The organism is Arthrobacter sp. DMZ02-1R, from assembly GCF_057747935.1.
Genome location: NZ_CM173230.1, coordinates 3,917,540 through 4,146,744 on the forward strand (window position 1 = coordinate 3,917,540; position 229,205 = coordinate 4,146,744).

A 229,205-nucleotide genomic window follows, 5' to 3' on the forward strand; every position below is an offset into this window, starting at 1 on the left:
CCGCGCTGGGCCACGATCAGGTTGGTGAATTCCTGGGACAGGTCCACGTTGGACATCTCCAGTGAACCAGCGGTCAAGGTGCCGATTCCGGCGTCGCCCGGTGCACCCAACTGGGCCGTGCCGGAGTTGGCGCTGGCCACGTAGGTGGAGTTGCCGGCTTTCTCGAGGCCGCCGGGGTTGGTGAAGCGGGCGAGTGCCACGCGTGCAAGGACTTGCTTGCTGCCGTTGCTGAACGAACCGATGAGCGAGCCGTCCCCGCCCAGGGTGAAGGACTCGAGCTTTCCTGCCTCCGAGCCGTTCTGGCTGCGGACCGTGAGCGTGCTCATGGCGGCGAAGCCGGTAACGGTGGACATGTCCACCGTTACCCCGCCGACCGTCATAGTGCCGCCCGAGGTCAGGGCACCGTTCGTGAACGCGAGCGTGGAGGTTCCTGTGGCGCCGTTGGCGTCTGCCCCGGCCACGTCCCAGCCAGCCGCAGAGCGGCTGAACGTTAGCGTCAGGCTGCGGGAGGCGCCGTCGGCGTCGTACACCTTGACCTGGCGCTCCACGCTGGTCCCGACGGCGGCATCGGATGGCAGGTTGCCGTCCAGTGAGGTCTTGGTGGTGGCGACTGCGGCCGCCGTGGTGTTGGGCGAGAGCGCGATGGGCCCGATGGGGCCTCCCATGTTCACCGCACCGTTGGCCGCGGACCAACCCTGGAGGATGCCGCCGTCGGGACTCACAAGGCGGCCAGCGGCATCCATGTCGAAGGCGCCGGCGCGCGTGTAGAGCTGCTGGCCGCCCTTGCTGGTGATGAAGAAACCGTCGCCGGAAATCATCATGTCCGTGGCACGCCCGGTGTTCTGCGATGAACCCTGGCTGAAGTTTGTGCTGACCGCCGCCACGCGCACGCCCAAACCGATCTGGGCGGGGTTGGTGCCGCCGGTTTCGGCCTGCGGAGCACCGGCGCCCTGCGTCATCTGGGAGAGCGTGTCCTGGAACTGGGTGGAAGAAGCCTTGAAACCGGCCGTATTCACGTTGGCGATGTTGTTGCCCGTGACGTCCAGCATGGCCTGGTGGGCTCGGAGGCCGGAGATTCCGGAGTACAGCGAACGAAGCATGGTGTGGCCTTTCTTCGGGTGGTTCGGGGCGGAAGTTTGTGGAGCGTCAGGCGGTGGGTGCGGGCGAGGCTGCGGCGGTGATCCCGCTGATGGAATCGAGCGGAATGTTCACTCCACCGACCGCCACGGTGGGGACTCCCCCGGCGAAGGAAACCGAGCTCGCCACGCCGGATCCCTTGGTTCCGTCAGCGAGCGCGTAGCTGATGTTGTGGCCGATGATCTGTGCCGCGGCAGTACGCATCTGGAGCGAGAAACTCTCCTTCGCGCCGGTGGAGAGTTCGGTCATTTTCTCCATCATGGACAGCTGGATGGTCTGGCCCATCATCTGGTTGGTGTCCATGGGCGCGCTGGGGTCCTGGTTCTTCAGTTGTGTCACCAGCAGCGACATGAACATGCTCGAGTCCATGGTCTGCGCGGGCTTGGGCGATGCGGTTCCTGATGCGGCGGTTCCTGACGCTACGGTTCCTGGCTGGACTCCGCTGCTTGCCGGGATGGCTTGGATGGTCACTATTGGCTCTCCTTCATCAGACGAGAATGTCCAGGCTGCTGGTACTGCTCCGCGGAAGTACGACGGCGGTGCGCGGCAAGCGAACCGGCTCGCCGTCGCTGCCCCTTGGGAAGGCCGGGCTCTCTGCCGGGCGCCTGTCTCGTGCGTCCGAGCTACCTGCGCCGGCATCGGCCGGAGCGTTGTGTTCGGACAAATCGAGACTGGCGCCGAAGCCGGATTCCCCGAGCCCGCGCCGAAGTTCCGGCAGGATGCTGCGCACTGCCTCCCGGCCGGCTTCCCCGGGAGCGAACAATTCGATCCGCACGCCCGCGCCGTCTATGTGGGCCCGGACCGTTAGCGGACCCAGGTCCTCCGGGGACAACCTCAGCGTCATCACGTGCCTTCCCGGCTCCCCCGCTGCTAGGGAGAACAGCGGCCCGGCTACCTGGGGCAGCAGCTTGGCTGGATCTGCCTGCGGCACCGGCGTGGCCACGCCGGGAGTAGCGGCCGAGGGAACCTGCTGAAGGGGCGACGCTGGCTGCAGGACAGCCGGAATTCCGGCCTGAATGCCTGCGATGGCAGGGATACCCTGGCCGCCGAGCAGTTGCCGGTCCTGTCGCGTCCCGGGTTTCCCGGAAGGAAGTACGACGGCGGTGCGGGCCGCCCCTGCCAAAGCTGCGGTGGTGCTGACGGCAGCTTCGGGGCCAGTGGGGGCCGGGCTGGCGGCTGACGCCGTTGTTGGCCGGGCCGGACCTGGCTGGAGTGTGCCCGGCTGGGCTGAACCCGTCGGGAGTTGGCCCGGCTGAATTGCGCCCGGCTCGACGGTACTTGGAACCGGATTTCCGGCCGGGAGCGCTGCTGGCGCCGAAGACGCGGTGGCGGAAGCAGTTGGGGTCTTCGAAGGGGCAGTGTTGCCCGAAGGCAGGGTGCTTCCCAGAGGCGCTGTGCCCGCCGCAAGTATCGCAACACCACCCGGCCCCGAAGGAGCTGTCGCATTCTCCGGCAGCGTTGCCGGGGCCGTTTCCAAGCCGGGCCCGCCCGAAGCCGATCCCCCGGCCACGGCCGCAGTATTGCCTGTTGCCATGGTACCCGCGATCGACTCGAGCGGAGCGGCACCGGGAGAAACACCTTCTTTGCCCGGCGCGAGGCCCGGCGCGAGGCCCGGCGCGGGGCCCGGCGCGAGGCCCGGCGCGAGGCCCGGTCCGTGACCCGGTGCAAGTCCCTGCGCCGCAGCGCTTCCGGACGCGATTCCGGAAATCGCGAGTCCGCTGGGAGCACAAACTCCCGCAGCGGCCGCCGCATTCGCGGGATCGGCCGTACCTTTGGCGTCCTTCGCTTCTCCCTGCTTATCAGGGCGGGGTTCACCAGAGTGGGGTTCAACAGGGCGGGGTTCAAGAGAGCGGGCAACCGTCCCGGAGCCGTCGGCGGCAGGCTTTCCCGGCCCGCCGTCGTCGGACGCTGGCCGGTCCTTCCCGCCGGACGGCTTCCCGCCGGAAGCATCCGCACCGGACGCCAGCACGCCGCCCATCACGGCATCAAAACCGGCGGGCGAGCCGGAATGCGGAGCCGACGCAGAGCCAGAAGACAGGCGGGGAGCGGCAGTGGCGGGAGGCAACTGCATCACGAACCTCCGGCGGGGAGAATGCGGCGGATCGCGGTCAGATTTGATTGCTGCTCCCACGCATCTCGAATCTGGATGGTCTGTCCGGGGACGGGGGCGTCGATCGCTTTGCCGTTGCCTAGATAGATGGAGATGTGTTCGCCGCCGAAGCTCACCAGGAGGTCGCCGCGTTTGGCTTGGGCCAAGGATGCCACCGGGGTGCCTTGCCGCATTTGGTCGCTGACCACGCGGGGCAGGTCGACGCCCAGGTCCTTGAAGACGCGTTGCACAAAGCCGGAGCAATCCATGCCCACCGCGGGGTTCGTGCCGCCCCAAACGTAGGGCACGCCGACGTACTTCTTGGCGGCCGCCACCACGGAGTCGCCCGTGACTCCGCCCGCGGCCGCGCCGGTGGGTATTCCCGTGCCGACGCCCGAAAGCGCATCCGCTCCCGCTACACCGCTGAGGGCAGTTGTGCTCCCGAGTCCCAGGGACGAGGCGAGCTGCGAGATGCTCGGCGCCGTCGAGCCCCCGACGGCGGTGCTCAGCGCCTGCGCGAAGGATGCCGCGTCCGCAGAAGAAGCCGCGCTTCCGGAGGCAGCGGCCGTCCCCGTGGAGGACTGCGGACGAACGCCCAGGGTCAGCTGCTGCAGCATCGACTCGATGCTCTGGATGCGCCCGATGGCCTCGGTCATGCTCATGAGCCGGCCTTCCGCGCTGCAGGAGCCGCGGCGGGATGGACCGGCGCCGGCTGTGCGGAACTGCGGTGCCAAGCGGAGGACGCGATCTCGTCCAGCACGCCTTGTTCAGCGCGCAGCGCGGAAGCATCGAAGGCGGCTCCGTGGCGGTTTTCGAGCTTCTCAAGTCCCACCGCGCGGCGCTTGGCTTCGGTGTATTCCGCGCGGGCCTCAGCGGCTTCCACCTCCGCGCTGGCGGCCAAGGCGTCAAGCTCGGCCAGCATGCTTTGCGCAGAAGCACGAGCGGCGGCGATCGCCAACAAAGCGGCGGAGCTGCCGGCATTTCCGGCGGATTCAGCCAGTTCCTCGCGGGCATTGGCCCGGCGGGACCGCAGAGATGCGGACCGGGTGTTGGCACGGGCCAGTCCACTGGCGGCGGCGTCCTGCTGGGTCTGGCGTAGGCGCAGAAGCCCGGCCAGGGAGAATTGACGGTTCACGCGGCTCCTTCGAGGCTTGCTGAGAGTCGGAAGAGTTCCGGCCAGGACTCGCTGTACGGGGTGGATTCGTCCATTCGTTGCTGCAGAAACCAGTTGATGGCAGCCTCGTGGTCCAGCGCCGCATCAACCAAGGGGTTGCTGCCACGGTGGTAGGCGCCGACGTCGATCAGGTCCTGGGCGCTGCGCCGCGCGGCGAGGACCCTGCGCAAGGATGCCGCGAGCGCCGTGCGATCGGCGGTGTTGACCTTGGAGGCCACGCGGGACACCGAACCGAGCACGTCCACTGACGGGAAGTGCCCCGTGAGGGCGAGCTTCCTGTCCAGGACCACGTGCCCGTCCAGGATGGAGCGGGCGGCGTCGGCGATCGGTTCGTTGTGGTCGTCACCGTCCACCAGCACGGTGTAGATACCGGTCACGGAGCCGGTTTCGGCAGTACCGGCGCGTTCCAGGAGCCGGGCCAGTACGGAAAAGGTCGACGGCGGGTAGCCGCGAGTGGCGGGCGGCTCACCGGCAGAGAGGCCGATTTCGCGTTGGGCCATGGCCACGCGTGTGAGCGAATCCATCATGAGCACCACGTCCTGGCCGGATTCGCGGAACGATTCGGCGATCCTGGTGGCCGTGACGGCGGCACGCAGGCGCATGAGGGCGGGCTCATCGGACGTCGCAACAACAACCACGGAACGTGCCAGGCCTTCGGGGCCAAGGTCGTCCTCCAGGAACTCGCGCACTTCACGGCCGCGCTCCCCCACCAAGGCAATCACGGAGACCTCGGCATCCGTGCCGCGGGCGATCATGGACAGCAGCGAAGACTTGCCAACGCCCGAGCCTGCGAACAACCCCATGCGCTGTCCGCGGCCAAGCGTGGCCATGGTGTCCAGGACGCGGACGCCGGTCTGCAGCGGGGTGTCCACCCGCGCGCGGTGCATGGCTGACGGCGCCTCGTTGTCCAGGGGGACCATGGGACTGGCCGGCAACGGGCCTTTGCCGTCGATCGGACGCCCCAGCGCATCCAACACGCGTCCGAACAGACCGCGTCCGGTCGGGACCAGGATAGGGCTGCCCTTGGCACGTGCCGAGTCTCCTGCGGCCACTCCGGCCAGCCGTCCCAGCGGCATGCAGCGCACGGCACCGCTGAGTGAGGCGACCACTTCGGCGTCGAGCCCGGGGGCCTCGCCCACGGTCACGAGATCTCCCACGGCACAGTCCAGCCCTGAGACCTCCAGGCCAAGGCCAAGCACGGACGTCACCGTGCCCACGCGCTGCGGGGCCGCGGCGGCGACGGCTGCGCCGAACCGGCCAGCGTGCGGCCGGTTTGCCGTGAGGCTCATGCGTCGTTCCCCAGAAGGGCCGCTTTGGCCCTGTCCAAGGCAGTGCTGAGCCGGGCGTCGAGCCAGCCCTGCGGATATTCCGCGATCGCGTCTCCGGGGCTCAGTCCCGGATCGGCTTTGAGTTCGACGCCGGTCGCGTTCCCGGCTTCGACGGCGGCCAGCGCGGCAAGGTCTGCCGGGTGGAGGCGGATGGCAGTCACGGTTTCCAGCCCGGCCACAGCGCCGAGGGCACGGGTCAACGCGGCGCGAGCGGTGTTCTGGCCCTTGTCGAGTTCATAGCCCAGGATGGCTTCGGCAAGGTCAATCGCACTGGCCGCTAACACGTCCTGCGCTTCTTCCAACGCAACGCCGCGGTGTTGCCGGGCTGCGGCCGTGGCCGCTTCAAGCACACGGACAGCTTGCGCAACCGCCTGCCGCCCGGCGTCGAGCATTGCGCGGTGTTCGGCTTGGAGCTGTTCGCGAAGGCGCTGCTGTTCCAGCGCCGCCGCCTGGATCCCGGCAGCGTAACCTGCTGCGTGTCCTTGGGTGTGGCCGCGGTCCTCCTTGCGGGACCGCTCGGCTGGCTGGATGTCAGGGAAGACGACGCGCGCGAAACCGGTGGCGGACTCAGTAGACATAGTCGTCCTCCTCGCCGCGCCGGACCACGATTGCACCTTCGGCTTCCAATTCGCGGATCGAGCGGACAATCTCCGCCCGGGCCTCTTCAACCTGGGAGGCGCGCACCGGCCCGGCGGAAGCCATCTCGGCTTCGAGGATCTCGAGGTTCCGGCCGGACACGTTGGTGCGCACGGCCTCGAGCACCGCTGCGGGCGCGCCCTTCATGGCGACGGCGAGCACTTCGGCATTGACTCCGCGCAGGATCTGCTGGATGTCGCGGCGTTCCAGTTTCACGATGTCCACGAAGGTCAGCATCCGTGCGCGCACCTCGGTGGCCAGCTCCGGATCGAGGGTCTCCAAACCGTCCAGTACGGAGCGTTCCGTGTTGACATCGGATCGATTGATGATGTCGACCAAGGGTTGGATGCCACCGACAATCTCGCTCGATTTCCTTTGCGACATGACCGCACCGGCACGCACTTTGAGGGTCTCAGCCACGATTCCCACGGCTTCCGGCGACGCCATTCCCATCGTGGCGATACAACGGGCCACCTCGCTCCGCTGGACATCGCCAAGACCGGCCATGACCGCGGAGGCCTTGCCCGGCCGCAGGTGCGCCAGGATCAAGGCAATGGTCTGGGGCATCTCGCTGTCGATCAGCGCCAGGAGCTGCCCGGAATCCATCATTTCCAGGAACTCGAAGGACTTCCCGGCCATGGTGGACGCAAGACGGTCCATGAAACCTGCTGCTTTATCCGCACCGAAGGAAGCTTCCAAGAGCCCGACGGCGAATTCCTGGCCGCCGCGGGCAGTCCGGCGCCCGCTGACCGCAAGTTCGTGGAACTCGGTCATGACGTGGTCCGCCACAGCCGAGGAGACGCGGCGCAAGCGCACGATCTCGGCGGCAATGTCCTCAGCCTCGGACTCGGAAAACTGGGTCATGACGGAGGCCGCACTGGCGGGGCTCATCTGCATCAGCACCACGGCCACCTTCTGGGCACCGGTCAAGCCGCCTACTTCCAAACCGAGCTCTCCGGCCCTCATACCGGTTGCTTTTCGTCCATGAGCCCGCGGAGGTACTCTGCGGTCCGGGCCGGGTTCTCGGCAACCATGGCTTCAATCTGGGCACGCCGCCGCTCGCCGTCGAGCGCTTCGGCGCCTGGTATCGGCAAGGCAGACATGGGCAAGGCCGGAACGGGGTGGACGGGCGGCTGCTCAATCGCCGTCGTCGAGGGAGGCCCTTCCAGCGCGGGCGTCGTGACCGCAAGAGGAAGCATCTCGTAGTCAAGCCGCTCACCGAGGTCAACCGGTTCGCGTTGCTGCCTGCGCCGCAGGAGGATGAGTACAAGCACAATCAGGGCAACCACTGCCAGCAGGATGCTGCCCGCCAGGATGAGTGTATTCATCAAATCCGACTGTTGCTTGGCGTCGGCTTGGGCCTTGGCCGAGCCCAGCGCTTGTGCCGCTGCGTCCGCTGCCGACGTGCTGAAGGGCAACACTTCGACAGTCACGACGTCGCCGCGCGCAGGATCGATGCCGGCGGCGGAAGTCACCAGCGCCTTGACCGAGTTGACGTTGAGTCCAGCTGCCGCGGACTGGTTGATGGCGACGGAGATGGTTTGGCGCTTCACGGCACCTTGCGGAATGGTGCGGTCTTCGGTGACTTTGTTGACCGCGTTGTTCTTGGTGGAGTCGCTGGAGTCGAAGGTTCCGTTGCCGTTGGTCCCGCCGGGCACGGCGATGTTGTCCGGTCCAAGCACGCCGGAAGCACCGCCTCCGGTTCCGGTGAACTTCTCTGTCTTGGTGGTCTCGCTCAGCGGAACTGCGTCCTTCGCCGCGGAGAATGTCTCGCTGCGCTGTTGCGCGGACTCCGCGGTCACGTCGGCAGCGACCGCAACGGTGGCGTTCCCGGGTCCCACCACTTTGTCCAGGACGGCCTTCACCGAATCGGACGTGCGCTGCTGGTAGTCGGCCGCTTGTTTGGACGAGGAGCCCGTGGCTCCCCCGCCCACGGTGGAGAGGACGTTGCCCTGGGAATCCACAACGGACACATTCGTTGGCTTCAGGTTTTCGATCGCGGCGGACGTCAAGTGCACAATCGCCTGGACCTTGTCCGCAGACAGGGTCACGCCCGGCCGCGTTTCCACGAACACGGATGCCGTGGCATCCGGGGTCTTGTCCACGAATACTGTTTTTGCCGGAATGGCGAGCTGTACGGCGGCGGTCTTGACGCCATCCATGGCCTGGATGGTGGTAGCGAGTTCGCCCTCAAGCGCGCGCTTGTAGCTGACGGATTGCTGGAACTCGGAAGAGGTCACTCCGAGCTTGTCCAGCAGCGAATAGCCCGTGGCCGCGGCCGCCGGAAGGCCCGCTGCCGCCGCCTTCAGCCGCTCATCGTTGACCTTGTTGTCGGGAACCAGGATGGTGGAACCGCCATTGCTGAGCTCATACGGAACATTGTCCTTGCGCAGCTGCTCCACGATCCCGTTGGCGTCGGTGTCCTTCAATCCGGAGAACAGGGGCGAGTAGGACGGTTTGCCCAACCACGCTGACAGGGCCACACCGCCCAGGACCAGGACGGCGATGCCGATGATGGCTATGGTGCGCTGCCCGGCGGTGAACCCCTTGAATCCATCGCCGAGCTTGCGAAAGAAAGCGGTAATCTGTGGAGGCATCAGGCCTGCATCCTCATGATCTCGTTGAACGCGTCAACGCCCTTGTTCCGTACCGTGGCCACAAGTTCCATGGTGATCTGGGCGCGCGTGGCCGCGATGGTCGCCTTGTGGATGTCATCAAGGTTGCCCGTCACGGCGGACACTGCCAGCTGGTTCGACGTCGATTGCAATGACTGGAGGTTGTCCACGGCGCCGGTTAGCGCGGTGGCGAAGCCGTTGCCGCCCGCCGCCCCCGCGATTCCGGCGGTTCCGGTGGCTCCGCCTACATTGCCCGTCCCGCCCGCATAGCCGGTGCCGCTGACGCCCTGCACGCCAAGACCGTTCCCAGCGCCTTGAATTGAACCGATCGGGTTCAATGCCATCAGGATTTTCCTATCTCAAGTGCTGCCAGGTAAGTCTCGCGGGCGCGGTCCACCACTTGGGCGTTGGCCTGGTAACCGCGTTGGGCCACAATCAGGGAACCCATCTGTTCGGCGAGGTCGATGTCCGGATAGCGGACATAGCCTTGGGCATCGGCCAGCGGATGGTCAGGTTGGTACACGAGCCTGCCCGTTGCACTGCCTTGAGGGGTGGCCTTGACGTACACGCCGGTTCCGTTGCTGCCTTCGGCGGCCTCGATGTAGCGCGCTTGGAACGCCTTGCCGTTGCTGCGGGTCGCGGTGTTCATGTTGGCCAGGTTGTCCGAGACGGCGTCGAGCCACTTCCGGTGCACGGTCAGGGCGGAGCCGGCAATGCCGATCGCATCAAAGGTCATCAGCTGGTCCTCATGGCGGTGCGGAGGGCCGTGAATTCGCTGCCGACGGCCCGGGACGCGAACTGGTACCGGAGCACAGTGTCGATGTTGGAAAGGGTTTCGGTGTCCAGATTCACGTTGTTGCCGTCGAGCTGGGTGGGCTCCTGCGACGTCGAGATCGTGGACGCGGCGTACCCGTCACCCGAGCGCACGGAGGCTGCGAGGGCGTCTTCGAACTGGACCCTTTTGGCATGGTAGTTCGGGGTGTTGATGTTCGCGATGTTGTTGGCGATGGTGCGCTGGCGCAATGTCAGCCCGTCGAGCGCGCTACCAAGGGCAACAGAAGTCACTGAATCGAACACGACGGCCTGCCTTCGCGAGTAGATATGAAGAGGCCGATCCGTGGCCGTGCATCGAGCGATCCCTGCTCAACTTCCACCATCGGCACCTACAGGCCATCCGTTAGTCGATCGTGGAAGTTGTTTTCGGTGCTTTTTCTTCAGCCTTGGACGTCAAGGAACAGCGGCCGCGCTGCACTTTGGGTGTCCGGGACGGTGCTGAGGGCGTCCAAGTGGGCCAGAGCGTCGTTGCGGACCTTGCCGAGCATGGCCATTGATTCCAGCTGCGCATCAAGGATCCGCCTCGCCCGATCGGCCAGCTCCACGGGAAGTGGCGCGGCCTCGTGGGGAGGATTCCATGGCGCGGGCTCTCCGCTGGCGAAGGCTTCGGCGATGCCGGTTTCCAAACGGTCCAGGATTTCGGACCATTCCTGAACCGAATCAGCCGACACCGAGCATGCCGTTCGTCCTGGTCGTGGCGGATACCGTGGCCTGGACCGGCAGCTGTGAGGCGGCGTCATGCCAGCCTTGCCGGAGCGGCTCCAGGAGCGCAATGCATTCCTTGGTCCGGTTGACATCGCGGTAGATGTTGGCCCCGATCATGGCTTCCATGGCGTACTGGTAGATGCTCAGCAGCCCGGGCGCCCCATCCCATGCATCGGTCTTCAAAGTGGAGGACAACTCGGTGACGATCGCCTGTGCATGCAAGAGGTTTTCGCTTGCGACTCCCCAGTTGGCGTTCTCCTGGGCGAATTGGGCGCGGTTCAGGTCCAGGAGCAGCCGATCGTAGAGCATGGTCAGCAAACGGGCCGGCGGGGCCGAAAGGACGGCGTCGTCGTTATACCGGGAAAGCTGGCTGGCGCGGAGTGCTGTGGAAGTCATGCTTACGCTCCTTACTTGGTCGAGGTCGAGAGGCCAGCAATCTGGCCCGTGAGCCATGATTGCTGCGCGTTGAGTTGGCCAAGGGCGACTTCCATGGCGTTGTACGTGGTTTGCAAGGTCTGCCGCCTGGTGGCCAAGCGCTGGTCCCAGTCGGAGATCTGGCTGCCCAGGTCCGCCACTTCGGATTGTTGTCCTTTGATCAGGCCGGTAACCGAGCCGCTGATCGGATCGGTTGCATTGCTGGCGGCGTCGGACACCCGGGACGCGATAGTTTGGAGGGCTGCTTGCGTCCCGGATGGGTCCGAGGCCAACGAGGATTGGAGCTTGGCCGCGTCAAAGGTGAAGTTGCCGTCCCTCGTGACGTTAATTCCGTACTCGGACGGAGACTTCCCGTTCACAGGCATCGACATCGCGGCGAAGACGCCGTCGTTGACCGCGCGGATGCTGCTGTCGCCGGTGAAGATCCCGCCGCTTGCCGCGCTGGCGCCCTTCGCGTCCGTTGTCTGGGTCACCGTGCTGTAGATGGACACGAAGCCAAGCACGTCATTGACCGCGTTCACCAAGTCGCCGGCTTTTTTGGTGATCCCTGCGGAGTCACTCGCGATGTTGACGGTCACAGGTCCGGCTGTGACCGCTGACGCTGTGACTGAGACACCGGGAAGCAACCCCGTGAAGGTGTTGGTTCCGGAGGTGATCGTCTGGGCTGCCGACGTGCCGGCATACAGTGTTGCTTTGGCGTCTTGGGCGGCCTTGACCACGGCGGCCGAGGGGTCTGCCATCAGGTCGGTCGCGGTGCCCGCGCTCACTTGCGCTGCGGTGCCCTGATAGACGCCGAAGGCCCCAGCCGAGCCGGAAGTGGCCGCGGTCAACTGCAGACGATATGTTCCGTTGCCTGCCGGGACTTTCACGGCACGCGCCGGTCCGGAGGCTGCGTTGATTGCCGTCACCACGTCGTCGAGGGAGGTGGATGCCGGCGTGATCTCGGTCTGTCTTCCCGTGGAGTCGACCAGTGTCAGGTGTGCGGGAGCACCCGAGCCGTCCGTAGGCCAGCTGGTGAGGGCGGAAGTAACATCCACTTGGCTCTGGGCCAACTGGGTGACTGTGACATCAATAGAGCCCGCGGTCGCAGAGGTGGTCGCCGTCGCAGTGAGCAATGGCGAGCTCGTGGTGGCAGTAAACAAGTTCATGGCGTTCAAGGCCGAGTCGCCGCTCGCAAGGTCCTTCAGTGAAGACAATTTGGAGTTGAGCGACTGAAGCGTCGAAATCATCGTCTGGTCTGACACAAGCTTTGTCTTCAGTTGTGTCTGCGGTTGTGCTTCCACGGCCATGAGCGAATTAATGATTGAGGTGGTGTTCAAGCCGCTGGCGAGGCCGTCGATCGAGCTTCCCACGGTTGTCCTTCCGGATGTGTTGGTTATGTCAGCGGGGATCCGGGACGCGAATGGCGGCCAAGGGGGAATACCCGCCCTGGCCGCCATTCGCTTATTACCGGTCTGTTACCGGAAAGTCTTAGCGCAGGAGCGAGAGAATGCCCTGGCCGGACTGGTTGGCCTGGGCCAGCATTGCGGTGCCTGCCTGGGACATGATGTTGGCCTTGGTGTACTTGACCATTTCCGCGGCCATATCGGTGTCCGTGATGCGGGACTGAGCCGCCTGCAGGTTTTCGCCGGAGACCTGGAGAGTCTTCGTGGCGTGTTCCAAACGGTTCTGGGTTGCGCCCAAGTCGGCGCGCTGAGCCGAAACCGCGGCGATGGCGGTGTCAACGGCAGCGATAGTGAGCTGGGCGTTGGCGCTCGTGTCCACCTTGAAGCCGCCAGCACCAGCGGCGCCGGAGAGGCCCGCAGCACCGGTTCCGACGGCGGTTGCAACGTCACCGAGGTTGATGGCGATCTTGTCATTTGCGCTGCCGCCGGTGCCTACCTGGATGTTCAGGGTCGCGCCGCTGTTTCCAGCTGCACCCTTGAGGACGTCGATGCCATTGAACTGCGTGGAAGCCGTGAGGCGGTCCAGTTCCTTGCCAAGCGCGTCACCTTCACCCTTGATTGCTGCACGGGACGCCACGTTGTTGGTGTCGTTCGAGCCCTGGACAGCGAGGTCACGCATGCGCTGCAGGATCGAGTGGACTTCAGTCAGTGCACCTTCAGTGGTCTGGATGACCGAGATGCCGTCCTGGGCGTTACGGGCGGCGACTGCCGAGCCGCTGACCTGGGACTTCAGTCCTTCCGAGATTGCCAAGCCTGCCGCGTCGTCTGCTGCACGGTTGATGCGCAGGCCGCTGGAGAGCTTCTCCATCGACTTGGACACATCGTTTTGCGTGCGGTTGAGGTTGCCGTAAGCGTTATTCGCCATCAGGTTTGTGTTGATTGCCATGCCCATGATGTATTCCTCCGTGATTGGGTCTGGTAGTACTCCCAGGCCGTCCGTGGCCTGTCACTTCTGGTTATCGGAACGGCGGCCCTGTTGGTTAGCAAAAGCCGCAGGAAAAATTTGCTGCGGCCCACAAGATCCACCGCCCGTCGCTTGACTGGACAAAGCGAACAAATCATGCATAAACCACGCCTAACGCACGGGTCACGGCGGCCGATAGTTGTCTTTAGCGCGGCGGAGGCACAGGGGAAAGTGCTTCCTCGCAGCGACGCACCCGAAAAACAGACCTGAACTGGAGTTGATCCGACGTGGCCATCCATGAACTGTCGGCCCTGCTGTGGCGAGAGCGTGAGCTGCTGGATCTGCTGACATTCAAGCTGGAGGAAGAGCAACTGCTCCTCACGGCAGGCAAATCCCGCTGGTTGCCACACGGCACACGGGAAGTGGAACAGGTCCTGGAACACCTCTCCAAGGCCGGTCTGGCCAGGGCTGTGGAAGTAGCGGCGGTAGCAGAGCAATGGGGCCTGCCCACGGAGGCCTCGCTGGGCGAGCTGGCCTCGGCCGCCCCGGACGAGGCCTGGGCTGATGTCCTGTCCGCGCACCTGAACGCCATGCACCAGCAGACCGCCACTATCAAGGAGTTGCGTGATTCCAACGAGCAGTTCCTTCGCGCCGCCGTCCGCTCCACGCAGGAAACCATGGCGGACCTGAAGCCGGCTGCCGGGACCTACGACTCCCACGGCCGGACCGGACCCCAGGGCAGGACCGGGGAATCAGCCCCGTCCCGCCTTTTCGACCAGCAATTCTGACCGGACCCGGCCGGGCAACCAAAAAAGGCCGGACCACCAAAGGACAAGCAGTGAGCACATTCGGCGGACTCAACACGGCCTACCTGGGCCTCACCGCAGCACAGCAGGGCATCAATCTTGCCGGGCAGAACATCGCCAACGCCGGCACTGACGGCTACACGAGGCAACGTATTGAACAATCGGCCGTCGGCTCGCCGGTACGCATTGGTCTCAGTGCCGCCGGGGCGCAGGCAGGCCAGGGCGTGTCTGTGGACGGCATCGCCCGTCTGGGCAACGCCTTCCTCGACGCCGGAGTGCGCTCCACTGCTGCCCAAGCCGGCTACGCAGGCCTGAGGTCCACCGAACTTCAAAGGATCGAGGGGTCCCTCAACGAGCCCGGGACTGCCGGAATATCGACGGCTCTGCAGAACTTCTGGTCCTCGTGGCAGGGAGTCTCCAACCACCCCGGCGAAGCGGCGCCGGCCGGCGCCGTCCTTCAGGCAGGCACAACCCTCGCCACGACTGTATCAACGGGTTACCGGGCTTTGGATTCACAGTGGACGCGCGTCCGTGGGGAAGCGGCAACCACCGTCGCCACGCTGAACGATGCCGCAGCCCGGGTGGCTGGACTGAATGCGACCATCCGCTCCGTGACGGCCTCGGGCGGCTCTGCCAACGAACTCATCGATGCCCGCAACCAGGCGGCTGAAACCATTGCGTCCCTGGCCGGAGGAAACGTCAGGGAAAACACCGATGGCACGGTGGAAGTCTTCGTCGGAGGCAATGCCATCGTCTCCGGTACCTCGCACCGCGATCTCACCTTGGCAGGCCAAGCAACCATGGGCGCCTCGGGTTCAGCGGTGCAGTTGGAATGGGCCGACCGTCCCGGCGTCGCGGTTCCCCTCGACGGCGGAAAGCTCGCCGGTGCGGTATCCCTCCTCGCCCCCGCCGCAGCTGGAGGGACGGGAGGCGCCATCTCAGAGGCCGCCGCTTCCTACAACACTTTCGCCACCAAACTCATGAACGACGTCAATGCCATTCACCGCACCGGGCAGTCCACAACCGGCGCCACTAACCTCGACTTCTTCGCGGCGAACCCGGGCACCCCCGCAGCACTGTCCCTCACTGTGGTTCCGGCCAGCGCCGCGGGGATCGCTACCGGCGCTCTGGGTTCCGGCGCCCTCGATGGCAGGATTGCCGACGCCTTGGCCCAGCTTGGTGCATCGCCCGGATCCCCCGACTCGTTATGGACCGGCATCGTGACCGGTATTGGCACAGTTTCCCGTTCGGCGCAGCAGCACGAGCAGCTCGCCGACGCGGCGAGCGCGGCCGCCGTCGGGCAGCGTTCCTCCGGCGCGTCGGTCAGCCTTGACGAAGAAAACATCAGCCTGCTCACCAACCAGCACGCCTACCAGGCGGCAGCACGCGCAATGACCGCAGTAGACGAAGCCCTCGATGTCCTGATCAATCACACCGGATTGGTGGGAAGGTAAACCATGCTGAACCGTGTCACGAACCTGACGATGTCCGCGGCCGCTCAACGGAACCTACAGGCCGGGCAGTCCAAGCTCGCCGCCCTGCAGGACAAGGCCAGTACCCTCAAAAACATCACCCGGCCCTCCGACGACCCCGCGGCCACGGCGAACCTGCTTGCCACGAAGAGCCAACTCAGTGCCGCTGGACAGTATGGAAACAACATCAGCGACGGCAACGGGTGGCTGACAACCGCCGATTCGGCGCTCGGGCAAGCCACCAACCTCCTCAACCGCGTCCGGGACCTCACCGTCCAAGCCGCTAACGGCTCCCTCAACAGCACCGCCAAGGAGGCGATCGCCGTCGAACTCGAAGGCCTCAATAAGGATCTCCTTGCCCAGGCGAATACGCGATATCTGGGCCGCAACGTCTTCGCTGGAAGTTCCGATTCCGCCGGCGCGTTCAGCAATGCTGCGCCGCCGGTGTACAACGGAACGCCGGGCAGCACGGTGGAGCGGCGCGTTGATGCATCCCAGACAGTGCGGGTAGACGCCGACGGCGGTGCGATCTTCGGAGACGGCGCCGGTTCCGTTTTCGCTTTGGTGAGCAACGTCGTCGCGGACATCCGCTCTGGTGCGGATGTCAGCGCCCGTTTGGCAGCGATCGGTGACAGGATCAAGGCAGTCGTCAGCGGGCGCGCGGACGTTGGAGCGAGGCAGGCCAAGCTCACGAGCGCCCAAGATTCCAACGATGGGCTGAAGGCAACACTGGACGCTCAACGTTCCGGCATTGAAGACGCTGACATAGGAAAGACGGTCTTGGACTTGAAACTTCAGGAAACCAACTACCAGGTTGCCCTCGCGGTCACCGCCAAGGCACTCCAGCCAACGCTCATGGATTTCCTGCGATGAGTGCGGCACTGGCTTTTAGTGAGCTGAGCTTCACAGCGCCGATGCCCGGGCTTGAGGCCGCCGACGGGTTTGCCTTGCGGGGAATCGACGGCGCCCCCGGACTCTACGCGATGGAGTCAGCCAACCCGCGGATCCGGATGTTCCTGGCCGACGCTGCCGTCTATGTTCCGGACTACGCCCCCGCCATCCCTCAGTCAACGCTGGAGGTTCTCGGCTTGGACCGGACTGCGTTGGACGGCGATGGTCTAGATCAGATTGGGTTGGCAACCGTCCTCGTAGTGGTCAACCCGACTCCGGAAAAAACCACGGTCAACCTCGCGGCCCCGATCGTGCTGAACCCGGAAACAGGACGCTGCACGCAAATTGTGCTGGACGGCGACGGCTACTCCCTCCGCGCCGAACTGAGCGCCTGAGTAGCCCCAATCCCCCTATGTGAGAAGTGAGATCTCGGCTCTTTCAGCCTGCGAAAGAGCCGAGATCTCACTTTTCGCGCGCCGCAAAACCAAAATTGTTTGGCAAGACCCCTTGCGCCAAGGCTCCTCCCCGTTCATACTAAATGAACGTCATTCATTTAGTGACTCCCGTCTCAGTGGAGAGCAATCTGCATGACCGAAACACCACAGCATCACCCAGCGACACCTCTCGGCCATCTAGAAAGAGCCAATCACATGACTCAATTAACCCGCCCAAGCGCAAGGAAAACCGTGGAGGCCCACGATCCCGCCGGCACCGAACACGGCATCAGCGGCAAGGGACTCAAGACGGGGCAGCTGGGGCTCCTCGCCGTCGTCGTCCTTGGAATTTCCTCGGTGGCACCCGCCTATAGCCTGACCAGCTCGCTGGGCCCGGCAGTCAACGCAGTGGGCTTGCAGTTGCCCGCCATCTTCATCGTTGCGTTCATCCCGATGATCCTGGTGGCGTTCGCCTACCGCGAGCTCAACGCAGACTCCCCTGACAGCGGCACCACGTTCACGTGGGCCACCAAGGCATTCGGCCCCTTCATCGGCTGGATGGGCGGCTGGGGACTGCTGGCCGCCAACATCATCGTCCTTTCCAACTTGGCAGGCGTCGCGGTGGACTTCTTCTACCTCTTCCTTGCCCAGGTTTTCGGCAATCCCGATCTTGCTGACCTGACGTCCAACAAAGCCTTGAATATCGCCACGTGCCTGGCCTTCGTGGCGCTGGCAGTGTGGGTGAGCTACCGGGGCCTGCACGCCACCAAACTGGTGCAGTACGCCATGGTGGGATTCCAGGTAGTGGTTTTGGGCGTCTTCATCGTCATGGCCCTCACCCACGCCTCCTCCGGCGACACCTCCACGGCCATCGCTTTCAGCTGGGACTGGTTTGACCCGACAAAGATCAGCAGTTTCGAGCAATTCGCCGCCGGCATGTCCCTCGCGGTCTTCGTCTACTGGGGTTGGGACGTCTGCCTGACGGTCAATGAAGAGACCAAGGGCGGCAAGGGTACCGCCGGCAAGGCCGGCACCACGACGGCGATCGCCGTGCTGGGGCTCTACGTCGCCGTGATCGTGGCCACGATGATGGTCGCCGGGATTGGCGGCGATGGGATCGGGCTGAACAACCCGGACAACCAGTCGAACATCTTCGCCGCATTGGCCTCGCCTGTCATGGGCCCGCTGGCCATCCTGATGTCCCTCGCTGTACTCGCAGGCACCGCCTCGTCCTTGCAGTCCACCATGGCTTCCCCCGCCCGCAGCCTCCTGGCCATGGGACATTACGGCGCCCTGCCGCAGAAGTTCTCCACTGTCAGCAAGCGTTTCGGTTCGCCGGGGTTCGCAACCATCATGGCCGGGGCAATTTCCGGCGGGTTCTACGCCATCATGAAGGTGGTCAGCGAGAACGTCCTCAACGACACCATCCTGGCGCTGGGCTTGATGATCTGCTTCTACTACGGGATGACCGCGTTCGCCTGCGCTTGGTACTTCCGGCACAGCGTGTTCAGCAGCGTCCGCAACTTCTTCATGCGTCTGCTCTTCCCGGTGGTCGGCGGCGTCGTGCTGACGCTGGTCTTCATCCAGACGGCGGTGGACAGCTGGTCGCCGGACTTCGGCAGCGGGTCCGAAATCTTCGGCGTCGGCCTGGTGTTCATCATCGGCATCGGCATCCTGGCCCTCGGAGCGGTGGTCATGCTGGTCATGGCCCGCGTGCGGCCCGGCTTCTTCCGCGGCGAAACCCTGCGCAAGGACACCCCTGCCCTCGTAGTTCCCGAGTAGCATCCAACGCGCGGGAGCCCTGTTCCGGAACCACCCGGAACAGGGCTTCTGTGCGTGTTCATCCCGCCGACCGGGGGTTGCATCACCACATGTGGGCCACATCAATGACCAGGCGCGATCCCGCTCCCGGGCCGGCTAGCGTAAAGGCCCTGAACGGAAGCCGGGCTCGCACGCCCAATCCGAGGCTGGTGTAGCCCTCGAAGCTTCCCGCGTATGCCACTTGCCGGAAGGTCTTGTAGCCTGCGACGTCGGTTAGTTCCGTCTTGTTGGCCGGATTGTATGTGGCACTTCCGCTTGAGTTGTACGCAGGCGCGTTGACCGTGACTTGCAGGAACGCATTACCCCTCAACTCGACGGGAAGTCCGGAGCCGTCCTGCAATACCTGTGGAACGTACCGGATCGAGTAGCCCGCAACCGTGCCGTTCAGGTCGACCACCAAACGGTCAAAGCATGGTTGCTGCCCCGTCCTGACGTTGACAACTGGAGCCTGGGTCAGCGCCGGGCTGGACTTTGCCAGCGATCCCCAGACGATCCCGCAATACGGGGCTGCCGAAGCTGCCCCTGGGGCCACGAGACCAAGCCCGACGGCCACGATCAAAGCTGCCAACCACGCGTGAAACTTTCTCACTTGGGCCCACTCCTCCTGAGTGCTTGAACGATTCGATAGCTCAAGCGTAGGAGCGTCTAGTCCATTTCGGGGGCTCCGTATCCGGTTCGGCGCCCAACCGTTAACGAACCTCGCGGAGAGTCACGGAGACGTCTTCCGACTGCCCCGATTCCGCGATTTTCAGGGGTTTTGGCGCAGTTTCGCGCCACTGTTCGTTATCGCGGATAACGACGGCGGAACCGGCGGTTCCGGCCTGAGCCCCCTAAACTACAGTTGCGGAGCCCTTCAGATCTTCCGGGTTTTTCGACCGGATGGTTGCCCGCTTAAAAATGTCGTAGCCCTCTGGAATGCTTTGGTTATGGCCGGCATTCGGGGGAAACAGCTGATCGGAACAGGCGCGCCTTCGGGCAGCCAAGGTCCGGATGCTGCCGTCCCGTGCGTCCGGGTACGGGATCTGATCGACGCCGTGAACTCCCTTCGCCCAGGCGTCGGCGGCACCGAACGTACTGACGGCGCGGAACGTACTGACGGCGCGGAGTTGATTGAGCAGTTGCGCGGTCTTGAGGATCTCAAGTCCGCGGTCGCGGGTTTGCAGGCCCGGATCGCCGTCGCGTTCGATGCCGCCCGGCGCCAAGCCCAGGCGGACCTGGGCATCCCGGCCGACGACCAGGGACGCGGGGTGGCCGCCCAAATTGCTTTAGCCCGCCGGGAATCCCCCGCCCGCGGATCCCGGCTCCTGGGCCTGGCGAAGGCCCTCGTGACCGAAATGCCCCGCACCCTCGCCGCCCTGGACACCGGACAGCTGAACGAATGGCGCGCCACCCTGCTCGTGAAGGAAACAGCATGCCTGAGCCCCGCGGACCGCTGCGCCGTGGACGAGGAACTCGCCGCCAACACCGGAACCTTCCACGGCGCCGGAGACCGGGCCATCACCGCCGCGGCCCGGACCGCGGCCTACCGGCGGGACCCCCGCTCCGTCACCCAGCGCGCCAGCCACGCCGCCACCGAACGGCACGTCAGCCTCCGCCCGGCCCCCGACACCATGACCTACCTGACCGCCCTGCTCCCCGTCGCCCAGGGCGTGGCCGTGCACGCGGCCCTGTCCCGGCACGCCGACACCCTCCGCAACGGCGGGGACGCCCGCAGCCGGGGCCAGCTCATGGCCGACACCCTCATCGAACGCACCACCGGCACCCCGGCGGGGATCAGCGGCGTGGAGGTCCAGCTCGTCATGACCGACCGCACCCTCTTCCAGGGCGACAGCGAACCGGCCCGCCTGCCCGGCTACAGCATCGTCCCCGCCGCCTGGGCCCGGACAATGCTCACCGGGAACCACCAAGCCGAAGACAGCCAGCCAGGGCACGAGCAAGCCGCACTCGGCCAGCCCGGCCAACCCGCACTCGGCGGGCCGGGCCAGCCGGGGCAGGCCCAAGTCGGGCAGGACCGGGATCTGAAGGTCTGGCTCCGGCGCCTCTACACCGCCCCCGGAACCGGCGAACTTGTCGCCGCGGATTCCCGGGCACGGCTCTTCCCAGCCGGGCTGCGGCGCTTCATCCAGGCCCGCGACGACACCTGCCGCACCCCCTACTGCGACGCGCCCATCAGGCATTTCGACCACATCATCCCCTGGCACCACGGCGGCCCCACCAGCCTGGCCAACGGGGCAGGCCTGTGCGAAGCCTGCAACCACACCAAAGAACTCACCGGGTGGACGGCACGAACCGGTATTGGGAGACGGCATCTCCTGGAAATCCGCACCCCCACCGGCCACCACTACAGATCAACAGCCCCGCCCCTGCCAGGAACCGGACTGCCACGCAGCAATCCGCCGGGCACAGACCTGGCAGGAACTGGGTTGCCCGAGACCACTGTGGCACCACATTCCAGGCAACACCGACGCAAGCTACGACACCAAGCGAAAGCGCTCAAATACGCCCGCGCCGCTGAACTACGAGCCGCATAGACCGGACGTCCGGACAGCGGTCTGGGCCAACCGGCTGAGCATCAAAGCATCTTGCAGGCATGCAAAAGCCCCGCCCAGCTGGTGTCCAGTCTGGCGGGGCTGCATTGCGTGCGGGGTTTAGCCTTCGCAGTCGCGGCAGTACTTGAGGCCGTTCTTTTCCAGTGCGATCTGCGACCGGTGACGGACCAGGAAGCACGACGAACAGGTAAATTCATCGGACTGCTCCGGGACAACGATGACGGTCAGTTCTTCGCCGGACAAGTCTGCACCCGGAAGGTCGATGCCTTCGGCTGTGTCGTTCTCGTCGACGTCGATCACAGCAGTCTGGGCACCGGAGCCGCGCGACGCCTGAAGGGCCTCGAGCGATTCGGCGGGCGACTCTTCTTCGGTCTTGCGTGGGGCGTCGTAATCGGTAGCCATTGGTGTGGTTCACTTTCGTTGCTGCATAGTGCCATTTCAGGCACCTCAGTGAAGCAGTTTAGGGCATAGTACACGCCATCAACGAATAGTGTGTTCAACAAGACATTTGACTATCCGGGAACCCCGGAAAATCAAGGGTTTGCGTCACTCCCTGCGCGGATTTTCCGGGCTTGGGCGTCCGCAATGGCTATGCCGCTGAGGGCCGGGAGCCAGCCATACCGGGTGGCTTCAGTGGCTCCGGAGGCCCCCAGTTCGGCAGCATCGTAGAAGTAGGCTGCCTCGATCCAGGCGCTGACCTTGGACATGATGGATACGATCATGCGGCCACGCTATCCACACCCGGTTCAAGACCCGTTTCCGGACTGTCACGGCTGTGTTAAATGATCCGGTAGCTCAGGATCCGTGTTCCGCCGGAATCGTCACCGTCGTCGGGAGCAGCATGAAGCAGAAGCCCGGATTCATCCGCGGTGACCGTGACCGGATTGCGGGTGATGACGTGACCTGCACCGCTGAACACGCTGACAGGGACGTCCCGGTTGATCCTTTTCCGCAGTGGTTCCACAAGAGCCAGTCCCCCGAGTTCAAGGGAGCTGCCACCAGCCTGCGGCAACAGTGAAATACCGCTGCACAGCAACAGTCCGGGAGCAAGGAGTTGGGCATCCTGGTAGTCAACGAAGTGGCCGGGGTTCTCCCACTGGTCCAGCAAAAGGCCCTCTGTATCCCAGGTGTAGAGGTGCCGGGAACCCCAGCTTCCACCGAAGACGAGGTCCAGCCCGGGATCGCGGAGGATCCAGCCAATGTGGTCGTCCACGCGGAACCGCTCGCGGACCTCAAAGCTGTCCGGATCGATCGTGTAAACGATGCTCCGGCTCCGGGCCCGGTATTCGGCCACCGAGACCCACACGTGGTCGCCGTCGAAGTCGATACCGCCGGGGTGATACACCGTGTCCTCGCCCACGGGGATATCGCGTAGCAGCCCGCCGTCCGGGTCGAGGACGAAGACGTGCCCGCTGCCCCGCCCGGGAGTGCGCAGTGCCGGATCCGCCGCAGGGCGCGGCGGATCGAGGATTTCAACAGAGGACAGGAACGTCAGTCCTTTGGCGAAAGCCATGCCCTGCGGGTGGTGCGTCGGAAAGTCGAGGTGGACCTCCCCGAGCAACTCAAAACGGCTCCGCCGGTCAATCGCAGAAACAGCATCGGCGAGCAGGGCCCGTTTCTCAGTTGCCGGCGTCGGCACTTACTTGCCTCCAGAGTTCGTAAAGCTCGGCGGAATACTCCGGACGGACCACAAGCACTCCACCATGTTCGGGGAACATGTCCGCCTCACCCTCGGAATTGAGGACAACGCCCCCGGCCTCATGAACAATGAGCGTCGCGGCCAAGTGGTCGATCGGGCTGAAGCCGCCGATAATCGCTCCCGCACCGCGTCCCGCGGCGACGCCCACCACGGTCATGGTGGCTGACCCCATGATCCGCATGATGCTGTGCCGCTCGCCAAGCTCCTCAAGAAGCTCCAGCATCCCGGGCCACGGCAAATGCCCCGCCAGTTCCGTCGCCACGACGGTTCCGGCCAAAGGCGCCGGCGAAACTCCCACAGGAGCCAGCAACAGCGGCTGCCCGTTCAAGCGGGCACCCCAGCCAGCCACGGCTTCGAAGATCTCACCGCGCCAGGGGTCCGCGACGACGGCCACCGCGGGCTTGCGGTCCACAGCCAAGGCAAGCGAGAACGCCGTCCACGGAATGTGGTTCACGTAGTTGGTGGTTCCGTCGACGGGATCAAGGTACCAACACGGTGCGCCGGGCACGGCGACTCCGCCCATTTCCTCGCCAACCACGGTGTGGCCGGGAAGACGGGCAGCAATCACTTCGCGGACATAGCGCTCGACGGCGACATCCACTTCCGTGACCAGGTCAGCAGGGTGCGCCTTGGTAGAGACCTGGCCGCGATCGGCGTCGCGCATGTACCCGACGGCCCACTCGGCAAGTTCCAGGGCGACTTTCCGGGATTCGAGAACCTCGTCCCCGGCCAGCGCCTTGGGCGCCTGGGCCGAAGCCCATGCTTCGGGATCTTCGGCGATGGCGCTTTGCAACAGATCCAACTGGTTGCTGGTGATCGAATCCACGCCAAGTCCCAACGCCCAGCGCATGGACTCCAAGTCGTCCACGGTCCAGCAGGAAACCTTCGCCCCCGCTGAGTGAATCTGTTCCACTATGTCCTTGCTGAGAACCACGTGTTCGGAGTTGACGAACTCGGGGTTCAGTTCGGCCAGCAGGTCTTCCGGCGGGGCGACCCTTTTGTTCCACGGCAGCCAGATCCGGGCATCCTGGTCAAGAGCGCGGATGGTGCGCATTCCGTCCAGGTTCCCGCACCAGGACACTCCCACGCCGCTTTCGCGTACGACGGCGGCGGCCACCTCAGCAGGGCCCGGCTCGTCCATGTCGATGAGCAGCGTAGACGGGCTGCCGCGGAAAAGTTCGAGGGCTTCGGAGAGCAGCGGGATCCGTTCCTCCCCGGCGCCCAGCTGGCTGATCCGGTCATAGTCGACGTCTGCCGCGTCGCAGTCCAGGCCCCAGATCCTGAGCAGCGACGCGTCGTGGAGGAGGATCACTTGCCCGTCCTTCGTGACCCTGACATCCACTTCCACAAGGTCCGCGCCCGCTCCGATGGCTGAGGCGATCGCAGGCAGGGTGTTTTCCAGGAAGTTGCTGGAATCACCGCGGTGGGCGGTGGCGCGGGTCTTCTTGGTGCCAATGATGTTGCTCAAAGTGCGGCACCCGATTCGGCTACGAGCCGCCCGTCCCGGAAGGTCATGGCCTTGCGAATCTCCGCGTAGGTCTGCTGGCCCGGCCGCATGAGCTCGCCCGTGACGAAGCTGCGGAGCTGAACGTCCGCCCTGCGCAAGTACACCTCCTGGAAATGTCCGCGGGGGACAACCCTTTCAACCGTCGCCGGGAGTGCGCCGTCGAACGGCACGTCATGCAGGATGACATCCTCCGGGCGGATCCCGAGGATATCCCCGCCCGCTGAGATGAGTCCGTTGTTAAGCGAGCCTTCCACGCGGTTCATACTGCCGATGAAAGTGGCCACAAACTCGGTTTCCGGGCGCGCATAGAGGGCCTCCGGGGTGCTGTATTGCTCGATCCTGCCCGCATTCATGACGGCAATGCGATCGGACATGGACATCGCCTCTTCCTGGTCGTGCGTGACGATGACCGTGGTGATGCCCAGCTCCTGCTGGATCTTGCGGATGTCTTCGCGCACTTTGACACGCAGTTTCGCGTCCAGGTTGCTCAGCGGCTCGTCAAGGAGCAGGAGCTTCGGCTCCTGGACCAGGGCGCGGGCCAAAGCCACGCGTTGCTGCTCGCCGCCGGAAATGCGGGCCGGCTTCGAATCCTTGTGGTGCAACAGGCTGACCAGTTCCAGGACGGTTTCCACCCGGTTCTTGATCTCGGCCTTGGACATCTTGCGCAACTTTAGCGGGAAGCCGATGTTCTTGGCCACCGTCATGTGGGGCCACAGGGCGTAGTTCTGGAACACCATCGCGCTGGGGCGGTTCTCCGCGCCCAAGTGGGATACTTCCTGGCCTTCCACCTCGATGGAGCCGGAGTCAGGTTCCAGGAAGCCGGCGATCATCCGCAGCGTAGTGGTCTTGCCGCAGCCGGAGGGCCCCAGCAAGGACACGAGTTCGCCCTCGTTCACTGACAGGTCCAGGTTGTCGATGATCGTACGGCCGCCGAGGCTCTTGTGGAGGCCGCGGATGGTCAGTCCACCGCTAGCCGCTGCGCCCGGCCCGGTGGTGCTGGCCGGTGGTTCAGTCAATGGTTCATGAATTGTCATGGGGTCTCTGTCTGACGTTGAGCGCTGGGCGCTATTTGATCTGGAAGCCTTCGGCGAGCTGGCCGCCGAGGATGTGCTTGTGCGCCGCGAGCATGAGGGCTACGGAGGGGATGGCCAGCAGAATGGAGAAAACGGCCGCCACTTGCGTGGGGTAGTTCAGCACCAGGCTGTACATCTGGGTGGGCATGGTCATGAAGGCCGGCGCACCCACCAAGTACGTTCCTTGCGCTTCGTCGAAGGACGCTAGGAAGGACATCACTGCGGCGACGATGATCCCGGGCAATGCCATGGGGAGCGTCACTGAAGCGAACACGCGCAGTTTGGAGGCTCCGGCGTCGCGGGCTGCTTCCTCCAGGTTTCGCGGCACGGCAGCGAACGCTGCCGCGGGGATCCAGGTCATGAAGACCACGGTTCCCAACACGTGCACCACCAGGATTCCCAGCACGGTGTTCATCAGGTTCAACGCGTAGAACAGCGCCGCAAGGGTGACGAACAATCCCATCTTGGGGAAGGCGTTGGTCGCGAACAGGCTAATCAGGAAGAACCGGCGTCCGGGAAAATCAAAGCGGGCAAAGGCGTAGGCCGCGGGCAAACAAATGATTGCAGAAACCAGCACCGTCAGCGGAGCGAAGAACAGGGAGTTCTGCACCGCGACGCCGAGTGCGCCGTCGTTGATGACAACCTGCCACCAGCGCAGGGTCCAATCGTCGGGAAGGAGGTTGGGGAACGTCCAGTTACCGGCGAAAGCGCGGACGCCCAGCCAAAGCAAGGGGCCCAAGATGAAAACGACCATGAGGACCACGAACAGGACCACCAGGGCACTTCGGACAATCGAGTCCAAGGTGAGCGGCGGGCGGGTGCGGGAAGCGGGCCCGGTGCGGGAATCAGTAATGATAGCCATCAGACTTTCCCCTGTTCCTTGGCGGAACGGAAGTTCGCCCACACGTAAAGCGCAGCAATTCCAGAGGCAATCAGGAACACAGTGAAGGCCATAACTGCCGACTGCTGCGGCTGGTTGAAGGACGAGAAGTAGTTGGACATGTCCACTCCGAGCATGTTCGGCGAATTGGGCCCGGTGAAGTAAGGGACCGTGAACGATCCAACGATTCCGATTGCGGTAAACGTCGTCGCGATGATGATCGGAACAGCGGCCATGGGAACGATCACTGAGACGATCGTGCGCAAGGAGCCGGCACCGGCGTCGCGGGCTGCTTCGATCATGGCGTTGGGCACGGATTGCAGTCCGGAGGAGATCATGAGCACCGCAAATGGCAGCGAAGTCCACACCGAGCCGATGATGACCGTGACCATGGTGAAGGCCCACACGGGGAAGTCGAGTCCGACGAGGGCGAAGACGCTCCGCAGGAACCCCGTACCGGAATAGAAGGTCAGGATCGCCCAGGAAGCGATGACCACCGGGATGAACAACGGCACAATCGCAAGGCCGGAGAGCAGACGGGCCATTCGGCCACCCTTCAGCTTGAGGTAGAGCCCGATCCCCAAGGCCAGAAAGAGGACCGTTACCGTGCTCACGAGAGTCACAATGACCGTGACGAGGAGGTCCCCGAGGAAACGCTTGTTGGTGAACATCTCCTGGTATGCCGCCAGGGTTCCCCACCAGGCGTCCGCCTCGTGCACGTTCTGGCCAATCGTGGCGATCGTGTGGTTCAACCCGCCGGTCAGGCCGATGCTGAAGCCGAATGCGAGCACGATGGGAAAGCCGACGAAGAGCGCGATCAGCAGGATGGGCGGGAGGGCCATGAAGAACCCGACGCCTCGCTGGCCCAGGCGCTTCGGTCGCCCGACGCGAGCCGGCGGAACCGTGGGTTCCAGTTCCGCCGGCTTGTGAAGCGTGGTTGTCACTGGCCGGGGACCTTCTGGTCCCAGAGGTTGTTCAGGTCTTTGCCCATCTGGTCGAAGTAGCCCTTACGCAGGTTGTTCGTGTCTGCGTCCTTGAACTTCTCCTTCATGTCTGCCGGCAGCTTGTCCAGGCTGATGGCCGGGAAGCCGGACATTTCCTTGATGATCACTGACTGCGCGTCCGGCGTCAGGACGAAGTTGGCAAGCTTCAGTGCCGCTTCCTGGCGGGGCGAAGACTTGGGAATGCCGAGGTAGGCAGCGCCGCCGGTGAAGGACGGGTTGCTGATCTGCGTGGCCTTCACGGAGGCGGGAATCTGGCCGTTGGTCAAGCCGGTGATGAACTGGTCCGACCAAACGGGGGCCATGGAGATCTGTCCACTGGCGAGCAGGTCAAGGGTTTGCTTGTTGCCGTTGGGGTAGACACCACTCTGGAAGACGGAGGAGTTGAGGTCCTTCAGGGCCGCGAAGCCCTGGTCCCAGTACTTCTCCAGGTCCTTCTCGTAACCGACGGCCATCTTTGCGCGGGCGTCGGCCGGGACGAACTTATCCAAAACCGTGGCAACGAATGCGCCGCCAGACCCTCCCGACTTGGGCGAGTTGTAGGTGAACTTGCCCGGGTTTGCCTTGATCCAGGCGAGCAGCTCGTCAAGGGTCTTCGGCGGAGTGGCGACTGTCTTGGTGTCATATGCCAGGAGCACTGCGGACCCGCGGTACGGGATGCCGCCCGTGCCACCGGCTTTGATGACATCCTGCGGGACATCGTTCAGGGCCGAAATCGTCTGCGAGCTCACGGAGGTCAGCAGATTGGCCGCGGAGGCCTTGGGAACGAAGCCGCCATCCACGAGATCGAAATCTGGTTCCTTGTTCTGTTCCGTGGCGCTGGTCAGTTTCGCCAGTGTCTGGGCGTCGTGCTCACCGTGCAGATCCAGCGTCACCTTCACGTGGTAGCCGGGGTTGGCCTTTTCGAACGCGGGAACAAGGCTCTTTTCCCACAGGTTCTGGACGTTGGTGTCCCCACTGATGAACACGGTGACCGTCTTGTCCGGTGATGCGCTGGCGCCATTGTTCTGGGCCGATGCGGTACTGCTTTGCGCGCAGCCGGTCACAGCGGTGGCTGCAACTACGGCGACGGCGGCCGCTGCTAGGAAGCGGTTGGTCATGGTGTTCCTTCATCTCGTCTAGAAAAGTCCCCAAATGCAGGAACTACCATCCAAGGCGAAAGTGAAGGAGCGGGTCACGGGTCATGAATCCAGGGTTAACCGGAAACAGAATTAACGCGAATATGTCAGGACATACGAACAACAGTACGAAATGTGAGCGTGCACTACGCGTGGGTTCGCCGCCTTGCGGTCGTCAAGAACGCGACCAAGACGGCTATCGCTGCGGCCAGGACCAGGCTGACCGGGCCGGTGCCCCATTCGAGTCCCCCGCGGTCGGCGGAAACGGCAGTCCAGTCGGCGAAGGACGCACCCAATGGTCGGGTCAGGATGTACGCGAACCAAAAGGCCGGGATCGCTGCGATCAGTCGACGCCAGTGGCCAAGCGCCGGGACCGCAATAACAACAGCGAACATGATGCCTGAGGCAAGGTAGCCTAGGCCCAGCGTGTAGGCGGTCAGGTCTCCGGTAGCCGTGCCGAGTGCGAAGGTTGTCAGCACCGCAGCCCAGTAGAAGGACTCCCGACGCCGGGTGGTGATGCTGTGGATGGAGAGGGTCTTCTCCCTCCGGTGCCAGAGCAGGAAAACGACGGCGAGCGCCACGGTGAAGAACAGGGTCGACGCCAGGTAGGGAACGCCGAGTCCCACATGCACCGCGTCGGCTGCCATGGTGCCGAACACACTGACCATCGCGACGGCGGTCCAGTAAACCCAAGGGACGTAGCGGCGGACGGAGAACTGTATGACCAACGAAATCAGCAATGCTGCGAACCCTAAGGACAAGGCGATCTCGGGTTCGAACCGGTGCACGAGGAAGTCGGACGTCGTTTCGCCCATCCCGGTGGTGAGGATCTTCACTACCCAGAACAAAAGGGTGACCTCGGGTACCTTCGAGGCGGAGGCTCGGGAGACGGCGTTTTTCTGTTTTCCGCCGGCTGCTACGGCGTCCTCGACCCGCGGGCTGGCGGTCAGTTCTTCGGGCATCATGGCCCCATTGTTCATGGCCTTCCCGAACGTTTCCCGAAAATGACGCGGGGCGCGTGCATCCTATAGTCCGAGTCCCAGCCCTTGGGACCTTCCAACGCTGGATAAAGCTTCATTTCGATACCATCAGGTATGGATTCGCTGCCCTGGAGCAAAAATCAGATGAAGAGGCTGGGCGTGTGTATCCGAAATGAGGTCGAGCCGACGGAGGGCCTGCCTTCCTACGACGATGTCATGCTCTTCTACAACGACTTGGCTGCGGAAACCCAGCAGCGGATACGGGAGTTGGACTGGTCGGCACTATTGGATGACCGGGCTTTTGAGGTCACGTCCCGGCCCAAGACAGTTGACACTCTTCGTCAAAAACTCCAGCGGGACCACAGCACTCCGCTGCCCAGTATCCAGGACATCGCCGGCGTTCGATTCGAGGCCGAGATGTCCTTGGATGAGCAGGATGCGGTGGTCACTGCCGTCGCTGGACTTTTCGGACATGATTCGTCGTGCATCCGTGATCTTCGTTCCGATCCTCACAGCGGGTACAGGGCCGTCCACCTCTGGCTTCGTCTGCCAGCCAGGGTGGAAGTGCAGGTCCGGACCCACCTGCAGGGTGCGTGGGCCAATATGTACGAGTCCCTTGCCGACGTTGTTGGTCGGGAAATCCGCTATGGTGTCATGCCGGAGGAACCAGAGCTTTTGCAGATCGTGGAGACCCTCCAAGACATGTCGCTGAAGCGCATCCGGGAACTTGAGGAAACGCGAAATGAAATCCTCAGCCGAGAGACCGCGATAGAGCTTGCCAGGACGGAGTTGGCAGCGTGGCCCGAGGGCAAACCTATGAATCCGACCCTCCTTGAGGCTGTGAAGAGCGGGGAAGAGGCCACGAAGAAGCTACGGGAAACGGTGCGGCGCGAAGAAGAAACTGTCCAAACCAATATGGTCTCTCTCAAATCAGCCTTTGATAAGCTTCGAAATACAAGGAGGTGATGATCGCGATGGCAGGATACGTTATCCAGTACAACCGCATCACAGGTGATCGGATGGTTACCGAGTTTCCCGGAGGACAGGGACACCGCGAGGCACTAATGCTCCGGCTCCGCCTTGAAAAAGAGCGAAAGGACGCCGACTGGGAAATCGTTGCACTCAGCAGCGACTCTCTGGAGACCATTGAAAAGACACACTCGCGGTACTTCACCGGTCATCTGATCGGTGCATTGATCGCGTAGACGCGGCTCGTTAAAACGCTCGAGGCTTCGCACCCGAAATACGGCGAGTGCGAAGCTTTTCCGTTGTCTAGGCTTCTTGATGGCCCTCGGCGGTCGAGCGCCGCCGACCTGATACGGCAGCGAGCCTCAGCGCAGGCCGCCGAATCCGCGGGATAATGGATACATGGCCGATCAGGATCTGGATCCTTGGGATGAGTTCGACAAGCTCAAGCCCGCAGGACACGATCGTGTCGAGGGACACCCCGGCGGAGAACCCTTGGGCTTTGGCTTCCAGACGGGCGTGCGCAGCGCAAGCGTGGCCTTCGGATTCGCCGTCTGCGCGCTGGTCCTCGGAACCATACTCGTCCTCACCGGCACCGCTGTTTTCATCGCCAAGGGCGAGTTGCTGTGGCTGGTATTGATGGCGCTCATCGAGGCCGCCTTCATCTATGGCTTCATCCAGCTGGCGCACCAAGCGCGCAACCGGCGCTCAACGTAGACCACCCGCTCGTCGAGGCTACATCCCTTCCGCGATTCGCTTGATCACGGCCAGGCGGCGATCCCACTCAGCGCCGATGCGATCGAGGCTGCGTGCCGTCTCACTCAGCTGCGAGCCGAGCACCCTGTAGCGCAACTCGCGGCCGACGCGCACCGACTCGACCAGTCCAACTTCCTGCAGAACGGCGAGGTGCTTGGCGATCGCCTGGCGGGTGACCGGGAGCCGGGCGGCGAGGGCCGACGCCGATGCGTCGCCCTCGCCGAGGGCCGCGAGGATGCTCCACCGCGTCTCGTCGCCGAGCGCGGCGAACACTGGAACCAAGGTGCTCGTGGTCACGACCCACCTTCGAGGTATGCGACCAGTTCGTCCAATTCAGAGTCCCAGCCCTGACGGTGGCTCTCCATATTGAAGGCGGGGTCGGAGGTCGCGTCAAAGCCGGTCTCGACGACGGTGAGTTGAGTGCCGCCGTCGAGCGCTTCAAGCGTGAAGCGGAACACGGTCGAGCGGTCAGGGTCGACTTCGGCCGACTGGGTGCCCCGCGCGTCGTCGTTGCTCCAGCGGTAGGCGATCATTCGCGGTGGGTCGAGTTCTTCGATCAGTACCGGGAAGTCGCCGTAGCCTTCGAAGGAGAAGACGCCGCCCGCGCCGACAACGACCTCGTTGAGGACGGCCGCCTGCCCGAACCAGTGTGCGATGTGCTCAGCCTCGGTGATCGCCGCCCAGACCTTCTCGATCGGTGCTGCGATGGTGATGGTGCGCCTCACGGTGAATTCGCCAGTGTCGACGACGGAGGCCTGGTTTGCAGTCATAGTCATGATTCTGTTCCTTTCAGTCAGTTACTGCAACTACAGGGTTGCATTAACAATCCAAAAGAGCAACCCTTAGGTTGCAGATCGGGCTTCAGGCTGTCGCCAGATATCCGCTGCCAGGCCTCAAGCCTTCCTCGGCAGGTATGTATTCACCGGCCGCCCGGTGGCGCCATAGGCCAAATGCAGGTCAATGAGCCCCTTCCGTTCGAGTTCACTGAGGTAACGCTGGGCCGTGGGGCGGCTGACGCCGACGCTGCTCGCGATCTCCGAGGCACCCAAGGGCTCAGTGGAGTGGACCACCATGTCAAGGACCTTTTGCATGGTGGGTGGCAGGCGCCGCGATCCTTGGGCCGGGGCAGCCGTCCGGCGCAGGCTGAACAGCTGGTCCACCGTCGCCTGATCGGCCACGGTCCGGGACTCCGCCTCCTTCCGCCAGCGCCGATAGGCCTCCAACTGGGTTTGAAGTTGCTCAAAGCCGAACGGCTTGACGAGGTAGTAGACCGCTCCCCCGCGCATGGCAGCCCGCACGGTCTCAAGGTCCCGTGCGGCAGTGATCATGACGGCGTCGAGCTTTTCGCCTGCTCCCTGCAGTGACCGCAACAGGCTGATGCCGTCTTCGTCGGGGAGGTAGACGTCGAGGAGAAGGAGGTCGGGTTTGAGCCGCTGCACGGCCTCCCTGGCTTCCGCCGCGGTGTGCGCCTCGCCCACGCATTCGTACCCCTCGATTTTGGCCACGCGGCTGGCGTGGATGCGCGCTACGCGGAAGTCGTCGTCGACTACCAAGGTGCGGATCATTCGATCGTTTTTCCTGTCATTGCTGGGCTTTCGGTTTCCACGTGCGGTTCCGGCAACCAGATTTCAAAGCGTCCCCCAGGGCCCGGGAAAACATCCATAGTGCCTCCTGCACGGTGAACGATCCTGCTCACTAGCGCAAGGCCTATCCCGCGCCTCATTCCGGGCCGCGGTTCCTTGGTGGTGAAGCCATCGGCGGCAATCTTGCCCACCAATTCTGCGGGAACACCGGGCCCATTGTCGGTCACGCAGATGAAGATACCCGAGGAATCGTCCAGCTGGATGGTCACCTCGCGGGGCGCAGGCTGGTCCGAAAGGATCTCGACGGCGTTGTCCAGGAGGTTCCCGACGATCGTCAGCAGCGCTTGCGTTTCCAGGAACGGTTGACGGAGCTGCGAGTCGTCGGTCACCGAAATCTCCACGTCCTGCTCAGCAGCCACGGTGATCTTGGCCAGCAAGAGCGCGGCGAGCTCCGGCGGCTCGATCCGCGAGCGCAGGCCCTCGCCAAGCGACCGCGACGTGTCTGAAATCCGTGACACGAAGTTCCGAGCCTGGTCCACGTCCCCGAGTTCCAGAAGTCCGTCCACCACATGGAGGCGGTTGGCGTACTCGTGCTCCTGGGCGCGCAAGGCCTCCATCAGGCCTTCGACGGAGCGCAGATCTCGCACGAGGCCTTCAACCTCCGTGCGGTCGCGCAATGTCACCACCGAGCCTATGCTTCTGCCAGCCAAGGCAACGGACATCCGGTTCACCACCAGCAAAGCGTCCTCGGTGATCACGATCTGATCGGTTCCGCTGATCTGGCCGGTCAGCAGCGAACGGAGCCTTCCGGGCGGCAGAAGATCCTCGATCTTCTCGCCCAATACGTTGGCTTCCAAATTCAGCAGCGAGCGCGCCTCCGAGTTGATAACGGTGACCCGCCCGTCGTCGTCGAACCCGATCATCGCTTCCCGGATGCCGTGCAACAGCGCTTCACGCTCTTGCAAGAGGGACGCAATCTCCACCGGTTCGAGATCGAAAGTGACCCGTTTGATCCTGCGCGCCAGCAGCGCCGAACCGGTGGCGCTGATCAAGAGCACCACGGCTGAATAGCCGGCGATCAGCCACATCTGCTGGGCAAGTTCGGTGCTTTCGGTCGTTTCCAGGATCCCAACCGAGACCTGCCCGACGACGGTCCCGTCCGCCGCGCGCACCGGCGCCTTGGCGTTGACTGAGTCGCCCAGGCTGCCCTTGTCGATGCCGACATGGGTCTGGCCATCGAGAACGGCAACTGGCTCTTCAAGGGTCCGGCCAATGAGGTCCGGGTTCGGGTGGGAGTACCGCTTCCCGGCGCGGTCGCTCACGACGACGTACGCCGGCTGCGCCTCCGCCTGCACCTTTGTGGCGATCGCCTGGATGGATTGGTTTGGGTCTCCATTGCCCAGCGACGTCACGATTTCGGGCATTTGTGCCACCGTCGTGGCAATCCCAAGCGCCCTGAGCCGGTACTGATCTTCGAGGGTCTGGTTGCTGATCTGGGTGTAGAGAAGCGCACCCAGGGTGACGGTGACGAAGAGGATGCAGAGCAGCCACACCAGGATCTGGGAGGCCAGGGGACGTGCCTTCCAGCGCGCAAGCAGAGCCTTCACGGTCCACGCAACTCTATGTGCACTGCCATCCTCTTCCTCATTTCCTACTAGCAGCTTATGTGACAAAGTTCACGGCCACTATGCAGCAGGCGGTGCCTTTCCTGCGATTCACGGCCGTGCATAAAAGCTCAAAACCTGCACTTTTGCTGTTAACCCCCACAACTTACTGAAGCCTTCTGGCACGGACTTTCACTTTCTAAGCTCTACATAGTTTCCGTGATCCGGATCACGCACACATAAACCAAAAGACAGAGAGGTCTTTGCAGATGGAAACCAACAATCACCACCGCCCGCCCGGCGCTCTAGGGAGAGCCGAGGACAGTGCGGGTATCGACATCGTCGGGTTGACCAAGCGTTATCTCACGCCTAAAGGCGAGACATTCACCGCTATCCGTGATGTGACCCTCAGGGTGGAACCGGGCCAGTTCTGCTCCATTGTCGGACCGACCGGCTGTGGCAAGTCCACCACGCTCGCCCAGGTCTCGGGCCTGGAAAACCCGAGCGAAGGCTCCGTCAAGGTGGGCGGCATGACCGTGGAGGGCATCACGAACGGCGTGAGCTACATGTTCCAGGCAGACGCACTGTTCCCCTGGAAGAGCGTGCTCGGCAACGTGATGATGGGCCCGACGCTCCTCGGCACGCCCAAGCGCGAAGCCACGGCACTGTCCATGGACTGGCTGCGTCGGGTCGGCTTGGCAGGCTTCGAGGATCGCTACCCGCACCAGTTGTCCGGGGGTATGCGCAAGCGCGTGGCAATGGCTGCGGCCCTCATCAACAATCCTCGGATTCTCTTGATGGACGAGCCGTTCGGCGCGCTCGACGTGCAGACCAAGGCCATCATGCAGAACGAGCTGCTGAAGCTCTGGGAGGAGCTGCGCCCTTCGGTCCTGTTCATCACTCATGACCTCGACGAGGCGGTGGCGCTCTCCGATCGGGTCGTCATCATGACGAGCAGCCCGGGCTCGGTCAAGGATGTCTTCGACATCGATCTGCCGAGGCCGCGCGGAAATGTCCAGGAGATCCGACACGAGGAGCGCTTCCTGGAGCTCCAGGGGCACATTTGGGAGTCCTTGAAGGACGAGGTTACCCGCGCTTATGCGCGGTCAGCAGGAGCAGCAGGAGCAGCAGCATGACAACCCTCACCCATAATGAAACGCGCAAGAGCGAGAAGCCAGTGGAAACCGAGACAGCAGCCAAGAACGCCGGCCGGAACAAAGCCCGGCGCCGCACGAGAGCGATCTGGATAGGTCGCCTGATGCTCGCCGTAATGGTGGTTGGCGGCTGGCAATGGTTCACCGAGGAAGGCTGGGTCGACAAGTTCTTCTTCGGCCAGCCCACGCAGATCTGGGACGCCCTCGTCAAGCTCTTCACAGAGGGAACCGCATTCGGCACCATTTGGGAGAACCTCGGGGTCACGGCCCAGGAGGCGCTCCTCGGTTTCGTGCTCGGGACGCTCGTCGGTGTCGTGCTCGGCCTCCTCCTGGGCTCAAACAAGTACCTCTCGGCGGTCGTCGGGCCGTACATCCGGATCTTGAATTCGATCCCCCGTATTGTGCTCGGCTCGATCTTCATCGTGGCGTTCGGCCTCGGGAGCTTCCCGAAGATCCTCCTCGCAGCCGTGCTCGTGTTCTTCGTCGTCTTCTTCAATGCGTTCCAAGGCGTCCGCGAAGTGGACCAGAACCTCGTGGCGAACGTGCGGGTGCTCGGCGCCTCCCCGTTCCAGGTGGCGATGCACGTGACGATCCCGTCCGCCATGACGTGGATCATCGCGAGCCTCCACACGGCATTCGGCTTCGCGATCATCGGTGCCCTCGTCGCGGAGGTGCTGGGCGCCCAGAAGGGTATTGGCCTCATCATCAGCCAAGCCCAGGGCACCTTCGATCCGGACACAGTCTTCGCCTGCATGGTGATCATTGCCGTCATCACGCTTGGGGCCGAATTCCTCATCGGGCTGCTTGAGCACCGGCTCCTCAAGTGGCGTCCACCGAACCGCTCCGAGGCCCAGTCGATCTAAGGCCGAAAACAGACTTTCCCACCCAGCAATTCTGTTCCACCAAAACACCCACATCCCTTCGGGGATCAACATAGGATGCGTAAAACAATGATGAAACGCACTATCTTTGCCGTCGCCGCTACCGGAGCCGTTGCCCTCAGTCTCGCGGCATGTGGCGGCAATTCCCCAGCTGCCAGCGGCGGGGGCACTGCGAGCTCCGGCCCGATGCCCACCGTGAAGATGATGATCGGCGGCATCGACAAGCAGATCTACCTGCCGTATAAGCTCGCGGACCAGCTCGGCCTGTACAAGAAGTACGGCGTCAATATGGAGCTCTCCACCGAGACCGACGGCGGTGTTGGCGCCGAAGACGCCATGGCATCAGGCCAGGTCGACATGTCCGGCGCTTGGTACATCCACACCTTCGACTTCCAATCGAAGGGCAAGAACATCATCAACCTCGTGCAGCTCTCGGGGGCCCCGGGCGAGCGCATCATGTGCAGCCCCAACGCCAACGTCCACTCCGGCGCCGACATCAAAGGCAAGAAGATGGGCGTCACCGACCTCGGATCCGGCACCGACACGCTGACTCAGTTCATCGCCGCGCAGGCCGGCGTCTCGCACAAGGACTACACCACCGTCAAGGCCGGAGCGGGCGCTACCGCCCTTGCCGCCATCAAGACCGGTGCGGCTGACTGTGTGATGACGACCCAGCCGACCGTCGCCGCGATGGAGGGCCAGGGCATCGCTCAGTCGGCGATCGACCTCGCCACGACCGACGGCGCGAACAAGGCCGTGGGCGGCACCTGGCCGGCTGCGGGCGTCATCGCCAACGCCGACTGGGTCAAGACCCACGAGGACGCCGTTCAGCGGGTCGTCAACGCGCTCGTGGAGACGATGCACTGGATCGCGACGCATTCGGCCCAAGACATTGCCGACAAGCTGCCCCAGGACTACGTCCAGAACAAGAACGTCAAGAAGGAGGACTACGTCAAGGCGCTCGAGGAGGACAAGGGTCAGTTCCTCCCGGACGGCATCATGCCCGCGGGCGGCCCCAAGACCATCGCTTCGATGGAGAAGCTGCTCGGCATGGACGTCTCGAAGATCCCGGTCGGCGGCACCTTCACGAATAAGTACGCGATCGAGGCGAACAAGGTTGGCGGCTTCACGACCACCTCGACGCCTGCCGGCGACAACGGCTGATGTGATCCCCACATAGAAGTACCGGCGTCACAATGCCACCGAGCAAATGACGCCTTAGGGTCGGCCTGCGTGGTACTCCACGCAGGCCGATCGTGCGTTTCCTCCTGAGAGAGGTACTGACAGGGACTCCCTGCGGTACCGACGTTTCCTTAGTGTTGACGGCGAGGCTCGCCCCCGTTTCCACAACACTGAAGGACTAACCATGGAAAAGCGCACACTGGGCACCAACGGCCTGGAGGTCTCCGCCGTCGGGCTGGGCTGCATGAGCATGACCGGTGGATACAGCGACAAGCCGGATCGGCAGGAAATGATCTCGCTGATCCGCGCCGCTGTGGACCGGGGCGTGACCTTCTTCGACACTGCCGAAATCTATGGTCCGTACGCCAACGAGGAGCTGGTTGGCGAAGCTCTCGCCCCGTATAAGGGGCAGGTGGTGATCGCGACGAAGTTCGGGTGGGACATCGATCCCGCCGAACGCAAGCCAAGCGGTCGCGTGAGCAGCCGCCCCGAGGTCATCAAGGATGTGGTGGACGGTTCGCTGCGCCGGCTCGGCGTCGACGCCATCGATCTCTACTATCAGCACCGCGTGGATCCCGACGTTCCCATCGAGGACGTTGCGGGTGCGGTCAAGGAACTGATTGAAGCCGGCAAGGTGAAGCACTTCGGCATGTCTGAAGCTTCAGCGGCGACCATTCGCCGGGCTCATGCAGTGCAGCCCCTGAGCGCTGTCCAAAGTGAGTACTCGCTCTGGTGGCGCCGTCCCGAGGAGGAGGTGCTGGCCGCGTGTGAGGAACTGGGCATTGGCTTTGTGCCCTACAGCCCGCTCGGCAAAGGCTTCCTGACGGGAACCATTACCGCGGCCACCAGTTTCGACGCCGGCAACGACATCCGCAGCACCATCCCCCGGTTCGCACCGGAAGCGCTTCAGCACAATGCCGCCGTCGTCGAACTGCTGGCAAGCATCGCGCAACGCAAAGGTGCGACGCCCGGTCAGATCGCTTTGGCCTGGCTCCTTGCGCAAAAGCCCTGGATCGTCCCGATCCCCGGTACGCGCAAACTGCACCGTTTGGAGGAGAACATCGGGGCCTCCGCCGTCGAATTGTCCGCCGCGGAACTCAGCGAGATCGAGGACGCTGCGTCCAAGATCCAAGTACAGGGTGGGCGCTACAACGACGCCGCAGAACGGATGACCAACCTGTAGCCGGGCACTTGGCGCCCCGATCCACCTGCTGTGAGTCGGAAGCAATTGTCACAGTCCAGGCACAGGGTAGGTACAGAGGCACGAAAGTACGGGGTTCCAGGATGGAGCTAGCTTCGAAACGGTCGGAGTTGAACTTCTAAGGAGCACCAACGTGAACAATGTCCGGAAAATCGCTGCCGGCGTTGCCCTGATGGGCGCCGTCGCAGGCGGCGGCGCTCTCACCGCCATGGCCCTGCCGGCCAACGCCGCAACGACTGACACCTCCACCGCCAGCCCGTCCGCGCCTGCCTCGAAAGGGGCCGCGCACGGGAACGAAACAGCCCTGACCGGAGACACCGCCACCAAGGTCAAGGACGCCGTGCTGGCCGCCAACTCGGGTGCCACGGTCGAGAACATGACCACCGAAGACGACGGCAGCGCCGCCTACGAAGCACACATCACCAAGACGGACGGCACCCACGCCACCGTCAAACTCGATGCGAACTTCAAGGTCACCGCAACCGAAACCGGCGGCCCGGGAGGCGGTAAGGGCGGCCACGGCAACCACGGAAACGAGACCGACCTCACCGGCGACACCGCCACCAAGGTCAAGGACGCCGTCCTCGCCGCCAACTCCGGCGCCACGGTCGAAAACATGACCACCGAAGACGACGGCAGCGCCGCCTACGAAGCACACATCACCAAGACGGACGGCACCCACGCCACCGTCAAACTCGATGCGAACTTCAAGGTCACCGCAACCGAAACCGGCGGCCCGGGAAGTGGTCAGGCCAGCCACTAACTCCCAACCCAACTACCCACGTGGGCGGACACAGCTACAAGCTGTATCCGCCCACGTCTGTTCTAACGTCGGACCTCCGCGGCTCGGCCGCGCGGTGAGGTTGGGACCGGAAGTCATGCACCGTCCTGCGGGCTGAACATCACGGCGTTCCACTCGCGGATCTCGCCGGGTACGGCCAGCCCTTCCAGGACGAAGGGATCCCCCGCGATGAACTGCTCCGCCCTTTCCCTGCTGGTGAAGATGCCCATTGAACCGTTCACGGCCGGGTTGTTGAACGTCCCGATGCCGATCAGGCCGCCCTCAGCGGCGAAGGCCTGCAAATATTCAACGTGCCGGGGATAAACGGTTTGAAGAGCGGGGAGCGCCGATGGCTCCGAACTGTAGAAGACCACGAATTGCATTATTTTCCTTAATTGCCGGGTTCGGTGCGGTCGGGAGCGTCGCCGTCGAGTTCGGACAGGGTCTGGACGAGCCGCGGGAGCACGTGGTTTTGCCATCCCGCGCTCATGATGCGGTGCGATGCGACGTGGGTTGGTTCATTGGGATCGAACCCGTCGTGGACAAGGGACAGCCGGGTGCCCGTACCTTCCGGGGAGATGGACCACGTCACGGTGCTGTTGAGGGTATTGCCGGAGTTCGCGTCCCGCCACGAAATGCGCAGGCGCCTGCCGGCGTCGAGGTCAAGGACTTCGCTGGCCACCAGGCCGCTGAATCCGACCGCCGGAACCGGAATTCCGCGCATCTGATACTGATGACCGACCACCGCTTGGAAGTCGTTTTCCATCAACCAGCGGGCTATCAGCTCCGGTTCGGTCAGTGCCTGCCAAACCCTGGCGGGCGGATGTGGCAGGAACTCCTGGACCTCGATGGTTGTAAGTTGTTCGTTCACTAACTGTCCTCCGTGTCGTTCAGTGTCATTTCAAATTCCGAGGCGGCCATCGGCGGGGAAATCAAATAGCCCTGGGCGTGCCAGGCGCCGGGCGAGCTCCGTGAGGACGGCGTCCCCGGCGCGATGGCCGTAGGTGTCGTTGACCCCTTTGAAATCGTCAAGGTCGATGAACAGGATTCCGACGCCGGACAGTCCGGCGCTGATGTCGGGTAATGCTCTTCGAGCATCTCTTCTTATCACCTGGACATGAATCCCTCGATCCACCCTTGTTTAACGACAGTCACCGATATATCGTTAACTATCGCAGAATAAACTGCGGCCCTCAGGGCAACTCTCACAGACACTGAAAGGACGATGCCGCTATGAAAGGCATTCATGACAACAAGCACACAGATTGCGGTCCGGATATGGAACGCTTCGGACGCGGCCGGAGCCGTCGCGGACCCCACGGACACGGCGGATTTGGACCAGGCCGCGGATTCGGACCAGGCCGCGGATTCGGGCCGGGCTTCGGGCCGGGGTTCGGACCAGGCTTTGGTCCCGGCGGCCCCCGTCGCGCCAACAGGGGCGATGTTCGCTTCGCGATCCTCTCCTTGCTGGCCGAATCACCATCCAACGGATACGGACTCATCAAGACGATTGCCGAGAAGACGTCCGGATCGTGGCGCCCCAGCCCGGGCTCGGTCTATCCCACGCTGCAGCAACTCGTTGACGAAGAGCTCATCGCACCCGTCGGCGAGGGCCGCCGCACCGAATTCACACTCACTGAAACGGGGAAGGCATACGTAGCCGAGCATGCCGAGGAGCTGGAAAATGCGTGGAATATCGATTCGGAAGGATCAGGACCCGCGTTTCACCAGAGCGTGGCAAAGCTCATGGGAGTCATCCACCAGTTCCGCTTTGCCGCAACTGACGAACAGCGCACCGCCGCAATGGAAAAGATCGACGAAGCACGGCGAGCGCTGTACCACATCCTCGCCGACTAGTACCGCTTGGTCCGCCGAGATGGCAAATCACGGCACCGTCTGAACTGCCGTCAAATGCAATCTCGGCGCTAAGCTGCGGTTCCGGCGGCGCCGTCATCGGAACGGACCACGCCGGGTTTGGGCAGCCGGGTGTCCAGCGAGACCATCCGGGACCCCTTTCCTCTGGACGCGTGGGGCCGGTCGCGCCTACGCTTGTTGTGTTGCCCCGGACCCCGGCAGCGCATCATAAGCGCATCCGAGGAGGCAACCCTTGTCCTTAACCAACCAGCCTTCGCCGTCGGTATCCGCGTTCACGATCCCGTCCCGACCTGCCCCGCCCGGGACCCGGATGAACAGCATCACAAGCAGCTACGCGAGCCTCCTGAAGACCGTCCGGGATGCAGGGCTGCTCTGGCGGTGCCAACGCTACTACCTCCTTCTGCTGACGATCCTGGCATCCGTGGGGACGGGAATCTCGGTGGTGTTCTTCCTCTTGGGCGATACCTGGCTTCAGCTGGCTGTGGCAGGCGCCTTCGGTGTCGTCTTCACACAGTTCGCCTTCCTCGGCCATGAAGCGGCGCATCAGCAAGTGTTCGCGTCCCGGCCCGCGAACGAGTGGACTGCACGCCTGATCGCCACACTGGTAGTGGGTATGAGTTACGCGTATTGGACCGACAAGCACTCACGGCACCACGCCCGCCCGAACATGATCAATCAGGACCCGGACATCGCACAGGGTGCGGTCATCTTCCACAACGAGATGCCAAGCGGCCGTGGAAGACTCGGCCGGGCCCTTGGCAAACACCAAGGCTATCTACTCTTCCCTCTGCTCTTTTTCCTCGGATGGACGCTGCACATTGACTCGTTGAAGTACTTGCTCCGGCGCAGGCCGGTGAAGTACCGGTGGCTTGAACTGGCCCTGCTAGGTCTCCGCTTCGGTACCTATACCGGACTGATCTTCCTCGTCCTCTCCCCCGGCGTTGCCGTTGCATTCATCGCCGTGCAGATCGCTGTGTTCGGGCTGTACATGGGCGGAAGTTTCGCGCCAAATCACAAGGGGATGCCGATCCTGCCCGAAAACAGCCGGGTGGACTTCCTGACGCGGCAGGTGGTCACGTCCCGCAACATCGCCGGCGGACGGTTCGTGACCTTGCTCATGGGCGGCCTTAACCACCAGATCGAACACCACTTGTTCCCGGATATGCCCCGCCCGCACCTGCGCGAGGTCCGCCAACTGGTCAAAGCCCACTGTGATGCGGCGGGGATCGCCTACACCGAAACGGGGCTGCTGCACTCGTACGCAATAGTGATCCGTTACCTCAACAAGGTCGGACTCGCGGCAGCGGACCCGTTCACCTGCCCCCTCGCCGGCCAATACCGGCGCTAACCGACGCACACACACGAGCCGGGAGAACCGCCCGGACCACTAAAGCGCCGACCCGATAGACGTCAGCGCGGGCGCGACGGTGCCCGCGTAGGGATTCGTGGGGCGCCCCAGGCCGTAGTGTTCTCTCAGCGTCCGGCCGGTGTATTCGGTGCGGAACAGGCCTCGGTCCTGCAGGATGGGGACCACCTGGTCCACGAATGTCTCGAGCCCCGAGGGCAGTACGGGCGGCATGATGTTGAAGCCGTCCGCGGCGCCGCCGTCGAACCATTCCTGGATGGCGTCCGCCACCTGCACCGGGGTGCCGGTGAAGGTCCGGTGACCGCGGCCGCCGCCCAGGCGCCCGATCAGTTCCCGGACGGTGAGCTTCTCCCGGCGGGCGAGCTGGACTATCAGGGTGTAGCGGCTCTTGGCGCCTTCTATCTCGTCTTCGCTGGGAAGGTTGTCCGGCAGCCGGCGGTCAAGGGGCAGGTCCTCGGGGGCGACGCGCAAGGTCTTGGCCAGTTGGATCCGGGCGTATTCGGGCTTGATCAGCCGGTCCAGTTCCCGTTCCAGCGCCCGGGCCTCCTCCTCGGTGGCCCCGATGACCGGAACGATGCCGGGAAGGATCTTGATGGATTCCGGATCACGTCCGGCAGCGGCGGTGCGGGCTTTGAGGTCCCGATAGAACTCCCGCGCGTCCGTCAGGGTCTGGTGGGCGGTGAACACGGCGTCCGCATACCGGGCGGCGAGGTCCTTGCCGTCCTCCGAGGAGCCGGCCTGGACAATGAGCGGGTGTCCCTGCGGTGGGCGGGGCACGTTGAGCGGGCCACGGATCTTGAAGTGCTTGCCTTCGTGGTCGATAGTGCGGATCCGCTCAGAGTCGGCCCAGACGCCGGCAGTCTTGTCCGCGAGGACGGCGTCGTCCTCCCAGCTGTCCCATAGCTTCTGGGCTACTTCGATGAACTCGGCGGCACGCTCGTACCGGACCGCGTGGGCGGGCTGGTCGTCCACGCCGAAGTTGCGGGCGGCGTCGGGCCCGGCAGTGGTGACCACGTTCCACCCGGCCCGGCCACCGCTGACCCAGTCCACGGACGCGAAGCGCCGGGCCAGGTTGAACGGGTCGTTGTAGGTGGTGGAGGCGGTGGCGATCAGTCCGATGTGCTCTGTGGCGCCGGCGATTGCCGTCAGGAGCACGGTGGGCTCAAGCTTCCCGGCCGGACGGCGGCCCACCTCGCCGAAGAGGACCGGCGAATCGGCGAAGAAGATGGAGTCCAGTTTGCCGCGTTCGGCTGTGCGGGCCAGCTGCTTGTAGTGCTCCACGTTGGTGTTGGAGCGCGGATCGCTTTCGGGCAGCCGCCACGAGGCCTCGTGGTGGCCGGTGCTCATCAAAAAGGCGTTGAGGTGAAGGGTGCGCTGGGCGGAACTGGAAACCGGGGAACTGAAATTCGGCGAACTCATGGAAGTGCTCCTTGGATGTCAGGTTGGGTTTGAGGGGAGGGCCTTACCTAAACACGGTCCCCACTGCGTTGGCCAGCACCCCGCAATGGAAGCTAAACGGGACGAAACCGGGCTACTTATGACGCCTTGGAACGCGAAGCGGATTGTGTCCCGGCATTGCCCGGAATTGCGGAGCATTTCTTCGGATTTCCCCCTGTTTCCCGGCGTTTCCGGGCGTTACTGCGGGGCTTCCCTGCCCTGTGGAAATGCGCTTACATCGTTCCCACCGGCAGTTCGGTCTACCCGATAGCCGTGATCTACCCCAGACCAAGTCCGGACCAACAACATCCATTTCCCAGAAAGTAGCTCCCATGAAACTGCACCAGCCCCTGCTAAGCGTCGCGGCCGCCGTCGTACTTGCGCTGACGGTGACCGGCTGCGGCGGCAATGCCCAAGCAGGAGGCCAAGCAGCCGGCCAATCGGAGGTCAAGGAACTCCGTTACCAAGGTTCGGCCAACAGCGTCGGCCTTCCCGAACTGGCGGCGGACCTTGGTTATCTGGGTGACATCAAACTCAACTGGGTTGGCAACACCACCAGCGGCCCGCAGGACATCCAGTCGGCGGCTACCAACCAGACCGACTTCGGCGGTGCGTTCGCCGGAGCCGTGGTGAAGCTAGTCGAGGCAGGCGCTCCTGTGACCGCCGTCGTCAACTATTACGGCGAAGACGCGAAGACCTTCAACGGCTTCTACGTCAAAGCGGACAGCCCCATCAAGTCCGCCAGGGACCTCATCGGCAAGAAGATCGCCGTCAACACCCTTGGCGCCCACGCCGAAGCCGTCATCAACACGTACCTCAGCAAGAACGGCCTTAGCCAGGACGAAATAAAGCAAGTACAGCTTGTCCCGCTGGCGCCCAACGACACCGAGGAAGCCGTCCGCCGGGGTCAGGTTGATGTCGGAACTTTGGGAGGCGTCCTGCAGGACCATGCCGTCGCCGCCGGCGGCCTGCGCTCGCTCTTCAACGACTACGAACTCTTCGGCACCTTCGCCGGCGGACAGATCGTGCTCCGCAACGACTTCATCGAAAAGAACCCGAACACCGCGCGTACCTTCGCCACAGGCGTGGCCAAGGCCATCAAGTGGGAGGCCGAAACGCCGCGGGACCAGGTGATCGCGCGCTTCAAGAAGATCATCGACGCCCGCGGACGAAATGAAAGCACCGCCAACCTGCAGTACTGGAAGAGCCCAGGCGTACCGGACAACGGCGTGATCAAGGACGAGGACTTCACCCGCTGGTCTTCGTGGCTGAAGAGCTCGGGGATCGTCAAGACCGACCTCGCACCCTCGAAGTACTACACCAACAAGTTCAACGAACTCGCAACAACAGAGAAGAAGGGATAGTGATGACCGCCAAGATCAGCCTCCGCAGCGTCACCAAGCAGTTCGCGGTCCGCCCAGCCAGGGGCTCCAAGGCCAGCGCAAAAGAACCCACCACGCTGACCGCCCTTGATTCCCTGAGCTTGGACGTGCGCGACGGCGAATTCCTCACCCTGGTGGGGCCAAGTGGTTCCGGCAAGACCACCTTGCTGGACCTCCTGGCCGGCCTGTCCACGCCCACCTCCGGCGAGGTATTGGTGGACGGCCGGCCGGTGACGGGACCCGGGAAGGACCGTGCCGTGGTTTTCCAGCAATACGCGTTGTTTCCCTGGCGAACGGCGTCGGCCAACGTGTCGATCGGGCTCGAAGGCAATGGCCCGGACGGACGCACGCTGAATCGTCGGGAGCGCGCCGCCAAGGCAAGCGAATACCTCAAGCTGGTTGGCTTGGCCGGTTTCGAGGACCGCTTCCCGCATGAGTTATCTGGCGGCATGAAACAGCGCGTGGCGATTGCCCGGAGCCTCGCCTACGAGCCCGATGTGCTCCTCATGGACGAACCCTTCGCCGCGTTGGACGCCCAGACCCGCGAGCAGCTCCAGGACGAGCTCCTGCGGATCTGGCGGGCCACGGGCAAGACGATCGTCTTCATCACCCACGGCATCGACGAGGCCGTTTACTTGGGGCAGCGCGTCGCCGTCCTCAGCGCCCGTCCCGGACGGCTCAAGGAAATCGTGGACGTAGACATTCCGGATCGCGACGGCGGGGACGACATCCGCTCGCATCCCGCCTACGTCGAGCAACGGCACAAGGTCTGGACCTTGTTGCACGACGAGGTCCGCCTGGCCCAGGACGCCGGCCACCGCAAGATCCTGCCGGACGGCACCGCCCCGGATGAAGTCACGGGAACAACACTCGAAAGGAGCGCAGCCTGATGGCCGCAACACTCGCGCAACAACCCGCGGCGAGCGCCGCACCTAAGGAAGCAACCGTCGTCGGGCACTCCATCGCCGCGGAGACGGAGCGTCGAAGCACGACGGCGGTGCTCGCCTTTCTGCGGGCCGCGGCCGCCCGTGCCGGTTCCGGCGTGTGGAAGGCCGCAGGAATCCTTGCGTTCCTGGCACTCTGGGAACTCGGGCCGACGTATCTGGCAAGCCCGTCCACCCGGGTCTTCCTGCCGCCCTTGCACGAGGTCCTGGCAGCGTGGGTCAAGTTGTTCGAATCCGGAACCATCCAGGGGCACCTGGCCGCGAGCCTCACGCGCTCCGTGACGGGATTCGGCGCGGCCCTCGCGGCCGGGGTGTCACTCGGCTTGCTGATCGCCTGGTACCGACGGCTCAATTCGGTGCTCAACCCCCTGCTGGAACTCTTCCGGAACACGGCCGCGCTTGCCCTGCTGCCTGTCTTCACGCTGCTGCTGGGAATCGGCGAGGAGTCCAAGATCAGCATCGTGGCGTACGCGGCGTTCTTCCCTGTGCTGCTGAACACGATTGCGGGCGTGAAGACTGTGGATCCGCTGCTCATCCGGGCCGCGAAGTCGCTCGGCCTGTCGAGCCTCGCGCTGTTCCGCAAGGTGATCCTGCCCTCGGCGGTGCCCACCATTTTTACGGGTATCCGGATGGCCGGCACAGCCTCCATTTTGGTGTTGATCGCCGCCGAAATGGTGGGGGCAAAGGCCGGACTCGGCTACTTGATCGTGAATGCCCAGAGCAGTTTCCTCATTCCGGACATGTACGCCGGGATCCTCACGGTGTCCCTTTTGGGCCTGGCCGTGAATTTCCTCCTCGTCGCCCTGGAACGGCACTTCTCCCGTTGGCGGACCGCCGTCGGGTCCGGTTCTTGACCGTCAATCCACCCATCCAGTAACAGCCAGAAAAGGAACAAAAAAGATGTCCGTCATTACCGAAACCAAACTGGAATTCGCCAAACTCGGGTCCCGCATCGGCGCCGAAATCCGCGGCTTCGACCTCAGCGGCGATCTCTCCCCGGAAACCGTGGGGCAGATCCGGGCCGCACTCAACGAGCACAAGGCCCTCGTCTTCAGAGAGGCCAACATTCTCAGCGACGTGGCCCAGGTGAAATTTGCCAGCCACTTCGGCCCGCTCACCACTGCACACCCGACTGTGGCCTCCGTGGAGGGCGAAGAGAACGTGCTCCCCGTGGACAGCGAGAACGGTTCCGCCAACAACTGGCACACCGACGTCACGTTCGTGGTCAACCCGCCCCAGGCATCCACCCTGCGCAGCATCGATCTTCCGTCGTATGGGGGCGAAACCCTGATTGCGTCATCGGCGGGAGCGTACGCGGATCTGCCGGATGAGCTCCGCGACTTCGCAGACACACTCTGGGCGATCCACACCAACGACTACGACTACTCCGTGCCGAAGAACCTGGAACATGAGAATGCCGATGAGCGCCGCAAAGAATTCACCCGCATCAAGTTCGAAACCGCCCACCCCGTGGTACGTGTCCATCCCCTGACCGGCGAGCGCGGATTGTTCATTGGGGGCTTCGCGCAGCGCCTGCGGATCGTGGGGCTTTCCAACACGGAGTCGAAGGACATCATCCGGTTGCTGCAGGCCTACGTCACCCGCCCGGAGAACGTGGTGCGCGTGAACTGGGAGCCGAACCAGCTGGTGCTCTTCGACAACCGCATCACGCAGCACTACGCCCCGGACAACTACGACGGCCAGCCCCGCAAGCTCAACCGCGTGACCATTGCCGGCGACATCCCAGTGGGCTTGGAAGGCAAGCCGAGCCAGTCGATCCAGGGGGATTCGTCCGCCTATTCCCCGACGGTTCCCACGCCACGCAACTAGTCCGTCGCGGTAGAACTAGTGCCCGGGCCTCTCAGGTCCGGGCACTGCGTCTGCTGGAGTTTCTTGTACGTCCCGGCAAGCGGCTCAGGAATACCACTGCCACTCAGGGGGCGCCCAGCCCGACGGAACCTGATGGTTGTCCCGGGTACCGCATCTGGCACAGCTGTAGCTTGCCGACGGCGGCCGCAGGCCGCTGCCATCGACCGCATAGACCGCTGGCACATACTCATGGAATGTCAAAGGAAACCCTGGGCCGCACCGCCCGCAAGCCGGTACCCTGGGCAGCGCCACGGGAACACAGGGACGATGAGCGACCAATCGATGTCCAGCACGAGCAAGCGTCATGTTTCTCCCTCACGTCTTCATCAGTCGGGAATCGGCGTCGGCCGGATCCCGCGTTCAAGTTCACGCCTGAACGCCCACATTCGTTCGTATGAACCCAATGGGGCAGCCAGCGGGTAGTGGCTCAAACCTTATGTCAGGATTCCCTGAAGGGCTATGGGCAGGACAGAAGAGAGGGTTCGCAATCAGTTATTACGAACGCTCTGCCTGTTGCCTGCATCACATCTTCCGTTTAGTCTTTGTTCCGGGCCGCAGCGTCGCGGCTCCAGATCGGAAGAGGACTCATGACCGAAAAGATCCGGCTTCTCGTAAGAATGAACATCGACGGTGCCCAAGTTCGCATCACAGCCCATGGGCATCTAACCACCCGGAGCATCCACGCCCTTTATGTCGTCGTGAGGAGGGCCAACGCCCTCATGCATGGACTGGCCCTTGAAATCGACGTCACCGGCGCCAACGTCGACGCCGCCGCCATGGAAGCACTGCGCCGCTGCTCCCAATCCCGCCGCCTTCCGGCCCTGATCGATCCTCAGCAGTCAGATGTCAACATCGGTGTCCGGTCATCCGCTGACGCTGTGATTGCCGCCTGACCGCCCACCGGAGCCGCTGGGATTCCTCAGAGCCTTTTCGCGTCCGGTCACCCGGGCTTGGACGTCAAAACCAACGATCCACCAATCATCAGAGTCCAAGCCAACAACCTCGTATGGGGAACTTGTGGCCAACGGTCTGATGCTCGTCGGCGGCAGCCGTGTCTTTCCAGTCTCCGTAGGTAGCGTGTGCGGTCTTCAGGGTTTCAGTCATGCGGAAGAGCTATTCAGAGACGTCAGTCTGATTTGCCGCCCACACGGACATCGACAACGTTGGACGTGCCATGCGTTACCTCTTGTCGTTGACCCCGGGAGACAGCAGCGGGCCGCCAGCTGGATCAACTATCGGGAAAATGTTCAGTCCGATGGAACTGGTTCAGATGTGTTGAAAAATCTCAACTCAAATGAACATCTAACACCACAATCTGAGCCGCCTGTCGGATCCGAGAGGGCCCCCGCTTTAGCCCCAGACGCCTGTTGGTAGGCCGGTTCAGAGTGCCGTTTGCTCGGAATCTAGGGGTTTCTGCGCTCAATAACAAGTGATGAATAGTTGTCGTTTGCCTTTGACTCAGGTGAGTTAAAGGTCAGTCGGTTGCATTGGTTGAGAGTGCCGTCGTGGAGCGGATTCAGTCACTGGACCAGACAGCCGAGCCCTGGCCACCAGGCGGGCGACCCCCGGGACCCCGCAAGCCCGGCGCCAACTTCCTTCTGCCCGTGATACCCAGCGATGCCGCTATTCTCTCTCATCGCGCGACTGGACCAGACGTCCCGTTACCGGCGAAAAAAGTGCCGGAGTTGCGTTGGATGGGAGAACTCCCATTTAACGAAGAATCCGACGTTTCCGCAGAGCAAGACGTGTCGTGCGTTTGAAGCCATTAGGCCGCGCTGACTGGTGCCGCGGAGCGCGATCATTTTCTGCACGGTCTTCTGCTTGAAGTCCTAGGATGCCGATGTGAAAGCGGGTGGTGAGGCGTAGGAATGGCCGACCCGGGTTTGGGCGAACGCGCTCAGCCCGGCGACCAATACGACCATAAGGGCCGTCAGATGCCGCGGGAGCCTAACGTGGCACAAGTCACATCAACCAAACATGAGGTCGAAACAATGAAGTTACGAACCGCTCCAACGGCCGTTTTCGCGGCCTTGTTGATGATAGGCACCACCTGCTCAAGTTGCACTACAAGTCCCGGACCGCCGCCCGTGGAGGCAAAATCAACCGCGGAGACGAAATCAACCACCCCGCCGGGGTATGTCGATATTGACTGCAGCGATCCCAAATTCAAGGACCCCAACTCAAAAGATCCGCTCGCTGAGCAATGTGCGCGCCAAAAATCCATCACCTCCAAGGGTGCGCAAGTGCACTACACGAAGAAGTTCGATCTGAGTGGGCTGCCCGATTTCGTACCAGACGGTGACATCTCGGGTACGATCCGCCAAGCGGGGCAGAATTATCTCGCCGACAGTCCGGTCATGAAGCGGTGGGAGGATGCCTTCCAAAAATTCCACCCCGGTGTGACATTCCAGGACAACATGAAGAGCACGCTGTTGGGGATTCCTTCCTTGTATCTGGGCCAAGCTGACATGGCAGCCCTGGGAAGGCCGATCGTCTTCGACGAGCTCAATGGCTACCAGCGTGCATTCAACAGTGCCCCCCTCGAGATCGTCAATGCGACCGGTTCCCTTGACGTGGACGGATGGAACGCCGCGCTCGGCGTGTACGTCAACGACAAGAACCCGATCAAACAGTTAAACTTCGATCAGCTGGACGGGATCTTCGGAGCGGAGCGCGCTGGCGGCTTCAATGGGCTCAAATGGGACCCTACCGCAGCACGAGGACCCGAAAAGAACATCCGCACCTGGGGGCAATTGGGGCTCACCGGAGAGTGGGCAGACAAACCGATCCATGTTTACGGCTACGTCAATGAGTTCAAGTTTCCGGACTGGTTTTCCAAGACAGTCCTGCACGGCAGTTCCAAGCGCAACGAGCAAATGACGGAGTTCACCAACCAAACCAATCCGGACGGCACCTTAAAGCTGGTCAACGACCAGATCATGGACACGTTGACCAACGATCCATACGGCATCACCTACATAACGGTCGACAACAAGCAGAAACGCCCCGAAACGAAGGTGTTGCCGCTCTCGGAGAAACCCGAAGGACCATACGTTGCGCCCACCCTGGAGACCGTGCAGGACCGGACCTACCCGTTCGCCGAGAACACCTACTACTACCTCATCAAAGAACCAGGCAAGCCGCTGGACGCGAAGGCAAAAGAGTTTATGCGATTCATCCTTAGCCGCCAGGGACAGGAGATCATCATGAACGATGGCAAGTACCTTCCCCTGACGCCGCAGCTTGCCAAAGCACAATTGGACAAGCTGAACCAGCCCTGAGCCGAAGTTACGCGGACTGAGATGCCGGAATCCCCGCGTTGGCGGGGATTCCGGCGCGTTCTCGGAGTATCCCTAGGCCCCCGATTGGACGGACAGCGGGCCGAGTTCGTCCTTCCGGGGTGGATTTGCTCCTTGCCGGGAGCAGGTGATCGCTGCGGCACGGTTGGCGTAGGCGGCTAAGGCGTGCAATTCATCGAGCGTCAAGCTCTTCAGTCGTGTTCTGCGTCCCGCCCCGAGTGCATCCAACTGCGCGAGGCCTGAGAGGAGCCCTGCCATGAAGGAGTCGCCTGCGCCCACGGTGTCGGCCACGACGATGGCATCGGACGCCATTTCCACCCGTGCGTTGCGGGACAGGACCACTGGGCCAGAGGCTCCGCGGGTCAGGGCGACGACCGCCGGGCCAACACGTTTGGAGCCCATTCGGGTGAGTTAAAGGTGAATCCGGCCCATGAAAATGCAAGAGACAGGTAACCGCGTGACCAAAGCCGCAGGTCAGGGCCACATTGAAACCGCTGTTGAATTTGAACCGAAGAACGCAGCCGGCCACAGCCCTCACCGCTCGCCCTTTTGGTCACTAAATCTGCAGGTCAGGGCCCGTATTGTTGGATCCGGACCTAGGAAACCGACAGGAACACGGCGTCCCCGGCCGCAAGTCATCGAAAGTAAAACCGCAGGTCAAAGCTAAACTAAGAGCCCCCTGTCGGATTCGAACCGACGACCCCCGCTTAAGCCCCAGCCGCTTGCCGGCAGGCCGGTCGAGTGCTGTTTTGCCCGGAATCTAGAATCTAGGGGTTTCTGCGCTCAACGACGAGTGATGAATTGTTGTCCTTTGCCGTTGATTCAGGTGAGTTAAAGGTGAGTCGGTTGCAATTGGTGTCCGCCTGTCTGTCATTCCGTCCGACACCCGGGACAAACCAACGCTTCTTCCCCTGTCTAGGAGGACATCAGAGGTCCCCTTGGTCTTTCATGGCCGGACTTGTTCGGTAGCGCATGATTTGGGCTATCCCTCGGGAGTTCCAGAGAAGGCTGGCAGGACGAGGACACCATGTCATTGGTCATCAAGTCAACCGAACCGGTCCGTGACTCCAAAGGTCCTCACGCCCGGCCCGCAAGCTCTCCCGCCTTCACGCTGAAACACAGCTTCACCGACGCCTCGTCGAAATACGCGACTGTGAAATGGCCGGCCCCACGACGGTCGTGGGCTTCGACACCCGCGAACGGGCCGCCGTCGAAGGCGCCCGACTCGCACTCGAAGGCGCTCCGGCGCACGCCGTGCGCAGTAGGTTCCCGGGCGAGGACGCTAATGGACTCCTAGCGTCATGCCGCGTTGCCACAACCCAGCCGTGAACAGCCAGAAGAACCTTCGCTGTTTGCCATTCTGATGCTCGATGATCGCTGGGCGGGTCCTCCGCGCAACCAGGGCCCCACGCGCCGGTCCCACTCCAAAAGTTCGTTCGGCGCTCCTAATTCTCGCTTATTTCCTCGCGAACTTTTGAGCTTGGCTTGACGAGGCGATCGCCCCTCTGACGGGCGTTTTGTAAAAGCGCCGCATTGAGATCGAAACCGGCACTGCTTCAGCAGACCGGGATCGCAATGGATCAGAACCGGCTTAATGCGGCCTCCGTCATAGTCCAAATGTCACAGAATGGTAACGAAAGATTCTAGGCGATGTTCCGGCGTCGTCATTGCTCTACACCGTAGTAGGCACTAGGGCTTGAGCCGGATGACGCTTGCCGGTTCGCGCGGCGCGCCGGGGCGGATAGCTGTCAAATCGGGGGGAACGGAGTTGATATGGCTTCGATTCCCGTTACGTTTGGAATAGATGGTTGAACAACTTGCAGAAACCCAGACAAGTCCGAGGCTCGAAGCAGAATTCCACCAACCAACCCCGAATGACGGGCAGTCCCTGTGGCGCATGGCCAGGGATTCGAAGGTCCTCGACCTGAACTCGTCCTACTCCTACCTGCTGTGGTGCCGTGACTTCGCCGCGACGTCGATCATGGCCACGGTAGACGGCGAACCGGCCGGTTTCATCACCGGTTACATGCGCCCCAGTGAGCCCGGCACCTTGATGGTGTGGCAGGTGGCCGTGGACGAGGCGTTCCGCGGCAGGAAACTGGCGGCCTCGATGCTTGACCGCCTGGCGATACAGGTGGCCGCCAGCCGTGTTGAAACGACAATTACCGCCGATAACGAAGCCTCGATCCGGCTGTTCGCCGGATTCGCCACACGGCGTAAAACGGCGTTGGAACGCCGGCCACTCTTCACCCGGGACCTGTACCCGGACGGGCATGACACCGAGTTTCTCTACCGGATCGGTCCGCTGGACTGATCCGACGCAATAGATGAAGGAAGCCTTTCCATGACAGACATTTTCGAAACACTTGAATCAGAGGTCCGAAGTTACAGCCGCGGCTGGCCTGCCGTTTTCGAGCGCGCCAACGGCAGCTCACTGACCAGCGAGGACGGGCGAACCTATTTGGATTTCTTCTCCGGCGCTGGCGCACTGAACTACGGCCACAACAACCCTGCCCTCCTGCAGCCGCTCCTCGAATACTTGGTCAGCGGCGCCGTGGTGCATTCGCTGGATATGAAGACTCCGGCCAAACGGAAGTTCCTGCAGACGTTCCAGGACGTCATCCTCAAACCGCGGAATCTCGACTACAAAGTCATGTTCCCCGGACCGACCGGCACTAACTCCGTGGAAGCGGCGCTGAAACTTGCCCGCAAGGTCACCGGCCGCCAGCACATCCTCAGCTTCACCAATGCGTTTCACGGAATGACCCTGGGGTCACTGTCGGTCACCGGTAATTCGATGAAGCGCAAGGGCGCCGGCATCCCGCTGACCAACAGCTCCAAGATCCCCTATGACGATTACTTCGACGGCGAGACGGCCGACTTCCTCTGGCTTGAGCGCGTGCTTGAGGACAGCGGTTCCGGCGTTGACAAGCCGGCCGCTGTGATCGTGGAGACCGTCCAGGGCGAGGGCGGCCTGAACGCAGCCCGGGCGGAGTGGCTGCGCGGACTGTCCGAACTGTGCAAGAGGTACGGGATCCTGCTGATCGTCGACGACGTGCAGGCGGGCTGCGGCCGCACCGGAACCTTCTTCAGCTTCGAAGAGGCCGGCATCACTCCGGACATCGTCTGCCTGTCCAAGTCCATTTCCGGCTTCGGACTCCCGCTGGCACTGACCCTGTTCCGTCTGGAATTGGACATCTGGAGCCCGGGCGAGCACAACGGCACTTTCCGCGGCCACAACCCCGCGTTCGTCACCGGCACAGCCGCACTGGAGACCTATTGGAGCGATGGCGCCTTCCAGAAGCAGGTAGGTGCGCGGATCGTCCAGCTGCACGAAGGACTGGAGCGCATCGCCGCGTCGGTCGAGGGCGCCAGCGTCCGCGGCCGCGGGCTGTTGTCCGGGGTCATCTTCCCGGACCCGGAAACGGCCGGGAAGCTTGCCGCCGAAGCCTACGAGCGCGGTCTCCTGGTGGAGACTTCCGGCCCGGAGAGCGAAGTAGTCAAACTGATGCCCGCCCTGACCATCAGTGCTGAGGACCTGGACCGTGGCCTCGACATCCTGATGGAAGCGACCCGCGCAGTCGCTGGTGTCCCTGAATTCGCCGGAGCGCTCTGAACCGCCCCGGACAGCAGTAAACAAACCGAGCAGATTGAGGATCACCCATGATTGTCACCAACCTGACCGATCTGAATGATACGGACCGCGACGTGAAGTCCGAGACCTGGCGCAGCCGCCGTATGATCCTGGCCGGAGAGGGCGTGGGGTTTTCCTTCCACGACACTGTCATCTTCGCCGGCACAAGCTCCACGTTCCACTACGCCAACCACGTGGAGGCCGTGTACTGCGTGCAGGGCGAGGGGACACTGACCAACGAGGTCACCGGGGACGTCCACGATCTTCGGGACGGCACCATGTACCTTCTGGACGGCAATGAAAAGCACACTGTTCAGGCCGAATCTGAGCTGCGGATGGCATGCGTGTTCAATCCGCCGGTCACTGGACGTGAGGTCCACGACGAAAACGGGGTATACCCACTCGTCGAAGCAGCGCCGACCCGCTGACTCCGGTAGGAAAACTGCAAGGTGGACCGAGGTCGACAGTTGCTCGGATCTGACTTTTACATTCATCAGAGCCGTGTGAACTTCAAGCCCGGATCCGAGCGCAAGGACTTGGCACTCCGGACAAAGATACGCTGACGGACTTCACCGACCGCTACGGAATCGATGCCACGTGGGGAAGGCAGGCGGCGCGGTGATGTTCGACTGCAACGGCCCGGAGTTCATCGGCGCCCGGGGCTCCACGCCTGCCAGCTGAACATGAGAAAGCCCTGGGGCTGATGGCGGAGGAATGGCAGACCATCGGCATGGGGCGGCTGTGGGAGCGGCCCCCCTGCAGTGTCTGCCGGGACCTTCGACACCACCACCGCCTCCGGGAAACTCGTCTTCGGAATCTTCGCCGCCCTGGCCGAGTTCGAACGGGCTTGATCTGCGAGCGCACCATCGCCGGCCTCGCCGCCGCCCTCGCCCGCGGACGCAAAGGCGGACGCGTTCAAAATGAGCCCGGCGAAACTCCGCCTCGCCATGGCCTCCATGGGCAAGCCTGAAACCAAGATCGGCGAGCTCTGCATCGAACTTGGCATCACCCGCCAAACCCTCTACCGGCACGTCTCACCCACTGGGGAACTACGTCCCGACGGCGAAAAGCTCATGTCCCGGTGAGGACCGTCATCCGCGGCGCTATCGTGGGTGGCGTGCCCGGAAAGGAATCCCCTCTGGTGGTTGATGGCACTGGTCCTTTGCACCTATGCAGTGTCACTCATATTTCTGGGGCGAGCATTTCCGCGGGCCGGTCGATTCCTCACACAAACCGCGGACCAAGCATCCGCTGCCAAGGACACGTAGTGCAAGGCGATACTGTTCCAATTCCAATGAACGGAGCGGTCACCACAACAGCTCGGGTCATACCCGGGTCGGACCGGTTGAGGTCCGGCTTACGGGACATCCTCCCCCGCGAGGGACTCCCTGCCGTATTTACCCGAAACTATCCGGTAATCGAAATATGTCAGTGCGGTGCGATCAGCGGCGGACGGTTTTGACGGTTCCAGGAGGACCTCGGCTTGGTTGGGAATGGAGTTGTTCGGTTGACCGCCACGATAGCAAACACTGCGACTTGGCCAATCGAACCAGACGATGTCCCGGCGCTCGGCACGCCGCCACGGCTTCACGGAGCCAAGGGCGCACCGATTCGCTCCCGGTGAGGGATCCTTGAACGGAACGTCAAAACCGCCAAACCGAACTGTGAAAAAGCCGCCATTCCGAACCAACAGTCACAGCCCACCCCAGTCTGACAAGAGCGCTGGCACTTGCCTGACGTCAGTTTGGGGTATGCCCCAACCCGACGATCCAAGACGTTCCCCTAAGGCCGGTGACGTCACGCCATCCCCGGATGTTACGGTCGCCGCATTTCGCCGACACAGCAGGCTTTTTCGGACTTCGTATTGGGCCCGGCCCAGCGATCATCCACACTGGCTACAGATCCGCAGGAACAAATGCTTCCGTCGATCCAGCCCGCCGGACACTACGGCCGGCCACCGCCCATCACAGAATGCCGGGCACCCCTCTGGAACCACCGCTTTCCGCCCCCGGGTGCGCCCGACCCCGGAAACCTGTGCCCACCAAGAGCCCCGGCATACCCCGCCGAGAAAGAGACCACGGTGATTAAGCGCCACGCCGACGTCGTCCTGGAAATCACCGCCGCGACCCGGACACCATCGAAAACGACCTGAACACCGCCGTCGAAATGGCCCGCACACGAGCCATGCAGGAATGCCGCCACGGCATCCTCGTTACCCAGCACGGATACACCAGCTACACCGTCGAGGTGAGCCGCGACGTCCCCTTCGGGCAGACACACGATCGGCGTGAACAAGCGGCGAACTCGCAGACCGAGACCGGCTCGCCGAACCAGCTCTCCCCCGCTGGGTGCCCGGTCGGTCATCCTCATCACCAGGGGCCCGGCACGACGAGAACCGGTCTGGTCTGGGTGCGCGGCAGGGACGCAGCAACTGATCCGTCCGTTTGAGAGTCCGGTGTTATGCGCGCACGTTGGTTAAGGCCTCTCCATAGTCCCCCAAGGTACGGAGGGGCCATCCCAAAACAGAAACCCCCGCCGGTCATTGTGAACTGGCGGGGGTTTCTGTCGTGGTTCCTGTCCCAATTGTTGGTCGCTACCGAACCCGGGGGTTGAGTAGTATCTGCGTCGCTAGTAACGCTAAGCGGCGAAAGCCCTTGTCGTTCTGGGGATTCTGGGTATCGCCGGGCCGGGGGTCGGGGACCAATGCGCGGGAAGTAGCGCTAAAGCACCTTGGGAGAGTCGGGTCATGCCCCGTGGAATGCTTTGATCCCCGACCCCCGTTACCTACACAGCAGCCTCGACGAGCTTCTTCTCGCTTGAACGAGCGCTGCGCTTACCATTGGCAGCCGGTGCGGCGCCGGCTTGGCTTTCCACGGACTCGGCGGCAATGTAGAGACCCTCACGGTTCAGGTGGCGCGAGTAAGAGGAATCCAGGTACAGAGTCGGGAACGCATCCACCGAGTTCATCTCGGTGGCCTTAGCCAGAAGTGCCGGATACAGATGTGCCTTCACCGGACCTGCCCCGCCGCCGAAGACATACGCGACCTCTGTGGTCGCACCAACGACGGCCAGAACGCGGCCGAACCGCTCGGCAACTTCCTTGGCAAAGAACCGCATCTCTTCATCCACGAACTGAGCGACCTTGTCGTAGAAGTTACGCTTCAACGGCGACGCTCCGGCCTGCAAGTACTCGGCCAACTGCTTGCGGGAAGTGAAGCCAGGCGAGAAACTCTGGTCCTCCATCGCCTTCAGCGCGTCAGTAAGAACCGAACCGTAACCTCGGTTGTGCGTGGTCGAGGCGTCGGTGTTGAACTCTCCGGCGGTGAACACCGGAAAATTGACTGTCCCTTCGCCGATATCAATGCCGACAGTGTGCTGGGCTGCAAGCACGTCACCAGAAGTGATACCCACCAGTGACAGGCCCCGGCGGCGGACATCGGCGAGCATAGCGTCCATCAACGGCTCACCCTTGGCGGTGATCGCATACTGAGCCGACGCACCCTCGGGGATCACCTGTACATCCACGAATTTAAGCTTCACGGTGACCGGGGTCTCGAAGTTATGCACGGTAACCGTATGCGTGCCGCTCATGAACTCGGCTGCATAGCTAGTGCGGTGTGAGAGGTACTCGTTGATCGGCAGCGCAAGTGCTACCCGAGCCTCCACACTTAAGGTTTCGATAGCCGGCGGCAATCCACCGTGCTGACGCACGTAGTCACGCAGGGCCTTGGCTGCGAAAGCACCCATGACCAGAACCTTGCTCAGCTCCTGCTGCGCCTTGCTGCGACGGCCGACCACGTCGAACTCATCAAAGGCGCCTTGGGCGCTCAGGGCACGCATGCCGAAGAGCCTGCGGTGATAGTTGCTTACCAGAGGGGAGACGAAGCTGACGTCCAGTTCATTATAGAAATTGCCTTCCAACTTCGCTGGGGCTTCACTGTCAGGGGTCGGCACAGAGTTCGGGCGCGTGATCGTTGACACGCCGCTTGGTAGGTCGATCTCGTCGACGTTGGTTGTACTTGATGCACCGGCGCCTCGGATGAGGCCCTTGACGTAGCCGTTGCCAACGTCGATGCCACCGGTGAGATTGATCGAAATGGTCATGAATGTGATCCCTTCGGGGAAAGTGTTTGGTGTGGTTACTGAGGTGCCATACAAGAGAAAGTGCTGGGAGTTGTTACGGGAGTTAGCGCAGCATCGAGAAAATGTCGTTGACTTCAAGCTGTCCGACAGAAGGCTGCTCCGGTTCAGGAGTGGTCGAGGAGGAAGCGTGGATGTCGTCCTGTTTTGGTGCAGGCTTCTGAACCAGTGCCGGGGCTTCCAGTGCGATACGCAGGATCTCGGGTTCGGTGTTTGTCTCCTGGTTGAGATCCAGATCCGTGGACGCAGCAGGTCTCGCCACGTGCTGAACCAACGCAACGGGAGCCGCAGCCGTTTCTGCATTCCGCTCTGCCTCTGTTGATTCCTCTTCAGGACCAACAGGACGCCCGCGCGTGGGAAGCTGCGCAACTGGTCGGTTGAAGACATCGACGTAGCCAAGGCGCTCGATGCTCTCACGGATCAGCATCCGGACAGACAGTGATGGGTTGTCCTGCAAATTCATCCACGTCAACACAGCCTCATCGGCTGCGGGGACGCTCACGCGGAAACGGTGCGGCTGCGGCTTCACAGTTGTTACAGCAGAAGTTTTTGCCGTTTTCACAGCAGCGGCCTTCGCCTTTGGAGCTGCCACCTTGCTCTGAAGATTGGCCATGGACCCTCCCCTCTCTCTCTGATTAACAAAAGTTCATGATGAGACTCAGACCAAACCCCTCGCTCGCGTAGCTCTCAACCCACGTATGACCCGTCTCCGGTCAGTTCTGGTCAGGAACAACCCAACCTTAGCCCGCAATTTATCGGAAACTTTGGAGCAACTTACGCGCCACTACAACTAATCCCTGCGCCTCGGCGCAGCGGTTTCTCTTTTGTTGGTATCTGCCACTACAACTAAGGTTGTCCACATGAGCGCAGAACGAAGAGCCAGCCGCCACGCCCAAGAATTCCGTTGGCACCAGGTCAACCTCCAGTTACCCGAGACCGAAGCTGCTCTTCGTGACCTCAAGACCCTCAGCGAGGCGGTTGACCAGCTCCTCATCGAAGCTGTCATTCGAGCCCACGACGAAGGAATGAGCTCGGCAAGCATCTCTGGGGCGCTCGGATTCACCAAACAGGTCACGGCGGAGCGACCCTCCCCCGAAATCCTGAGCCCTTCACCAGCACGACCTTCGGGTCGCCGTGGCATTCATTTTGAGCCAATGACCTAACTAAGAAATAAGCCCCATCCGGGTCATCCGGGTGGGGCTTATTTTTTCAGTCGGAGGCAGGCCGTAGTAGCCTGCTTTGGCGCGTGCCCGTTGGCCTTCTTTTGGTACTTCGTTCATCTAAATTCCTCCGTCAGACAAGCTGTCCGACACGGCGGGCAGGTCGACAGGCTGCGCCGAAGCGAAGGCGAGAGTGTCCAACCCGGCCAATGTGGATGTGCTCGCCGCAACCCGAGCGTCGGACAGGGCGACAGGCTGCGTCCGGCCGACGTCGAGGGTGTCCGACACAGCGTGCGTCGCCGCAAGCCGCGGCCGCCACCACCCCGCACCCGGCATGGCCGGCAGGCAGGCAACCAGTCATGCCAACCAACCCCACAATTTAGACGTGACGGCCTCCTGCGGTGAACCGGTCGTTCGTGGGGTCATCAGTTTCCGCGTCCCCCACTACATCGGATTGGTCATTCTGATCGTCATGGCTCCCATAGGCCTTGCACGATCGGGGACATTACGACAAAACATGAGCGTGGAGGAAAAACCCGGCGCTAGGGATCCCGGACCACAGCCGGGATCGAGGCAACACAACGAAAGGATCTGATCATGAGCAAGAAAATCCGTTTCGTAGGACTCGGACCATCGGACTCCCCATGGCAGTGAACTTGAACAAGGCCGGCTTCGAGGTGATCGGTTATGACCCCTTCGAGGGATCCCGCGAGAAGCCCAAGACCGCGGGAATCATGATCGCCGAGACCTTGAAGGACGTAGCCGAACAGGCCGACGACGCGATCGTGTCAATGGTCCGCGACTACGCCCAGAACGTCGACGTCATCCTGGGTGAGGGCGGCCTCCTGCCAAGATCAACATACCCGCAGGTCAGAGTCAAACTAAGAGCCCCCTGTCGGATTCGAACCGACGACCCCCGCTTTAGGCCCAGGCGCCTTTGTACGCCTTGAATCCCTGGGTTTTCGCCCGGATTCTCAGGGTTTTTGGAGGCACCGATGGGTGATGAATTGTCATTGGTTATTGCCGATTAAGGTGAGTTAAAGGTGAGTCGGTTGCAATTGCCGGGGCCTCGCTCGGCCAGGTCGCCGCTTGTGGAGCTCGTCCCCGACTTGGACATTCTCATGCTCGCCCACAGGAGCACAGTAAAAGCCCAACAGCTCTGCTGCTTTCCCGCACAGATGTGGCGTCGTGTTGGGCCCCTACCGCTGACCACGGGCAGCCGTAGTCATCGCTGTTTGTCATTCTGATCGTCGATTATCGCTGGGCCGGCCCTCCGCGCAACCAGGGCGCTTCGCGCTGGCCTCAATCCAAAACTTCGTTCGGCGCTCCGCTTCTTTCCTCGCGAACTTTCGGATCGTTCCGGTTCCGCAAGTTGCACTCCGGCCCCTCATGCCCAGCGGGGGCGCCTCTATCAGAACGACGCCGGAACCTAACGCTCACTGCCGACGCCGCCTCGGAAAGAGAAGGACCATGGAAACGCTCATGCCCAAAACCGCTGCCGATGTCCTCAGTTTCATCGGCCACACCCCCGGTTTCTGGCGGCAGATAAGCCTCGTGTGCATCACCCTGGACACCAACCACATCGGCGTGACGGGATCATAACGCCGAGACAAACACGGCGAGTACGGGTCCGTCCTGGACCTGGACCCCGGACAAGACGGACCCGTGCACCTCGAACTCGCATTCGACGCGCCACAGTCCGAGCTGCCGCCTCACCCGACGGGACGCAATGGACCCACTCGGAGAAACCCTGGATATCAGCTTCCTCACCGACGACCATGCCGGACTCCTTCGCTTCACAAGAGCCTTCGCCGGCATCGTCGCAAGCGATCTCGCCGAGCACCGCTGGAGCGCCGACTTCGAGCACGTCACCTTTACGAGCTGAACCGTGGCCGATGCCGGGGACTCGTAGCCGTGGCTTCCGTCGCAGTGCAGGAAGAGCATTAGCGTCGTTTGAAGATCTCGGTTCATGGCCTGAATGAGCCCGCAAACGAGCGGACGGCGACGTGGATTTGAGCGCCCGGCGGGGCCGTGGACGGCCAGACTAGGCGACGGCGTGCCGGCGTCTTCGAAGGGCCTGCAGGCGCGTCTGCAACTCTTCGGCGGTAGGCGGGTTGGCGCCTGGGCGGCTCACTGTGATTGCGGCGGCCATCGACGCGGTCTGCCCAATGGCTTCGAGCCCGGGCGGCGTAAACGCCTCGTCGCCCCGGGTCCGCAGTTCAAAGATGAGAGCGGCCATGTAGGCGTCGCCGGCCCCGATCGTGTCGGCAACCTCGGTCTTCACGGATGGGATGCTGAACCGGGCACTGGGTGTGGCCAGCAGGGCACCCTCTGCGCCCTTGGTGATGACTGCCAGGCGCGCGCCCTGTTCCAGCAGATGGGAGAGGACGTCGTCCGGGGAGGATGCGGGGTACAGCCAGTGTGCATCTTCGTCGCTGAGTTTCACGACGTCCGTGAGCGGGAGCAGGTCCTCGAAGACTGACTGTGCCTCCGAGTGGCTGCCGAGGAGAGCGGGGCGGATGTTGGGGTCGTAGGTGACCAGGCATGATTGGTGGCATTGCTCGAGGAGGGTGCGGACTGTGGCGGCTCCTGGTGCGAGAAACGTGGCGATGGAGCCCGTGTGGAGAACTTTCGGGATCACGGCAGGCGCCACGTTCGGCAGCTGCCATGCGATGTCGAACTCGTAGCTGGCTGAGCCATCTGCGGCCAAGGTGGCAGTGGCGGTTGCTGTCCGTTCAAGGGAAATGGATCCGGGAAGAAGCCGGACGCCCGCGCTTTGGAGGTGGTTGGTGATGGCGGTGCCGTGTTCGTCGTCGCCGATCGCCGTGAGCAGCCCGGTCGGGATGCCGAGCCGGCCGAGGCCATAGGCGACATTTGCCGGGGACCCGCCTGGATAGCTGATGGACCCTCCGGGGCCGTTGACGATATCGATCAGGGCTTCGCCGATGACGATGACGTCCATCTGGTCGTGAGTGGCGGCCGGTTGGATCTTGTGCATCGGGGTTCTTTCTTCGGATTGCCGTTGGTAGGTAGCCCCGGGATGGATCCGTCCGCGGACCTGTTGGCAGGTCCGCAGACGGAGAAGGGGCTCCGAGGGAGCGGGAAGCGCCGATCGGCCTGTCAGGCCTTTGCGGCGCCCGTCATGATGGCGACCGCGTCGGTCATGTTGTGGGACTCAGGGGTGATTGTGGCGGCGCATTTCCCGAGGCGTTGGATGTGGATCCGGTCTGCCACATCGAAAACGTGCGGCATGTTGTGGCTGATCAGGATGACCGGCAGGCCACGGTCGCGCAGGTCCCTGACGAGCTGCAGCACCTGGTTTGATTCGCGGACACCGAGGGCCGCGGTCGGTTCGTCCAGGACGACGACCTTGGAGCCGAAGGCAGCAGCCCGGGCAACCGCGACTGCTTGCCGTTGTCCGCCGGAGAGGTTTTCGACGGCCACGGTGACGTCCTGCAGGGTGGAGATCCCGAGGCGTGTCAGCTCTTCCTTCGCCCGTTTGCGCATGCCGTTGGTATCCAGGACGCGGAAGAGTTTCCCGAAGATGTTCGGGAGGCGTTCTTCCCGGCCAAGGTAGAGGTTGGAGGCCACGTCCAAGGCGGGGGACACTGCCAGGTTCTGGTAGACGGTTTCGATGCCGTGGGCGCGTGCGTCCTGCGGGCGTTTGAAATGGACTCGCTCACCGGAGAGAAAGATTTCGCCTTCGTCCGGGATTTCCGCTCCTGTAAGGCACTTGATCAGGGTCGATTTTCCCGCACCGTTATCGCCGATGATTGCCAGCACTTCCCCGGGGTAGAGGTCCAGGCTGACCCCGTCCAGGCCCACGACCCGGCCGAAGGTCTTCACGAGGTTCCTGGCTTGAAGGATCGGCGTCCTGTTCGGATCCTGGGGCGGGACTGACGGGACTGAGGCTTCTGTGACGGTCATGACTTCACCTTTCGGATCCACTGGTCCACGGACACGGCGACGATGACGAGGATGCCCACGGCTAGGGTCTGGTACAGGACGTCGAGGCCGGCCAGGGACAGGCCGTTGCGGAAGACGCCGACGATGAGGGCACCGAGCAGTGATCCCCAGATGGAGCCGCGCCCGCCGAAGAGGCTGGTACCACCGATCACGACGGCGGTGATGGAGTCGAGGTTGAGGTCCACCCCGGCATTCGGGCTGGCCGCGTTCGTCCGGCCGATCTGGATCCAGGCACCTACCGCCAGCACAGCGCCGGCTGCCAGGTAGACGCTCATCAGCACACGGCTGACGGGAATGCCGGCCAGCCGGGCGGCTTCTTTGTCATCGCCCACGGCGTAGACGTGGCGCCCCCAGGCCGTCTTGCCCAGGATGAAGGCCACGACGCCGTAGAGCAGGAGCATCATCACCACACCCGTGGAGATGCGGACCCCGCCGATGGGGAAGGTCGTACCGGTCCAGGTGAGCAGGTCCGGCATTTTGGATCCGCGCACGGTGGCTCCGTTGGAATAGAGCAGGGTCAGCGCGATGAAGATGTTCAAGGTTCCCAGGGTGACGATGAACGGTGGGAGCTTGAGCCGGGTGACCAGGAGGCCGTTCAGGGCGCCGGCGACCAGGCTCGTGGCGAGCCCGGCAAGGAGGGCAAGGATGGCCGGGATACCGTTGTTGACGGCGGTCTGGGCAACCACCATGGAGGCCAGGACCATGACGGCACCCACCGACAGGTCGATGCCTGCGGTCAGAATGATGAGGGTCTGGGCGATCGCCAGGGTACCGATGACGGCGACCTGCTGCGTGATCAGGGACAGGTTCTCTGGGCGGAGGAACCGGTCGTTGAGGATCCCGAAGATGATGACGGCCACGAGCAGCACGATGGCCGGGCTCAGGGCCGGGTAGCGGTGGAGAACATTCCGGATCCGGCTCAACGGTGTGCTTCGGTCAAGGAATTCTTCGGCAAGGTCCGCGTGGGCCGGCGGCGGTCCCGCGGTTTGTTGCTGGGTCACATTAGCTCCTGCATTAAGCATTGAGGGGTGTATCGGCGGCCGGTCCCGGGACCAGGAGCCCCGGAACCGGCACGGGTTTGCTTACTTGCCCCAGCAGATCTGGGCTGCGGCGGTGGTGTCGATGCTCGTCAGGCCGGAAACGGCCTTGTCGGTGACGAGCGCGGAGCCGGTGTTGAAGAAGTCCAGGCCCGCGGAGACCGTGGGCTTCTTGCCTGACGTGGCCAGGTCCTGGATCGCCTGGACGCCGAGCTGGGCCATCTTCACCGGGTACTGCTGCGCGGTGGCACCGATGATGCCGGACTTGACGTTGTTCACGCCGGTGCAGCCGCCGTCGATCGAGACCACCAGCACGCCCTTTTCCTTACCGGCGGCCTTCAGCGCCTCGTAGGCGCCCGCCGCGGCCGGCTCATTGATCGTGTAGACGACGTTGACGTTCGGGTTCTTTGACAACAGCGTTTCCATCGCCGTGCGGCCGCCGTCCTCGGCGCCTTGCGATGCCTGGTTGCCGACGATCTCGTAGTCCCCGCCCTTGCCGCCGGTGTACTTACCGGTCTTGGCCTCATCGCCGTTCTTGGTCTTGTCGGCGGTGTCGATACCCAAGCCGGTCAGGAATCCCTGGTCGCGGTTGTAGTCAACCGAGACGACCTTGTCGCTGAAAAGGTCGATGAGGGCGATGGTGGCCTTCTTGCCATCCAGCTGCGCCGCAGTCCACTGCCCGATCTGCTTGCCGGCGGCGAAGTTGTCGGTCGCGAAAGTGATGTCCACGGCACTGGCCGGGTCCGGCGGGGTGTCCAGGGCGATCACGAACAGCCCGGCGTCGCGGGCCTTCTTGATCGCATCGACGACGGCCGGGCCGTTCGGGGTGATCAGGATGCCTTTGTCGCCCTTGGAGATGGCGTTCTCGATGGCCTGGATCTGGGTGTCCTCGTCGCCGTCGGACTTGCCCGCGGCAAGCTTCAGGTCAATGTTTCCGCCCTCAGCCGCCTTCTTCGCACCGTCTTCCATCGCAACGAAATACGGGTTGGTGGTCGTCTTGACGATCAACGAAACACCGATCTTGGCGCCGGCGGAAGCACCGCTGGACGCAGGGGCCGAAGAACCGCCGCCACAGGCCGTCAGGCTGATGGCGCCAAGCGTCAGAACAGCACCGACGGCGAGGAAGCGGTTGACGGCCGGCCCGAAGGCTTTGGAACTCAACATTGAATCTCCTGTTTTGTATGAGGCACTTACCCGTGCCTGACAACGATGTCATGTAAGATGTAACCCGGATCACAGAGGAGAGTCAATAGTTCTCCGAATAAGAAGGAGCAGGTCGTTGACAACGTTGTCTAATCGTTACCAAGCCGATTCCGGGCGGAGACCCCCGACGATGAAAAACGTCGCGAATCTCGCCGGAGTCGGCATCAAGACGGTCTCGAGAGTCGTGAACGACGAACCAGGTGTTTCGGAGGAAACACGCCAGCGGGTCCTCAGGGCCACGGAACAGCTGCAGTATCACCTCGATATCACCGCGGGCAGCCTGAAACGGTCCGGACGCAAGACCCAGTCCATCGGGTTATTGCTGCCCAGTGTTTCCAACCCCTTCAGCGGCGAGATCCACAGGGCGCTGGAAGACGCACTGGCTGAACGGGGAATCGCCGTTTTCGCCTCAAGCCTGGATGATGATCCGGAGCGGGAGAAAAAGCTGATTTCCGCTTTCCTGGGCCGTCGGGTGGACGGACTAGTGCTGACCCCGATCGCCAGAAGCCAGGCCTACGTCATCCCGGAGCACTCTCGGAACCTGCCCATGGTGTTCATCGACCGCGAGCCTGTAGGCATCGAAGCTGACGCGGTCGTCACGGACAACGAGGTGGGTGCCGCGAAGGCGGCCGCGCACCTCATCCGGCACGGCCACACCAGACTGGCCTACCTCGGCGACCGCACCGACATCCAGACCGCAACGAGACGCCGCACGGGGTTCCTGGAGGAAGTCGGCAGGGCCGGGATTGCGACGTCAACCATCCCGGTGCGCAACGGACTTCACGACGAGGAGTCCGCCCTTCGGGCAACCCTCGAGCTGCTCACCTCGGAGAACCCTCCCACGGCGATCTTCTCCAGCCAGAACCTGATCACCTTCGGTGCCATGCGCGCGCTGAAGTCCCTCGGGTTGCACCATAGCGTTGCCCTGATCGGATTTGACGACTTCACCCTCGCCGACATGATGGAACCCGGGATCACCGTGATTGCCCAGCACCCCGAGCGCATCGGCAAGACCGCCGCGGAGCGGATCCTTGCCAGAATCGATGGTGATGACGGCGCCCCGAAAACATACATCGTCCCGTCGGAACTGATCCCCAGAGGCTCCGGCGAGATCCGGCCGCTGACCTAGCAGCCAAGACTTCGGAACAACTCGACACCAGAACACATCGGAGCGGAATACGGCCGGAAATTCAACGCCGAACTCGCCGAGCACATCGAAGAAGACGGCTCCGTTCTGACCTGGCTTCATCCAATGGTTTAGGCCTGGCCAAGGCCGAAAAGCGCGCACAGGCCGGAACGAACAGAGCCTGCACCCCAGCGGTCGTTGCTGCTCCCGGACTACTTCGGGAGCAGCAACGACCATTGCGCATTTAATACACGATTCAACTGAAGCCAGGAAGCACAGGCAGAACGAGAAGCACATGCGTCCTTCTCCATACCCGACCACGCTCCAGCAAAGGACGCCACCGGGCGGTTGCAGAAGGATACTCAAGAGTGGATGATGCGCCTGGAAACCTGGCACTGCCGGGCAGGCGATCCCCTCCGTCATGGAAGCGAGGGGGACTGGCTGAATGTGCCATTCGTCGTGTGCCATTGTCCTCAGGAGGACTCTTGGACGCCTGTTTCCTGATGCAGGGCCGATCCGTGGCTTTTTTCGTAGCCCGCTCCGGTTGCAGGATGACGGTCAGCTGGCTGCTCTCCTGGCCCAGCATGATTGCCCCGGTACGTGCATGATTCAAGGTCGGATGGGTACGGCGCCCGCAACGGTTAAGTTGCGGGCGCCGCGGTCTGATCAATGCGATGGGGCGTCCGGCTATTGCCAGGCCGACTTCATCTGCTTGACGTCCAGAGAAGTGAGAACAGCGTTTCCTCCGTTGGCGAAAGCTTCGATGCCTTGGCTGGATGGGTCCGGGAAGATCTGGTCTGTCAGGACGATTTTTCCGTCGTCGGCGAAGACTTCGACCGAGGACCAGTCAACCAGAATCCGGAGTTTGACTGTTCCTCCGCTTGTCGTGAGCGGCGCGGTCTGGACTCCGGGGAAGCTGGGGTTGAATCCCACGGCGCCGGACTTGGTCCGGTCGATGTAGACCTGTCCGGATTTGTTGTCATAGCCGATGAGTGTTTCCTGGCCGGACCCGGTGCGGACTTTCAGTCCGTAGGAGCTTGCAGTACTGGCAGTGAAGGACGCCGTAATGTCGAGCGCCTTCCCTGTGGCCGGCAGGACGGTGCTTCCGGCAGGGACGGACATGTTCTCCTTGTGGACGGACCGCCCCGTAGTGAGCTGGTTGAGCTGCTTGACCGGTGTCTGCACCAGGCGGGGTGCGCCGTCGACGGTTTGGAGGGACAGCTCCCGCGGGACGGTCATGGCGCTGCGCCACGGTGAGGTGGGAATGGATCCTCCATAGTCCCAGTTGTTCATCCAGCCGATCATGATCCGCTTGCCGCCAGGGGCGTCATTGAAGGTGACACCGGCGTAGTTGTCCTTGCCGTAGTCGACCCAGTGAGCGCGTTGGACTGCGGATTGTGCCGCCGTGTCTGAGAGGGTGAAGTCGTCGGCCAGGATGTGTCCCCAGCCGCCGGTGTTGTGGTCGACGACCTGGATCTGCGCCTGCTTGCCGATCAGGTCGCTCAGGTCCCACGACGCCCAGTCCAGGTTCTCGCTGTTTGCGCCCGTGGCGGAGCGCACCACCTTGCCGTCAACGACGAGATTAACGGAGGTCTGCGTGTCCCAGGGCTTGGCCGGGGCGTTGGCGAAGACTATGTCGCCCACCATGAGGTGGCCCCATCCGCCGGTGGACCCGTCGTTCTGGTCCACGACCTGGATCTGTGCCTGCTGGCCTTGGTACTTGCTCACGTCCCAGTTCGTCCACGTCAGATCAGGGCTGTTGGGGCCGGTGGTGGTCGCGACGACCTGTCCGCCGATGATCAGGTTGACTGCGGTCGGGTTCGCCTGGCCCCAGGGGTGGTTCCCGCCAGCGACTTGCAGGTCGATGTACGGGCTGTTGACCGTGAACGTCGGGGAGGCGATGGTGCCGGTGCCGGGATCTCCAGCGGGCGCATAGGTGTCCAGCACCTTGGGGCCGAGCTGGTTGGGCAGGCTCTCGGTCGAGGGCCCGGAGCTGGCGAAGGAACCGGTGGCGGTCCAGCCGGCCCCGTAGGTGGCCCCGGAGAAGTCGTTGAACACGGTACCGGCCGGCAGGGTGCCGAACGGGACGGTGTCGGCGGCGTAAGGGTGGTTGCCGCCGCCGACGAGGAAGTTCAGGTGGGATTTGTTGACGGTGAAGGTCTGGGAACTGAGTGTTCCGGTGGGGCCGTCACCGCCGTTGAAGCTGTTGACGAAGCCGGTTCCTTCAAAGCCTGTAACGCTGGACTGGCCCGGCAGGCTTCCTGTGGCCGGGACAGTGCCGAAGGCTGTCCCGGTGGTTTGCCAGCCATCGTAAGTACCGTGATCGAAGTTTCCCAAAGATGTCCCGGCCGGGGGGACGTAGGGTTTGTCATCCGAGGTGAACTTGGTGCCGTCGAAACTTCCCGTGAAATATTGGACGCCCGAACCTCCTGCGATCCCGCCCGGGTTGAGGTTGACCGTCAGTACCCACTTCTGTTTGCCGGGGTTGGCGGGATCCGGCAGGGGGAACAGGTCAGGACATTCCCAGGCGCCGCCCGTGGCGCCTGCAGGCCCGAAATCGCTCAGATGCTTCCAGGTTTTCAGGTCTGGAGAACTGTAAAAAGTCACCTTGTGCTGGTCGGACAACACGGCTGACATCAGCCACTCGTGTCCGGCCTCGTACCAGAAAACTTTCGGGTCCCTGAAATTGTTTGACCCGATGTCCAGCACCGGGTTCCCGGAATTATATTTCGTGAACGTCCGGCCTTTGTCCGTGCTGTACGCGAGTGCTTGGGACTGCTTCCCGGTAGCCTTGTCGGCGGCGGTATAGATTGCCACCATGGCGGGGTTGCCCGGCTGGCCAAAACCCGTCGTGTTGTCTTTATCGATGACAGCACTGCCCGAGAAGATCATGTTTTTGTCGTCCTGCGGAATGGCGAGCGGGAGCTGCGTCCAGTGCACCAGGTCCGTGCTGACGGCGTGGCCCCAGGACATGTTGCCCCAAGTGTCCCCGGAGGGATTGTACTGGAAGAACATGTGGTATTCGCCTTGGTAGTAGACCAGGCCGTTCGGGTCGTTCATCCAGTTCGTTGCCGGGCTGAAGTGGAACTGGGGTCGGTATGTCTCGGAGTAGGGCGCGGAAGTTCCGACCGCGCCGGAAGCCGTCGCGGCCGCCCCGGAGGTGTCCGCGGCCAGAGCCGGGGCGGACAGCGGAAGGGCGCTGCCCGCGGTCATAGCGGCGGCGAGGATCAGGGCGTTGAGACGTTTTTTTGATTTTGGTCCGGGTGTCAGACCGGGACCGGAATGTGTGCGGCGCACGTATTCACCTTTCGTGTCGACAGTGACAGGCAGGTAATGCCGGTTGTCGCTCGGCTGGTTGTGTGGGGGCCTTGATCGACTCAAATGCTGCACTTGCGTCAGATCCACCGAACGAAGACAACGTTGTCAAGAGGGGAACCTACGGCTTGTCCACCGGACAAGTCAACAGTCAAATCTTCTGACGCCGACCTGGCTTAAGTGGTCGTGAACCAACTGCCCGCATGCCGGTAGAAGCCGTTGACAGCTACGAGGTAACGCGTGTAACCTCAATCACATCGTTGAAGGTAACCCGCGTTACTTGCCAAGGATTGCGATACGACCTCAGACCGAACCCCTGGTACTGCGCGCAGGATCAACGAAGACACCGGAGCATTCAATGGCGAAAACCACCACCCCCCAGAAAGCCGCGGCTGTGCGGCAGCGGGGTGTCACCATGAGTGATGTCGCCAAGCACGCCGGTGTCTCCCGGACGGCGGTCTCGTTCGTGCTGAGCAACCGAGAAAACGCCAGCATTTCTGAGGAAACGCGCATCCGCATCAACGACGCCGTTCAGGCATTGGGTTACCGCCCGAATGCCGGAGCGCGCGCACTGGCTTCCCAGCGCAGTGATTGGTACGGACTCGTCACCGAGATCGTGACGGCCCCGTTTGCGGTGGACATCATCAAGGGCGCCCAGGATCAAGCCTGGCTTGACCACCGGTTCCTGCTCATCGCGCCTTCCGACCAGGCCGATGCCGTGGGACCCAACCAAGGGCTGGAAGATGCAGCAACGGAAAAGCTGCTGGAACAACGAGTGGAAGGACTTTTGTACGCGGCAACATACCACCGCGGCGTGCATGTTCCGGAAAGCGCCCACGAGGTTCCCACTGTCCTGATCAATTGTTTCGACGCGGACGGGAAGCTGCCCTCGATCGTCCCGGACGAGCGCGCGGGCGGCAGGGTTGCCGTCGATCGTTTGCTCCGGGCCGGCCACAGCAGGATCGGAGTCATCAATCTGGACCCGCACATTCCCGCGGCCGTCGGGCGTTTGGAGGGTGCACGAGAAGCACTCGCGGGCGCCGGGCTGGAACTGGATCCGGAGCTGGTGGTGTCCGGGCATGCGACGGCGGATGGAGGCTATGAGGCGGCGTGCCAAATCCTGGATCGTTACCCCCAGCAGGACAGGCCGACCGCACTGTTCTGCCTCAATGACCGCATGGCGATGGGCGCTTATGACGCCATCAAGGAACGGGGACTGACCATCCCCGGTGACATCGCCGTGATCGGCTTCGACAACCAGGAACTGATTGCGGCCTACCTCAGGCCAAAGTTGACCACGGTTGCGTTGCCGTTCGAAAAAATGGGCGCTCTGGGAGTCCAGACGCTCGCAGCTCTGACAGCAGGACAGCCGATCACTGCCGACCAGCAATTGGTCGACTGTCCGCTGCTAGAACGCTCTTCGGTCTGACCGTGAAATCAATGTCGAAGAGCAAACCCTTACCCACCCCTTCACCTTGCTGATGAAGATAGGAAAGAGATACCCATCATGACACAACCCCGATTCTTGAGGTCTGCCCGCATTGCAGCGGCCGGACTGGCTGTGGGTGCAATGCTGCTGACTGGCTGCGCTGCCACCGTCAACAAGTCCGCCGGCACCGACGCCGGAGCTAACGCGAACGCCTTCCTGACCATCCCGCGTGAGGACATGAGTACCTTCGACCGTAACTTCAACCCCTTTGCCCCCACTGTGAACCCCATGGTCCAGCAGGCCATCTACGAACCCCTGATGGTCTTCAACCCGGCCAAAGGCAACACGGTCCCCTGGCTGGGCGCCTCCTGGGACGCTGCCAAGGATGGCAAATCCGTCACCTTCACCCTGCGTGACGGCGTGAAGTGGTCCGACGGGCAGCCTTTCGTCGCCGATGACGTGGCCTACACCTTCCAGCTGCAGAAGAAGCTCAAGGGCGGCTTCGAGTACCTGGATTCCGTCACTCCGGTGGGCACGGACAAGGTGACATTCACCTTCAACAAGCCCTGGTCCCCCGCGCTCTATGAGATCGGGCAGCTCCCCATTCTCCCCAAGCACATCTGGTCATCCATCGCCGATCCGGCGAAGGACACCAACGCCAACCCCGTGGGAACCGGCCCCTACACCCAGGTGGACAGCTTCCAGTCCCAGTCCTTCGTGCTGAAGAAGAACCCGAACTACTGGCAGCCTGACAAGCAGAAGATCGCCGGCATCAAGATGCTGGCGATGTCCGGAAACGATGCCGCCAACCTGGCCAGCGTCAACGGTGATGTGGACTGGTCCACCCAGTTCATCCCGAACATCGAGAAGACCTTCATCGCCAAGGACAAGGACCACCGCCACTTCTGGTTCCCGCCGACGGGCGCCATGATCAACTGGCAGTTGAACACCAGCAAGGCGCCGTTCAATGACGGGACGGTGCGCAAGGCCCTGAGCATGGCGGTTGACCGTGACCAGGTCACCAAGATCGGCATGAGCGGGTACGCCACTCCGGCCGACTGCACAGGCCTCTCCGGCAACTACGCGAGCTGGAAGAACGCCGATGTGGCGAACAACTGCACTTGGACCAAGCTGAACGTGGACGAAGCGAACAAGATGCTCGACGCCGCCGGTTACCCCAAGGGCGCGGACGGCAAGCGCACCCTCAAGGACGGCAAGCCTTTCGAGTTCAAGATCTCCGTGGGCGCCAGCTCCTCCGACTGGCTCTCCGTGGCCAACGTGATCTCCCAGAACCTCCAGGCCATCGGCGTGACCGCCAAGGTGGACTCCCCTGACTGGGCCTCCGTCGTCTCCGGCTACGAGCAGGGAACGTTCGACACCGGCATCGTCTGGAGCGCGAACGACCCCAGCCCGTTCAAGTACTTCAGCTCCACCATGGGCACCTCCACCGTCAAGCCGGTGGGCGTCAAGGCCACCGAGAACTACCACCGTTTCGGCGATCCAAAGGCCGATGATCTCTTGCAGCGGTTCGCTGCTGCTGGCGACGAAGCCGCGCAGAAGCAGATCGCGAACCAGCTTCAGGCGGAATATAACGCGGTGGCCCCGACGGTTCCGCTGTTCTCCGGCCCCGAATGGGGCGACTACACGGACGTTCACTTCACGGGATGGCCCACTCAGGACAACCCCTACGCAACGCTCTCTGACCGCTCCCCCACCACGGTCCTGGTCCTGACCACTCTGGAACCGCGCAAGTAGTACCGCTGACCGCTGGTCACCGGACACCCGGCGACCAGCCCTAAACCGCACGCCCGGCGCCGCCTCGCCGCATCCAGCGACAACCCCGCCGGGCGTGCCTCCAAACTTTCCGCAATTCCCGAAATGGAGGGAAACAGTGCGCTTCATCCTTCGCCGCCTGGGTTTCTACCTGATTGCTTTCTGGGCATCCGTCACCCTGAACTTCCTGCTCCCGCGTTTCATGCCGGGAGACCCCGTCTCACGCATGTTCGCCCGTACCCAGGGCAAGATGCAGCCCGAACAGATCGAAGCCCTGCGCAAGTTGCTCGGCGTGGATACGCGGCCGCTCTGGGAACAGTACGTCGATTACATGCACAACATCCTGACCGGCCAGATGGGTGTCTCCATCTCGCGTTTCCCCACCCCGGTCACCGAGGTCATCGCCAGCCAGATCGGTTGGACCCTGTTGCTGGGCGGAACCGCCCTGGTGTTCGCCGCCATCATCGGCAATCTTCTCGGCATCCTGGCCGCCTGGCGACGCGGCGGTGCGATCGATTCGGCGCTGCCGCCGCTCCTGATCTTCATTGGATCCTTCCCGTACTTCTGGCTAGCCATGGGAGCCCTGTACCTGTTCGGCGTGGTGTTGGGCTGGTTCCCGATCCGCCACGCTTTCACGGACGGCTTGGAGCCCGCGTTTACCTGGGAGTTCATCGGCGACGTCGGTGCGCACCTTGTGCTCCCGGCGTTGACGATCGTCCTGGTGTCCATCGGTGGCTGGATGCTGGGCATGCGGAACACCATGATCGCCACGAACTCGGAGGACTACATCACCATGGCCCAGGCCAAGGGTCTCCGGCCGGGCCGCATCATGCTCCGCTACGCGGCAAGGAACGCCATGCTCCCGTCGGTCACGAGCTTCGGCATGGGGCTGGGCTTTGTGGTGGGTGGTGCAATGCTCACCGAGGTGGTGTTCGCGTATCCCGGCGTCGGCTACCAACTCCTCAACGCCGTTCAAGGCCTCGACTACCCGCTTATGCAGGGCCTGTTCCTGACCATCACCGCCGCCGTGCTGCTGGCGAACTTCCTGGTGGACATCCTCTACGTCCGCCTCGACCCGCGTGTGCGCAGCAACTGAGGGACCCATCATGACAACCGCAATTCTCAAGCAGCCCACTGAGCCCACTGAGCCCACAGCTGCCCGCAAGCCCAACCGCAGTTTCGTCCACGGACTTATCACCAACAAGAAGGCCCTGGTGGGCATGATCGTGATGCTCGTGTTCATCGCGCTTGCGTTGCTGGCCCCCGTTCTGTTCCCGGGAGATCCGTCGCGGATCACCGCGATGGCCTCGCTGGAACCGTCTCCCGAGCACTGGCTCGGCACCACGGCCAAAGGTCAGGACGTGCTTGCCCTGACTGTCCATGGCTCCCGCAGTTCCCTGCTCGTCGGGTTGACTGTGGGCTTCGCATCCACCTTCATCGGCATTTTGGTGGGCCTGGCGTCGGCGTACTTTGGCAAGTTGATTGACGAAGCACTGTCCCTGGTGACCAACGTCTTCCTGCTCCTGCCCGGACTCCCGCTCCTTGTCATCCTGGCAGCTTTCCTGCCGCCGGGTTTGGGAACCGTGATCCTGGTGCTCGTGGTTACCGGCTGGGCTGGGTCAGCACGTGTATTGCGATCCCAGGCGTTGTCCATCCGTTCCAAAGATTTTGTGGCCGCGGCCGTGGTGTCCGGCGAACGGGCCGGCCGGATCATGTTCCGCGAAATCCTGCCCAACATGGCATCGAACGTGATGAGCACGCTACTTGCCTGCGTGATTTACGGCATCGGCGCCCAGGCAGGCCTGGAGTTCCTTGGCCTGGGTGACGTGAGCACCGTTTCCTGGGGCAACAACCTCTTCTGGGCCGGCAACGAGGGCGCCCTACTGACCGGCAGCTGGTGGGTCTTTGTTCCCTCGGGTGTCTGCATCGCGCTGGTCGCGTTCGCACTGGCGCTCATCAACTACGCCGTGGACGAGGTCACTAATCCGCGGCTGCGGAAGATCAAAACCCCAAAGAATACCGAAAGGAGCGCCGCCAAGTGACAGTCTCCCAAGTTTCCTTCGGCTCCCACGAGCCCGTTCTCGACGTCAAGAACCTCACCGTCAAGTACATCGGCGACACCCGCTCCACCACCGCCGTCGACCGTGTTTCCTTCAGCATCGGCACCGGTGAGGTGTTCGGGCTGGCGGGCGAGTCCGGCTGCGGCAAGTCGACCATCGCCAACTCGATCATGCGGCTGCTCAAGGACCCCGCAAAAATCGCCGCCGGCAGCATCTCCTTCGGCGGCAAGGACGTCCTGGCCATGAGCCCGGAGGAACTGCGGCGCTTCCGCTGGCAGGACGTCGCTATGGTCTTCCAATCGGCCATGAACTCGCTGAATCCGGTGCTCACCATCGGCGAGCAAATCGTGGACATCTTCACCACACACGCCGGCTACTCCCGCAAGGAATCCCTCCGACGCGCGGGCCAGCTGCTGGAACTTGTCAGGATCGACCCCGCTCGACTCAAGTCCTACCCGCACCAGCTTTCGGGCGGCATGCGCCAGCGTGCGGTGATCGCGATGGCCGTGGCGCTCAAGCCGTCCCTCTTGATCCTCGACGAACCCACCACGGCCCTGGACGTCGTGGTGCAGCAGGAAATCATGGCCCAAATCAAGGAACTCCAACGCGAACTGGGCTTCTCCGTCCTCTTCATCACCCACGACATGTCCCTCATGGTGGAACTTTCGCACCGTATGGCGGTGATGTACGGAGGCCGGATCGTGGAGACCGCGAAAGCCCAGGACGTCTACGCCAACCCCCGCCACCCATACACGCAGGCGCTGATGGGTGCGTTCCCGCCGCTGACCGGTCCGCGGGTTCCGCTGACCGGACTGCCCGACGGCGTGAAGTTCCGGAATATCCCCGACCTCACCGAAGCAGCACCCGGCCATTTCGTCGCACCGGTCAGTGCCGACGCTTCAGCGGCTGATGACACCGCCATCATGGAAGGAGCCGCACGATGAGCCACGCTGTGCTGTCATCCCAGCGCCCCTCCGCTGACACCGAAGCTACGGCCCTCGAGGTCCGCGGACTAGGAAAGTCTTTCCCTATAGGTGGTTTGTTCTCCCGGGAGTCCGTCCGGGCTCTGCACGGCGTGGACCTGACCATTGGCCGTGGCGAAATCGTGGCGCTCGTGGGGGAGTCTGGGTCGGGTAAGAGCACCCTGGCCCGCTGCGTTGCCCGGCTCGAGAAGCCGAGCGCCGGGGAGATCCTGCTCGACGGCGTCGACGTCCTCAAACGTGACCGCTTCCAGGCATCGAGAGCGTTCCGCTCCCAACTGCAGATGGTCTTCCAGGATCCCTTCGGCTCGCTGAATCCTGCCCACAGAGTGGAGCACTTCCTGCGGAGGTCGCTAGCGATCCACCGGAAGGGCGGCAGCTCCGAGACAGAGACACAGCAGCGACTCGAGGAGCTTATGACCACCGTGGGCCTGCAGGCCGACATGTTGAACTCCTACCCGCACGAGCTCTCCGGCGGGCAGCGCCAGCGAGTCGCGATCGCCCGGGCCCTTGCCGTGGAACCACGGGTCATCCTCGCCGACGAACCCACCTCCATGCTGGATGTTTCGGTCCGGATCGGCGTGCTGAACCTGATGCGGAAGCTCCGCGATGAGCAGGGAATCTCCATGCTCTACATCACACACGACCTCGCTTCGGCCCGATACCTCGCGGACCGGACGGCGGTCATGTTCGCCGGTGAGCTCGTTGAAGAGGGCGAGTCCTTGGACCTCCTGGCCAACCCGGCCCACCCGTACACGCGGCTGCTGGTCTCAGCCGTCCCGGATCCGGCCAGGGCGGGCTCCTACGATCCCGTGCGCCGGGCCGAGCTGCGGCAGGCTGTGATGGCTTCGACCAGCTGCGCTTTCGACGGCGACCCAAACCAGGCCTGCTCGGCCGAGGAACCCGTTCGCCACGGTGTGGGCGACCCCGAAAACCGCCACTGGGTGCGCTGCCACCTCTACCGCCCGCAGGCTGGAGCCGGCGGCCACGCCCTGGCAACTGAACCTACCGACAACAAGGCCTCCGCATGACTGAATCGACGCACCCGCTCGGCACCGTCCCCCAGGACGAACTGATTGCCCGCGCCGATGCGGACCCCCTTCGGCCGCGCTTCCATTTCGTGTCCCCGGCCGGTTGGCTGAACGACCCCAACGGCGTGAGCCAATGGAACGGCACCTATCACCTCTTCTACCAGTACAACCCCGAAGGCGCCTTCCACCACCGCATCCAGTGGGGCCACGCCACCAGCACCGACCTCGTCCACTGGACGGACCAGCCGGTGGCGCTGGAACCTTCCGCAGGTCCGGACGCCGACGGCTGCTGGTCGGGGGTGTTGGTGAACGACGGCGGAACACCCACCTTGGTGTACTCGGGACGGCTGGGCGAACAGGAGTTGCCCTGCGTTGCCGTCGGATCCGCAGACCTCCTGAGCTGGAGCAAAATTCCTCAGAACCCGGTCATCGCAGCTCCACCGGCCGGAGTGGACATCACGGCGTATCGCGATCACTGCGTATGGCGCGAGGGTTCCATCTGGCGGCAGTTGGTGGGATCGGGCATCCGTGGGCGCGGCGGCACGGCGTTCCTGTACGAGTCGGAGGATCTGCGCGCCTGGGAATACGTCGGGCCCCTGTTCATCGGCGACGCCTCACAGGGCGATCCTGCCGATTCCGATTGGACCGGGACCATGTGGGAATGCGTGGACCTGTTCCGGGCACGCGAGGGATCGTTGGGTACGGTTCCTACTTCTGGCGACGCGCCCGACGTGCTGGTCTTTTCCGCATGGGACAACGGCGACACCCGCCACCCGCTGTACTGGACCGGCCGCTATTCGGAAAACTCCTTCGAGCCCACCGGGCTGCATCGGCTCGACTACGGTGGACGGTTCTTCTATGCGCCGCAGTCATTCCAGGATGAGTCCGGCCGACGCATCATGTTTGGTTGGCTTCAGGAGGGCCGCAGCGACGCCGCGATGATCGAGGCCGGGTGGTCGGGCGTCATGAGTTTGCCGCGCGTCACAACCGTGGCCGACGACGGAACCCTGGTGTTCGCGCCCGTGCCTGAAATCGAGAAGCTGCGCCGGGACCATGTGGGCCTGCCCGGACAGGAGCTGCTGGGTACCGGGGCACCTGTGGCTACCGGTGTGTCCGGCAACCAACTGGACCTCGAACTGGATGTGCAGCTCGAGCCTGGTGCTGTGCTGCGACTGGGCTTGCTGGGATCGGCTGACGGTGGCGTCTCCGGTAAATCCAAGGAGGAAACAGTGATCGAGCTGTGCCGGACCACTGAAGGCGACGGCCAAGGCACACTCCGCCTCGACCGGACTCAGAGCAGCCTCGATCCAACCGTTGATGTCGACGACAAGTCCGGACCGCTCCCGATGCCCGACGGCCGGGTGCACCTGCGCGTCCTGGTGGACCGATCCGCCGTCGAAATTTTCGCCAACGGTAAGCCGCTCACCGCCCGCGTTTACCCGACCCTGGCCGGCCAGCACGTGAGCCTGACCGCCGAGGGTACCGTGAGGCTGCTCTCCTTCGATGCCTGGACCATGGCTGAGATCTTTGGAGGAGCTCGGAATCTCTTCCCCTAACTCAGGATCCGACCTCTCCCGCCTTTGGAGTCATTTCCCCATCGCTCTATCACCTAAGACATCCAGCTCATGGCCGGGGCATCCCGCCGCGAAGCGGACGTACGACCTATACAAGAGCAACTGCTAACACCAGCATCCGACCAGCGGCCGAACAGCGCCCAGCGCCGTTCGCCGGATGGATGGCCGCACCCACCCTTCCTCAGGAAGACGAAATGAAATGAGACTTTGATTCATGACCGCGGTAACCGCGCCCACACGTGAGGCTTTCCGGCCGGCGATGCATTACGCCAGCAAGGACACCTGGCTCAATGACCCCAACGGCCTCATCTACTACGAGGGTAATTACCACCTCTACTGCCAGAACAACCCCTTTGGGAATGTCTGGGGAAACATGTCGTGGGGGCACGCCACCTCCACGAACCTCATCACGTGGACAGAGCAACCCGTCGCTATTGCCTGCGACGAATACGAGGACATCTTCTCCGGCAGCGTCGTTTACGACCAGCACAACACCAGCGGACTCGGCGACGGAACTGCTGCACCCCTGGTCGCCATCTACACAAGTGCCTACAAGGAGAACTCACAGCACGCTGGGATCCAGGCCCAGTCACTCGCATGGAGCACGGACGGCGGCTACACCTGGTCCAAGTACCACGGAAACCCGGTCCTGAACCGCAATTCCGCGAACTTCCGCGACCCGAAGGTGTTCCGCTACAACGGCCCGGCCGGCGCCTATTGGGTAATGGTCGCTGTCGAGGCACTGGATTTCACGGTCGTGATGTACCGTTCCGATGACCTGAAGAGCTGGGACTACCTCAGCAGTTTTGGGCCGGCCAACGCTACTGGCGGAGTCTGGGAATGTCCTGACCTGTTTCCTCTGCCACTTGACGGGAACGAGGACCTGATCAGATGGGTGCTGACCGTTAACCTCAATCCCGGCGGGCCGAACGGAGGATCTGCGGGACAGTACTTCGTGGGAGACTTCGACGGCGTGACGTTCAGGTCCGAAACCACGGTCACTGAAGGCGACCAGGATCCGGCGCACATGGCCGAGTATCTTTGGCTCGACTGGGGCCGGGACTACTACGCGGCTGTGTCCTTCAGCAACGTTCCGGACGGTCGCCGGCTCATGATGGCCTGGATGAACAACTGGCAGTACGGCAACGACATTCCAACCTCCCCTTGGCGAAGCCCCATGTCGCTTGTACGCGAGGTCTCGCTGGTCACCTCTGAAGGGGCACCGCACCTCACCCAGCAGGCAGTGATTGACCCCGCAGCGCTTACCCGCACAGTTGCCTACACAGAGCTCGACGTCGATGGCATCCGTTCCGTGGCAGGCGGGGGCGCCGTGCAACTCATCGAGGTAACGTTTGTGCCCGGTTCCGCAGATGAATTTGGCCTCGTGATCCGCGGCAACGGCAACGAAGGTATAAGGATCGGCATCTGTCCGGGTGACGGCAGACTGCTCGTGGATCGAACGGTCTCGGGCAACACGGCGTTCCACAGCGCCTTTGCATCGATCGACACCGCGCCCCTGCGTGCCGTGGATGGAGCGTATAACCTGCGCATTTTCGTTGATCACTGCTCTGTGGAGATCTTCGCCCAAGACGGAGAAGTCACCCTCACCGAACTGGTCTTCCCAGACCCCTCCAGCACCGGCGTCTCGCTGTACACCACCGGCGGAACCGCAAAGGTCGCTTCGCTCAGGCTCACCACCCTCGCCTGACCATGGCTACCCAACCGCCGGATGGTTTCAGACCCACCCAATCAACGCAACGGGTGGACGACTGCGACCCAGCTTGCCTGCCAGGGGACGCGCCTGAAATAGAGAGTCCCCTGGCGCGCGATGGGTTCGGCTCAAGGCCGAGGGCGGCGGCCCGATGAGCGTCGGCCGCGCAACGCTCGCCGGGGCGGCCATGCAGGCCGGGCTGATCGATGAGTAGGCGCTGGCCACCTATCCGGTCCTGGTGGGCGGCGGCACGCCATCTTTCGCCGCGCTGGACAGCTGGGTGAACCCGGACCTGGTGGAGACGCGGATGTTTCCCGGCGCCGTGGTCCTGACCAGGTACGAGACGAGGCGCTGAGCGCGGTTCCTCCGAGCGGTGGGGGAAATAGATCCACCACCCGCGGCCCCACGTCGGTGGCCAGCAGATGACCACATTCGCCGAGGGCTAAAACGCGAACTGATCTCCGCCCGCGGCCGCAACGGCGGCCGCCCCTACAAAATGACTGCCGCGAAAGTCTGCCTTGCCGCAGCGTCCATGGGTAAGCCAGGCACCAAAATCAGCGAGCTCTGCAAAGAACTCGGCATCACACGCCAGACCTTGTATCGGCATGTCTCACCCACGGGGAAGATGCGCCCGGACGGTGTGAAAGTCATCTCCAGGAGCTATGTGCTGCCGCATCGGGCAGCTTGGGTTATGCCGCACGAGATACTGCTGCTGCATCGTGCCAAGCTGAACTGATGAATCTTCATATCCGGTAAGACCCTGTGTGCCCTTCGTTGCGGCGGCCCGATGTGCGACGGAATACGGTGGTGTCTTCGTCCTTCTCGATCATCGTGCGCCCTTTGCCGTCATTCTGGATGATCCAGAAGACCTTTCGGTCCATGGAGAGCATGTCGATCCGTCCCGAGGAAAGTGATCCATCGTGGCGGCGGATTGCGACTTCGTCTGCGCGGGTGAGTTTGTTCCAGTCCGGTATGCGCTCCATTTCTGTCGTCGGAGCGCCGCTCGGTGCCTGTGTGAGTTCCTCCGGAGTGGTCTGTTGCAAGGGGGGTGTCATGGGGTTCCCTGGATGGTTTTTGGTTCCGTTTGATCCGGTCCGGGTGGGGACGTGGCGGGGAGCAGCGTGTCTGCTTCCCGCCACGTTGGCACCGGACCCGGTTCCTGCTCCCGACTGTCGGGTTACCTGTTGCGATGGATAGCAGGGCCGGGTGTCCGATGCAGCCTTGTGTGGACCCGGCGGAGGTCGACGGGTGGGCGGGTCAGGTTATTGCCAAGGGCTGGAGCCTGACTCGTGAAGGGCACCGTCAGTGTGCCAGTGCCGGTTCAGTGAGCTCGAGCTTTTCGGCTTCGGTGGGCACGTAGCCCGTCTTGAGCTCGGATTGGAGTTTCTCGGTGTCGAGCGCACGCTGCCACTTGGCGATGGCGACGCACGAGACGATGTTACAGACGGTGCTGGTAAGGGCGCGGGCTTCGCTCATGAAGCGGTCGATACCGACGATCAGGGCCACTCCGGCAACGGGCAGCGTGGGCATGACTGTCAGGGTCGCGACGAGGGCGACGAAGCCGCTGCCTGTCACGCCCGCTGCGCCCTTGGAGGTCAGGAGCATCATTCCGAGCATGAGGAGGATCTGGTCCCAGCTGAGGTGGATGTCGCAGGCCTGGGCGATGAACATCGATGAGAGCGTGAGGTAGACCGCGGTGCCGGTGAGGTTGAAGGAGTAGCCCGTCGGGACGACGAGGCCGACGACTCCGCGGTCGCAGCCGAGGCGCTCGAGCTTGGTGAGCAGGCGTGGAAGGACGGGTTCGCTTGAGGATGTGGCGAGGACGATGAGGAACTCGTCGCGGAAGTAGCGCAGAATCCGCCAGAGACTGAAACCGGTGAGCTTCGCCAGGATTCCGAGGGCGACGACCACGAAGACGACGCATGCTGTGTAGAAGGCGAGGATCAGCATCCCGAGGTTGCCGATCGAATGGGCTCCGTACTTGCCGACGGTGAACGCCATGGCGCCGAACGCCCCGATGGGTGCGACTTTCATGAGGAAGCCGAACACGACGAACAGCAGCTTGTTGAAGCTGGTGACCATGTTGAGGGCCAGCTGGCCGGGTGCCCCGAGCTTGCTGAAGGCGAAGCCGCAGAGCAGTGCGATGACGAGCACGGGAAGCACATCTCCGTCGGCGAAGGCTCCGATGAAGCTGGTGGGGATGATGCTCAGCAGGAAGTCCACCGGGTTGCTGCTGGGCAGCTGGCTTGTGTACTTCGATGCGACCGAAGTATCGAGGTGAGCCGGGTTGATGTGCATGCCCGCTCCCGGCTGGAAAAGGATGACCGCGCCCAGGCCGATGGCCAGGGCCACGCCCGTGAGGACGTAGAACAAGCCCAGTGAACGCAGCAGGGTCGGGCCGACCTTCTTGGTGTCGGTCAGGGAGGTGATGCCGCTGACGATGGTGCAGAAGACGATCGGTGCGATCATGAACTTCACGAGCTTCACGAAGCCGTCGCCGAGCGGTTTGAGGGAAGACCCGAGGTCGGGCCACAGCGCGCCGACGAGGATGCCGAGACCGACGCCGATAAGTACCTGGACATAGAGGTGTCCGAGGATGGATTTGATCTTCATTGAACAACTTCCTGGGTGAGTGCCCCACCTAATGATGGCAGGGGCGGAACGATGGGGCTAGGCCGTTACTGGTTGTGCGACGTCGATGTCGGCGGTGGCAAGGTGCCGGGCCGCCCGGTGGAGGGCGATCTCGCTGACGGTGCCGTTGTCATCAATAATGACTTCGGTGGTGATCACGCCGGCAGGTGTCCCGATCCGCAACGAGCGGGGGACTCCGGGGATGGCGGGGTAGGCCGGGCGTAACAGTTTAGCCACGACGGATCCGGGCAGAGCGGCTGCGAGGGACACGGCTACGGCCGAGGTGAGGCCGATGGCGGGGTGCGGGGTAAGCATCGACAGCATGCGAACCCGCAGATCGTGACTGTCCGCGGCGATGCTCGTTCCGTCCGCGGCGATGTAATCCGCCGGCGCTGCCACCACACCGACCTTCGGAACAGCGTTCTGCGGAGGATCTTCAGGCTTCCGCAGCCCCATCATGAGGCCCGCCGATGCCCGTGCCGCGATGAGCGTGGGCAGGTGCTCTGAGAGGTTGCCGGTCATCGAGGACAGATCGATTCCAGCCTCGACGGCCGGGATGAGTACCGCCGGCGCACCGGCATCGACCAGCGTTGCCATCAGCGTGCTCGCGCCTACCGAAATCTCCTCGGCCGCGTTCCCCGTCGGCAAGACGGCGCCGGCGCTCTGGCCCCAGGGGCCGTGGAATGAGAGGCTGACGGGAACGCCTGCTGCGCTGCTGCCCGGAACCCTGGCCAGACCGGACCTCGGGATGGTGCCGCCCGGGGTTGGGACAGTTCCGCTCAGCACGGCTCCTGTATTGAGGTTGCGCATGCTGACCCTCGTGATGCCGTGCCGAGGAGGAACAATGCCCGACTGGACGGCGAACAGAGCGATGGCAGTGGCACAATTACCGCAATTGCAGCCCAGCTCCACAGTCGGGTCTCCGATCCCGACTTGGGCGAAGAGGTAGTCAAGATCTGCCTCCCCACCCGGTGTGGCCCAGACCACGGCGGCCTTCGACGTCGTGGAAGTCCCTCCGCCAACGCCGTCAAGCTGCCGGGAATCTGCCGCGCCGAATGCATCGGCTAGCAGCCTGCGGATCTCCTCGCGGCTGACGGCATGAGGGGTTACGTCCTCGGCGTTAAAGAGCCAGCACTTACTCGTGCCGCCTCGGTACCAATGGCCTCGGAGTCCCACGGTTTTCTCCTTCATGTCTCATAGATGTTGCGCACTTCACAGCGCCTCTACCTCTACGATCCGCGAACACTGGGTTCAGCACAATCACAAGAAACTCGATAGTCCTATAGTTTTGCTAAACTGTGTTCATGGCAACCCTTGACCTTCACCGGCTTCACGTGCTCCGCGAGGTAAGCCGCTCAGGTTCACTGACATCCGCGGCGACGGCCCTCTCCTTTACGACGTCAGCGGTCTCGCAGCAGATAGCGAAGCTCGAACATGAGGTGGGCGTTGCGCTGGTCGATCGGCATCCGAGGGGTGTGGTGCTCACTGAGGCTGGGCAGGCCCTCCTCGGCTACGCCGACGACATCGACAGGACGATCGAAGCCGCCCGCGCCGAAATGGCAGAGTTTGCCGGGCTGCGCCGGGGCCAGTTGCGGATGGGAACCTTTCCCACAGTCGGCGCTTCCCTCATGCCAGATGTCGTTCTCGCATTCCGAGCCCGCCATCCGGAGGTCGCAGTCACGGTCATCAGCGCCCGTCGGGACGGCCTGCTGGAGCGGCTGCATCGGCGGGACATCGAACTGACGCTGCTGTGGGACTACCCCTGGCAACAGATCGAGGATGAGAATCTGACCCTGGTCAGGCTGATGAACGACCCCACAGTGCTGCTCGTGCAACGCGATCACCCCATTGCGGAGCGGCAGTCCGTACGGATCGATACCTTAAGGGACCAGGAATGGATCGTGCGCGACGAACACCCCGTGGCCGATGTCCTCCGCCGCGTCTGCCGCGACGCCGGCTTCGAGCCGCGCATCGCCTTCGCTGCCAATGACTACCAGGAGACACAGGGCATGGTCGCCGCCGGCATCGGTATAGCCTTAGCCCCGCAGCTGGCCCTGAGCGCGCTCCGCGCCGACGTCGTTGCCGTCCCACTTGCCGGCGCCCCCAAGCGCAGGATCCTCCTTGCCCACCTCGCCAACCGCAGGCTCAGCCCAGCCGCCCAACAAGCTGCCGCGGTGTTTCGATCAACAGCAAAGCGTCGGGGATCCGTTCCTGCGGAACAGGATGCCATTTACCGCGAATAAAACCGCGCCACTTATCGCTGCGATTCACAGGCTGGCTCATCCGGCATCGATCAGCGTCTCGGGAAACTGTAGATTTCCAAGACGCGCTCCAGAGTGGACTGGAGCAATCATGAACGATGAACCTGTCGCCCCGTCTTCGGGAGCGACCTTCGAGTGTGGTGGGTTGGAGCGGGCCTGGCGAGCGAGGTCAATTACCAAAATGCGATACCCGTCCGGCTTGAAAATGGCTGCTCCTACTTCTCTCGCTTGCTTAACGGAGCACTGCACCGTATATTCGGACTACTGCTCCGATTAGAGCAGTTCAGCTTCCTGTCCTGGGATGAGCGCACATGCGTCGCCCGATCGCCGCTTCGCGGTTGATTGCAGAAAGCTAGGTCCAGATCAGCGAAAGCGAGTACATACGTATGAGCAGCATCAGTTTCATCGGCCTCGGCGGCATGACCAACGCAATAGCCGCTCGCGCGGTCAAGGGCGGCAACACTGTTGAGCTCATCGGGCGTGACGCGGCCAAGGCCAAGAGCCTGGCTGCCACTCTCGGCGGCGGGGCCACGGTCGGGACGTTCGGCGCTGTCCCTACGGGCGACATCGTCGTCCTCGCGGTGCCATACACCAGCGCCGTTCAGGTCGCTGCCCAGTACGGGACTGCACTAGCCGGCAAGATCCTCATCGACATCTCAAATACGTTCAACGCCGACGCGACCGGAGTGGTCACTCCCGAGGGTAGTTCCGGTGCGCGGGAGATCGCCAAGGTCGTCCCTGAGAGCGCGCACGTCGTGAAGGCGTTCAACACCGTCTTCGGTCACGTCCTAACTCAGGACGGCTCGTGGGACGTGCTCTTCGCCGGAGACGACGCGGAAGCCAAGGCCACTGTGTCGGCATTCGTCACGACCCTCGGACTCCGTCCGCTCGATGCCGGCGGCCTCGAGATGGCCCGCTGGCTGGAAGGGGTGGGACCGCTGCTGATGGGCCTGGCCCAGAACGGCGCGGGCTTCAACATCGCCCTCGGCATCAACACTCTCAACTGAGCGCAGCCGCGCCCCTATTTTGTCCACCGCATCACTCGCAAGGAGCAGCAACATGCGCGTTCTCGTCACTGGCGGGACCGGCCATTCCGGTTCGCACATCATCCCCGAACTCATCGCCGCCGGGCACGAGGTGACAGGCCTTGCCCGATCGGATGCTTCAGCGGCGGCGCTGTCAGCGCTCGGTGCGACCGTCCGCCGTGGCGACCTACAGGACCTTGACGGGCTCAAAGAGGCAGCGGCTGACTCCGACGGAGTCGTCCACGTCGCTCACCGGCAAGACCTGCTCCCGACGGGCGGGATGGACGCTGTGGCTGCGGCGGAAGTCCCGGTCATGCTCGCCTACGGTGAGGCACTCGCGGGAACGGGAAAGCCACTGGTCGTGGCGGGGAGCGTCGGGTGGCCGGACAGCTAGGCCGTCCGGCCACCGAGGAGGACCCGGCTCTGTTCGTCGACGATGAGCACCGGGGCACCCTGCGGGTGCGCAATGTCGTCGAAACCACCGTTATCGGCCTGGCCGAGCAGGGGGTGCGGTCTTCGGTCGTGAGGATCGCCAATATCGCCCATGGCACGAGCGACCGTGCCGGCTTCCTGCCCATGCTGATCGCGCTGGCAAAGGAGCGGGGCTTCGCCGGCTACCCCGGAGACGGCGCGAACGCCTGGAACGCCGTGCACATCCGCGATGTCGCTCCATTGTTCCGACTGGCGCTGGAAAAAGGTGAGGCCGGCCGATACTGGCACGCGGTCGAAGACGAAGGAATTTCCTTCCGCGAGATCGCCGAGGCCATCGGCAGCCGCCTGAGTTTGCCCGCCGTGAGCATTCCCCTGGACGAACTGATGCTGCCGGGGTACTTCGGATTCATCGCGAACATCGTCACGCAGAGTTACCCGATGTCCAACGTCATCACCCGGGAGGCCCTCGGCTGGGAACCCACACATCCCGGCCTGATCGCCGACTTGGACAACGGCCACTACCTCCCCGAGGGGCGCTCATGACAACCGTGGGAATCATCGGCAGCGGACAGATCGGCACCACTCTCGCCCGGCTCGCGATCGGCGCCGGGCATCGGGTGGTGCTCAGCAACTCGCGCGGCCCCGAAACGCTCGCGGCTACGGTCGCCGAACTCGGGCTACGGGCATCCGCGGCGACGAGCGCGGAGGCCGCGGCGGCCGGCGACATCGTGGTGCTCACGGTGCCAGTCAGCGCGTTCCCGGAGCTCCCCGCCGCAGCCCTCGGAGGTAAGACCGTCATCGACACCTGCAACTACGGCCCCGAGCGCGACGGGCACATCCCCGAGCTCGACGGTACGTCGCTCACCTCGAGCGAACTGCTGCAGCGGTACATGCCGGACGCCCTAATCGTGAAGGCGTTCAACAACATCTTCTACAAGCACCTGCTGTCCCTCGCCCGCCCGGCGGGGGCGGCCGACCGCACGTACCTACCGATCGCCGGCGACTCCGCGCCGGCGAAGGCGGCGGTGACCGAATTCATCGACACCATCGGGTACAGCGTGATCAACGCTGGATCGCTGGCCGACAGCTGGCGGCAGGCGACGGGCACGCCGGTGTGGGCAACCCCGTATGGGCCGACCTCGGTCGAGTCGGGCCGGCCCGCAGTGAGGACGCCATCCGCGCGGCGCTGGCCATCGCAACTCGATAGCCGTGGGCCGGTCTCTCTCCGCTTGTGCCATACGCGGGTTAGTCTAAGTGGATCGGTGCACCGATTATGCAGCACCGCCCCACTTGCTGACCAGGGAGACATATGCGAGCCGACGCCAGAAAGAACTACGATCGCCTGCTCGTGGTCGCGCGCGAAGTCGTGACCGAGCACGGAGCCGATGCATCACTGCGTGACGTCGCCCGCAAAGCGGACGTCGGGCTCGGCACCCTCTACCGTCACTTTCCTACGCGAGAGGCACTGATTGAGGCCTTGCTTCGTACAGACGTCGACGAACTGACGGCTCAGGCGGCCGACCTCGAGTTGTCGGGCACGCCGGAGGATGCGCTACTGACATGGTTCCGCGGCAGCGTTGCGATCACACACGAATACCGGGGTCTCTCGGGACTGCTGGTGGCCGCGCTCGAGGACACCGAATCCGCACTCAATGTCTCGTGCGTTGCGTTGCACGATGCGGGCACTCGGCTTCTCTACCGCGCCCAGGGCGCGGGCGTGGCGCGGGCCGACATCGACGGCACTGACTTGTTCGCGCTAGTCGCAGCGGCTGCGTGGGTCTACGATCAGCCCTCCCTAGCGCCACGCGCGGACCATCTCTTCAGCGTGATGTCGAGCGCAGTCTTACCCAACGAAGCAAGCCATGTCGTCACTCAGGAACGCCCTGGGCCCCCACGCTGACTGCCTTCGGCAGCGAGTTCCGCCACGCCCAACGTTCCGCCCCGAGGCGTCATCAGCGTGTTACAGGTGATGGATGGGGCCTTTGTCCTCGCTGAATCCGTTCAGTGAGGTCTCGCTGATCTTTTCGGGCCATGGATACCCGGGCTGCGATGGGCGTGAGCTGGCGGCCCAGCCCACGCCCAACCCTGGTGGAGAGAACAATGGACCGGCCGACAATGCGCAGCCGCCCGTCCACCGGCTGAGCCCGGGGGCCCGGGGCTCAGCCGGTGAATTCGTTGGCACCGAGGGCGAAGTCCCAGTGGGCGACCCCGTTGCCGGCGAGGCCTACCGTGACCACACCCATTCCTTCCAGCCAGTGCGCCATTTTCAGGCCGCCGACGTCCAGCGGGCGCAGCCCGAGGCTCCCGATGAATGCCGCCACATCCGCCTTGGCGTGCGCATTGTCGCCCGCGATGAAGACGTCGGGCCGGCCCTTCTCCAGGACATTACGGAAGACGGTATTGAATGCCTTCACCACGCTGGCGCTGGCCGGGGCCACCTTGGCGACTTCCTGCGCGATCGAGGTCTCCTCGCTGTGGGCCAGTCCGTCGAACGTGGCGTTGAAGGGGTTGCTGATGTCGACGATGACCTTGCCCGCGAGGGCGTCTCCGTACTCGGCGACGACCGGAACGACTCCGTCGTACAACAGGGCCGTGATGACAATGTCCCCGGCGGGGATGGCGCCCCACGTGCCTGTCGTCGCACCGCCGCCCAGAGCCTTGGCCAGGCCATCGGCCTTGGACTGATCGCGTCCCATGACCTCGACGGTATTGCCGCCCGCCACCGCGAGCGTGCCGATGGTACGGGCCATGTTCCCCGTACCGATTAGGGTGATGCTGCTCATGAGGTGTGCTCTCTTCTTGATCTCGAGGTGTCGCCCTGTCTCATTCGTGCACGTTCCGAGATCAGTTCGTTGTGGCGACGGGGTTGTTGTGGGGTGCGCCCGCGGCATTTCTGGTGCGTGGTTCAGATCACTGTGGTGCCGCCGTCGGCGACCAGCTCCTGGCCGTTGACGTAGCTCGAGTCGTCCGAGGCGAGGAACAACGCGATCGACGCGATCTCTTCCGGGCGGCCCATCTCGCGCCGCGGGATCACAGACGCGAACATCTCTTTCAACTCCGGGCTCAACACATCGCCCATCATCGGCGTGGCGACCGAGCCGGGGGTCAGCACGTTCACCCGGATCTTCCTGTCCCTCAGCTCGGCAACCCACACCCGTGCGAAGGCGGGAAGCACGGCCTTGCTCGCTGCATACACGCTCCAATCGGGGTAGCCCCGGAGTGACGCGTTTGACCCGGTCATGAAGATCGAGCCTCCGTCGCTCAACAACGGCAGCGCCTTCTGGACAGTGAACAGAGTGCCGCGTGCGTTCAGCGTGAAGGCTTCGTCGAACTGCTCCTCGGTGATGTCGCCGAGCTTGCTCTGCGCTCCGCCCCCAGCACTTGCCCATAGCACGTCGATCGTGCCCTTTTCCTGCTTGACCGTCTCGAACAAACGGTCCAGATCATCGAGGTCGGCCGAATCGGCCTGCACGCCGGTCACGTTCCGGCCGATCAGCTTGACGGCTTCGTCCACCGCGTCCTGCCGCCGGCCCGAGATGAAGACGTAAGCGCCTTCATCAACGAACAACTTCGCACCGGCCAGCGCCATCCCACTAGTCGCGCCTGTGATCACCGCAACCTTGCCATCGAGCTTTCCCATGATTACTCCATTCATGTGCTTGCCGATGTTAGGTACACCGATCTGAGTACTTAACGTATCGGGCGGGCGAGCGGGGTGTCAAGCTATGCACACCGATCGGTACCCGATTGAGCTAAGCTGGGCGTATGACAGAGTTTGAGAAGGGGCCGCAAGGCCTGCGCCGCGGCAGGGGCGCACGAGAGCGCATCGTCAGCGCCTCGCAACAACTGTTCCGCGATCAAGGCATCAATTGCACCGGCATGGACCAGCTCTGCGCGGTGGCTCAGGTGTCCAAGCGCACGCTCTACCAGCACTTCACCAGCAAGGACGAGCTGATCGCCGAATGCCTCCGCCAATTTGATCCCGACATCCTGCCCGAAGTCTTCGACAGCACCGACCTCACACCCCGCGAACGACTCCTCGCCGTCTTCGAGATCCACGCGCCCCTGTGCCCGTTCATCTCGGCGGCCGTCGAAATCCCCGACCCTGGCCACCCGGCACGCGTACTCGCAAGTGACTACAAGACGGCATTTGCGGCGCGGCTCACCGATGCCGCCCGCGACGCCGGTGCCGCCAACCCCGAACAGCTCGGCGAGCAACTGGCGCTGCTCCTGGATGGCGCCTCGGCCCGCGGCCGGGTCCTCAACACCGACACCTTCGCCACCGCCGCCGCCATCGCAGTCGCCCTCGTCGACAACGCCATCCCCGCAGCATCGACACTGGCCGCCGCTTCGCTCAGGAACTGACCAGCCTGCAACGCCGCCCAGAACCGCGGCGCCAAACCAGGCCGATACGCCGACGACAACTCCGCAAATCACTCTTCACTGGCTAGGTGTTGCGACCACCGCAAGAACCCAAGGATCGACTTACGTGCAGTGGGGTGACACGTAGCGCTGCGAAAAGGCCGCCATTTATCGCTGCGAATCACAGAGCCAGCCGAGTGGCTGAGAAAGCCGGCCTTGCCGATGTCTCGCTAACGTGTCTCACCATGAATCGTCTCAGCGAGGACGCTCCAGGGACTTTCCGAGTCAGAAGGGGTTAGTAAAGCAGCTTTAGCCCCGGACGCCTTTGCAGGCCTGGAACCTGGTCATTTTCGCCCGGATTCTAGGGGTTTTACCATCAACGACAGGCGATGATTTGTCATTGGTTGTCGCTCATTAAGGTGAGTTAAAGGTGAGTCGATTGCAATTGCTGTCCCCCAGTAATGCCTACGCTCCCCGCGTCCGTCCACCGCCCAGGTCCCGCGGCGTGCCCGCTCGACCGGACGGCTCCGTGACCAGCTCGTGGATGCTGTCATTCGTTCGGGCCGGGCCGTCTCCGAGACTGCTGCCGCGTTCGCGGTGTCCTGGTGGATGGTCCGGGCCGCGCTCAACGAAGCCTGCTTCCTCACCCTTCCGGATGTGGACCGGCTGAGCCCAAGAATGCTGGGTATCGATGAGCACCGGTTCCGGTCCGTGCGCTACTTCCAGGACCCCGAATCGAAGGTCTGGACGCGGTTCGAGCCGTGGATGACCACGATCGTGGACCTGGACACCGGCCAGGTGCTGGGCGTCGTGGACGGCCGGGACCACAGGGGCGTCGGGGAGTGGCTCTCCGCCCGGCCCCTGGCATGGCGTCTGGCCGTGCAGGTCGTGGCGATCGACCCTTCGGCGGCGTTCCGGAAGGCGCTACGGATGTGGCTTCCCCGGACCGCTGTCGCCGTCGATCACTTCCACCTGATCTCCCTGGCCAACCAGGCCGTGACCGAGACACGGCAGAACCTGTCCCAACAGGTCAAGGGCCGCCGGAGAAGGGCCGTCGACAAGGCCTGGGCGCACCGGATGCTTCTCCTGCGCGCTGGCGATACCCTCACGGAGAAGGCCGCCCACCGGCTAGCAGAAGTGTTCGCCGCCGACGATCCGACCGGCACACTCCAGGCAGTCTGGAAGGTCAAGGAACAGCTGCGGGTCTTGCTGCGCACCGGCTCCCTTCAGGACGCCGCGACGGCGAAGAAAGAACTCGAGAAACTGGTCAAGGCAGCCGCACGACCGGAAACGAACATGCTCTACCGCACCGTCTGCCGGTGGTGGAAAGAGATCGAGGTCCTGATCATTACCGGCGCCACGACAGGCAAGGTCGAAGCCAACAACACCGCCATAAAGAACATCAAACGCACCGCCCGCGGTTACCGCAACCCGGCCAATTACAAATCGGTTATTCTCTTGAGAAGTGCCGTCCGGACGGCGGCATGACACTCATCCCGGGAATCCCTTTCCCCACGAACCACCAAGAGCCGTTAAAGGTGAGTCGGTTGCAATCGCCATCACGTCGGCCGGTCGCTGTCCCCACGTTCTGAACCACCGACCGGCCACCCGCAGCCCCCGGTTCCCCCAGGGCGTGGCCGAGATGCCTGACCTTGTCCGGCATCTCGGACGCGGACATTGCGGATCCGCCTTGGGGTCCCTTGTCCGGTATCAGTGTGCGTATTCATCCGGATCGAGCCGGGCCGGCCCTCCGGTGTCGAGGGCATTTATGCGGCGAATTTCTTCGGCGGTCAGCTCGAAATCGAATATGTCGAGGTTCTCCAGCTGCCGTCGCGGGTCTGCGGACTTTGCCACTGTGGCTATGCCTTGTTGTGTATGCCATCTGAGGACAACCTGGCTGGGGGTTTTAGAATGCCTGGCGGCAGCTTCCGTGACGGCAAGGTGGCTGAGGAACGCTCCGCCCCTGCCTAGAGGGCTATAGGACGCCGTGATGATTCGCTTCCCTCTTTGGAGAGCCTGGACGTCAGCGCGCACATGTTCAGGGTCGAGTTGGATCTGGTTGACGTGAGGCGTCAGGCCGGCGTCAAAGAGGCGCTGCAAGTGTGCCGGCTTGAAGTTGGACGTGCCGATCGAGCGGACTTTGCCCTCCCGCAGCAGAGCTTCGAGGCCAATGAAGGCTTCGACGTAGAGGTCCTGTGCGGGGGCCGGCCAGTGGATGAGGAACAGGTCGATGTACTCCACGCCCAGCCGTTTGGCGCTGGCTTCAAATGCCCGTGCTACGCCGCCCCCGCCGTGCCATTCCTTGTTGAATTTTGTGGTGATGAAAACCTCTTCGCGCCGGATTCCGCTGCGCCGCAGGCCCTCGCCGACACCGGCTTCGTTGCCATAGCTTTCGGCGGTGTCGAAGAGCCTGTAGCCGTTGGATACGGCAGTTTTCACGGCGGAGGCTGTGGCATCGTTGTCCATCGGCCAGGTGCCCAGACCCAACAGAGGCATCTGGACGCCGTTGGCGAGTTCGGCTGTTGGAGACGGTGTCATGCGATTACTCCCGATGTCGGGCGTCGCGTCGACGAGGGGCTGGGTTTGAGGTATCCGTCCGGCCTGTTCTCTGGCGGATCAAGCGGCAGCATTTCTGCAGCGACGGTCGTTCCTATGGTCTCCAGGAGCGCCCCCGCATGTGACATGCAGCGGGCGAGATCGGGTTCGATATCTGCCAGCGCAAACGTTCGGATGAATCCGGCTGCCCTGAGCGTCCGGTCAGGGAGGGTCGTCCGTCCGCACACGGCGACTACGGGGATACCCGCCCTGGCGGCTGCCTGGCCGACGCCGAGCGGCGCCTTACCGCCCATGCTCTGATCGTCCAGACTGCCTTCTCCGGTGATGACAAGGGCCGCGCCACGGATCCGGCTATCCAGGTCAACCATCCGTCCTACAACTTCGACGCCGGGCTCGACGCGGGCGGCGAGAACAGCTATGGCCGCATACCCGATACCACCCGCTGCACCGGCGGCGGCATGTTTCGCTGCGGCGACTGCCCGTGAGCCAATTTCCTCCTCGAGGACCTGGACCAGCCGGGTCAGCGCGCGGTCGAGGAGCTCCACTTCGCTGGGAGCGGCCCCCTTTTGGGGCCCGAAAATGGCAGCTGCCCCCTGTTCCCCGAGCAGTGGGTTGTCCACGTCGCTGGCCAGGACGAACCGCGCCTTCCTTAATCTTGGATCCAGGCCGCCCAAATCGATAGCTGCCAGATCCGCCAGCGCGCTTCCACCTTGGCTCAGGGGTTCCCCCCGGGAGTCCAGGAATTTCGCTCCCAGACCGGCGAGAAGTCCTGCTCCCCCGTCGGTGCATGCGCTGCCGCCTGCCCCGATGTATATGAGCGTGCAGCCGTGGTCAAGGGCCTCACGAATCAGCTGCCCGGTCCCCAGACTGGTCGCCCCCAGCGCATCGGGCATCCCGCCGGGAAGGGAGGCCAAACCTGACGCTGCGGCGACCTCAATGACCGCTTCGTGGCCACGGATGGCCAGGGTGGCTTTCACTGGCACACCCGTCGGTCCACTCACGGTGACGACGTGGGCAGTGAATCCGGCAGATACTGCCGCTGCAACCGTGCCTTCTCCCCCGTCGGCAATCGAAATGGAATCCACCGTCAAGTCTGGTCGCCCGGCCATGAGGCCGCTTGTGAGATGCCGGGCGACCTCGTCGGAGGACAGGGAATGTTTGAATTTGTCCGAGGCGATCAGTACACGCACGAGGAGTCCTCTCGGGATTGTCGGGGGAAAGAAAGGGAAGTCAGCGCCACGGCGCATGTGGAGATCTGAGTGAATCGCTCAGTGTTTATGGCTAGCTGATGCCATTGAGTGCGAGCAGGCGGTTCCACCGCTCTGCCGCCAGCCGGGGCTGCTCCAGTGCGCCGGCGGCGTCGGCAAGACGGACGAGTTCGGACAGGTGGGGCAGGCTTCGGGCGGCGTGAAGTCCCCCGATCATGCTGAACGCTGCCTGGTGACCATTAAGCCAGCTCAGGAATGCGACACCGGTTTTGTAGTGGTATGTCGGGGATTCAAAGATCTTCCGCGACAGTTCTTCCGTGGGCCCTAGGATCCGGTGGTAGGAATCGCGGTCTCCGGCATCCAGTGCCTGCAGGGCCGCCGAGGCGGAGGGGCCAAGGGCGGCGAAGGCGCCGAGCAATGCGTTGGAATGGCCGTTGGCGTCGCCGGCGATCAGGTCCACGTAGTTGAAGTCATCGCCGGTAAACATGGTCGCCGTTGCCGGCAGGTGTTCACGGACATGGATTTCCTTGCGGGCGTCCAGCAGGCTCATCTTGATTCCCGAGACCATGTCTGCGTTATCGGCCATGATGTCAAGGGCCGTCGTTGCCGCTTTCTGGAAGTCCGTGGATCCGAAGTAGGCATCCAGGAGTGGGTCGAAGGCGGCCCCGAGCCAGTGCAGTATGACGGGACGGGAGGCCCGGGAAAGTACTTCCGAATAGACACGGCGGTAGTCGGCGGCATCCACTGCAGCTCGTGCCAGGTGGCGGCTGGCCATCAACACCACGCCCGCCCCCTGTTCCTCGGCAAAGTGCAACTGGCTGGCGTAGGCATCGATGACCGCGTCGAGGCCGATGACCTCGTCCTCTACATGGTCGGTGTTGACGCCCACGACAAGTGCGCCGTTGACGCTGCGGGCCTCCGCTGCGCTGCGTTTGATTAACTCGCGGGTGGCCGCCGGATCAAGTCCCATGTTCCGCTGGGCGGTGTCCATGGCGTCTGCGACCCCAAGCCCCCAGGACCACAGGTGGTGACGGTATTGAAGGGTACTGTCCCAGTCGATATCGGCCGGGGCCCCGGGTACGTTGTCTCCCAGCTGCTGCGGGACTACATGTGCCGCGGCATAGGCGGTTCGGCTTTTCAGCGGCTCGGAGGGCTTCGTGTAGGCGGGTGCTTCCCGTAACTCCTGGCGCGTCAGTCCGTGATCGGTAATGAGGAGTGCGCTGCTCATAGTGCAACCCCCCGCAATGATGCAGCACGACGTGCATCCTCAATGATCCGCGATATGGGCAGTTCCGTTGTCATTTCATCTCCAAAGGGGGTAGGTGTGCTGGCCAGCAGCATCGCCGGCCCTGCGGGGAGGACAGCCGGCGCCTGATGCCGCTGCCACGTTCGTTTGCCACCGGGAATGTATCCCAGCGCTTCAGGAATACGGTTGCTGATGAAGTGCGTCCACGGCATGCGCGTCAGTCCGTCAGTATCCAGATGCAGTGTCCTGCAACCCGTGACCGTGTCCACGAGCCAACTCACTTTGCCATCGCCCGTCATGTCATCTACGCGTGAGCAGCCCACCCGACGGGATCCGTGCCGGACGTCGACAAGTTCACCAGGAACAACCTGCGTTCTGAACTTCACGTCATGCCCCTGTACGCCGTCGATTCATGGGTGCCGATACGGCCGATCGCCGCGTTCAAACTGTGCGTCATCTTTTCCCTGAAGTCTTTGATGCTGGTCCCGGGTGCACGCCGGCATGCAGGGCAGTGCGCGGAAGAGCCGGTTAGGCCAGCGAATAGCCGCCATCAACCGGGACGACGGCTCCGGTCACGTAACGGGCAGCGTCGGAGGCCAGGAAGACAACGACGTCGGCGACTTCCGAAGCGGTGCCCAGTCGCTTGAGAGGCAGCCTGGTCATGATCGGCTCGAGAACTTCAGGCTTGGCCAAGTTCTCCTTCGTCATTGGCGTGCTGATGTATCCAGGAGCAACTGCGTTCACGCGCACACCGGCCGGGCCGAGTTCTACGGCCAGACCCCGGCTCAACTGAACTAGGGCCGCCTTTGTCGCTCCGTAAGGGACAATCCGCGGCAGCACCCGGTCAGCAGCCATGGAGGCGATGTTGATAATCGATCCGTTCGCGCGTGCCAGCGGGCCGGCGGCAGCACGGGTGAGGCGGTACGCGGCCGAGAGATTGATATCCAGCAGCCGCTGCCATTCGTCTTCGCCCACGTCGATGGCCTCCTTGCGCAGTTGGACACCGGCGGCGTTCACAAGGACATCCAAGTTCCCTGCCTCGCCAGTGGCCGCATCGATGGCCTTCTGGGCGACTTCGGGGTCCCTGAGGTCCCCCACCATCCACCGGGCGCCCATGGTTTCCGCGGTCTCTTGCACGCGGGGATCCGCATCAATGAGAAGCACATCGGCGGCCAAGTCATGAAAAGCCCCGGCGATGACCGATCCTATCCCTCCGGAAGCCCCCGTAACGACGACTGTGCGGCCTGAAAATTCATTCTGATGGGCGCTCACGAGTGGTCCATTTCTGTCTTCTTGGGTTTGGCTTCGGTGCAGGCAGAGCGCCTGCTTCTCACCAATGACACCATACAAAGTAATCGGTTACAAGAGCCTTGCGGATCGATCGTTTGCAAAATATCCTTGTATTTGTGCATTTAGCCTTGAAAGTACACCACTCTCAGAAACCGGTTACATACTGAAGGAGTCGGTTGATCCAGACGGGAACGCAGCCAATCCCAAAGCGATGATCCTTCCGGAGAGCACCGGCTTAGTCTCAGCACCAACCGAATCCCTGCATCTACCAAAGGGACGACGCCGGGCTGATTCCGGCGGACTCCGCGCCCATATCTAACAAGAGAGAATCAGTGAACTGACGTGAACCTTGATCGCTGCAGCATCAATTCCATTACACTCCGGTCAGCTCGCCTGCAGGAGCTGATCGACATTGCCATCACCCACAACGTGCCCGGACTCGCTCTCTGGCGCGACGCCTATACAGAGTCCGGGGCCGCCGCCGCAGCGAAGAGGCTGCGCAACGCGGGCCTCCGCGTCAGCAGCGTCTGCCGTGGCGGCATGTTTCCCGCACTCACAGCCTCCAGGCGAGCCTCAATCGCCGCCGACAACCGCCGAGCGGTCAACGAAGCGCATGAACTGGACGCCGAATGCCTGGTCATGGTCTGCGGGGCCGCCCCGGACAAGGACCTGACGGGAGCGCGCGAACAGATTGAGAGCGGGCTCCGCGAGCTTGCCCCGTACGCCGCGGAGGCAGGCGTTCGGCTCGCTATCGAACCGATGCACCCAATGATGATCGCAGACAGGTCAGCCATCACCTCGCTCACCGAAGCGAATGACCTGGTGGAGCGCATCGGCGCACCGAACCTCGGAATCGCCTTGGATGCCTATCACGTATGGTGGGACGTATCCATGGCGGCGCAAATTCAGCGGGCCGGCAAGACATTGTTCTCCGTGCAGGTTTGTGACTGGGTCACACCAATCTCTGGCCAGTTGAGCAGCCGCGGCATGCCCGGCGAAGGCGTCATTGACCTGAAGGACTTCGTGTCCCGGGCTGACGGCGCCGGTTACGAGGGACTCATTGAAGTCGAGGTCCTGAGCGACCGTTGGTGGTCAGAACCGCTTGAGAAAGCGACCGAAGCTGCCCTGCGCGGGTTTGCCGAAATATAGAAGTCCACTTGGTGGCGAAGAAGGTTGAGGAGTCAGCATGGCGGAAAGCGTGCGTCAACGGAAGCGACAGGCCGTAAAAACCGGTGTAACCATCAAGATGGTCGCCAAGGAAGCTGGCGTGTCGACCGCAACCGTCTCGAGGGTGCTCTCCCACACAGGATCGGTCGCACCGGATCTGGAAGCGCGGGTAAGGCTCGCCGTCGAGACCCTGGGTTACCAGCCCAACGCGGCCGCCCGCGGCCTGTCCATCGGCTCGTTGCGCAACATCGGCATCATCATGCCCGACATGACGAACCCCTACTTCTTCCACGTGGTTGATCAGATCACCCGCGGGGCAACCGAAGAGGGATATCGAGTACTGCTGGCCAGTTCCTACGGAGATCCCGACCGTGAGCGGGCAACCGCACTTGAGTTGAGGCCGCAGGTGGACGGGCTTGTGTTGCTGTCCTCGCGGATCGACGCGGCGGGGCTCCGGCAGCTGGCTGGCACAGACACCCCTACCGTGCTGGTCAACCGCGTTGAGCAGGGCGTGGACCTTCCTGTCGCCGCCGTGGACAACATGGCCGCAACGATGCAGCTCTGTGGACATCTATTCGGCCTAGGCCACCGAAGGATCGTCTATTTGTCCGGCTCAGCGCTTTCGTGGCAGGACCAAGAGCGGTGGAAGGGCATCCAGCTCGCCCAGCACATGGGGCTTGAAGCAGTGCGGGTGGAGGCTGAAGGAACGATCGAGTCATCCTATGAGGCCGTCGACCGCGCTTTGGAGTCCAAGCCGACGGCCATCGTCGCTTTCAACGATCTGGCAGCGGTGGGCACCCTTTCACGATTGCGCGATCTGGGTATCGACGTCCCGGGGCAGATGTCCGTGACTGGTTTTGATGACATCCCCATCGCGCGCCACGTCCAGCCCCACCTCACAACCGTCCACAGCCCCACCCAGGAGCTCGGCGATCTTGCATGGTCGCTGCTGTCCCAGAGGCTCAGCGGGTCGTCAACGACGGAAGTGCACTACGCGGTCGCTGAGCTCATTTTGCGGGATTCCACCGCCCCTGCAGCGATCCATTCGGTATCGATCCAGTAAGTATTTTCAGGGTTTTTCAGCCCTTCTTCGGCCTTCCAATGAAGAATCTTAAACTTTTACTGGATCGGTCCAGTGAAAGCGTGTAGCATCGTTATTGGTAATTCAAGTCACAGCAGACTTGAGAAGAGAGGCAGCAATGGCACGAGCAACACTTGCGGACGTAAGTCTTCACGCAGGCGTCTCACGTTCCACGGCATCGCTGGTTCTCAACAACAGCCCTGAGATTCCTGAAGCTACCAAGGAACGCGTCCGTGCTTCGATGGCCGAACTTGGCTACGTGTACAACCGCCGGGCAGCGTCCCTCCGCAACCAAAAATCCATGGCACTGGGCCTCGTCGTCACAGAAATCCGGAACCCATACTTTGCGGAACTCGCAATGACTTTGGAGGATGTGGCCTACGCCCACGGCTACGCCCTGTTCGTCTGCTACAGCCGCGATGATGTCAGCAGGCAGGATGCGCTGATCTCCAGACTCCTGGAAAGAGGCATTGACGGATTGGTGCTGCTGCCCGCGGCCGCAACCGAGGCAGAGAACATCGATCAGTTGTTGGAGGCCAGCCGCACGCCCTTGGTCCTGTTGGCCCGGCATTTCGGACTTCAGCATGACTACGTCGGTGCGGACAACCGTCTGGCCGGTGAGCTACTGGGCCGGCACCTTGCCGCCATTGGCACGAAGAACGTGGCAATGATCGGTGGCCCCCGAAGCACATCGGCCAGCCTGGAACGCGCCGAAGGCCTAAGCGCCGGTTTGGCGGATTCGTCCGCCCGGTTCACCCCTCCGCAACGCTACTCAAGCCCCACAACGGCTTCGGGCGGAGCGCAGGCAACCGCGGAACTGCTCGACAGAGGAACGCTCCCCGACGCCATCGTCGCTTTCAGCGACGTGACCGCGACTGGCGTCTACGCCGAGCTCAATGCCAGGGGTCTCGAACCCGGACGGGATGTAGCCGTCGCAGGGTTTGATGACATTCCCGGGTCCGCGCACCAGGTCCCGCCGCTGACAACGGTGGCGACCTTCCCGGCCACCATCGGCGAAAAGTGCGCCGAACTTATCTTGCAACGAATCACCGACGCCCGGCCCTCACAGCGGGACAAGGAACAAACTCTTCCGCACATTCTGGTCACCCCGGAACTGCGGATCCGCGCCTCGACTGCGTCGTGGCGACCCCGGAACACCTCGAACTAACTCTCTTACTGCCGACCGAGTCGGCTTCACAGCACCCACATCCTGGCCACCCCGATCCCGGGGGCCTGATGTTGTCGCGTCCGAAAGAAGCAAGGAACATGAACAAGAAAGCGATTCTCACCCCACGGCAGGCAGCGGACCTGATCAACGACGGAGACATAATCTCCGTCAATTCATCCTCGGGTCTTGGCTGCCCTGACGCCGTCCTGAAGGGCATCGGGGAACGCCACAGCGAAACGTCGAGCCCAAGTGGACTGACGACCATCCACCCCATCGCCGCCGGGGACATGTGGGGAATCAAGGGCATTGACCACCTGGCATTGCCAGGACTCCTCCGCCGGGTCATTGCAGGCTCGTATCCATCCGGCCCCTCCAGTTCAGAGCCGCCGCTGATCTGGCAAATGATCGAAAAAGACGAGGTCGAGGCCTACAACCTCCCCTCCGGGATCATCTACCAGATGCACCGGGCCGCCGCAGCCCGCCAACCGGGTGTCATGAGCAAGGTCGGGCTTCGGACGTTCGTTGATCCCCGCAACCAAGCCGGCCGCATGAACGCCACCACCCCGGCCGCCATCGTGGAACTTACCGAGCGCAAGGGCGAAGAATGGCTCTTTTTCGAAGCCATCACCCCCAACGTCGCGATCATCCGAGCCACCACAGCAGACGAATTCGGCAACCTCACATTCGAAGAAGAAGCATCGATGCTCGGCGCCCTGGATCTTGCCTACGCCGCGCACAACAACGGCGGCATCGTCATCGCCCAGGTCAAGCGGATCGCTGAGGGACGCACCCTTAACCCCCGTGACGTGCGAGTGCCTGGAATCCTGATAGACGCCATCGTCCACGCACCCGATCAGCTGCAGACCACCCAAACGGTCTACGACCCGGCTATCTCGGGGCAACAACGCCGCTCGCTCAGCACGCTCGCCGCTGTGCCTTTCTCGCTGGAAAAGGTTATGGCCCGACGGGCCAGCCGCGAACTGCAGAGCGGGGAAACCGTCAACCTCGGGTTCGGCGTCGCCGCCCTTGTGCCCCACATCCTTTTGGAAGAAAACCTTCCCCAGGAAGTCAGCTGGGTCCTCGAACAAGGCCCCGTGGGCGGCGTACCACTTCTTGACTTCGTCTTCGGTGTTTCACAGAACCCCGACGCCATTATGCCCAGCATTGACCAGTTCACCCTCCTCCAAGGCGGAGGGTTCCACCGCACTATCCTTTCCTTCCTTGAAATCGATCGGTACGGAAACGTTAACGTGCACAGCCTGCCAAAGCGGCGACACGTCACTGCAGGCGTCGGAGGCTTCGCGGACATCACTTCCGCAGCATCGGACATCGTCTTCGTGGGCTCCTTCACTGCCGGCCGGAAGGACATCGTTATCGAGGATGGACAGCTGATCATCCGGCAGGACGGTCCACACACAAAGTTCGTGAACAACGTCGATGCCATCACCTTCTCGGGACAGCTGGCACTCGAAGACGGCCGAAGGGTCAAGTACATCACCGAACGCGCCGTGCTGGAACTCCGCCCCGAGGGGCTGACCGTCACCGAGATCGCACCGGGTGCAGACCTGGAAAAGGATGTCTTGGCCAAATCGGACTTCCCGCTGCTGGTCAGCGGAGCCCTGACCACCATGGATGCCACCCTTTTTGCCGCAGAACCCATGGGCCTCAAACTCCCCGAGGTAGCCACACATTCACGTCTTGAAAAACTGCAGAACGTGGGGCAGCGATGAAAACCACCCGATCCATTCCCGGATCCAAGCAAAATCCCGGCACGCCGGCCCCGAAGGACGACCAGGCCCTGGGAACCATCCACCTGGAAATCAGCGCCGAAGGAGTGGCGACGCTAACCCTTGACCGGCCACGAAAACTCAACGCCCTCAGCCTTGAGCTTCTGGCCCAACTCGAAGCCTCCCTCAAAAAAATCGAAGGATCCGACGCCAGGGTGCTCGTCCTGCGAACCGCAGGCGACAGAGCCTTCTGCGTCGGCGCCGACATCGATCAGTTTTCCGCCTTCACTCCCATCCAAATGTGGAAGACCTGGATCAAGGAAGGCCACCGGATCTTCCGGCAACTGGCCAACCTCAGCCAGCCCACCATAGCCGTCATCGACGGACCCGCCCTCGGCGGTGGCCTGGAACTCGCACTCGCCTGCGACTTCCGGGTTGCCGGGCCCACCGCAAGATTTGGCCTGCCCGAAGTAACCATCGGCACAATCCCCGGATGGGGAGGGACAGAACGCCTCACGAAACTGGTCGGCGAAGGGCGAGCCAAGCAACTCATCCTGACCGGCCGGCAAATCGCGCCCGACATCGCTCTGGCGTGGGGGCTCATAACCGAGACGGCCGAAACCGACTCGCTGGACGAATCCGTGCATGCCCTCGTCAGCGACATCCTTAAGGGCGCACCAATAGCGCAGCAAACCGCGAAACAGCTCATCCATGCCGCCTCCCAAGGGGCCGATTCAGCACTCCTGGAAGCGATCGCCAGCGGATTCACCACCGCAACCCAGGATTTCCAAAACGGAATGACCAGCTTCCGAGAGAAGAAACCCGCCGTGTTCTCTGGCCACTAGAGGCCCAGACCATCAACGGTTCACCCCACGGCAAGACCCCTTGCCACTCACGATAGGTAAAGAAATGTCAATTAACGATGACGTTAAAGACGCCCCAGGCAACCAAACCCAGGTGACCCGCGCCGACCTGCGCAGGGCCGCCTGGGCAAGTTCGCTGGGCAGCGCCCTCGAGTACTACGACTTCGCGCTTTACAGCCTTGCCTCGGCACTGATCTTCGGCCCGCTCTTCTTCCCCGGCAGCAACCCCAGCACCGGACTGATCCTCAGCTTCGGCACCTACTTCCTGGGATTCGCCATCCGCCCGCTCGGCGGTGTCATCTTCGGCCGGCTCGGTGACAAGCTCGGCCGGAAATTCGTCCTGGTCACCACCATCTGCCTTATGGGCGGCGCCAGCACACTCATCGGCGTCCTCCCCACTTACAACGGCGCCCCAGGCGACTGGTTCCACACAGGCGCCGGCATCTTCGCACCCGTCCTTCTTATCCTCCTCCGGCTCCTCCAGGGACTCGGTGCCGGCGCCGAAATGGCCGGCGCATCGATCCTGATGACCGAATACGCGCCCCGCAAGGAACGCGGGTTCTGGGCTTCCCTGCCCTTCATGGGAGTACAAGTCGGAACGGTAGCGGCAGCTCTGGTGTACTTCGTGCTGATCAACACGAACCAAACTGTGAAGATCACCGAGACATGGCTCTGGCGGGTGCCATTCCTGGCCAGTATCGTCATCCTGATTGTGGCCATCTTCATCCGACTGAAGCTCAAGGAATCTCCGACCTTCAAAAAGCTTGAAGCACACCACATGATCGCGGAAAAGCCCGTCCGGACACTGATCAAGAACTCCCGCAGGACACTCCTCCGCGGCATCGGGCTTCGAATGGCCGAGAACGGATCCTCCTCCATCTACCAGGCCCTCGCCATTGCCTACGTCACCAGCGCAGCCGTCGGCGTGACCGGACCTATCGGCGCCCTCTCACTGGTGTTCGCCGCAACCCTCGGGTCGATCATCGTGCCTATCGCCGGGAAGCTCTCGGATCGCTTCGGACGCGTCCGGACCTACCGCGGCTTCGCCATCTTCCAGCTCGTCGCAGCATTCCCCATCTGGTACGTACTGAGCCTTGGAAACACCGTCCTGACCATCATCGTTATCTCCCTCGGACTCGGCATCGGCACCTGGGGCATGTTCGGATCACAAAGCGCATTCATGTCCGAACTCTTCGGCGCACGACAGCGATACCTCGGAGTCTCCGTCGCACGCGAAATCTCGGCAGTCATCTCCGGCGGCGTAGCACCCCTTATCGGTGCATGGATCATCTCCCTGGTCGTATCCGCTGACGGAGGAGCCAAGACCGCCGGGGCCGGATTGGGAGCATGGATTCCGATCGCCGCGTACCTGTCACTCCTGACAGTCATCACCATCGTGGCCACCTTCTTCACACCGGAAACCATCGGTCGCGATCTGGACAGCATCAAAGACGCCATCGACGAGCCCGCTACGGTCGAAGGCCACCACAAAGCCGACTACACGGCGCAGTCGGCCGTGTAGGAAACCGGTCGCCAGGAGCGCACCTTAAACATGCCCGCATCTTCGTAGAGCGGACAAATTCCCTGGCTCCGAGTCCGGCGGTGGTCATTCTTCGATGACCACCGCCGGACGCGGCTGTTCACCGCCTCAACGCGACGGTGCGATTTCAGCACGATCGCCGGTTCCAGCAGTAACCGATCCGCCATCTACAATCCCGACAAGAGGAACCCGTGGCTGTATGTACACTGGCCGAAGTCGCCCTCTTGGCCGGCGTTTCCCCCGCAACGGCGTCACGCGTCCTCAACGGCTCCGCCCGGACCCCGGGCCCGGACATCACCAGACGCGTGCAGCGCGTAGCCGAGTCCCTCGGTTACATCCCCAATGCACAAGCACAAGGTCTGGCAAAATCCACTTCGGGGCTGATCGGACTGATCGTTCACGACATCGCCGACCCATACTTTTCCGCGATCGCGCGCGGAGTCCAGGACGCGGCCAATCAGCAACAAAAAGTGGTCCTTCTCGCTACGACTGACGGGACGCCTACCGGTGAGCTTGCGGCCGTAGCCGCACTTGCTGCGCACAGGACGGATGCCATCGTGATCGCAGGCTCCCGATTCAACCGCCCCCAAGACCGGCAGGACAACGCGCAACTGGCCAGGGAACTTGACCGGTATTGCCGTAATGGCGGACGGGTCGGCGTCGTCGGGCATCCCGTCATCGGTGCCAAAGCCGCTAAGGGCTACCACGTGGTGCCGCTGCCCAACGAGGAACTCGCGGCCGAGCTAGCGAACAAGCTCGCCGCTGGCCCTCCCCAAGCTTTCGTCATCATCGCCGGACCGGACGGGCTCCTTACTTCAGATGACCGCGTCCGTGGATTCCAACGCGGTCTCGCAGCCGCCGGAATGCCACCCGCCGAAGTCGTGCACACAGGCTTCGACCGCAGCGGAGGCTACAACGCCGGACTCGACCTGTGCCGCGACATCAAGTCGCGGGCGGCTTCAACACCGGGAGCACCGCTCTGCATCCTCGCAGGCAACGACGTCATGGCCATCGGAGCCGCGGCCGCGCTGCGCTCCGCGGGCCTCCGCATTCTCCGCGATGCCTCAATTGCGGGCTTTGACGGTACTGAATTACTGCGCGACTTCCGGCCGGCGCTGTCGACTGTGCGGCTCCCCTTAGAACGGATCGGACGCATCGCGACAGTCGGAGAAGCCGCCGACGCTGACATCACACTGGCCATCGAAGGGGAAGTCGTCCTCTCGCGCGCGGCTTTGTCTAAGCTGCGTGTCGACGGCTCAACGGCCGACTGCTTGCCGCGTGCCGGGATGCTCGAAGGAGCTTTGACGCTTTCCTGATGCTGATTGCTCTTGCCTCGGGGCCCGAAGACCGCCAGCATCGAGCACCGAACCGCCGCAGGTGCTCCGAACCCATGACATCCCGGCTCCCTTCCACGCCGGGATGGAATTCAGGTCTCGGGGGCAAGCCATCTCGTCGGTTGACTGCCGCCCCGGAGGCAGGCAGCCAACCCATCCATACCAAGAGCGGTATTACGTCAAGCTGAACCGGCGAATGGCATCCGCTGCGAATTCGACGGCTTTGATTCCGTTCCCCTTATGCTGGGCCCGGCGGCCCTGGATTGCAGGGGATTTTACGCTCGCAGCGGGTCATCCGGAACGCGGCCGGGCAGCAGATCGCCCGGAATATCGCCTGTTCAGCCGCTTTCCGGGCGGAGGATTTCAACTTGGTTCTTTCTGGAGGGCTTCGGGGTTCCAGGGATGTGTGGTCATTGCGCCGTGGGCTTACGGAGTACGTTTCGGAAAGTGTCCACGGATAGGGCTTCCAGTGAAGGAACGAAGTGACGGCCGGCTGCAGCCGGAGGCGGGATTACTCCTGGGACAACGACAACCTGCATGCCGGCGGCCTGGGCGCTGGTCGTTCCATTCACCGAGTCCTCCACCGCAACACATTGGGTGGGTTCGACGCCCAAGAGCTCTGCAGCCGCCAGATACGGTGCCGGATGGGGCTTTCCCCTCGCAACGTCATCTCCGGCCACGATGGCGTGGAACGTCCCGATAGGGGCTGAAGAGGCTACGCGGGTGGCAACCGGGCTATGGGCCATAGTGACTAGTGCGCACGGTATATGTGCCGCGGCCAGTTCAGCTAGGATCCTTTCCGCTCCGGGGAGCCAAGGGATGCCGTTTTTGAGCCTTGCCACCACGCGATTGAGTAGGTCATTGATGATCTCATCCACCGACAGCTCCACCCCGCGATCCTGTAGTAGCCCCGCGGATACATCCATGGCTTGTCCGACTGTGGACCGGGCGTCATCGTTGGTCCAATTCACGCCATGGTTCAGAGCCAGCTCGTGCTGTGCGGCCATCCAGAACGGCTCGGTGTCGACCAAGGTGCCATCCATATCCCAAAGAACGGCTTGAAGGTCGTCGCTGTTGCTTGAATCCATGGCGAAGTCTGTCCTAGGTCTTTCCGGCGGTGTAGTCCGTTAAAGGTGTCATGGATAAGGACTCTGCGGTTCGACAGCCTTATTGCGCAGACAACTGTCCGGTCGAACCTCCAGAGAGTCAGTGCGCGCTGGTGAAGTTATTCAGTGCGTAGTCGAGGACGATTGAGAAGTCGTCTGCTTCTACGGCATCGATGTAACAGGCACTGGGCAGAGGGTCGCACCTGAAGATGTCGGGACGGCCCAGGTATGGCGTCCAAATGGTCGCAACCGGCTGACCATAGTTGTCCAGGGCTACCCACTCCCCCGGCCCTGTCTTGCAGGCTTGTCCAAGATGAGCTGTGGCCACGCTGGCGAATGGGTCCTGGGAAGGGTGGAATGCCGTCATTTCTGTGACTCCGTCTTTGGTCGGGCTGACAATTAACCGTGCAGCGGCCAACATCGTGCACGAGGGTTTTCGCGACTGGTCCTCCGGTGTGGAGATGCCCCGAAGGACCCCCAAGCGTGCGGGCGGGATTTACACCGCTTTGGTGTTCCCTTGGATTGACGCAAGGAGTTCGCGGACCGCAGCGGCCCCTTCGTCGGAAGAGAAGTCTGAACTCAAACCGACGACGCTGATTCCGGCATTGAGGTAGTTGCGCGCTGTTGCTGTTTTCATGCCGCCGGTGGCTACAAAACGAACGTCGGGAAAGGGCCCCTTCATGGCTCTCACCCAATCGGGGCCCAGGACGGATACGGGGAACGCTTTGAGCCAGGTTAGGCCGAACGCTTTCGCCCGCAGGATTTCGCTAGCCGTGGCCACTCCGGGCAAGTGGGGGACACCGCGTCGGATGCTTTCCTGTATGACACTTTCATCGAGTCCCGGCGAGACCGTAAACGATGCGTTGGCGGATGCTGCCGCGTCGAGTTGTTCGATTCGGATGATGGTGCCGGCTCCGACGGCGACGCCACGTTCTGCTGCTGCGCTTGCCACGGCTGCGAGTGAGGGGACGGCTTCGGGAGTTTCGATGGTGACTTCGACATGTTGGACGCCGGCGTCCCAGGCCCGGGTTGCAAACCTGACGGCTTGGTCGGGGCTGAGACCCCGGAGGACGGCAATGACGGGGACTTGGAAAAAGTCGTTATCAAACCAATTGTCGAGGACTGTGTGTGCCATGTTGTTCTCTTTCCTCGGTACTGCGAGATGTGTTCTCGCCCGCTGCGGGACCAGCTGGCCCCCGCATGGTTCTGGGTTTATCTGTAGCTGCGGGGTTTGGATCCGTGGCCGGGGCGGAAATCGGCGCGGGTGCCCAGCGTCCAGGCTGCGAAGGAGTGGCCGAGGGCGAGCCGGTCCTCGGATTCGTCTCCGCGGAGAAGTCCTGCGAGGTAGCCGGCGGCGAAGGCGTCGCCTGCTCCGACGGGCTCGACGACGTCGACCCGGTTGGCGGGGACGCGGACGATACGTTCTTCCTGGTTGTGTTCCCGGACGAATTCGACCGCCTCGTTTGCCGAGTCTTTGATGACGAGATACCGGGCTCCCGGTAGGAGCGCGGACACCTCTTCGGCGGTGGAGCAGCCCCACAGGGTTTCTGCTTCGTCGAGCCCGACGAGGACAACGGTGGATAGGCTGGCCAGTTCAAGCAGGCGGGGCCCTGCGACGTCGACGCCCCACAGGGCGGAGCGGTAGTTGACGTCGAAGGAGACTTTGTAGCCCTTGGCAGGCGCCTGATCGAGGAGATGCTCGGTGAGTGCTGAACAGCTGTCCGAGAGCGCGGCGTTGATTCCGCTGGTGTGGATCCATCCTGTTTGTTCCAGGGGCCATGCGCGTGAGTCGCCCGGTGACATGCGGGAGGCCGCTGACCCTGCGCGGTAGTAGAGCGTCCGGGCTCCGTTGCCCAGATCGGGGTCTTTGAAGTACACGCCCGTGAGGGCAGTGTGGTCCCGGACGACCATGCCGACGTCTACGCCGCGGTCGCCCAGACCCTCGAGGATGCGGTCGCCGAAGGGATCCAGGCCGAGGCGGCTGGCCCAGCCGACGCGGTAGCCGAATTCGGCGAGGTGGGCGGCGACGTTGGACTCCGCTCCGCCGAATCCCAACAGGCATTCGTTAGCGAGGCTTAATGGCTGTCCTTGCGCGGGGGTGACAACGGCCATCGTCTCCCCCACGCACAACACATCGAAGGACTTCATTTCACCGCACCTGCCGTGAGGCCGCTGACGAAGAACCTGCCGAGGACGAGGTAGAGCAGCACCGTGGGCGCGGCAACGAGGACTGCACCGGCCATGAGCTCAGAGTAGTTGACGGTTGTCGTGCCGATGAGGTTGTTCAACGTCACGGTGGCGGGCCAGGCGGCGGGAGAAGCCAGGATGAAGCCGAAGAGGAAGTCGTTCCAGATGTTGGTGCATTGGAAGATTCCTGCGACGACGAAGCCCGGCACGGACAGCGGGAGCATCACTAGGAAGTACGTCTTCCAGATGCCTGCTCCGTCAATGGCTGCAGCTTCGACAATGGCGCTGGGGATGCCCTCGTAGTAGTTGCGGAAGATCAGCGTGGTGATCGGGATGCCGTAGATGATGTGCACCACGATAAGGCCCGCGATGCTGCCCTGGAGGTGCAGCATGTTCAGGAACTGGAAGACGGGAATGATGACGGCCTGGAACGGGATGAACATGCCCACGAGCAGGACCGTGAACAGCGCGGTGGATCCCCTGAACGGGAACTTGGACAGGATGTAGCCGTTGATCGAGCCCAACAGGCAGGAGACCAGCGCGGCGGGGATGGTGATCTGGAGTGAGTTGATCAGGGATCCGTGAAGTTTCGTCCAGGCCCCTTTGAAGGCGTCCAGGCTTGGTGCGTCGGGGAAGGCGAGGAAGAAGTTGGGTGCACCGGTGCTTCCTGACAGGGCCGTGGAGATGATGACATAGACGGGCATGAACATGGCGAGGGTGGCGATGACGCAGACCGCAAGGACAATCCAGCCGCCGGGGGTCTTGGGGAGTCTCCACGGGCGGGGCTTGCGGGCCCCTGGAGCCAAACGGCGGCGTTGTTCGCCGGCGGGCGTGGTCGGTTGAAGTGTTTCGACGGCCATTTCTATGCCTTCCGCTCTTTCCGGTAGCCGCGGATGAGGTAGGGGACGATCACTACGAGCGTCAGCAGGAGCAGGATGATCGCCATCGCTGAGGCTTTGTCGTAGCGGCTGGTGAGGTAGTTGTAGATGTAGATGCCGGGGACATCGGTGACGAATCCGGGGCCGGAGCCTGACATTGCTATGACGAGGTCGAAGATCTTCAACGCCACGTGAAGCAGGAGCACGAAGCAGGTGATGGTGGAGGGCCACAGCTGGGGCAGGACGATGTGGCGCAGGCGTTGCCAGGTGTTGGCACCGTCGACGCTTGCTGCCTCCATGTATTCCTCCGGGATGGAGGCAAGACCGGCCAGGTACATGGCCATGGCGAAGCCTACGAGCTGCCATGCGGCGGCGAAGATGATGGGCAGCAGGGCGACGGGAATACCGAACTGGACCTTCAGGAAGTCGGTGCCCGTGGGGTCGTTCAAGGCCCCGAGGACGGTGGTGTCGGTAGTCCAGCCCGGCGGGTTCTGGATTCCTAGGCTCCGCAGGATTTCGTTGACACCGGTGGAGGGAGAAAAGATCCAACGCCAGGCGACACCGGTGACGATGAAGGACAGGGCGTAGGGCAGGAGGAAAACTGTCCGGAACAGGCCCTTGCCTACCGCGACATGGTGGATGAAGAGGGCTGCCACGAGTCCGCCGAGGATGGCCAGAACCAGGAAGACGACCGTGAAGATCACGACGTTGCGGATATCGGCCTGGAAGCGCTGTTCCTGGACGATCTCTCCATAGGTGCCCCCGAACGGCTGGCGTAGTGCCAGATCCGGGCTTGTACCGATCTTCCAGTTGGAGAGGGAAATGTAGACGGTGATACCGATGAAGACGTAGACGAAGACAAAGCTGACCAGCAGGCTGGGCGCGAAGATCCACGCGGCCCGTCGGGACGTCTTCACGTTGTGGGGTACTTGTTTCTTGGACCGGGGTGAGGGGCTTGCCGGCGCTGGAGGTGCTGTTGAGGTTGTCATGAGTGAACTGATCCTGTCCGGGGGTGTGGCTGCGGGGCCGCAGCCACACCCGTTGCGACCTGGTTGTAGTGCCGGCTACTTCAGCTGGCTCTTCTGCGCCTGCGTCATGCTGGCGGTGAAAGCAGCAACGTTTCCGCTGCCGTTGAAGGTGGAGACAGCGTCGGCATACGTCTGGGCGAATTCTGCGGTCGTGACCTGCCCATGGGCGAGGGAGGAAACAACCGAGGCTTTGGCGAAGCTCTTGGCCGCCTGCTGCTGGTACTGGGACAGACCTGAGATGTCAGCTGTAGTCAATGCGGGGATGGAGCCCTTCTTGGCCGCAAACTCGGTCTGAATCTTCGGGTCCATCAGCGTTTTCAGCCAAGCATTGGCCGCATCTGCGTGCGGAATATTCTTTGCCGGGATAGAGAACCCGTCACCGACGTAGTCGAAGACGTCTTCCTTGCCCGGGAAGGTCGCCCAGGCGAAGTCGGTGCCGGGGTTCTTTTTGGCGTTGAGCAATTCGCCGTAGGCCCAGTCGCCCATGAGGCTCACTGCGCAGTTCCCGTCTGCCATCTTCTTCACTGCTTCGTCCCAGGTGATGGCTGAGTGGTCTTTGTTGGACAGGGAAAGGATGGTCTTGTAGTCCTCCAGCGCCTGCTTCACTTCGGGCGCATCGAAGGAATACTCATTGGTGAAAAGCTTCTTCCAGTTATCTGCCCCCGTTCTGGACATGATGATCGATTCCAGCAGTTCGGCGGAGGCGAAGATGTCCTTATCTCCCAGGCATACGGGGGTGATCCCTGCGGCCTGGACCTTCTTGAGGTTGCTAATAAGGGCATCAACGTTGCCGGTGGGGTCAATTGTTGCGCCGGCCTTGGAGAGCACGGAGGGGTTGGTCCATAGGACGTTGCCGCGATGGACGCCGATCGGAACGGTGTAGTACTTGCCGTTGACCTGCTGGGCGGCGGCCACGTCCTTGGGCATCTGGGCTGCCCAGTTATTTTGGGTCCACAAGTCGGTCAGATCCGCAACCTGGCCGCCATCGACGTAGCTCTTTAGCTGACCTGCCGGGTGAAGCTGCCACGAGTCCGGCGGGCTTCCCGCCTGCAGCCGTGCGGCCAGGGCCTGCCTGGCGTTCGCTCCGCCACCGCCCGATACCGCTGCGTTGTCCACGGACAGTCCGGGGGAAGTCTTCTGCGCGCCGTCGATCAGTACGTTCAGTGCCGCAGCTTCGGAGCCGGAAGTCCACCATGACGTGATTTCCAGTTTGCCGGTGCCGCCGGCGGCGCCGGAGCTTCCGGCGGGCTGGTTGACTGAGCATCCGGTCACTGCAATGAGGCTTACCGCCGCCGTTACGGCCAGCGAAACCTTGAGTTTGTTGGAAGAACGCATGACTACTCTCCTTTGGGTTGTCAGACGCCGGGTAAAACCGGCTAGAGCCTGCGTTGTGGTCCAGATTACATACCTCAGTAGATCGATGCAATAGATTTCTTTGGTTGACTCCATTTTTGCATCCCAACCAACGTGTGTTCTGGCTTGAACGCTGGGATTACCGGTATATATAGGATTTTTCGCAGTAGATTTCTGGTAGATCGCTCTACCATTAAGTGGGGATGCGTGATAGAAATAGTGAATCAAGTCCAAGAAGAGGTGGATCTAGGGTGAAAAAGGTCACGCTCAACGATGTCAGCCGGGCAGCGGGTGTATCCCGATCCACCGCGTCCCTGGTCCTTCGTGGAAGCACCCGTATTCCTGAGGTCACCTCGGATCGGGTCAGGCTGGCGATGGCCGAGCTCGGGTACGTCTATAACCGACACGCCGCCAACATGCGCGGCAGGGAATCCATGACTCTCGGACTGATCGTGACAGACATCCGCAACCCGTACTTCGCCGGACTGACCATGATGATCGAGGAAGCGGCTCACGAAGCGGGGTACACACTCTTCATCGGATACAGCAGGGACGATGTGGAGCGGCAATACCTGCAACTCGAGACAATGGTCCAGCAGCAGGTTGATGGTATTTTTCTGCTGCCGGCCAAGGGGTCGGAGCTCGATTCCGTGTGCGGGATCATTGACCGTTCCTCGGTCCCGGTTCTTCAGCTTGCCCGCTATTTCTCCGAGGAGCTCGACTACGTCGGTCCGGACAACATTGCTGCCGGGCAGCAATTGGCCCAGCATCTCGCCTCCCTCGGCGCATCGTCGGCCGTGCTGGTCGGCGGGCCCGAACACTCTTCGGCCAGGACAGAACGAATTAAAGGTCTGGAAGCCGGCTTCGCAGGAAGCGACGTAACTTTCGATGCATCTACCTCGGCGTCAACTACGAACAACGCTGCCGGCGGATCCGAGAGTGTGGCCCGAGTGCTCGACCAGGGGATCTGGCCCGACTGCATCATCGCCTACAGTGACGCGGTCGCTCTGGGAATCTATGCGGAGTTGCGCCGGCGAAACATTGAACCTGGCCGCGACGTGTCCGTGTCCAGCTTTGACGACATCACCATGGCAGAGCTGCTGTTGCCACCGCTGACCTCGGTAGCCACGTACCCGGAACTCATCGGCTGCAAGGCCGCAGAGATGCTGCTGAACCGTATCCGCGACTCGTCGCTGGAACCCCGACGCTCCCTCATCGAGCCAGCCCTGAAGATCCGCGCTTCCACCGCACAATGGCGACCCAGAAACCTAGGAGAAACAGCATGCCTGCACTGAAATGGGGCCTGATCGGCGCCAGTGACATCGCGGCCACCCGCGTGATCGACGCAATCCGCACCAGCGGGGGCGACATCGTCGGAGTCTTCAGCGGATCGGCGGAGCGTGCGCGCGATTTCGCCGCCAGCCATGGGCTGCCCTCAGCCACCACGGACCTTGAGGAGCTGCTGGAGTGTGGGATCGACGCCGTCTACATTTCCTCCTCCAACGACAAGCACTTCGCCCAGGCAAGCAGGGCCCTTCAAGCCGGCAAACATGTCCTTTGTGAGAAACCACTTGCCCTTGACGCCGACGAAGCTGCGGCCATGGTGGAGCTGGCGGAGGAGCGGGGCCTCATCCTCGCTGCCAATCACCATCTCCCCGGTAGCCCCCTCCACGCCAAAGTCCGCGAACTCGTCAACGACGGAGTCATCGGAACGGTCCTCTCCGCCAAGGTGGCCCATGCAGTGCTCCTTCCGGAGCGACTGCGCGGCTGGCGGTTGGGCCAAAGCACCCCAGGAAGCGGGGTGATCCTGGACATCACCTGCCATGACGCATCGGTCCTGAACCCGCTGCTGGGCACTCCCGTTGCAGTCAGCGCCATCGCCGTGCAACAGGCCGACTGGAACACGGGCGGCCAGGCGGACGCCGCCATGACCGTCATCCGGTACGAACCGGAGGGCCGTCCCCCGGTGCTAGCCCAGACCCACGATTCATTCACGGTCGCTTACGCCAAGACTTCCCTGGAAGTCCACGGCTCGGAAGGCACCGTCCTGGTCACCGACGCCATGACGCAGGAGACCGAAGGCCAGCTGGTCCTGACCACGAAGTCAGGAAGCGAAACGGTCGAGGTCGACTGCTCCGAGGACCTCTACGTCATCGGGCTGCGCGCGTTCGTCTCCGCCGTCGAGGGCAGCGGTGTCCCGACGGCGAGCGGCGAGGACGGGCTGCTGGCCCTGAAAGTCGCCCTTGCAGCGCAGGAATCCGCACTTTCCGGACGCACCGTCCACATCAACTAAGACCCCAGAAAGATCGCCATGCAGAAGGTACAGATCCTCACGGCCCGCGAGGCAGCGGAGCTCATCAACGACGACGACGTCATCACCGTCAGTTCCTCAAGTGCCCTCGGGTGCCCGGACAGTGTCCTGGCCGGGATCGGTCAGCGCTTCGGGGAAACCGCCCACCCTACCAATCTGACATCCGTGCATCCAATTGCTGCGGGCGATATGTACGGAGTCAAGGGCATCGACCACCTTGCCCGCCCTGGCTTGCTGCGCAAGGTGATTGCGGGATCCTACCCTTCCGGCCCCTCCAGCGCCGAGCCGCCCCTGATCTGGCAGATGATCGAGCGGGATGAAGTGGAGGCCTACAACTTCCCTTCGGGGGTCATCTACCAGATGCATCGCACCGCCGCCGCGAAGCAGCCGGGTGTCTTCACACAGGTAGGACTGGACACCTTCATCGACCCCCGCCTTCAAGGCGGACGGATGAACCACGCCACCCCGAACGCGCACGTCGAGACCGCCACTCTGGCCGGAAAGGAATGGCTGTTCTTCCCCTCGGTCATCCCCAACGTGGCCATCATCCGTGCCACCACGGCCGATGAATACGGCAACCTGACCTTCGAAGACGAGGGGTCACCCCTCGGTGCGCTTGACCTTGCCTACGCCGCCCACAACAACGGCGGCATCGTTATCGCCCAGGTCAAGCGCCTGGCCGAAGCCGGCAGCCTGCACCCGCAGCATGTCAAGGTCCCAGGCATCCTCGTCAACGCGATCGTGATCGCAGAAGACCAACTGCAGACCACTTTGACCGCGAACGACCCCGCCATCTCCGGGCAACTGCGCAGGCCCTTGAGCTCACTCCCCCACGTCGCGTTCTCCATCGAGAAGATCACAGCACGCCGCGCCGCCCAGGAACTCAAAGCCGGCGAAATCGTCAACCTCGGCTTCGGCGTCTCCGCCCTCGTGCCGCACGTCCTTGTCGAAGAAGACCAGGGCCGGGAAGTCAGCTGGGTCATCGAACAAGGCGCCGTCGGGGGTATCCCCCTCCTGGACTTCGCCTTCGGATGCGCCCAGAACCCGGACGCGATCATGCCCAGCATCGACCAGTTCACGCTCTTGCAGGGCGGCGGCTTCCACCGATCGCTTCTGTCCTTCTTGGAGATCGACCGGCACGGAAACGTCAACGTCCACCACCTGCCCACAAAGCGCCACGTCACCGCCGGCGTCGGTGGCTTCGCAGACATCACCTCCTCGGCACCGGAGATCATCTTTATGGGCGCCTTCACCGCCGGACGACGTGACATAGCCGTCGGCGAGAACGGCTTGGACATCCGCTCGGACGGGCCCTTCACCAAGCTCGTCAACGACGTCTCCGCCGTCACCTTCTCCGGACCGAGGGCCCTCGCCAACGGCCAAAAGGTCAAATACATTACCGAACGCGCCGTGCTCGAACTGACCGCCGAGGGACTCGTGGTCACCGAAATTGCCCCCGGCGTCGACCTGCAAAAAGACGTCCTGGACCGGTGCGAATTCCCGCTGATCGTCGCCGATGACCTGCGCACCATGGAACTCGCCCTGTTCGCCGAGGCCCCCGTCGGCCTCCACCTTTCAACGCTGCCGCTGCACGAGCGGATCGAACAGCGCACCTCCACCCCGGCCGCGCACTGACGCACGGCCGAACGCCCGAAAGGACCCTTGACATGAGAAGCCACCGCATCCTGACGCCCTACGAAGCCGAACTCGCCGACGCATTGTTCGGGGCGATGTTCCCCTCCGACGGCGACAGCCCCGACGTCCGCGAAGCGGGTGTCACCGACTACCTCGACCTGACGCTGGAAGGCTACGGCCGCAAGGAGCGGCCCCGGTATCAGTGGCTCTTCGGTGCCCTGGACCGGTATGCGGAGGACAAGCACGGCCGGAACTTCGCCGAGCTCACCCTGGACGAACGCACCGACGTGCTGGTCTTGCTCGAGCAGGGCGAATTGAGCGACCAGCTTCCTGCGAAGGACCAGCAGGACCTCTTCGGCCTGGTCGTCGCCCACTTGCAGGAGGGCCTTTTCGCCGATCCCGCCCACGGCGGGAACAAGGACGCCGTCGGCTGGAAGTTCCTCAAGCACCCCGGCGTCTGGCTGGAAAACTCTGCCGAGGAAAACCTCAGCACCGAGCATGTCACCAAGGGTGGAGTGATCAAGACACTGGCCGATGCCATGCAGGAGATTCCCCGGGATACCGAAGGACACCGGCTCAAGCAGCTTGGCTACGAGAACGCCGTCAACCCGCAGATGACCGAGGAAGTGGACGTCCTGCTCATCGGCGTCGGCGCCATGGGCGGGCTGAGCGCCCAGGTCTTCGCAGAGGCTGGGCTCAGCGTGGTGGGCCTGGAAGCCGGACCGTTCCGTCCCCTGGACGAATTCCTCCCCGACGAACTCGAACACGCCTACTACACCCGCGGCGGCCTGGGCCCCAAGTTCCAACAGGAGACCCCACGCTGGCGCGAAACCGCGGATGAAGAGGACAGCCGCGAAGCGACCTTCTCCCTGGGCCGGATGGTCAACGGCGTCGGCGGTTCCGCAGGACACTACGGGTCCTGGCTGCGCCGATTCCACCCCTGGCAATTCGCCCCCAAGAGCCACTACGACGGCCTCTACGGACCGGATTCGCTGCCCGAGGACTGCACCCTGGCCGACTGGCCCGTCAGCTACGAGGACCTGGAACCCCTCTACACGAAGCTCGAACACCTGATCGGCATCGCCGGCGACGAATCCAACCCCTTCGTCAAGCGCAGCAAGCCGCTCCCGCTGCCGCCGACCCGGCCGTTCATCCTGGGCAACAAGTTCACAGAGACAACCAGAGCCGCCGGACTGCACCCGCACCCCGTTCCCGTCGGGTTCACCACCGAGTCCTACGGCGGCCGGGCTGCCACCGGTTACAGTGCGTGGAACAACGGGCTGGGTTCCTTCCGCGGCGACCGCTGGCACCCGGGCCTGGGCCCGGTGCCTGCCGCCATCGCCACCGGCAAGTTCGAACTGCGCACACACTCCCGTGTCACCCGGATCATCATGGATGAGTCAGGTGCCGCCCGCGGCGTCGAGTGGGTCGATCCCCTGGGCAGGGTCCGCCGCCAGTACGCCCGGGCCGTCATCCTCTCCGCGTACACCTACGAAAACCTGCGCCTAATGTACCTTTCGGCCGATTCCCGTCACGAAAACGGCCTCGGCAACAACACCGGCCAACTGGGGCTGCACTACATGACCAAGATGTTCGGCCACGTGGACGCCCTCTTCCCGGGGACCGAATTCAACCGGCATACCGGTCCGGCCGCGCAGGGTGTTGTCCTGGACGACTACCTCTCCCCCGAATTCAGGTCCCGCGACCACGGCTTCATCGGCGGCGCCACCCTCGGCGCCGAACAGCAGGCCCTGCCCCTGCAGATCGCCCGCGAAACCCTCCCCGAGGACGTCCACCGCTGGGGCGCCTCCTACCGTGACCACTTGAAGCTCTGGTCCCAGCAAGGGGTCATCCGCATCCAACCCGACGCCCTGCCCTACGCCTCACATCGGCTGGAAATCGACCCACGGCACCGTGACTCCTCCGGACTCGGCATGCCATTGGTCCGGGTGACCTACCGCCTGCGCGACAACGAGCGCCGCCTCGCCTCCTGGATGGCAGACCGCGCAACCGGCCTGCTGAAAGACATGGGAGCAACCAAGACCTGGCAAGGCCCCTACTTCACCGGGGTCGGCTCCAGCCACGACCTCGGCGGTGCCCGCTTCGGCCACGACCCCGACGCCACGGTGCTGGATGAACACCTTGCAGTCCACGACACCCCCAACCTCTACATGTACTCCGGGGCCGCGTTCCCCAGCTGCCCCGGCATCAACCCCACCCTGACCATCTGGGCCATCGTAATGCGCGCCGCCGAGCACCTCGCCGGCGAGCTCGGCGGCCAGCGAAAGGACCAGCCATGAGCACGGAAACGACGCCCGTCACCGGACAGGTCACCGTCGGCTACTCCGCAGACGGGCACACGGCGACCATCCTCATCGACCGGGCATCGAAGCTAAACGCCCTGACCCTTGGACTTCTCGAAGACCTTGCCGCTGCCGTCCGGGAAGTTGCCGCCTCGTCGGCCCGGCTGGTCATCGTGCGCACCGGCGGCGAGAAGGTCTTCTGTGTTGGAGCGGACATCAACCATTTCGCCGACCTGTCCGCTGCCGGGATGTGGCGGGACTGGATCGCCACTGGCCACCGGGCGTTCGATGCCCTCGCAGGGTTGCGCCAGCCAAGCATCGCAGTCATCGACGGTCTCGCATTCGGCGGCGGCCTGGAACTCGCACTCGCTTGCGACTTCCGGGTAGTCGCCGCCGAGGCCCGCATCGCCCTGCCCGAGACCGGCCTTGGGACGGTACCCGGCTGGGGCGGCACCGAACGGGTAACCGAACTTGCCGGCCGGGCACGGGCCAAGGAACTCGTCCTGACCCGCCGACAGCTCTCCGGCGAGGAATCCGTCGCTTGGGGGCTGGCCACCGCGGTCGCACCCAAGGACAGCCTGGAAGATGCGGTGGACAGGCTCAGCGCCGACCTGCTGGCCGGAGCACCGCTGGCCGTGCAGCTGGGCAAGCAGCTGATCGACGCCGCCGCAGACGGCGCCCCATCCCGCGTGCTCGAAGCCCTTGCCGGGGGCTTGGCCGCAGCCACCGATGACCTTGCCGAGGGAGTCGCCGCCTTCCGCGAAAAACGTGTCGCGCAATTCACGGACAACTGACACCGACCAGCCGGCCTCACGCAACATTTTCTAAGGACACCTGACATGGAAACCAAGAGTTACACGCTCGACGACGTCGAGCCCACCTACCGCCCGATGATCATCGACGGCGAAGACACCCAGGCACAAAGCGGCGAAACGTTCACCCGGCTGAGCCCCGCCCACGAAGTCGAGGTCACGTCCTTCCCGCACGGGGGGCAGGAGGACGTCGACCGCGCCGTCACCGCCGCCCGAAAAGCCCTGGACCGCGGGTGGCGCCAGTCCACCGGATCTGTTCGGTCCAAGCTGCTCCTCAAAGTCGCCGACCTCATCCGCCGCGACGCCGAAGAACTGGCGCTGGCCGAAACCCTCGAAACCGGCAAACCCATCACCCAATCACGCAACGAAGTCGCCGGCACCGCCGAGCTGTGGGAATACGCCGCCAGCCTCGCCCGCAACACCCAGGGCGACTCCCACAACGCCCTCGGACGGGACACCCTGGCCCTGGTCGTCCACGAACCCATCGGTGTCGTCGGCATGATCACGCCCTGGAACTTCCCGCTGCTGATCATTAGCCAAAAACTTCCTTTCGCCCTCGCCGCAGGCAACACGGCCGTGGTCAAACCCAGCGAAAGCACATCCGCCACCACGGTGATGCTGGGTCGGCTCATCCGCGAAGCGGGCTTCCCTGCTGGTGTAGTCAACATAGTCACCGGCGACCGGATCGTCGGCGCGGCCATCGCCGAGCACCCAGGCATCGACATGATCAGCTTCACCGGCTCCACCGGCGTTGGCAAGGGCATCGCCTCCGCCGCGGGACGGGACCTGAAGAAGGTTGAACTCGAACTCGGCGGGAAAAACCCGCAAATCATCACGGCCAACGCCGACTTCACCGCCGCGGTCGACGCCGGCGTCTTCGGCGGGTACTTCAACGTCGGCCAATGCTGCAACTCCGGTAGCCGCCTCATCGTGCACCGCTCCATCGCCGACGAGTTCGCCGCCGCCGTCGTCGAACGTGCCCGACACATGCGTGTCGGTGATCCGCTCAAGGCCGACACCCTCGTCGGCTCCCTTGTCAACGACGCCCAGCTCGCCGTCGTTGAACGCTACGTGGCCGAAGGCCGCGAGGCCGGAGCCCACCTGCTCACCGGCGGTGAAAGGCTCGACACCGGCCTCAACGGCCGCTTCTTCCAGCCCACCGTCTTCACGGACGTCACGGCGCAAATGTCCATCGCCACCGATGAAATCTTCGGTCCTGTCCTGTCCGTACTCCCCTACGACACGCTCGAGGAAGCGATCGGAATCGCGAACTCGACATCCTTCGGGCTGTCCGCCGGGATCTGGAGCAACGACATCAACGAAGCGCTCACCGCCGCCCGAGACCTGCGCGCCGGGACCGTCTGGGTCAACCGCTGGATGGACGGCTACCCCGAAGTGCCGTTCGGCGGCTACGGCCAAAGCGGCATCGGCCGCGAACTCGGCCGCCAGGCCCTGGCCGAGTTCAGCGAACTCAAGACCATCCAGCTCCAAGTCGGTATCCGCGAAAACCGCTGGGTCGACGCCCCCGACGCCCCCGGCCTCTAAGACACGCAGCCCTGAAGGAAACAGCAGCTATGACAACCACAACCGCCTCAGCCGCCGCGCACGCCCCCGCGGTGGTCCTGCCAACCATGCTTCCGCTCACCCTCCCTGCCGGGTATGAGGTGCCGGCGGCGTTCCGGGACGCGGCCGACAAAGCATGGAAAACCGCCTCAGCGAAACTGGACGGACTGATCACCATTCACCCGGACCAGTTCCCCTTGTACACCGAAGAAGGCAAATGGGTCGTCGACGGGGAGGCCTGGACCAACTGGTGCGAAGGCTTCCTCGGCGGCCAGCTGTGGATGCTGTCCCGCCGAGCTGACATATCCGACCGCGCCCGCTTCCGCAGCGCCGCCGAACACTACTCCGAGCTCATCGAACACCGCAAAACCGATGACACCGTCCACGACCTGGGCTTCCTGTTCTGGTCCACCTACCGGCGCTGGTTCGAAGCCACCGGCGACACGACCAAGCGCGACGTCGTCGTCGAGGCCGGCCGCACCACCGCAAGCCGCTACCGCGAAGCCGGCCGCTACATGCCCAGCTTCCGCCAACCCGACAGCCTGTTCATCGACATCATGATGAACATCCACATGGCCCTCTACGCCGCGCAGCAGACCGGAGACCAGGACATGGCCCGCAAAGCCGTGGACCACTGCCTCACCACCCGCCGCTTCCTCATCCGCGGCGACGGATCAGCCTCCCACGAGGGCATGTTCGACTTGGCCACCGGCGCCTTCCTGAAACAGACCACCCAACAGGGCTTCTCCGACGAAGGATCCTGGGCCCGCGGACAGGCCTGGGCCCTCTACGGGTTCGGCACCGTCTACCGCTTCACCGGCGACCGCCGCTTCCTGGAAACCGCCATCGCCGCCGCCGACTTCTACATCGAAAAAACCGGCGACCGTCTCGTTCCACCCAATGACTGGGAAGAGCCCTCACCCGTCCGCCCCTACGAAACGTCCGCAGCAGCCGCCGCGGCAGGCGGCTTCTGGCAGCTTGCTGGCCTTATCCAGGACCGCGCCAAGGCCCGGATCTACGCAGACTACGCGGTGAGCATCCTTCGTCGCCTGACCGAGGACGACTTCCTGGCCAGGCCTGGGGAAGCGTGGGAAGGCGTCCTGAAGCACGGCAGCTACCACGAAGGCAAAGACCTCGGCGTGGACGAATCCGTGATGTGGGGCGACTACTGGTTCCTGGACGCTATCGACCAGATCCAACAGTTCGACGACGCGCAACCGAGCCGGTGAGCACGATGCCCTACGCAGCAATCGACGAGGCACCGCCGCCACAGATTCCGGTGGAGACCCAGGTTCCCGATGAGGTCATCCGTACCGACATCGCCATCATCGGATCCGGCATGGGCGGCGGAACCATGGCCTACGCCCTGAAAGACTCGGCAGCCAAGGTCCTGATCATCGAACGGGGCCACCGTCTGCCAGCGGAGCCGCAAAACTCCGACCTGGACGAGGTCTACCTCAAGGGCCGCTACAAGAACGCCGACAGTTGGTACAACGGCCGCACAGGCGAATCCTTCAAACCCGGCGTGTACTACTGGGTGGGAGGAAACACCAAGGTCTACGGCGCATGCCTACCACGCTTCCGCGCCAGCGACTTCGAAGAAACCCGGCACCAGGACGGAACCTCCCCGGCGTGGCCCTTCAGCTACGCTGACCTCGAACCGTACTACACCCGGGCCGAAGAGCTCTTCCGGGTCCATGGGCAGATCGGCGAAGACCCCACCGAGCCGTTCCACTCCGAGGCCTATCCTTATCCAGCGCTCGACCACGAACCTGCCATCCAGGACCTGGCGGACTCGTTGCGGCGCCAAGGACTGCACCCCTTCCGGATGGCCAACGCCCTCGACGCCGACACTCCCGAAAAGCGCGCCCTGTGCGCGACCAGCGACGGCGCCCCGAACGAGGCCGGGCTGAAGTCCGACGCAGAAAAGATCGCCATCGACCCGGCGTTGGAGGGCAACGCCACCCTGATGACGGACACCAAGGTCACCCGCTTAATTCCCGGACCGGACGGCCACACCATCGTCGCAGCCTTAGCCGAACGCAATGACCAGATCATCCGCATCGAAGCCGACAAGTTCATCCTCGCCGCCGGTGCGGTGAATTCGGCTGCTTTGCTGCTGCGCTCCGCCACCAAGGGACACCCCCGCGGCCTGGCAAACTCCTCAGGGCTGGTGGGCCGGAACTACATGGTGCACAACAGCACCTTCTTCCTCGCCATCAACCCGTTCAAGGTCAACAGGACGCTGTGGCAGAAAACCCTCGGCCTGAACGACTGGTACGAAGCCGGACCCACCAACCGGTACCCGCTGGGAAACCTGCAGATGCTCGGGAAGCTGCGGGCAAGCATGCTCAAGATGGCCCGCGCCTGGGCGCCAACCCCACTCCTGAGGGCGATGTCGGACCGCAGCATCGACATCTACCTCACCACCGAAGACCTGCCCCGCCGGTCCAACGGCATCAGCGTCTTCAACGGCAAAATCCACGTCTGGTGGGAACCGAACAACCTCGAGTCCCACAAGGAGCTGGTCCGTCGGATCAGCCGGGCCGTCCGCAGGGCCGGATACCCCGTGATCTTCACCGAACGCATGGGCATCGAAACCAACTCCCACCAATGCGGAACAGCCGTGGCAGGACACGACCCCCGCACGAGTGTCCTCAACCCGGACTGCCGGGCACACGATCTGGACAACCTCTGGATCGTGGACGGCTCCTTCTTCCCATCCTCGGCAGCCCTCAATCCGGCCCTGACCATCGCAGCAAACGCCCTTCGGGTGGCAGACACCATCCTGGCCGAGGGGAAGGCCCCTGCCCGGATCCGCTCGGATGACAAGGACGGAAACGATAGCTAGGCCGTTCACATTGGTAAAGTCGGCAGACGGGGAGAGCGCATCTCCCCGCACATCGACCCATCGGCAGGAATACAGCATGGCCCCCCGCATCACCCTCGAAGACGTGAGCAAGGCCGCCGGCGTCTCACGTTCAACCGCATCCCTCGTCGTCCGCGGCAGCTCCCGCATCCCGGAGCCAACAGCGATCAAGGTACGGGAAGCCATGAACCAGCTCGGCTACGTATACAACAGGCAAGCGGCAAACCTGCGGCAAAGCCGATCTATGACCGTTGGCCTCATCGTCACCGAAATCATCAACCCCTACTTCGCCGAGCTGGCCATGGCTGTGGACCAGATCACCCACGACGCCGGCTACACCATCTTCATCGGCTATAGCCGAGACCTGGGCGAACGCCAGACCGAAATCATCGCCTCCATGATCGAACGCCAGGTCGACGGCCTACTCCTGCTCCCGGCACCGGACACCGACCCTGAAAAGCTCGCGAAACAAGTCGACGCGGCCAACGTTCCAGTTGTGCTGCTCGCCCGCCGTTTTCCGGGATTCGACTACGTAGGCAGCGATAACGTCAAGGGAGCGGCGCTGCTTGGAGACCATCTCACCGCCTTAGGCTGCAGGACCGTGGCACTCGTCGGCGGCCGGCCCGCACCGTCTCTCGCGGAACGGGAGCAGGGCCTTCGAGCATCCTTAGAGACCAAAGGGCGGGAAGTATGGAGCACGGAAGACCTACGCAGTGCCATCAGCCCTGAAGGCGGTGCAGCCGCGCTCGGCAGGCTCTTCGATCAGGGAGGGTTGCCCGATGCCGTTGTCGCTTACAGCGACATCATCGCCCAGGGCGTCTACGACGAAATGCGCCGTCGCGGGCTCGAACCCGGACGGGACATCGCCGTCGCCTCCTTCGACGACACTCGCATCGCCGCCAGTCAGGTTCCCCCCATGACATCGGTCGCGGGCTTCCCGCAGCAGGTCGGAGCGAAAGGCACTGAGTTGCTCCTGACACGCCTCGCTGACGGCAATGCCGACATCCCCGCACAACTAAGCCTCATCCAGCCCCAACTCAAAATCCGGTCCTCGACAGCGACGTGGCGTCCCAGGACATGACTCCGGGACCGGCCTCCGGCAAACAAGAAAGTTGCGCACATGATTCACGAACCGGCCGAACCTGATTCGTCCGCGGAAGCAGAGTACGAATTCGATCCCGACGATCCGGGCGTACAACCGGAAGCGGCACTGCTGTCGCTGATTAGCCGGATAGAAAAAGAGATAACGGCGCTTCAGCTGCCAAGCTTCGGTCCCGGTGATGCGCTTGCACTCGGGATGCTGCTCGTGGAGCTGGGAACCTCGCGCAACCACCCTATAGCCATCGACATCCGAAGGGGCGAGCACATCCTTTTCCATGTCTCATTGGCGGGAGCGACCCGCGACAACGGACTCTGGATCAAGCGTAAGAGCCGTACAGCGGAACGTTATGAAGTCCCGTCCTTCCTTGTCGGCCTCCGGGGCCGTTTGAGCGGCGGAAGGATGGAGGACAATGACTGGTTTGACCAGTCCCAATATGCCTCCCACGGCGGTGCATTCCCCATTTACGTTAAGGGAACGGGGCCAGTGGCAATCGTGACGGTTTCCGGCCTCCCGCAGAAAGCGGACCACGACCTGGTGGTTGAGGCACTGACGCTTTTCCAAGAAAGACAATCCCGCCGCTAAGACGTTTCACGCCCAAGGCAGTAGCAGAAGCCCGGACCGGTCGAACCTGTCCGGGCTTCTGCTACTGCATGGTCGATTCGGGACCCGTCAGCGGGAAGCGGCCCGGTCTGCCGGCTTCACGCGCCGGGTGATCCCGAGACCCCGGGCTCCGACTTCGTTGAGGTCGTCCTCTTTGAAGCGGTTTTCCCAGTCGGTTTCGTAGTCTTCTTTGGGGAAGTCGGTGGGGCTTTCGCCGAGGCGGAAGCGTTCGGCGACATTCTCGGCGTAGGCGGCGTTCTTGGCGCACATCGGAGCGGCCGGAATGTAGATCACGTTGCCCCAGCCTTTCTGGTTCTCAACCGGCTCCACGCTGTGGATCAGGTCGGAGTGCCACCATACCGAGTCACCGGGTTCGACGTCCGGGATCCCCGATACTGCCTCCATGAGCAGCGGATGCCACGTCTCATCTGCAGCCAGGGCCATGCCCGCTTCAGCCCCGCATAGAGAATCTTCCGGCACGTCGTCGAGGAGCGGCCGGATGAGCATGTAGGCCATAGCCGCAGGAATCGGCACGACGTGCAGTACTCCCTGGCCGTGTTGCATCTGGGACATCGCGAGCCAGCCCTGGAAGCTGCGGAAGACGCTGCACATCGTCGATGACGGGTATTCATCGACCTCGGTGCGGTAGGCCGCGTCCCAAGGATCGTACGAGGCGAAATCACCGTTGAAGAGGGAGGAGAAGACCTTTTGGTAGGCCGGGGTTAGCCAGCGCTCAACCGAACCTGAGTCGGTGTGCGCCCCCAGCCCGTTCGAGGACGCTCCCGGCGGACGACGGCGGATCCGGTCCGGGTACATCGTGTCCTGGTCCGGGTCGAACCAGGTCACTCCCTGGGACTCGCTTTTCCACTGCCGGTTCAGGAAACTCTGTACTTTGGCGGTGTGTTCGTGCTGGCGGGCCTCCATCTGCGCGGGCGACCAGTAGATGGGATAGATCTCGGGTTTTGATGCTTTCAGTTTGCCGAAGAAGTTGTCTGCTGGGCCACGGTATTTCTCTTCGAAGTTGTTGCTGTCAACGTAGTCGACCAGAGACTGGTCCCAGTCGGTGGCGGTCTGTGCCGGGATCTGCCCCCGCACGACGGCGCAGCCGCGGCGACGGATCAGGTCAAGGGTCTGCAGCGGCACAGTCCCGTCTTCAATGTCGGTGTAGTTGACGACAGGCCAGACGTTCTCCCCGCGGGCCTTCGCCGCCTTGATGTCGGCAACTTCTTCCGCGATGGCGGCTTCGATGGTCGCGAAAAGCTTGTTGACGTCGCCGATCTGCGCCCGCAGTTGTTTCTTCATTGCGCGGATCGCCGCGGGCACATCCTCGGGCTGGGTCTCCCAGCTAGTCTGCTCCGTTGCATTCATGTGTGGTCTCCTCGTTTGTTCCCAGATTTAGTAATCACTGATTACTAAAGTGCCTTGTACCGATAGTAGCCCACCCGTATGATTGAGTAAAGACTCCTTACTGAAAGACAATCATGTCCTCAAAAGACGCATCTCCACGGCCGGGATTGCTCGCCACCATGACTGAGCACCGTTTCCTGGCGCTCTTGAGCGAGTCAGCGGCTCCGCTGTCCCGGTCAGATATCGCGTTACTGTCCGGGATCTCCAAGCCCGCGATCTCGGACGCCGCCCGGCGCCTTGAGGACTCAGGGGTGATCGTGTCGACGGGCATACGGGAAGGAAAGCGTGGAGGCGTCGCCGCCTTGTACGAGATAAACCCGGCCCGGGGCCACTCGGTTGCTCTTGCCTTGGATTCGGCCTTCGTCGCTGCACGTTCCGTCCGGCTGGACGGAACAATCGCCTTCGACAAGACCGAGCCGCTGCCGCACGACGCCGGCAGTGACGACGTGATCGCGGTCGCCAGCGGTCTGCTGGAATCCATCGAGAAGGCTTCACCCACACCGTTGCTTGCGGCCGCAGTCTCTGTTGCGGACCCCGTGGACCGCAGAACCGGCGACATCATCCCGATGGCCGATTCCGTTTTTCCGGCCGGTCATTTCAATCCGGTCCGTGACCTGAACATCCAGGCCGCGGAAATCAAGGTCGACAACGACGTGAACTGGGCGACCCTGGCCGAACATTACGTCGGCGCAATGAGGGACGTCGACGATTTCCTGTTCGTCTATCTGGGTGCCGGCATCGGTGCTGGGCTATTTCTCGGCGGAAACCTCCAGCGCGGCGCACAGGGCCTTGCGGGGGAAATCGGTCATCTGCGGGTGCCGGGCGGCGAGGATCTCACCCGCACTCTGTCGCGTCTCGGTTTCGGAAACGCGGCCAGATCCTTTGGTCTCGACCTGGAAGCGTCCAGGGATCTGTTCGTCGGACCCGAGCTCTCGCCGACCACTCGTGAAGCGTTGGACACCCTCGCAGTGGCCATCGCGAACATGGTGACGCTGCTGAATTCCAGCGCAGTCGTCCTCGGCGGCCCTCTCGCCGGCCTGGCACCGTTGGAGAAATACCTCTCGACAACCGTCCCCGAACTGACCCTCGACCGCGTCGATGTCGTCGTCGGAACACGCTCGCCGCTGGATGGAGCGAGCCATGAGGCGCATCGCATGGCCCGGGCGGGCCTGGGGTTCTGATGGACCCATCGGTGCATGAACTTGGCCTGCCGGCATGGGTTCGCGAAATCGACTTGGCGTTTCCCGTGACGTCCCAGTTCATAGTTGCCGGAAACATCCGGGACGTTCACCTCATTCGCAAGCCGGCCGAAGCTTCCGTTGACGTGCTGACCACGGCGCAGGTGATCGTTGATCTCTTGATCGGTCGTCGTTACGACCTGGTCTACTCATATGATCCCGTGGACGGCATTCGGTTGAGGCACCATGGACCCAACGTGGATCCGGAGTCCTTCTTCTCCTCCACGCATCTCGGGCGTGCGACAGCCTCAACAGCGGGCCGGCTGGCAGACCTGATCAGAAATGCACGGGCGTCGGGAGCTCCCCGGGTCGCGGTGGTCATCGCCTATGCGTCCCGGCTGTGGGCCGAGGAACACCACGCCGGCCCGGACCTCCGGGGATTGTTTGCCGTCGCGGAAAAGCGTGCCAACAGCAATGATGCCGAAGACCAACTCGCGCACAACCCGGGGCGGTTCGACTGCGGCATTTTCTGGCTGGCCGACGAGTCCCAGGACGCCCCCCAAGTGGTTGTCGCACGCATCGGGCGCCAGGCTGGTGCATATTCCACTGCCAGCCCTCGGGCAACGCAAGGCTGGGGCCGGACTCTTTCTTCGCCGGATGGAGGACCCGGCACGAACTGACACAACCTCGGCAAGAGCAGCCGAAACCGTCCTAGCAGATCTCTCCCAAGGGATGACCCTCCGCGAGATCGACAGCGTCGTCACCCTGGCCATCGAGCAGGGAATAGGCGTCACCCGAATCGATGAAGCCCTCCGAAGCTACCGGCTCGGCGTTCCGGAAAGCCCCTGGGGAGATCCGTTGCTCCTTCAGCGCCTCAGACGAGGAACCGAAAGCATCGGCCGCCGCGTTCTCGGGCAGCCGCGGGCCATCCAACAGGCACTCACCGTGCTCACCCGGTCTGCCATGGGCTTGACCGGCGCGCACGTCGGAAACGCATCGGGGCGGCCGCAGGGAATATTGTTCTTCGCCGGACCCACCGGAGTCGGCAAAACCGAACTCGCCAAAGCCCTCGCCGAGACGCTGTTCGGAGCCCAGGACGCCTACATCCGCTTCGACATGAGTGAATTCTCGTCCGAGCACAGCGAAGCGCGGCTGATCGGCGCACCTCCCGGATACGTCGGCCACACCGCCGGAGGCGAGCTGACAAATGCTGTGCGTGACCGGCCCTTCTCAATCCTCCTGTTCGATGAAATTGAAAAGGCGCACCCGAGGATCCTGGACAAATTCCTGCAGATCCTGGAAGACGGCCGGTTGACCGACGGCTTGGGCGAAACCGTCTACTTCAGTGAGACCGTCATCGTTTTCACCTCCAATCTCGGCACCTACCGTTCATCCAGTGGACCCGAAGCGTCCGATACCCTCGCCCGCTGGGGCGACCCCTACCGCGACACCGAAGCAAAGGTCCGGCGAGCCATTGAAGTGCACTTCACCGAACAACTCGAGCGCCCCGAGCTCCTCAGCCGCATAGGAGACAACATCGTCGTCTTCGACTTCATCTCAGAAGCGGTCGGACGCGAGCTCGTCAGCAAATACCTCGCCGCAGTCGTCCGCCGCGTTCAAACACGCCACGGCATCACCCTCCAGATACTCCCGGACGTCGCTAACACCATCGAAGAAAGAGCCGTCGAGAACCTCGCCTTCGGCGGCCGCGGCGTCGGCTCGATCGTCGAAACACTCTTCGTCAACCCGCTCACCCGCGCCCTCATGTCGGCAGAAAGATCTGCGCGAGTGCTCGTGGCGAGCCAGCTGACGCAACTCGAGTCATCCTGGGAACTGAGTCTCGCTAGCACCGACGACACCCAGCCATCGACTACCAGTCACCTCTAAACTTGAACGGGACACAGGTGAGGTTGCGTACGCCTCGATCGTAAGCGGCTAAGCGGAACTCATGCGGGTCGAGACGGCTCGGGCCCACTGCATGGCGAGCACGGTCACTCGCAATTCTGCCGGTCTAACGTGTCGCGCAACAGTCCGATAGGACGGTCAAATAAACCACTTGGAGGACAGAGTAGCAAGACCCCTTGCGCGCTGGGTTTGGAAGCCGAAGTACGTCACGCCGCTCTGTCTTGTATCCCTCACGTTGAAAGACGTGCGGGAGTGGATGCTACCGCCACTTCCCCGTTGGCCCTGTAGCGCGGCCAGGCCGACATATATGGGTGCTATCGGCTTCCGGTTCTTGTCGGAGTCGTCCGGACGATGAACGTCTATCTCTTCGAGACGCCGTTTCAAAGCGCGCCCGCGGTTCCGACCACTGGCATGTCCTCCTACGTGGTGACCCGAGGATTGACAACCGCACAACCAACCCATGAACAGCCAGAAGAATGTTCGCTGTTAGTCATTCTGATGCTCCATCCTCGCTGGGTGGTTCCTGTATCTGAACGACGCCGAAACCTGACTGACACGGCCGGCGTCGGCTGTCACTGAAGGAGAAGGACCATGGAAACGCACACCATCAAGACCGCTGCCGATGTCCTCAGTTTCATCGGCCGCCCCTCGGCTTCTGGCCGCACGAAAGCCTGGTGTGCATAACCATCGACACCAACCGGATCGGCCGCACTCCGTGTGGACCTGCCGACAGCGGCGTAGCGACGCCGATTAGAAACCGCTCTTAGCCCCGCGAATGATGCTGCAAGCTGCGAAGGTCCAGTTCTATTTCGCGACCGTTCACATGAACGACCATCTTTGCGTCTTCGACGCCCGCGGCGGAAAGATAATCCATCAGGGTCGATAGAAGCATGTCTTCCCGTCGCTCCGTCTTCGAGACCACGCTCTGGTCTATCCCGAGCCTCTGCGCCAGGTCGTCCTGTGTCAGCTCCGCCGCTTTGCGGATAGTGGCCAGATTCAGTGCGTAGATGCGGTCCTCGCGCGCGGACGCTTCCCGGATTTCAGCCACCCGCTCGGTCATGCCCGGCTTTGCCAAGATACGGTTGAGCCGGTCATTGCCCTTCCTAAATGTCTTCCTGACCATTTTCATCAACCTCCCCTTCTCTGATCCATTGATCGATTATTTGATCCGCTCTGGTTCCCACGCTGTCGTAGAATACGTCGCCCATGTTGGCCTTATCGCCTGAAAACAGGGCGACCACTGCAGTGTTTTCATCGGGAGGAAACCAGCAAATGAGTCGGACGGCAATGCCTTGGTGGTAAGGGTGGGAGACCCGCCACACTTCGTATTTCTTGGCCAAGTCCCGTCACGCTCCGTGGCCCCGTCCCAGAATCCAGCGCTGCAAGCCTCGCCGAGCCTATGAAATTCAAGGGACTCGGAATGGCGAAAAGAGTTTGATGTCAGACCCCACAAGGGAAGGCTTGCGCCATGTGAATCCCGAGACTGCACAGCGACCCACGGTGACACCAAAAAACGCCGGAACCTTCCAGGATCGTTGCCCCTCTCGGCCGGTCCGATCCGCCTTAAGATGATTGCGCGGCTGGCGCCAGACGCGCAGCAGCTGATCGTCGATCGTAGACCCGCTGCAGTGGGACGGTCAGCAAAATAATCAACAGCGCGTAGAAGTTGATGGGGGGCACGAGCACTCCCACGATCAGGGCGATGAAGAACCCGATCGTCGAAACGGCGCTGGAGAAGACTTCGCGGCCGGGCATGGGATTCTCTTCCATCTCGAGCCGCGGATGTTTCCGGATCAACAGCGTCATGGCCGTGAGCGTGAGGCTGCTCGCGGCCATCGTCCCGATGTAGACGCCGACCGAGAGGGGCGAAGTCCTGAACTGGGACACCATTTCCGTCGGCAGCGGCAACACCACCACCGTGAACGCCCAAAACAAGTTGAGCAATAGGAGTGGACTGCTGTAGGACCTGACATGCTCGAACGTCGAATGGTGGGCGAGCCAGAGCCGAGCGATCACCACGAAACTCAGGGCGAAGCCAGAGATCGCCGCGTAATTGTTCCCGATGAATTGCTCAGCACTCAACCCGTCGCGGGCTGCCTGGGTGACGGAGTCGACCAGCGGCAGCACGAGCAGAGTGATGGCGATCGCCGTCACGGCATCCGTGAAGAAAACGAGCCTGTCCAAGCCGCGGGTTGTTTGCATTCATTCAGTATGTTCCGACAACTGTCCGAAGCGAACTCGGCGTCCGCCACCGCCACCGGCACCCTCACCGGAGTCCGTTGTCGGCTACGCCTGGGTGACGTTCAAGACGTTCCGCAAGGCAAACGCCACGATCATCGCCCGGACGATGGACGTTGAAGCCGCGGCATACCAAGGCGGGCACTCCAAAGTTTCGATGACGCGCAAGCACTACGTCGAGGAATACAAAGAAGCCCTGGACACCCGAGCCGCTCTCAATGCCTTCAACCCGGATCCCCCCAGGCCCTCGGGTACGGGCATGTAACCTGGCGGGGACTCACGCCGAAACTGATTCTAGTGAGTTTATGGTAAGTCATGGTTCAAATGAGCCCTTTAGGCTCCTACCGTCGGAACAAACCCGCGCGTCAGAGCCAAACTAAGAGCCCCCTGTCGGATTCGAACCGACGACCCCCGCTTTACAAGAGCGGTGCTCTGGCCAACTGAGCTAAGGAGGCGTGCCCCGGCGGACCGGGAACTGGTTGCCCCGGCGGACCGGAACTGGTACGCATGAGCGCTAGATAAGGGTAGCCCAAGACCTCCCGCCCACGGAAATTCCACGAGGATCGGGGTCCAGGGCGGGCAGCCCCCACCCGCCGTCGGGCGCTCAGACCCGCACCGCAAGCCCCGCACCCGCGAACCCGTCCGGACAAAAAGCAAAACGCCGGCCCGGTCGGTACTCACCACCCTAAGGCAGAGAGCACCGTCCGGCCGGCGTCAAGATTCCCGTCGAGCGATCTACTTCTTCGCGGCCGCGGCGGCGTTCAGGTCGGCGATGAGGTCCGTCTTGCCGTCCCACTGCTTGCCTTCGACGAAGACCGTGGGCGTGCCGGTGACTCCGATGACCGCGGCTTCCTTTGTAACGACCTTGACGAACGGGCGGTAGGTCTTGCTGTCCACGCAGGAGTCAATGTTTGCTGCGCCGGCTTCGGTGGCCATCTTCTTGAGGTCGTTGTCCGAAAGGCCCGCGCTACCCTCAGCGGGCTGGCGTGCGAACAGCAAGTCAACGAAGGCCGAGTACTTGTCCGGCGAAGCGTTCACAACGCAGGCCGCGGCATTGGCGGCACGGGAGGAGTAGTTGGTGCTGGAGCTGGCGTCCAGGAAGCCGAGCGGACGGTACTCCAGGCTGATCTTGCCATCGTTGCGCAGCTGGGTCAGCTGCTGGTTGTACGTGGCTTCGAAGTTCTTGCAGACCGGGCAGATAAAGTCGATGTAGGCCACTACCTTGACCGGCTTGCCGGCCTCGGCCTCGGCACCGGGAGCGGTCACCGTGGCGGGCGCGGTGGCAGGGGCTGACGGCAGGGACGCCAGGTTGACCGTGGCTGCGGCGGCCTTCGTCACGTCGGTGCCCTTCAGGAGGGTGACGCCACCGTGCACGTTGGAGTTGGCGGGCGTCGGGCCCTGATCGGCGATGGGGGCGTTGTTGGCAATGTTCTGGCTGACTACCAAGGCAACCACCGCGAGGATCGCCACGACGGCAACCACGATGCCCCACCCAATGAGCAACTTGTTGCGCTTGTCCTTCTTCAGCTGAGCTTCGCGGATCTCGCGGGCCTTTTCGCGGGCCTGGGCGGTGCGCTCTGCCTTGGACAGGCGTGGTTCGTTTGCGGGGCTCATCAGTTCCTCGTGATTGATCGACGGCGTTGGTCTGGTGGGTCTAGCTATGGCAACGGGGCCAGTTTACGGGAGAAGACTGACAGCACGGGCTGGGGGTCTTGGACTCCAGTCTGAGCAACGAGCAAGTGTCCTTGATGATTCCCGCCGGTAGGGTGGGATATGAGTCACAAGCAACCCTAGGGGGCAGCAATGCAAGTACCGGCAAGCGAAAAAATCGACGTCGCACCCGGGGGCAAGCAGGCCCCAAGGAAAGCAAAGTACGATTTCATGGTGGTCTCCAACCGCCTTCCGGTGGACCGTTTCCCCGGCGACGGCGGGGATAACGCGGCCGAGGGATGGCGCCGCTCTCCTGGAGGCCTGGTTACGGCCCTCGCCCCGATGATGACAAAGACCGACGGCGCGTGGGTGGGCTGGCACGGCGCCCCGGACGAGCCCCTTGAGCCTTTCAGCCACAGCGGTATGGACTTGGTTCCCGTTGACCTCAGCACCGACGATGTTGAGCTCTACTACGAAGGTTTCTCCAACGCCACCCTCTGGCCGCTTTACCACGACGTCATTGCTCCGCCGGAGTTCCACCGCACATGGTGGGACAGCTACCGCCGGGTCAACCGCCGATTCGCCGAGGCCGTCATCCAGCACGCGGACCACGGAGCCACAGTGTGGGTGCAGGACTACCAACTCCAGCTTGTGCCGAGCATGCTCCGCCAGGCGCGCCCGGACCTACGGATCGGTTTCTTCAACCACATCCCGTTCCCACCGCCGGAAATCTTCGCCCAGCTGCCGTGGCGCCAGGCCATCATCGAAGGCCTGCTGGGCGCTGACCTGGTGGGCTTCCAGCGCCCCAGTGACGCGGCGAACTTCATGCGCTCGGCCCGCCGCTTCATCGGCGCCAGCGTCAAGCAGCAGCAGATCCATGTCAAAAGTCCGGACGGCCAGATTACGCATATTGCCCGCGCACAGGCCTTCCCGATCTCCATCGCCGTGGACCACATCAGTGAACTCGCAGAGCGCCCGGACATCATCGAGCGTGCCCGGCAGATCCGCCAGGACCTCGGCAACCCCAAAACCATCCTCCTGGGCGTGGACCGCCTGGACTACACCAAGGGCATCCCGCACCGCTTGAAGGCTTTCGAGGAGCTCCTCAAGGAAGGCCGGCTTACAGTGGAGGACGCCACGCTGATCCAGGTGGCGAGCCCCAGCCGCGAGCGCGTGCGTCAGTACAGGCTCCTGCGCGAGGAAATCGAAGGCACCGTGGGCCACATCAACGGCAGCTACGACACCATGCAGAACACCGCCATCCGGTACCTCCACCACAGCTACCCGATCGAGGAGATGGTGGCCCTGTACCTTGCCGCCGACGTCATGCTGGTCACGGCATTGCGGGACGGCATGAACCTCGTGGCCAAGGAGTATGTCACAGCCCGGACCAACAACACGGGAGCCTTGGTCCTCAGTGAATTCACGGGCGCCGCAGATCAACTCAAGCAAGCACTCCTGATGAATCCGCATGACATCGACGGTCTCAAGAACACCATCATGAGGGCCGTGCACCTGCCCCCGAATGAATCCCGCCGTCGGATGAAGTCCATGCGCAAACAAATCCTCGACCACGACGTCGATCATTGGTCCGCCGAATTCCTCTCGGCCCTAGCAGAAACCGTGGTACGCGATGACACGTGAAACAGCAGGCACTCCCCCTCTGAGCTTGTCCCCTGAGCTGCTCGATGCCGTCCGCCGGATCGCCGGAACAGACCAACTTTTGGTGGCGATGGACTTTGACGGCACCATCTCTCCGATCGTGGACCACGCGGACGCCGCGCGCCCGCTCCAGCGGTCGGCCACCGCTTTCGCTGAACTCGCCAAACTTCCGAGGACGACGACGGCGCTCATCTCCGGGCGCGCATTGGCCAGCCTGCGGGCGGTCGCCTCACCCCCCGAGGCCACGCTGCTGATTGGCAGCCACGGGGCAGAGGCGTGGCTGGGCCCCGGTTCGGCGGAACTCCAGCTCGACGACACCCAACGGGAGCTCCTTGCCGAAGTCCGCGAGGTCTTGGCGGGAATCTCGCAGGAAGCTCCGGGGACAGTCCTCGAAGACAAGCCTGCCGGCGTCGTACTCCACACGAGGCGTGCAGCAGACGACGTGGCGGAGGACGCTGTGGCCGCAGCTCGGACGATCCTTGAAGGCCGTCCGGGAGTCTTCCTCAAGAACGGCAAGCGCGTCCTTGAAACGTCGGTGGTGCATTCCTCCAAAGGCGAGGCAGTCGAGTTCCTGCGCCAGGTGACTGGCGCCACCGGAATCCTTTTTGCGGGCGACGATGTCACTGATGAGGACGCGATTGCCAGGCTGGGCGCTGGCGATGTCGGCGTGAAAGTCGGGCTGGATTTCACCCAGGCCGAGTTCCGCATTGAAGCCCCCGTTCACGTCGCCGAACTCCTGGAAGCGGTCCTTCGCGAACGGCGCCGCGAACTCTCGGGAGACTCATCTCACATGTGACGTTCGTAACATTTGAGCGAATACCCCGAGCTGCTGCCATACTCTTGGTTGTGATGTGACGCACAACTACCGTGCGGCGTCACTCAGTCTCCCTTGCCCGGGCCCAGCCCAGGGCGGGGAGTCCAACTGAATAAACATGAACCATTCACAACGGATCGTCCGGCACGTACCTGCCGGTGAAGGGATTGATAACTGTGGCTACAGTTACTTTTGATAACGCTACGCGTCTGTACCCGGGCACAGATAAGCCCGCCGTCGATAAGCTCAACATCGACATCGCCGATGGCGAATTCCTGGTCCTCGTTGGACCCTCCGGTTGCGGTAAGTCCACCTCGCTGCGCATGCTCGCAGGCCTTGAGGATGTGAACTCCGGCCGCATTCTGATCGGCGACCGCGACGTCACGGACGTCCCGCCGAAAGACCGCGACATCGCCATGGTCTTCCAGAACTACGCCCTGTACCCGCACATGACTGTTGCGGACAACATGGGCTTCGCACTCAAGATCGCCGGCGTCTCCAAAGAAGAGCGTGCCGAGCGCGTCCGCGAAGCAGCTAAGCTTCTTGACCTCGAGCTTTACCTGGACCGCAAGCCGAAGGCACTCTCCGGTGGTCAGCGTCAGCGCGTTGCCATGGGCCGGGCAATCGTCCGTAACCCGCAGGTCTTCCTCATGGATGAGCCGCTTTCCAACCTGGACGCCAAGCTCCGTGTCCAGACCCGCACCCAGATCGCTTCCTTGACCCGCCGCCTCGGCGTCACCACGGTCTACGTCACCCACGACCAGGTCGAGGCCATGACCATGGGTGACCGCGTTGCCGTCCTCAAGGACGGCCTGCTGCAGCAGGTAGACACCCCGCGCAACCTGTACGACCGCCCGAAGAACGTCTTCGTGGCCGGCTTCATCGGCTCCCCCGCCATGAACCTGCTGGAACTGCCGGTCGTCGACGGCGGTGTCCAGTTCGGTGGAACGGTCTACCCGGTTCCGCACAATGTCCTCGAAGAGGCACACGGCAAGACCGTCACGCTCGGCTCCCGTCCGGAAGACCTTGAGACCGTTGGTGCCGGCGAAGGCCTTGAAGTTGAGGTTGACGTTGTCGAAGAGCTCGGCGCCGACGCCTACGTCTACGGCCACACCACGCTTGATGGCAAGAGCCACGACATCGTGGCCCGCGTCGACGGCCGCCGTCCCCCGATGAAGGGCGAGTCCATCTTCGTTCGTCCGCAGTCGGGCCACGTGCACCTGTTCGACACCAAGACAGGCCTGCGCCTGGGCGACTGACACCCGCACCGCACTACCGACGGCGGCCCTTCCGAAGTGGACGGGCCGCCGTCGTCGTTAACAGCAGCCTCCATACGGAAGAATTGACCCCATGAGCGAGCAAAGCGGTGCCAAGTGGCATGACGAACCCACCGACTACGCACAGATCGGCAAACTCCCGCGCACCGAGGCCGCGAGCGCCAATGACGTCGCGCCACCAGCGGGTGTGATCGGCTCCCTCAACATCACCGCAGCAGCGGCGGATCCCGAGCTCCTGGACCTGCCGTGGCATATCGCGCTCGAGGACTGGCCTACCAAAAACCTCGCTGCCCTGCCCCGCGGTATTTCCCGGCACATAGTGCGTTTCGCGCACTTGGGCGGCTCCGTCATCGCCATCAAGGAAACGTCCGAGCACGTTGCCCGGCACGAGTACCACATGCTCCGCAAGCTGGCCCGGATGGACGTACCCTGCGTCGAGCCGGTTGCAGTCATCACCGGACGGACCACCGTTGACGGCAAGCCGCTCAACCCCGTCCTGGTCACCCGGCACCTCAAGTTCTCCATGCCGTACCGTGCGCTCTTCTCTCAGATGCTGCGCCGGGACACCCTCACCAGGCTTATTGACGCCCAAGCGCTACTGCTAGTTCGCCTGCACCTGATCGGTTTCTATTGGGGCGACGTTTCCTTGTCCAATACTCTCTTCCGTCGGGACGCCGGCGCGTTCGCAGCGTACTTGGTGGACGCCGAAACCGGCGAGCTATACCCCGATCTTTCGGTGGGCCAGCGCGAGTACGATCTCGAGATTGCCCGCGTCAACATTGCCGGTGAACTCATGGACCTGCTCGAGGGCGGCCTGATCGAGGAGAAGGTGGACCCGGTAGCGACGTCGGAGCTCATCATGGACTCGTACCGCCGGCTATGGGCCGAACTCACCGAAAAGGAATCGTTTGAGCTCGGCGAACGGTGGCGCGTGGGCGCGCGGATCCGGCGCCTCAACGAACTCGGCTTCGACGTCGAGGAATATGTCATCAAGACCACCGCGGACGGCTCCACCATCCAGCTTCAACCCAAGGTCGTCGACGCCGGCCACCACCAGCGGCGGCTGCTCCGCCTCACCGGCTTGGATGCCCAGGAGAACCAGGCCCGCCGGCTGCTCAATGACATGGATTCATTCCGTGCGGACAACAACCCGGACATGGACGAAGAAATCAGCGCCCACACCTGGGTCAGCCAGATCTTCGAGCCCATAGTCCGGTCCATCCCGCGCGACCTCGCAGGCAAGCTGGAACCGGCAGAAGTAGTCCACGAAGTCCTTGAGCACCGCTGGTACATGAGCCAGAAGCAGGACAGCCACATCCCCTTGGCCGAAGCCGTACAGTCCTACTTGGACACCGTGCTGCGCCACCGGCGCGACGAGGCAGCCATCATGCTCAATCCGGACACGGCGTTAATGAAGATCCTGGAAGCGGAAACCGAGGAATCGCGGTACGAGCAGGACGAATACCCGGATTCGGACGACTAGCGCGGGGGTTTAGGGCTCCAGTGTCTCCGCGAGTCCCGCCAACACCGGTTCGCGTCCGCCGGACATCGAAGAGTTCATTGACGTCGGTGAGCGACAATTTGCGCACTACGGCACCCCTGCGGGGGAACGTCTCCACGAAGCCATCCTGCTCGAGGCGTTGGATGGCTTCGCGAACGGGGATTCGCGAAACGTTGTAGAGCTCGCAGTTGTCCACCGATACGGCAATTACTATGCCAATGGACTGGCATCCTCGAAATTTGGGATACCAACAGCCTAGATGGCTTTACCCGGGTTAAGGATTCCAGCCGGGTCGAAAAGCGCCTTGATACGGTGTTGCAACTCGCGGATGGGCTCTGGCTGCTCGAGCCCGAGCCACCGCAGCTTGTATTGCCCCACCCCATGTTCGCCGGTGATGGTTCCGCCCATCTCGAGCGCGGCATCGATGGAATCATCCAGCGCCCTGTTGAGGCGGGACATAGCGTCCGCGTCTACTTCCATGTCCACCCGGTCTACCCAGAACGTGGGGTGCAGGTTGCCGTCGCCAGCATGGGCCACCACCTTGAGCTTGACATCGTGGTTGGCGGCCATGGCTTCGAGGGCGGCAACATAGTCCACCAGTCGCGACCTCGGAACGGCGACGTCCTCGCCCACCCGGTATTCGTTGTCCGCTTCGTCGCCTCGGCTTGAGCGCCGCATATCAATGAGGCGTTCGGCTTCGGCGTTCGCTCCGGCCATCACCGTGGCGCCGCCAGCCGCCAGGACCTCCCGCACCAATGCTGCCTCCGCGGCGGCCCCGAATCCGTCTGTCTGGATAAGCAGCAGGGCCTGTCCACGTTCGCTAAGGTCAGAGCCGTACAGTTCGTCGAGTTGGGCCAGTGTTCCGGCGTCGAGCATTTCCATGATGGCGGGCTGGACGCGGGCCTTGCCAACCGCCAGGACGCCCGCGGCGGCGCCGCGGAAATCCGGGTAGAAGGCCGCCACGGTTTGAACATCCCGGGGCAGGTAGCGGAGGCGCACCGTCACGCCCACCACAATCCCCAACGTTCCTTCGGAGCCCACAAACAGGGCCGTGAGGTCGTAGCCTGCCACGCCCTTGAAGGTCTGATGTCCTGTGTGGATGAGCGATCCATCGGCCAGCACGACGTCGAGCGCAAGCACTGAGTCTCTGGTCACCCCATACTTGGCGCAACGCAGGCCGCCGGCGTTCGTGGCCACATTACCGCCAATGGTGGACATCTTGTAGCTCGCGGGGTCCGGCGCGTACATCAGGCCGTGTTCGGCCGCCGCAGCGTTTAGATCGGCGTTCACCACACCAGGCTCAACGACGGCGGTCTCGTCGTCCGCGTTGAGCTGCAGAATGCGGTTCATGCGTTCCAGGCTGAGCACGATGCATCCCTGGCTAGCATGTGCGCCACCCGAAACACCGGTTCCCGCGCCACGGGCAACAATCGGAACCCCGTGCTTGGCGCAGCCGCGCACCACGTGCTGGACGTCTTCAACGGAATCCGCAAACACGACAGCCAAAGGCAGCTTCAGGTCCAAGACAGGTCCTTGGTCCACAGAGTAAATTCTGCGAGTAGGCTCGTCGACGGCCACTTGCCCCGGGGTCAGCGCGGCGGCAAGCTCATCCATAATGCCGTCAGTGCGTTTGGTGTTTCCGGCAACGGCTGTGTAGTCCGACAAGATAGGTCCCTTCGCATCTGAGCACCGCGGACACGCCAACTCGGCAGTCTTCGCGGTGTTTTCAGTGCTTCGAGTCTAGTACGCGACGATGGCCCGGTGCTCCGGCTGGTTCGGCCCGGAGAGCTGCGGAATCTTGCGGGCCATGACGATTTCCAGCTTGGCTTTGTCCTGCGGATAGGCCCGCGTTGCGCCTGTGATTTCAAATCCGTGCCGGGCATAGAACGCCTTGGCGCGGGCGTTATCTTCGTGGACCCCCAACTCAACGACGCCGGCCCCAAGCTCGGCACTGGCTACAGCGCAGGCCTCATCAAGCAACTGGTCGGCCAGGCCCAGGCCCCGGTGCTCGGGTGCGACGTAGACGCTGATAAGCATGGCCTGCCGCGCCTGGGATGGATCCTGCGGCTGCTTGATAACAACGCGCATGAGTCCCATGATCCGGCTACCGTCAGTTCCGTCATCCGCCACCAAGGTGACGCTCGAGTCGCCTGACATGGTTGCGGCGCGCTCTTGCCATTGGGTGTCAGTCTGGCGCCGGGCAGCCGCGAGGCTCTCCACGTAGGCCATAGGCGTGTCCGAGAGCATCTCCAACCGGACCTCGCGAAGCAGCCGCCAGTCCGCTGATTGAAGTCGACGGATCCTATTCACTTCCGCCGCCCATGAATCGGACATAGCGATCAAGAACTCCGGGCCAGTCAGCCGCGTAGTCTGCACGGGTTCGAGCAGGGTCCTCTGCGCCTTCCCAGCCGTCGTGAACCAGCCGCAACTCCGCACCCCCATCAACCGCACGGAAGGCCACTCGAAGTTCAGTGGACCACATCGCAGTGCTACCCGGATACCAGCTCGCGTGGAACGACAACGGCGGTTGCCAATCGTCGATCGTTCCCCATACGGAGGTACGGCCGTCATCAGCCGTCTCCACGATCAGGTTCTCCTCGAACTCGACGTGCGAGCCCGCGCCGTAGACACTGTGGTCCTCCATTGGCCACCACAAATGCGGGTGATCGGTGAAGCCCATGAAAGCGTGCGCCACAGGCGACGGTACGACGACGGTGCAAACCACGGGGTCCAGCTCACCGGACTGCTCTGGCTGGGGTTCGGAGTCCGACGCGGCGTGACTGAAAAGGCTCTCCATGTGCACCAACATTACCGTCCAACGACGCAAGCGGCTCGAGACTCATTGCCCTCCCCTTCCGACGCTCGCTCACTTCTGGCCGGTCCTGACCGGACGCTCCTGCAGCATTGGGGCCTTCCGGCCGGACGCTCGCTCACTTCTGGCGGGTCCAGAGCCGGCGCTCGCTCACTTCTGGCCGGTCCTGACCGGACGCTCCTGCAGTTCCGGTTGTCCCGGTGATGGGCGCGTGGAAGCCCTGGGATGCCTTGCCGAGGGCGTAGGGGTGTTAAATGGGCCAGGCCCCGACATTCGCTGTCGGGGCCTGGGCCGTTGAAAGATGTCCGGCGGTGTCCTACTCTCCCACACCCTCCCGGGTGCAGTACCATCGGCGCTGTGGGTCTTAGCTTCCGGGTTCGGAATGGGACCGGGCGTTTCCCCCACGCTATGACCGCCGTAACCCTGTTACCCGTCACCGCCGGCCCCCTGCGGGGTGGTGGTGTGGGAAGACTGGTTACAACATTGTGGTGTTGTTATTCAGTTGTGTTGGTTCCTGGAACGGGCAAACAGCCGTGACGGGTGTTTGTTGTCCGGGAACCACATAGTGGACGCAAGCAGTGTTGTGTTTGTGTGGTGTAAGTTGTCGGCCTATTAGTACCGGTCAGCTTCAACAGTCTTTGGTCCTGTCTTCCACATCCGGCCTATCAACCCAGTGGTCTGGCTGGGGGCCTCTCACACACGAGGTGCATGGAAATCTCATCTTGAAGCGAGCTTCCCGCTTAGATGCTTTCAGCGGTTATCCCATCCGAACGTAGCTAATCAGCGGTGCACTTGGCAGTACAACTGACACACCAGAGGTTCGTCCGTCCCGGTCCTCTCGTACTAAGGACAGCCCTTCTCAAATTTCCTGCGCGCGCAGCGGATAGGGACCGAACTGTCTCACGACGTTCTAAACCCAGCTCGCGTACCGCTTTAATGGGCGAACAGCCCAACCCTTGGGACCTACTCCAGCCCCAGGATGCGACGAGCCGACATCGAGGTGCCAAACCATGCCGTCGATATGGACTCTTGGGCAAGATCAGCCTGTTATCCCCGAGGTACCTTTTATCCGTTGAGCGACGGCCATTCCACAATGTACCGCCGGATCACTAGTCCCGACTTTCGTCCCTGCTTGAGATGTCTCTCTCACAGTCAAGCTCCCTTGTGCACTTACACTCGACACCTGATTGCCAACCAGGCTGAGGGAACCTTTGGGCGCCTCCGTTACTTTTTAGGAGGCAACCGCCCCAGTTAAACTACCCATCAGGCACTGTCCCTGACCCGGATCACGGGCCGAAGTTAGATGTCCAAAGTGACCAGAGTGGTATTTCAACGATGACTCCACCCGGACTGGCGTCCGGGCTTCAACGTCTCCCACCTATCCTACACAAGCCACTCCGAACACCAATACCAAACTATAGTAAAGGTCTCGGGGTCTTTCCGTCCTGCTGCGCGTAACGAGCATCTTTACTCGTACTGCAATTTCGCCGAGTTTATGGTTGAGACAGCGGGGAAGTCGTTACTCCATTCGTGCAGGTCGGAACTTACCCGACAAGGAATTTCGCTACCTTAGGATGGTTATAGTTACCACCGCCGTTTACTGGGGCTTGAATTCTCAGCTTCGCCTTGCGGCTAACCGGTCCTCTTAACCTTCCAGCACCGGGCAGGAGTCAGTCCGTATACATCGTCTTGCGACTTCGCACGGACCTGTGTTTTTAGTAAACAGTCGCTTCCCCCTGGTCTCTGCGGCCCCGATCCCCTCCCACCAGCAAGTGGTGTTCAAGGTTGGGGCCCCCCTTCTCCCGAAGTTACGGGGGCATTTTGCCGAGTTCCTTAACCATAATTCTCTCGATCGCCTTGGTATTCTCTACCTGATCACCTGTGTCGGTTTGGGGTACGGGCGGCTGGGACCTCGCGTCGATGCTTTTCTAGGCAGCATAGGATCACCGGATCCCCCCGCAAGGGGGTCCCGTCAGATCTCAGGATCGTCATCAAAGACACAGCGACGGATTTGCCTATCGCTGACCCTACATCCTTAGACCGGGGCAACCATCGCCCGGCCCGGCTACCTTCCTGCGTCACACCTGTTAATACGCTTACCTCCCGGGATCAGGTCCCGCGCTCGGCCAAAACCCGCACACCACAAGGGTGCTTGGGCAGGCTCCGGGCGGTTAGTATCCCCCGCTTGGCATGGGCGGTCCTTCGCCGGTACGGGAATATCAACCCGTTGTCCATCGACTACGCCTGTCGGCCTCGCCTTAGGTCCCGACTTACCCAGGGCAGATTAGCTTGACCCTGGAACCCTTGATCATTCGGCGGACGGGTTTCTCACCCGTCTTTCGCTACTCATGCCTGCATTCTCACTCGTGTAGGCTCCACCGCTGGTTTACACCGCGACTTCACCGCCCACACGACGCTCCCCTACCACTCCAGACGACTGAACCACGAAGGCTTGTCTACTATCTGAAATCCACAACTTCGGCGGTGTACTTGAGCCCCGCTACATTGTCGGCGCGGAATCACTTGACCAGTGAGCTATTACGCACTCTTTCAAGGATGGCTGCTTCTAAGCCAACCTCCTGGTTGTCTTCGCAACTCCACATCCTTTCCCACTTAGCACACGCTTAGGGGCCTTAGTTGGTGGTCTGGGCTGTTTCCCTCTCGACTATGAAGCTTATCCCCCACAGTCTCACTGCTGCGCTCTCACTTACCGGCATTCGGAGTTTGGCTGACGTCAGTAACCTTGTAGGGCCCATCGGCCATCCAGTAGCTCTACCTCCGGCAAGAAACACGCAACGCTGCACCTAAATGCATTTCGGGGAGAACCAGCTATCACGGAGTTTGATTGGCCTTTCACCCCTACCCACAGCTCATCCCCTCCATTTTCAACTGAAGTGGGTTCGGTCCTCCACGACGTCTTACCGTCGCTTCAACCTGGCCATGGGTAGATCACTCCGCTTCGGGTCTAGATCACGCCACTACGATCGCCCTGTTCAGACTCGCTTTCGCTACGGCTACCCCACACGGGTTAACCTCGCGACGTAACACTAACTCGCAGGCTCATTCTTCAAAAGGCACGCCGTCACAACTACAAGGCTGCTCCGACGGATTGTAAGCACACGGTTTCAGGTACTGTTTCACTCCCCTCCCGGGGTACTTTTCACCTTTCCCTCACGGTACTGGTCCGCTATCGGTCATTAGGAAGTATTTAGGCTTATCAGGTGGTCCTGACAGATTCGCACGGGATTTCTCGGGCCCCGTGCTACTTGGGATCCTCTCCAGGCGGCACACAACATTACGGTTACGGGGCTCCCACCCTCTACGGCCGGCCTTTCAAGACCGTTCACCTATGTCCATGCTCTCACCCCACCGGTCCGGCAGAACCAGCACGGAAAGTCCCACAACCCCGCCCATGCAACGCCCGCCGGCTATCACACATGGAACGGTTTAGCCTCATCCGCGTTCGCTCGCCACTACTAACGGAATCACTCTTGTTTTCTCTTCCTGCGGGTACTGAGATGTTTCACTTCCCCGCGTTCCCCCCACGCACCCTATGTGTTCAGATGCGGGTCACCAGATCACCTCACAGCGCCTGGCGGGGTTTCCCCATTCGGACATCCTGGGATCAACGTTCGGTTATCAACTCCCCCAGGCTTATCGCAGATTCCTACGTCCTTCTTCGGCTCCTAATGCCAAGGCATCCACCGTGTGCCCTTAAAAACTTGACCACACAAAGATCAAAAAACTTCTCGAGAGAACCAGGCCACAAGGGCCAGGTTCATAAAAAGAAATTGCTGTAGACACAAACAAGCACAAAGGCCTGCCCGTGTCAGATGCTCGCGTCCACTATGTAGTTCTCAAACAACAACCCCGTACCACACCCCCCGCACCAACCACCCCCACAAAAAAGGGGACAGCCGCCACGCACGAAGACATGCAGCCAGGAAACCAGAAACACCAAACCCGCAACCCCGCACCCCCCAAAAAGGAAGGACCCGCAGGCCGCGGCCCTGTTGCCTCAGGACCCAACAGTGTGCCAAACACGAAAACCGGCCCTCCCCCACCCGCACCGTTCCAGGACGCCCCGCCCCGCAAAGGGACAAGACAACCGTACTAGGGGCGGAAAAGGAAACCACCGGCCGCTATCTGCTGATATTCCACCCATGAGCACCCACCGCAGAACAGACGCCTGCGCAATGGGCTTTGCTTCCACCCACCCCCCAACCAACCATGCGGCAGGACAGGAAGCGGAAATGGTGCTCCTTAGAAAGGAGGTGATCCAGCCGCACCTTCCGGTACGGCTACCTTGTTACGACTTAGTCCCAATCGCCGGTCCCACCTTCGACGGCTCCCCCCACAAGGGTTAGGCCACCGGCTTCGGGTGTTACCAACTTTCGTGACTTGACGGGCGGTGTGTACAAGGCCCGGGAACGTATTCACCGCAGCGTTGCTGATCTGCGATTACTAGCGACTCCGACTTCATGGGGTCGAGTTGCAGACCCCAATCCGAACTGAGACCGGCTTTTTGGGATTAGCTCCACCTCACAGTATCGCAACCCTTTGTACCGGCCATTGTAGCATGCGTGAAGCCCAAGACATAAGGGGCATGATGATTTGACGTCGTCCCCACCTTCCTCCGAGTTGACCCCGGCAGTCTCCCATGAGTCCCCACCACTACGTGCTGGCAACATGGAACGAGGGTTGCGCTCGTTGCGGGACTTAACCCAACATCTCACGACACGAGCTGACGACAACCATGCACCACCTGTAAACCGACCGCAAGCGGGGCACCTGTTTCCAGGCGTTACCGGTTCATGTCAAGCCTTGGTAAGGTTCTTCGCGTTGCATCGAATTAATCCGCATGCTCCGCCGCTTGTGCGGGCCCCCGTCAATTCCTTTGAGTTTTAGCCTTGCGGCCGTACTCCCCAGGCGGGGCACTTAATGCGTTAGCTACGGCGCGGAAAACGTGGAATGTCCCCCACACCTAGTGCCCAACGTTTACGGCATGGACTACCAGGGTATCTAATCCTGTTCGCTCCCCATGCTTTCGCTCCTCAGCGTCAGTTAATGCCCAGAGACCTGCCTTCGCCATCGGTGTTCCTCCTGATATCTGCGCATTTCACCGCTACACCAGGAATTCCAGTCTCCCCTACATCACTCTAGTCTGCCCGTACCCACTGCAGAACCGGAGTTGAGCCCCGGTCTTTCACAGCAGACGCGACAAACCGCCTACGAGCTCTTTACGCCCAATAATTCCGGATAACGCTTGCGCCCTACGTATTACCGCGGCTGCTGGCACGTAGTTAGCCGGCGCTTCTTCTGCAGGTACCGTCACCCGAAAGCTTCTTCCCTACTGAAAGAGGTTTACAACCCGAAGGCCGTCATCCCTCACGCGGCGTCGCTGCATCAGGCTTTCGCCCATTGTGCAATATTCCCCACTGCTGCCTCCCGTAGGAGTCTGGGCCGTGTCTCAGTCCCAGTGTGGCCGGTCACCCTCTCAGGCCGGCTACCCGTCGTCGCCTTGGTAGGCCATTACCCCACCAACAAGCTGATAGGCCGCGAGTCCATCCAAAACCGCAAAAGCTTTCCACCACCACACCATGCGGCGGGCGGTCATATCCGGTATTAGACCCAGTTTCCCAGGCTTATCCCAGAGTCAAGGGCAGGTTACTCACGTGTTACTCACCCGTTCGCCACTAATCCCCGGTGCAAGCACCGGATCATCGTTCGACTTGCATGTGTTAAGCACGCCGCCAGCGTTCATCCTGAGCCAGGATCAAACTCTCCGTTGAAGTAAAACAAAAACAGACACAACCACAACCACCGGAAATAACGGCGGAAGAGCTGCACAAAATTTGAAACCAGCTGTAAAAAACCAGCCCCGCACCACGGAGGTGACACAGGACCAGCCAAAACAACCAATTTAATAAAAAATCGGTATCAACAAACTTGGCACACTATTGAGTTCTCAAACAACAGACACACCCGACACCACCCACACCCACAAAGGGGCCGGGATCGCTCCGGAGCAACTTTTCTAACTTACCGGCTGCTTGCCTCCTGGTCAAATCGGCGTTCTTGACTTGATTTTCACAAGGAACTCAGTCAACTTCACCGATCTCCACTGGGGAGCAGCGCGGGTACTAACTATACCACCACTTTCCCGGGGAGGCAAAACCCCCACCAGACGGCTTCCTGCGCTTCAGCAGTGCCCGCGAGATCTACGCAAAGGGTCCGGAAACTCAAGGCTTCCGGACCCTTCGCGTTCAGCCAAACAAGAACCACTAGACCGCAGGCGTGAACCAGGAGGCACCAAGCGGCGGCAGGGTGACGGTCAATGCCGCAGGTTGTCCTTCCGCCCCGGGTGCCGTTGCAACAAGTTCACCAGCGTTGATGACGCCCGATCCGCCGTACACCTCGGCGTCGGTGCTGAGAACTTCCTGCCAAGCGCCGGCAGACGGAACGCCAAGGACATAGTCCTTGTGCGGGCCGCCGGAGAAATTCACGGCACAAACCAAGGGGTTGCCGTCGTGGTCCCAACGGATGAACGTGAGCACATTGCGATCCGCGTCCGCTCCGTTGATCCACTGGAAGCCGCCGGGCTCGTTGTCCCTCACATGCAGGGCCGGCGTCGAGCTGTATAGCGTATTCAACTCGCGGGTGAGCAACTGCAGTCCGCGGTGCGACGGAATGTCGGCGAGGAACCAGTCAAGGCCGTGCTGTTCGGACCATTCGGCCTCCTGGCCGAATTCGGTGCCCATGAAGATGAGCTGCTTGCCCGGGTGCGCCCATTGGTAGGCCATGAACGCCCGCACGTTGGCAAGCTGCTGCCAACGGTCCCCGGGCATCTTGCGCAGCATGGATCCCTTGCCATGCACTACCTCGTCGTGGCTGATGGGCAGCAGGAAATTTTCCGTGAAGGCGTAGACCATGGAGAACGTCAACGTGCCGTGGTGCCAACGGCGGTTTACCGGGTTTTCGGAGATGTACTTGAGGGAGTCGTGCATCCAGCCCATGTTCCACTTGAGGCCGAATCCCAGGCCGCCGTGGTTGGTCGGGGCGGTGACGCCTGGAAACGCCGTGGATTCCTCGGCAATGGTCACGGCCCCAGGGTGGGTCTTGTAAATGGTGGCGTTGACTTCCTGGAGGAAGGAGATGGCTTCCAGGTTCTCGCGCCCTCCGTGAACGTTGGGGAACCACTCCCCGTCCTCGCGGGAATAGTCCCTGTAGAGCATGGAGGCGACGGCGTCCACGCGAAGGCCATCGATGTGGAATTCCTCAAGCCAGTACAAGGCGTTCGCCACCAGGAAGTTGCGAACCTCGGTGCGACCGAAGTCGAAGATGAGCGTGCCCCAGTCCGGATGTTCGCCAAGCCGGGGGTCCGAGTGCTCGTACAGTGGTTCGCCGTCGAAACGCGCAAGGGCCCATGCGTCCTTCGGGAAATGCGCCGGGACCCAGTCCAGGATGACGCCGATGCCTGCTTGGTGCAGGGAATCGACCAGGAAACGGAACTCGTCCGGATGCCCGAAGCGGGAGGTCGGAGCAAAATAGGACGTGACCTGGTAGCCCCATGAACCACCAAAGGGGTGCTCGGCCACCGGCATGAACTCGACGTGGGTGAAGCCTAGCCACTTCACATATTCCACAAGGTCCTTGGCCAGCTCCTTGTATCCGAGGCCAAGGCGCCACGAACCGAGGTGGACTTCGTAGACGCTCATGGGCGAATTATGCGGATCTTTGTTGGCGCGGGCCGTCATCCAGGCGTCGTCCTTGAACCGGTAGCTGGACTCCACCACGCGTGATGCCGTCAAGGGGGGAACTTCCGTGCCGAAGGCGAGCGGGTCGGCTTTCTCCACCCAATGGCCAGCCTTCGTGAGCAGTTCGAATTTGTAGCGCGCCCCTGCCACGACACCTGGGATAAAGACTTCCCAGACACCGGAAGAGCCGAGCGAGCGCAAGGCGTGCTCACGCCCATCCCACGAGTTGAAGTCGCCCTTGACGCGGACTGCCTGCGCGTTGGGAGCCCAGACGGCGAAAGAGACGCCGTCTACATCGCCCAGCGAGGAGCGATAGTGCTGCACGTGGGAGCCCAGTGTGTCCCAGAGCCGTTCATGCCGACCTTCTCCGATGAGGTGGAGGTCCACCTCGCCGACCGTAGGAAGGTAATGGTAGGGATCATCGCGCGTCACCGGGGCGGAGTCGCCATACTCCACTTCCAAGCGGTAGTCCGGCACATGGCCGTGCTGCAACGGTTCGAGAACCGCCACCCAGACGCCGTCGGTCTCGTGGGTCATCGGTGTGGAACCGGCTTCGGTGACCACCGTGACGGACTCCGCCAGATGCTTGACCGTGCGGATAGTGACGTGACCGTGATCGTCAAGGTGGGCGCCCAGTACAGAGTGCGGGGCGTGATGCGCACCGGCGCCCACCCGGCCCAGGGTAGCGGCGTCCACATACAGCGGGACTCGGGGCCGTTCGGTACGTGCTGAGCCTGTCATTTCCTTACCTTCCGATTTCGCCGCGGCATCCCTGCCGGGGCTCGTGTTTCCGAGGAGCTGCCGCGAAGCGTTGACCGGAATAGGTAACCAATCCGGCCTGTTCCGCAACTCGTAGATCACCTCGTACAAGGCCTTGTCCAGCCACAATGCCACAAAGAGCGGCGAGCGGCGGTCAATAGTTCCGTGGGTGATGTCGCTGTAGCCGGCCAGGAACGCTTCAGCGCAGTCCTCAACCCATGTCACCGGGACAGTGGCCGCTGGATTCTCGCGGATGGCCGCACCGGCCGCATAGTCAAAGGACCGCAACATTCCAACGACATCGCGCAGGGGAACGTCGGGAATGTTACGGAGTTCAATCGGCCGAAGGGGCTCCCCTTCAAAATCGAGGATCGCCCACCGGCCCGGTTCTCCCCCGGCGCCGGGCACCGAGAGGATCTGGCCCAGATGAAGGTCGCCATGGATCCGCTGCAGCGTCCCGGCCTCGTTACCGGACAATTGCGTCAGGAGTTCCTCGAGCTGCTGCTCATGGGGCCCGACGGCGGTACCCGCTTCAGCCCACGACTGGCGGACGCGCCGGGCTACTTCGGCGGCGATGTCCAGGCCCGGAACCCGTTCCCGGGCCGTTCCAAGGGTTTCCGCGAGCCGCAGATGCACGGTGGCCGTCGCCTGGCCCATCTGCCGGGCCTCAGCGGTGAAGTCCGTGCTGGATGCGGCGGCGTTGACGGCTAGGCGCCAAGCGTCTTGCCCGCCCGCAAGGAACTCGTGGGCCACGGCGAGGTCCGCTGAGGCTGTGCCATGCCGGCCCAGAGGTGTCCTTACCTCCCATGTTCCCGTAATCCAGCCGAGCGTGGAGGGCACTTCCTTGGTTCCTCCCGAGGTCAAGGCCGCGCCGACCTCCACCTCAGGGTTCTTACCGATGGACAACACCCGGAAGATCTTCACGATCGCCGCGGACACGCCGTCGTCGACGATCACCGAAGTGTTGGACTGCTCACCGGATGAGACCCGCACTGATCCTGAAGCGCTGGGCAGGCGCAGGCCGCCAGGCACCGAATGTCCACTCGCGGTGCATTCGCCTTCTCCGGGTTCGGCCATGGCCAGACCCTGGATGAGGTCGAGCCACGCGGTCGCGAAGACCGGATCGTGCGGTGCGTCGTATACCCAGACCGGCTTATCGTCGTCGAGCTGGCCCACCAAAGCAGCGGCCAAAGTGGCTGCAGGAGTAGAGCGGTAGCTGAGCGGTACCTGAATGATGTCAGTCTGCATCCCGCCGTCGGCCGTGGCGTAACGGATCGACAGCAACCGGACTTCCAAGCCGATCCCTGCGTCGGGTTGCTGGAGTTGGAAGGAGCCGACGAAGTCCAAATCGAACGCCCCTGCCTTGACCGGAAACCAGCGCTGCCGGGGCAGCCATTCCTTGAGTAGGGGTGCCAGGACCGTGGTGGGCGCCGAGAGACTCATATCAGCCTTCAATGGAGAGCACTGGGATGGCCTGGGTGTAAGGCGTGGACCCGGTGGAACCCGCCGAGCGTACGCGGAGCCAGAAGAAGTCATGGCTGCCGAGCGTGAGGGTCAGCGAGCCGTCGTTGCCAATGGCGGGGAATGGCTGGCCCCCGAAGACGTCCCTGAGGCCTCGTCCGGCGTATTCAGGGATATCCAAGGTGGCAGCCACTGGATGCTGGGACAGGTTGAAAACACACAGGATGGATTCGGCTTCCTCGCCTTCCAGGTTGTTCTCCGTAAGCTCGCGCAGGTAGGCAAGGACAACTTCATGGTCTGCCGGAACGTGCCTGAAGCCGCCCAGCCCGAAGGCCGCATGGTTCTTCCGGACGCTCAAGATCTGGCGGGTCCAGCGCAAGAGCGAGCCCGAATGGGCGGCTTCGGCCTCGACGTTGGCCATGCTGTAGTTGTAGACCAGCGACTGGATGACAGGCAGGTAGAGCTTTCCGGGATCGGCGTTGGAGAAGCCTGCGTTGCGGTCCGGGTTCCATTGCATCGGCGTGCGAACGGCGTCGCGATCGTCAAGCCAGATGTTGTCCCCCATCCCGATTTCATCCCCGTAGTACAAAAAGGGGCTGCCCGGCAGGGAAAGCAGCAAGGCGTTGATCAGCTCGATCTCGGAGCGGGAGTTGTCCAGCAGCGAGGCGAGCCTGCGCCTGATGCCGATGTTGGCGCGCATCCGCGGGTCTGGAGCGTACCAACCCAGCATGGCGGCACGTTCGTCGGCGGTGACCATTTCCAAAGTCAGCTCATCATGGTTGCGCAGGAAGGTTCCCCATTGAGCGCCTGCCGGGATTTCCGGAGTGTCGCGCAAAGTTTCGATGATGTGGGATGCTTTCTGGTCGCGGAGCGCGTAGTACAGGCGCGGCATGATGGGAAAGTGGAAGGCCATGTGGCATTCCGGTTCTTCCTCTGTGCCGAAGTACTCCACGACGTCGTGCGGCGGTTGGTTGGCCTCGGCGATGATCACGCGTCCCGGGTAGTTCTCATCCACCATTTTGCGAAGGTCCCGCAGGAAACCGTGGGTGGCCGGCAGGTTTTCGCAATTGGTGCCCTCTTCTTCGAAGAGGTATGGAATGGCGTCCGCCCTGAACCCATCAATGCCTTGGTCCAGCCAAAACCGGACAACGTCGTGGAGCGCTTCGATGACCTTGGGGTTCTCGAAGTTCAGGTCAGGCTGGTGGCTGAAGAAGCGGTGCCAAAAGAACTGCCGGCGGATCGGATCGAAGGTCCAGTTCGACTCTTCTGTATCCACGAAGATGATGCGCGCGTCCTGGTACTTCTCGTCGGTGTCGCTCCACACATAGAAATCACCGTACGGACCATCCGGGTTCTTGCGTGACTCCTGGAACCAGGGGTGCTGGTCCGAGGTGTGGTTCAGCGGGAGGTCGATAATGACCCTGACACCCCTCGCGTGCGCTTCGGCTACGAGCCGTTTGAAGTCGCTGATGGTGCCGAACTCGTCCAGCACGGAGGTGTAGTCGGAAATGTCGTAGCCGCCGTCCCGCAGGGGCGAATCGAAGAACGGCGGCAGCCACAGGCAGTCCACCCCCAGCCACTGAAGATAGTCCAGCTTTTCGATCAGGCCATGGAAGTCGCCCGAACCGTCGCCGTTGGCGTCCGCAAAGGCCCTCACCAGCACTTCGTAGAAAACAGCCTTCCGATACCAATGCGGGTCATGTTGAAGACCCGGGGCGTTCAGCTCGAAAGTGTTCTTCGGCGTGAAGTACTGACTCTGACCCTGCGGATTAAAGCTCACTAAGGCTACCTCCGGATACTGAGAATGTGTGCCGGTTCTTTGTGGGCGTCCAGCAGAACGTAGTTATACTCGCCCCACTCCCAGCTTTCGCCGCTGACCAAATCATCCACCCAGAATCTTCCGTTGGCGGTGAAGTCGGCTGGATCAAGCGAAAGAGCGGAGAGATCCAGGGTCACGGTGCTTTCCCTGGTGCCGTGGGGATCGACGTTGACAACAATGATCAAGGTGTCTTTGCTGCCGTCAGGCAAGGTCTTGTGCTTGGAGAACACGATGGTGGCGTCATCCGTGCTGTGGTGCAAGGTCAGGTTCTGCAGATCACCCAACGCTGGGTGGGCCTTCCGGATGGCGTTAAGCCGCGTGATGTAGGGGGCGAGGCTGTGCCCCGACGCTTCAGCGGCATCCCAGTCCCGGTCCTTGAACTCGTATTTCTCGTTGTCGATGTACTCCTCGGCCCCCGGACGCGCCACGTGCTCGTACAGCTCGAATCCGGCGTAGACGCCCCAGAGCGGGCTCGCCGTAGCAGCCAATGCTGCGCGGATGCGGAACGCAGCCGGACCGCCGTATTGCAGGTATTCAGTGAGGATGTCAGGGGTGTTGACGAAGAAATTGGGCCTGAAGTATGCCGGGGAAACGTGGCTGACCTCTTGGAAATACGATTCCAGCTCTGTTTTGGTGTTCCGCCACGTGAAGTAGGTGTACGACTGCTGGAAGCCTGCCCGGCCGAGGGCGTGCATCATCGCCGGGCGAGTGAACGCCTCGGCGAGGAAAACGACGTCGGGGTGCTTCTTGTTGACCTTGCCGATCAGCCATTCCCAGAACCACACCGGTTTGGTGTGGGGGTTGTCCACACGGAAAATCTTCACGCCGTGCCTCACCCAGAGGAGGACAATCCGCAGGATTTCCTTGGACAGCCCGGCGGGATCGTTGTCGAAGTTCAGCGGGTAGATGTCCTGGTACTTTTTGGGCGGGTTTTCGGCATAGGCGATGCTGCCGTCCACGCGAGTGGTGAACCATTCCGGGTTGGTCTTCACCCAGGGATGGTCCGGGGCAGCCTGCAGCGCCAAGTCCAGCGCCACCTCAAGGCCCAGCTCATTGGCGCGGACCACGAAAGCGTCGAAATCCTCGAATGATCCCAGTTCCGGGTGAATGGCGTCGTGGCCGCCAGCCTCGGAGCCGATGGCCCACGGCGAGCCCGGATCCTGCGGGCCTGGAGTCAGGGTGTTGTTGCGACCCTTACGGTGCTGGAAGCCAATCGGGTGGATGGGCGGCAGGTAGATGACGTCGAAGCCCATGTCCGCAACGGCGTCGAGCCTCTTGGCCGCCGTCGTGAAGTTGCCTGAAGTCCACGTTCCGGTGGCGGGATCCAAAACGGCGCCCTCGGAGCGGGGGAAGAATTCGTACCAAGCTCCGCGGCCGGCGAGGTCACGCTCCACCAGGAGCGGGTACTGCTCCGAGACGGTCACCATTTCGCGGATCGGTTGGCGCTCGACGACGGCGGCGACTTCTGCGCTGAAACCGGCGGCCAGGCGCTCCTCGGCAGTCTTCGAAGTATCGGCGAGGCCCCCAGAGGCGGCACGGAGGGTGCGCTTGTCTGCCGCGCCTCGAGTGCTGTCCGCAGCCGCTTCAGCGAGCAGAGCGACGCCCTCAGCGAGCATCAGCTCCACATCGATGCCGGCTTCGACCTTTACTTCTGCGTTGTGATGCCACGTGCCGTAGCGGTCGTGCCAGGCTTCGATCGCGAAAGTCCAGGCTCCGGGGGAAGTCGGAGTCAGCAGCCCCTCCCAACGATCGGTGCCTTTGCCACGCTCGCCCGGTGCCGGGGCGAGCCGGACACGCTGGCGCTCTTTGCCTTTGGGGTCCAGCAGGATGGCACTCACCCCAAGCTGGTCGTGGCCCTCACGGAAGACCGTAGCGCCTACCACCAAATCTTCACCAGGCAACGCCTTGGCTGGGAACCGGCCTTCCTCGATCACGGGCTGCACGGCCGTGATGGGGAATCTGCCGAATCTGAGACCTTCGGTGATACCGGTCTTCTGCTTGGACTTGGATGCTGAGCTGGATCGCGGTGTTGCGGTAGTGGTCACAACCTCGACGTTAGCGAGAAAAATCACATTTTGCGAAGAGGTGCCCCTGACTCTTCGGCGCAATGTGTCATTTACCTAAAAGAAACCGAAAGCTGTTCCTGCTGTCCACCGAGTGGATTAGTGTGGCGCTCGTGAAGGCAATCCGAAGGTTTACAGTCCGTACCCTGCTCCCCGAGCCGATCCGGCCACTGGCGCGTCTCGCGACGAACCTGCGTTGGTCTTGGCACCGGCCCACCCGCGAACTCTTTGCGAGCCTCGACCACGAATTGTGGGAGGAGAGTCGCCACGATCCCATTAGTCTTCTCGGGTCAATAGGCCGTGAGCAGCTGTACCAACTCGCCTCCAACAACGATCTTGTTGAGCGTGTCCAGCACGCGGCTGCGGATCTTGACCGGTACCTGAGCGAGCCGCGCTGGTACCAGGGCCTGGGTCCGGACGCTCCGGCGTGCATTGCGTATTTCTCGCCTGAGTTCGGTATCACCGAGGTGCTTCCGCAGTATTCCGGAGGCCTGGGGATCCTGGCCGGGGACCATTTGAAGGCCGCGTCGGACCTGGGCGTGCCGTTGATCGGCGTCGGGTTGCTCTACCAGGCGGGCTATTTCAAGCAGTCCCTTTCCCGGGACGCCTGGCAGCAGGAAACGTATCCGGTGCTGGACCCGGACGGACTGCCGCTGACGTTGCTGCGCGAACCGTCCGAGGACGGCACCGGCAAGCCAGTGTTGATCTCGCTGCCGCTGCCCAACGGACGCAAGCTTAACGCGCACATATGGCGTGCCGACGTCGGGCGCGTTCCGCTTCTGCTGCTCGATTCGAACGTTCCCGCAAACGATGACGCCGCGCGCGGGATCACGGACCGCCTCTACGGCGGGGGCGGTGACCACAGGCTGCAGCAGGAGTTGCTGCTGGGCATGGGCGGGGTGAAGGCGCTGCGCGTCTACCAGCGCCTCACGGGCACCCCGGCACCGGAGGTGTTCCACACCAACGAGGGCCACGCCGGTTTCCTGGGCGTCGAACGGATCCAGGAACTCATGTCCGCCGAGGCCCCGCTGACGTGGTCCGAGGCCCTGGCCGCGGGGCGTGCGTCCACGGTGTTCACCACGCACACCCCCGTGCCTGCCGGGATCGACCGGTTCGAGGGCGTGCAGATCAGGCACTTCTTCGAAGCCGGCCTGGCACCGGATGTTCCGGTGGACAAGGTTCTGGAACTGGGCCGGGAGAACTACGACGGCGGCAACCCCGCGGTGTTCAACATGGCCGTCATGGGCCTGCGCCTGGCGCAGCGGGCCAACGGCGTGGCCAAGCTCCACGGGGTGGTGTCCCGGGAGATGTTCTCCGGGCTGTGGCCGGGCTTTGACCACTCCGAAATCCCCATCACCTCGGTCACCAACGGCGTGCACGTGCCCTCCTGGGTGGATCCGCGCATCTCCGCGTTGGCCCGCAAGCAGTTCGGAACCGAGGCCGAGGCCTTGGGCCGTTGGGACCTTGCCTACAACGTCAGCGACGAGGACGTGTGGCGACTCCGCCGGGAGCTTCGCGTGTCACTCGTGGAAGACGTCCGACGCCGGCTCCGGGCAGCGTGGAAGAAGCGCGGCGCCGCGGATGCGGAACTGGGCTGGACGGACACCGTGCTGGACCCGGACGTGCTGACGATCGGCTTCGCCCGGCGCGTGCCGACCTACAAGCGCCTGACCCTCATGCTCCGGGATCCCGCCCGCCTCAAGGCGCTGCTGCTGCACCCCAAGCACCCCATCCAGCTGGTCATCGCCGGCAAATCCCACCCGGCGGATGACGCGGGCAAGAAAATGATCCAGGATCTGGTGAAGTTCACCGACGATCCCGCCGTCCGGCACCGGATCGTGTTCCTGCCCAACTACGACATCGCCATGGCCCGCACCCTGTTCCCGGGCTGCGACGTGTGGCTGAACAACCCGCTGCGGCCCCTGGAGGCCTGCGGGACCTCGGGCATGAAGGCGGCCATCAACGGGTCCCTGAACCTGTCCGTGCTGGACGGCTGGTGGGATGAGATGTACGACGGCGAGAACGGCTGGGCGATCCCCACCGCCAACAACGACGCCTCCCCTTCCGAACGCGACGACATCGAGGCCGCCGCCCTCTACGAGCTCCTGGAAACCCAGGTGGCCCCGCGCTTCTACGGTTCCACGGTCTCCGCGGAAGCCGGCGCGGCAGGTCCCTCCCAGTCCAGCCCGGAAGCCGTCCCCACGCACTGGGTCTCCATGATCAAGCACACCCTGGCCCACCTCGGCCCCGCGGTCTCGGCCGACCGCATGCTCCAGGACTACGTCAACACCCTCTACCGCCCGGCAGCGGAGTCGGGACGCCGTGCCGTAGCCGGTTCATTCAAGGAAGCGAAGGAACTGGCGGCCTGGATCACGAAGATCCGCAACGCGTGGCCGCAGCTGATCGTGGAACACGTCGATTCCGTCGGTGTCACCGAGGAGCCGCAGATCGGCGACACCCTGCAGGTCAACGCCTACATTGCCCTGCACACGCTGACACCGGACGACGTCAGCGTGGAGGTGGCCTACGGCCGGGCCGAAGAAAGCGATGAGCTGGAGGACATCGCCGTGGCCGAACTGAGCTCGTTCGAGGACCTCGGCAACGGGCGCCACCTGTTTACCGGCTCCATCCTGATCAACCGCTCCGGATCCTTCGGCTACACCGTCCGCGTGTTCCCGAAGCACCCCTCCCTGGCCTCGAAGGCCGAACTGGGGCTCATCGTCAACGCGTAGCGGCTTACCGGGCCCCCGGCTGGCTCGGCTTGGTTCGCTACTGCTGAAAGACCGCGATGACGGCCAGGTCCCGCCCTGCGTAGGATTCGGCGTCCTGGAGGATTTCGCAAACCACCCCGAAGGACCGGTCCGTCCGGTAGGCCGCGGGGACCTGCCAAATCAACGTGACGGGTGGCTGGTCATCCTCAGAAACGCTGTCTGCGAAATCGTGGAGTGAATCGTTGAGGGCGTCCAGGTCCACGCCGTAGTACTCGGGGAAATCGAGCACCTGGCCGAAGACTTCCAAGACGGCCTGCTTGCTTGCTGCTGGGGGCACCATCACGGTGCGGCGTCCGGCGTCGGACACTTGTTCCTGCAGTTCTTCCAGCGTCCACGTGTCAGCGGAATAGATCTTCATGGCGTCCCTAGGTGCGGTAGACGTTGATGGTGTTGCCTTGGACGACTTCCCTCTCGCCCGCGGCAACCAATGCTCCCTGCCTGCGGTCGTTGAGCTCGGAAGTAGTCAGGCGCAGTTCGAACATACGGCTTCCCCCGCCGGATTCGGCGATCAGTTTGGGCAGGACGACCTTCTTGTCATCCTTGTTCCCATTGATCACGATCAATCCGCGGTAGGAGCCGCCCTCCGAGCTCATCAGGAGCTGCACAATCCGCAGGGAGGGGTCGTGCCAACGGGCCGCCGTCATGGGCTGGCCCTTCTCGTCAAACCATTCCAGGCCCGTCCGGCTGTCCGGGAAGCCTGGATCCTGGGCCTGCATGAACTCCTTGCGGAGCCGGATCACCCGTTTGGTGCTCCGGAGCATCTCATGGGATTCGGGAGTCTGGGTCCAGTCGATCCACGTGAGCTGGTTGTCCTGGCAGTAGGCGTTGTTGTTGCCCTGCTGTGTGCGTCCGAGTTCGTCGCCAGCAGCGATCATGGGTACGCCGATGGACAGCATCAACGTGGTCATGAGGTTCCGCTTGGAAAGGGCACGCGCGGCGAGAATCGTCTCGTTTTCCGTGCGGCCTTCGAATCCGTGGTTGTAGCTGCGGTTATCGCTGTGCCCGTCACGGTTCTGTTCGCCGTTGGCCTCGTTGTGTTTGCGGTCGTAGGACACCAGGTCGGCGAGGGTGAAGCCATCATGGGCCGTGATGAAGTTCAGCGAGGCGAGCCTGGAGCGTCCCGAGGGTTCGAAGACCCGGGCGGAGCCCGTCAAAGCGTCGGCAAGGACTCCCACACCGCTCCCGGACATCCCGGCTTCGGCAGCGCCCCGGTCCGAGAGCCAGAAGCGGCGTACGCCGTCGCGGAAGTGATCGTTCCAGTCCACCCACCCTTTGGGGAACCGCCCAGTCTGCCAGCCGCCGTAGCCCACATCCCATGGTTCGGAAATAAGCTTCGATCTGGAAAGCACCGGATCCTCAGCGATCCGGGTGAGGAAAGGGTGCTGGGGATCGAACTCATTGCCCGCGTTGCGGCACAGGGTCACGGCAAGGTCGAAGCGAAAGCCGTCGATGTGAAATTCGTCCACCCAATACCGCAGCGAATCAATAGCCAGGTCCACTACTCTGGGTTCGGCGAAGTTGAGGGTGTTGCCGCAGCCGGTCGTGTCAAGGTAGCGGCCGTGGGCATCGTGGCGATAGTACTGCCGCTCCCCCAGGCCCCTGAAACTGATGGTGTCGCCGTCGGGCCCGCCTTCTGCCGTGTGGTTGTAGACGACGTCGAGGATCACTTCGATCCCGGCGGCATGCAGGATTTTCACCATGCCTTTGAATTCGTCTTGGACGGCATGGGGCCCGGCCTGTTGGGCGGATTGTGTGGCATAGTCCGCGTGGGGGGCAAAGAACGCGGCAGTGTTGTAGCCCCAGTAGTTGGTCAGGCCCAGGTTCTGCAGGTGCTGTTCGTCGACGTGGAAATGAATGGGCAGCAATTGAACGGACGTCACCCCCAACGATTGGAAGTGCTCGATCATGGCCGGGTGTGCCATGCCGGCGTACGTTCCGCGGAGGTGCTCGGGGATATCCGGGTGCTGGATGCTTTGGCCGCGGACATGTGCCTCGTAGACGATGGTGTCCCGCCACGGGGTGCGAAGCGGGCGGTCGTCACCCCAATCAAAAGCGGAGTCCATGCGGACCGAGCTCAGCAGCTCTCCTCGTTGGTGCACCGCCCGGCCGTAGGGATCGAGCAGCAGCTGCTCGGCGCCGTCGGCGTCAAAGTCCGGGGCGGGAACGGAGAGTGGCAGCGCGTCCCCAACCGGCGCGGCGCGGAAGCCGTACCGGGTGCCAGGCGGCAGCCCATCCACGATGCCGTAGTGCACGCCATCGGCGAACCTGGGCAACGTGTGGACTTTCCAGGAATCGCCGGGGGCCTTGTGGGCGATTTCGACTCGAGCGAGACTGGGGGCCCAGACGGCGACATTGACCCTGTCTGCGGGGGTGTCTCCGTCGTGGCTCCCAGACCGCGGAATACTTAGCCCGAGCGGCGACGGCCGCGAGGCGTCCACTGTAGATGCTGTGTCAAAAATCGGCATAACCATTAGTTGAGAGTTTAGTCTCCGACGCCAATTCTCCCCTGCCCGCGCCTCATATGACAGTGCGCGTGCCCATTACTCGTAGAGCCACTGGCAGCCTGTACGAGGGCAAACATGCCGCTCACCTGCTGAAACGTCATATCATCCGGCTTCCTGGTCATTTCGCGAACCGGGCGCCCTCCCCTGATTGTGTCGGATGAGCCGAACGCGCCGGTCCAAAGGTGGATGAGTTCGTATCCTCCCCACGAGTCGTTGCATACTTTGCCTATACACCAATGTGGAGGTAATTGTGCGAATCGCTCTTGCTCAAATCATCAGCGGCCGCGAGCTGACGGACAACCTGGTCCTGTTGGAAGACTATGCCCGTCGCGCCAAGGAAGGCGGCGCTGAACTGGTGGTGTTCCCGGAAGCGACCATGCGGGCGTTCGGGAATTCCCTGCTCGACATCGCCGAGCCCCTGGATGGGCCATGGGCCAATCGGGTGCGGGAGATTGCCCGGGAACTTGGGATCGTGATCGTGGCCGGAATGTTCACCCCGGGGTTGTCCTCCGGCGGCAGCAGCAACGGCAAAGTCCGGAACACCCTGATCGCCACCGGCCCCGGAGTGGACACCAGCTACGACAAGATACACCTTTTCGATGCTTTCGGTTTTGCGGAATCGGACACCGTCGATGCAGGGACCGATCCGGTGACGTTCGACGCCGGAGGCCTCACCTTCGGACTGGCCACCTGCTACGACGTCCGTTTTCCAGCCCTCTTTACCGCTAACGCCGACCGCGGCGCCGATGTGAATATTGTGTCCGCGTCCTGGGGCGCAGGCCCAGGCAAAGCCGAACAGTGGAAGTTGCTTGCGTGTGCCCGGGCGATCGACACCACAACCTTCGTGCTCGCATGCGGCCAGGGCGACCCCGCAAGCCAAGGCATCGAGCCCAAGGGTGCCGCGCCCACCGGAGTGGGGCACTCCGTCGTCGTGTCCCCTTTGGGAGCCGTGCTGGAAGAGCTCGACGCCGAACCCGGCCTCTTGTTCGCGGAGCTGGATGCCGCCGTCGTCGAGGACGCGCGGGTCAAGCTCCCGGTCCTGGCGAACCGCCGCGACTTCTAGGCCAAACAGCGACGCTCGCCCACCAGGATGAAGTGAGCGAGCGTTGCTGTTTAAGCGCTCAAAAGTGAGCGAGCGTCGGCTACTTGGTGGCGCGCTGCCTTGAGACTTCGTACAGGGAAATGCCCACTGCCATTGAGGCGTTGAGCGATTCCATGGCCGAGTCGATCGGGATGGAGATGATCTGGTCGCAGTTTTCGCGGACCAGGCGGCTGAGGCCCTTGCCCTCGGAACCCACGACGATGCAGACGGGATCGGTGGCCAAGGAAAGATCCGGCAGCGAGACGTCGCCGTCGCCATCAAGGCCCAGCACGAAGATGCCCATCTGCTTGAACTGCTTGAGGGCGTTGTTCAGGTTTGCCGCGCGGGCCACGGGGACGCGGACTGCCGCGCCGGCACTGGTCTTCCATGCCGAAGCGGTGACACCGACGGAGCGGCGCTCCGGCACAATGACGCCATGGCCGCTGAAGGCCGAAACTGAGCGGATGATGGCGCCCAGGTTGCGGGGATCAGTAATGCCGTCGAGTGCGACGAAAAGGGGCGCGTTGGGGATGTAGCCCTTTTTCCACTTGGCGACCGTCTGCTCGGCGAGGTCGTAGGCGTCCTGGTATTCGTACGGCGGGATCTGCAATACGAGGCCCTGGTGGACGGCGTCTTCCGTCATGCGGTCCAGCTCGGGCTTACCGGTTTCCAGCAGCGGGATGCCACGTTCGGCGGCGAGCTTGAGGGATTCCTTGACGCGATCGTCCATCTCGATCCGGATGGCAACGTGCAGCGCCTTCGCGGGGATTCCGGCGCGCAGCGCCTCCACAACGGAGTTGCGTCCAGTGACTACTTCCTCGGTAGCGCGACCCTTCGGGCCCGAGCGGGCGCCCGGGTTGGAACGGCTGGTACCCCCGGCTGCGCGCTTGGCTGCCGAGCGCTCCGCGAGCTGCCTGCTCTTGTAAGCCTTGTGGTATTCTCGGTCCTCGGCTTTGGGGGTTGGACCCCTGCCTTCCAAGGCCTTTCGACCGTGGCCACCGGTTCCAGTGGTGGGGCCCTTCTTCTTTTTGACAGCCCGGCGACCGTTGTTGGCCATGAAATCCACCCTTGGTTGTGTTGAGTACGTCTGCAACCAAGTCTACTGAATCAACTTAAATCGGGACGACGGCCCCTTGTCAGTCCTTTTTGAGGCTCCAGCTGGCGCCATCGGCGCCATCCTCGACGGCGATTCCGGCGGCCGCGAGAGTGTCGCGGATCGCATCGGAAGCGGCCCAGTCCTTGTTGGCGCGCGCCTCGGCGCGGGCCTGCAGCTGGGCTTCCACAAGGACTTCAAGGGCTTGGGCTGTCTCGGAGTTTTCCTGGACTTCGCCGCGGACATCGTTGAGTCCAAGAACCGTTGTCATGGCCAGCACGGCTTGGAGCGCCTGCTCGGCACCGGCATCGTCCCCAGACGCCAGCGCTGTGTTGCCGGCACGGACGGTCTCATGCAGGGCGCCAAGGGCCTGCGGCACGTTGAGATCATCGTCCATGGCGGCAGCAAAAGCGTCCGGCACGGGGCTCGACTCAGGGTGGGCGGCGAAGTCGCCGCCGAACTTCTTGGACGCCTTCGCGACGAAACCGTAGATACGCTCCACGGCAGCCGCAGCTTCCTGGAGGGAGGTGGGCCGATAGTCCAGGATGGAGCGGTACTGGGCCTGGCCGAGGTAGTAACGGACCACGCGCGGACTTGCGAGCTCCAACATTTCCGCAGGGCTCACCGTGTTGCCTACCGACTTGGACATCTTTTCGCCCTCATAGGTGACCATGCCGTTGTGCAGCCAGAAATTGGCGAAGTCGTCGCCAGCGGCCTGCGACTGTGCCATTTCGTTCTCATGGTGCGGGAAGCGGAGGTCCAGGCCGCCGCCGTGGATGTCGAACTGCTGGCCCAGGTACTTCGTGGCCATGGCGGAGCATTCAAGATGCCAACCCGGCCGGCCGGTTCCCCACGGCGAAACCCAGCTCGCCGTCGTCGGCTCCCCGTCCTTGAAGCCCTTCCACAGCGCAAAGTCGCGGGGGTCGCGCTTGCCCCGCGGGTCGGCGTCGGCGGCGCCTTGCATGTCGTCAATGTTCTGGCGCGTCAGCGAGCCGTACTTGCTCCAGGAGCGGACGTCGAAGTAGACGTCCCCGGAGTCGTCCAGCGCAGGGTAGGCATGGCCACGATCTATGAGCCTTTGAATCAGGGCGTGCATCTCCGGGATGTGACCGGTGGCGCGCGGCTCGTAGGTAGGGCGGGAAACGCCGAGGACGTCGTAGGCCTGCTCGAATTCCTGCTCGTAACGGTAGGCCAAGGCCCACCATTCTTCCTCGGGCTTGGCTGTGGGTTCCTCAGCCCATTCCGGCCCGAACGACTGCGAGGACTTGGCGAGGATCTTGTCGTCGATGTCGGTGACGTTGCGGATAACCGTGACGCGCAGCCCCCGGTATTCGAGCCAGCGGGTCAACTGGTCGAACGCGATCGCAGAACGGACATGTCCCACGTGCGGCATCCCCTGCACCGTGGCACCGCAGTAGTAGACGCTGGCCTTGCCGGCTTCAAGGGGAACGAAGTCGCGGACTTCGGCGGATGCAGTGTCGTAAAAGCGCAGGGTCACCGCTCCAGATTAGCGGATGCGCGCCATCTGGCTTCGTTGCACACCATCCCATCTCAGTTCAGGCACTATCGCCTTGGGACGCTGCCGGCACGGCGTAGACGAGGGCCGTAGCGACAGCGGAGATGCCCTCACCCCGGCCAGTGAAGCCGAGGCCGTCGCTGGTGGTCGCCGTGACGCTGACGGGAGCGCCTGCGGCGTCGCTGAGGACGCGCTGCGATTCTTCGCGCCGCGGACCGAATTTTGGTCTGTTGGCCACGAACTGCACCGCAACATTGCCAATCTCGAAACCGGCGGCGCGGACAATCCTGGCCGCCTCCCCCAGCAACTTCGATCCGGAAGCGCCTGCGAATTCGGGACGGTCGGTGCCAAAATGCGTGCCAAGGTCACCAATGCCGCAAGCGGAGAAGAGCGCGTCCGCGGCCGCATGGGCCACGCAATCGCCGTCGGAATGCCCAGAGAGCCCCCGCTCCCCCTCCCAAAACAGGCCTCCCAACCACAGCGGTTGCGGGTCGCCCTCAGGTGCGTATGCGTGCACGTCCACCCCGATGCCGGTGCGCGGCAACGGCATCGCCGGGTTCCCAGGATGCGTGCCCATCAGCCTTCCACCCAACGGACTCCGAGCGGACCTTCCAGCAGGCCTTCGGCAATGATGAGGTCCAACGGCGTGGTGATCTTCAGCGATTGGCTGGCGCCCCGAACTGCGTGGACGGGGACGCCGAGGAGTTCGACCAGCATGGCGTCGTCCGTGACGGCCGCGGACTGGGCGTCGTCGAACTCTGCCGCCGCCGCGTGGGCACGCAGCAAAGTCTCATAGTCGAAACCTTGCGGAGTCTGTACGGCGCGCAGTTGCTCCCGCGGGGCCGTGCCGGTGACGATCTCCGGCGCGATTCCGGCGTCGTCCCCCACAGTTTCCACAACCATCTTGACGGTGTCCACGACCGGTATCGCCGGAATGACCGCTTTGGCCCCTGCAGAGAGCGCAACGGCAACGCGGTGGAAGACCCGTTCGGGAGTCAGAGCACGGGCAGCGTCGTGAACCAGCACAGCGCGGGTTCCCTCAAGCACCGCTTCAAGGGCCGCACGGACCGAATCGGCACGCGTGGATCCGCCGTCGACCACTGTGACCAGAGGCCCGTCCGTGCCGAGCTCCTGCCGGAATTCCTCGCAGAGCTCCCGCAGCTCGAGGTCCCCGGCGGGGACGGCCACGCAAATCTGCCGGGCAACATCTGCCGTGGCGACGCCGCGGAGGGCATGGGTGAGGATGGGTTCGCCGCCCAGCGGCACCTTTGCCTTGGGCATGCCGTAGCCAAGCCGCTCGCCCGAGCCTGCCGCAACGACGACGACGGCGGTGGCCTCGCGCTGGGATGGTGTAGTCATGCGCTCAAGCCTACGTGGTGCCCACTCGGGCAAAAGGAAACCCCGGCGGCAGGTTGCCACCGGGGTTTAAATCTTTGAATCTTTGTCAGGAAGCCAGAACTTCGTCGAGAACGCTTGCGGCCTTCTCTTCGTCGGTCTTCTCAGCCAGTGCCAGTTCTGAAATCAGAATCTGACGGGCTTTGGCCAGCATTCGCTTCTCACCTGCGGAAAGGCCGCGATCGTGATCACGGCGCCAAAGATCGCGAACGACCTCTGCAACCTTGATGACGTCGCCGGAAGCAAGCTTCTCCAGGTTTGCCTTATAGCGACGGGACCAGTTGGTGGGCTCTTCAGTGAACTCGGCACGGAGAACGTCGAAAACGTGCTCCAAGCCTTCCTTGCCCACTACGTCGCGAACCCCAACAAGGTCTACGTTTTCTGCTGGAACTTCAATGGTCAGATCACCCTGAGCCACCTTGAGCTTGAGATACATCTTCTCTTCGCCCTTGATAGTGCGCATCTTGATTTCTTCAATTTTTGCTGCACCGTGGTGAGGGTAAACTACTGTCTCGCCGACCTCAAAAACCATGTGGACTTTCCCCTTTCCCGCAGACCAGTTTATCACGCTTAAGGCATACGATTGGCACGGAGGGGGGTCCCGAACCCAGTAAATACGCGGAAAATGGCCTTTTCAGCCCTCCAGCACCCCCTTGACGGGAGGGCATAAAAGTGCATAGGACGCGGAGTCCCGGAACACCATACGCCTCCGGGGAGGGCCGCCACAATGGTTCCAGGAATCCTTGTTTGAGCCGGTTTGCCGATAGGCTATGCCTGAAAAGTGTTCCAATGACTCTAAGAGGAGTACGTGTCGTGCGCATTACTGCGATGAACCGTGTCCAGCGCGGCAAGCTGGCGATGGCGGCGGCCGCCGTCGGCATCGGTCTCTTGTCCGTGACAGGCTGTGGCTACATCAACGCCCAGCAGACCAGCCACCAGTACGCACCGTCGGACGGCGTCAAGGAAGACCTCGGTTCGCTCCAGCTGCGCAACATGCTTGTTGTCTCCACTGGCGCCAACAAGCCGGGACGCGTCATTGGTGCCGTCTTCAACACCTCCTCCAGCGATGCGATCCTGACCATCAACGGAGCCAGCGGCTCACAGACCAGCATTCCGGTCAAGGCCAAGTCGCAGACCTACCTCAACGACACCACCGACCCGGCTATTCTGAGCACCAGCGGCGGAAACCCGGGCTCCTTGGTATCCGTGACCATCAAGACCGGCTCCGACTCCCGCACCGTGCAGTTCCCGGTCCTGGACGGCTCCTTGAAGGAATACGAGAAGTACATTCCTGCCACGGCCACGCCAAGCCCCTCAGTCAGCGGTTCGGCTACGAGCAGCGCCACGCCGACACCGAGTGCGAGCAGCACTGGCCACTAGGCGGCAAACGGCCTGCACTCCCTGCCGGAAGGCAGGCGCAGTTACCCCCACGAGCGCAAAGGAAGGGCTCCCACCATGGGAGCCCTTCCTTTTGCTGTTTGCCTTGCGGGCGTTCGGGCCCTTCCGGGCTTACGGGCTTACGGTTCGAACTTGTAGCCCAAGCCTCGCACGGTCACGAGATAGCGGGGAACCGAGGGGTCTGGCTCGATCTTGCTGCGCAAACGCTTCACGTGGACGTCCAAGGTCTTGGTGTCCCCGACGTAGTCGGAGCCCCAAACGCGGTCGATCAGCTGTCCACGGGTGAGCACACGGCCCGAATTGCGAAGGAGCATCTCAAGGAGTTCGAACTCCTTCAGCGGAAGCGACACTTGTTCGCCGTTGACGCTCACCACATGGCGCTCAATGTCCATCCTGACCGGGCCGGCCTGCACTGTGGATGTGATGAGTTCCTCGGGCTCGCCCTGCCGGCGCAGCACGGCACGAACGCGCGCCACGAGTTCCCGGGAAGAGTACGGCTTGGTGACGTAGTCGTCCGCGCCGAGTTCCAGGCCAACCACCTTGTCGATTTCCGAGTCCTTGGCGGTCAGCATGATGACCGGGACGCTGGAACGCTGCCGCAACTGCCGGCAAACCTCCGTGCCTGGGGTCCCTGGAAGCTGCAGATCCAGCAGCACCAGATCGGCCCCGTTGCGGTCGAACTCCACCAACGCGTCGCTGCCGTTGTCCACTACCTGGACATCGAAGCCTTCCTTGCCCAATAGGTAGGACAGAGGGTCGCTGAAGGACTCTTCGTCCTCCACGATCAGAATCCTGCTCAAGCGCCAGCTCCTTGCTCTAGGGCGCGTACTGCGCCCGTCGTCTGAATAACGTTTCGAGGCTTCGCCCCGGCGTCGTCGTTCTCCTGGCCTTCCATTTCCGGAAGGCGGATGGTGAAAGTAGAACCTTGGCCAGGCTGCGACCAGACGGTAACCTCGCCGCCGTGGTTGGACACCACATGCTTGACAATACTCAGGCCCAAGCCGGTTCCCCCGGTTTGCCGAGACCTTGCGGCATCCACGCGGTAGAAACGCTCGAAGATGCGCTCCTGGTCCTCGGGGCTAAGCCCTTCGCCCTGATCCGTGACGGAAATGGCCACCACGCCCTCTTTGGCCCGGACACCCACTCCCACTCGGGTGTTTTCCGGAGAATAGCGGATGGCGTTGTCGATGAGGTTCCGCAATGCGGTCACCAGCAAGTCCTGGTCGCCGAAGACCATGGTTTCCGTCCGGCCGCCGACCACGATTTTGATGTTCTTGAGCTCCGCCGGGAGTTGCGAGCGATCCACGGCTTCGGAAATCACTGTGTTGATATCCACGGCGTGCCCTTGTTGTGCCACATTGGCGCCCTGGAGCCGGGACAGCTCAATGATGTCCTGCACCAGCGCAGCGAGTCGTGTGGATTCCTTGTGCATGCGCTTCGCAAAGCGACGGACGGCTTCTTCGTCATCCGGGCTTGCCTCTAGGGCCTCGGCCAGCAAGGAGATGGCGCCAACCGGCGTCTTGAGTTCGTGCGAGACGTTCGCAACGAAGTCGTTGCGAATCTCCTCGGTGCGGGTGATTTCGGTGCGGTCGTCCGCCAGAAGGACTATATATTCCCATCCGAGCATGGCTGCCCGTACCTGCACCACGATGGTGCCCTTGCCGAGCGGACCGCGGGGCAACTCGAAGGTCTTCTCCAGGATCACGCCGTCGCGCCGGACCTTTGCCGTCATGTCCAGCAGCTGCTTGTGCACAACTGTGTGACCCCTGACGAGGCCGTAAGCGTAGGCTGCGGGACTGGCCCGGACGACGCCGTCGATCGCGTCCACCACCACAAAGGCCCGCCCGACGACGGACAGCACCTCCGCGGCGCCCTCCGGAAGCAGGGGTTCCGTGACGTCCAGATCCACGATCTTTCGCTGCCGTTCACTCAGCCTAAATGCGAGCACGCCAAAGACGCCGCACGACAAGCCGGCAAGGCCTGCGATGACACCGATGAGCACTGGATCCACGGATCTAGCTTATGCGCTGGAAACACTGCAAAATATGGAACAGCCTCCAAACGGCCCCGATTCAGCTAACGTTCACCTAAAGGTGCGCAATCGTTCACGGATCGCTGCCATTCTTACTAGTTGCACCATAGTTAGCTGTGAAGATTTTCGCGCCGTCAGAGGGGTGCGGAGGAGATCAAGGAGAGGACGCCACCGTGCGCAAGGTTTTTCAGGAGGAGCTCATCCAGGTCGGTGAGGACCTCATCGAGATCTCAAAGCTGGTTACCGAGGCGATCCAGAACGCGACCACCGCATTCGAAGGGGCAGACGTCGATCTCGCCCAGGACGTCATCGCAGCCGATGCCCGGATCGATTTCCTGCAAAACGGCCTTGACGAGCGCGCCATCGACATCCTGGCCCTCCAAGGCCCTGTGGCAAGCGATCTCCGGATGATTGTTGGCTCCTTGCGGATGAGTGCGTCACTGGAACGGATGGGTGACCTCGCCCGCCACGTGGCCCAACTGGCCCGCCTCCGCTACCCAGCCACGGTCATCCCCGAGCAGTTGACGGCAACGTTCAAGGAGATGGCCCGCCTGGACCTCGAAATCATCCAGAAGGTCACCCTGCTGCTGGAGTCGCGTGACTTGGAAGTTGCCCGCGACATCCTCAAGCTCAACACCAACGTCGACGATCTGCACTTGAGCGTCTTCAGGGCGATCGCAAATCCCGCCTGGGCCGAGGCTTCAGCCACCACGGTGGATGTGGCCCTCGCCAGCCGCTACTTCGAGCGCTTCGCAGACCACGGTGTCTCCGTTGCCCGCAAGGTGACCTACTTGGTCACCGGCGAATGGCAGCCAGAAGGCTTCTAGCCAGGCCTATCGACTTAAAAACGACGCCGGCCGGCTCACCTCGCAAGGTGAGCCGGCCGGCGTCGTTTTCTCGAAGGGGCTATTTCTTGCCTTGGGCTGCCACAGCCTTGATGGACTCTGCTGCGGCCTCGGGGTCGAGGTAGGTTCCACCGGGGTTGATCGGCTGAAAGTTCTCGTCCAGATCGTAAACCAACGGGATGCCCGTCGGGATGTTCAGACCGGTTATGTCTTCGTCGCTGATCCCGTCCAGGTGCTTGACGAGGGCGCGCAGGGAGTTGCCGTGGGCCGTGACCAGGACCGTCTTGCCAGCCTTGAGGTCTTCCTTGATGTCTGACTCCCAGTACGGCAGGAGACGGACCAGTACGTCCTTGAGGCACTCGGTGCGCGGCAAGGCGTCGCCGAGGCCTGCGTAGCGCACGTCGTTCACCTGGGAGAACTCGCTGTCATCGGAGAGGGCGGGCGGCGGGGTGTCGTAGCTACGGCGCCATTCCATGAACTGTTCTTCACCGAATTCGGCAAGGGTCTGGGCCTTGTCCTTGCCCTGAAGCGCACCGTAGTGACGCTCGTTGAGGCGCCAGTCGCGCTTGACCGGGATCCAACCGCGATCGGCCTTGTCCAAGGAGATGTTCGCGGTGTTGATGGCCCGCTTCAGCAAGGACGTGTAGAGGATGTCGGGGAGAACGTTGTTCTCGACCAGGAGCTCTCCGCCGCGGGCTGCTTCCTCGCGGCCTTGGTCGTTCAGGTCGACGTCCACCCAGCCGGTGAACAGGTTCTTGGCGTTCCAGTCGCTGTGGCCGTGGCGCAGCAGAATCAGCTTGTAAGTCATGCTTTTCATCCTAAGCGATCCTGCCCTGCCATTACCGGGCGTTACGCCACCACCCTTACAACGCAACGCGGGGTCACTTAGCGCCGGTGTTTTTGGGTCGGATGGGCCGTAAGTGACCCCGCGTCGGAGGATAAGGTGGGACGGTGGTGCAGAAGGCGGAGCGGGTCCAAGGCAGGCGCGGCAAACCCGTCGGCAACATCACAAGAGGCACCACCAACCCCAACCGCATGCGCCGGCTGGACCGCTGGCTGGCAGGCCCGCAGGCATGGCGGCTGCGCTCCGCCGTCGACCCCTTGGTAGTGGACCTGGGCTACGGCGCTTCCGCGGCCACTGCCGTCGAACTCTTCGAACGGCTGCGGGCCGTCCGCCCCGACGTTCGAGTGTGCGGGATCGAGATCGAACCCGAGCGAGTCCGGATCGCCAAGCTCCTGGAACGGCCCGGGCTCAGCTTCCACGTGGGCGGGTTTGAGGTTCCCGTTCCGGGCAATCCCGTGCTGGTACGTGCCTTCAACGTGCTGCGGCAATACGAGGAACCGGACGTGGCAGGAATCTGGGGCTTGGTGCAGTCACGCTTGGCACCGCAAGGATTGTTCATCGACGGAACGTGCGATGAAATCGGCCGCCGTGTGACGTGGGTTGCGCTGGATCCGGACGGCCCGCTGAGCTTGAGCCTGTCCATACGCTTCGGCGGTTTCGAACTGCCCTCCGACGTTGCCGAACGCCTGCCAAAGGCGCTCATCCACCGCAACATTCCGGGCGAGCGGATTCACGCTTTCTTGGGTGCGCTGGACCAGGCGTGGTTGGAGGCGGCACCGCTTGCGTCGTTCGGCAACAGGCAGCGGTGGACAGCCATGTGCAAATCAATGCGCGACGCCGGCTGGCCCCTTCAGGACGGAACGTCGCGCTGGCGCCTGGGCGAACTTACCGTCGACTGGTCAGCGGTGGCTCCAGCCTAGCGCTCCCAGGTCACCAGGGACCGTACGGGCCCTGGTTGCGGCCGCTGTTGCCGATTTCCTTGACGGCGGGACGGACATCCGCCAAGTAGACACACGCCGCAGTCACGGCGGCGATGCCAAAGATTCCGAAACCACCCCCGCCACCAAGGACGGAGAACCCGCCGATGACCGCTGCGATACCGGTCAGGGCCAGCCAGAAGGTCTTGGTTCGCTTGGATGCTGCCTCGAAGGACGAGGGTTTGTGGCGCAGGCAATCCACCAGCGCCCACAGCTCCAAGGCAAAGGCAACCAGTCCCAGAATGAAGTAGATCCCATTCTGGATGTATGAAATCAAAAATTTTCCGTCCACGCCCTCCAGCCTAGCCGTCAAGCGACTTGAGCGCTTGCTCCAAGTCCGCCCAGAGGTCTTCGACGTTCTCGATCCCGACACTCATCCGCACAAGGTTGTCCGGCACGGTCAGCGGCTCGGCCGTGTGGCGGCGCCGGCGTTCGATGAGGGACTCGACGCCGCCCAGCGAGGTCGCAGGGATCCACAACTGCAATGCACGAACCAGTTGATCTGCTGCGTCGGCCCCGCTGCGGGTTCCGTCTCCGGCCAACTGGATGCACAGGATGGAGCCGAAGCCCTTCATCTGGGACTTTGCACGCTCATGGCCGGGATCGGTGGGCAGGCCCGGGAAACGGATCGCCTCGACGCGCGGGTGGGTGCTCAGCCGCTCGGCCAACGTTGCGGCAGAGGCTTGGGAGCGCTCGATCCGCAGCGCCAGCGTGCGCAGCCCGCGGAGCGCGAGCCAGGCCTCGAAGGGACCGGCGATGCCGCCGTGGATAATGCGGTGGTGGAGGAGTTCCGCGCGCAGTGCCGGATTGGATGTCACCAAGGCGCCGAGTACGACGTCGGAGTGTCCAGCCAGGTATTTGGTCACCGAGTGGAGGACGACGTCGGAGCCCAGGGTGAGGGGCTGCTGAACCAACGGAGTTGAGAAGGTGTTGTCCGTGACGACGATGGCGCCGGCCTCATGGGCGGCGGTGGCCAGGGCCTGGACGTCGGCGATGCCGAGCATCGGGTTGGTGGGGCTTTCAATCCACAGCATGCTGGCGGGTTGTCCATCCGCGGGGGCGAGCTGCGCCTTGACGGCATCGGTGTCCGCGATGTCAACGGTCCGCAATTCAAGGATGCCCTTGGCCGCGAGTTCGGTGGCCATGACGAGCGATCCTGCGTAGCTGTGCGTCGGCATGACGAGCACTCCGCCGGCCGGCACGAGCGACAACGCGGAACTCACTGCGGCCAAGCCCGAGGCGTAGAGCAAGCCCGGCAGCTCGGCGCCCTCCAGCTGGGCCAGCGCTTCCTCGAACGGATCCCAGGTGGGGTTGGCATAGCGTCCGTAGCCGCGGTCGCCGTCGCTCAGTGCTCCCGTGCCGAAATACGTGGAGGACAGAACGATAGGCGGGTTGACGGGTTGGTCATGGCTTCGTTCGGGACGGCCTGCCGCCACCACCACAGTGTCAGGGGACAGATCTGCGGCATGTTCTCGGGAAAGACTCATTGCTCCAGCCTACGGCCGGATGGGACAGGGTTGGAAAGCTATTACGGCCACGCCCGCCAGGAGCTGAGGCGCGCCGAGCGACTAAGGCGCCAGCGGCAGGGACGCGTTTAGCGGCAGGGTGCGTTTCGCTGGAGTGGGCTGACGCCGTCGTCGGGTTCTGTCAGTGTTCCTCTGTACGCTTAGATCCGTGACTACGCAGCGCCTTAAGCAGGACCAGAGCCCCACGCCGGACCAGCGCCCCGGGCTCTTCATCGCCTTCGAAGGCGGGGACGGGGCAGGCAAGTCAACGCAGGCCACCCGTTTGGCCGAGGCCCTTGAGTCCCTCGGCTTGTCCGTGCTGCGCACTCGCGAGCCCGGGGGCACGCCGATCGGAGAAAAGCTGCGTTCCTTGGTGTTGGACCACGGCCACGGCACCATCGACCCCCGGACCGAAGCCCTCATCTTCGCAGCCTCCAGGGCCGCCCATGCAAGCCAAGTGATCCGACCTGCCCTGGCTGAGGGCTCTGTGGTCATCACGGACCGCTACATCGATTCCTCCGTCGCCTACCAGGGTGCAGGCCGGGACCTTGGAACCGTGGATGTCAGGCGACTCAACGAATGGGCAACCGAAGGCCTCGAACCTGACCTGACCGTGCTCTTGGATGTCCATCCGGGCGATGGCCGGGACCGCAGGACCGCGGGTGACGCCACAGAGGACCGGCTCGAGTCCGAACCGGATGACTTCCACGCCCGCATCCGTGCCGCGTTCCTAGAGCTGGCCGCGGCCCACCCGGAAACCTACCTCGTCCTGACCGCCAAGGATCCCATCGAGGACCTCGCCAATCAGATCCTCGGCCGCGTTCAGGAATTGCTCGGGAGCCGCACGTGACCGTCTGGGACGAACTCCAAGGCCAGGCGCCCGTCGTCGCGCAATTGCGCGCGGCGGCCCAAGGCGACGGCCTCACGCACGCCTGGCTGTTCACCGGGCCCCCAGGCTCGGGACGATCCAACGCGGCCAAGGCATTCGCCGCCGCGCTGAACTGCGAGCAGGACGACGTTGCCCTTCGCGGCTGCGGCGAATGTGCATCATGCCGGACCATCCTTGGCGAGACCCACTCGGACGTGACCTTTGTCCGCACGGAGAAGGTCACCATCACCATCGAAGAAGCCCGCCAGCTGGTGTCCAAGGCCGGCGACCGGCCGGCGACAGGACGCTGGCGGATCATTGTGGTGGAGGACGCTGACCGGATGGCCGAGCGCACCACCAATGTGCTCCTCAAGGCCATCGAAGAACCCACACCCCGGACCATTTGGATGCTGTGCGCGCCGTCGCCCGCGGACGTGCTGGTTACCATCCGCTCGCGTTGCCGCGCGGTAAACCTCCGGCTCCCGCCCGCGTCCGACGTCGCCGCACTGCTGGTGAGGCGCGACGGCGTCGACCCCGCCATCGCGGACCGGGCCGCGCGCGCAGCCCAAAGCCACATCGGAATTGCACGCCGATTGGCTCGTGATCCTGAAGCCCGCGAGCGCCGGCTGGAGACGGTCCGTTTCCCGCTGGGCCTGCGGGGCGTCACGGCCGCCGTGATGATGGCGGAAAAGCTGGTCAAGATCGCAACCGATGAGGCCAACAGCTCCAACGATGAACGTGATGCTGCTGAGAAGGTCGCCCTGCTGGCGAGCCTGGGCGCTCCGGAGTCGGGCACGCTGCCGCCGTCGATGCGCAGCCAGGTAAGGCAGCTTGAAGACGACCAGAAACGGCGGGCCAAGCGGTCAATCACCGATTCCCTGGACCGCACCCTGACCGACCTGCTGTCCTTCTACCGGGACGTCCTGGTCATCCAGCTGGGGAACGCCGTGGAATTGGTCAACGTTGAACTCGAGACTGATCTGGAAGCTTACGCATCTGGTTCCACCCCGGAAATCACCTTGGCGCGTATGGATGCCATCAACAAGGCGCGTGTGCGGATCACCACTACCAACGTGGCACCGCTGCTGGCCGTCGAGTCCATGGCGAGCAGCCTGATTCAGCAATAGCCGGATAGTTTAGAACTACAGCACGCTTCCCCAGCACGAGGAGTAACGCATGACGCCCGCCAGACGCCGGCCCACCGGGTCCACTTCGCGGACACGGTTCCCATTCGCGCGGCGGGCGGCAGCGGCAATCGCGGCCACCATTTCCGCCAGCCTGCTCCTGAGCGGCTGTGTGTTCTCCGTGCCTGCTACTGGAAACGGGTCCGGCAGCGTCAGTACGCCGGACGCGTCCATCGCAGCTGCGGCGCCGGAGGGGCTGCGGGAGTTCTACTCCCAAAAGGTGAGTTGGACACCCTGCGAGCAAGGATTCCAATGCGCCAAGATCAACGTGCCGATGGACTATGCCAAACCTGATGCAGGCAACATCTCCATCGCCGCCATCCGGCTCCAGAGCCAGGGCACCAAGAAGGGCTCGCTGCTGGTCAATCCCGGAGGTCCGGGGGCCTCAGGCTACGACTTCGTGCGGGACGCGGCCAAGACGCATTTCACCGACAAGCTGCGCGCCAGCTTCGATCTGGTGGGATTCGATCCCCGCGGAGTCAAGCGTTCGGCACCAGTGACGTGCCTCAGCGATGCCGAGCGTGATGCTTCCCGCGAGAAGGTCTACGCCTACGACACGGACCAAGGCATCAATGCTGCCCTGGCCGATGCCAAAGCCGTCAATGCCAAGTGCGTGGAGAAGTCCGGGCCAGCCTTGGCGCACATAGACACCGTAAGCTCAGCCAAGGACATGGACATCCTCCGCGCAGTCCTGAACGATTCCAAGCTCAACTATCTCGGCTTCTCGTACGGCACCTCGCTCGGCACCACGTATGCGTCCTTGTTCCCGGACAACGTCGGCAAGCTGGTGCTGGATGGCGCGGTAGACCCTGCACTGAGTATTGAGGACATCACCGCGGGTCAGGCGGGAGCGTTTGAATCAGCACTCCGCAGTTATGTGGCTGATTGCCAAGCAAAGTCCGGGTGCCCCCTGACCGGAAGCGTCGATGGCGGCGTGCGGCAGATCCGGGACCTTGTTGCCGATGTCGAGCAGAATCCCAAGCGGGCCAAGGACGGCCGCCTAGTGACGGCGGCGACGTTTGTCAGCGCTATCTTCACCCCGCTCTACAGCAACGAATCGTGGCCAGTCCTTACCCAGGCACTGGAAGCGGCGGTCCAGGGCGACGATTCGCTTATGCTTCGGATTGCCGACTTAGACGCGGGCCGGGAACCGAACGGCACCTACAGTTCAAACACCACGTTCGCGTTCAACGCCATCAACTGCCTGGACTACCCGATGGTCTCGGACACCGCGGGGATGCGTGCCGAGGAAGCCCGGCTCAAGCAGGTCTCCCCCACCTTCGGCTACTACTTCGCCTACGGCGGCATCAACTGCAAGGATTGGCCGTACAAGCCGCTGCACGCGCCAGCGCCCGCCAAATACACGGGCACGGCACCGGTTGTAGTCATCGGCACTACAGGAGACCCTGCCACGCCTCTCGCCTGGGCAGCCTCGTTGCGGAAACAACTCGGCGACGCCTCCCTGGTGACATGGAAGGGTGAAGGGCACACCGCCTACGGCCGCTCCAACAAGTGCGTGTCCGACGCCGTGGACAACTACTTCGTGGATGGAAAGGTGCCTTCAGACGGGACCATGTGCTGAGTTTGTTGGTCGGCCTGGCCGTGCTGGCCGGGTCTGCCGGGTCGGCCGGGTCGGCCGGGTCGGCAGCAAAATGCGACCACTATTGGAGCTCTGCTGAGTCGGTCATCCCCGCCGCTGCGCGGTTTGTGGTCCTTGGGCCCGGCAAAGCCGGTCATTTGTTGAGGCGCAGCCAGGCACGATGGGCCCGGATGGCCGCCTGTACTTCTGCCAATATCGCCTCCGGATGGTGCACAACGTCCTCGTAGAAGTACCTCAGCACAGTGAAACCGCCGGCAACGGGGGTGTTGTCCCGCCGTCGATCCCTCTTGATGGCGCGGGGTTCGAAATGCGTCTGGCCATCCAGCTCAACGATCAAGAAGCCCTCGACGACGAAGTCGACTTCTCCGACTCCGGGCAGTTCCGCATGCTGCACAAAGTCGATTCCAGCCTGCCTGAAGTGCATCGCCGCCAGGGGTTCGAGTAGAGAATCCGCTCTCCTGCACACGAAATCCAGGACGCCCCGTGCCGGGCCGTTCCGATTGCCGGGCAGCTTTCCGCGGGCCTGTCTGGCAAGGGCGGCAAGGATGCCCTCCGGTGCAGCACCACGCCGTCGCGCGGTAACCCGTTGCCACAGACTAAATGGAGCTCGCTGGCCGGATGCAGTTGCCACAGGCCATGGTGCGGCGCAGCCGGATGCACGTGAGGAGACCGCCGTGCCGATAAGCCTCAGCGAATTCCGGCGGAGCGCCGGCTAAGGCCACAACCCCTCGGTAGGGGACCACCACGCCGCCCCTCCGTCCCGCGGTCCTGAGCTGCCACGCGCCGACGCCGGCTTTGAGGAGATCCCGGCGCATGGCCATTCCACCCTGAGCACGAAGGGCTGCCTTGAGATCCATGGCTCCACGATGCCTCCCGGCGGCGTTCATTCGGAGCCCTGGAGTTGCCTATGTGGATAACTCCGCGCTTCCGCCCTCCACGTCCTACCAGCTTTGCCCACGAGTCGGCTGCGCACGTGGCGGACTGGCGGCTCGCGGGGGTGCGGGTGCTGGCGGAAAAGCGGTAAGTCGTTGCGGGACCGGCCGCTAGAGGCGTGCCGCGCGGGGCTCCAGCAGCGCGGGAAGGTACTTGACTGAGGGCACGACGGCGGTGGCGCCGGCCGCGCGCAAAGCCGCCTCGGAGTGGAAGCCGGTGAGCACGCCCACCACGGCGGAGGCGCCGGAGCGCACACCGCACAACATGTCCGAGCTCGTGTCCCCAACTACAACGACCTCACGGACATCATCCAGGTCAAGGGCGAGCACTGCGGTGAGGATCATGTCCGGGTACGGGCGTCCGCGGCCGGCGTCTGCGGGGCACAGGCTGAGATCGGCCTTCCCCATCCAGCCCAGGGACTCAAGCACCATGTTCTGCGTGTGCCGGCCGAAGCCAGTGGCCAGGCAGACTTTCACGCCGGAGTCTCGCATCCAGTCGATGGTTTCCTCGGCTCCTGGAATTGCCCGGACGCCGCCGTCGGCAATCAGATCATCGTAGGCGCGTTCGAAGGCCTTGTTGGCGCTCTCGGCCCGTCCCACCTCCTCGAATAGGTGGCTGAAAACGGTCAACTTCGAAAAGCCCATGGTGCCTCGGGCGTAACCGAGCATGCTTTCGAATCGTGGTGAACCGGGCTCGACGCCGGTCTCCTGCAGGGCCAGGGACATCGCACGTTCCGTACGCCCGTCGTCCGTAATCGTGGTGCCCACCATGTCCAGTACAGCAAGCCGGAGCCGCTGCGCACGATGTACCCCGGCGTCGTCCGCGTTGATCCTCTTGCTGCTGTCCATGCTCATGGCGCCCCTTCGCTGGTAGATGACCGAAATCATGCGGCCACGTTAGTCCGCCCAGCTTGCCCCCGGTCCACGACGACGGCCTGAACCGGGCACGACGTGCGGGTGAATTCCGCAACAACGGCACCGAGGAGGTCCGCCTGGGGCTGTTTTGACCCGGACGAGGTGACTCTATTACAGTTGTATCTTGCGTGATTCAGCCGGTCTCCGGACGATAGCGCGGTGCTTCCTTAGCTCAGTCGGTAGAGCGTTTCACTCGTAATGAAAAGGTCATCAGTTCGATTCTGATAGGAAGCTCTGAAAGAACCCCGTATTCCCGCTTGTTCAGCGGGAATACGGGGTTTTTGGTGGTTTGAGGAAAAGCGCCGAACATCGGCAGGGCACACTTATGGCACACTTTCGCTTGGCCCACGTATCGATTCATGGGCACGAGTCTAGACTCGGCCGCCTATGCCTAAGTAGGCATAGGCCCCGGGCAGCTACATCTTCTGATTGGTGTTCGTCCCCCTCGGGGCGTCGCTGCCCGCCAGGACTACGTTCTCGGTATCCGAGATGACCTGCCCGGCGCCAAAACCGGCTGCAACCGACTCTGCGACCGGGCTTCGGACGTTGGTGGTCCGTTCCCGGCGACCCCGGTCGCGTACCCCCACGAATCCTGCCCGAAACACGGCGCCGGAAGCTAGCTCATTACGTCTTCGTAATCACGCTGGTATGATTACGAAAAGGTAGTAGCCCGGCCCTGAGTACGAATACCTCATCAAGGAGTGCCCTGTGCATGGCGTCATGAAGTCCCTCTCCGACCTGGGCCTGATGGTCTATGGCATCCGGCAGCGCGCCGGGCTCTCCCAACGCGATTTGGCCCTGCGGCTCGGGATCAGCCAGCGCTACCTCTCCGAGTTGGAGACCGGCAAGCCAAAGGTCCTCAACGACCAGTTCTTCGCCGTCATGGAGAAGCTCGGCATCGAACTGACCTTCCGGGAGCGCAACCGTGGCTGAAGCCCAGGACGTCCACCTCTACGGCACCATCATCGGACAAATGGTCCGGGCCAGCCCGAGCACCGTCATCTTCGAATCCTCCGAGGCAGGCATGGCCCGGTTCGGCATCGGCTCGCGGGTCCTCTCCGCCAACTTGCCTCTCGGTCCACGCCCCTCCACACCGGAGGCCGCGACCGCGTTCTTCGGTGGACTGCTGCCGGAAGGCTCCGGACGCTCCAACCTGGCCAAGCAGGCTGAGGCAAGCCGCAATGATGTCTACGCCCTCGTGGCCTACGCCGGCCGCGACGTCGCCGGTGCCATCCGGATCGGCGGGGACCCCGAAGAGCCGGTCGAGTCCTACGAGATCCAGACCGATGAACAGATTGCCGAGCGACTGACACTCATCAACGACTACGCCCTGGGCGCGGTCGGCGGCGGCGGCTCCCTGGCCGGGTACCAGCCCAAGACCACCCTTGCCCTGCTCGACGGCGCCTGGCACGCCGGCGTCGACGGCGCCGCCTCCACCCACATCATCAAGCCGGTCGCGGCCGGCAACGAGAACGCCCTGCACGCCGAGGCCTACTGCCTGGCCCTGTCCCGACACATCGGGCTGACCACCTTCGGCAGTGACGTGCGCACCTTCGCGGGCCGGACCGTCCTTGTCCTGGAGCGCTACGACCGCCGCGTCGCCGGCCGCAGTGTCGAACGGATCCATCAGGAGGACGGCGCTCAGGCCCTGGGCCTGCCTTGGGACACCGACAGCAAGTTTGAAGGCGTCAGCCCTGCCGCCAATCTGCGGAGTCTTGCTGGGCTGCTGCCGCGCCGCCGCGACATCTTCGGCACCGGGCCCGATGATCGCGAGACCCTGCTTGCGCACACTGCCTTCAACACCGCGGTCGGCAACACCGACGCGCACGCCAAGAACTTCTCGGTCCTCCGTACCGACGACGGCGCCGTTGCCATCGCACCGCTCTACGACGTCTCCACCCATGCCCTGGCTCCCAACGGCCAACTGAACATGGCACTGCGGGTCAACGGCCACCCGTACCAGCCGTCGCTGACGGTCGAAGACCTCGTCGCAGAAGGGCTCTCGTGGGGCCTGGAGGAGCGGTACGCGTGGCAGTCCGTCACCGGGACGCTCGAAGAACTGGCCTACGCCCTCGAGTCGGTCGACGGATCCGCAGTTGGAGAGAAAGTCGTCCGGTTCGTTGCCCGGGGTACCCGCAACCTGCTCGACGGCAAGCCCGCCGGAGTGGGCGGGATCCACCCGTCGCTGCTCGCCCTCGAGGCGGTTCAGCCCATGCCGCCGCGGGACTGACACCCGGCGGGGACAGGGGCGCCGCCTTCCGTACACATGGGGCCATGAGCATTCAGATCCCCAACATCCCCAACGATGACATCCTCTCCCTGGCCTCCAAGCTGGACGGCTGCACATCCAGACCGGCTCCACCGACCACAATGGCCGGCATCGTGTCCGGGCACTTCCAGTCCGCCAAGGCCATGGCCGACGGCCGGATCGGCATTAAGCTGACCCGCTACATGAACGGGAAACACGTCCTGGACAGTGTCGCCGACTCCTCCGGAAATGACCCTCTGGGCCGGCCCTGGCGCACTGCCTTCCACGTCCGCACGGGCAGCGACCTGCTCGCCGCCCTGGACGCGGCCGCCTGAGCGGCGCGGCGTAGGGCCCCGGGACCGGGGTGGGATAGAACAGAAGAGGGGAACGCTTCGGCGCTTCCTCCGTTGTTGTCCGCCCGGGCAAACACTTCGAACATGCCGTACACATGAGGGTTATGAACTTCCACCGCACGCGACTCGCCCTGCCCGCCGTCACCATCCTTGCCACCCTGGCCCTCACCGGTTGTTCGACCGCCGTGCACAAGGCCGAAAGCACCGTCGGAAGCGTCGTCAAGTCCGCAGCGCCAGCTGTGTCCTCCGCTGCCCCGTCCGCCGGTGCGGCCACTGGTGCCACCTCAGGTGGACCTGCCGATATAAAGTCCCTCCACTCGCCGGGCATCGTCGCCATCGACGAACAGCTCGCCGCGGGCCAGTGCTCAGCCAAGACCGTTGACGCGGCGACCGGCGAGTACCTGCCGGACCCGGCCTGCACCCCCGGAGCAGTCGATCCGGCGGTCACGCAGGACAACCTCGAGTCCACCATCTGCAAGTCCGGCTACACGTCCACGGTCCGCCCGCCTGCTTCGGACACGGACAAGGTCAAGGCCGAGAGCCTCCGCGAATACGGCCAGACCGCCGAGAAGACCACAGAGTATGACCACCTCGTGAGCCTGGAACTGGGCGGCACCAACTCGGTCTCCAACTTGTGGCCCCAGCCGAACAAGCAGGGCGCCACGGGCACCACGAACCCGAAGGACGCCGTCGAGACGCAGCTGAACAAGGCTGTGTGCTCGCACAAGGTCACACTCGCCGCCGCACAGAAGGCGATCGCCCACAACTGGGTCAGCGCCGAGAAAGACCTCGGGCTCTAGGTCATCAGCCGATCTTAGGTTGCCATCATCCGCCACCTTGCGATACGGACGTCGCACAGAAATCCTCTTCCGCAATTTCGTCACGCGGAATCAGTATTGCAGGCTCCATCATTCGCCAACAGAGAAACCGACGTGGGGTCAGCTGTTCCGGTGCATTCCGCTCTTCAAGGCCGAAGCGAAGAAGAGGGCTGACGACGAGGCAGCGGACAAGCTGGCCGCCGAGGACGACCGCTACGACTTCGAATGGCCCGACGATGAGCCCCGAAGACCGGAAGCTCTGGCATGGATTCCACCGCCAGGCCTACAACTACGGATACGAAATCCTGGGGTGACCGGCTTTGAGGACCGGGGCACGGTCCAACGTTTCGCCGGCTTCGCCGCAAACGCGTACTAGGCAGCAGGCTGGGGTGGCATGATGGACATCCACGCGTCGTCGACGACTGGATGGCCCAGGAACGCCCGGTCGATTAAGCAGGCTGACGAACGAGGCCCGGCCCCGCTTGGGGCCGGGCTTTCTGCTGTATGCGGCCAGCTCCAGGGCCAGGACTCCGCCTTTGATGGAGGCCGACCTGACAACTCCGGTGACTTCCTGCCAAGGGTCGGTCCCGAGCTGAGATGCTCTCCGGAGCCGGCGGACTGCGAGAGTCGTGAGCAGCAACCAGCTGGCCAGGGGAGCCCCAGCCACACACCCGCAAGAAACAACAGAAGCATCGGAGAACCCTGATACTGCGGAACACCCACCCATCCGTGGTCCTCCGGCGAGTAGATCATGCTGGCAACGGAGCCGATGGCTGGTGCCCGGTTGCAAGGATTCCCGAAGGAGACGTGGTTGCGGTGCTGCTGTCCGTCGATGACAGAGCTAAGTCCGAGATCGCAGTCGGTGTATTTCGCGACATATTCACGCTGGGTGACTACGGTCGCGTCCACGTGGGGCCAGTTGCCCCAGAGCGGCTGCCCGAGGTGCCAGATGATTCCGAAGGACGCACCTGCGAGGATGACGAGCACGATGACGGCGGTCCGGGCCTTCCGTGCCATTGACGCCGGACGGCAGGCCGACGAACTGAAGCATCTCAGGACAGTGAATACGGTCCCACTACGGGCTCTTTCGCGACGACGGACCGAGTTGTGAAAAAACCGCCATTCTGGCCTAACGGTCACATCTGTGGTCTCCACAAAAGAGGGAGGCTGCCCGGAACTACGTGGCTCCGGACAGCCAGCCCAACGTACTCGGTCTAGTCTCCGATGATTACGTTGACTTCGCCGGCGTGAGCGCCCTCGCGATGATCTCGTAGTGGCGGAACTCACCCACCATGGCGCCAGCGTCGTTAGTTGCCCTGCGGATCTTCTCCGCGGGAGCGAGCGAGGCTTCGAGACTCGAGGCGGAGTCGAAGAGCGTCACGCCAGTGGCTTGGTTGGAGTCGCGATTGATCAGCCAGAAGCCGCCCTGGAAACCGGGGAGCTGGCGAGCCGCCGGGATGACGTTTTCTTTGATTTGCCGAGCGGCTGTCTCAACGGCATCTGCGCTGCCGCCGGCCTCCGCAATGCGAGCATGAGTTGCGGTCTCGTGCACCTTTTCACCGGTGTTCGCCAGCACGTCAAAATGGTCCACCGATACAACGTCGGCGCCAATCGCCTGGGCGGCGCCGGTCCGGATCTGGTCCGCTGCCGGTCGGCTTGTCTCGAGCGCCTCCTTGTTGTCGAAGAAAGTAAACGCAACACCGTCTCCGGTACCGCGGTCAGCGAGCCAGTAGCCGCCCATGAATCCCGGGATTCCTTGGACAGCGGGGATGACTTGCTCCTGGACGACCTTGATCGCGGTATCGAGGCTATCGGGTGAGGCCTTGGTAACAGTCCTTCTCGCGTAGAACATGGATCCTCCTAATCGAAAGCGTGCCCAGCCGGGTACCCGTCTGGCTTAGCACAGGACCCGAGAGACCTTCAAGACTCACAGGCTTGGGAAAAAGGGAATATCCAACTGTGAGTCTTGGTGTGGCTGGTCTGGGACTGGCTGGCAGGGTTGGTGTCGGTTGCCTGTCCCGCCAGCCCGTTGCTTTGGTGGTGGCGGTGAACAGGTTCAACCGGACCCGGACCAGGGCGTAGAGGGCGTTGAGCAGCTTCAGCGCTGTGGCGGTGTCGTAGCGGTAGTGGAAGGCATGCCGGCGGACCACGTCGCCGTTCTTCTGCTCGACATGGGCGTTGTGGCGGCCCGGTGATTTCGCGAGCGTTTCCCAAATGAGGCACGCACCCCGTTTCGCGAGCACTATAGGTGAGTCTCGTCGGCCACGCCCTGCTAGGACATCAGCGGTACCTGGGTGACGGTCCAGGGCGGCTCCCGGACCTTTACGTTCAACTTCCAACAGAACGGCAACCAGGTGAGCGGCACCGCCGGCGACGCCAGCCTCAGCGGGAACTTCACGGGAAACGTTACCGGCGACCACGTCGACGTCATCGTGGTGTGGAACGCCAAGCGTGCGGACGGCACCACCCTCGAAGGCGAGTACGGGCCACCGTCTCGGCCGGGACTCTGACCGGGACGACCCACGACGTCGCTAATCCCTCCAGCCACGCCACGTGGACTGCTACCGGTGGCTCGACCAAGGCCTGTGCCGGAGCCACCGCGGCGCCATGGCGCAACGCGGAGGTCTTCAAACAAGGCAACGTATCCGGCTACGCGGAGGTTTTCCATGAGTCAACTCGTCGCCTGGGAAGCCTCGCATTCATCATCGGTTCCAGCATGGAGAGGACTAGTCGGCGTTGATGACGGCCCGGAGACCGCTGGGCCGGTTCGAATTCCGAACTAGTAAAATCCCGGCCACCGGCCGAGACTGGAGTTCGGAAGCGAGGGCACGAGATGAAGAGCCGGTATGACGTGGCCGTGGTGGGTGCGGGCAGTGCAGGCTGCGTGTTGGCTTCGCGGCTTAGCGAGGACGCCGACCGCGAGGTGGTGCTGTTCGAAGCGGGGCCGGACTACCCGTCGGCGAGGCTCCCGGCCGACCTCGCGGACGGCATCCATGGCACCAGCACGGCCTCGCACGACTGGGGGCTACATGGGACGGGCGTCGCCGGCGGTCCTCCGTTGGAACTTCCACAGGGGCGGGTGACCGGGGGCTCGTCCGCCGTCAATGCCACCTTCGCCCTTCGCGGGCATCCGGCCGATTACGACGGCTGGGCATTGCCGGGATGGACGTTCGCGGACGTGCTGCCGTCTTTCCTCCGCCTTGAGCATGACCTGGACTTCGGTTCGTCGCCCTATCACGGGACGGACGGCCCGGTGCCGATCCGCCGCTATCGGGGGGACGAACGGTCCGAGCTCACGCTCGCGATGGAGGACGCCATCGCGGAGACGGGGATCCCGCGAATTCCAGACCACAACGCCCCGGGGGCCGTCGGTCTGTCGGCGCTACCAGTCAACTGTGTGCGCGGCCTCCGGGTCAGCACCGCGCTGGCCTACCTGGATCCCGTCCGCTCCCGGCCCAACCTGACGATCCGCGCGACCTGTCTGATCGCCGAGGTCGTGGTAAGTCGCGGGCGTGCGACAGGCGTCCGGTCCTCCGACGGCGAGATCATCGCGGCCGATGAGGTGATTGTCTGCGCCGGCGCCTACCACTCGCCCGCGCTGCTCATCCGGTCTGGCATCGGCCCCGCCGCGGACGTAGCCGCATTGGGCAGGCCCGTCACGATGGACCTGCCTGGTGTGGGGACGAATCTCGCCGACCACCCTTGGGTGGCAATCGAACTACCTTGTCTCCAACCGCTGGGAGACCCTCCGATCTTCCAGGTGCTGGCGACAGCCCGGAGCAGCCGGAGTTCAGCGGCGGATCCCCCGGATCTCCAGCTCATGGTCTGCGGACCGTACCGGCTCGGGGACGGGTACCGCTGCTTGCTCGCCGCAGCATTGCTGAAACCGGCGTCGCGCGGTGAAGTGCGGCTGCTCACACTCGACCCGATCGCCGCACCGGCCATCGACCTCGGGTACTTCCGTAACCCGGTGGACATCAACCGATTGATGGAGGGCCTGCAGCTCGCGGACGTTGTTGTGGCCAACCCTCACCTGGCTCGAATCACCCGCGATTCCCGGCTCGCTCCCCGGCAGGACCTGGTCGCTGATGCCGTTGCCGCTCGCGCCTGGATCAAGGCCACGGCCACAACTTACCACCACCCCGTGGGCACCTGTGCAATAGGAACGGACCCCCGGGCCGGCGCCGTGGTCGACACCTCGGGACGGGTGTACGGAGTGCCAGGCCTCTCGGTAGTCGACGCCTCGATCCTTCCTGAGCCGCCGTCGGCTAACACCAACATCCCCACGATCATGGTCGCCGAGCACATCGCGACCCGGCTTCGCGGGGTCGGCGCGGGACTCTGAGGCAGGTAGGAGGTATGCCACAGGAAGAATGCCACGTTCGTCGGCATGGTCTCCTATGAGGCCGAAGACGCTGTCATCCGCCGGGCGCAAAAACTGTTCAAGGACCTGGCGGAGGTCGAAATGCGCAACGAAGCCCGCGTGCATCTTTGGTATCACACAGTGTTTGACGTTCAGGGCGGCGAGCCTGGCATGATTCAAACGACACGGAACTCTTCCCCACCCCGGACCGGCCGCCGATGAAGAGAACCTCACTCCGCATGCTCACCTCGTGAGAACCAGGGCAGCTCCGTTCTCAGCCCTCGACGATGGACATCGGCATTCCGCCCCCGTGCTCGGAAGGGTTGATGCTGTCGACTTGCCAGCCGTCCGCGGATGACCGGAACGTTGCGGTCTGCCGCAACGAATAGCCGGACGGGACGCTGCTCGGCCCATTCGCCGTCGAGGAAAGGTATTCCTCGGTCAGTTCTTTGAAGCGGACGACCGCCTTCGAACCGGTCACCTCAACAGACTCCACCGTCACGTTCGTCGTAAAGGATGTGTACCAGAAGCCTACTGACTTGAATCTGGCCTTCGACGCGGCCACCACCGGGAGGTCCCGCTCGCGCTTGGCCCGGTAGGCCGCCGTCGCCTGCCTGTCGGCGAGGCGCGGGGCAGGTGGGGTGTCGAGAGTAGTGCCGTTACGATCCTCGACCGCTGTCTGGACAATGGCCGCGAGCTCGGCCGACGACGGGCTGGGCACCGCTGAGGTCGATCCCGGCGTGAGCGGCCCGGCTGCCGCTTGGCACCCGGAGAGAGCGAACCCGAGTAGCGCGGCGACTGCGGCCAAAGTGCGCGGACGCTTCATCTTGGTCCCCCTTGCTGTGGATGTCCTCACAGCCTCTACCGCAGACCACGACCAGTCAACCGTGTTCCGCCCACGATGCGCTATCCGTTCCGGGGCCCGGCGACAGATAATTCGCGGCCCGCGGTGGAGGCAGCACCCTTGAGCGCTTCGAGGACGAGGCGGACAATACCGGCAGGAGGTTAAATGCCATGTCTGACATGCTCGACGACGACCAGCGGGCCGCGGACTTCGTCCTTGTCCCTGATGTTGTCGGGGAACGTTTCCTCAAAGCGCGGGAGATAGCACAGGCCGCCGGCCTGACCCTGGCGAATCCAGACCCGGATGGGCCACCAATCAGTGCGCTCGCGTGGGGGCGCAACACGACCATTCAGAGCCAGTTCCCTGATCCTGGGAGCGTGTTGTACCGGTACGATTCCCTCCGGGTTTGGTTGCGATCGGATCAGGAGCCGGATATGGCCCGCAAGCTCGACAGCCCCGCCACCCTCCGCCTCGATTAGTCGAACTCCCCGGAGGGGAACCAACACGCGAAGCAGCCGAGCGACTAAGCGAAGTCGGAAACCGCCGGATCCGGTCCGATGCGGCCCTCGGCGCCGCGGTCCAGGCCGCTGATGGCCTCGACGTCGGCTTCATCCAGGGTGACGCCTAGTGCTGCGAAGTTCTCCTGGATCCGGGACTCGGTCACGGACTTGGGGATCACGACGTTGCCGACCGCCAAGTGCCAGGCAATGACTACCTGCGCCGGGGTGGCGCCGTGCTTGGCGGCGATCCGGGCGACGGTGGCGTTTTCAAGGAGCTCGCCGCCCTGGCCCAATGGTGACCAGGCTTGGGTCAGGATGCCATGGGAGGCGTCGAACTCCCGGAGTTCTGCCTGGTTGAAGAACGGGTGCAACTCAATCTGGTGAATTGCCGGAACCACGCCGGTCTCGTCGATCAGGCGCTGCAGGCCTTCCTTGCTGAAGTTGGAGACGCCGATGGACTTGATGCGTCCGCGCTTCTGGAGCTCAACGAGCGCCTTCCACGTGTCCAGGAACTTGTCCCGTTTGGGCTGCATCCAGTGGATCAGATACAGATCAAGAGTTTCCAATCCTAGGCGATCCATGGATTCTTCAAACGCAGCGAGGGTGGACTCGTAGCCCTGGTCAGCGTTCCACAGCTTGGTGGTGATAAAGATTTCCTCGGGCTTGAGGCCGGAAGAAGCAATAGCGCGTCCCACGCCCGCCTCGTTGCCGTAGATCTTGGCGGTGTCGATGTGGCGGTAGCCGGCATCGAAGGCCTGGCGCACCACCTTTTCGGCCACATCGTCCTCAACCTGCCACACCCCGTAGCCGAGCTGGGGAATGGAGTTGCCGTCGTTAAAAGTAAGGTTCGGTGACGAAGTCATGGCTTCCATCCTGCCAGCCACGCATTCCCCGTGGATACGGATTCCAGGGTCTCTAAGCTAGGCGCTTAATAGTTGTTATGTGGGAATAGACGCGCCTGCAGCTATTCTTGGAGTCGCTGGGAGTCTGCCTGCGCCCTCAACAGCCGCTCCGCTTCGTCCACATGCTCGTAGACCGCTTCGGCGCGCCGTCGCACCGAAACCGCTCCGACGGGGACAGGCCCGACGGCGAGACGCAGCATAGCGGCAGCCTCCGCCGTCGTCGCAAGAGAGTTCCCTGCTTTGGACAACGCGCGGTGCACCCCTGCGAGCGACCCCGGAATGTCCAGTCCGTCACTGGGTGCCCTGAGCTGCGCCTCGACGCAGACGGCACGGACCCTGGAAGACAAACCGGCCAGTTCGTTGGCAATGACTACGAGTTCGACGTAAAGCTGTTCGTCTTCCACGCCCTCAAGCACCTGGTGGTACCGGTCAAGGCCGCGGTGGAAGCGATCGTGGGCGCGCCTCCACAGTCCCTTGCCGAGTTCAGCATCATCCTTCCGCCCCTGCCGGACGGCCCCAAAGAATCCCAATCCAGCGCTCAGAGGTACTGACCCGGGTGCCGGTCCGGGTCTTCAACGCGAGAAGGTTTGCCGGGTTCCGCTTCCTTGCCGGGAAGGTGGGCACGCTGCGGCTCGCCGTTCTCGCCAATAACGACGCCCGGGGCGATCATGGTGCCTGGCGGAAGTTGGCGAAGCTGCAGCTGGGCAACAGCGTGCTCCCGGGCCGCCTGCTGGGCCGCAATAGCGGTTTGGATTCCGTGGAACAGCCCTTCAAGCCAACCGACCAGCTGTGCCTGAGCGATCCGGAGCTCCGCGTCGGACGGAGTCTTGTGTTCAGGGAAGGGGAGGCTGATGCGTTCCAGCTCCTCCACAAGTTCCGGTGCAAGGCCCTCTTCGAGCTCCTTGATGGAGCGTTCATGGATCTCGGCAAGGCGTCCCCGCGCCGCCTCGTCCAAGGGGGCGCTCTTCACTTCTTCAAGGAGCTGGCGGATCATGGTGCCGATCCGCATGACTTTGGCGGGCTCGTCGACGAGGTCCTGCAGCGTGCTGCCCTTCTTGACGCCAGGCTTCCCGTTGACCTTCGGGCCGGCTTCCGATGTGCTCTCCGCCGTGCCAGCGTCCAAGGTTGTGCCCTCCACCGGGATGTCGTCAAAGCTCTCGCCACTGGATTGAGTGTCGTCCTGATCGCTCATGCGTTCATACTCTCATGGGCCGCAACTCAGCCCAGAGCCTTGACGAGTATTTCGCCTTCGTCCTTAGCGAAACCACATTTTCATAGAAACCGGAGCAGTCTATGCGGTGGGCGTTCCCGCGCCGCGAAAGGTTCCTGCCATGCCGTTGCTGGGTCCGTTGGCCTGCTGGACCAGCCTGGCCTCACAGAGATCCAGCCAGCGAACCTCCGCCTCGGCGTGGAAGACCAGGGAATCCAGGATGAGCAGCCTGGCCGTATCTGTTACCCGCTGGTTGGCAGCAACGTCCTTGCGGGCCTGGGTGTGCTCCTGCAGCTCCCGCAAGGAAATCTCACGTTGGGCCTGGATGAGCGCGGTGGGGTCGGTGCCCGCAGTCGTGACGGCCAGAGCCAGTTTGATGGCCAACTCGTTCCTCGGCGGAACTCCCCGATCCACCGCGGTTGCGAACCATCGGCGGATCTCGGCGGCCCCGGCGTCGGTGATGCTGTATAGCACGTGCCCCTGGCCGTCGTCGCCGTTCCTGCGAACCAAAGCGTCCCGCTCCAGCCGGTTCAGCGTTGTATACACTTGGCCGATATTCAGGGGCCAGACTGCCCCTGTGCGTTCCTCGAAGGCCACGCGAAGCTGATAGCCGTAGCGGGGCTGCTCCTGGAGCAATGCCAGGATGCTGTACCGGATGGACATTGCCCTCCTTTTGCGGCCGGTTTGGCGGGCTTAAAGCAGTAGCAGGACTTTGCCCATGTGCTCGCCGGAATCAAAGTACTCGTGGGCTTCGCGGACCTGCTCCAGGGGGAACGACTTGGCCACGAATGGCCTGATCCGGCCATCGGCCAGCATCGGCCACACCGACTCGCGGACGGCGTTCATAATCACGCCTTTTTCCGCCACGGGACGCGGACGCAGCGATGTACCGATGATTGCCGCGCGCTTGCTGAGCAACTGGCCGAGGTTGAGTTCACCCTTGACGCCACCCTGCAGCCCGATCACCACCAACCGGCCGTAATCCGCGAGTGCTTCCACGTTTTGCTGCAAGTATTTGGCACCCACGACGTCGAGGATCACGTCCGCGCCTTTGCCGCCGTTTTGTGCCTTGAGGCTTACTGCGAAGTCTTCTTCCGCATAGTTGATGGCGATGTCGGCTCCGAGGAAAGCTTTAGCGGTGCCCACCTTTTCGGCCGTGCCTGCCGTGGCCGCGACAGTGGCACCGTACGCTTTGGCGAGTTGGATGGCCATGGTGCCGATGCCGCCCGTGGCGCCGTGTATGAGTACTGTCTCACCGGCTTGCAGCTGGGCAGTCATGATGAGGTTCGAATACACCGTGGCAGCCACTTCAGGCAAGGCCGCGGCGGTGACCAGATCCACGCCGTCGGGCAATCGCAGAACCTGTTCGGCCGGGACCGCGACTTGCTGCGCGTAGCCGCCACCCGCAAGCAGCGCCACCACCTTGTCGCCCACGGAGAAAGGCTTGCTCACATCGGGCCCGAACGCGGCAATCCTGCCGGACACCTCAAGGCCGGGAATTTCTGAGGCTCCCGGCGGCGGTGGGTAGAAACCGCGGCGCTGCTGGACATCGGCCCTGTTGAGGCCGGCGGCAACGACGTCGATGAGGACCTCGCCCGGACCAGGAACCGGAGCAGGGACCTCACGGACCTCGAGAACCTCGGGCCCACCCGGTTCAGAAATGTAGACGGCTTTCATACGTGCTCCCGATTCCTTGCTCAGCGGAGTTGGCCTTTTAAGACACCTTAATTGGGTTAACTGCGGCGTCGGGTTTTTGGCACAACCAACTCCCTATGAAACACTACTAGGCAGGGAAGGTTGTCCGAGCGGCCTAAGGAGCTGGTCTTGAAAACCAGTGTGCGGTAACCCCGCACCAAGGGTTCAAATCCCTTACCTTCCGCGTGGCGCGGCGATCGCGCAACTGAGGCCGGTTGCCCGTTCATCCAAGTGAACGGGCAACCGGCCTCAGGCGTGCCTGGCCAATCCGAGTCACACTCCCCGCGCACGGCCTAGGATAGTTGCGGCTTTCAGTTCCCCGTCCACGTCTACGCTAGGGGCCTCCGATTGGCTATCACGGCGTGGGCAGGGGGAAGCATCTGGGTGGGCGGTAAACTACCGAAGGCCATTTGACGACCGCTGGCTCCGACGGCGCCATGGATGAGCTTGGCGAGTGATGGGGACGGGCCGACGCCGAATTCCTGCCTCAGGTTGGCAGAGAAGCTCCGGTAGGTTTTGAGGGCGGATACGAGGTCGCCGGTGGCGAGATGTGCCTGTATTAGCAGCCGGTATGAGGATTCCCTGTAAGGTTCCAGGGCGATGGCCAGCGTGGTCGCAGCTTTGGTTTCCTCGGCGTTTCCCTGGCTGAGGTGGTATGACGCGATGGAGTCGAGGGCCGCTGTCCGCAGACTCCGAAAGCGTTCCTGTTCGGCCAGAACCCAGTCCTCGTACCATCCCGGAAGGAGCTCCGCCGTTCGTAACCGTTCCCACCTCGGGTATGAATCGCGCATGTCGGGGGCGCGGGTGTGAAGATCGCGTTCAAGGTCGGTGATATCGACCCTCACCTGCTCACTGAGTGCAACGGAGACGTCCGTGGTTCCATCGGCGTCGAGCAGGCCGGGGAGCTCGTGATTAATGTGCCAGATGCTCACCCTCAGTCCGACCGCCGCCTGGGCATCAGACGAGTCGGGCCAGAGAAGACCTGAGAGGAACGTGCGCGGCCGCTGGCCAAACAGAGCAAGCGCAGTGATCAAGCGTTGTTGCCGATGCGCTACTTTCTGCCGCCTGCCGGCCTGGGTCAGCGTCCACCCATTAATCAGGGTCAAGGACCACTGCGACTCTGGTGTTGAAACCACGACTCGTACCCCCATCGAACGTCAGATACCCACCTGGTTGCATGAAGCCGAGAGGTCCCGGCAGGTATTCCCGAATCGCCCCCGGAAGGCTTCAGCGGCGTTCGGCCTGACGCCACTGCCGATGCCAGAACCTGACGGATTTCGCCGTCTCTGGACCCTGGAAATGCTTTTGACTGGAAAGGTTTCATCTAGGTTGCTATCGCCGTTCCGGCCTGCGACCAACGCGTTTGCATGTACCGACATTACGCAGCGCTGTCAGGACGGTCGCGAGTAGCCACTACTCGAATCAGGACACCTGAATTTTGACAAGGAGGTCTTACTTACTTACTTGGGATCTGACTCTCGTCCTGACCGCGGAATCCCGGGCTGACGCGTTCATCCCAGGCCCAACTCCTTGTAACGGTGCTGTAACGGGTACGGTTTCATGCTCATGCCAACATGCACCTGACTTGGTGCATGTAACCGCGAGTGATATCGAGGTGCGGTCATGTACCAACCAGGCCACCGATCTTCCCGGCGACGGTCCAAGAGAGGCCGCCGTATTCTTCCCAACTTTGATTCGACATTCGTGCGGGTCCACGGGCGGGGGTGAATGCGGTGTCCATTGGGCAGATGGAGCCTGCCAGCGGCAGGACCCCCGCTGCTTCGGCCCCGGGGACTTCGCTCCCGGCAGCTTCGATCAGTGTGGTGATTCCTACTTTGAATGAGGCGATGAATCTGCCGTGGGTGCTCAGACGGATGCCGTCCTACGTTGACGAAGTGATCATCGTGGACGGTCGATCGGAAGATCTCACGGTGGACGTGGCGCGCGCGCTTCGCTTCGACGTCGTCGTGGTGAGCGAGCTGCATGCCGGCAAAGGCGCCGCCATGCGGGCAGGGTTCGCCGCGGCCGCTGGGGACATCATCGTCATGCTAGACGCGGACGGCAGCATGGACCCGAGGGAGATCGGCTGGTTTGTTTCACCCCTGCAGCACGACCACGATTTCGTCAAGGGCTCCCGTTATGTCACCGGCGGCGGATCGGATGACTTGACTCGTTTGCGCAACCTGGGCAACCGTGCGCTCACCGGGCTGGCAAACAAAGCCTTGCACTGTAACTTCTCGGACCTTTGCTACGGGTATATCGCTTTCCGCAGGGAGTGCTTGGAGGTTCTAGAACTCGAGTCGGACGGTTTCGAAATCGAGACCGAGCTGGTGTCGCGGGCGGCGCGGGCCGGACTTCGCATCGCTGAGGTGCCGAGCCATGAACTGTCCCGCATTTCGGGCAATTCGCATCTGCAGACGTTCCGCGACGGGTGGCGGGTCCTGCGTACTCTGACCCGTGAGTGCGTCAGATGGGATGCGCCGACCGCGGGGGCAAGGCCGGAGGCTCTTCGGCGTGTCAAGTACCGGTATCCGGACATGAGGCTTCCGCATGTTCCCACCGACCCGCACACGGTCCTGGCGATGCTGGGGGACGGCTGATGTCCGGCGGTGCCGGCTGGCCCAGTGTCAGCGTCGTGATCTGTTGCTTCACCGAAGCCCGGTGGGAGTTGCTTCTCCGCGGGATCGCATCGGTTCAGTCCCAGACGTTCCGGCCCGAACAGGTTGTTGTCGTCGTTGACCACAACAAGGACCTGTACCGGCGGCTGGGCCTGTACCGGCGGCTGACGGGTGCACTGCCGGGGGTCGAAGCGGTGGAGAACTCGGGGCCCCGGGGCCTTTCCGGCGCCCGCAATACGGGAGTGAAGGCGGCAACCGGTGACATTGTGGCCTTCCTCGACGATGATGCCGAAGCCGCCCCGGACTGGCTGGACCGGCTCGTCCTGCTATATGACGATCCGGACGTGTTGGCTGTCGGGGGCCGGGTTGAACCCGTGTGGGAATCGGGCCGGCCGGCGCACTTTCCTGAAGAGCTTGATTGGATTGTCGGGTGCACTTATAAGGGGTTGCCCAGAGTCGCGGCCCAAGTGCGTAACGTGATCGGCGCGAACATGTCCTTCCGCAGCGACGTCTTTGAACGGGTCGGCGGGTTCAATGCGTCTCTTGGCCGGCAGGGCGTCCGTCCGCTTGGCTGCGAGGAAACCGAAATGTGCCTGAGGGCGGCGCTCGGCGCCCCGGGAACCCGCGTGGTTTACGAACCGGCAGCGGTGGTTCGCCATCATGTGCCGGCGTCTCGCGGCACTTTACGCTACATCCTCGCAAGAGCCTGGTCGGAGGGCGTTTCGAAGGCACAGGTGACCCGGCTTCTAGGCCGGACCGAAATCCTCGGGCCGGAACGCCGATATGTTCGCCGGGTGCTCCCGCGCGCCGTTTTGGCCGGGATACGCTCATTCACCCACGACGGCGACGCGGGCGGGCTTGCCCGGGCAGGAGTGGTCATAGCGGTCCTAGCTGTCACCGCGCTCGGCTACCTGCGTAGCTTGTGGCAGACGCCCTCGCCCAGGGAGCGCCGATCCGGCTCCGTTCTTTTGTACCGGCTCATTCGCAACGATGGTGGAGGCAGGGCCAGTGATTAACCAGCAGATCCTCGCGTCGCCAGCAGTTGCCTTTGACGTCCATGGACGTGTCACAATTCGAGTCGCTCAAGGCACGCCAGGTGAGGCTCAACTGCGCGACATGCTCGCTCCGTTCCTTGGACCCCCGGCTGCAGGCCTGCAACTGAACATCAGCGGGAATCTGACTCAGGTTCCCGCGCAATCCCGCGCCGAGGACGCGTACCGGTACACGGACGATTCTTTGTTCCTTCCGGAGGACCGGGTTCGCGTGATCCGCACGGAGGACGGATTCACAGTTGAAGGAGCGGGTGAGTTGCTGACGGCGGTTGTGCCGTTGCTTGACCACTTGTGCATTCGGCAGGGCACCGCGATGGTTCACGCGGCGATGGTGGACTATCGGGGAGCGGGCATCCTGCTTCCTGCATGGGGCGGCGTCGGGAAAACAAGCACGGTCGCGAAACTTTTGGCCATGCCTGGTGTCGGCTTCATGGCCGACGACTGGGGATTCATCACAGCGGAGGGGACGCTCCTGTCTTACGCAAAACCGATGTTCATCAAGCCCCACCACAGACCAATCTATCCAGACCTGTTCCAAGGGTTCCGCAAGCCGCTTGCACCGGGCTGGTTGACTTCGACGGTCAGCAGCCTGGCCACCGCGGTGCACCCTGTCATCGTCCGCTATCCACGCACCGCAGCGTTCACGAGACGGTGGTCACCCGAGCACAGAATGGTCCACCCGGCAGACGTATTCGGCGCAGGGAAAATCGCTCCCAAGGCGCCCGTCAGGCTCGCGATCTTCCTTGAACGCTTCGACGGGGCGGAGGCCCAATTCGAGCAGCGGACCGAAACGTGGATGGCTGCACGCATTGTGGGCAACTTTCATTCGGAATTGCCCTTGGTGTCCCGGAGGCTCATCGAGGCGCTCGGGGCCACGGGACTCGTGCCATTGGGCGAGCATTTTTCCGCGAAAACCTCCCTCATCACCCGCGGGTTGGGTGACGTTCCTTGCTTCGTGCTGCGCATCCCGGCGTACTGGTCGGCCGACCGGACCTCCGACCATGTCGCTGGCATCGTCACGGCTATGGTGGACGGCCGGCCGTGAGTCGGAGGGCGGACGCTGGCCTTGTCCTCGACGTGTCGGTCGTGATCCCGGCCCGCAACGCCGCGAACTGGCTGGCCGAATGCCTACAGTCGGTCTTTGACCAGAAGCCCCGCGAAGTGATTGTCATTGACGGATGTTCACAGGACTCCACCGTCCAGATCGCCCGCTCGTTCGGGGCGCGTGTCATCTCCGACCGCGGGCGTGGACTGCCGGCGGCGCGCACCCTTGGTATCAAATCGGCGCACGCTGAGATTGTCGCCCTCATCGATGCCGACGTCGTCGTGCCCGCAGGTGCTCTGGCAAAGTTGATTGAGGAGTTTAAAACAGGCGGCTTCGATGGTTTGCAATTTGGACTTGTGAGCGAGCCCGACGGCGCCGGCTACTGGGGAGGCGCCCTCGCCTGGCACCATAACCACAGCAGGGTCCGCTCATGGTTTGGTGTCAGTGCCACGCTCATGCGCCGCAGCGTGCTGCTCGACGCCGGGTTCGATGAAGGCTTCCGGTCGGGCGAGGACATCGAGCTCCGGATCCGACTTGAGGACGGTGGATACCGCCTCGGCGTCTCCCCCACAACATTCGTCAGGCACCGCTTCGCTGACACCTTCGAGTACGCCCGCGACCAGTGGCTCCAGGACGGGGCCGGCTTGGCGCGCACCATGTACAAGCACCCCCGCCGCGCCGGATGGCTGGTGTTACTGCCTTTGCTGGCAACGGCGCGAGGCGTGCTTCTCTCCCTGGCCACCGCCCCCCGGTACCTGCCCTACTGGGTCTGTTTCGTCCTGTATAACTACCGGGCCTTCGGCGGCACATTGCTGCGCCTTCCCAAACAGGAACTCTCCCTCGGCGGGAACGCCGTGTGGCTGGCGGCGGCCCGAATCATGCCAATGGTAGCCGGGCTCCTGTTCTGGGCACTTGCCGCACTCATGATTCCTCCCGATCGTCTGGGGTTGGCCTCCGCGGTGGTCTCCGCCACCATGCTGACGGTGCAATTGGGCATGCTCGGCGTCGGCCCCGCGACCCTGACCCTGCTGCCCGGCAAGGCGGACCGGGGCCGAAAGCTGATACCGGCAAGCGTCGCATCCGTAACCTTTTCGTCGCTGCTCACCGCGACCGGCTTGGTCGTTGTGACCTATTTCCTGGGATCCGGCGTCGGCACCGCTTGGAAAGATCCGGCCATGAGCGCCGCCTTTTTCGCGGCTGCACTTCTCGCCGCTGTCGCGTACCAGTTCGACCACATCGCCGTCGCGCAGGCGCGGGCAGATCGTGCGTTGACACGCAGTCTCGTGCAGGCCCTGTTCCAGCTCGCTAGCTTGGCGGTTTGCCTGTTTACCGGTTACCGAGAACCGGCGGCCATCGTCGTCTCCGTGGCCACCGGTGCCTTGGCGAGCGTACTGCTTGGCCTCCACCAGTTCCGACACGCCGATACGGCTCCGGACTGGACGCGGGTGAATTGGCGCGAAGCCGTGAAAGTCTGGGGTCCGGGCCTCCGCCAGCATGCACTGATGCTTGCAGACCGCGCGCCCGGCTACGTCCTTCCACTAGTCGTGGCAGCGGCTCTGAGCACCTCGGCCGCAGCGGCCTGGTACGTCGTCTGGATGCTTGCTTCAGCGATCTTTTTCGTGCCACAATCAGCTGGCTACTCGCTCCAGACCGCTATCGCGGCGGATGCCTCCGACCCTCAATTTTCCTCGCACCCGGGCTTGATCCGGAGGGCCCTGCAGATGAGCCTTTTCCTCACCGCTCTAGCGGGGGTGCTGCTGTTGGCCGCCAGTTCGCTGCTGCTGCCCCTGTTAGGATCCAGCTACGCTTCGGCGTGGGTGCTGCTACCTGTCCTGGTCCCGGCCCTGATGCTGACCTGCGTCACACAGGTGTATTACGGGGTGTGCCGATCCACCGGACGTCTAGCCGAATCCACCCTGGTCGCGATTGCGGCCTGCGTCTTCGCGGTGGCGCCAGCTCCGGCGGTCGCCCAACACTATGGACTCGCCGGAGTTTCTGTGCTTTGGATGACCTCCCAGCTGGCCGCAGCCTTGGTCGCCGCCGGGCGGCTGCGCCGCTTCTCACGCGGCCATGGCGACGCCCGGGCGAGACACAATATCGAGGGCACGGCCCGGTCACGTCCGCACGGAGTACCAGCGCCGTGATGGCCAATCAAACCCTCTGGAGCCTCTCCGCAACCCGCTTGCACCGATCCAACGTCGGTATCATCCCCTTCGGCGCAACCGGGCCGAAACGTCCCCGGGCCCAGCATCGGGCAAACAACCGGGGAGACCCTCGGCTTCTGGGCGCTCTCGCAGTAATGGCGGCAATCGCCCTGATCCTGGGTGTGTGGGCGCTCAAAGCCGAGGACGCGCGGGGCGTCGGCGGCGCCGGCCTGATCGAAGCGTTGCCCGTCACCTACTTTGTGGCGCTGGGCCTGAGCCTGACCGGTTTCGTCGGTTCCCTCGGGGTCAAGGTTCTTCGCCCATGGTTGCTCGTCGTTCAGCTTCTGGTTCTCATCGTCATTCTGCACGGGGCCGACCCGATTATTCACGGCTTGCCCCGGCTAGAGGCCAGCTACCGCCACCTGGGCATTACCGACTTCATCACGCAGTACGGTGGCCTGGACCGGAAGCTGGATGCGTATTTCAACTGGCCCGGGTTTTTCGGCCTGCTGGCGATGCTTTCAGACACCACCGGGATCCACGACCTGACATGGGCTGCTACGTGGGCGCCCGTCGGTGTCAACGTCCTGCTCATGCCTGCCCTGCTGGCCTTGGCCCTGCGTCTCACCTCTGGCCCAAGGCAAGCGTGGGCAGGCGTTTGGATGTTCTATCTGGCCAGCTGGGTCGGGCAGGATTACCTCGCTCCCCAGGCCTGTGCCTTGCTGCTGCTGCTGACCCTGAGCGCCTGCGTCCTGACGGCATTCCCAGGGTGGCCGTGGAAGCCGACAGGCAAACTTGCCGGTCGGCTCAGGGATTTCGTGCGTCGACTCGAACCCGGTCATCCGGCGCCGGCGCCGGCAGAACTGTCGCCAGCCGGCTCCGGCTTGCTAGCGGTGGCATGCGTGGTCTTCCTGGCAGGGATGACCGTCGCCCATCAACTCACACCTTTCGCCGCTATACCTGTCCTGGGGCTGCTCGCCCTGAGCGGGCGGTGCCGGCTGCGCTTCCTTCCGATCCTGGCACTGCTGCTTCCGGCGTTCTGGCTGATCCTGGCCGCCACCCCATTCCTCGTAGGGCACCTGAACACCCTCTTCGGGTCCATCGGCAACATCAACGCCGCCGCCTCTGCCTCATTATTCAACAGAGTGGGCGGCAGCCCGGCCCACCAATTCATTGTCTACTCCCGGCTTGGGGAGGGAGCCTTAGTCTGGATCCTCGCGGGGCTGGGGAGCCTTCGTGGACGACGCCTGCGGATGCCATGGCTGTCCGCTGCAGTGGGGACCGCGGCGCCTTTCGTCTTGTTCCCGCTCCAGTCCTACGGCGGTGAGCTGCTGCTCCGGATATACCTTTTCAGCCTTCCGTTCGCCGCCAGCCTCGTCGTGCTTCCGTTCCTTCCCCGTGGCTCCAGTCCGCCCGGCGTGCGCCACATGGCCGCGCTCCTGCTGCTTGGGTCCGTCATCGCCACGGGCACGGTCGCCACCCGGTATGGCAATGACGCCATGGAGAATTTCACCCCCGACGAGATCGCCCTGGTCGGCCGGCTTTACACGACCGCGCCCTCTGGTTCAGTCCTCATCGAGGCAGTGCACAACACCCCCTGGCGTTACAAGCACTACGGCGGATACCGTTACCAGACCGTCCTTCAAGCAGATCCGGCACGCCCTGGCGACCCGCCGCCCGGCTGCGGATCGATAAACCAGCTCGTCCCTTCCACCGGCGCCTACTTAGTAGTCACTTCGAGCCAGATCACCGCTGCCGATGTGCTCAACACCGGGCCGAGCGAAGGCTTGCAACACTTCATCGACAGGTGTGCCCTCCAGGGAGGCTGGTCAATCGAGTACCGCAACGCCGGCGGAGTGATCTACCACCTGCAAGGAGCGCCGAATGGCATCTGAGCACAGGACCGTCGGCATCATCAGCGCCGTCGTGGCCGCTGTGGCACTGGCTTCTATTCCCCTGTCCTTCTTCGGCCCGGAAGCTCTTCGCCTTGCCGTCATAGGACCGTTCCTTCTTGCCGGCCCGGGAACAGCGCTCATCCTGCTCCTGAAGCCCGCTCGGGTCCGAAAAGGGGCCGGATTCGAAGTGCTCCCGCTGGCAGCGGCAATAGCGGTCAGCTTCAGTCTCGCCTCCGCGATCCTGCTCACGACGGCGATGCTCCTCATTCGTTTCTGGCAACCGTCGGCCGCCGTATGCCTTCTGGCCGGGCTGACCTTGGGCCTGCTCGCCGCGGACCGGCGGTCCCGGAGAAAGGAAGCGGCACCGTAACCAATCCCCTCGTCGGGCCTGCTGGCGGCGTTCCTCGCCGCCCTGACCGTCCACCAACTCAAATCAGGACGCTCAGGAACAGTGGCGACCGCCCCGATGCATGCGTTCTCCCTGCAACGCCGCCCGCAGAACGGGGAACGCAATGCAGCTATGCTTTCGCCCAGATCGCCACCCAAGCCACCTGCAGATGCCCGGCCGTCGCCGGCGCGGGGCAGCCGGTCAGACAGGATTCGGTTTGGAGGATGTAATGCATCGGCTTGTCAGGGATACCGACGGTGCCGATTCCGATCGAGGCACCGTCCAGGAAAAACTCCACGCGCCCGGGCCCCCATTCAGTTGTCGCGGTGTGCCAGGGCGTGAACCGCGCACCGGACTGGAATTCGTGGGAGATGTTTTTGTTCGACCCGGCCTGATGGACGGCACCGTAGAAAGCCTTGGACAGATCACCTTCGGGGTAATCAATCTCCCCGTCACGCGGCCACACCCCACTGTCAGGCCACAACAGCCACGCCGTCTTGAAACCCTCCAGAGCCTCGGACCTGAACCGCACCGAATACCGTCCGTACAAAAGACTGTCATAAGGGCGCCCGTTGACTGGACTCAGCTTCGGAGAAGGCGCCGCCCCCATCGAAACACCCTTCTCGGTGTGCAGATACATATCCAGCATCCCATCCTTGACGCTGAGCACCTTCGATGGGTAGTACCCGGACTTGCCGCCGTTCTGCTGACCTGCCGTGTCCGGTGTCCCGTCAATGTAGTTGATACTCCACTTTGCGCTGTACGCCGGCCCTGGGAAAGACCCAACCGGGACGTCCCCCCCGGTGAAATCTTCGCTGAATACCTGCCGCCACCCGGGCAGATCACCCACGGGCTTCCGTCCGTCCGACTGGGACTGGCCCGGTCCCGCGCTCGCCGTCGAAGTTCCGGCCGTCCTGCTTGCGCCAGGGGAACCCGGACCTGCCGACGCGATAACATCGCATCCGGAGAGGGCCAGCGCCAAGGCCGCCACGAGCACGATCGTCATGCCTGCACGACGGACAGTCCCCGCGCCCTTGCTGTTTCGCCGTTCGTCCACGTGCATGCCAGCAAGTGTGGCGGCAATCGCACGCCTAGACAAGGCCTCGGAAGTCCACTCAGCCGGCCCGGACCGCAGCCGCTGGACCTGCACCCGCGGGCGAGAATTCACAGGGAACCCGAAGCCTGGGACCATGGCCCGGTTGAACATAGTGTGGGACAGTGTCCGGACCGGAACGCCTCGTATGCCTACTACCGCCAAGACGAGGCGTAATCCTTCGGCGTAAGGCTGCCAGCAGGCCAGTCAGGACCGCTCCCCGCGGTCGGGAGGAATCGGGAGCAGGATCAGATGAAACCAAGAATGAAATCCGGCGGAAGAGACCCGGGCCCCGGTCATCCATGGGCGGCCCGCGCCGTCCTCGCGGCCGCGCTTGTGGCAATCAGCACGGCCTGCCAAGGTCCGTCGGGGGGCGGAACACCGGTTCCCAACCCCACCGCCACCGCTTCCCCGTCCGGGTCGTCTGCCACGTCGCCCACCGGCAGCCCCGCGTCCACGGCAGCAGCCGGGAAGATCGGGCACGTCTTTGTGATCAATCTGGAAAACCAGAGCTACAGCAAAACTTGGGGTCCCGATTCGGCCGCTCCCTACCTCTCCCGAACCCTGCGCAGTCAGGGCGTCCTGCTGACCCAGTACTACGGCATCGCCCATCACTCCAACCCCAATTATCTGGCCCAGATCTCCGGGCAGGGATCCAACCCGATGACGCGCAACGACTGCACGACCTACGCCCCGTTCACCCAAACCGGAACCGCGGAGCCCGGCCAAATGCTCGGATCTGGCTGCGTCTACCCCGCCTCCGTCCCGACGCTCGTCGGGCAACTCAGCGCCGCCGGGAAAACCTGGAAGGGGTACATGGAGGACATGGGCGCCCCATGCCGCCACCCGAAACCAGGCGCTCGGGACGATGCCCAGAACGCCAAAATCAATGACCAGTACGCCACCCGCCACAACCCTTTCGTCTATTTCACCAGCGTCACATCATCCCCCGACTGTCGAAACAACGTAGTGGACTACACCAACCTCGCCAAGGACCTACAGTCCACCGCCACCACCCCCGACCTGGCTTATATTAGCCCCAACCTCTGCCACGACGGCCACGACAGCCCATGCGTCGACGGACAACCCGGCGGACTGGAAAGCGCCGACGCCTGGCTGAAGGAACAGATCCCCGCAATCCTCGACTCACCGGCCTACCGGCAGGACGGAACACTCGTCATCACCTTCGACGAAGCCGACGGCAACCAAACAGGCCCCTCCGGCCTGCCAGGAGGCACAGCCGGCGGCCTCATCGGCGCGCTTGTGCTCTCCCCATTCACCAGTCCGGGCGCGAGCACCGCAACGATGTACAACCACTACAGCCTGCTTGCCACCATCGAGGACATTTTCTCCCTCCCCCGTCTCGGCTACGCCGGAGCTCCTGGACTACACAGCTTCGGGCCGGACGTCTTCAACGCTCGCCCCTGACCTTGCGGGGACAACCGCCGTCCCGGAAGGCGACGGAGCGTCCGTGGCCAAGGGGCCAGGGATGATCCGTCCGCGTCTGCGCTCCGTCTGCCGGCCGCTCCGCCCGAGAGCTCCTGCCTCCGTGGCATCGCCGTCATCAACGAAACCCGGGATTTGGTAACGCCCCTGTAACCGCCCTCATGATGCCATGGGTTCTCAACGGTGTTGCCGGGTGCCTAGGCCAGGGACCCCAGCTCCTACCGACAGCTTTCCGGCACCACAGTGGTGGCGAACAACTTATGGAGCGCGGAGGTTTGGGCCGAAGGGAAGTAGCAGCCTCCGGCCCTTACCTGGACCGAAAGCTGTATTGATTGAAGTAGGAGGACTGACCAGTGAAACGACTGTTTACGTTGGGCTTCATGAGCGCGCTCGCCGTGCCCGCAATGGCACTCGCCTTTATATCTGGTCCGGCAAACGCCGCTCCCACCCTGCCAACCACTTGTTCAGCCGGAGTGCCCGCGCCCACGAACACCTATCCAGGCACGACCGCTGTGGCCAACAACTTCGAAGCCGGAACCCTGGCCGGATTCACGGTTAACACCGGAACAACCGGAACGGCCACCATCGACAACACACAGGCACACGACGGCACGTGTTCGGCGCACCTGCATGTGACCAGCGACCCTGGTTCGCTGGCCAATCTGGTGACGTCGCTCCCTGCAAATTCCAATGATGTCTATGCGGACGCCTGGTTCAATATCACTACCGCCGGTGTCGCCGGAAACGACGTCCCGTACTTCCGATTTTTCTTCGACAGCGCCAGGTTCGTGGACATCTACCGTTACAACAGCAACGGCCAAATGTGGCTCCGAGTAACGTCCTCCACAGGCTTTACATACACCAAGCTGGTGTCAGGCTCAATTTCGTTGAATGCGTGGCGGCACGTTGGCATGCATGTCATAGCCAACGGGGCTGCGTCCACAGTTGAAGTCTGGCTTGACGGAACATCCATCTTTTCCAGCAACCAGGTCATCACGACCGCGACCACGGTGTCGGCGGTCCAGCTCGGGGCAGAGCATCTGACGCAAATGGGTGATGAGTACATCGACGATCTAGTCATAAAAATTGGAGGAGCGACGGCTGGAGGACCGGCTCCCGGCGCCCTCATCCCGATCGCCCCAACTCGCTTCCTTGACACGCGGAATACGTCGCCTGTCGCCGCGGACTCCGCTGTCTCCTTCCAGGTTGCCGGGGTGAACGGCGTTCCCGCGAATGTCTCAGCAGTCGTTTTCAACCTCACCGTGGCCGAAGCCAAGTCCTACGGATTCGTCACTGCATATCCCTCCGGAACTAACCGCCCGAATGCATCCAACGTGAACTTCAACGCAGGCCAAATCGTACCAAACCTCGTCACTGTCCCCGTGGGAACCGACGGCAAAGTCGCCCTTTATAACCGCTCATCCGGCGCAACCCAGCTCGTCGCTGACGTCTCCGGGTACTACGTAGCCGGCGTACCAAGCACCCCAGGCGCGTTTCAGGCGGTAGCGCCGTCCCGATTCCTGGATACCAGAACCGCTACCGCAGTAGGTGCCGATTCCACTACGTCGTTCCAAGTCGGCGGAATCAACGGTATCCCTGCGAATGTCTCCGCTGTTGTATTCAATCTGACGGTAGCTGACGCAAAATCCTTCGGCTTCATCACTGCCTACGCCTCCGGCACCGCCCTCCCGAATGCGTCCAACCTGAACTTCAATACCGGACAAATCGTACCCAACCTAGTCACCGTGCCCGTCGGCGCGGATGGAAAGGTCAGCCTCTACAACCGCTCCTCGGGTGCAACTCAGCTCCTCGCCGATGTCTCCGGCTATTATCTCAGCGGCACGCCAAACGCCGCGGGCTCCTTCCAATCTATTTCTCCATCTCGGTTCCTCGACACACGGACCGCTGCTTCAGTTGGTGCCGATTCCACAGTTTCCTTCCAGGTCAGCGGAGTTAACGGCATCCCGGCCACGGTCTCCGCTGTTGTATTCAATCTGACGGTAGCTGACGCGGCCTCCTTCGGGTTTGTCACCGCCTACCCATCGGGAATGGCCCGTCCGAATGCTTCAAACCTGAACTTTGACGCCGGACATATTGTTCCGAACCTGGTTGTCGTACCCGTGGGAGCCGACGGAAAAGTAACCCTCTTCAACCGCTCCTCTGGCGTCACCCAACTGGTCGCGGATGTGGCAGGCTATTACCTCTCCGGCAACTGATACGTAGGCATGGGTAGACGAGGCATCGCTCGGCGGCTCCGGAGATTGTCTGGAGCCGCCCGTGCGGGGTACGTGACCACTTTGAAGAACAGTGTGCGGTAACCCCGCACCGAGAGTTCAAATCCCGTACCTTCCGCGTGGCAAAACGCCAGTGGCCGGTTCCGCGAGCGGAACCGGCCAGAATCGGCGTCGAGAGCTGGCAGCTTAGACGGCTACCTCAATGAATCCGTCCACCAGACGGGTGGCGTAGCTCGCGAGCCGCAACTCGGGGTTGGTGAAGCATTCGCCGGTTTCGAGGTCGTAGACCTCTTTGTGGAGCGGTGAGGCGATGGTGGGACGGCTGCCCCGGGAACCGACGATCCCCCGTGCCATGACGTTGGAGAGGGTCGCGGGGTCCTGTTGGGAAACCGCCAGGACTACATTCGGCGTGGTTCGGAACAGTGCTACTTGCTTGCCGCCGACCAAGGCAGCTTCGCCCCACGCCGGTTCGAGCTCGTCGATTGCGCAGACGCGGTGCCAGCCGGACGCCGTCGGCGCGTCCATTAGGTTTTCCCGATCCAGAATTGCGGTCATTTCAGCCCCTATCGCTTAGCCTGCCGAGCCAGCGGATCCAATTCCGCCATCGGCACGGGCCGTTTGCGGCCACACCTCCACGGTAGGCCGGTCATGTTTCGCCGGAATGCAATCAATGTGTCCTGTTCGTAAAGGAGACCTCACTTCACCTCAATCCTCACCGTGATGCGAAGGTTAAGCTTCTGAAACAAAAGGGAAACTGATGCGAAACTGCCCGTCCGTAGTCTGAAGTGACAAGTCGCGGATGACACGGTTCTGCGGCACATGCGAAAGGCCGCCAGTGACCGGACACACTTCACCTTCAGAGAACCCGCGCCGAATTGTGGTCGCCGGTGGAGGCCCAGCGGCCCACCGATTCGCCGACGCCATGCACACCCGCGGTCTTGAGGGCTGGCACGTCACGGTCCTCACCGAGGAAGCCCACCTCCCGTATGACCGCGTCACGCTGAGCAAGGCCCTCATCGATGTGGACCACGACCTCACTCTCGGCCAGGCCTCGATGTGGGACCACGATGCCCTGGACCTGCGCACCGGCGAGCGAGTGGTCAAGATCAACGCCGAAGCCAAGTCGGTGGAAACCGCGGCCGGCAACAGCTACGAATACGACGCCCTCGTGGTCGCGACGGGTTCGAACGCCGCCCGCCTGCCGATCCCCGGCGCCGAGCACACGCACGTTTACCGGACGCTCGAAGACGTGTGGGCCATCAACGAAGCCATTACCCAGCTCACGGAGAAACTGGGACGCAAGGTCAAGGCGGTCACCATCGGCGGTGGTCTCCTCGGCCTCGAATCGGCCGCCGGCACGGAGCAGTTGGGCGCCACCCCGATCGTCATCGACGGCGCGTCGTGGCTGATGGCCACACAGCTCGATGAAGGCGCCGGCCAAGCGCTGGGCCGCCTCATCAAGGACAAGGGCTTCGAGATCCACGGCGGCGTGTTCCCGTCCGAAGTGTTGTCCGACGACGATGGCCAGGTCACCGGAGTCCTCATGGCCGACGGGCGCATCATCGACGCCGACATCGTGATCGTCGCAATCGGCGTCAGGCCGCGCGATGAGCTCTTCCGTGCCGCAGAGGGCGAGGAGCAGGTCTTCTCCCTTGGCCAGCGCGGCGGTGTTGTCATTTCCGACGGTTGCGAAACCGAGATCCCCGGCATCTTCGCGATCGGTGAGGTGGCGAACTTCGACGGCATGTGCCTGGGGCTCGTCGCTCCCGCGAACACGATGGCCGAGATCGTGGCCGACCGGCTGCACGGCGGACAGGCGACCTTCCCCGGCTTCGACACCGCCACCAAGCTCAAGCTCTCCGGCGTGGACGTGGCCAGCTTCGGCGACGCGTTCGCCAGGACCGAACACTCCCTTGAAATCGTGTACGCGGACCCGGCCCGGGGCGTGTACCAGAAGATCGTCACCACCGACGACGCCAAGACCCTGCTCGGCGGCATCTTCGTCGGCGACGCCACCCCTTACATGAGCCTGCGCCCCATGCTCGGCCGCGAACTGCCCGCCGAACCCGGCGCCTACCTCACCGCCGCCGGCGGCGGGGAAGCCCCCGAAACCGAACTGCCCGACGACGCGATCCTGTGCTCGTGCAACAACGTGCCCGCCGGGTCCATCCGGGACGCCATCAACGGCTGCGGCACCTGCGAGGGCAACGCCCCCGTCCAGGAGCTCGGCGAACTGAAGGCCTGCTCCCGGGCCGGCACCCAGTGCGGTTCCTGCGTGCCCATGCTCAAGAAGCTCCTCGAAGGGGAACTGAAGAAGTCCGGCATCGAGGTCTCCAAGGCCCTCTGCGAGCACTTCAGCCTCTCCCGCCAGGAACTCTTCGACGCCATCCGGGTCCTGGAACTGACCTCCTTCGAGGACATCCTGGCCAAATACGGCACCGGCGCCGGTTGCGACATCTGCAAACCCACCATCGCCTCCATCCTGGCCTCCCAGCATTCTGCATACGTCCTCGACGCCGGCCGGGGCACCCTGCAGGACACCAACGACCGCGCCCTGGCCAACATGCAAAAGGACGGCACCTATTCCGTGGTCCCCCGCATCCCGGGCGGTGAGATCACGCCGGACAAGCTCGTGGTCATCGGCTCCGTCGCGAAGAAGTATGGCCTCTACACCAAGATCACGGGCGGTCAACGCATAGACATGTTCGGCGCCCGCCTCGAACAGCTCCCGGACATCTGGAAGGAACTCGTCGAGGCCGGCATGGAGTCGGGCCAGGCGTACGGCAAGAGCCTGCGCACCGTGAAATCCTGCGTCGGCTCCACGTGGTGCCGCTACGGCGTGCTCGACTCGGTCGGGATGGCGATCAAGCTCGAGCTGCGCTACCGCGGCCTGCGCAGCCCGCACAAGCTCAAGCTCGGCGTCTCCGGCTGCGCCCGCGAATGCGCGGAAGCCCGCGGCAAAGACGTCGGCGTCATCGCCACCTCTGACGGCTGGAACCTCTACGTTGGAGGCAACGGCGGCGCGACCCCCGCTCACGCCCAGCTCCTCGCGGGCGGGCTAGACGACGAGACCCTCATCAAATACATCGACCGCTACTTCATGTACTACATCCGCACCGCGGACCGTCTCCAGCGCACCGCCCGCTGGCAGGAAGAACTCGAAGGCGGCCTCGAGCACGTGCGGCAGGTCGTCGTCGAGGACTCGCTCGGCATCGCCGAAGAGCTCGAGGCGGCCATCGCCGCCCACGTCGAAAACTACGAGGACGAGTGGGCCGCGACGCTCAAGGACCCCGAACGGCTCCGCCGCTTCCGATCCTTCGTCAATGCCCCCGACCAGAAAGACGAAGCCATCACCTTCGTCCCCGAACGCGGCCAGATCCGCCCCGCCACGAACGAGGAAAAGGGGGGCGTGCTCATTTCTTCCCCAAGCATCCCAATCCGCGGAAGCGAGGACTAAGAACGCACCCCGACGGCGAGCTACGGGGACGGCGAATGGTCACTACGGGTTCCGACCACGCCGCCCGGTAGTTCGCCGTCGGCGTTTTCCAGGAGGGCAGTCAGGCGCTCGACCTGCTTGGCCAGCCGGCGAATCTCCTGCTTCATTGGCTCCTCAGCCACCGTCGCGGCGGCGGCCGCTCCGGACGAAACCTGTTCGACGAGCCAGGACGCAACGGACGCAGTGACGACGCCGAGGACAGCGATCCCGCAGACCATCAGACCTCCGGCAACACAACGGCCCACAATCGTCACCGGATAGTGGTCCCCATAGCCCACGGTGGTGATGGTGACCATCGCCCACCAGATTGCATCGCCAAAGTTGGTGATGTTGGCGCCCGCTGCGTTCTCTTCCGCGTCAAGCACGGCCAGCGCACCGCAGTACGTCAGGAGGGCGGCGGACCCGAGAACGAATGTGAGAATGCGGCCACGCATAGCGTTCCCGGCGGTGCGATGGAGCAGCTTCAGAAGTGTTACGAGCCGCAATAGCCTCAGCGGTCGTAGAACCGGGAGTGCAAGTATCAGCAGCTCGTGGAGGTTCCGCATGAACCATTGGGCGCGACGCCGGGCTAACAGGAGACACATGGCGTAGTCCAGGGCAAACACCAGCCAGGTGACCCAGATGATGGTGTCAACGATGGAGGACTGGGACTCGCTGAGGTTGGCGATCACTTGGAACGAGTAGGCCACCAGAAACAGCACTGCTGCCGCCACCATCGGCCATTCGGAAACCTGCCGCCATCGTTCTTGGGTCATTCGTCGATACTAGCCACGGATCCTGCGACCGCCACGGCCGCCTCCCAGCAAGCGTTTACCTACCGGTAACCGGTACTGGCTAGGATCGAATCCATGATTAATATGATCCAGGCCATCGTCATGGGCCTGCTGCAGGGAATCACCGAGCTCTTCCCGATTTCCAGCCTCGGCCACAGCGTCATCTTGCCCAAACTATTCGGTTGGGGCCTGGACCAGAAGGCACCTGAATTCCTAAACTTCCTCATTGCCACGCACCTGGCTACAGCAATTGTGCTGTTCTTCTTCTTCCTCCGGGACTGGATTGAAATCGCCAAGGGACTTGGCCGTTCTATCCGGGACAGGAAGATTGCGCCGTCGGATACCTACGCGAAGCTCGGCTGGCTCCTTGTTGTTGGAACCGTGCCGGCCGGAATCATCGGCCTGGTTTTGGAAAAGCCTATCCGGAACCTCTTTGGTTCCCCCCTGATCGCGGCGGCATTCTTGGTGGTCAACGGGCTTGTCCTCTTTGCGGCGGAACGTCTGCGGACCCGGGACAGCCGCCGCGCTGCAGCGCAACCGGCAACTGCACCCGCTTCCGACGCCGAAATCGCCACCCTGTCATGGAAACGCGCCCTGGGAATCGGCTCCGCGCAAGCAGCTGCCCTGATCCCGGGCATCTCCCGTTCCGGCGCCTCGATGGCCGGCGGTTTGCTGTCCGGATTGAACAACGAAAACGCCGCGAGGTTCAGCTTCCTGCTCGCAACGCCGATCATTGGCGCGGCTGCCGTGCTCAAGCTTCCTGAACTCTTCACGCCGGCCATGGCCGACGAGCGCGGCGTGTTCCTGGTGGGGGCGCTTTGCGCGGGTGTCGCCGCATGGTTCGCCACCAAGTTCCTGCTTCGTTTCTTTGAGACTCGAACCCTCACGCCGTTTGCCATTTACTCGGTGGTCGGCGGAGCGATCTACTTCATCTTGATGCTCGTCATGGGATAGGACCCACCAAAGGCATTGAAACTGTCAGAGGCCCCGCATAGGGTTTTGTCTGTCTCCACCACCCACTCATGAAACCGCTGCAACTGCCGCGGCAACAACACAGGAGCAAACATGCCTACGCCTGACATCACCCCCGGCGCACCTTGCTGGATCGACCTGATGACATCGGACCCGGAGAAGGCAAAATCCTTCTACAACACGCTCTTCGGCTGGACCTACGAGACCGGGGATCAGGAAAAGTACGGCGGCTACATCACGGCCTCGAAGGACGGCAAGATGGTGGCCGGGATCATGCAGAAGCAGGAAGACATGGCACAGATGCCCGATGTCTGGTCCACCTACCTGCGCACTGACGACATCAAGGCCACCACTGAAGCGGCTGTCGCCAACGGCGGCCAGGTCTACATGGAACCCATGGAAGTCCCGGACCAGGGAACCATGGCAATGTACGCGGATTCCTCCGGAGCAGCCATCGGCGCCTGGCAGTTCGGCGAGATGAAGGGTTATCAGCTCGCTGCCGAAACGGGAGCACCCGCTTGGCACGAGCTTTTCGCCAAGGAATACGACTCTGCTGTTTCCTTCTACCAGAACGTCTTCGGCTGGGAAATCACCGTCGTGGGCGACACCCCGGAGTTCCGCTACACCACGCTCGGCGCGGGCGACGACTCCAAGGCAGGCATCATGGATGCCTCCGGTTTCTTGCCTGCCGAGGTGCCATCCTATTGGGGCGTCTATTTCGCTGTGGACAAGGTCGATACCACCATCGAGCAGGCCGTCTCCCTGGGCGCTACCGTTGTCCAGGCGGCTGAGGACACTCCCTACGGCCGCATGGCCACCCTGACCGATCCGACGGGTGCGATCTTCAAACTCATCGAAAACCAGGCCCCATAAACCCTCACCATCACCATCACCATCACCATCACCATCACCATCACCATCACCATCACCATCACCATCACCATCACCATCACGGATGAGCATGCTCTCCCCCGGCCTTGGCGAATGGACATATTGGGATTATGTCCATTCGCAGGATCGGGCGGGGAGCATGCTCATTTTTCTTGGTGGAACATGCTCATTTTTGCAGGGGTAGGCCGAGCATGTCCCTGGCGATTTCGTCCGCGTCGCGGAGGGTCCGCTGGCCGCTGCGATACGCGGGACCATCGGAAGGCCGGGCTTCGGCGGCGATGGCCGTCCCCCATTGGGCGGAGGAAAGCTGCAGGCCCAGGGCGTATATCCCGGGAGTCAAGGAACCATTCGCGCCAACCAGACGGTAGGGGTGCGCCTGGACATCCAACCCGGAGGTCTGCACAGGGATTCCTTCGGCCGACATCATGACCTTGGGCCGTACCAATCCATCGGCGAGCAACTGCCGCAGCAACGGAGAAACACTCGAGCCCACCTTGTTCGCCGGGGACATGGCCTCAATCAGCGTCTTGGCTTCCGCGGCGTCGTCGTGCACCCAGGCTGATACCGCCCGGAAGACGCCCCTGCCACGGTCAACGTTGAATCGCGGATCCGGCCCGACGAAACTCACGACGCCGGCACGCGCCAAAGCGGCCAACTGTTCGGCGCGCAGGGCGGGCGGACCGCTCGCAAGCCCCTCGACGAAGGACTCGAACCAGCCCCGAAGTTCACCCACCCACGATTCGTTGGTGATGCCGCCGTCGGCCACGGCACTCTTCAGGATGGCCCTTCCCGTGTGCAAGGCACCGATGGCCATCTTCACCGGATCCGCCTCTCCGAGCGCGGAACGGCGGGCGTCGTCGTCCAGATAGTCCACGACGGCGGCGTCGAGTTCCTTCCTGGACGCGAAGGAACGCGCGGCCAACGGCGCCGCGAGGCCAAGAAGGTCAAGGCGGCGCGACGCTGCAACGTGGGTAGCAACTAGCTCTGCAACCTGGTTTTCCCACCGCCCGGTGGCATGCGAATGCGGCTGCAACAAGTCCTCGAGGGCAGCCAGGAATTCCGTCGCTTCGGGAACGGCCACGGGTTCCGTGACAACCAAGGTGGAGTAATAGGCCCACAAGGCGTCGCGATGCAGGAGGGGCCAGAGATCGTGGTCGAAGCCAGGTTGGATTCCCGCCGCGGCGAATCGCTCTATCGCCCCTTCCGTCAAGTACCGCAAGCGCACCGACTTCGGGTAGTAGCCGTCCAAGCCTGCCTTGGCCCGGTACGGAGTGCCACGCCTGGATGCCGCGATGATCTTCGGTTCCCGGCCCGAGGGCAAGTACTTGAGCTTCCCGGGGAGACCGTCGCCAAGCGCCACGAACTGTCCGCCGCGGCCTTCCGTCAACTGGCCCATGACGTCAAAGAAGTTCAGTCCCATGCCCCGTACCAGGACCGTCTCATTGTCCGGAACCAAAGCCCAGTCGACGTCTGCAGGAGCGGCAGGCGGGAAGTACAGCAGCCCGAGCTCTGCCGCAGCCTCGCTGAACGAGCGCTGCTCCGGGTTGAGCCTGGACTCAAGGTGACCCAGCGAAAGGACGAGGGAATCAACGGTGAGCCTGCCGCCGTCGTCGACTTCGACGTCGAACCCTCCACCCGCGGGGCCGCCCGGCAAACCGTCCGCCGCGCCGCCCGGCAGGGGACGCGCCGCCACAGCATGGCACTTGTGGAACGCGATCTCGACGCCGGCAGGGACGCGTTCCAACAATTCCTCCAACGTTGAGCGCAAATACCGTCCGTAGAGGGCACGGCTTGGAAAGTCGTGGGAGGCGAGGATAGCAAGTTCGGCCCGCTCCTCGGGGCTTAGGCCGTTGCCGCCGGACGCACGCTTTTCCGCGCGCCATTGCTCAAAAGACCCCCCGGCCAAGGGCGGCGCGAGCTGCTCGTCCTCAGGAATCAGGGTGGGGTAGAACGACTGCGTGTTCATGAGGTAAAGGCGGGACTGTTCGGGCTGCCAGACGTGTCCGGGACCGGCCGGATAGGGGTCTACGACGTCGATATGCAGGGAACGGGCTTCCGTTTCCGTCGCGGCCCAATTGGCAAGCAATCGCTCAAGCACACTGGTGCCCCGAGGACCTGCCCCGATCAGCCCCACCCGAATGTTCTGCGATTTACCCACGCCCAAGCCTAACTTCTTGTGACTTGCTTCCTCCTCAGACAGTCGCCCTAGGATGAGGGATGACCACCACAGCAGCTGATCAAGCGCCCGCGCCCGACAACGAAACTGCCCAGGGAAGCGCAACCGCCTCCGAACCTGTCGACGAGAATATCTGGCTCGAAGACGTTCATGGCGAACAACAGCTGGCCTGGGTGCGGGAACAAAATGCCCGCACCGAAGACTTGCTAGACGACGCCGAGTACGCCGCCTTGGAAGCCGGAATCCTGGAAGTCCTGGACTCCACGGACAAGATCGCCATGGTCAACAAGCGCGGCGGGCACTACTACAACTTCTGGAAGGACCAGCAGAACCCGAAGGGTCTCTGGCGACGGACCACATGGGAGAGCTACCTCAGCGACTCTCCGGAATGGGACGTGCTTCTGGACATCGATGCACTGGCCGAGGCTGAGGGCGAAGAATGGGTGTTCCACGGCGCCAACTTCCTGCGACCGGCCGAAGGCGAACCGCATCGCCTCGCCATCATCGCCCTCTCCCCCGACGGCGGTGACGCCAACCGCCACCGCGAGTTCGACGTCGAGACCCGCACGTTCGTGGACCCTGCCGCAGGCGGCTTCGACCTTCCGACCGCGAAGGGCAACGTGAGCTGGCTTGACGGCGACACGCTGCTGGTATCCACAACCGCGGATGGCCTGCCGAAAACCAGCTCCTCCTACGCGCGGACCGGCGTGAAGCTCCGGCGCGGCCAAACCCTGACTGAAGCCGAGCGGATCTTCGAGATCCCCGAAGACCACATGATGGCGCTCATCGCCCACGACTCCACCCCGGGTTTCGAACGCACCTTCGCGGTGGACTGGATCGACTTCTTCAACCGAACCACCTCCGTGCTGCGTGACGACGCGTGGCTTGCCATCGACGTACCAACGGACGTGAATCTCAGTTCCCACCGCGAATGGGTCATGTTCCGTCCGCGGCAGGACTGGAACGTTGGCGGTGCAACGTACCCGGCGGGTTCGCTGCTTGCTGCCGACTTCGAGGGCTATCTGTCCGGTGCCCGCGACTTCACAGTGCTCTTCACCCCGGACGAGCACACTTCCCTGCAGTCCTGGAGTTGGACGCGGGACTACCTGCTCCTGAACCTGTTGCACGATGTCTCTTCCGAGATCAGGGTGCTCGCTCCAGCCCGAAAGGACTCCGCCGGCGAGTGGGCGGTGACCCTGCTCGATGCGTGCCCGCCGCTGCACGATGTGAATGCCTACGCGGTGGACGACGAAGACGAAGCAGAGGGCGACGACGCCGGCAACGACTATTGGCTCGTGGCGACGGGCTTCACCACTCCCACCACGCTCATGCGCGGCACACTGTCCCCCGGCATCGCCACCTACAGCCTCGACGCTGGCCACGACGGCGGGGTGTCCAGCACGCACGCCGTGGTGAAGTCATCGCCGTCGTTCTTCAACGAGACGGACTACGAGGTCCAACAACACTTCGCCACTTCGGCAGACGGCACGCGGGTGCCCTACTTCCAAGTGGCGCCCAAAGATCTGGACCTCGACGGCGAAAACCCCACGCAGCTTTCGGGCGACGGCGGCTTCGAGATCTCCAGAACGCCGGCCTACAGCGGCGCCATTGGCCGCGCGTGGCTGGAACGCCGAAGTGAAAGCATCCAATCCGACGATGGCTCCTCGGCACATTCCCGCGGCGGCGTCTACGTCGTGGCGAACATCCGCGGCGGCGGCGAGTATGGCCCAGCCTGGCACCGTGCCGCCTTGCAGGAAAAGCGGCACCGCGCGTTCGAGGACTTCGCCGCGGTTGCGCGGGACCTCATCTCACGCGGCGTCACCAGTCCGCGGCGGCTCGGCTGCGTGGGCGGATCCAACGGCGGGCTGCTGGTGGGCAACATGCTGACCCAGTATCCGGAGCTGTTCGGAGCCGTCTCCTGCGGTGTCCCATTGCTGGACATGCGCCGCTACACCAAGCTCTCTGCCGGCTACTCCTGGATTGCCGAGTACGGCGATCCCGACGTCCCGGAGCAATGGGAATTCATCCGAACCTTCTCTCCGTATCACCTGTTGCGCGACGGCGTGGACTATCCGGAGACGTTCATCTGGACAGCCACCTCCGACGACCGTGTGGGCCCGGTCCAAGCCCGGAAGATGGCCGCCCGAATGCAGGCTATGGGCATCCCCAATGTGTGGTTCCACGAAGCACTTGAAGGCGGCCACGCAGGCGCTTCGGACAACCGCCAAGCGGCCTCCCTCCAAGCCCGCAGCCAGCACTTCCTCTGGCGGGCACTTGCCGGCAAGCAGGGCGCGGGGCAGTGACGGTCGCCTAAGATCCACGCCCGCGGCTCCTCGGCTCGCCCGTTTTGCACTGGGTGCCCAGTTCTGCGTATCCTTGGTTGGCTAGCAATAGCAACTGGAGACGTGCCAGAGCGGCCGAATGGGCTTCACTGCTAATGAAGTGTGGGGCACAACTCCACCGGGGGTTCAAATCCCCCCGTCTCCGCGTTTTGGCCCCGGTCCTTGGACCGGGGCCTTTTTGCGTTCCGCGCGCTCCTAGCTTCGGCGCTTCTCGGCTTTGCTCACTCCACTACGGCTGACTTCGGCTCCGGCGTGCCTGTGCAGCGTGAGGCTGTCCGCGGTGCTCAAGAGCATTGCGGTGGCCATGGCGAGGAAGGCGCCACGGTACGCCGAGGAAGGGCCCCCGCCGAAGAGCGAAACATGATCGAAAAGGCGCAGGAAGAGCGCGCCTACCGCAATGCCGGCACCCGCGGCCAGTTGCACAAGCGTGGCTGAAACCGCGTTGGCCGAGGGAAGCTCCCCCGGAACGATGTCTGCATACTGCACGGATGCGTAGGCCGAGAACCCGATCGAACGGAAGGCGCCGCTCGCCAGCAGCAAGGCGGAGATCAAGGGTTCGGGGGTTTCGGGGGTGAGCATGGCACACGCGGCAAAAGTGACCGCCGAGGCGAGGGACCCGAAAACCAGCACCGGTTTGAAGCCGAACCGCCGGATGATGGGCGTCGTGGCGGGCTTGATGCCGATATTGCCAATGAAGACGGCAGCCACCATGGCCCCGGATTTGAGCGGATCCCAGCCAAAACCGTCTTGGAACAACAGCGGCAGAAGAAAAGGCACCGAGCTGATGGTTAGCCGATAAACGAACCCTCCGGTGGAGGTGGCCCGGAACGTGCGGGTAGCGAAGACACGGAGGTCGAAGAGAGGAGTCTTGGCGTTGAGCATCCACCAGCCTGCCCCGGCCAAAGCCAAAGCTCCGGCCAACAGTAAGACCGCGGGGACCACGCCCGCGCCATGACCGCCAACCCCTTCAAGACCCACCACAAGGGATCCGACGCCGAAGGTGGTAAGCGTGAGCCCCAGCCAGTCGAGCCGCCTGCCCGCGTTGCCTCCAGTGCGCGGAACCAGCCTCAAAGCTGCAATGAACGCAGCAAGCCCCAGCGGAACGTTGATGAGGAAGATCCAGTGCCACGAAAGGTACGTGGTGAAGGCTCCACCCACGAGGGGTGCCAGAACGGGAGCCAGCAAGCCGGGCCAGACCAGGAACGCGGTGGCCCGGAGGAGCTCCGACTTAGGCGTACCCCGCAGCACCACAAGGGTTCCTACAGGCACCATCATTGCCCCTCCGGCCCCCTGTGCCACGCGGCTGAGGGTCAGCAAAGTGAGGTCTTGGCTCAGCGCGCACAACAGCGACGCGACAGTGAACACGGCGATCGCCAGACAGAAGATTCGGCGTGCCCCGAAGCGTTCTGCGAGCCAACTGCTCAACGGAATTCCCATGGCCACGGTCACCAAGTACGCAGTCATCGTGACGTTGACATCGGCCGAAGCCACTTTGAAATCAGCGGCGATGCTCGGCATGGCTGTGGTGAGGACTGTGCCGTCCAGGAACTCCATGAAGAAGGTGGCGGCAACCAGCAGCGCGAGCCGCGGCTGCCATTGGGACCCGGGCTGGACGTCCGGCGCCGCGCCGCTCAAGCTGCTTGACCGAGAACGAGAGGCAACACCGATCCCGCCCCGGCATGCCTGAGGACGCGCCCCGCAACAGTCATGGTCCAGCGGCTATCCGCAAGATCGTCGACCAAGAGGATGCCTTGCCCGCCTAGCGCCGCGAGGTTCTGTCCGAGTTCCGGACCCACAACGAGTCGGTCCCACACGCCGGCCAGCCGGTAGGCACTGTTGCCACCCCTCCCGCCAGTAGGTCCACCGTGCTGGAGCTGGAGGGAACCCAGATACGGCATCTGGCCGATCCCGGCTATACCGCGTGCCAGGGATTCGACAAGCGCAGGCTTGTTCCTGGACGGGATGCTCACCACCGCTGCGGGCCGTCCTTGGCCGCTCCATCCCGCAGATCGGCCGTCTCCTGCGGCCCATTCCCGCAGCACCTGCACGCAAGCCTGCAGCATGGCAGGCTCGACATCGCGGTCAGCTGCTCCGGAGGCAAAGAGTTCACGGAGGGCGCCTCCCCATCCGAGGTCGGTCAGTCGCGCCAGAACGCGGCCCTCGGCCAGCAGCTCGTCGGGCTTGATCTTGCCCTTCACGGCAACGCCCAGCCGGTCCATGCCACTGGGCCATTGAAGCCGTGGTTCCAAGGCAAGACCTGCGCGCCTGAGGGTTTGCCCCGCGACGTCGGCGGCTGCTGCTGCCACGTCCGCTGGGAACCACGTGCCAGCGCAATTGTCGCAGCGACCGCATGCACGTGCGGACTCGTCGTCCAGGACAGCGGTGATGTACTCCATGCGGCATCCAGCCGTGTCTTGGTAGATCACCATTGAATCCTGCTCGTCCACCCGGGCCTCGGCGATACGGGCGTAACGCTCGGCGTCGTAGATCCACGGGCGTCCCGTAGACCTCCAGCCGCCACCCACCCGCTCCACTGCACCGTCAACCGCGAGGACCTTCAACAGGAGCTCCAAGGGCGTCCGGCGCAAGTCCACCCTTGCTTCGAGAGCCACCGTGGATAGGGCCGTGCCGGACTCGGCCAAGACGTTGAGGACGGCGGCAGCCTTTTCCTCTGACGGCATGGAAGCCGTGGCAAAGTACTGCCAGATCTCCCGGTCCTCGGATCCGGGCAGGAGGAGCACATCGGCATTGGCGGCTCCACGACCTGCGCGGCCCACTTGCTGGTAATAGGCAACCGGTGATGACGGGGCACCAAGGTGGATGACGAAACCGAGGTCCGGTTTGTCGAATCCCATGCCAAGCGCCGAGGTAGCCACGAGTGCCTTCACCTGGTTGTCCTTGAGGAGTTGTTCAGCCCGTTCACGATCGGCGGGGTCCGTGCGGCCGGTGTAGGACAGGACGTTGTGGCCGGCCTCGGAGAGCAGCCGGGCGGTGTCCTCCGCGGCGGAAACGGTCAGGGTGTAGATGATTCCGCTGCCTGGCATGTCGGCCAGATGGGTCAGCAACCAGCCGAGGCGATCCGTTGAGTCTGCGAGCTTCAGCACGCCCAGACGCAGGGACTCCCGGCCAAGTGTTCCGCGGATGGTGAGCACACCCGCTCCAAGTTGCTCCTCGATGTCATGGACCACCCGGGAGTTGGCCGTGGCCGTGGTTGCCAGCACTGGGACGCTTCCTGGCAGTTGATCGATGAGATCGGAGATACGCCGATAATCGGGACGGAAATCGTGGCCCCAGTCCGAAATACAGTGTGCCTCGTCAATCACGAGGAGGCCGGTACGGCGGATGAGCTCGGGAAGTTGGTTCTCGCGGAACGCTGGATTGGTGAGCCGCTCCGGTGAAACCAAGAGAACATCGACCTCATCCGCCGCCAGTTGCTGACGAACGTTGTCCCACTCGAGCTGATTGGCGGAATTGATCGCCACTGCGCGAACGCCGGCACGTGCGGCTGCCGCCACCTGGTCCCGCATGAGCGCAAGCAGCGGCGAAACGATGAGCGTAGGCCCGGCACCCCGACGCCTCAGCAACAAGGACGAGACGAAGTACACGGCCGACTTGCCCCAGCCAGTCCGTTGCACCACCAAGGCGCGCCGTCCAGCGTCGACGAGGGCCTCGATCGCCTCGTACTGGCCGTCGTGGAATCGGGCGTCCGCGTTTCCCACAAGCTCCCTCAGTACCTCAAGGGCCTGCAGTCGGGTGGTGGACGGTTCCGCTGCGAGGAGGGCAGCTTCCGGGTTGTTGGGCATGGCTTCAGTATTCCAGCACGGGCAGACAGCCAGAACCCAGGACTTCATCTATGTGGGCAAAGGTTTTCCACATAGCCGGGTGCTGGCGTAGTTCCGACGGCGGTCCGCAGTAAGATTGAGCGCGTGACTAGCGAGCAGAACAAGACATTCGACCTCTCGGCTTCCTTCAAGGCTTATGACGTCCGGGGGATCGTCGGGGAATCCATCACGTCCCACATCGTGGAGTCTGTCGGCGCTGCGTTCGTCGACACTCTCGGCATCGCCGGCGAGATGGTGCTGGTGGGCGGCGACATGCGCCCGTCCTCCCCGGAATTCATCAAGGCGTTTGCGGACGGGGCTGCTCGCCGCGGTGCCAACGTCCAGCTGCTGGACCTCATTTCCACCGACGAGCTTTATTACGCTTGCGGTGCCCTCAATGCTGCCGGCGCTACGTTCACCGCAAGCCACAACCCGGCTGAATACAACGGCATCAAAATGTCCAAGGCCGGAGCACAACCGATCTCCTCGGAATCGGGCCTCAAGGAAATCCAGGCTCTGGCCGAGAAATACCTCAACGAAGGCAACATCCCGGCCGCGGATGTGCAAGGCAAGATCGGCGCCCGTGATGTCCTGAAGGACTACTCCGAGTACTTGCGCAGCCTGGTTGACCTCAAAGGCTCCCGTCCGTTGAAGATCGTCGTCGACGCCGGAAACGGGATGGCTGGACTGACCACTCCTGCCGTGCTCGGTAACCAGCTGCTTCCTGCCCTGCCGTTCGAGATCGTCCCCCTGTACTTTGAGCTGGATGGCTCCTTCCCGAACCACCCGGCCAATCCGCTTGAGCCCGAAAACCTGCGCGATCTGCAAGCCGCAGTGATCGAACACGGCGCGGACATCGGCCTGGCTTTCGACGGCGACGCCGACCGTTGCTTCGTGATCGACGAGAAGGGCGAACCTGTGTCCCCCTCCGCCATCACTGGAATGGTTGCGCGCCGCGAAATCGCGCGTGCCCAAGCCGCGGGTGAAAAGACGCCGGTGATCATCCACAACTTGCTGACCTCGCGGGCTGTCCCGGAACTCGTGGCCACCGATGGCGGCCGCGCCGTCCGTACCCGCGTGGGACACTCGTTCATCAAAGCCGTCATGGCTGAGGAAGGTGCCGTCTTTGGCGGCGAACATTCTGCGCATTTCTACTTCCGCGATTTTTGGAACGCAGATACCGGCATGCTCGCAGCCATGCACGTATTGGCGGCATTGGGTGAGCAGAACGGCCCGCTGTCCGAACTTGGCCGTCAGTACGAGCCGTACGCCTCTTCCGGCGAAATCAATTCCGAAATCGAAGACAAGGCGGGAGCCATTGAGCGCGTCCGCGCCGATTTTGAGAACGAAGACGCCGACGTCGACACCATGGACGGCAGCACCTTCACCGCGAAGGACGGCACCTGGTGGTTCAACCTTCGCCCGTCCAACACTGAGCCGTTCCTGCGACTGAACGCAGAGGCGAAGGACGTGGGCACCATGGAAAAGATCCGCGACCGCGTCCTTGCGCTGGTCCGCTCTTAACCGGCCATCCCGACGAGCAATATGGAGAGCATGAACTCCCAGATCGACGGCCTTGAAAGTCCCGAGGAACGCGAACTCCGCGAGGTCCGCGAAACCCTTGGAACCGCCCTGGCAACAGCGCAGGAACACCTGGAACAAAACGGGGGTTTCATGCCTTTCGCAGTCACCCTTGCAGACGACGAGTTCAGACTCGTCTTTGTTACACCCGGAGAGCCGGACGACGAAGGAAACGTCGACACAGGGTCGATGCTGGCCGACATCCTCGAATTGCTCCGCCAAGGCCGTGACGGATACCGCGCGGTTGCCATGGCCAGCGATGTGATCCTTCCGGAACACGGCTCAGACGGGATCCACGCCGCGGCTGAACATCGCAACGGCGGGCTTATGGCAGCCGTCCTCCCATATGTCCAGACTGCGGAAGGCTTCACGTTCGGCGCTGCCGAAGCGGATGGACACGAACGCGCCGTCTGGGTGGACTAGACCTGACTCCGTAAGCTTGTTGGCATGAAGATCAATGCCTTCGCGGATGTGAGCCTGCGCGCGCTTCTAGTTCTGTCGGCCGCGCCCGTGGGTGAACTCCTGACGACCCAAAACATCGCAGACGCCGTGGGGACTCCTTACCACCACGTCAGCAAGGCCATCGTTCGGTTGCGGGAACTGGGCATGATCGACGTCGAGCGTGGCCGCAACGGCGGGTCCCGGCTCAGCGCAGCCGGACAGAAAGCCACAGTTGGCCAGCTCCTGCGGGAGCTGAATACCAGGGCGGATCCTGCGGAGTGCCAATCCACCAAAGGCGACTGCCCGCTCATCACCGAATGCGGCTTGCGTCATGCGCTGGCCCGTGCGCGGGAAGCCTTCTACCGGGAGCTGGATGACGTCGTCGTCTCTTCCCTGCCTCGCCTAAGGCAAATGACGCCGGTATTCCAGGCGATCGGGTTGCGCCCCGGGCTGTAAGCCCAGGCCGTAGCGCCCACACTGTTGCGCACGCCGGAGGTCTCCGGGTCTGTCGATTAGCTAAATTCTTCTACAGAGTGTAGAACTTAGTTATAGATACTTGCATTTTAAATACGAGTATTGATCCCGGTCCTCACGCAACCCACGGGCCACTACGACAGGAGTTCCCATGCTCTCGGACAAGTCCTTCCCCGTCATCGAAGCCACGTTGCCGCTCGTCGGCTCCCGGATTGGCGACATCACCCCCAAGTTCTACGCCCGCCTCTTCGCTGCGCACCCCGAACTGCTCGATGGGCTATTCAGCCGTTCGAACCAGCGTTCCGGCAGCCAGCAGCAGGCCCTGGCCGGAAGCATCGCCGCCTTCGCAAGCCACTTGGTCAGCAACCCGGGAACCCTGCCGGAGACGGTACTGTCCCGCATCGCGCACCGCCACGCCTCGCTCGGGATCACCGAGCCGCAGTACCAAGTGGTCTACGAGCACCTCTTCGCCGCCATCGCCGAGGACCTCGCCGAAGTCATCACCCCTGAAATCGCCGAAGCCTGGACAGAGGTCTACTGGCTCATGGCGGACGCCCTGATCAAGATCGAAAAAGGACTCTACGCAGCGCAGGCCAATGGAAAGATGTGGAGCCCTTGGAAGGTCGCGTCCAAGACTCCCGCCGGGACCGGATCCATGACCTTCACCCTTGAGCCGGCCGACGATACCCCCATCACCGAAGCGCTGCCCGGCCAGTACGTCAGCGTTAAGGTCACGCTCCCGGACGGTCTGCGCCAGGTCCGTCAGTACTCTCTTTCCGGCGACGCCGGCACCAGCCGAAGCTTCACTACCAAGATCGACGACGGCGGCGAAGTCTCGCCTGTGCTGCACCACACCGTAGAGGTTGGCGACGTTCTGGAGATCTCCAACCCCTATGGCGAGATCACGCTGAAGGACGGCAACGGCCCAGTGGTCCTCGCCTCCGCCGGCATCGGCTGCACACCCACGGCATCCATCCTGCGCTCGCTCGCAGCCTCCGGCTCGGACCGCCAGGTCCTGGTCCTGCACGCGGAGAGCAATCTGGACAGTTGGGCGTTGCGCGGGCAGATGACGGACGACGTCGAGCGCCTGGATGGAGCCGAACTCCAGCTCTGGTTGGAGGAACCGCAGCCCGGGTCCAATGCCGGCTTTATGTCACTGCGCGAAGTGGACCTGCCGGCCGACGCCTCGCTGTACCTGTGCGGGCCGCTGCCGTTCATGAAGCACATCCGCAATGAAGCCATCAATGCCGGAATCCCCGCCACGAAGATTCACTACGAGGTCTTCGGACCGGACATCTGGCTGGCGAACTAGCCCGCCTAACCGCCGCAGTCAGCCCGCCGTCGTCTCCGGCGGGCTGACAACCAAGCCTGGCGGCCTGACCACCAGCAGCGGCAGCATCACCTCGTCCACCACCTTCACCAGGAAATCGTCATCGATCGGTGCGCCCGAGAAGATGAATCGCTGCCGCAGCAAGGCGGGGCCGGCCTCGATTCTTGTCTCCGTGGCCACGTTGGCATCGCATTCGCCGCGCGCCACAGCCTGCTCAATGATGGCGCGCATGATCTTTCCTACGTTGCCGCGCGTGTACTCGTGGACTTCAGCGGCCACCGCTGGGTTCTGGAGCGCCTCCCCCAATAGCCCCCGCATGGCTTGCCCCACTTCTGCGTCGAGCTGTTTCGCTACAAGCCGCAGGATCGCCAGGGCATCCTCGCGCAGGCTACCTGTATCCGGTGCGGACGATGGACTTGGCATGGCATCGTAGGCCGCCTCGAGCACCAACGCCGCGCGGCCGGGCCACCGCCGATAGAGCGAGGCTTTGCTCGCCCGGGCGCGCTCGGCGACGCTGTCCATGGTCAGGGCGGCGTACCCGAATTCGGCGATCTCCGCCCGGACAGCTTCGAAAATTGCACTGTTCAGGGCAGCCCCGCGCCGGCGCGGCAGTTTGCGGTGGTCCTGCCGTTCCGGCGAAAAGTCCTGCTGCTCCGCCACGTCAAGCACTCGCAGACGAAGCGGCCGGCAGGACCACTCCCAGATTCCCGTCCACGAGCACCCACTGCCCGTCGGCCAAAATGCTGGTTCCCGAACCTGTGCCCATGACTGCCGGAATTCCGTATTCCCTGGCCACGATCGCCGCATGGGAGCCGAGTCCGCCAGCATCCACCACAACCGCGGCGGCCCGTTGGAACAACGGCGTCCACGCAGGGTTGGTGTACGGGCAGACCAGGATTTCGCCGCTGCGGAGCTGACCGAACTCGGCCGGCCCACGGATAACGCGGACAATCCCGCTTGCTTGGCCGCGGCTGGCCGGAGTACCGGAGACAAGGGCCCCTGACACGCGGCGGCCTCGAACACGGTGATCTCGGCCAAAGAGCAAAGCCGGATCAAGCAGCGGAATACCCTCCAACTCGCGCCGTTTCGCCGCTCGCGCCAGCACCAGCGGCCGGTAACGATCCGGTAGGGAAGGTGGCAGCGCACCGCCGTCGTCCGCATCCGTGATGGATTCCAATTCCTCGAACCGCAGGTGATAGACGCCGTCGGGTTCGTCGATCACGCCAGCCAACACCAACCGGCGGCCGAGCTCCCGGTAGGCGCGGCGGATCGGCGGAATGGCCTTGGTGGCGTAGAAGTGGCTGTCCTCGCGGAACGCCATTCCGGCTCGGGCGGACTCGACGGCGGCGAGCACTCTCCGCCGCACCGGTTCGTAACGGAGAGCCGGGTGACGCTTCAATTCCGCAAGCGCCGTCCCGGTCTGGTCGGCAGTTTGGTGCCGCTCTCCGCACATGGCTTTCACCAGCCCAAGCACCACTTCAGGGGCATCGGACCAGGTGGGTGAACTGCTCAGGACAACGCTGGTGGTTTCCCGGTGGCCGTATTCGAGCTGAAACGCCTCGAATGCCTCCCTGAAAGCCCGGTGCTCGGGATCCTTTTCCACCAGGTCCACCAGCTGGCGGGGGTCTGCCTCGAGAAAGGCGCGTGACAAGCCGGGGTCCTCTGCCGCTAGGGAAGCGAGCCGTTCAAGTGCCCGATTCGCCTGGCTCGTCCGGGTTTCCGCACCCGCGATCAGCGCAGGCGCAAGCCTTGTCTTGCCGAGGAACAGGAGCATGAAGCGCATCTTCAGCACCGGCACCAGAATGCCGGGCAGGTAGGAGACCCTCAAGTCCGTGATACCCCGCATCGTCGCGAAGCATTCCTCCACGAATGCAATGACCGCACCCCATCGCAGCAGACCGAGATCCTTGCCGTTGAGCCGTTCGACATTGCCAAGGAAGAGGGCGAAGCGCGGATCTTGGGTCCACGCTTCGGGCTTGAATTGCCTTGACCGGCGCAGCAAAGACACCGGCGCGGCGAGCGTCCGGATAGTCGGGTGCGGCACCGGCGGGATGAGCTGCACCACCACGCCGTCGTCTTCGGGCAACAACTCCTCAATCTTCGGAAAAACGACGCCCACGCTGGCGGCCATCCCCTGCAACATGGCCAGGATTCCCCGGCTCATCCACCCGGAGACGTCCAACGGATACGGCCGTTCCTGGAACATCTCGATGAAGAACGGCCCCACCCGCCTTTGGACCGCGTTGAGGCTGGGCGGTTGCGGCGGGAGTGCGGTCATCGGGCGCGACTGCAGCACGTACAGCACGCCTCCGGCCACAGCCCACTCGATGTCCTGTGGCCGGCCGAAATGCTGCTGGGCTTCCTGTCCCAACCGGGCCAGCTCCGCCAATTGCCCTGCGACGAGCCCCGGCTTGGCGGCGGGCGTACCAGCCCTTTCCTGCGTACCACCGCCCACTGCCGCGCTGATCACCACCTCGCGGCCGCCCGGCGTGAAGCCAAGAACCTTTCCCCAAGGGCCTAGGACGTAGTGCTCCGGCGTCACCCGGCCCGAGACCACGGCCTCCCCCAGCCCCGGATTCGCGTCCACCACCGTTTGACCCCGCTCGCCCGTGACCGGGTTCGCAGTAAACATGACACCCGCCATGGCGGCCGGCACCATTTTTTGCACGACGACGGCGATAGCCACCCCGTGCGGGTCGATCCCCTG

Annotated in this window: 208 protein-coding genes, 4 tRNA genes, 3 rRNA genes and 2 pseudogenes (2 of these 217 running past the window's edge); 110 read left to right on the plus strand and 107 right to left on the minus strand. The window is 63.2% G+C overall.

Going from position 1 to position 229,205, the window contains the following annotated elements:
* The 16 genes from AC3ANQ_RS18625 to AC3ANQ_RS18700 all read right to left on the minus strand — a co-directional run.
* On the minus strand, positions 1 to 1,100 hold the 5' portion of the coding sequence (locus AC3ANQ_RS18625) for a flagellar hook protein FlgE (protein WP_488302399.1). The gene continues 73 nt to the left of window position 1, outside the view; only the first 1,100 of its 1,173 coding nucleotides appear in the window; its start codon is at positions 1,098 to 1,100; its stop codon lies beyond the left edge, outside the window.
* A gap of 46 nt (positions 1,101 to 1,146) precedes the next feature.
* Complete coding sequence (locus tag AC3ANQ_RS18630) at positions 1,147 to 1,608, minus strand: flagellar hook assembly protein FlgD (RefSeq protein ID WP_488302400.1); 462 nt, start codon at positions 1,606 to 1,608, stop codon at positions 1,147 to 1,149.
* A 16-nt stretch (positions 1,609 to 1,624) separates the two neighbouring features.
* Positions 1,625 to 3,208 (minus strand): flagellar hook-length control protein FliK, encoded by a 1,584-nt coding sequence (locus tag AC3ANQ_RS18635; protein ID WP_488302401.1) that lies wholly within the window; start codon positions 3,206 to 3,208, stop codon positions 1,625 to 1,627.
* Complete coding sequence (locus tag AC3ANQ_RS18640; RefSeq protein WP_488302402.1) at positions 3,208 to 3,888, minus strand: C40 family peptidase; 681 nt, start codon at positions 3,886 to 3,888, stop codon at positions 3,208 to 3,210. The genes AC3ANQ_RS18635 and AC3ANQ_RS18640 overlap by 1 nt, the downstream gene beginning before the upstream one ends.
* Positions 3,885 to 4,361, minus strand: a complete 477-nt coding sequence (locus AC3ANQ_RS18645; protein ID WP_488302403.1) for a flagellar FliJ family protein — start codon at positions 4,359 to 4,361, stop codon at positions 3,885 to 3,887. Before AC3ANQ_RS18645 ends, AC3ANQ_RS18640 begins: the two co-directional genes overlap by 4 nt.
* Positions 4,358 to 5,689, minus strand: a complete 1,332-nt coding sequence (locus tag AC3ANQ_RS18650) for a FliI/YscN family ATPase (RefSeq protein ID WP_488302404.1) — start codon at positions 5,687 to 5,689, stop codon at positions 4,358 to 4,360. Before AC3ANQ_RS18650 ends, AC3ANQ_RS18645 begins: the two co-directional genes overlap by 4 nt.
* The gene (locus AC3ANQ_RS18655; RefSeq protein WP_488302405.1) at positions 5,686 to 6,306 is read right to left on the minus strand and encodes a FliH/SctL family protein; all 621 of its coding nucleotides are present in this window, start codon (positions 6,304 to 6,306) and stop codon (positions 5,686 to 5,688) included. Before AC3ANQ_RS18655 ends, AC3ANQ_RS18650 begins: the two co-directional genes overlap by 4 nt.
* Positions 6,296 to 7,330, minus strand: a complete 1,035-nt coding sequence (gene fliG, locus AC3ANQ_RS18660; RefSeq protein WP_488302406.1) for a flagellar motor switch protein FliG — start codon at positions 7,328 to 7,330, stop codon at positions 6,296 to 6,298. The genes AC3ANQ_RS18655 and fliG overlap by 11 nt, the downstream gene beginning before the upstream one ends.
* The gene (gene fliF, locus AC3ANQ_RS18665; RefSeq protein ID WP_488302407.1) at positions 7,327 to 8,961 is read right to left on the minus strand and encodes a flagellar basal-body MS-ring/collar protein FliF; all 1,635 of its coding nucleotides are present in this window, start codon (positions 8,959 to 8,961) and stop codon (positions 7,327 to 7,329) included. Before fliF ends, fliG begins: the two co-directional genes overlap by 4 nt.
* Positions 8,961 to 9,323, minus strand: coding sequence for a flagellar hook-basal body complex protein FliE (fliE, locus tag AC3ANQ_RS18670; RefSeq protein ID WP_488302408.1), 363 nt, complete (start codon positions 9,321 to 9,323; stop codon positions 8,961 to 8,963). The genes fliF and fliE overlap by 1 nt, the downstream gene beginning before the upstream one ends.
* A complete protein-coding gene (locus AC3ANQ_RS18675) occupies positions 9,323 to 9,715 on the minus strand; it encodes a flagellar basal body rod protein FlgC (RefSeq protein WP_488302409.1) in 393 nt (130 codons plus the stop codon). Before AC3ANQ_RS18675 ends, fliE begins: the two co-directional genes overlap by 1 nt.
* On the minus strand, positions 9,715 to 10,056 hold the full coding sequence (locus AC3ANQ_RS18680) for a flagellar basal body rod protein FlgB (protein ID WP_488302410.1): 342 nt from the start codon (positions 10,054 to 10,056) through the stop codon (positions 9,715 to 9,717). The genes AC3ANQ_RS18675 and AC3ANQ_RS18680 overlap by 1 nt, the downstream gene beginning before the upstream one ends.
* Positions 10,057 to 10,193: 137 nt before the next feature.
* Positions 10,194 to 10,484, minus strand: coding sequence for a hypothetical protein (locus AC3ANQ_RS18685; protein WP_488302411.1), 291 nt, complete (start codon positions 10,482 to 10,484; stop codon positions 10,194 to 10,196).
* Positions 10,474 to 10,914 (minus strand): flagellar export chaperone FliS, encoded by a 441-nt coding sequence (fliS, locus tag AC3ANQ_RS18690; protein ID WP_488302412.1) that lies wholly within the window; start codon positions 10,912 to 10,914, stop codon positions 10,474 to 10,476. The genes AC3ANQ_RS18685 and fliS overlap by 11 nt, the downstream gene beginning before the upstream one ends.
* A gap of 11 nt (positions 10,915 to 10,925) precedes the next feature.
* The gene (gene fliD / locus AC3ANQ_RS18695) at positions 10,926 to 12,305 is read right to left on the minus strand and encodes a flagellar filament capping protein FliD (protein WP_488302413.1); all 1,380 of its coding nucleotides are present in this window, start codon (positions 12,303 to 12,305) and stop codon (positions 10,926 to 10,928) included.
* A gap of 118 nt (positions 12,306 to 12,423) precedes the next feature.
* Positions 12,424 to 13,290, minus strand: a complete 867-nt coding sequence (locus AC3ANQ_RS18700; protein WP_488302414.1) for a flagellin N-terminal helical domain-containing protein — start codon at positions 13,288 to 13,290, stop codon at positions 12,424 to 12,426.
* A 299-nt stretch (positions 13,291 to 13,589) separates the two neighbouring features.
* On the opposite strand from AC3ANQ_RS18700, the gene AC3ANQ_RS18705 reads away from it, so the two are divergent.
* From AC3ANQ_RS18705 to AC3ANQ_RS18725, 5 genes are all read left to right on the plus strand, one after another.
* Positions 13,590 to 14,090 (plus strand): flagellar protein FlgN, encoded by a 501-nt coding sequence (locus AC3ANQ_RS18705; protein ID WP_488302415.1) that lies wholly within the window; start codon positions 13,590 to 13,592, stop codon positions 14,088 to 14,090.
* 50 nt (positions 14,091 to 14,140) lie between these two features.
* Positions 14,141 to 15,562, plus strand: a complete 1,422-nt coding sequence (flgK, locus tag AC3ANQ_RS18710) for a flagellar hook-associated protein FlgK (protein ID WP_488302416.1) — start codon at positions 14,141 to 14,143, stop codon at positions 15,560 to 15,562.
* Between the two features lie 3 nt (positions 15,563 to 15,565).
* On the plus strand, positions 15,566 to 16,453 hold the full coding sequence (gene flgL, locus AC3ANQ_RS18715) for a flagellar hook-associated protein FlgL (protein ID WP_488302417.1): 888 nt from the start codon (positions 15,566 to 15,568) through the stop codon (positions 16,451 to 16,453).
* A complete protein-coding gene (locus tag AC3ANQ_RS18720; RefSeq protein ID WP_488302418.1) occupies positions 16,450 to 16,866 on the plus strand; it encodes a flagellar assembly protein FliW in 417 nt (138 codons plus the stop codon). The genes flgL and AC3ANQ_RS18720 overlap by 4 nt, the downstream gene beginning before the upstream one ends.
* 255 nt (positions 16,867 to 17,121) lie before the next feature.
* Positions 17,122 to 18,687, plus strand: coding sequence for an APC family permease (locus AC3ANQ_RS18725; protein WP_488302419.1), 1,566 nt, complete (start codon positions 17,122 to 17,124; stop codon positions 18,685 to 18,687).
* An 82-nt stretch (positions 18,688 to 18,769) separates the two neighbouring features.
* On the opposite strand, the gene AC3ANQ_RS18730 is transcribed toward AC3ANQ_RS18725, so the two are convergent.
* Positions 18,770 to 19,315, minus strand: a complete 546-nt coding sequence (locus AC3ANQ_RS18730) for an AMIN-like domain-containing (lipo)protein (RefSeq protein ID WP_488302420.1) — start codon at positions 19,313 to 19,315, stop codon at positions 18,770 to 18,772.
* 337 nt (positions 19,316 to 19,652) lie between these two features.
* Here AC3ANQ_RS18730 and AC3ANQ_RS18735 point away from each other — a divergent pair, with 337 nt between their 5' ends.
* The gene (locus AC3ANQ_RS18735) at positions 19,653 to 21,257 is read left to right on the plus strand and encodes an HNH endonuclease (RefSeq protein WP_488302421.1); all 1,605 of its coding nucleotides are present in this window, start codon (positions 19,653 to 19,655) and stop codon (positions 21,255 to 21,257) included.
* 117 nt (positions 21,258 to 21,374) lie between these two features.
* Here AC3ANQ_RS18735 and AC3ANQ_RS18740 read toward each other — a convergent pair whose 3' ends face one another.
* The 9 genes from AC3ANQ_RS18740 to AC3ANQ_RS18780 all read right to left on the minus strand — a co-directional run bounded on the left by AC3ANQ_RS18740 (position 21,375) and on the right by AC3ANQ_RS18780 (position 29,518).
* On the minus strand, positions 21,375 to 21,677 hold the full coding sequence (locus AC3ANQ_RS18740) for a DUF4193 domain-containing protein (RefSeq protein WP_028266109.1): 303 nt from the start codon (positions 21,675 to 21,677) through the stop codon (positions 21,375 to 21,377).
* Positions 21,678 to 21,808: 131 nt separating this feature from the next.
* Positions 21,809 to 21,997 (minus strand): hypothetical protein, encoded by a 189-nt coding sequence (locus AC3ANQ_RS18745; protein ID WP_488302422.1) that lies wholly within the window; start codon positions 21,995 to 21,997, stop codon positions 21,809 to 21,811.
* A 56-nt stretch (positions 21,998 to 22,053) separates the two neighbouring features.
* Positions 22,054 to 22,914: a DUF6454 family protein gene (locus AC3ANQ_RS18750; RefSeq protein ID WP_488302423.1), complete on the minus strand. Its 861-nt coding sequence runs from the start codon at positions 22,912 to 22,914 to the stop codon at positions 22,054 to 22,056.
* Positions 22,895 to 24,442 carry an inositol monophosphatase family protein gene (locus tag AC3ANQ_RS18755; RefSeq protein ID WP_488302424.1) on the minus strand — a complete coding sequence of 516 codons (1,548 nt, stop codon included), beginning with the start codon at positions 24,440 to 24,442 and terminating at the stop codon, positions 22,895 to 22,897. The genes AC3ANQ_RS18750 and AC3ANQ_RS18755 overlap by 20 nt, the downstream gene beginning before the upstream one ends.
* The gene (locus tag AC3ANQ_RS18760) at positions 24,439 to 25,497 is read right to left on the minus strand and encodes an ABC transporter ATP-binding protein (RefSeq protein ID WP_488302425.1); all 1,059 of its coding nucleotides are present in this window, start codon (positions 25,495 to 25,497) and stop codon (positions 24,439 to 24,441) included. The genes AC3ANQ_RS18755 and AC3ANQ_RS18760 overlap by 4 nt, the downstream gene beginning before the upstream one ends.
* Positions 25,498 to 25,546: 49 nt before the next feature.
* Positions 25,547 to 26,416: an ABC transporter permease gene (locus tag AC3ANQ_RS18765; protein WP_488302426.1), complete on the minus strand. Its 870-nt coding sequence runs from the start codon at positions 26,414 to 26,416 to the stop codon at positions 25,547 to 25,549.
* Complete coding sequence (locus AC3ANQ_RS18770; RefSeq protein ID WP_488302427.1) at positions 26,416 to 27,378, minus strand: ABC transporter permease; 963 nt, start codon at positions 27,376 to 27,378, stop codon at positions 26,416 to 26,418. Before AC3ANQ_RS18770 ends, AC3ANQ_RS18765 begins: the two co-directional genes overlap by 1 nt.
* Entirely contained in the window at positions 27,375 to 28,535 is a 1,161-nt protein-coding gene (locus AC3ANQ_RS18775) for an extracellular solute-binding protein (RefSeq protein ID WP_488302428.1), read from the minus strand. The genes AC3ANQ_RS18770 and AC3ANQ_RS18775 overlap by 4 nt, the downstream gene beginning before the upstream one ends.
* A gap of 164 nt (positions 28,536 to 28,699) precedes the next feature.
* Positions 28,700 to 29,518, minus strand: a complete 819-nt coding sequence (locus AC3ANQ_RS18780) for a COG4705 family protein (RefSeq protein WP_488302429.1) — start codon at positions 29,516 to 29,518, stop codon at positions 28,700 to 28,702.
* A gap of 174 nt (positions 29,519 to 29,692) precedes the next feature.
* On the opposite strand from AC3ANQ_RS18780, the gene AC3ANQ_RS18785 reads away from it, so the two are divergent.
* From AC3ANQ_RS18785 to AC3ANQ_RS18795, 3 genes are all read left to right on the plus strand, one after another.
* Positions 29,693 to 30,499, plus strand: coding sequence for a RelA/SpoT domain-containing protein (locus AC3ANQ_RS18785; RefSeq protein ID WP_488302430.1), 807 nt, complete (start codon positions 29,693 to 29,695; stop codon positions 30,497 to 30,499).
* An 8-nt stretch (positions 30,500 to 30,507) separates the two neighbouring features.
* Entirely contained in the window at positions 30,508 to 30,738 is a 231-nt protein-coding gene (locus AC3ANQ_RS18790) for a hypothetical protein (RefSeq protein ID WP_488302431.1), read from the plus strand.
* 163 nt (positions 30,739 to 30,901) lie between these two features.
* Entirely contained in the window at positions 30,902 to 31,216 is a 315-nt protein-coding gene (locus AC3ANQ_RS18795) for a hypothetical protein (protein WP_488302432.1), read from the plus strand.
* 18 nt (positions 31,217 to 31,234) lie between these two features.
* On the opposite strand, the gene AC3ANQ_RS18800 is transcribed toward AC3ANQ_RS18795, so the two are convergent.
* From AC3ANQ_RS18800 to AC3ANQ_RS18815, 4 genes are all read right to left on the minus strand, one after another.
* On the minus strand, positions 31,235 to 31,552 hold the full coding sequence (locus AC3ANQ_RS18800; RefSeq protein WP_488302433.1) for an ArsR/SmtB family transcription factor: 318 nt from the start codon (positions 31,550 to 31,552) through the stop codon (positions 31,235 to 31,237).
* On the minus strand, positions 31,549 to 32,031 hold the full coding sequence (locus tag AC3ANQ_RS18805) for an SRPBCC family protein (protein ID WP_488302434.1): 483 nt from the start codon (positions 32,029 to 32,031) through the stop codon (positions 31,549 to 31,551). Before AC3ANQ_RS18805 ends, AC3ANQ_RS18800 begins: the two co-directional genes overlap by 4 nt.
* Positions 32,032 to 32,148: 117 nt before the next feature.
* The gene (locus tag AC3ANQ_RS18810; RefSeq protein WP_488302435.1) at positions 32,149 to 32,820 is read right to left on the minus strand and encodes a response regulator; all 672 of its coding nucleotides are present in this window, start codon (positions 32,818 to 32,820) and stop codon (positions 32,149 to 32,151) included.
* Positions 32,817 to 34,445 (minus strand): ATP-binding protein, encoded by a 1,629-nt coding sequence (locus tag AC3ANQ_RS18815; protein WP_488302436.1) that lies wholly within the window; start codon positions 34,443 to 34,445, stop codon positions 32,817 to 32,819. The genes AC3ANQ_RS18810 and AC3ANQ_RS18815 overlap by 4 nt, the downstream gene beginning before the upstream one ends.
* A gap of 266 nt (positions 34,446 to 34,711) precedes the next feature.
* Here AC3ANQ_RS18815 and AC3ANQ_RS18820 point away from each other — a divergent pair, with 266 nt between their 5' ends.
* The 5 genes from AC3ANQ_RS18820 to AC3ANQ_RS18840 all read left to right on the plus strand — a co-directional run bounded on the left by AC3ANQ_RS18820 (position 34,712) and on the right by AC3ANQ_RS18840 (position 39,623).
* Positions 34,712 to 35,578, plus strand: a complete 867-nt coding sequence (locus tag AC3ANQ_RS18820) for an ABC transporter ATP-binding protein (RefSeq protein WP_488302437.1) — start codon at positions 34,712 to 34,714, stop codon at positions 35,576 to 35,578.
* Positions 35,575 to 36,459, plus strand: a complete 885-nt coding sequence (locus tag AC3ANQ_RS18825; RefSeq protein ID WP_268025027.1) for an ABC transporter permease — start codon at positions 35,575 to 35,577, stop codon at positions 36,457 to 36,459. Before AC3ANQ_RS18820 ends, AC3ANQ_RS18825 begins: the two co-directional genes overlap by 4 nt.
* An 87-nt stretch (positions 36,460 to 36,546) precedes the next feature.
* Positions 36,547 to 37,641, plus strand: coding sequence for an ABC transporter substrate-binding protein (locus AC3ANQ_RS18830; protein ID WP_488302438.1), 1,095 nt, complete (start codon positions 36,547 to 36,549; stop codon positions 37,639 to 37,641).
* Between the two features lie 202 nt (positions 37,642 to 37,843).
* Complete coding sequence (locus AC3ANQ_RS18835; RefSeq protein ID WP_488302439.1) at positions 37,844 to 38,842, plus strand: aldo/keto reductase; 999 nt, start codon at positions 37,844 to 37,846, stop codon at positions 38,840 to 38,842.
* A gap of 151 nt (positions 38,843 to 38,993) precedes the next feature.
* Positions 38,994 to 39,623 carry a PepSY domain-containing protein gene (locus tag AC3ANQ_RS18840; RefSeq protein ID WP_488302440.1) on the plus strand — a complete coding sequence of 210 codons (630 nt, stop codon included), beginning with the start codon at positions 38,994 to 38,996 and terminating at the stop codon, positions 39,621 to 39,623.
* Between the two features lie 113 nt (positions 39,624 to 39,736).
* On the opposite strand, the gene AC3ANQ_RS18845 is transcribed toward AC3ANQ_RS18840, so the two are convergent.
* The 3 genes from AC3ANQ_RS18845 to AC3ANQ_RS18855 are packed head-to-tail and all read right to left on the minus strand — an operon-like array spanning position 39,737 to position 40,752.
* Positions 39,737 to 40,024 (minus strand): YciI family protein, encoded by a 288-nt coding sequence (locus tag AC3ANQ_RS18845; RefSeq protein ID WP_488302441.1) that lies wholly within the window; start codon positions 40,022 to 40,024, stop codon positions 39,737 to 39,739.
* Between the two features lie 8 nt (positions 40,025 to 40,032).
* A complete protein-coding gene (locus tag AC3ANQ_RS18850) occupies positions 40,033 to 40,512 on the minus strand; it encodes an SRPBCC family protein (RefSeq protein WP_488302442.1) in 480 nt (159 codons plus the stop codon).
* A gap of 30 nt (positions 40,513 to 40,542) precedes the next feature.
* Positions 40,543 to 40,752 (minus strand): diguanylate cyclase, encoded by a 210-nt coding sequence (locus AC3ANQ_RS18855; protein WP_488302443.1) that lies wholly within the window; start codon positions 40,750 to 40,752, stop codon positions 40,543 to 40,545.
* A 122-nt stretch (positions 40,753 to 40,874) separates the two neighbouring features.
* On the opposite strand from AC3ANQ_RS18855, the gene AC3ANQ_RS18860 reads away from it, so the two are divergent.
* Positions 40,875 to 41,498, plus strand: a complete 624-nt coding sequence (locus AC3ANQ_RS18860) for a PadR family transcriptional regulator (RefSeq protein ID WP_488302444.1) — start codon at positions 40,875 to 40,877, stop codon at positions 41,496 to 41,498.
* A gap of 328 nt (positions 41,499 to 41,826) precedes the next feature.
* Positions 41,827 to 42,864: a fatty acid desaturase family protein gene (locus AC3ANQ_RS18865; RefSeq protein ID WP_488302445.1), complete on the plus strand. Its 1,038-nt coding sequence runs from the start codon at positions 41,827 to 41,829 to the stop codon at positions 42,862 to 42,864.
* 39 nt (positions 42,865 to 42,903) lie between these two features.
* Here the strand turns inward: AC3ANQ_RS18865 and AC3ANQ_RS18870 are convergent, their stop codons facing one another.
* The gene (locus AC3ANQ_RS18870) at positions 42,904 to 44,301 is read right to left on the minus strand and encodes an LLM class flavin-dependent oxidoreductase (protein WP_488302446.1); all 1,398 of its coding nucleotides are present in this window, start codon (positions 44,299 to 44,301) and stop codon (positions 42,904 to 42,906) included.
* 350 nt (positions 44,302 to 44,651) lie between these two features.
* Between AC3ANQ_RS18870 and AC3ANQ_RS18875 the strand changes: the two genes are divergently transcribed.
* The 6 genes from AC3ANQ_RS18875 to AC3ANQ_RS18900 all read left to right on the plus strand — a co-directional run bounded on the left by AC3ANQ_RS18875 (position 44,652) and on the right by AC3ANQ_RS18900 (position 51,795).
* Positions 44,652 to 45,683, plus strand: coding sequence for an ABC transporter substrate-binding protein (locus tag AC3ANQ_RS18875; RefSeq protein ID WP_488302447.1), 1,032 nt, complete (start codon positions 44,652 to 44,654; stop codon positions 45,681 to 45,683).
* Between the two features lie 2 nt (positions 45,684 to 45,685).
* Positions 45,686 to 46,591, plus strand: a complete 906-nt coding sequence (locus AC3ANQ_RS18880; RefSeq protein ID WP_488302448.1) for an ABC transporter ATP-binding protein — start codon at positions 45,686 to 45,688, stop codon at positions 46,589 to 46,591.
* On the plus strand, positions 46,591 to 47,499 hold the full coding sequence (locus AC3ANQ_RS18885) for an ABC transporter permease (protein WP_488302449.1): 909 nt from the start codon (positions 46,591 to 46,593) through the stop codon (positions 47,497 to 47,499). Before AC3ANQ_RS18880 ends, AC3ANQ_RS18885 begins: the two co-directional genes overlap by 1 nt.
* Positions 47,500 to 47,545: 46 nt before the next feature.
* A complete protein-coding gene (locus AC3ANQ_RS18890) occupies positions 47,546 to 48,475 on the plus strand; it encodes a TauD/TfdA dioxygenase family protein (protein ID WP_488302450.1) in 930 nt (309 codons plus the stop codon).
* Between the two features lie 626 nt (positions 48,476 to 49,101).
* Positions 49,102 to 49,407: a hypothetical protein gene (locus tag AC3ANQ_RS18895; RefSeq protein ID WP_488302451.1), complete on the plus strand. Its 306-nt coding sequence runs from the start codon at positions 49,102 to 49,104 to the stop codon at positions 49,405 to 49,407.
* Between the two features lie 1,194 nt (positions 49,408 to 50,601).
* Positions 50,602 to 51,795 carry a PstS family phosphate ABC transporter substrate-binding protein gene (locus AC3ANQ_RS18900; RefSeq protein ID WP_488302452.1) on the plus strand — a complete coding sequence of 398 codons (1,194 nt, stop codon included), beginning with the start codon at positions 50,602 to 50,604 and terminating at the stop codon, positions 51,793 to 51,795.
* Between the two features lie 72 nt (positions 51,796 to 51,867).
* On the opposite strand, the gene AC3ANQ_RS18905 is transcribed toward AC3ANQ_RS18900, so the two are convergent.
* The gene (locus AC3ANQ_RS18905; protein ID WP_488302453.1) at positions 51,868 to 52,215 is read right to left on the minus strand and encodes a PfkB family carbohydrate kinase; all 348 of its coding nucleotides are present in this window, start codon (positions 52,213 to 52,215) and stop codon (positions 51,868 to 51,870) included.
* Positions 52,216 to 53,617: 1,402 nt separating this feature from the next.
* On the opposite strand from AC3ANQ_RS18905, the gene ectA reads away from it, so the two are divergent.
* From ectA to AC3ANQ_RS18930, 5 genes are all read left to right on the plus strand, one after another.
* Positions 53,618 to 54,127 carry a diaminobutyrate acetyltransferase gene (gene ectA, locus AC3ANQ_RS18910; RefSeq protein WP_488302454.1) on the plus strand — a complete coding sequence of 170 codons (510 nt, stop codon included), beginning with the start codon at positions 53,618 to 53,620 and terminating at the stop codon, positions 54,125 to 54,127.
* Positions 54,128 to 54,157: 30 nt separating this feature from the next.
* Complete coding sequence (ectB, locus tag AC3ANQ_RS18915) at positions 54,158 to 55,429, plus strand: diaminobutyrate--2-oxoglutarate transaminase (RefSeq protein WP_488302455.1); 1,272 nt, start codon at positions 54,158 to 54,160, stop codon at positions 55,427 to 55,429.
* A 47-nt stretch (positions 55,430 to 55,476) separates the two neighbouring features.
* A complete protein-coding gene (locus tag AC3ANQ_RS18920) occupies positions 55,477 to 55,875 on the plus strand; it encodes an ectoine synthase (protein ID WP_488302456.1) in 399 nt (132 codons plus the stop codon).
* A gap of 492 nt (positions 55,876 to 56,367) precedes the next feature.
* Positions 56,368 to 56,532 (plus strand): hypothetical protein, encoded by a 165-nt coding sequence (locus tag AC3ANQ_RS18925; protein ID WP_488302457.1) that lies wholly within the window; start codon positions 56,368 to 56,370, stop codon positions 56,530 to 56,532.
* A 1,081-nt stretch (positions 56,533 to 57,613) separates the two neighbouring features.
* Complete coding sequence (locus AC3ANQ_RS18930; protein WP_488302458.1) at positions 57,614 to 57,895, plus strand: hypothetical protein; 282 nt, start codon at positions 57,614 to 57,616, stop codon at positions 57,893 to 57,895.
* A 336-nt stretch (positions 57,896 to 58,231) separates the two neighbouring features.
* Here AC3ANQ_RS18930 and AC3ANQ_RS18935 read toward each other — a convergent pair whose 3' ends face one another.
* Together AC3ANQ_RS18935 and AC3ANQ_RS18940 are read right to left on the minus strand one after the other, a co-directional pair.
* Positions 58,232 to 59,551: a ParM/StbA family protein gene (locus tag AC3ANQ_RS18935; RefSeq protein ID WP_488302459.1), complete on the minus strand. Its 1,320-nt coding sequence runs from the start codon at positions 59,549 to 59,551 to the stop codon at positions 58,232 to 58,234.
* A gap of 82 nt (positions 59,552 to 59,633) precedes the next feature.
* Complete coding sequence (locus AC3ANQ_RS18940) at positions 59,634 to 60,089, minus strand: hypothetical protein (RefSeq protein ID WP_488302460.1); 456 nt, start codon at positions 60,087 to 60,089, stop codon at positions 59,634 to 59,636.
* 358 nt (positions 60,090 to 60,447) lie between these two features.
* Between AC3ANQ_RS18940 and AC3ANQ_RS18945 the strand changes: the two genes are divergently transcribed.
* The 4 genes from AC3ANQ_RS18945 to AC3ANQ_RS18960 all read left to right on the plus strand — a co-directional run bounded on the left by AC3ANQ_RS18945 (position 60,448) and on the right by AC3ANQ_RS18960 (position 62,632).
* A complete protein-coding gene (locus AC3ANQ_RS18945; RefSeq protein ID WP_488302461.1) occupies positions 60,448 to 60,750 on the plus strand; it encodes a hypothetical protein in 303 nt (100 codons plus the stop codon).
* 641 nt (positions 60,751 to 61,391) lie between these two features.
* Positions 61,392 to 61,697: an NAD(P)-binding domain-containing protein gene (locus tag AC3ANQ_RS18950; RefSeq protein ID WP_488302462.1), complete on the plus strand. Its 306-nt coding sequence runs from the start codon at positions 61,392 to 61,394 to the stop codon at positions 61,695 to 61,697.
* Between the two features lie 520 nt (positions 61,698 to 62,217).
* A complete protein-coding gene (locus tag AC3ANQ_RS18955; protein WP_488302463.1) occupies positions 62,218 to 62,349 on the plus strand; it encodes a hypothetical protein in 132 nt (43 codons plus the stop codon).
* Between the two features lie 127 nt (positions 62,350 to 62,476).
* Positions 62,477 to 62,632: a beta-xylosidase family glycoside hydrolase gene (locus tag AC3ANQ_RS18960; RefSeq protein ID WP_488302464.1), complete on the plus strand. Its 156-nt coding sequence runs from the start codon at positions 62,477 to 62,479 to the stop codon at positions 62,630 to 62,632.
* A gap of 159 nt (positions 62,633 to 62,791) precedes the next feature.
* On the opposite strand, the gene AC3ANQ_RS18965 is transcribed toward AC3ANQ_RS18960, so the two are convergent.
* From AC3ANQ_RS18965 to AC3ANQ_RS18980, 4 genes are all read right to left on the minus strand, one after another.
* A complete protein-coding gene (locus AC3ANQ_RS18965) occupies positions 62,792 to 63,745 on the minus strand; it encodes a carbohydrate kinase family protein (RefSeq protein ID WP_488302465.1) in 954 nt (317 codons plus the stop codon).
* A gap of 122 nt (positions 63,746 to 63,867) precedes the next feature.
* Positions 63,868 to 64,674 carry an ATP-binding cassette domain-containing protein gene (locus AC3ANQ_RS18970; protein ID WP_488302466.1) on the minus strand — a complete coding sequence of 269 codons (807 nt, stop codon included), beginning with the start codon at positions 64,672 to 64,674 and terminating at the stop codon, positions 63,868 to 63,870.
* Positions 64,671 to 65,714: an ABC transporter permease gene (locus AC3ANQ_RS18975; RefSeq protein ID WP_488302467.1), complete on the minus strand. Its 1,044-nt coding sequence runs from the start codon at positions 65,712 to 65,714 to the stop codon at positions 64,671 to 64,673. The genes AC3ANQ_RS18970 and AC3ANQ_RS18975 overlap by 4 nt, the downstream gene beginning before the upstream one ends.
* Before the next feature lie 81 nt (positions 65,715 to 65,795).
* Positions 65,796 to 66,914: a substrate-binding domain-containing protein gene (locus tag AC3ANQ_RS18980; RefSeq protein WP_488302468.1), complete on the minus strand. Its 1,119-nt coding sequence runs from the start codon at positions 66,912 to 66,914 to the stop codon at positions 65,796 to 65,798.
* Positions 66,915 to 67,083: 169 nt separating this feature from the next.
* Between AC3ANQ_RS18980 and AC3ANQ_RS18985 the strand changes: the two genes are divergently transcribed.
* Positions 67,084 to 68,082 (plus strand): LacI family DNA-binding transcriptional regulator, encoded by a 999-nt coding sequence (locus AC3ANQ_RS18985; protein ID WP_488302469.1) that lies wholly within the window; start codon positions 67,084 to 67,086, stop codon positions 68,080 to 68,082.
* Positions 68,083 to 68,766: 684 nt separating this feature from the next.
* Here the strand turns inward: AC3ANQ_RS18985 and AC3ANQ_RS18990 are convergent.
* Entirely contained in the window at positions 68,767 to 71,292 is a 2,526-nt protein-coding gene (locus tag AC3ANQ_RS18990) for a GH32 C-terminal domain-containing protein (RefSeq protein WP_488302470.1), read from the minus strand.
* A gap of 460 nt (positions 71,293 to 71,752) precedes the next feature.
* Between AC3ANQ_RS18990 and AC3ANQ_RS18995 the strand changes: the two genes are divergently transcribed.
* The 10 genes and pseudogenes from AC3ANQ_RS18995 to AC3ANQ_RS19040 all read left to right on the plus strand — a co-directional run bounded on the left by AC3ANQ_RS18995 (position 71,753) and on the right by AC3ANQ_RS19040 (position 82,688).
* Positions 71,753 to 72,823 (plus strand): LacI family DNA-binding transcriptional regulator, encoded by a 1,071-nt coding sequence (locus tag AC3ANQ_RS18995; RefSeq protein WP_488302471.1) that lies wholly within the window; start codon positions 71,753 to 71,755, stop codon positions 72,821 to 72,823.
* A 78-nt stretch (positions 72,824 to 72,901) separates the two neighbouring features.
* The gene (locus tag AC3ANQ_RS19000; RefSeq protein WP_488302472.1) at positions 72,902 to 74,578 is read left to right on the plus strand and encodes an ABC transporter substrate-binding protein; all 1,677 of its coding nucleotides are present in this window, start codon (positions 72,902 to 72,904) and stop codon (positions 74,576 to 74,578) included.
* Positions 74,579 to 74,714: 136 nt separating this feature from the next.
* A complete protein-coding gene (locus AC3ANQ_RS19005; RefSeq protein ID WP_488302473.1) occupies positions 74,715 to 75,692 on the plus strand; it encodes an ABC transporter permease in 978 nt (325 codons plus the stop codon).
* 10 nt (positions 75,693 to 75,702) lie between these two features.
* Complete coding sequence (locus tag AC3ANQ_RS19010) at positions 75,703 to 76,638, plus strand: ABC transporter permease (protein WP_488302474.1); 936 nt, start codon at positions 75,703 to 75,705, stop codon at positions 76,636 to 76,638.
* Positions 76,635 to 77,600 (plus strand): ABC transporter ATP-binding protein, encoded by a 966-nt coding sequence (locus AC3ANQ_RS19015; RefSeq protein WP_488302475.1) that lies wholly within the window; start codon positions 76,635 to 76,637, stop codon positions 77,598 to 77,600. The genes AC3ANQ_RS19010 and AC3ANQ_RS19015 overlap by 4 nt, the downstream gene beginning before the upstream one ends.
* Positions 77,597 to 78,667 (plus strand): ATP-binding cassette domain-containing protein, encoded by a 1,071-nt coding sequence (locus tag AC3ANQ_RS19020; protein ID WP_488302476.1) that lies wholly within the window; start codon positions 77,597 to 77,599, stop codon positions 78,665 to 78,667. Before AC3ANQ_RS19015 ends, AC3ANQ_RS19020 begins: the two co-directional genes overlap by 4 nt.
* On the plus strand, positions 78,664 to 80,223 hold the full coding sequence (locus tag AC3ANQ_RS19025) for a glycoside hydrolase family 32 protein (protein ID WP_488302477.1): 1,560 nt from the start codon (positions 78,664 to 78,666) through the stop codon (positions 80,221 to 80,223). The genes AC3ANQ_RS19020 and AC3ANQ_RS19025 overlap by 4 nt, the downstream gene beginning before the upstream one ends.
* A 232-nt stretch (positions 80,224 to 80,455) precedes the next feature.
* Positions 80,456 to 81,949, plus strand: a complete 1,494-nt coding sequence (locus AC3ANQ_RS19030; protein WP_488302478.1) for a glycoside hydrolase family 32 protein — start codon at positions 80,456 to 80,458, stop codon at positions 81,947 to 81,949.
* 127 nt (positions 81,950 to 82,076) lie between these two features.
* A pseudogene (locus AC3ANQ_RS19035) lies at positions 82,077 to 82,307 on the plus strand (dihydrofolate reductase family protein); the annotation flags it as partial.
* Positions 82,308 to 82,448: 141 nt separating this feature from the next.
* The gene (locus AC3ANQ_RS19040) at positions 82,449 to 82,688 is read left to right on the plus strand and encodes a helix-turn-helix domain-containing protein (protein WP_488302479.1); all 240 of its coding nucleotides are present in this window, start codon (positions 82,449 to 82,451) and stop codon (positions 82,686 to 82,688) included.
* A gap of 7 nt (positions 82,689 to 82,695) precedes the next feature.
* On the opposite strand, the gene AC3ANQ_RS19045 is transcribed toward AC3ANQ_RS19040, so the two are convergent.
* The 3 genes from AC3ANQ_RS19045 to AC3ANQ_RS19055 all read right to left on the minus strand — a co-directional run bounded on the left by AC3ANQ_RS19045 (position 82,696) and on the right by AC3ANQ_RS19055 (position 85,774).
* Complete coding sequence (locus AC3ANQ_RS19045) at positions 82,696 to 83,007, minus strand: hypothetical protein (protein ID WP_488302480.1); 312 nt, start codon at positions 83,005 to 83,007, stop codon at positions 82,696 to 82,698.
* Between the two features lie 247 nt (positions 83,008 to 83,254).
* Positions 83,255 to 84,565 carry a C4-dicarboxylate transporter DctA gene (gene dctA, locus AC3ANQ_RS19050; protein ID WP_488302481.1) on the minus strand — a complete coding sequence of 437 codons (1,311 nt, stop codon included), beginning with the start codon at positions 84,563 to 84,565 and terminating at the stop codon, positions 83,255 to 83,257.
* Positions 84,566 to 84,622: 57 nt separating this feature from the next.
* Positions 84,623 to 85,774, minus strand: a complete 1,152-nt coding sequence (locus AC3ANQ_RS19055) for a PrpF domain-containing protein (protein ID WP_488302482.1) — start codon at positions 85,772 to 85,774, stop codon at positions 84,623 to 84,625.
* Positions 85,775 to 85,887: 113 nt separating this feature from the next.
* Here AC3ANQ_RS19055 and AC3ANQ_RS19060 point away from each other — a divergent pair, with 113 nt between their 5' ends.
* The 6 genes from AC3ANQ_RS19060 (at position 85,888) to AC3ANQ_RS19085 (ending at position 90,201) form a co-directional block, all read left to right on the plus strand.
* Complete coding sequence (locus AC3ANQ_RS19060) at positions 85,888 to 86,826, plus strand: LysR family transcriptional regulator (protein ID WP_488302483.1); 939 nt, start codon at positions 85,888 to 85,890, stop codon at positions 86,824 to 86,826.
* 404 nt (positions 86,827 to 87,230) lie between these two features.
* Positions 87,231 to 87,851, plus strand: a complete 621-nt coding sequence (locus tag AC3ANQ_RS19065) for an NADPH-dependent F420 reductase (protein WP_488302484.1) — start codon at positions 87,231 to 87,233, stop codon at positions 87,849 to 87,851.
* Between the two features lie 52 nt (positions 87,852 to 87,903).
* Positions 87,904 to 88,263 carry an NAD(P)H-binding protein gene (locus tag AC3ANQ_RS19070; protein ID WP_488302485.1) on the plus strand — a complete coding sequence of 120 codons (360 nt, stop codon included), beginning with the start codon at positions 87,904 to 87,906 and terminating at the stop codon, positions 88,261 to 88,263.
* Positions 88,248 to 88,844, plus strand: a complete 597-nt coding sequence (locus tag AC3ANQ_RS19075) for a Rossmann-fold NAD(P)-binding domain-containing protein (RefSeq protein WP_488302486.1) — start codon at positions 88,248 to 88,250, stop codon at positions 88,842 to 88,844. The genes AC3ANQ_RS19070 and AC3ANQ_RS19075 overlap by 16 nt, the downstream gene beginning before the upstream one ends.
* Complete coding sequence (locus AC3ANQ_RS19080; RefSeq protein ID WP_488302487.1) at positions 88,841 to 89,671, plus strand: NADPH-dependent F420 reductase; 831 nt, start codon at positions 88,841 to 88,843, stop codon at positions 89,669 to 89,671. Before AC3ANQ_RS19075 ends, AC3ANQ_RS19080 begins: the two co-directional genes overlap by 4 nt.
* Positions 89,611 to 90,201, plus strand: coding sequence for a TetR/AcrR family transcriptional regulator (locus tag AC3ANQ_RS19085; protein WP_488302488.1), 591 nt, complete (start codon positions 89,611 to 89,613; stop codon positions 90,199 to 90,201). Before AC3ANQ_RS19080 ends, AC3ANQ_RS19085 begins: the two co-directional genes overlap by 61 nt.
* A gap of 259 nt (positions 90,202 to 90,460) precedes the next feature.
* On the opposite strand, the gene AC3ANQ_RS19090 is transcribed toward AC3ANQ_RS19085, so the two are convergent.
* Both AC3ANQ_RS19090 and AC3ANQ_RS19095 read right to left on the minus strand, forming a co-directional pair.
* Positions 90,461 to 91,084, minus strand: coding sequence for an NADPH-dependent F420 reductase (locus tag AC3ANQ_RS19090; RefSeq protein WP_488302489.1), 624 nt, complete (start codon positions 91,082 to 91,084; stop codon positions 90,461 to 90,463).
* A gap of 122 nt (positions 91,085 to 91,206) precedes the next feature.
* Positions 91,207 to 91,941, minus strand: a complete 735-nt coding sequence (locus AC3ANQ_RS19095) for an SDR family NAD(P)-dependent oxidoreductase (RefSeq protein ID WP_488302490.1) — start codon at positions 91,939 to 91,941, stop codon at positions 91,207 to 91,209.
* Between the two features lie 125 nt (positions 91,942 to 92,066).
* On the opposite strand from AC3ANQ_RS19095, the gene AC3ANQ_RS19100 reads away from it, so the two are divergent.
* Together AC3ANQ_RS19100 and AC3ANQ_RS19105 are read left to right on the plus strand one after the other, a co-directional pair.
* Complete coding sequence (locus AC3ANQ_RS19100) at positions 92,067 to 92,666, plus strand: TetR/AcrR family transcriptional regulator (protein WP_488302491.1); 600 nt, start codon at positions 92,067 to 92,069, stop codon at positions 92,664 to 92,666.
* Positions 92,667 to 93,152: 486 nt separating this feature from the next.
* A pseudogene (locus AC3ANQ_RS19105) lies at positions 93,153 to 94,151 on the plus strand (ISL3 family transposase); the annotation flags it as partial.
* A gap of 222 nt (positions 94,152 to 94,373) precedes the next feature.
* Here AC3ANQ_RS19105 and AC3ANQ_RS19110 read toward each other — a convergent pair.
* The 4 genes from AC3ANQ_RS19110 to AC3ANQ_RS19125 form a co-directional block, all read right to left on the minus strand.
* The gene (locus AC3ANQ_RS19110) at positions 94,374 to 95,201 is read right to left on the minus strand and encodes an aldo/keto reductase (RefSeq protein ID WP_488302492.1); all 828 of its coding nucleotides are present in this window, start codon (positions 95,199 to 95,201) and stop codon (positions 94,374 to 94,376) included.
* Positions 95,198 to 96,409, minus strand: a complete 1,212-nt coding sequence (locus AC3ANQ_RS19115) for a glycerate kinase (RefSeq protein WP_488302493.1) — start codon at positions 96,407 to 96,409, stop codon at positions 95,198 to 95,200. Before AC3ANQ_RS19115 ends, AC3ANQ_RS19110 begins: the two co-directional genes overlap by 4 nt.
* A gap of 91 nt (positions 96,410 to 96,500) precedes the next feature.
* The gene (locus AC3ANQ_RS19120) at positions 96,501 to 97,655 is read right to left on the minus strand and encodes a dihydrodipicolinate synthase family protein (RefSeq protein WP_488302494.1); all 1,155 of its coding nucleotides are present in this window, start codon (positions 97,653 to 97,655) and stop codon (positions 96,501 to 96,503) included.
* Between the two features lie 546 nt (positions 97,656 to 98,201).
* Entirely contained in the window at positions 98,202 to 98,945 is a 744-nt protein-coding gene (locus tag AC3ANQ_RS19125; RefSeq protein ID WP_488302495.1) for an SDR family NAD(P)-dependent oxidoreductase, read from the minus strand.
* A 360-nt stretch (positions 98,946 to 99,305) separates the two neighbouring features.
* Here AC3ANQ_RS19125 and AC3ANQ_RS19130 point away from each other — a divergent pair, with 360 nt between their 5' ends.
* The 7 genes from AC3ANQ_RS19130 to AC3ANQ_RS19160 all read left to right on the plus strand — a co-directional run bounded on the left by AC3ANQ_RS19130 (position 99,306) and on the right by AC3ANQ_RS19160 (position 107,825).
* The gene (locus AC3ANQ_RS19130) at positions 99,306 to 100,112 is read left to right on the plus strand and encodes a sugar phosphate isomerase/epimerase family protein (RefSeq protein ID WP_488302496.1); all 807 of its coding nucleotides are present in this window, start codon (positions 99,306 to 99,308) and stop codon (positions 100,110 to 100,112) included.
* Positions 100,113 to 100,209: 97 nt separating this feature from the next.
* Positions 100,210 to 101,193 (plus strand): LacI family DNA-binding transcriptional regulator, encoded by a 984-nt coding sequence (locus AC3ANQ_RS19135; protein WP_488305372.1) that lies wholly within the window; start codon positions 100,210 to 100,212, stop codon positions 101,191 to 101,193.
* 136 nt (positions 101,194 to 101,329) lie between these two features.
* Positions 101,330 to 102,379 (plus strand): LacI family DNA-binding transcriptional regulator, encoded by a 1,050-nt coding sequence (locus tag AC3ANQ_RS19140; RefSeq protein ID WP_488302497.1) that lies wholly within the window; start codon positions 101,330 to 101,332, stop codon positions 102,377 to 102,379.
* 98 nt (positions 102,380 to 102,477) lie between these two features.
* On the plus strand, positions 102,478 to 104,109 hold the full coding sequence (locus AC3ANQ_RS19145) for an acyl CoA:acetate/3-ketoacid CoA transferase (protein ID WP_488302498.1): 1,632 nt from the start codon (positions 102,478 to 102,480) through the stop codon (positions 104,107 to 104,109).
* Positions 104,106 to 104,951, plus strand: coding sequence for an enoyl-CoA hydratase/isomerase family protein (locus AC3ANQ_RS19150; protein ID WP_488302499.1), 846 nt, complete (start codon positions 104,106 to 104,108; stop codon positions 104,949 to 104,951). Before AC3ANQ_RS19145 ends, AC3ANQ_RS19150 begins: the two co-directional genes overlap by 4 nt.
* Positions 104,952 to 105,015: 64 nt before the next feature.
* A complete protein-coding gene (locus AC3ANQ_RS19155) occupies positions 105,016 to 106,491 on the plus strand; it encodes an MFS transporter (RefSeq protein ID WP_488302500.1) in 1,476 nt (491 codons plus the stop codon).
* Between the two features lie 209 nt (positions 106,492 to 106,700).
* On the plus strand, positions 106,701 to 107,825 hold the full coding sequence (locus tag AC3ANQ_RS19160) for a LacI family DNA-binding transcriptional regulator (protein ID WP_488302501.1): 1,125 nt from the start codon (positions 106,701 to 106,703) through the stop codon (positions 107,823 to 107,825).
* Between the two features lie 428 nt (positions 107,826 to 108,253).
* Here AC3ANQ_RS19160 and AC3ANQ_RS19165 read toward each other — a convergent pair whose 3' ends face one another.
* The 7 genes from AC3ANQ_RS19165 to AC3ANQ_RS19195 form a co-directional block, all read right to left on the minus strand.
* Positions 108,254 to 108,931, minus strand: a complete 678-nt coding sequence (locus AC3ANQ_RS19165) for an HAD family hydrolase (protein ID WP_488302502.1) — start codon at positions 108,929 to 108,931, stop codon at positions 108,254 to 108,256.
* 118 nt (positions 108,932 to 109,049) lie between these two features.
* Positions 109,050 to 109,316 carry a hypothetical protein gene (locus AC3ANQ_RS19170; RefSeq protein WP_488302503.1) on the minus strand — a complete coding sequence of 89 codons (267 nt, stop codon included), beginning with the start codon at positions 109,314 to 109,316 and terminating at the stop codon, positions 109,050 to 109,052.
* 129 nt (positions 109,317 to 109,445) lie between these two features.
* Positions 109,446 to 110,084: a bifunctional 4-hydroxy-2-oxoglutarate aldolase/2-dehydro-3-deoxy-phosphogluconate aldolase gene (locus AC3ANQ_RS19175; RefSeq protein WP_488302504.1), complete on the minus strand. Its 639-nt coding sequence runs from the start codon at positions 110,082 to 110,084 to the stop codon at positions 109,446 to 109,448.
* A 77-nt stretch (positions 110,085 to 110,161) separates the two neighbouring features.
* Positions 110,162 to 111,097, minus strand: a complete 936-nt coding sequence (locus AC3ANQ_RS19180; RefSeq protein ID WP_488302505.1) for a sugar kinase — start codon at positions 111,095 to 111,097, stop codon at positions 110,162 to 110,164.
* Positions 111,094 to 111,996, minus strand: a complete 903-nt coding sequence (locus tag AC3ANQ_RS19185; RefSeq protein WP_488302506.1) for a carbohydrate ABC transporter permease — start codon at positions 111,994 to 111,996, stop codon at positions 111,094 to 111,096. Before AC3ANQ_RS19185 ends, AC3ANQ_RS19180 begins: the two co-directional genes overlap by 4 nt.
* Before the next feature lie 2 nt (positions 111,997 to 111,998).
* A complete protein-coding gene (locus tag AC3ANQ_RS19190; RefSeq protein ID WP_488302507.1) occupies positions 111,999 to 113,003 on the minus strand; it encodes a carbohydrate ABC transporter permease in 1,005 nt (334 codons plus the stop codon).
* 75 nt (positions 113,004 to 113,078) lie between these two features.
* Positions 113,079 to 114,377: an ABC transporter substrate-binding protein gene (locus tag AC3ANQ_RS19195; protein ID WP_488302508.1), complete on the minus strand. Its 1,299-nt coding sequence runs from the start codon at positions 114,375 to 114,377 to the stop codon at positions 113,079 to 113,081.
* Positions 114,378 to 114,646: 269 nt separating this feature from the next.
* Between AC3ANQ_RS19195 and AC3ANQ_RS19200 the strand changes: the two genes are divergently transcribed.
* The 10 genes from AC3ANQ_RS19200 to AC3ANQ_RS19245 all read left to right on the plus strand — a co-directional run bounded on the left by AC3ANQ_RS19200 (position 114,647) and on the right by AC3ANQ_RS19245 (position 127,572).
* The gene (locus AC3ANQ_RS19200) at positions 114,647 to 115,690 is read left to right on the plus strand and encodes a LacI family DNA-binding transcriptional regulator (protein ID WP_488302509.1); all 1,044 of its coding nucleotides are present in this window, start codon (positions 114,647 to 114,649) and stop codon (positions 115,688 to 115,690) included.
* Positions 115,678 to 116,688, plus strand: a complete 1,011-nt coding sequence (locus AC3ANQ_RS19205) for a Gfo/Idh/MocA family protein (RefSeq protein ID WP_488302510.1) — start codon at positions 115,678 to 115,680, stop codon at positions 116,686 to 116,688. Before AC3ANQ_RS19200 ends, AC3ANQ_RS19205 begins: the two co-directional genes overlap by 13 nt.
* A gap of 18 nt (positions 116,689 to 116,706) precedes the next feature.
* Entirely contained in the window at positions 116,707 to 118,341 is a 1,635-nt protein-coding gene (locus tag AC3ANQ_RS19210; protein WP_488302511.1) for an acyl CoA:acetate/3-ketoacid CoA transferase, read from the plus strand.
* Between the two features lie 32 nt (positions 118,342 to 118,373).
* Positions 118,374 to 120,641 (plus strand): gluconate 2-dehydrogenase subunit 3 family protein, encoded by a 2,268-nt coding sequence (locus AC3ANQ_RS19215; RefSeq protein WP_488302512.1) that lies wholly within the window; start codon positions 118,374 to 118,376, stop codon positions 120,639 to 120,641.
* Entirely contained in the window at positions 120,638 to 121,438 is an 801-nt protein-coding gene (locus tag AC3ANQ_RS19220; protein ID WP_488302513.1) for an enoyl-CoA hydratase/isomerase family protein, read from the plus strand. The genes AC3ANQ_RS19215 and AC3ANQ_RS19220 overlap by 4 nt, the downstream gene beginning before the upstream one ends.
* A gap of 45 nt (positions 121,439 to 121,483) precedes the next feature.
* Entirely contained in the window at positions 121,484 to 123,001 is a 1,518-nt protein-coding gene (locus tag AC3ANQ_RS19225; RefSeq protein ID WP_488302514.1) for an aldehyde dehydrogenase family protein, read from the plus strand.
* 29 nt (positions 123,002 to 123,030) lie between these two features.
* Positions 123,031 to 124,248, plus strand: coding sequence for a glycoside hydrolase family 88 protein (locus AC3ANQ_RS19230; RefSeq protein WP_488302515.1), 1,218 nt, complete (start codon positions 123,031 to 123,033; stop codon positions 124,246 to 124,248).
* 5 nt (positions 124,249 to 124,253) lie between these two features.
* Positions 124,254 to 125,870: a GMC oxidoreductase gene (locus AC3ANQ_RS19235; protein ID WP_488302516.1), complete on the plus strand. Its 1,617-nt coding sequence runs from the start codon at positions 124,254 to 124,256 to the stop codon at positions 125,868 to 125,870.
* Positions 125,871 to 125,946: 76 nt separating this feature from the next.
* Entirely contained in the window at positions 125,947 to 126,969 is a 1,023-nt protein-coding gene (locus AC3ANQ_RS19240; RefSeq protein ID WP_488302517.1) for a LacI family DNA-binding transcriptional regulator, read from the plus strand.
* Positions 126,970 to 127,008: 39 nt separating this feature from the next.
* On the plus strand, positions 127,009 to 127,572 hold the full coding sequence (locus AC3ANQ_RS19245) for a heme-degrading domain-containing protein (RefSeq protein ID WP_488302518.1): 564 nt from the start codon (positions 127,009 to 127,011) through the stop codon (positions 127,570 to 127,572).
* Between the two features lie 87 nt (positions 127,573 to 127,659).
* On the opposite strand, the gene AC3ANQ_RS19250 is transcribed toward AC3ANQ_RS19245, so the two are convergent.
* The gene (locus tag AC3ANQ_RS19250) at positions 127,660 to 128,958 is read right to left on the minus strand and encodes a DUF1479 domain-containing protein (RefSeq protein WP_488302519.1); all 1,299 of its coding nucleotides are present in this window, start codon (positions 128,956 to 128,958) and stop codon (positions 127,660 to 127,662) included.
* Positions 128,959 to 129,116: 158 nt separating this feature from the next.
* Here AC3ANQ_RS19250 and AC3ANQ_RS19255 point away from each other — a divergent pair, with 158 nt between their 5' ends.
* The 3 genes from AC3ANQ_RS19255 to AC3ANQ_RS19265 are packed head-to-tail and all read left to right on the plus strand — an operon-like array spanning position 129,117 to position 132,062.
* Positions 129,117 to 130,178: an ROK family transcriptional regulator gene (locus tag AC3ANQ_RS19255; protein ID WP_488302520.1), complete on the plus strand. Its 1,062-nt coding sequence runs from the start codon at positions 129,117 to 129,119 to the stop codon at positions 130,176 to 130,178.
* A gap of 11 nt (positions 130,179 to 130,189) precedes the next feature.
* Positions 130,190 to 130,855, plus strand: a complete 666-nt coding sequence (locus AC3ANQ_RS19260; protein ID WP_488302521.1) for a hypothetical protein — start codon at positions 130,190 to 130,192, stop codon at positions 130,853 to 130,855.
* Positions 130,833 to 132,062 (plus strand): AAA family ATPase, encoded by a 1,230-nt coding sequence (locus AC3ANQ_RS19265; RefSeq protein WP_488302522.1) that lies wholly within the window; start codon positions 130,833 to 130,835, stop codon positions 132,060 to 132,062. The genes AC3ANQ_RS19260 and AC3ANQ_RS19265 overlap by 23 nt, the downstream gene beginning before the upstream one ends.
* A gap of 781 nt (positions 132,063 to 132,843) precedes the next feature.
* Here the strand turns inward: AC3ANQ_RS19265 and AC3ANQ_RS19270 are convergent.
* The 3 genes from AC3ANQ_RS19270 to AC3ANQ_RS19280 all read right to left on the minus strand — a co-directional run bounded on the left by AC3ANQ_RS19270 (position 132,844) and on the right by AC3ANQ_RS19280 (position 134,282).
* Entirely contained in the window at positions 132,844 to 133,209 is a 366-nt protein-coding gene (locus AC3ANQ_RS19270) for a helix-turn-helix domain-containing protein (protein WP_488302523.1), read from the minus strand.
* Positions 133,184 to 133,420, minus strand: a complete 237-nt coding sequence (locus AC3ANQ_RS19275) for a hypothetical protein (protein ID WP_488302524.1) — start codon at positions 133,418 to 133,420, stop codon at positions 133,184 to 133,186. Before AC3ANQ_RS19275 ends, AC3ANQ_RS19270 begins: the two co-directional genes overlap by 26 nt.
* Before the next feature lie 223 nt (positions 133,421 to 133,643).
* The gene (locus tag AC3ANQ_RS19280) at positions 133,644 to 134,282 is read right to left on the minus strand and encodes a TMEM175 family protein (RefSeq protein WP_488302525.1); all 639 of its coding nucleotides are present in this window, start codon (positions 134,280 to 134,282) and stop codon (positions 133,644 to 133,646) included.
* Between the two features lie 94 nt (positions 134,283 to 134,376).
* Between AC3ANQ_RS19280 and AC3ANQ_RS19285 the strand changes: the two genes are divergently transcribed.
* Positions 134,377 to 134,583 (plus strand): hypothetical protein, encoded by a 207-nt coding sequence (locus AC3ANQ_RS19285; RefSeq protein WP_488302526.1) that lies wholly within the window; start codon positions 134,377 to 134,379, stop codon positions 134,581 to 134,583.
* 116 nt (positions 134,584 to 134,699) lie between these two features.
* On the opposite strand, the gene AC3ANQ_RS19290 is transcribed toward AC3ANQ_RS19285, so the two are convergent.
* Positions 134,700 to 134,773, minus strand: a tRNA-Thr gene (locus AC3ANQ_RS19290).
* A 280-nt stretch (positions 134,774 to 135,053) separates the two neighbouring features.
* Positions 135,054 to 135,932: a DsbA family protein gene (locus AC3ANQ_RS19295; protein WP_488302527.1), complete on the minus strand. Its 879-nt coding sequence runs from the start codon at positions 135,930 to 135,932 to the stop codon at positions 135,054 to 135,056.
* Positions 135,933 to 136,121: 189 nt separating this feature from the next.
* On the opposite strand from AC3ANQ_RS19295, the gene AC3ANQ_RS19300 reads away from it, so the two are divergent.
* The 4 genes from AC3ANQ_RS19300 to AC3ANQ_RS19315 all read left to right on the plus strand — a co-directional run bounded on the left by AC3ANQ_RS19300 (position 136,122) and on the right by AC3ANQ_RS19315 (position 141,204).
* A complete protein-coding gene (locus tag AC3ANQ_RS19300; protein ID WP_488302528.1) occupies positions 136,122 to 137,612 on the plus strand; it encodes an alpha,alpha-trehalose-phosphate synthase (UDP-forming) in 1,491 nt (496 codons plus the stop codon).
* Positions 137,602 to 138,426 (plus strand): trehalose-phosphatase, encoded by an 825-nt coding sequence (gene otsB, locus AC3ANQ_RS19305; protein ID WP_488302529.1) that lies wholly within the window; start codon positions 137,602 to 137,604, stop codon positions 138,424 to 138,426. Before AC3ANQ_RS19300 ends, otsB begins: the two co-directional genes overlap by 11 nt.
* 194 nt (positions 138,427 to 138,620) lie before the next feature.
* Positions 138,621 to 139,703: an ABC transporter ATP-binding protein gene (locus AC3ANQ_RS19310; protein WP_265981366.1), complete on the plus strand. Its 1,083-nt coding sequence runs from the start codon at positions 138,621 to 138,623 to the stop codon at positions 139,701 to 139,703.
* A 91-nt stretch (positions 139,704 to 139,794) separates the two neighbouring features.
* Positions 139,795 to 141,204 (plus strand): DUF4032 domain-containing protein, encoded by a 1,410-nt coding sequence (locus tag AC3ANQ_RS19315; RefSeq protein WP_488302530.1) that lies wholly within the window; start codon positions 139,795 to 139,797, stop codon positions 141,202 to 141,204.
* Here the strand turns inward: AC3ANQ_RS19315 and AC3ANQ_RS19320 are convergent.
* The 10 genes from AC3ANQ_RS19320 to AC3ANQ_RS19365 all read right to left on the minus strand — a co-directional run bounded on the left by AC3ANQ_RS19320 (position 141,113) and on the right by AC3ANQ_RS19365 (position 157,875).
* Positions 141,113 to 141,418 carry a GntR family transcriptional regulator gene (locus AC3ANQ_RS19320; protein ID WP_488302531.1) on the minus strand — a complete coding sequence of 102 codons (306 nt, stop codon included), beginning with the start codon at positions 141,416 to 141,418 and terminating at the stop codon, positions 141,113 to 141,115. The two genes, AC3ANQ_RS19315 and AC3ANQ_RS19320, sit on opposite strands and share 92 nt — an antisense overlap.
* A gap of 59 nt (positions 141,419 to 141,477) precedes the next feature.
* Positions 141,478 to 142,836: an FAD-binding oxidoreductase gene (locus tag AC3ANQ_RS19325; RefSeq protein ID WP_488305373.1), complete on the minus strand. Its 1,359-nt coding sequence runs from the start codon at positions 142,834 to 142,836 to the stop codon at positions 141,478 to 141,480.
* Between the two features lie 126 nt (positions 142,837 to 142,962).
* Entirely contained in the window at positions 142,963 to 143,532 is a 570-nt protein-coding gene (locus AC3ANQ_RS19330) for a GNAT family N-acetyltransferase (protein WP_488302532.1), read from the minus strand.
* Positions 143,525 to 144,019 carry an SRPBCC family protein gene (locus AC3ANQ_RS19335; protein ID WP_488302533.1) on the minus strand — a complete coding sequence of 165 codons (495 nt, stop codon included), beginning with the start codon at positions 144,017 to 144,019 and terminating at the stop codon, positions 143,525 to 143,527. The genes AC3ANQ_RS19330 and AC3ANQ_RS19335 overlap by 8 nt, the downstream gene beginning before the upstream one ends.
* A 318-nt stretch (positions 144,020 to 144,337) precedes the next feature.
* Positions 144,338 to 144,454, minus strand: a 5S ribosomal RNA gene (gene rrf, locus AC3ANQ_RS19340).
* A 171-nt stretch (positions 144,455 to 144,625) separates the two neighbouring features.
* A 23S ribosomal RNA gene (locus AC3ANQ_RS19345) occupies positions 144,626 to 147,762 on the minus strand.
* 539 nt (positions 147,763 to 148,301) lie between these two features.
* Positions 148,302 to 149,826: ribosomal RNA gene (locus AC3ANQ_RS19350) — 16S ribosomal RNA — on the minus strand.
* Together the 16S, 23S and 5S rRNA genes form the textbook arrangement of a ribosomal RNA operon.
* Before the next feature lie 492 nt (positions 149,827 to 150,318).
* A complete protein-coding gene (locus AC3ANQ_RS19355; protein WP_488302534.1) occupies positions 150,319 to 153,993 on the minus strand; it encodes a 1,4-alpha-glucan branching enzyme in 3,675 nt (1,224 codons plus the stop codon).
* Position 153,994: 1 nt separating this feature from the next.
* A complete protein-coding gene (treS, locus tag AC3ANQ_RS19360; RefSeq protein WP_488302535.1) occupies positions 153,995 to 155,791 on the minus strand; it encodes a maltose alpha-D-glucosyltransferase in 1,797 nt (598 codons plus the stop codon).
* 5 nt (positions 155,792 to 155,796) lie between these two features.
* A complete protein-coding gene (locus tag AC3ANQ_RS19365) occupies positions 155,797 to 157,875 on the minus strand; it encodes an alpha-1,4-glucan--maltose-1-phosphate maltosyltransferase (protein ID WP_488302536.1) in 2,079 nt (692 codons plus the stop codon).
* Between the two features lie 131 nt (positions 157,876 to 158,006).
* On the opposite strand from AC3ANQ_RS19365, the gene glgP reads away from it, so the two are divergent.
* Positions 158,007 to 160,625, plus strand: a complete 2,619-nt coding sequence (glgP, locus tag AC3ANQ_RS19370) for an alpha-glucan family phosphorylase (protein ID WP_488302537.1) — start codon at positions 158,007 to 158,009, stop codon at positions 160,623 to 160,625.
* A gap of 37 nt (positions 160,626 to 160,662) precedes the next feature.
* Here glgP and AC3ANQ_RS19375 read toward each other — a convergent pair whose 3' ends face one another.
* Entirely contained in the window at positions 160,663 to 161,022 is a 360-nt protein-coding gene (locus AC3ANQ_RS19375; RefSeq protein ID WP_265981979.1) for a barstar family protein, read from the minus strand.
* Between the two features lie 7 nt (positions 161,023 to 161,029).
* Positions 161,030 to 163,135: a glycogen debranching protein GlgX gene (gene glgX / locus AC3ANQ_RS19380; protein ID WP_488302538.1), complete on the minus strand. Its 2,106-nt coding sequence runs from the start codon at positions 163,133 to 163,135 to the stop codon at positions 161,030 to 161,032.
* Between the two features lie 283 nt (positions 163,136 to 163,418).
* Between glgX and AC3ANQ_RS19385 the strand changes: the two genes are divergently transcribed.
* Positions 163,419 to 164,231: a carbon-nitrogen hydrolase family protein gene (locus tag AC3ANQ_RS19385; protein WP_488302539.1), complete on the plus strand. Its 813-nt coding sequence runs from the start codon at positions 163,419 to 163,421 to the stop codon at positions 164,229 to 164,231.
* A gap of 79 nt (positions 164,232 to 164,310) precedes the next feature.
* Here AC3ANQ_RS19385 and rlmB read toward each other — a convergent pair whose 3' ends face one another.
* The 5 genes from rlmB to AC3ANQ_RS19410 all read right to left on the minus strand — a co-directional run bounded on the left by rlmB (position 164,311) and on the right by AC3ANQ_RS19410 (position 168,785).
* Complete coding sequence (rlmB, locus tag AC3ANQ_RS19390) at positions 164,311 to 165,306, minus strand: 23S rRNA (guanosine(2251)-2'-O)-methyltransferase RlmB (RefSeq protein ID WP_268025181.1); 996 nt, start codon at positions 165,304 to 165,306, stop codon at positions 164,311 to 164,313.
* Positions 165,307 to 165,385: 79 nt separating this feature from the next.
* Entirely contained in the window at positions 165,386 to 166,840 is a 1,455-nt protein-coding gene (gene cysS, locus AC3ANQ_RS19395; RefSeq protein WP_488302540.1) for a cysteine--tRNA ligase, read from the minus strand.
* A gap of 58 nt (positions 166,841 to 166,898) precedes the next feature.
* Positions 166,899 to 167,408 carry a 2-C-methyl-D-erythritol 2,4-cyclodiphosphate synthase gene (gene ispF / locus AC3ANQ_RS19400; RefSeq protein WP_488305374.1) on the minus strand — a complete coding sequence of 170 codons (510 nt, stop codon included), beginning with the start codon at positions 167,406 to 167,408 and terminating at the stop codon, positions 166,899 to 166,901.
* Positions 167,409 to 167,434: 26 nt separating this feature from the next.
* Positions 167,435 to 168,217 (minus strand): 2-C-methyl-D-erythritol 4-phosphate cytidylyltransferase, encoded by a 783-nt coding sequence (gene ispD, locus AC3ANQ_RS19405; RefSeq protein WP_488302541.1) that lies wholly within the window; start codon positions 168,215 to 168,217, stop codon positions 167,435 to 167,437.
* Between the two features lie 85 nt (positions 168,218 to 168,302).
* Entirely contained in the window at positions 168,303 to 168,785 is a 483-nt protein-coding gene (locus tag AC3ANQ_RS19410) for a CarD family transcriptional regulator (RefSeq protein ID WP_011690592.1), read from the minus strand.
* 296 nt (positions 168,786 to 169,081) lie between these two features.
* Here AC3ANQ_RS19410 and AC3ANQ_RS19415 point away from each other — a divergent pair, with 296 nt between their 5' ends.
* Positions 169,082 to 169,633 carry a hypothetical protein gene (locus tag AC3ANQ_RS19415; RefSeq protein ID WP_488305375.1) on the plus strand — a complete coding sequence of 184 codons (552 nt, stop codon included), beginning with the start codon at positions 169,082 to 169,084 and terminating at the stop codon, positions 169,631 to 169,633.
* A 137-nt stretch (positions 169,634 to 169,770) separates the two neighbouring features.
* On the opposite strand, the gene AC3ANQ_RS19420 is transcribed toward AC3ANQ_RS19415, so the two are convergent.
* Positions 169,771 to 170,451 carry a response regulator transcription factor gene (locus AC3ANQ_RS19420; protein WP_059388662.1) on the minus strand — a complete coding sequence of 227 codons (681 nt, stop codon included), beginning with the start codon at positions 170,449 to 170,451 and terminating at the stop codon, positions 169,771 to 169,773.
* Complete coding sequence (locus AC3ANQ_RS19425) at positions 170,448 to 171,653, minus strand: sensor histidine kinase (RefSeq protein ID WP_268025821.1); 1,206 nt, start codon at positions 171,651 to 171,653, stop codon at positions 170,448 to 170,450. The genes AC3ANQ_RS19420 and AC3ANQ_RS19425 overlap by 4 nt, the downstream gene beginning before the upstream one ends.
* Before the next feature lie 203 nt (positions 171,654 to 171,856).
* Here AC3ANQ_RS19425 and phoU point away from each other — a divergent pair, with 203 nt between their 5' ends.
* A complete protein-coding gene (phoU, locus tag AC3ANQ_RS19430; RefSeq protein ID WP_488302542.1) occupies positions 171,857 to 172,510 on the plus strand; it encodes a phosphate signaling complex protein PhoU in 654 nt (217 codons plus the stop codon).
* Between the two features lie 79 nt (positions 172,511 to 172,589).
* On the opposite strand, the gene AC3ANQ_RS19435 is transcribed toward phoU, so the two are convergent.
* The gene (locus AC3ANQ_RS19435) at positions 172,590 to 173,336 is read right to left on the minus strand and encodes a phosphoglyceromutase (protein WP_488302543.1); all 747 of its coding nucleotides are present in this window, start codon (positions 173,334 to 173,336) and stop codon (positions 172,590 to 172,592) included.
* A gap of 143 nt (positions 173,337 to 173,479) precedes the next feature.
* Between AC3ANQ_RS19435 and AC3ANQ_RS19440 the strand changes: the two genes are divergently transcribed.
* Positions 173,480 to 174,292 carry a class I SAM-dependent methyltransferase gene (locus AC3ANQ_RS19440; protein WP_488302544.1) on the plus strand — a complete coding sequence of 271 codons (813 nt, stop codon included), beginning with the start codon at positions 173,480 to 173,482 and terminating at the stop codon, positions 174,290 to 174,292.
* A 10-nt stretch (positions 174,293 to 174,302) separates the two neighbouring features.
* Here the strand turns inward: AC3ANQ_RS19440 and AC3ANQ_RS19445 are convergent, their stop codons facing one another.
* Together AC3ANQ_RS19445 and AC3ANQ_RS19450 are read right to left on the minus strand one after the other, a co-directional pair.
* Entirely contained in the window at positions 174,303 to 174,641 is a 339-nt protein-coding gene (locus tag AC3ANQ_RS19445) for a DUF2516 family protein (protein ID WP_265979717.1), read from the minus strand.
* A 10-nt stretch (positions 174,642 to 174,651) separates the two neighbouring features.
* A complete protein-coding gene (locus tag AC3ANQ_RS19450) occupies positions 174,652 to 175,836 on the minus strand; it encodes a trans-sulfuration enzyme family protein (protein WP_488302545.1) in 1,185 nt (394 codons plus the stop codon).
* A gap of 187 nt (positions 175,837 to 176,023) precedes the next feature.
* Between AC3ANQ_RS19450 and tmk the strand changes: the two genes are divergently transcribed.
* From tmk to AC3ANQ_RS19465, 3 genes are read left to right on the plus strand one after another with little or no spacing between them, the layout of a single operon-like run.
* On the plus strand, positions 176,024 to 176,704 hold the full coding sequence (gene tmk, locus AC3ANQ_RS19455; protein WP_488302546.1) for a dTMP kinase: 681 nt from the start codon (positions 176,024 to 176,026) through the stop codon (positions 176,702 to 176,704).
* The gene (locus tag AC3ANQ_RS19460) at positions 176,701 to 177,849 is read left to right on the plus strand and encodes a DNA polymerase III subunit delta' (protein WP_488302547.1); all 1,149 of its coding nucleotides are present in this window, start codon (positions 176,701 to 176,703) and stop codon (positions 177,847 to 177,849) included. Before tmk ends, AC3ANQ_RS19460 begins: the two co-directional genes overlap by 4 nt.
* 49 nt (positions 177,850 to 177,898) lie before the next feature.
* A complete protein-coding gene (locus AC3ANQ_RS19465; RefSeq protein WP_488302548.1) occupies positions 177,899 to 179,488 on the plus strand; it encodes an alpha/beta hydrolase in 1,590 nt (529 codons plus the stop codon).
* 151 nt (positions 179,489 to 179,639) lie between these two features.
* Here AC3ANQ_RS19465 and AC3ANQ_RS19470 read toward each other — a convergent pair whose 3' ends face one another.
* The 3 genes from AC3ANQ_RS19470 to AC3ANQ_RS19480 form a co-directional block, all read right to left on the minus strand.
* The gene (locus tag AC3ANQ_RS19470; RefSeq protein ID WP_488302549.1) at positions 179,640 to 179,930 is read right to left on the minus strand and encodes an endonuclease domain-containing protein; all 291 of its coding nucleotides are present in this window, start codon (positions 179,928 to 179,930) and stop codon (positions 179,640 to 179,642) included.
* A 172-nt stretch (positions 179,931 to 180,102) separates the two neighbouring features.
* Complete coding sequence (locus tag AC3ANQ_RS19475; RefSeq protein ID WP_488302550.1) at positions 180,103 to 180,363, minus strand: hypothetical protein; 261 nt, start codon at positions 180,361 to 180,363, stop codon at positions 180,103 to 180,105.
* A gap of 186 nt (positions 180,364 to 180,549) precedes the next feature.
* A complete protein-coding gene (locus AC3ANQ_RS19480; protein WP_488305376.1) occupies positions 180,550 to 181,287 on the minus strand; it encodes an HAD family hydrolase in 738 nt (245 codons plus the stop codon).
* Positions 181,288 to 181,514: 227 nt separating this feature from the next.
* Between AC3ANQ_RS19480 and AC3ANQ_RS19485 the strand changes: the two genes are divergently transcribed.
* The 5 genes from AC3ANQ_RS19485 to AC3ANQ_RS19505 all read left to right on the plus strand — a co-directional run bounded on the left by AC3ANQ_RS19485 (position 181,515) and on the right by AC3ANQ_RS19505 (position 184,754).
* Positions 181,515 to 181,587 (plus strand) — tRNA-Thr (locus AC3ANQ_RS19485).
* Between the two features lie 474 nt (positions 181,588 to 182,061).
* On the plus strand, positions 182,062 to 182,286 hold the full coding sequence (locus tag AC3ANQ_RS19490) for a helix-turn-helix domain-containing protein (RefSeq protein WP_488302551.1): 225 nt from the start codon (positions 182,062 to 182,064) through the stop codon (positions 182,284 to 182,286).
* Positions 182,279 to 183,583 carry a type II toxin-antitoxin system HipA family toxin gene (locus tag AC3ANQ_RS19495; protein WP_488302552.1) on the plus strand — a complete coding sequence of 435 codons (1,305 nt, stop codon included), beginning with the start codon at positions 182,279 to 182,281 and terminating at the stop codon, positions 183,581 to 183,583. The genes AC3ANQ_RS19490 and AC3ANQ_RS19495 overlap by 8 nt, the downstream gene beginning before the upstream one ends.
* Before the next feature lie 44 nt (positions 183,584 to 183,627).
* Positions 183,628 to 183,936, plus strand: coding sequence for a hypothetical protein (locus AC3ANQ_RS19500; protein ID WP_488302553.1), 309 nt, complete (start codon positions 183,628 to 183,630; stop codon positions 183,934 to 183,936).
* A gap of 113 nt (positions 183,937 to 184,049) precedes the next feature.
* On the plus strand, positions 184,050 to 184,754 hold the full coding sequence (locus tag AC3ANQ_RS19505; RefSeq protein ID WP_488302554.1) for a hypothetical protein: 705 nt from the start codon (positions 184,050 to 184,052) through the stop codon (positions 184,752 to 184,754).
* A 390-nt stretch (positions 184,755 to 185,144) separates the two neighbouring features.
* Here AC3ANQ_RS19505 and AC3ANQ_RS19510 read toward each other — a convergent pair whose 3' ends face one another.
* From AC3ANQ_RS19510 to AC3ANQ_RS19520, 3 genes are all read right to left on the minus strand, one after another.
* On the minus strand, positions 185,145 to 185,789 hold the full coding sequence (locus AC3ANQ_RS19510) for a hypothetical protein (protein ID WP_488302555.1): 645 nt from the start codon (positions 185,787 to 185,789) through the stop codon (positions 185,145 to 185,147).
* A gap of 211 nt (positions 185,790 to 186,000) precedes the next feature.
* Positions 186,001 to 186,624, minus strand: coding sequence for a hypothetical protein (locus AC3ANQ_RS19515; protein WP_488302556.1), 624 nt, complete (start codon positions 186,622 to 186,624; stop codon positions 186,001 to 186,003).
* Positions 186,581 to 187,015 carry a hypothetical protein gene (locus tag AC3ANQ_RS19520; protein ID WP_488302557.1) on the minus strand — a complete coding sequence of 145 codons (435 nt, stop codon included), beginning with the start codon at positions 187,013 to 187,015 and terminating at the stop codon, positions 186,581 to 186,583. Before AC3ANQ_RS19520 ends, AC3ANQ_RS19515 begins: the two co-directional genes overlap by 44 nt.
* A gap of 51 nt (positions 187,016 to 187,066) precedes the next feature.
* Between AC3ANQ_RS19520 and AC3ANQ_RS19525 the strand changes: the two genes are divergently transcribed.
* The 3 genes from AC3ANQ_RS19525 (at position 187,067) to AC3ANQ_RS19535 (ending at position 189,357) form a co-directional block, all read left to right on the plus strand.
* Entirely contained in the window at positions 187,067 to 187,282 is a 216-nt protein-coding gene (locus tag AC3ANQ_RS19525; protein WP_488302558.1) for a hypothetical protein, read from the plus strand.
* A 323-nt stretch (positions 187,283 to 187,605) separates the two neighbouring features.
* Positions 187,606 to 189,117 (plus strand): GMC family oxidoreductase, encoded by a 1,512-nt coding sequence (locus AC3ANQ_RS19530; protein WP_488302559.1) that lies wholly within the window; start codon positions 187,606 to 187,608, stop codon positions 189,115 to 189,117.
* Between the two features lie 45 nt (positions 189,118 to 189,162).
* Positions 189,163 to 189,357 (plus strand): nucleotidyltransferase family protein, encoded by a 195-nt coding sequence (locus AC3ANQ_RS19535; protein WP_488302560.1) that lies wholly within the window; start codon positions 189,163 to 189,165, stop codon positions 189,355 to 189,357.
* Positions 189,358 to 189,409: 52 nt separating this feature from the next.
* On the opposite strand, the gene AC3ANQ_RS19540 is transcribed toward AC3ANQ_RS19535, so the two are convergent.
* Positions 189,410 to 189,961, minus strand: a complete 552-nt coding sequence (locus AC3ANQ_RS19540) for a hypothetical protein (RefSeq protein ID WP_488302561.1) — start codon at positions 189,959 to 189,961, stop codon at positions 189,410 to 189,412.
* A 188-nt stretch (positions 189,962 to 190,149) separates the two neighbouring features.
* Between AC3ANQ_RS19540 and AC3ANQ_RS19545 the strand changes: the two genes are divergently transcribed.
* Positions 190,150 to 190,458, plus strand: coding sequence for a PASTA domain-containing protein (locus tag AC3ANQ_RS19545; RefSeq protein ID WP_488302562.1), 309 nt, complete (start codon positions 190,150 to 190,152; stop codon positions 190,456 to 190,458).
* Positions 190,459 to 190,502: 44 nt separating this feature from the next.
* Here the strand turns inward: AC3ANQ_RS19545 and AC3ANQ_RS19550 are convergent, their stop codons facing one another.
* From AC3ANQ_RS19550 to AC3ANQ_RS19570, 5 genes are all read right to left on the minus strand, one after another.
* Positions 190,503 to 191,342 (minus strand): aldo/keto reductase, encoded by an 840-nt coding sequence (locus tag AC3ANQ_RS19550; protein ID WP_488302563.1) that lies wholly within the window; start codon positions 191,340 to 191,342, stop codon positions 190,503 to 190,505.
* Positions 191,343 to 191,443: 101 nt separating this feature from the next.
* Entirely contained in the window at positions 191,444 to 191,911 is a 468-nt protein-coding gene (locus AC3ANQ_RS19555; protein WP_488302564.1) for a hypothetical protein, read from the minus strand.
* Between the two features lie 8 nt (positions 191,912 to 191,919).
* A complete protein-coding gene (locus AC3ANQ_RS19560; protein ID WP_488302565.1) occupies positions 191,920 to 192,573 on the minus strand; it encodes a bacterial proteasome activator family protein in 654 nt (217 codons plus the stop codon).
* Positions 192,574 to 192,672: 99 nt separating this feature from the next.
* The gene (locus AC3ANQ_RS19565; RefSeq protein WP_488302566.1) at positions 192,673 to 193,254 is read right to left on the minus strand and encodes a PadR family transcriptional regulator; all 582 of its coding nucleotides are present in this window, start codon (positions 193,252 to 193,254) and stop codon (positions 192,673 to 192,675) included.
* A gap of 30 nt (positions 193,255 to 193,284) precedes the next feature.
* Positions 193,285 to 194,268 carry an NAD(P)H-quinone oxidoreductase gene (locus AC3ANQ_RS19570; protein WP_488302567.1) on the minus strand — a complete coding sequence of 328 codons (984 nt, stop codon included), beginning with the start codon at positions 194,266 to 194,268 and terminating at the stop codon, positions 193,285 to 193,287.
* A gap of 114 nt (positions 194,269 to 194,382) precedes the next feature.
* On the opposite strand from AC3ANQ_RS19570, the gene AC3ANQ_RS19575 reads away from it, so the two are divergent.
* Positions 194,383 to 194,470 (plus strand) — tRNA-Ser (locus AC3ANQ_RS19575).
* Between the two features lie 145 nt (positions 194,471 to 194,615).
* On the opposite strand, the gene AC3ANQ_RS19580 is transcribed toward AC3ANQ_RS19575, so the two are convergent.
* Entirely contained in the window at positions 194,616 to 195,218 is a 603-nt protein-coding gene (locus tag AC3ANQ_RS19580; protein ID WP_488302568.1) for an AfsR/SARP family transcriptional regulator, read from the minus strand.
* 816 nt (positions 195,219 to 196,034) lie between these two features.
* On the opposite strand from AC3ANQ_RS19580, the gene AC3ANQ_RS19585 reads away from it, so the two are divergent.
* The 6 genes from AC3ANQ_RS19585 to AC3ANQ_RS19610 are packed head-to-tail and all read left to right on the plus strand — an operon-like array spanning position 196,035 to position 203,410.
* Complete coding sequence (locus tag AC3ANQ_RS19585) at positions 196,035 to 196,886, plus strand: glycosyltransferase family 2 protein (protein ID WP_488305377.1); 852 nt, start codon at positions 196,035 to 196,037, stop codon at positions 196,884 to 196,886.
* Complete coding sequence (locus AC3ANQ_RS19590) at positions 196,886 to 197,920, plus strand: glycosyltransferase family 2 protein (RefSeq protein ID WP_488302569.1); 1,035 nt, start codon at positions 196,886 to 196,888, stop codon at positions 197,918 to 197,920. Before AC3ANQ_RS19585 ends, AC3ANQ_RS19590 begins: the two co-directional genes overlap by 1 nt.
* Entirely contained in the window at positions 197,913 to 199,001 is a 1,089-nt protein-coding gene (locus AC3ANQ_RS19595) for a hypothetical protein (RefSeq protein ID WP_488302570.1), read from the plus strand. The genes AC3ANQ_RS19590 and AC3ANQ_RS19595 overlap by 8 nt, the downstream gene beginning before the upstream one ends.
* Entirely contained in the window at positions 198,998 to 201,145 is a 2,148-nt protein-coding gene (locus tag AC3ANQ_RS19600) for a glycosyltransferase (RefSeq protein WP_488302571.1), read from the plus strand. The genes AC3ANQ_RS19595 and AC3ANQ_RS19600 overlap by 4 nt, the downstream gene beginning before the upstream one ends.
* Complete coding sequence (locus AC3ANQ_RS19605; RefSeq protein WP_488302572.1) at positions 201,145 to 203,040, plus strand: hypothetical protein; 1,896 nt, start codon at positions 201,145 to 201,147, stop codon at positions 203,038 to 203,040. Before AC3ANQ_RS19600 ends, AC3ANQ_RS19605 begins: the two co-directional genes overlap by 1 nt.
* Positions 203,030 to 203,410 (plus strand): hypothetical protein, encoded by a 381-nt coding sequence (locus AC3ANQ_RS19610; protein ID WP_488302573.1) that lies wholly within the window; start codon positions 203,030 to 203,032, stop codon positions 203,408 to 203,410. Before AC3ANQ_RS19605 ends, AC3ANQ_RS19610 begins: the two co-directional genes overlap by 11 nt.
* 148 nt (positions 203,411 to 203,558) lie before the next feature.
* Here the strand turns inward: AC3ANQ_RS19610 and AC3ANQ_RS19615 are convergent, their stop codons facing one another.
* On the minus strand, positions 203,559 to 204,278 hold the full coding sequence (locus AC3ANQ_RS19615) for a glycoside hydrolase family 16 protein (RefSeq protein ID WP_488302574.1): 720 nt from the start codon (positions 204,276 to 204,278) through the stop codon (positions 203,559 to 203,561).
* Between the two features lie 495 nt (positions 204,279 to 204,773).
* Here AC3ANQ_RS19615 and AC3ANQ_RS19620 point away from each other — a divergent pair, with 495 nt between their 5' ends.
* Both AC3ANQ_RS19620 and AC3ANQ_RS19625 read left to right on the plus strand, forming a co-directional pair.
* A complete protein-coding gene (locus tag AC3ANQ_RS19620) occupies positions 204,774 to 205,949 on the plus strand; it encodes an alkaline phosphatase family protein (protein WP_488302575.1) in 1,176 nt (391 codons plus the stop codon).
* Between the two features lie 530 nt (positions 205,950 to 206,479).
* Positions 206,480 to 208,183 (plus strand): hypothetical protein, encoded by a 1,704-nt coding sequence (locus tag AC3ANQ_RS19625; RefSeq protein ID WP_488302576.1) that lies wholly within the window; start codon positions 206,480 to 206,482, stop codon positions 208,181 to 208,183.
* Positions 208,184 to 208,387: 204 nt separating this feature from the next.
* Here AC3ANQ_RS19625 and nirD read toward each other — a convergent pair whose 3' ends face one another.
* Positions 208,388 to 208,756, minus strand: coding sequence for a nitrite reductase small subunit NirD (nirD, locus tag AC3ANQ_RS19630; RefSeq protein ID WP_488302577.1), 369 nt, complete (start codon positions 208,754 to 208,756; stop codon positions 208,388 to 208,390).
* Between the two features lie 280 nt (positions 208,757 to 209,036).
* Between nirD and nirB the strand changes: the two genes are divergently transcribed.
* Positions 209,037 to 211,658 carry a nitrite reductase large subunit NirB gene (gene nirB / locus AC3ANQ_RS19635; RefSeq protein WP_488302578.1) on the plus strand — a complete coding sequence of 874 codons (2,622 nt, stop codon included), beginning with the start codon at positions 209,037 to 209,039 and terminating at the stop codon, positions 211,656 to 211,658.
* A 20-nt stretch (positions 211,659 to 211,678) separates the two neighbouring features.
* Here nirB and AC3ANQ_RS19640 read toward each other — a convergent pair whose 3' ends face one another.
* Positions 211,679 to 212,452: a potassium channel family protein gene (locus AC3ANQ_RS19640; protein WP_488302579.1), complete on the minus strand. Its 774-nt coding sequence runs from the start codon at positions 212,450 to 212,452 to the stop codon at positions 211,679 to 211,681.
* A 93-nt stretch (positions 212,453 to 212,545) separates the two neighbouring features.
* On the opposite strand from AC3ANQ_RS19640, the gene AC3ANQ_RS19645 reads away from it, so the two are divergent.
* Together AC3ANQ_RS19645 and AC3ANQ_RS19650 are read left to right on the plus strand one after the other, a co-directional pair.
* Positions 212,546 to 213,424, plus strand: coding sequence for an undecaprenyl-diphosphate phosphatase (locus AC3ANQ_RS19645; RefSeq protein WP_488302580.1), 879 nt, complete (start codon positions 212,546 to 212,548; stop codon positions 213,422 to 213,424).
* Between the two features lie 111 nt (positions 213,425 to 213,535).
* Positions 213,536 to 214,315 (plus strand): VOC family protein, encoded by a 780-nt coding sequence (locus AC3ANQ_RS19650; RefSeq protein ID WP_488302581.1) that lies wholly within the window; start codon positions 213,536 to 213,538, stop codon positions 214,313 to 214,315.
* 184 nt (positions 214,316 to 214,499) lie between these two features.
* On the opposite strand, the gene AC3ANQ_RS19655 is transcribed toward AC3ANQ_RS19650, so the two are convergent.
* Positions 214,500 to 216,491: an FAD/NAD(P)-binding protein gene (locus AC3ANQ_RS19655; protein WP_488302582.1), complete on the minus strand. Its 1,992-nt coding sequence runs from the start codon at positions 216,489 to 216,491 to the stop codon at positions 214,500 to 214,502.
* A 59-nt stretch (positions 216,492 to 216,550) separates the two neighbouring features.
* Between AC3ANQ_RS19655 and AC3ANQ_RS19660 the strand changes: the two genes are divergently transcribed.
* Both AC3ANQ_RS19660 and AC3ANQ_RS19665 read left to right on the plus strand, forming a co-directional pair.
* Complete coding sequence (locus AC3ANQ_RS19660) at positions 216,551 to 218,812, plus strand: prolyl oligopeptidase family serine peptidase (RefSeq protein WP_488302583.1); 2,262 nt, start codon at positions 216,551 to 216,553, stop codon at positions 218,810 to 218,812.
* A gap of 96 nt (positions 218,813 to 218,908) precedes the next feature.
* A tRNA-Ser gene (locus AC3ANQ_RS19665) sits at positions 218,909 to 218,996 on the plus strand.
* 50 nt (positions 218,997 to 219,046) lie between these two features.
* Here the strand turns inward: AC3ANQ_RS19665 and AC3ANQ_RS19670 are convergent.
* Positions 219,047 to 220,486 carry an MFS transporter gene (locus tag AC3ANQ_RS19670; RefSeq protein ID WP_488302584.1) on the minus strand — a complete coding sequence of 480 codons (1,440 nt, stop codon included), beginning with the start codon at positions 220,484 to 220,486 and terminating at the stop codon, positions 219,047 to 219,049.
* The gene (locus AC3ANQ_RS19675; RefSeq protein ID WP_488302585.1) at positions 220,483 to 222,654 is read right to left on the minus strand and encodes a RecQ family ATP-dependent DNA helicase; all 2,172 of its coding nucleotides are present in this window, start codon (positions 222,652 to 222,654) and stop codon (positions 220,483 to 220,485) included. The genes AC3ANQ_RS19670 and AC3ANQ_RS19675 overlap by 4 nt, the downstream gene beginning before the upstream one ends.
* Positions 222,655 to 222,777: 123 nt before the next feature.
* Between AC3ANQ_RS19675 and AC3ANQ_RS19680 the strand changes: the two genes are divergently transcribed.
* The 4 genes from AC3ANQ_RS19680 (at position 222,778) to AC3ANQ_RS19695 (ending at position 226,480) form a co-directional block, all read left to right on the plus strand.
* Positions 222,778 to 224,196, plus strand: a complete 1,419-nt coding sequence (locus AC3ANQ_RS19680) for a phosphomannomutase/phosphoglucomutase (RefSeq protein WP_488302586.1) — start codon at positions 222,778 to 222,780, stop codon at positions 224,194 to 224,196.
* A gap of 30 nt (positions 224,197 to 224,226) precedes the next feature.
* Positions 224,227 to 224,676 (plus strand): hypothetical protein, encoded by a 450-nt coding sequence (locus AC3ANQ_RS19685; RefSeq protein WP_488302587.1) that lies wholly within the window; start codon positions 224,227 to 224,229, stop codon positions 224,674 to 224,676.
* A gap of 24 nt (positions 224,677 to 224,700) precedes the next feature.
* The gene (locus AC3ANQ_RS19690; RefSeq protein ID WP_488302588.1) at positions 224,701 to 225,150 is read left to right on the plus strand and encodes an RrF2 family transcriptional regulator; all 450 of its coding nucleotides are present in this window, start codon (positions 224,701 to 224,703) and stop codon (positions 225,148 to 225,150) included.
* 169 nt (positions 225,151 to 225,319) lie between these two features.
* Complete coding sequence (locus AC3ANQ_RS19695; RefSeq protein ID WP_488302589.1) at positions 225,320 to 226,480, plus strand: globin domain-containing protein; 1,161 nt, start codon at positions 225,320 to 225,322, stop codon at positions 226,478 to 226,480.
* 18 nt (positions 226,481 to 226,498) lie between these two features.
* On the opposite strand, the gene AC3ANQ_RS19700 is transcribed toward AC3ANQ_RS19695, so the two are convergent.
* Both AC3ANQ_RS19700 and AC3ANQ_RS19705 read right to left on the minus strand, forming a co-directional pair.
* Positions 226,499 to 227,158, minus strand: coding sequence for a TetR/AcrR family transcriptional regulator (locus AC3ANQ_RS19700; RefSeq protein ID WP_488302590.1), 660 nt, complete (start codon positions 227,156 to 227,158; stop codon positions 226,499 to 226,501).
* Between the two features lies 1 nt (position 227,159).
* Positions 227,160 to 229,205, minus strand: partial view of a PEP/pyruvate-binding domain-containing protein gene (locus tag AC3ANQ_RS19705; RefSeq protein ID WP_488302591.1) — the 3' portion only. The gene runs 516 nt beyond the window's last position; only the last 2,046 of its 2,562 coding nucleotides appear in the window; its start codon lies off the right edge, out of view; the stop codon is at positions 227,160 to 227,162.

Coding starts and splice junctions, on each gene's coding strand:
- AC3ANQ_RS18635 (WP_488302401.1), bottom strand. CDS start 3,208: ATGCAGTTGCCTCCCGCCACTGCCGCTCCCCGCCTGTCTTCTGGCTCT.
- AC3ANQ_RS18640 (WP_488302402.1), bottom strand. CDS start 3,888: ATGAGCATGACCGAGGCCATCGGGCGCATCCAGAGCATCGAGTCGATG.
- AC3ANQ_RS18650 (WP_488302404.1), bottom strand. CDS start 5,689: ATGAGCCTCACGGCAAACCGGCCGCACGCTGGCCGGTTCGGCGCAGCC.
- AC3ANQ_RS18655 (WP_488302405.1), bottom strand. CDS start 6,306: ATGTCTACTGAGTCCGCCACCGGTTTCGCGCGCGTCGTCTTCCCTGAC.
- fliG (WP_488302406.1), bottom strand. CDS start 7,330: ATGAGGGCCGGAGAGCTCGGTTTGGAAGTAGGCGGCTTGACCGGTGCC.
- fliF (WP_488302407.1), bottom strand. CDS start 8,961: ATGCCTCCACAGATTACCGCTTTCTTTCGCAAGCTCGGCGATGGATTC.
- fliE (WP_488302408.1), bottom strand. CDS start 9,323: ATGGCATTGAACCCGATCGGTTCAATTCAAGGCGCTGGGAACGGTCTT.
- AC3ANQ_RS18675 (WP_488302409.1), bottom strand. CDS start 9,715: ATGACCTTTGATGCGATCGGCATTGCCGGCTCCGCCCTGACCGTGCAC.
- fliS (WP_488302412.1), bottom strand. CDS start 10,914: ATGACTTCCACAGCACTCCGCGCCAGCCAGCTTTCCCGGTATAACGAC.
- AC3ANQ_RS18700 (WP_488302414.1), bottom strand. CDS start 13,290: ATGGGCATGGCAATCAACACAAACCTGATGGCGAATAACGCTTACGGC.
- flgL (WP_488302417.1), top strand. CDS start 15,566: ATGCTGAACCGTGTCACGAACCTGACGATGTCCGCGGCCGCTCAACGG.
- AC3ANQ_RS18720 (WP_488302418.1), top strand. CDS start 16,450: ATGAGTGCGGCACTGGCTTTTAGTGAGCTGAGCTTCACAGCGCCGATG.
- AC3ANQ_RS18725 (WP_488302419.1), top strand. CDS start 17,122: ATGACTCAATTAACCCGCCCAAGCGCAAGGAAAACCGTGGAGGCCCAC.
- AC3ANQ_RS18735 (WP_488302421.1), top strand. CDS start 19,653: ATGGCCGGCATTCGGGGGAAACAGCTGATCGGAACAGGCGCGCCTTCG.
- AC3ANQ_RS18740 (WP_028266109.1), bottom strand. CDS start 21,677: ATGGCTACCGATTACGACGCCCCACGCAAGACCGAAGAAGAGTCGCCC.
- AC3ANQ_RS18745 (WP_488302422.1), bottom strand. CDS start 21,997: ATGATCGTATCCATCATGTCCAAGGTCAGCGCCTGGATCGAGGCAGCC.
- AC3ANQ_RS18765 (WP_488302426.1), bottom strand. CDS start 26,416: ATGGCTATCATTACTGATTCCCGCACCGGGCCCGCTTCCCGCACCCGC.
- AC3ANQ_RS18775 (WP_488302428.1), bottom strand. CDS start 28,535: ATGACCAACCGCTTCCTAGCAGCGGCCGCCGTCGCCGTAGTTGCAGCC.
- AC3ANQ_RS18780 (WP_488302429.1), bottom strand. CDS start 29,518: ATGATGCCCGAAGAACTGACCGCCAGCCCGCGGGTCGAGGACGCCGTA.
- AC3ANQ_RS18790 (WP_488302431.1), top strand. CDS start 30,508: ATGGCAGGATACGTTATCCAGTACAACCGCATCACAGGTGATCGGATG.
- AC3ANQ_RS18795 (WP_488302432.1), top strand. CDS start 30,902: ATGGCCGATCAGGATCTGGATCCTTGGGATGAGTTCGACAAGCTCAAG.
- AC3ANQ_RS18805 (WP_488302434.1), bottom strand. CDS start 32,031: ATGACTATGACTGCAAACCAGGCCTCCGTCGTCGACACTGGCGAATTC.
- AC3ANQ_RS18810 (WP_488302435.1), bottom strand. CDS start 32,820: ATGATCCGCACCTTGGTAGTCGACGACGACTTCCGCGTAGCGCGCATC.
- AC3ANQ_RS18820 (WP_488302437.1), top strand. CDS start 34,712: ATGGAAACCAACAATCACCACCGCCCGCCCGGCGCTCTAGGGAGAGCC.
- AC3ANQ_RS18825 (WP_268025027.1), top strand. CDS start 35,575: ATGACAACCCTCACCCATAATGAAACGCGCAAGAGCGAGAAGCCAGTG.
- AC3ANQ_RS18830 (WP_488302438.1), top strand. CDS start 36,547: ATGATGAAACGCACTATCTTTGCCGTCGCCGCTACCGGAGCCGTTGCC.
- AC3ANQ_RS18835 (WP_488302439.1), top strand. CDS start 37,844: ATGGAAAAGCGCACACTGGGCACCAACGGCCTGGAGGTCTCCGCCGTC.
- AC3ANQ_RS18845 (WP_488302441.1), bottom strand. CDS start 40,024: ATGCAATTCGTGGTCTTCTACAGTTCGGAGCCATCGGCGCTCCCCGCT.
- AC3ANQ_RS18860 (WP_488302444.1), top strand. CDS start 40,875: ATGAAAGGCATTCATGACAACAAGCACACAGATTGCGGTCCGGATATG.
- AC3ANQ_RS18865 (WP_488302445.1), top strand. CDS start 41,827: ATGAACAGCATCACAAGCAGCTACGCGAGCCTCCTGAAGACCGTCCGG.
- AC3ANQ_RS18870 (WP_488302446.1), bottom strand. CDS start 44,301: ATGAGTTCGCCGAATTTCAGTTCCCCGGTTTCCAGTTCCGCCCAGCGC.
- AC3ANQ_RS18875 (WP_488302447.1), top strand. CDS start 44,652: ATGAAACTGCACCAGCCCCTGCTAAGCGTCGCGGCCGCCGTCGTACTT.
- AC3ANQ_RS18880 (WP_488302448.1), top strand. CDS start 45,686: ATGACCGCCAAGATCAGCCTCCGCAGCGTCACCAAGCAGTTCGCGGTC.
- AC3ANQ_RS18885 (WP_488302449.1), top strand. CDS start 46,591: ATGGCCGCAACACTCGCGCAACAACCCGCGGCGAGCGCCGCACCTAAG.
- AC3ANQ_RS18890 (WP_488302450.1), top strand. CDS start 47,546: ATGTCCGTCATTACCGAAACCAAACTGGAATTCGCCAAACTCGGGTCC.
- AC3ANQ_RS18895 (WP_488302451.1), top strand. CDS start 49,102: ATGACCGAAAAGATCCGGCTTCTCGTAAGAATGAACATCGACGGTGCC.
- AC3ANQ_RS18905 (WP_488302453.1), bottom strand. CDS start 52,215: ATGGGCTCCAAACGTGTTGGCCCGGCGGTCGTCGCCCTGACCCGCGGA.
- ectA (WP_488302454.1), top strand. CDS start 53,618: ATGGTTGAACAACTTGCAGAAACCCAGACAAGTCCGAGGCTCGAAGCA.
- ectB (WP_488302455.1), top strand. CDS start 54,158: ATGACAGACATTTTCGAAACACTTGAATCAGAGGTCCGAAGTTACAGC.
- AC3ANQ_RS18920 (WP_488302456.1), top strand. CDS start 55,477: ATGATTGTCACCAACCTGACCGATCTGAATGATACGGACCGCGACGTG.
- AC3ANQ_RS18925 (WP_488302457.1), top strand. CDS start 56,368: ATGAGCCCGGCGAAACTCCGCCTCGCCATGGCCTCCATGGGCAAGCCT.
- AC3ANQ_RS18930 (WP_488302458.1), top strand. CDS start 57,614: ATGGCCCGCACACGAGCCATGCAGGAATGCCGCCACGGCATCCTCGTT.
- AC3ANQ_RS18935 (WP_488302459.1), bottom strand. CDS start 59,551: ATGACCATTTCGATCAATCTCACCGGTGGCATCGACGTTGGCAACGGC.
- AC3ANQ_RS18945 (WP_488302461.1), top strand. CDS start 60,448: ATGAGCGCAGAACGAAGAGCCAGCCGCCACGCCCAAGAATTCCGTTGG.
- AC3ANQ_RS18950 (WP_488302462.1), top strand. CDS start 61,392: ATGGCAGTGAACTTGAACAAGGCCGGCTTCGAGGTGATCGGTTATGAC.
- AC3ANQ_RS18955 (WP_488302463.1), top strand. CDS start 62,218: ATGGAAACGCTCATGCCCAAAACCGCTGCCGATGTCCTCAGTTTCATC.
- AC3ANQ_RS18960 (WP_488302464.1), top strand. CDS start 62,477: ATGGACCCACTCGGAGAAACCCTGGATATCAGCTTCCTCACCGACGAC.
- AC3ANQ_RS18965 (WP_488302465.1), bottom strand. CDS start 63,745: ATGCACAAGATCCAACCGGCCGCCACTCACGACCAGATGGACGTCATC.
- AC3ANQ_RS18970 (WP_488302466.1), bottom strand. CDS start 64,674: ATGACCGTCACAGAAGCCTCAGTCCCGTCAGTCCCGCCCCAGGATCCG.
- AC3ANQ_RS18980 (WP_488302468.1), bottom strand. CDS start 66,914: ATGTTGAGTTCCAAAGCCTTCGGGCCGGCCGTCAACCGCTTCCTCGCC.
- AC3ANQ_RS18985 (WP_488302469.1), top strand. CDS start 67,084: ATGAAAAACGTCGCGAATCTCGCCGGAGTCGGCATCAAGACGGTCTCG.
- AC3ANQ_RS18990 (WP_488302470.1), bottom strand. CDS start 71,292: ATGACCGCGGGCAGCGCCCTTCCGCTGTCCGCCCCGGCTCTGGCCGCG.
- AC3ANQ_RS18995 (WP_488302471.1), top strand. CDS start 71,753: ATGGCGAAAACCACCACCCCCCAGAAAGCCGCGGCTGTGCGGCAGCGG.
- AC3ANQ_RS19000 (WP_488302472.1), top strand. CDS start 72,902: ATGACACAACCCCGATTCTTGAGGTCTGCCCGCATTGCAGCGGCCGGA.
- AC3ANQ_RS19010 (WP_488302474.1), top strand. CDS start 75,703: ATGACAACCGCAATTCTCAAGCAGCCCACTGAGCCCACTGAGCCCACA.
- AC3ANQ_RS19020 (WP_488302476.1), top strand. CDS start 77,597: ATGAGCCACGCTGTGCTGTCATCCCAGCGCCCCTCCGCTGACACCGAA.
- AC3ANQ_RS19025 (WP_488302477.1), top strand. CDS start 78,664: ATGACTGAATCGACGCACCCGCTCGGCACCGTCCCCCAGGACGAACTG.
- AC3ANQ_RS19030 (WP_488302478.1), top strand. CDS start 80,456: ATGACCGCGGTAACCGCGCCCACACGTGAGGCTTTCCGGCCGGCGATG.
- AC3ANQ_RS19040 (WP_488302479.1), top strand. CDS start 82,449: ATGACTGCCGCGAAAGTCTGCCTTGCCGCAGCGTCCATGGGTAAGCCA.
- AC3ANQ_RS19045 (WP_488302480.1), bottom strand. CDS start 83,007: ATGACACCCCCCTTGCAACAGACCACTCCGGAGGAACTCACACAGGCA.
- dctA (WP_488302481.1), bottom strand. CDS start 84,565: ATGAAGATCAAATCCATCCTCGGACACCTCTATGTCCAGGTACTTATC.
- AC3ANQ_RS19055 (WP_488302482.1), bottom strand. CDS start 85,774: ATGAAGGAGAAAACCGTGGGACTCCGAGGCCATTGGTACCGAGGCGGC.
- AC3ANQ_RS19060 (WP_488302483.1), top strand. CDS start 85,888: ATGGCAACCCTTGACCTTCACCGGCTTCACGTGCTCCGCGAGGTAAGC.
- AC3ANQ_RS19065 (WP_488302484.1), top strand. CDS start 87,231: ATGAGCAGCATCAGTTTCATCGGCCTCGGCGGCATGACCAACGCAATA.
- AC3ANQ_RS19070 (WP_488302485.1), top strand. CDS start 87,904: ATGCGCGTTCTCGTCACTGGCGGGACCGGCCATTCCGGTTCGCACATC.
- AC3ANQ_RS19080 (WP_488302487.1), top strand. CDS start 88,841: ATGACAACCGTGGGAATCATCGGCAGCGGACAGATCGGCACCACTCTC.
- AC3ANQ_RS19085 (WP_488302488.1), top strand. CDS start 89,611: ATGCGAGCCGACGCCAGAAAGAACTACGATCGCCTGCTCGTGGTCGCG.
- AC3ANQ_RS19090 (WP_488302489.1), bottom strand. CDS start 91,084: ATGAGCAGCATCACCCTAATCGGTACGGGGAACATGGCCCGTACCATC.
- AC3ANQ_RS19095 (WP_488302490.1), bottom strand. CDS start 91,941: ATGGGAAAGCTCGATGGCAAGGTTGCGGTGATCACAGGCGCGACTAGT.
- AC3ANQ_RS19100 (WP_488302491.1), top strand. CDS start 92,067: ATGACAGAGTTTGAGAAGGGGCCGCAAGGCCTGCGCCGCGGCAGGGGC.
- AC3ANQ_RS19110 (WP_488302492.1), bottom strand. CDS start 95,201: ATGACACCGTCTCCAACAGCCGAACTCGCCAACGGCGTCCAGATGCCT.
- AC3ANQ_RS19120 (WP_488302494.1), bottom strand. CDS start 97,655: ATGAGCAGCGCACTCCTCATTACCGATCACGGACTGACGCGCCAGGAG.
- AC3ANQ_RS19135 (WP_488305372.1), top strand. CDS start 100,210: ATGGTCGCCAAGGAAGCTGGCGTGTCGACCGCAACCGTCTCGAGGGTG.
- AC3ANQ_RS19140 (WP_488302497.1), top strand. CDS start 101,330: ATGGCACGAGCAACACTTGCGGACGTAAGTCTTCACGCAGGCGTCTCA.
- AC3ANQ_RS19145 (WP_488302498.1), top strand. CDS start 102,478: ATGAACAAGAAAGCGATTCTCACCCCACGGCAGGCAGCGGACCTGATC.
- AC3ANQ_RS19150 (WP_488302499.1), top strand. CDS start 104,106: ATGAAAACCACCCGATCCATTCCCGGATCCAAGCAAAATCCCGGCACG.
- AC3ANQ_RS19155 (WP_488302500.1), top strand. CDS start 105,016: ATGTCAATTAACGATGACGTTAAAGACGCCCCAGGCAACCAAACCCAG.
- AC3ANQ_RS19165 (WP_488302502.1), bottom strand. CDS start 108,931: ATGGATTCAAGCAACAGCGACGACCTTCAAGCCGTTCTTTGGGATATG.
- AC3ANQ_RS19170 (WP_488302503.1), bottom strand. CDS start 109,316: ATGACGGCATTCCACCCTTCCCAGGACCCATTCGCCAGCGTGGCCACA.
- AC3ANQ_RS19175 (WP_488302504.1), bottom strand. CDS start 110,084: ATGGCACACACAGTCCTCGACAATTGGTTTGATAACGACTTTTTCCAA.
- AC3ANQ_RS19180 (WP_488302505.1), bottom strand. CDS start 111,097: ATGAAGTCCTTCGATGTGTTGTGCGTGGGGGAGACGATGGCCGTTGTC.
- AC3ANQ_RS19185 (WP_488302506.1), bottom strand. CDS start 111,996: ATGGCCGTCGAAACACTTCAACCGACCACGCCCGCCGGCGAACAACGC.
- AC3ANQ_RS19190 (WP_488302507.1), bottom strand. CDS start 113,003: ATGACAACCTCAACAGCACCTCCAGCGCCGGCAAGCCCCTCACCCCGG.
- AC3ANQ_RS19195 (WP_488302508.1), bottom strand. CDS start 114,377: ATGCGTTCTTCCAACAAACTCAAGGTTTCGCTGGCCGTAACGGCGGCG.
- AC3ANQ_RS19205 (WP_488302510.1), top strand. CDS start 115,678: ATGCCTGCACTGAAATGGGGCCTGATCGGCGCCAGTGACATCGCGGCC.
- AC3ANQ_RS19210 (WP_488302511.1), top strand. CDS start 116,707: ATGCAGAAGGTACAGATCCTCACGGCCCGCGAGGCAGCGGAGCTCATC.
- AC3ANQ_RS19215 (WP_488302512.1), top strand. CDS start 118,374: ATGAGAAGCCACCGCATCCTGACGCCCTACGAAGCCGAACTCGCCGAC.
- AC3ANQ_RS19220 (WP_488302513.1), top strand. CDS start 120,638: ATGAGCACGGAAACGACGCCCGTCACCGGACAGGTCACCGTCGGCTAC.
- AC3ANQ_RS19225 (WP_488302514.1), top strand. CDS start 121,484: ATGGAAACCAAGAGTTACACGCTCGACGACGTCGAGCCCACCTACCGC.
- AC3ANQ_RS19230 (WP_488302515.1), top strand. CDS start 123,031: ATGACAACCACAACCGCCTCAGCCGCCGCGCACGCCCCCGCGGTGGTC.
- AC3ANQ_RS19235 (WP_488302516.1), top strand. CDS start 124,254: ATGCCCTACGCAGCAATCGACGAGGCACCGCCGCCACAGATTCCGGTG.
- AC3ANQ_RS19240 (WP_488302517.1), top strand. CDS start 125,947: ATGGCCCCCCGCATCACCCTCGAAGACGTGAGCAAGGCCGCCGGCGTC.
- AC3ANQ_RS19245 (WP_488302518.1), top strand. CDS start 127,009: ATGATTCACGAACCGGCCGAACCTGATTCGTCCGCGGAAGCAGAGTAC.
- AC3ANQ_RS19250 (WP_488302519.1), bottom strand. CDS start 128,958: ATGAATGCAACGGAGCAGACTAGCTGGGAGACCCAGCCCGAGGATGTG.
- AC3ANQ_RS19255 (WP_488302520.1), top strand. CDS start 129,117: ATGACTGAGCACCGTTTCCTGGCGCTCTTGAGCGAGTCAGCGGCTCCG.
- AC3ANQ_RS19265 (WP_488302522.1), top strand. CDS start 130,833: ATGGAGGACCCGGCACGAACTGACACAACCTCGGCAAGAGCAGCCGAA.
- AC3ANQ_RS19270 (WP_488302523.1), bottom strand. CDS start 133,209: ATGAAAATGGTCAGGAAGACATTTAGGAAGGGCAATGACCGGCTCAAC.
- AC3ANQ_RS19280 (WP_488302525.1), bottom strand. CDS start 134,282: ATGCAAACAACCCGCGGCTTGGACAGGCTCGTTTTCTTCACGGATGCC.
- AC3ANQ_RS19295 (WP_488302527.1), bottom strand. CDS start 135,932: ATGAGCCCCGCAAACGAACCACGCCTGTCCAAGGCAGAGCGCACCGCC.
- AC3ANQ_RS19300 (WP_488302528.1), top strand. CDS start 136,122: ATGCAAGTACCGGCAAGCGAAAAAATCGACGTCGCACCCGGGGGCAAG.
- otsB (WP_488302529.1), top strand. CDS start 137,602: ATGACACGTGAAACAGCAGGCACTCCCCCTCTGAGCTTGTCCCCTGAG.
- AC3ANQ_RS19315 (WP_488302530.1), top strand. CDS start 139,795: ATGAGCGAGCAAAGCGGTGCCAAGTGGCATGACGAACCCACCGACTAC.
- AC3ANQ_RS19325 (WP_488305373.1), bottom strand. CDS start 142,836: ATGGATGAGCTTGCCGCCGCGCTGACCCCGGGGCAAGTGGCCGTCGAC.
- AC3ANQ_RS19335 (WP_488302533.1), bottom strand. CDS start 144,019: ATGGAGAGCCTTTTCAGTCACGCCGCGTCGGACTCCGAACCCCAGCCA.
- AC3ANQ_RS19355 (WP_488302534.1), bottom strand. CDS start 153,993: ATGAGTCTCTCGGCGCCCACCACGGTCCTGGCACCCCTACTCAAGGAA.
- AC3ANQ_RS19375 (WP_265981979.1), bottom strand. CDS start 161,022: ATGAAGATCTATTCCGCTGACACGTGGACGCTGGAAGAACTGCAGGAA.
- glgX (WP_488302538.1), bottom strand. CDS start 163,135: ATGGTTATGCCGATTTTTGACACAGCATCTACAGTGGACGCCTCGCGG.
- rlmB (WP_268025181.1), bottom strand. CDS start 165,306: ATGGCCAACAACGGTCGCCGGGCTGTCAAAAAGAAGAAGGGCCCCACC.
- ispF (WP_488305374.1), bottom strand. CDS start 167,408: ATGCCGTTGCCGCGCACCGGCATCGGGGTGGACGTGCACGCATACGCA.
- ispD (WP_488302541.1), bottom strand. CDS start 168,217: ATGACTACACCATCCCAGCGCGAGGCCACCGCCGTCGTCGTCGTTGCG.
- AC3ANQ_RS19410 (WP_011690592.1), bottom strand. CDS start 168,785: ATGGTTTTTGAGGTCGGCGAGACAGTAGTTTACCCTCACCACGGTGCA.
- AC3ANQ_RS19415 (WP_488305375.1), top strand. CDS start 169,082: ATGAACCGTGTCCAGCGCGGCAAGCTGGCGATGGCGGCGGCCGCCGTC.
- AC3ANQ_RS19435 (WP_488302543.1), bottom strand. CDS start 173,336: ATGACTTACAAGCTGATTCTGCTGCGCCACGGCCACAGCGACTGGAAC.
- AC3ANQ_RS19450 (WP_488302545.1), bottom strand. CDS start 175,836: ATGAGTCTTTCCCGAGAACATGCCGCAGATCTGTCCCCTGACACTGTG.
- AC3ANQ_RS19465 (WP_488302548.1), top strand. CDS start 177,899: ATGACGCCCGCCAGACGCCGGCCCACCGGGTCCACTTCGCGGACACGG.
- AC3ANQ_RS19470 (WP_488302549.1), bottom strand. CDS start 179,930: ATGCACTTCAGGCAGGCTGGAATCGACTTTGTGCAGCATGCGGAACTG.
- AC3ANQ_RS19475 (WP_488302550.1), bottom strand. CDS start 180,363: ATGGATCTCAAGGCAGCCCTTCGTGCTCAGGGTGGAATGGCCATGCGC.
- AC3ANQ_RS19480 (WP_488305376.1), bottom strand. CDS start 181,287: ATGGACAGCAGCAAGAGGATCAACGCGGACGACGCCGGGGTACATCGT.
- AC3ANQ_RS19500 (WP_488302553.1), top strand. CDS start 183,628: ATGAGCATTCAGATCCCCAACATCCCCAACGATGACATCCTCTCCCTG.
- AC3ANQ_RS19505 (WP_488302554.1), top strand. CDS start 184,050: ATGAGGGTTATGAACTTCCACCGCACGCGACTCGCCCTGCCCGCCGTC.
- AC3ANQ_RS19510 (WP_488302555.1), bottom strand. CDS start 185,789: ATGGCACGGAAGGCCCGGACCGCCGTCATCGTGCTCGTCATCCTCGCA.
- AC3ANQ_RS19515 (WP_488302556.1), bottom strand. CDS start 186,624: ATGTTCTACGCGAGAAGGACTGTTACCAAGGCCTCACCCGATAGCCTC.
- AC3ANQ_RS19530 (WP_488302559.1), top strand. CDS start 187,606: ATGAAGAGCCGGTATGACGTGGCCGTGGTGGGTGCGGGCAGTGCAGGC.
- AC3ANQ_RS19535 (WP_488302560.1), top strand. CDS start 189,163: ATGGTCTCCTATGAGGCCGAAGACGCTGTCATCCGCCGGGCGCAAAAA.
- AC3ANQ_RS19540 (WP_488302561.1), bottom strand. CDS start 189,961: ATGAAGCGTCCGCGCACTTTGGCCGCAGTCGCCGCGCTACTCGGGTTC.
- AC3ANQ_RS19545 (WP_488302562.1), top strand. CDS start 190,150: ATGTCTGACATGCTCGACGACGACCAGCGGGCCGCGGACTTCGTCCTT.
- AC3ANQ_RS19550 (WP_488302563.1), bottom strand. CDS start 191,342: ATGACTTCGTCACCGAACCTTACTTTTAACGACGGCAACTCCATTCCC.
- AC3ANQ_RS19560 (WP_488302565.1), bottom strand. CDS start 192,573: ATGAGCGATCAGGACGACACTCAATCCAGTGGCGAGAGCTTTGACGAC.
- AC3ANQ_RS19565 (WP_488302566.1), bottom strand. CDS start 193,254: ATGTCCATCCGGTACAGCATCCTGGCATTGCTCCAGGAGCAGCCCCGC.
- AC3ANQ_RS19570 (WP_488302567.1), bottom strand. CDS start 194,268: ATGAAAGCCGTCTACATTTCTGAACCGGGTGGGCCCGAGGTTCTCGAG.
- AC3ANQ_RS19585 (WP_488305377.1), top strand. CDS start 196,035: ATGGAGCCTGCCAGCGGCAGGACCCCCGCTGCTTCGGCCCCGGGGACT.
- AC3ANQ_RS19590 (WP_488302569.1), top strand. CDS start 196,886: ATGTCCGGCGGTGCCGGCTGGCCCAGTGTCAGCGTCGTGATCTGTTGC.
- AC3ANQ_RS19605 (WP_488302572.1), top strand. CDS start 201,145: ATGGCCAATCAAACCCTCTGGAGCCTCTCCGCAACCCGCTTGCACCGA.
- AC3ANQ_RS19610 (WP_488302573.1), top strand. CDS start 203,030: ATGGCATCTGAGCACAGGACCGTCGGCATCATCAGCGCCGTCGTGGCC.
- AC3ANQ_RS19620 (WP_488302575.1), top strand. CDS start 204,774: ATGAAACCAAGAATGAAATCCGGCGGAAGAGACCCGGGCCCCGGTCAT.
- nirD (WP_488302577.1), bottom strand. CDS start 208,756: ATGACCGCAATTCTGGATCGGGAAAACCTAATGGACGCGCCGACGGCG.
- AC3ANQ_RS19640 (WP_488302579.1), bottom strand. CDS start 212,452: ATGACCCAAGAACGATGGCGGCAGGTTTCCGAATGGCCGATGGTGGCG.
- AC3ANQ_RS19645 (WP_488302580.1), top strand. CDS start 212,546: ATGATTAATATGATCCAGGCCATCGTCATGGGCCTGCTGCAGGGAATC.
- AC3ANQ_RS19650 (WP_488302581.1), top strand. CDS start 213,536: ATGCCTACGCCTGACATCACCCCCGGCGCACCTTGCTGGATCGACCTG.
- AC3ANQ_RS19660 (WP_488302583.1), top strand. CDS start 216,551: ATGACCACCACAGCAGCTGATCAAGCGCCCGCGCCCGACAACGAAACT.
- AC3ANQ_RS19675 (WP_488302585.1), bottom strand. CDS start 222,654: ATGCCCAACAACCCGGAAGCTGCCCTCCTCGCAGCGGAACCGTCCACC.
- AC3ANQ_RS19685 (WP_488302587.1), top strand. CDS start 224,227: ATGAACTCCCAGATCGACGGCCTTGAAAGTCCCGAGGAACGCGAACTC.
- AC3ANQ_RS19690 (WP_488302588.1), top strand. CDS start 224,701: ATGAAGATCAATGCCTTCGCGGATGTGAGCCTGCGCGCGCTTCTAGTT.
- AC3ANQ_RS19695 (WP_488302589.1), top strand. CDS start 225,320: ATGCTCTCGGACAAGTCCTTCCCCGTCATCGAAGCCACGTTGCCGCTC.